The 228,862-nt window shown below is 61.4% G+C and carries 203 protein-coding genes, 2 tRNA genes, 1 pseudogene and 1 riboswitch (1 of these 207 running past the window's edge); of the genes and pseudogenes, 43 read left to right on the top strand and 163 right to left on the bottom strand.

The annotated features are described in order from the left end of the window. On the top strand, positions 1-579 hold the final stretch of the coding sequence (locus ACSBPU_RS11665; protein ID WP_442592300.1) for an ammonium transporter. It extends 648 nt beyond the left edge of the window; the window shows 579 of its 1,227 coding nt (coding positions 649-1,227); its start codon lies off the left edge, out of view; its stop codon occupies positions 577-579. Between the two features lie 3 nt (positions 580-582). Here ACSBPU_RS11665 and ptsP read toward each other — a convergent pair whose 3' ends face one another. The 6 genes from ptsP to thrS all read right to left on the bottom strand — a co-directional run bounded on the left by ptsP (position 583) and on the right by thrS (position 6,600). Then, positions 583-2,286, bottom strand: coding sequence for a phosphoenolpyruvate--protein phosphotransferase (gene ptsP, locus ACSBPU_RS11670; RefSeq protein ID WP_180071371.1), 1,704 nt, complete (start codon positions 2,284-2,286; stop codon positions 583-585). Positions 2,287-2,362: 76 nt separating this feature from the next. Continuing rightward, positions 2,363-2,632, bottom strand: coding sequence for an HPr family phosphocarrier protein (locus tag ACSBPU_RS11675; protein WP_442592301.1), 270 nt, complete (start codon positions 2,630-2,632; stop codon positions 2,363-2,365). Between the two features lie 21 nt (positions 2,633-2,653). After that, positions 2,654-3,055, bottom strand: a complete 402-nt coding sequence (locus ACSBPU_RS11680) for a PTS sugar transporter subunit IIA (RefSeq protein ID WP_180071318.1) — start codon at positions 3,053-3,055, stop codon at positions 2,654-2,656. 1 nt (position 3,056) lies between these two features. Next, complete coding sequence (gene gshB / locus ACSBPU_RS11685; protein ID WP_442592302.1) at positions 3,057-4,016, bottom strand: glutathione synthase; 960 nt, start codon at positions 4,014-4,016, stop codon at positions 3,057-3,059. Between the two features lie 66 nt (positions 4,017-4,082). Further along, positions 4,083-4,634: a translation initiation factor IF-3 gene (gene infC / locus ACSBPU_RS11690; protein WP_180071370.1), complete on the bottom strand. Its 552-nt coding sequence runs from the start codon at positions 4,632-4,634 to the stop codon at positions 4,083-4,085. A gap of 28 nt (positions 4,635-4,662) precedes the next feature. Beyond that, positions 4,663-6,600, bottom strand: coding sequence for a threonine--tRNA ligase (gene thrS, locus ACSBPU_RS11695; protein WP_442592303.1), 1,938 nt, complete (start codon positions 6,598-6,600; stop codon positions 4,663-4,665). A 355-nt stretch (positions 6,601-6,955) separates the two neighbouring features. Between thrS and ACSBPU_RS11700 the strand changes: the two genes are divergently transcribed. From ACSBPU_RS11700 to egtD, 3 genes are all read left to right on the top strand, one after another. After that, positions 6,956-7,032 (top strand) — tRNA-Val (locus ACSBPU_RS11700). A gap of 159 nt (positions 7,033-7,191) precedes the next feature. After that, positions 7,192-8,469 (top strand): ergothioneine biosynthesis protein EgtB, encoded by a 1,278-nt coding sequence (gene egtB / locus ACSBPU_RS11705; protein ID WP_442592304.1) that lies wholly within the window; start codon positions 7,192-7,194, stop codon positions 8,467-8,469. Next, positions 8,463-9,452: an L-histidine N(alpha)-methyltransferase gene (gene egtD, locus ACSBPU_RS11710; RefSeq protein ID WP_442592305.1), complete on the top strand. Its 990-nt coding sequence runs from the start codon at positions 8,463-8,465 to the stop codon at positions 9,450-9,452. Before egtB ends, egtD begins: the two co-directional genes overlap by 7 nt. A gap of 69 nt (positions 9,453-9,521) precedes the next feature. Here egtD and ACSBPU_RS11715 read toward each other — a convergent pair whose 3' ends face one another. Beyond that, positions 9,522-10,466: a LysR family transcriptional regulator gene (locus ACSBPU_RS11715; protein WP_442592306.1), complete on the bottom strand. Its 945-nt coding sequence runs from the start codon at positions 10,464-10,466 to the stop codon at positions 9,522-9,524. A 132-nt stretch (positions 10,467-10,598) separates the two neighbouring features. Here ACSBPU_RS11715 and ACSBPU_RS11720 point away from each other — a divergent pair, with 132 nt between their 5' ends. Together ACSBPU_RS11720 and ACSBPU_RS11725 are read left to right on the top strand one after the other, a co-directional pair. Beyond that, positions 10,599-11,561, top strand: coding sequence for a Bug family tripartite tricarboxylate transporter substrate binding protein (locus tag ACSBPU_RS11720; RefSeq protein ID WP_442592307.1), 963 nt, complete (start codon positions 10,599-10,601; stop codon positions 11,559-11,561). A 48-nt stretch (positions 11,562-11,609) separates the two neighbouring features. Next, on the top strand, positions 11,610-12,683 hold the full coding sequence (locus tag ACSBPU_RS11725) for a dihydrodipicolinate synthase family protein (protein WP_442592308.1): 1,074 nt from the start codon (positions 11,610-11,612) through the stop codon (positions 12,681-12,683). 81 nt (positions 12,684-12,764) lie between these two features. Here the strand turns inward: ACSBPU_RS11725 and kynU are convergent, their stop codons facing one another. The 10 genes from kynU to leuC all read right to left on the bottom strand — a co-directional run bounded on the left by kynU (position 12,765) and on the right by leuC (position 24,637). Continuing rightward, complete coding sequence (kynU, locus tag ACSBPU_RS11730) at positions 12,765-14,015, bottom strand: kynureninase (RefSeq protein ID WP_442592309.1); 1,251 nt, start codon at positions 14,013-14,015, stop codon at positions 12,765-12,767. Between the two features lie 103 nt (positions 14,016-14,118). Then, positions 14,119-14,781 carry a phosphoribosylanthranilate isomerase gene (locus ACSBPU_RS11735; RefSeq protein ID WP_442592310.1) on the bottom strand — a complete coding sequence of 221 codons (663 nt, stop codon included), beginning with the start codon at positions 14,779-14,781 and terminating at the stop codon, positions 14,119-14,121. A 6-nt stretch (positions 14,782-14,787) separates the two neighbouring features. Beyond that, a complete protein-coding gene (locus tag ACSBPU_RS11740) occupies positions 14,788-16,458 on the bottom strand; it encodes a TRAP transporter large permease (RefSeq protein ID WP_442592311.1) in 1,671 nt (556 codons plus the stop codon). A 2-nt stretch (positions 16,459-16,460) separates the two neighbouring features. After that, entirely contained in the window at positions 16,461-17,093 is a 633-nt protein-coding gene (locus ACSBPU_RS11745; RefSeq protein ID WP_442592312.1) for a TRAP transporter small permease subunit, read from the bottom strand. A 76-nt stretch (positions 17,094-17,169) separates the two neighbouring features. Further along, positions 17,170-17,985, bottom strand: coding sequence for a tRNA pseudouridine(38-40) synthase TruA (gene truA / locus ACSBPU_RS11750; RefSeq protein WP_442592313.1), 816 nt, complete (start codon positions 17,983-17,985; stop codon positions 17,170-17,172). A 7-nt stretch (positions 17,986-17,992) separates the two neighbouring features. Further along, positions 17,993-20,098, bottom strand: coding sequence for a type IV pilus assembly protein FimV (locus tag ACSBPU_RS11755; protein ID WP_442592314.1), 2,106 nt, complete (start codon positions 20,096-20,098; stop codon positions 17,993-17,995). Positions 20,099-20,181: 83 nt separating this feature from the next. Continuing rightward, entirely contained in the window at positions 20,182-21,312 is a 1,131-nt protein-coding gene (gene asd / locus ACSBPU_RS11760) for an aspartate-semialdehyde dehydrogenase (protein WP_442592315.1), read from the bottom strand. Positions 21,313-21,352: 40 nt separating this feature from the next. Further along, positions 21,353-22,429, bottom strand: a complete 1,077-nt coding sequence (gene leuB, locus ACSBPU_RS11765; RefSeq protein ID WP_442592316.1) for a 3-isopropylmalate dehydrogenase — start codon at positions 22,427-22,429, stop codon at positions 21,353-21,355. 144 nt (positions 22,430-22,573) lie between these two features. Next, entirely contained in the window at positions 22,574-23,224 is a 651-nt protein-coding gene (gene leuD / locus ACSBPU_RS11770; protein WP_442592317.1) for a 3-isopropylmalate dehydratase small subunit, read from the bottom strand. A 9-nt stretch (positions 23,225-23,233) separates the two neighbouring features. Beyond that, positions 23,234-24,637, bottom strand: a complete 1,404-nt coding sequence (gene leuC / locus ACSBPU_RS11775; RefSeq protein WP_442592318.1) for a 3-isopropylmalate dehydratase large subunit — start codon at positions 24,635-24,637, stop codon at positions 23,234-23,236. A gap of 272 nt (positions 24,638-24,909) precedes the next feature. Here leuC and ACSBPU_RS11780 point away from each other — a divergent pair, with 272 nt between their 5' ends. Continuing rightward, positions 24,910-25,896 carry a LysR family transcriptional regulator gene (locus ACSBPU_RS11780; RefSeq protein WP_442592319.1) on the top strand — a complete coding sequence of 329 codons (987 nt, stop codon included), beginning with the start codon at positions 24,910-24,912 and terminating at the stop codon, positions 25,894-25,896. Between the two features lie 54 nt (positions 25,897-25,950). Here the strand turns inward: ACSBPU_RS11780 and ACSBPU_RS11785 are convergent, their stop codons facing one another. From ACSBPU_RS11785 to ACSBPU_RS11805, 5 genes are read right to left on the bottom strand one after another with little or no spacing between them, the layout of a single operon-like run. Continuing rightward, on the bottom strand, positions 25,951-27,480 hold the full coding sequence (locus ACSBPU_RS11785) for a M81 family metallopeptidase (protein ID WP_442592320.1): 1,530 nt from the start codon (positions 27,478-27,480) through the stop codon (positions 25,951-25,953). A gap of 17 nt (positions 27,481-27,497) precedes the next feature. Further along, complete coding sequence (locus ACSBPU_RS11790) at positions 27,498-29,090, bottom strand: ABC transporter substrate-binding protein (protein WP_442592321.1); 1,593 nt, start codon at positions 29,088-29,090, stop codon at positions 27,498-27,500. Positions 29,091-29,116: 26 nt separating this feature from the next. Further along, entirely contained in the window at positions 29,117-30,997 is a 1,881-nt protein-coding gene (locus tag ACSBPU_RS11795; protein ID WP_442592322.1) for a dipeptide ABC transporter ATP-binding protein, read from the bottom strand. A 3-nt stretch (positions 30,998-31,000) separates the two neighbouring features. Continuing rightward, a complete protein-coding gene (locus tag ACSBPU_RS11800) occupies positions 31,001-31,834 on the bottom strand; it encodes an ABC transporter permease (RefSeq protein ID WP_442592323.1) in 834 nt (277 codons plus the stop codon). Next, positions 31,834-32,775, bottom strand: a complete 942-nt coding sequence (locus ACSBPU_RS11805; protein ID WP_442592324.1) for an ABC transporter permease — start codon at positions 32,773-32,775, stop codon at positions 31,834-31,836. The genes ACSBPU_RS11800 and ACSBPU_RS11805 overlap by 1 nt, the downstream gene beginning before the upstream one ends. A gap of 293 nt (positions 32,776-33,068) precedes the next feature. Between ACSBPU_RS11805 and ACSBPU_RS11810 the strand changes: the two genes are divergently transcribed. Continuing rightward, complete coding sequence (locus ACSBPU_RS11810) at positions 33,069-34,145, top strand: YkvI family membrane protein (protein WP_442592325.1); 1,077 nt, start codon at positions 33,069-33,071, stop codon at positions 34,143-34,145. 26 nt (positions 34,146-34,171) lie between these two features. On the opposite strand, the gene ACSBPU_RS11815 is transcribed toward ACSBPU_RS11810, so the two are convergent. The 4 genes from ACSBPU_RS11815 to ACSBPU_RS11830 all read right to left on the bottom strand — a co-directional run bounded on the left by ACSBPU_RS11815 (position 34,172) and on the right by ACSBPU_RS11830 (position 38,076). Then, a complete protein-coding gene (locus ACSBPU_RS11815; RefSeq protein ID WP_442598321.1) occupies positions 34,172-35,002 on the bottom strand; it encodes a M48 family metallopeptidase in 831 nt (276 codons plus the stop codon). A 33-nt stretch (positions 35,003-35,035) separates the two neighbouring features. Beyond that, positions 35,036-36,097 (bottom strand): chorismate synthase, encoded by a 1,062-nt coding sequence (aroC, locus tag ACSBPU_RS11820; protein WP_442592326.1) that lies wholly within the window; start codon positions 36,095-36,097, stop codon positions 35,036-35,038. 111 nt (positions 36,098-36,208) lie between these two features. Then, positions 36,209-37,681, bottom strand: coding sequence for a protein adenylyltransferase SelO (locus ACSBPU_RS11825; protein WP_442592327.1), 1,473 nt, complete (start codon positions 37,679-37,681; stop codon positions 36,209-36,211). Continuing rightward, a complete protein-coding gene (locus tag ACSBPU_RS11830; protein ID WP_442592328.1) occupies positions 37,678-38,076 on the bottom strand; it encodes a DUF2069 domain-containing protein in 399 nt (132 codons plus the stop codon). The genes ACSBPU_RS11825 and ACSBPU_RS11830 overlap by 4 nt, the downstream gene beginning before the upstream one ends. Before the next feature lie 194 nt (positions 38,077-38,270). On the opposite strand from ACSBPU_RS11830, the gene ACSBPU_RS11835 reads away from it, so the two are divergent. Both ACSBPU_RS11835 and ACSBPU_RS11840 read left to right on the top strand, forming a co-directional pair. After that, complete coding sequence (locus ACSBPU_RS11835) at positions 38,271-39,581, top strand: YihY family inner membrane protein (RefSeq protein WP_442598323.1); 1,311 nt, start codon at positions 38,271-38,273, stop codon at positions 39,579-39,581. Beyond that, positions 39,568-40,023, top strand: a complete 456-nt coding sequence (locus ACSBPU_RS11840; protein WP_180071292.1) for a CBS domain-containing protein — start codon at positions 39,568-39,570, stop codon at positions 40,021-40,023. Before ACSBPU_RS11835 ends, ACSBPU_RS11840 begins: the two co-directional genes overlap by 14 nt. A gap of 117 nt (positions 40,024-40,140) precedes the next feature. Here the strand turns inward: ACSBPU_RS11840 and ACSBPU_RS11845 are convergent, their stop codons facing one another. Continuing rightward, positions 40,141-41,607, bottom strand: a complete 1,467-nt coding sequence (locus ACSBPU_RS11845) for an IS1182 family transposase (RefSeq protein ID WP_442592329.1) — start codon at positions 41,605-41,607, stop codon at positions 40,141-40,143. A gap of 101 nt (positions 41,608-41,708) precedes the next feature. Further along, positions 41,709-42,728, bottom strand: a complete 1,020-nt coding sequence (gene dusA / locus ACSBPU_RS11850; RefSeq protein ID WP_442592330.1) for a tRNA dihydrouridine(20/20a) synthase DusA — start codon at positions 42,726-42,728, stop codon at positions 41,709-41,711. Positions 42,729-42,881: 153 nt separating this feature from the next. Here dusA and ACSBPU_RS11855 point away from each other — a divergent pair, with 153 nt between their 5' ends. Both ACSBPU_RS11855 and ACSBPU_RS11860 read left to right on the top strand, forming a co-directional pair. Then, the gene (locus ACSBPU_RS11855; protein ID WP_442592331.1) at positions 42,882-43,850 is read left to right on the top strand and encodes a homoserine kinase; all 969 of its coding nucleotides are present in this window, start codon (positions 42,882-42,884) and stop codon (positions 43,848-43,850) included. Positions 43,851-43,863: 13 nt separating this feature from the next. Then, positions 43,864-44,646 (top strand): BPSS1780 family membrane protein, encoded by a 783-nt coding sequence (locus ACSBPU_RS11860; RefSeq protein WP_442592332.1) that lies wholly within the window; start codon positions 43,864-43,866, stop codon positions 44,644-44,646. Here the strand turns inward: ACSBPU_RS11860 and ACSBPU_RS11865 are convergent. The 24 genes from ACSBPU_RS11865 to recA all read right to left on the bottom strand — a co-directional run bounded on the left by ACSBPU_RS11865 (position 44,619) and on the right by recA (position 66,192). Continuing rightward, entirely contained in the window at positions 44,619-44,960 is a 342-nt protein-coding gene (locus ACSBPU_RS11865; protein WP_442592333.1) for a DUF192 domain-containing protein, read from the bottom strand. The genes ACSBPU_RS11860 and ACSBPU_RS11865 overlap by 28 nt on opposite strands. Before the next feature lie 3 nt (positions 44,961-44,963). Continuing rightward, complete coding sequence (locus ACSBPU_RS11870; protein WP_442592334.1) at positions 44,964-45,839, bottom strand: type II secretion system F family protein; 876 nt, start codon at positions 45,837-45,839, stop codon at positions 44,964-44,966. 12 nt (positions 45,840-45,851) lie between these two features. Next, on the bottom strand, positions 45,852-46,703 hold the full coding sequence (locus tag ACSBPU_RS11875) for a type II secretion system F family protein (RefSeq protein ID WP_442592335.1): 852 nt from the start codon (positions 46,701-46,703) through the stop codon (positions 45,852-45,854). Then, positions 46,700-48,370 carry an ATPase, T2SS/T4P/T4SS family gene (locus tag ACSBPU_RS11880; RefSeq protein ID WP_442592336.1) on the bottom strand — a complete coding sequence of 557 codons (1,671 nt, stop codon included), beginning with the start codon at positions 48,368-48,370 and terminating at the stop codon, positions 46,700-46,702. The genes ACSBPU_RS11875 and ACSBPU_RS11880 overlap by 4 nt, the downstream gene beginning before the upstream one ends. Beyond that, complete coding sequence (locus ACSBPU_RS11885; protein WP_442592337.1) at positions 48,357-49,820, bottom strand: type II and III secretion system protein family protein; 1,464 nt, start codon at positions 49,818-49,820, stop codon at positions 48,357-48,359. Before ACSBPU_RS11885 ends, ACSBPU_RS11880 begins: the two co-directional genes overlap by 14 nt. A gap of 3 nt (positions 49,821-49,823) precedes the next feature. After that, positions 49,824-50,801, bottom strand: a complete 978-nt coding sequence (cpaB, locus tag ACSBPU_RS11890) for a Flp pilus assembly protein CpaB (RefSeq protein ID WP_442592338.1) — start codon at positions 50,799-50,801, stop codon at positions 49,824-49,826. A gap of 15 nt (positions 50,802-50,816) precedes the next feature. Beyond that, positions 50,817-51,560 (bottom strand): hypothetical protein, encoded by a 744-nt coding sequence (locus ACSBPU_RS11895; RefSeq protein ID WP_442592339.1) that lies wholly within the window; start codon positions 51,558-51,560, stop codon positions 50,817-50,819. Further along, a complete protein-coding gene (locus ACSBPU_RS11900) occupies positions 51,557-52,285 on the bottom strand; it encodes a hypothetical protein (RefSeq protein WP_442592340.1) in 729 nt (242 codons plus the stop codon). Before ACSBPU_RS11900 ends, ACSBPU_RS11895 begins: the two co-directional genes overlap by 4 nt. After that, positions 52,282-53,625 carry a hypothetical protein gene (locus tag ACSBPU_RS11905; RefSeq protein WP_442592341.1) on the bottom strand — a complete coding sequence of 448 codons (1,344 nt, stop codon included), beginning with the start codon at positions 53,623-53,625 and terminating at the stop codon, positions 52,282-52,284. The genes ACSBPU_RS11900 and ACSBPU_RS11905 overlap by 4 nt, the downstream gene beginning before the upstream one ends. Then, a complete protein-coding gene (locus ACSBPU_RS11910; protein WP_442598325.1) occupies positions 53,622-53,852 on the bottom strand; it encodes a hypothetical protein in 231 nt (76 codons plus the stop codon). The genes ACSBPU_RS11905 and ACSBPU_RS11910 overlap by 4 nt, the downstream gene beginning before the upstream one ends. Positions 53,853-54,012: 160 nt before the next feature. Then, on the bottom strand, positions 54,013-54,765 hold the full coding sequence (gene phnP / locus ACSBPU_RS11915) for a phosphonate metabolism protein PhnP (RefSeq protein WP_442592342.1): 753 nt from the start codon (positions 54,763-54,765) through the stop codon (positions 54,013-54,015). A gap of 114 nt (positions 54,766-54,879) precedes the next feature. Continuing rightward, positions 54,880-55,584, bottom strand: a complete 705-nt coding sequence (locus ACSBPU_RS11920) for a fumarylacetoacetate hydrolase family protein (protein WP_442592343.1) — start codon at positions 55,582-55,584, stop codon at positions 54,880-54,882. A gap of 1 nt (position 55,585) precedes the next feature. Next, a complete protein-coding gene (ppa, locus tag ACSBPU_RS11925; protein ID WP_180071279.1) occupies positions 55,586-56,122 on the bottom strand; it encodes an inorganic diphosphatase in 537 nt (178 codons plus the stop codon). A 38-nt stretch (positions 56,123-56,160) separates the two neighbouring features. Then, entirely contained in the window at positions 56,161-57,684 is a 1,524-nt protein-coding gene (locus ACSBPU_RS11930) for a heme biosynthesis HemY N-terminal domain-containing protein (RefSeq protein WP_442592344.1), read from the bottom strand. 3 nt (positions 57,685-57,687) lie between these two features. Further along, entirely contained in the window at positions 57,688-58,977 is a 1,290-nt protein-coding gene (locus tag ACSBPU_RS11935) for a uroporphyrinogen-III C-methyltransferase (protein ID WP_442592345.1), read from the bottom strand. 15 nt (positions 58,978-58,992) lie between these two features. Next, positions 58,993-59,802: a uroporphyrinogen-III synthase gene (locus ACSBPU_RS11940; protein WP_442592346.1), complete on the bottom strand. Its 810-nt coding sequence runs from the start codon at positions 59,800-59,802 to the stop codon at positions 58,993-58,995. Between the two features lie 23 nt (positions 59,803-59,825). Then, entirely contained in the window at positions 59,826-60,773 is a 948-nt protein-coding gene (hemC, locus tag ACSBPU_RS11945; RefSeq protein WP_442592347.1) for a hydroxymethylbilane synthase, read from the bottom strand. A gap of 7 nt (positions 60,774-60,780) precedes the next feature. Then, positions 60,781-60,906, bottom strand: coding sequence for a hypothetical protein (locus tag ACSBPU_RS11950; RefSeq protein ID WP_442592348.1), 126 nt, complete (start codon positions 60,904-60,906; stop codon positions 60,781-60,783). A 3-nt stretch (positions 60,907-60,909) separates the two neighbouring features. After that, a complete protein-coding gene (locus ACSBPU_RS11955) occupies positions 60,910-61,614 on the bottom strand; it encodes a YjbE family putative metal transport protein (protein WP_180071274.1) in 705 nt (234 codons plus the stop codon). Positions 61,615-61,698: 84 nt separating this feature from the next. Continuing rightward, on the bottom strand, positions 61,699-62,580 hold the full coding sequence (sucD, locus tag ACSBPU_RS11960; RefSeq protein ID WP_180071273.1) for a succinate--CoA ligase subunit alpha: 882 nt from the start codon (positions 62,578-62,580) through the stop codon (positions 61,699-61,701). Positions 62,581-62,603: 23 nt separating this feature from the next. Next, positions 62,604-63,764 carry an ADP-forming succinate--CoA ligase subunit beta gene (gene sucC / locus ACSBPU_RS11965; protein ID WP_442592349.1) on the bottom strand — a complete coding sequence of 387 codons (1,161 nt, stop codon included), beginning with the start codon at positions 63,762-63,764 and terminating at the stop codon, positions 62,604-62,606. A gap of 83 nt (positions 63,765-63,847) precedes the next feature. Then, on the bottom strand, positions 63,848-64,417 hold the full coding sequence (locus ACSBPU_RS11970; RefSeq protein ID WP_442592350.1) for a DUF2889 domain-containing protein: 570 nt from the start codon (positions 64,415-64,417) through the stop codon (positions 63,848-63,850). 165 nt (positions 64,418-64,582) lie between these two features. Next, positions 64,583-65,092 carry a recombination regulator RecX gene (gene recX, locus ACSBPU_RS11975; protein WP_442592351.1) on the bottom strand — a complete coding sequence of 170 codons (510 nt, stop codon included), beginning with the start codon at positions 65,090-65,092 and terminating at the stop codon, positions 64,583-64,585. Positions 65,093-65,124: 32 nt separating this feature from the next. Continuing rightward, positions 65,125-66,192 carry a recombinase RecA gene (gene recA, locus ACSBPU_RS11980; RefSeq protein WP_442592352.1) on the bottom strand — a complete coding sequence of 356 codons (1,068 nt, stop codon included), beginning with the start codon at positions 66,190-66,192 and terminating at the stop codon, positions 65,125-65,127. Positions 66,193-66,435: 243 nt separating this feature from the next. Here recA and ACSBPU_RS11985 point away from each other — a divergent pair, with 243 nt between their 5' ends. The 4 genes from ACSBPU_RS11985 (at position 66,436) to ACSBPU_RS12000 (ending at position 71,882) form a co-directional block, all read left to right on the top strand. Further along, positions 66,436-67,125: a response regulator gene (locus tag ACSBPU_RS11985; RefSeq protein ID WP_442592353.1), complete on the top strand. Its 690-nt coding sequence runs from the start codon at positions 66,436-66,438 to the stop codon at positions 67,123-67,125. Between the two features lie 145 nt (positions 67,126-67,270). Continuing rightward, a complete protein-coding gene (locus ACSBPU_RS11990; protein ID WP_442598327.1) occupies positions 67,271-68,662 on the top strand; it encodes a sensor histidine kinase in 1,392 nt (463 codons plus the stop codon). Between the two features lie 223 nt (positions 68,663-68,885). After that, a complete protein-coding gene (locus tag ACSBPU_RS11995) occupies positions 68,886-70,511 on the top strand; it encodes an MFS transporter (protein ID WP_442598329.1) in 1,626 nt (541 codons plus the stop codon). 471 nt (positions 70,512-70,982) lie between these two features. Beyond that, positions 70,983-71,882, top strand: coding sequence for a recombination-associated protein RdgC (locus tag ACSBPU_RS12000; protein ID WP_442592354.1), 900 nt, complete (start codon positions 70,983-70,985; stop codon positions 71,880-71,882). Positions 71,883-71,888: 6 nt separating this feature from the next. Here the strand turns inward: ACSBPU_RS12000 and ACSBPU_RS12005 are convergent, their stop codons facing one another. The 5 genes from ACSBPU_RS12005 to ACSBPU_RS12025 all read right to left on the bottom strand — a co-directional run bounded on the left by ACSBPU_RS12005 (position 71,889) and on the right by ACSBPU_RS12025 (position 82,620). Then, positions 71,889-73,181: an aspartate carbamoyltransferase gene (locus ACSBPU_RS12005; RefSeq protein WP_180071265.1), complete on the bottom strand. Its 1,293-nt coding sequence runs from the start codon at positions 73,179-73,181 to the stop codon at positions 71,889-71,891. A 93-nt stretch (positions 73,182-73,274) separates the two neighbouring features. Beyond that, positions 73,275-73,661 carry a hypothetical protein gene (locus ACSBPU_RS12010; protein ID WP_180071264.1) on the bottom strand — a complete coding sequence of 129 codons (387 nt, stop codon included), beginning with the start codon at positions 73,659-73,661 and terminating at the stop codon, positions 73,275-73,277. Between the two features lie 106 nt (positions 73,662-73,767). Then, entirely contained in the window at positions 73,768-74,403 is a 636-nt protein-coding gene (locus ACSBPU_RS12015; RefSeq protein WP_442592355.1) for a SecDF P1 head subdomain-containing protein, read from the bottom strand. 115 nt (positions 74,404-74,518) lie between these two features. Continuing rightward, a complete protein-coding gene (pbpC, locus tag ACSBPU_RS12020; protein WP_442592356.1) occupies positions 74,519-76,672 on the bottom strand; it encodes a penicillin-binding protein 1C in 2,154 nt (717 codons plus the stop codon). Beyond that, positions 76,669-82,620, bottom strand: coding sequence for an alpha-2-macroglobulin (locus ACSBPU_RS12025; protein WP_442592357.1), 5,952 nt, complete (start codon positions 82,618-82,620; stop codon positions 76,669-76,671). The genes pbpC and ACSBPU_RS12025 overlap by 4 nt, the downstream gene beginning before the upstream one ends. A 166-nt stretch (positions 82,621-82,786) precedes the next feature. Here ACSBPU_RS12025 and ACSBPU_RS12030 point away from each other — a divergent pair. Further along, positions 82,787-82,865: transfer RNA gene (locus ACSBPU_RS12030), tRNA-Ile, on the top strand. Positions 82,866-82,923: 58 nt separating this feature from the next. Here ACSBPU_RS12030 and ACSBPU_RS12035 read toward each other — a convergent pair. Next, positions 82,924-83,379 (bottom strand): hemerythrin domain-containing protein, encoded by a 456-nt coding sequence (locus ACSBPU_RS12035; protein ID WP_442592358.1) that lies wholly within the window; start codon positions 83,377-83,379, stop codon positions 82,924-82,926. A gap of 88 nt (positions 83,380-83,467) precedes the next feature. Here ACSBPU_RS12035 and ACSBPU_RS12040 point away from each other — a divergent pair. Together ACSBPU_RS12040 and ACSBPU_RS12045 are read left to right on the top strand one after the other, a co-directional pair. Continuing rightward, positions 83,468-83,590 (top strand): annotated as a pseudogene (locus ACSBPU_RS12040) (type II toxin-antitoxin system HicB family antitoxin); the annotation flags it as partial. Between the two features lie 1,325 nt (positions 83,591-84,915). Continuing rightward, positions 84,916-85,944 (top strand): hypothetical protein, encoded by a 1,029-nt coding sequence (locus tag ACSBPU_RS12045; protein WP_442592359.1) that lies wholly within the window; start codon positions 84,916-84,918, stop codon positions 85,942-85,944. Between the two features lie 51 nt (positions 85,945-85,995). On the opposite strand, the gene ACSBPU_RS12050 is transcribed toward ACSBPU_RS12045, so the two are convergent. Continuing rightward, positions 85,996-86,553: a DUF1090 domain-containing protein gene (locus ACSBPU_RS12050; protein WP_442592360.1), complete on the bottom strand. Its 558-nt coding sequence runs from the start codon at positions 86,551-86,553 to the stop codon at positions 85,996-85,998. Positions 86,554-86,722: 169 nt separating this feature from the next. On the opposite strand from ACSBPU_RS12050, the gene ACSBPU_RS12055 reads away from it, so the two are divergent. Then, positions 86,723-86,881: a hypothetical protein gene (locus tag ACSBPU_RS12055; RefSeq protein WP_442592361.1), complete on the top strand. Its 159-nt coding sequence runs from the start codon at positions 86,723-86,725 to the stop codon at positions 86,879-86,881. Between the two features lie 139 nt (positions 86,882-87,020). On the opposite strand, the gene ACSBPU_RS12060 is transcribed toward ACSBPU_RS12055, so the two are convergent. From ACSBPU_RS12060 to ACSBPU_RS12075, 4 genes are all read right to left on the bottom strand, one after another. Then, positions 87,021-89,042, bottom strand: coding sequence for a hypothetical protein (locus ACSBPU_RS12060; protein ID WP_442592362.1), 2,022 nt, complete (start codon positions 89,040-89,042; stop codon positions 87,021-87,023). A 338-nt stretch (positions 89,043-89,380) separates the two neighbouring features. Further along, entirely contained in the window at positions 89,381-89,590 is a 210-nt protein-coding gene (locus ACSBPU_RS12065; protein WP_442592363.1) for a cold-shock protein, read from the bottom strand. A 333-nt stretch (positions 89,591-89,923) separates the two neighbouring features. Further along, complete coding sequence (locus ACSBPU_RS12070) at positions 89,924-90,160, bottom strand: putative hemolysin (RefSeq protein WP_442592364.1); 237 nt, start codon at positions 90,158-90,160, stop codon at positions 89,924-89,926. Positions 90,161-90,226: 66 nt separating this feature from the next. After that, the gene (locus ACSBPU_RS12075) at positions 90,227-90,838 is read right to left on the bottom strand and encodes a LysE family translocator (protein WP_442592365.1); all 612 of its coding nucleotides are present in this window, start codon (positions 90,836-90,838) and stop codon (positions 90,227-90,229) included. 154 nt (positions 90,839-90,992) lie between these two features. Between ACSBPU_RS12075 and ACSBPU_RS12080 the strand changes: the two genes are divergently transcribed. Further along, on the top strand, positions 90,993-91,280 hold the full coding sequence (locus tag ACSBPU_RS12080) for a hypothetical protein (protein ID WP_442592366.1): 288 nt from the start codon (positions 90,993-90,995) through the stop codon (positions 91,278-91,280). Between the two features lie 30 nt (positions 91,281-91,310). On the opposite strand, the gene ACSBPU_RS12085 is transcribed toward ACSBPU_RS12080, so the two are convergent. The 5 genes from ACSBPU_RS12085 to ACSBPU_RS12105 all read right to left on the bottom strand — a co-directional run bounded on the left by ACSBPU_RS12085 (position 91,311) and on the right by ACSBPU_RS12105 (position 96,266). Continuing rightward, entirely contained in the window at positions 91,311-91,769 is a 459-nt protein-coding gene (locus tag ACSBPU_RS12085) for a hypothetical protein (protein WP_442592367.1), read from the bottom strand. Between the two features lie 79 nt (positions 91,770-91,848). Continuing rightward, a complete protein-coding gene (mntP, locus tag ACSBPU_RS12090) occupies positions 91,849-92,427 on the bottom strand; it encodes a manganese efflux pump MntP (RefSeq protein WP_442592368.1) in 579 nt (192 codons plus the stop codon). 5 nt (positions 92,428-92,432) lie between these two features. Further along, positions 92,433-92,600: riboswitch (yybP-ykoY riboswitch) on the bottom strand. Between the two features lie 71 nt (positions 92,601-92,671). Then, on the bottom strand, positions 92,672-93,097 hold the full coding sequence (locus tag ACSBPU_RS12095) for a hypothetical protein (protein WP_180068092.1): 426 nt from the start codon (positions 93,095-93,097) through the stop codon (positions 92,672-92,674). A 93-nt stretch (positions 93,098-93,190) separates the two neighbouring features. Continuing rightward, on the bottom strand, positions 93,191-94,087 hold the full coding sequence (locus ACSBPU_RS12100; RefSeq protein WP_442592369.1) for a DNA/RNA non-specific endonuclease: 897 nt from the start codon (positions 94,085-94,087) through the stop codon (positions 93,191-93,193). 166 nt (positions 94,088-94,253) lie between these two features. Then, the gene (locus ACSBPU_RS12105; RefSeq protein WP_442592370.1) at positions 94,254-96,266 is read right to left on the bottom strand and encodes a BCCT family transporter; all 2,013 of its coding nucleotides are present in this window, start codon (positions 96,264-96,266) and stop codon (positions 94,254-94,256) included. A 70-nt stretch (positions 96,267-96,336) separates the two neighbouring features. Between ACSBPU_RS12105 and ACSBPU_RS12110 the strand changes: the two genes are divergently transcribed. Then, positions 96,337-96,792 carry a GNAT family N-acetyltransferase gene (locus ACSBPU_RS12110; protein ID WP_442598331.1) on the top strand — a complete coding sequence of 152 codons (456 nt, stop codon included), beginning with the start codon at positions 96,337-96,339 and terminating at the stop codon, positions 96,790-96,792. Between the two features lie 24 nt (positions 96,793-96,816). On the opposite strand, the gene ACSBPU_RS12115 is transcribed toward ACSBPU_RS12110, so the two are convergent. The 3 genes from ACSBPU_RS12115 to ACSBPU_RS12125 form a co-directional block, all read right to left on the bottom strand. Continuing rightward, complete coding sequence (locus ACSBPU_RS12115) at positions 96,817-97,431, bottom strand: DedA family protein (protein WP_442592371.1); 615 nt, start codon at positions 97,429-97,431, stop codon at positions 96,817-96,819. Positions 97,432-97,513: 82 nt separating this feature from the next. Then, entirely contained in the window at positions 97,514-97,732 is a 219-nt protein-coding gene (locus ACSBPU_RS12120; RefSeq protein WP_180068088.1) for a hypothetical protein, read from the bottom strand. A 167-nt stretch (positions 97,733-97,899) separates the two neighbouring features. Then, a complete protein-coding gene (locus tag ACSBPU_RS12125; protein ID WP_442592372.1) occupies positions 97,900-99,501 on the bottom strand; it encodes an AAA family ATPase in 1,602 nt (533 codons plus the stop codon). A gap of 154 nt (positions 99,502-99,655) precedes the next feature. On the opposite strand from ACSBPU_RS12125, the gene ACSBPU_RS12130 reads away from it, so the two are divergent. Genes ACSBPU_RS12130 through purT form a run of 3 tightly spaced genes read left to right on the top strand, consistent with a single transcriptional unit; the run spans position 99,656 to position 103,689 of the window. Next, positions 99,656-101,269: a M10 family metallopeptidase C-terminal domain-containing protein gene (locus ACSBPU_RS12130; RefSeq protein ID WP_442592373.1), complete on the top strand. Its 1,614-nt coding sequence runs from the start codon at positions 99,656-99,658 to the stop codon at positions 101,267-101,269. A gap of 31 nt (positions 101,270-101,300) precedes the next feature. Continuing rightward, positions 101,301-102,443 carry a GGDEF domain-containing protein gene (locus ACSBPU_RS12135; RefSeq protein WP_442592374.1) on the top strand — a complete coding sequence of 381 codons (1,143 nt, stop codon included), beginning with the start codon at positions 101,301-101,303 and terminating at the stop codon, positions 102,441-102,443. A 43-nt stretch (positions 102,444-102,486) separates the two neighbouring features. After that, complete coding sequence (gene purT / locus ACSBPU_RS12140; RefSeq protein ID WP_442592375.1) at positions 102,487-103,689, top strand: formate-dependent phosphoribosylglycinamide formyltransferase; 1,203 nt, start codon at positions 102,487-102,489, stop codon at positions 103,687-103,689. Positions 103,690-103,975: 286 nt separating this feature from the next. Here the strand turns inward: purT and ACSBPU_RS12145 are convergent, their stop codons facing one another. After that, positions 103,976-104,167: a hypothetical protein gene (locus ACSBPU_RS12145; RefSeq protein WP_180068083.1), complete on the bottom strand. Its 192-nt coding sequence runs from the start codon at positions 104,165-104,167 to the stop codon at positions 103,976-103,978. Between the two features lie 289 nt (positions 104,168-104,456). Between ACSBPU_RS12145 and ACSBPU_RS12150 the strand changes: the two genes are divergently transcribed. Continuing rightward, positions 104,457-105,626 (top strand): benzoate/H(+) symporter BenE family transporter, encoded by a 1,170-nt coding sequence (locus tag ACSBPU_RS12150; RefSeq protein ID WP_442592376.1) that lies wholly within the window; start codon positions 104,457-104,459, stop codon positions 105,624-105,626. Here ACSBPU_RS12150 and ACSBPU_RS12155 read toward each other — a convergent pair. Together ACSBPU_RS12155 and exaC are read right to left on the bottom strand one after the other, a co-directional pair. After that, positions 105,595-106,377 carry a LamB/YcsF family protein gene (locus tag ACSBPU_RS12155; RefSeq protein WP_442592377.1) on the bottom strand — a complete coding sequence of 261 codons (783 nt, stop codon included), beginning with the start codon at positions 106,375-106,377 and terminating at the stop codon, positions 105,595-105,597. The two genes, ACSBPU_RS12150 and ACSBPU_RS12155, sit on opposite strands and share 32 nt — an antisense overlap. 216 nt (positions 106,378-106,593) lie before the next feature. Beyond that, positions 106,594-108,120: an acetaldehyde dehydrogenase ExaC gene (exaC, locus tag ACSBPU_RS12160; RefSeq protein ID WP_442592378.1), complete on the bottom strand. Its 1,527-nt coding sequence runs from the start codon at positions 108,118-108,120 to the stop codon at positions 106,594-106,596. A 255-nt stretch (positions 108,121-108,375) separates the two neighbouring features. Here exaC and ACSBPU_RS12165 point away from each other — a divergent pair, with 255 nt between their 5' ends. Next, the gene (locus ACSBPU_RS12165) at positions 108,376-110,310 is read left to right on the top strand and encodes a sigma-54-dependent Fis family transcriptional regulator (RefSeq protein WP_442592379.1); all 1,935 of its coding nucleotides are present in this window, start codon (positions 108,376-108,378) and stop codon (positions 110,308-110,310) included. 94 nt (positions 110,311-110,404) lie between these two features. Here ACSBPU_RS12165 and rpoD read toward each other — a convergent pair whose 3' ends face one another. From rpoD to ndk, 19 genes are all read right to left on the bottom strand, one after another. Beyond that, positions 110,405-112,672 carry an RNA polymerase sigma factor RpoD gene (gene rpoD / locus ACSBPU_RS12170; protein ID WP_442592380.1) on the bottom strand — a complete coding sequence of 756 codons (2,268 nt, stop codon included), beginning with the start codon at positions 112,670-112,672 and terminating at the stop codon, positions 110,405-110,407. A 432-nt stretch (positions 112,673-113,104) separates the two neighbouring features. Beyond that, positions 113,105-115,033, bottom strand: a complete 1,929-nt coding sequence (dnaG, locus tag ACSBPU_RS12175; protein ID WP_442592381.1) for a DNA primase — start codon at positions 115,031-115,033, stop codon at positions 113,105-113,107. Further along, positions 115,034-115,246 (bottom strand): 30S ribosomal protein S21, encoded by a 213-nt coding sequence (rpsU, locus tag ACSBPU_RS12180; protein ID WP_013742464.1) that lies wholly within the window; start codon positions 115,244-115,246, stop codon positions 115,034-115,036. A gap of 220 nt (positions 115,247-115,466) precedes the next feature. Then, a complete protein-coding gene (locus ACSBPU_RS12185; protein WP_180068076.1) occupies positions 115,467-116,009 on the bottom strand; it encodes a phosphoribosyltransferase family protein in 543 nt (180 codons plus the stop codon). 156 nt (positions 116,010-116,165) lie between these two features. Next, a complete protein-coding gene (locus ACSBPU_RS12190; RefSeq protein WP_442592382.1) occupies positions 116,166-117,461 on the bottom strand; it encodes an adenylosuccinate synthase in 1,296 nt (431 codons plus the stop codon). A gap of 88 nt (positions 117,462-117,549) precedes the next feature. Further along, on the bottom strand, positions 117,550-118,710 hold the full coding sequence (locus ACSBPU_RS12195; protein WP_442598333.1) for an ATP phosphoribosyltransferase regulatory subunit: 1,161 nt from the start codon (positions 118,708-118,710) through the stop codon (positions 117,550-117,552). A gap of 249 nt (positions 118,711-118,959) precedes the next feature. Next, complete coding sequence (gene hflC, locus ACSBPU_RS12200; protein WP_442592383.1) at positions 118,960-119,850, bottom strand: protease modulator HflC; 891 nt, start codon at positions 119,848-119,850, stop codon at positions 118,960-118,962. Positions 119,851-119,859: 9 nt separating this feature from the next. Continuing rightward, a complete protein-coding gene (gene hflK, locus ACSBPU_RS12205; protein ID WP_442592384.1) occupies positions 119,860-121,179 on the bottom strand; it encodes an FtsH protease activity modulator HflK in 1,320 nt (439 codons plus the stop codon). Further along, positions 121,154-122,251 (bottom strand): GTPase HflX, encoded by a 1,098-nt coding sequence (gene hflX, locus ACSBPU_RS12210; RefSeq protein ID WP_442592385.1) that lies wholly within the window; start codon positions 122,249-122,251, stop codon positions 121,154-121,156. Before hflX ends, hflK begins: the two co-directional genes overlap by 26 nt. Before the next feature lie 75 nt (positions 122,252-122,326). Next, positions 122,327-122,563 (bottom strand): RNA chaperone Hfq, encoded by a 237-nt coding sequence (hfq, locus tag ACSBPU_RS12215; RefSeq protein WP_180068070.1) that lies wholly within the window; start codon positions 122,561-122,563, stop codon positions 122,327-122,329. A gap of 122 nt (positions 122,564-122,685) precedes the next feature. After that, positions 122,686-123,768 (bottom strand): histidinol-phosphate transaminase, encoded by a 1,083-nt coding sequence (hisC, locus tag ACSBPU_RS12220; RefSeq protein ID WP_442592386.1) that lies wholly within the window; start codon positions 123,766-123,768, stop codon positions 122,686-122,688. Then, positions 123,765-125,180 carry a ribosome biogenesis GTPase Der gene (gene der / locus ACSBPU_RS12225; RefSeq protein WP_442598335.1) on the bottom strand — a complete coding sequence of 472 codons (1,416 nt, stop codon included), beginning with the start codon at positions 125,178-125,180 and terminating at the stop codon, positions 123,765-123,767. Before der ends, hisC (ACSBPU_RS12220) begins: the two co-directional genes overlap by 4 nt. Before the next feature lie 5 nt (positions 125,181-125,185). Further along, positions 125,186-126,343 (bottom strand): outer membrane protein assembly factor BamB, encoded by a 1,158-nt coding sequence (gene bamB / locus ACSBPU_RS12230; protein ID WP_442592387.1) that lies wholly within the window; start codon positions 126,341-126,343, stop codon positions 125,186-125,188. Positions 126,344-126,346: 3 nt separating this feature from the next. Beyond that, positions 126,347-126,982: a YfgM family protein gene (locus ACSBPU_RS12235; protein WP_442592388.1), complete on the bottom strand. Its 636-nt coding sequence runs from the start codon at positions 126,980-126,982 to the stop codon at positions 126,347-126,349. A gap of 5 nt (positions 126,983-126,987) precedes the next feature. Further along, entirely contained in the window at positions 126,988-128,277 is a 1,290-nt protein-coding gene (gene hisS, locus ACSBPU_RS12240) for a histidine--tRNA ligase (protein WP_442592389.1), read from the bottom strand. Positions 128,278-128,289: 12 nt separating this feature from the next. Further along, positions 128,290-129,570 carry a flavodoxin-dependent (E)-4-hydroxy-3-methylbut-2-enyl-diphosphate synthase gene (gene ispG / locus ACSBPU_RS12245; protein ID WP_442592390.1) on the bottom strand — a complete coding sequence of 427 codons (1,281 nt, stop codon included), beginning with the start codon at positions 129,568-129,570 and terminating at the stop codon, positions 128,290-128,292. Beyond that, the gene (locus ACSBPU_RS12250) at positions 129,570-130,067 is read right to left on the bottom strand and encodes a helix-turn-helix domain-containing protein (RefSeq protein ID WP_180068064.1); all 498 of its coding nucleotides are present in this window, start codon (positions 130,065-130,067) and stop codon (positions 129,570-129,572) included. The genes ispG and ACSBPU_RS12250 overlap by 1 nt, the downstream gene beginning before the upstream one ends. Beyond that, on the bottom strand, positions 130,064-131,221 hold the full coding sequence (gene rlmN, locus ACSBPU_RS12255) for a 23S rRNA (adenine(2503)-C(2))-methyltransferase RlmN (protein ID WP_442592391.1): 1,158 nt from the start codon (positions 131,219-131,221) through the stop codon (positions 130,064-130,066). Before rlmN ends, ACSBPU_RS12250 begins: the two co-directional genes overlap by 4 nt. Before the next feature lie 37 nt (positions 131,222-131,258). Beyond that, positions 131,259-131,684 (bottom strand): nucleoside-diphosphate kinase, encoded by a 426-nt coding sequence (gene ndk, locus ACSBPU_RS12260; RefSeq protein WP_180068062.1) that lies wholly within the window; start codon positions 131,682-131,684, stop codon positions 131,259-131,261. A 340-nt stretch (positions 131,685-132,024) separates the two neighbouring features. On the opposite strand from ndk, the gene ACSBPU_RS12265 reads away from it, so the two are divergent. Then, on the top strand, positions 132,025-134,883 hold the full coding sequence (locus tag ACSBPU_RS12265) for a valine--tRNA ligase (RefSeq protein WP_442592392.1): 2,859 nt from the start codon (positions 132,025-132,027) through the stop codon (positions 134,881-134,883). Positions 134,884-134,918: 35 nt separating this feature from the next. Here the strand turns inward: ACSBPU_RS12265 and trmD are convergent, their stop codons facing one another. The 19 genes from trmD to ACSBPU_RS12360 all read right to left on the bottom strand — a co-directional run bounded on the left by trmD (position 134,919) and on the right by ACSBPU_RS12360 (position 157,330). Then, entirely contained in the window at positions 134,919-135,722 is an 804-nt protein-coding gene (gene trmD / locus ACSBPU_RS12270; RefSeq protein WP_442592393.1) for a tRNA (guanosine(37)-N1)-methyltransferase TrmD, read from the bottom strand. A gap of 12 nt (positions 135,723-135,734) precedes the next feature. Further along, a complete protein-coding gene (rimM, locus tag ACSBPU_RS12275) occupies positions 135,735-136,331 on the bottom strand; it encodes a ribosome maturation factor RimM (RefSeq protein ID WP_442592394.1) in 597 nt (198 codons plus the stop codon). Positions 136,332-136,345: 14 nt separating this feature from the next. Beyond that, positions 136,346-136,600 carry a 30S ribosomal protein S16 gene (rpsP, locus tag ACSBPU_RS12280; protein WP_180068058.1) on the bottom strand — a complete coding sequence of 85 codons (255 nt, stop codon included), beginning with the start codon at positions 136,598-136,600 and terminating at the stop codon, positions 136,346-136,348. A 162-nt stretch (positions 136,601-136,762) separates the two neighbouring features. After that, positions 136,763-137,023, bottom strand: a complete 261-nt coding sequence (locus ACSBPU_RS12285) for a sulfurtransferase TusA family protein (RefSeq protein ID WP_180068057.1) — start codon at positions 137,021-137,023, stop codon at positions 136,763-136,765. Positions 137,024-137,035: 12 nt separating this feature from the next. Continuing rightward, the gene (gene alaS, locus ACSBPU_RS12290; protein ID WP_442592395.1) at positions 137,036-139,657 is read right to left on the bottom strand and encodes an alanine--tRNA ligase; all 2,622 of its coding nucleotides are present in this window, start codon (positions 139,655-139,657) and stop codon (positions 137,036-137,038) included. A 102-nt stretch (positions 139,658-139,759) separates the two neighbouring features. Continuing rightward, positions 139,760-140,281, bottom strand: a complete 522-nt coding sequence (locus tag ACSBPU_RS12295) for an ureidoglycolate lyase (RefSeq protein WP_442592396.1) — start codon at positions 140,279-140,281, stop codon at positions 139,760-139,762. Positions 140,282-140,447: 166 nt separating this feature from the next. Further along, positions 140,448-141,503 (bottom strand): type II secretion system protein, encoded by a 1,056-nt coding sequence (locus tag ACSBPU_RS12300; RefSeq protein ID WP_442592397.1) that lies wholly within the window; start codon positions 141,501-141,503, stop codon positions 140,448-140,450. A gap of 8 nt (positions 141,504-141,511) precedes the next feature. Continuing rightward, entirely contained in the window at positions 141,512-142,072 is a 561-nt protein-coding gene (locus ACSBPU_RS12305; protein WP_180068053.1) for a type 4 pilus major pilin, read from the bottom strand. A gap of 29 nt (positions 142,073-142,101) precedes the next feature. Beyond that, the gene (locus ACSBPU_RS12310; RefSeq protein ID WP_442592398.1) at positions 142,102-143,223 is read right to left on the bottom strand and encodes a hypothetical protein; all 1,122 of its coding nucleotides are present in this window, start codon (positions 143,221-143,223) and stop codon (positions 142,102-142,104) included. Beyond that, on the bottom strand, positions 143,220-144,923 hold the full coding sequence (locus ACSBPU_RS12315; protein ID WP_442592399.1) for a GspE/PulE family protein: 1,704 nt from the start codon (positions 144,921-144,923) through the stop codon (positions 143,220-143,222). The genes ACSBPU_RS12310 and ACSBPU_RS12315 overlap by 4 nt, the downstream gene beginning before the upstream one ends. Further along, positions 144,920-145,429, bottom strand: a complete 510-nt coding sequence (locus ACSBPU_RS12320) for a hypothetical protein (RefSeq protein WP_442592400.1) — start codon at positions 145,427-145,429, stop codon at positions 144,920-144,922. The genes ACSBPU_RS12315 and ACSBPU_RS12320 overlap by 4 nt, the downstream gene beginning before the upstream one ends. Beyond that, complete coding sequence (locus ACSBPU_RS12325) at positions 145,341-146,705, bottom strand: hypothetical protein (protein WP_442592401.1); 1,365 nt, start codon at positions 146,703-146,705, stop codon at positions 145,341-145,343. The genes ACSBPU_RS12320 and ACSBPU_RS12325 overlap by 89 nt, the downstream gene beginning before the upstream one ends. Positions 146,706-146,733: 28 nt before the next feature. Next, on the bottom strand, positions 146,734-148,320 hold the full coding sequence (locus ACSBPU_RS12330; protein ID WP_442598337.1) for a hypothetical protein: 1,587 nt from the start codon (positions 148,318-148,320) through the stop codon (positions 146,734-146,736). Between the two features lie 8 nt (positions 148,321-148,328). Continuing rightward, the gene (locus ACSBPU_RS12335) at positions 148,329-149,147 is read right to left on the bottom strand and encodes a TcpQ domain-containing protein (RefSeq protein ID WP_442592402.1); all 819 of its coding nucleotides are present in this window, start codon (positions 149,145-149,147) and stop codon (positions 148,329-148,331) included. A 105-nt stretch (positions 149,148-149,252) separates the two neighbouring features. Further along, positions 149,253-150,581, bottom strand: a complete 1,329-nt coding sequence (locus ACSBPU_RS12340) for an extracellular solute-binding protein (RefSeq protein WP_442592403.1) — start codon at positions 150,579-150,581, stop codon at positions 149,253-149,255. A gap of 7 nt (positions 150,582-150,588) precedes the next feature. Further along, the gene (locus tag ACSBPU_RS12345; RefSeq protein ID WP_442592404.1) at positions 150,589-151,842 is read right to left on the bottom strand and encodes a D-amino acid dehydrogenase; all 1,254 of its coding nucleotides are present in this window, start codon (positions 151,840-151,842) and stop codon (positions 150,589-150,591) included. 75 nt (positions 151,843-151,917) lie between these two features. After that, positions 151,918-152,952: a 2Fe-2S iron-sulfur cluster-binding protein gene (locus ACSBPU_RS12350; protein ID WP_180068046.1), complete on the bottom strand. Its 1,035-nt coding sequence runs from the start codon at positions 152,950-152,952 to the stop codon at positions 151,918-151,920. 91 nt (positions 152,953-153,043) lie between these two features. Beyond that, positions 153,044-155,350 (bottom strand): DNA topoisomerase IV subunit A, encoded by a 2,307-nt coding sequence (gene parC / locus ACSBPU_RS12355; RefSeq protein WP_442592405.1) that lies wholly within the window; start codon positions 155,348-155,350, stop codon positions 153,044-153,046. An 18-nt stretch (positions 155,351-155,368) separates the two neighbouring features. Continuing rightward, positions 155,369-157,330: a DNA topoisomerase IV subunit B gene (locus tag ACSBPU_RS12360; protein WP_442592406.1), complete on the bottom strand. Its 1,962-nt coding sequence runs from the start codon at positions 157,328-157,330 to the stop codon at positions 155,369-155,371. Positions 157,331-157,530: 200 nt separating this feature from the next. On the opposite strand from ACSBPU_RS12360, the gene trxA reads away from it, so the two are divergent. The 3 genes from trxA (at position 157,531) to gdhA (ending at position 160,683) form a co-directional block, all read left to right on the top strand. After that, on the top strand, positions 157,531-157,857 hold the full coding sequence (gene trxA / locus ACSBPU_RS12365) for a thioredoxin TrxA (protein ID WP_180068043.1): 327 nt from the start codon (positions 157,531-157,533) through the stop codon (positions 157,855-157,857). Positions 157,858-157,933: 76 nt separating this feature from the next. Continuing rightward, positions 157,934-159,190 (top strand): transcription termination factor Rho, encoded by a 1,257-nt coding sequence (rho, locus tag ACSBPU_RS12370; protein WP_180068042.1) that lies wholly within the window; start codon positions 157,934-157,936, stop codon positions 159,188-159,190. Between the two features lie 149 nt (positions 159,191-159,339). Next, the gene (gene gdhA, locus ACSBPU_RS12375; protein ID WP_180068041.1) at positions 159,340-160,683 is read left to right on the top strand and encodes an NADP-specific glutamate dehydrogenase; all 1,344 of its coding nucleotides are present in this window, start codon (positions 159,340-159,342) and stop codon (positions 160,681-160,683) included. A 248-nt stretch (positions 160,684-160,931) separates the two neighbouring features. Here gdhA and ACSBPU_RS12380 read toward each other — a convergent pair whose 3' ends face one another. Beyond that, positions 160,932-164,615, bottom strand: coding sequence for a YhdP family protein (locus ACSBPU_RS12380; RefSeq protein WP_442592407.1), 3,684 nt, complete (start codon positions 164,613-164,615; stop codon positions 160,932-160,934). 108 nt (positions 164,616-164,723) lie between these two features. Between ACSBPU_RS12380 and glnE the strand changes: the two genes are divergently transcribed. After that, positions 164,724-167,495, top strand: a complete 2,772-nt coding sequence (gene glnE, locus ACSBPU_RS12385; protein WP_442592408.1) for a bifunctional [glutamate--ammonia ligase]-adenylyl-L-tyrosine phosphorylase/[glutamate--ammonia-ligase] adenylyltransferase — start codon at positions 164,724-164,726, stop codon at positions 167,493-167,495. A 59-nt stretch (positions 167,496-167,554) separates the two neighbouring features. Then, positions 167,555-168,211, top strand: coding sequence for an epoxyqueuosine reductase QueH (locus ACSBPU_RS12390; protein WP_442592409.1), 657 nt, complete (start codon positions 167,555-167,557; stop codon positions 168,209-168,211). A 146-nt stretch (positions 168,212-168,357) separates the two neighbouring features. Here ACSBPU_RS12390 and clpB read toward each other — a convergent pair whose 3' ends face one another. After that, on the bottom strand, positions 168,358-170,952 hold the full coding sequence (gene clpB, locus ACSBPU_RS12395; protein ID WP_180068037.1) for an ATP-dependent chaperone ClpB: 2,595 nt from the start codon (positions 170,950-170,952) through the stop codon (positions 168,358-168,360). Positions 170,953-171,268: 316 nt separating this feature from the next. Here clpB and ACSBPU_RS12400 point away from each other — a divergent pair, with 316 nt between their 5' ends. Both ACSBPU_RS12400 and fnr read left to right on the top strand, forming a co-directional pair. Continuing rightward, positions 171,269-172,177 carry a LysR family transcriptional regulator gene (locus tag ACSBPU_RS12400; protein WP_442592410.1) on the top strand — a complete coding sequence of 303 codons (909 nt, stop codon included), beginning with the start codon at positions 171,269-171,271 and terminating at the stop codon, positions 172,175-172,177. Between the two features lie 133 nt (positions 172,178-172,310). Beyond that, positions 172,311-173,039: a fumarate/nitrate reduction transcriptional regulator Fnr gene (fnr, locus tag ACSBPU_RS12405; RefSeq protein ID WP_442592411.1), complete on the top strand. Its 729-nt coding sequence runs from the start codon at positions 172,311-172,313 to the stop codon at positions 173,037-173,039. 31 nt (positions 173,040-173,070) lie between these two features. Here the strand turns inward: fnr and ACSBPU_RS12410 are convergent, their stop codons facing one another. From ACSBPU_RS12410 to aceA, 10 genes are all read right to left on the bottom strand, one after another. Further along, a complete protein-coding gene (locus tag ACSBPU_RS12410; RefSeq protein ID WP_442592412.1) occupies positions 173,071-173,325 on the bottom strand; it encodes a hypothetical protein in 255 nt (84 codons plus the stop codon). A gap of 33 nt (positions 173,326-173,358) precedes the next feature. Beyond that, a complete protein-coding gene (locus ACSBPU_RS12415; RefSeq protein ID WP_442592413.1) occupies positions 173,359-173,607 on the bottom strand; it encodes a FixH family protein in 249 nt (82 codons plus the stop codon). 21 nt (positions 173,608-173,628) lie between these two features. Next, positions 173,629-175,134 carry a cytochrome c oxidase accessory protein CcoG gene (gene ccoG / locus ACSBPU_RS12420; protein ID WP_442592414.1) on the bottom strand — a complete coding sequence of 502 codons (1,506 nt, stop codon included), beginning with the start codon at positions 175,132-175,134 and terminating at the stop codon, positions 173,629-173,631. Between the two features lie 28 nt (positions 175,135-175,162). Further along, positions 175,163-176,089 carry a cytochrome-c oxidase, cbb3-type subunit III gene (gene ccoP, locus ACSBPU_RS12425; protein ID WP_442592415.1) on the bottom strand — a complete coding sequence of 309 codons (927 nt, stop codon included), beginning with the start codon at positions 176,087-176,089 and terminating at the stop codon, positions 175,163-175,165. Next, positions 176,082-176,255, bottom strand: a complete 174-nt coding sequence (locus ACSBPU_RS12430) for a CcoQ/FixQ family Cbb3-type cytochrome c oxidase assembly chaperone (RefSeq protein WP_180068030.1) — start codon at positions 176,253-176,255, stop codon at positions 176,082-176,084. Before ACSBPU_RS12430 ends, ccoP begins: the two co-directional genes overlap by 8 nt. Further along, on the bottom strand, positions 176,255-176,911 hold the full coding sequence (ccoO, locus tag ACSBPU_RS12435; protein ID WP_442592416.1) for a cytochrome-c oxidase, cbb3-type subunit II: 657 nt from the start codon (positions 176,909-176,911) through the stop codon (positions 176,255-176,257). The genes ACSBPU_RS12430 and ccoO overlap by 1 nt, the downstream gene beginning before the upstream one ends. Before the next feature lie 11 nt (positions 176,912-176,922). Then, a complete protein-coding gene (ccoN, locus tag ACSBPU_RS12440) occupies positions 176,923-178,407 on the bottom strand; it encodes a cytochrome-c oxidase, cbb3-type subunit I (RefSeq protein WP_442592417.1) in 1,485 nt (494 codons plus the stop codon). A 194-nt stretch (positions 178,408-178,601) separates the two neighbouring features. Continuing rightward, entirely contained in the window at positions 178,602-178,799 is a 198-nt protein-coding gene (gene ccoS / locus ACSBPU_RS12445) for a cbb3-type cytochrome oxidase assembly protein CcoS (protein ID WP_180068027.1), read from the bottom strand. Between the two features lie 51 nt (positions 178,800-178,850). Further along, positions 178,851-179,819: a P-type ATPase gene (locus ACSBPU_RS12450; protein WP_442592418.1), complete on the bottom strand. Its 969-nt coding sequence runs from the start codon at positions 179,817-179,819 to the stop codon at positions 178,851-178,853. 150 nt (positions 179,820-179,969) lie between these two features. Beyond that, positions 179,970-181,298 (bottom strand): isocitrate lyase, encoded by a 1,329-nt coding sequence (gene aceA / locus ACSBPU_RS12455; protein ID WP_442592419.1) that lies wholly within the window; start codon positions 181,296-181,298, stop codon positions 179,970-179,972. A 317-nt stretch (positions 181,299-181,615) separates the two neighbouring features. Between aceA and queF the strand changes: the two genes are divergently transcribed. Continuing rightward, a complete protein-coding gene (queF, locus tag ACSBPU_RS12460) occupies positions 181,616-182,440 on the top strand; it encodes an NADPH-dependent 7-cyano-7-deazaguanine reductase QueF (protein ID WP_442598339.1) in 825 nt (274 codons plus the stop codon). A 122-nt stretch (positions 182,441-182,562) separates the two neighbouring features. Here queF and ACSBPU_RS12465 read toward each other — a convergent pair whose 3' ends face one another. From ACSBPU_RS12465 to paaA, 14 genes are all read right to left on the bottom strand, one after another. Next, positions 182,563-183,864, bottom strand: a complete 1,302-nt coding sequence (locus ACSBPU_RS12465; RefSeq protein ID WP_442592420.1) for an MFS transporter — start codon at positions 183,862-183,864, stop codon at positions 182,563-182,565. A 17-nt stretch (positions 183,865-183,881) separates the two neighbouring features. Continuing rightward, positions 183,882-184,463: a CDP-diacylglycerol--glycerol-3-phosphate 3-phosphatidyltransferase gene (pgsA, locus tag ACSBPU_RS12470; RefSeq protein ID WP_442592421.1), complete on the bottom strand. Its 582-nt coding sequence runs from the start codon at positions 184,461-184,463 to the stop codon at positions 183,882-183,884. A 15-nt stretch (positions 184,464-184,478) separates the two neighbouring features. Then, entirely contained in the window at positions 184,479-186,302 is a 1,824-nt protein-coding gene (gene uvrC / locus ACSBPU_RS12475; RefSeq protein ID WP_442592422.1) for an excinuclease ABC subunit UvrC, read from the bottom strand. After that, the gene (nagZ, locus tag ACSBPU_RS12480) at positions 186,265-187,323 is read right to left on the bottom strand and encodes a beta-N-acetylhexosaminidase (protein WP_442592423.1); all 1,059 of its coding nucleotides are present in this window, start codon (positions 187,321-187,323) and stop codon (positions 186,265-186,267) included. The genes uvrC and nagZ overlap by 38 nt, the downstream gene beginning before the upstream one ends. Further along, positions 187,320-187,772: a holo-ACP synthase gene (acpS, locus tag ACSBPU_RS12485; protein WP_442592424.1), complete on the bottom strand. Its 453-nt coding sequence runs from the start codon at positions 187,770-187,772 to the stop codon at positions 187,320-187,322. The genes nagZ and acpS overlap by 4 nt, the downstream gene beginning before the upstream one ends. A gap of 44 nt (positions 187,773-187,816) precedes the next feature. Beyond that, entirely contained in the window at positions 187,817-189,133 is a 1,317-nt protein-coding gene (paaK, locus tag ACSBPU_RS12490; RefSeq protein ID WP_442592425.1) for a phenylacetate--CoA ligase PaaK, read from the bottom strand. A gap of 113 nt (positions 189,134-189,246) precedes the next feature. Continuing rightward, positions 189,247-189,723 carry a hydroxyphenylacetyl-CoA thioesterase PaaI gene (gene paaI, locus ACSBPU_RS12495; protein ID WP_180068017.1) on the bottom strand — a complete coding sequence of 159 codons (477 nt, stop codon included), beginning with the start codon at positions 189,721-189,723 and terminating at the stop codon, positions 189,247-189,249. Continuing rightward, positions 189,720-190,508, bottom strand: coding sequence for a 2-(1,2-epoxy-1,2-dihydrophenyl)acetyl-CoA isomerase PaaG (gene paaG / locus ACSBPU_RS12500; RefSeq protein ID WP_442592426.1), 789 nt, complete (start codon positions 190,506-190,508; stop codon positions 189,720-189,722). Before paaG ends, paaI begins: the two co-directional genes overlap by 4 nt. Positions 190,509-190,533: 25 nt before the next feature. Continuing rightward, positions 190,534-192,198 carry a phenylacetic acid degradation protein PaaN gene (gene paaN / locus ACSBPU_RS12505; protein ID WP_442592427.1) on the bottom strand — a complete coding sequence of 555 codons (1,665 nt, stop codon included), beginning with the start codon at positions 192,196-192,198 and terminating at the stop codon, positions 190,534-190,536. Between the two features lie 94 nt (positions 192,199-192,292). Beyond that, positions 192,293-193,375 (bottom strand): 1,2-phenylacetyl-CoA epoxidase subunit PaaE, encoded by a 1,083-nt coding sequence (paaE, locus tag ACSBPU_RS12510; RefSeq protein ID WP_442592428.1) that lies wholly within the window; start codon positions 193,373-193,375, stop codon positions 192,293-192,295. 17 nt (positions 193,376-193,392) lie between these two features. Next, on the bottom strand, positions 193,393-193,863 hold the full coding sequence (paaD, locus tag ACSBPU_RS12515) for a 1,2-phenylacetyl-CoA epoxidase subunit PaaD (RefSeq protein WP_180068106.1): 471 nt from the start codon (positions 193,861-193,863) through the stop codon (positions 193,393-193,395). A 32-nt stretch (positions 193,864-193,895) separates the two neighbouring features. Further along, a complete protein-coding gene (gene paaC / locus ACSBPU_RS12520; RefSeq protein ID WP_442592429.1) occupies positions 193,896-194,660 on the bottom strand; it encodes a 1,2-phenylacetyl-CoA epoxidase subunit PaaC in 765 nt (254 codons plus the stop codon). An 8-nt stretch (positions 194,661-194,668) separates the two neighbouring features. Next, complete coding sequence (gene paaB / locus ACSBPU_RS12525; RefSeq protein WP_180068012.1) at positions 194,669-194,953, bottom strand: 1,2-phenylacetyl-CoA epoxidase subunit PaaB; 285 nt, start codon at positions 194,951-194,953, stop codon at positions 194,669-194,671. Positions 194,954-195,047: 94 nt separating this feature from the next. Continuing rightward, positions 195,048-196,040, bottom strand: coding sequence for a 1,2-phenylacetyl-CoA epoxidase subunit PaaA (gene paaA, locus ACSBPU_RS12530; protein ID WP_442592430.1), 993 nt, complete (start codon positions 196,038-196,040; stop codon positions 195,048-195,050). A gap of 121 nt (positions 196,041-196,161) precedes the next feature. Here paaA and paaX point away from each other — a divergent pair, with 121 nt between their 5' ends. Beyond that, positions 196,162-197,118 (top strand): phenylacetic acid degradation operon negative regulatory protein PaaX, encoded by a 957-nt coding sequence (paaX, locus tag ACSBPU_RS12535; RefSeq protein WP_442592431.1) that lies wholly within the window; start codon positions 196,162-196,164, stop codon positions 197,116-197,118. Between the two features lie 39 nt (positions 197,119-197,157). On the opposite strand, the gene orn is transcribed toward paaX, so the two are convergent. Next, positions 197,158-197,703 carry an oligoribonuclease gene (gene orn, locus ACSBPU_RS12540; RefSeq protein WP_180068009.1) on the bottom strand — a complete coding sequence of 182 codons (546 nt, stop codon included), beginning with the start codon at positions 197,701-197,703 and terminating at the stop codon, positions 197,158-197,160. 45 nt (positions 197,704-197,748) lie between these two features. On the opposite strand from orn, the gene ACSBPU_RS12545 reads away from it, so the two are divergent. Together ACSBPU_RS12545 and rsgA are read left to right on the top strand one after the other, a co-directional pair. Beyond that, entirely contained in the window at positions 197,749-198,993 is a 1,245-nt protein-coding gene (locus tag ACSBPU_RS12545) for a M48 family metallopeptidase (RefSeq protein WP_442592432.1), read from the top strand. Then, the gene (rsgA, locus tag ACSBPU_RS12550; RefSeq protein ID WP_442592433.1) at positions 198,986-199,891 is read left to right on the top strand and encodes a ribosome small subunit-dependent GTPase A; all 906 of its coding nucleotides are present in this window, start codon (positions 198,986-198,988) and stop codon (positions 199,889-199,891) included. The genes ACSBPU_RS12545 and rsgA overlap by 8 nt, the downstream gene beginning before the upstream one ends. A gap of 154 nt (positions 199,892-200,045) precedes the next feature. Here rsgA and ACSBPU_RS12555 read toward each other — a convergent pair whose 3' ends face one another. The 8 genes from ACSBPU_RS12555 to ACSBPU_RS12590 form a co-directional block, all read right to left on the bottom strand. Beyond that, on the bottom strand, positions 200,046-200,774 hold the full coding sequence (locus ACSBPU_RS12555) for a CoA pyrophosphatase (protein ID WP_442592434.1): 729 nt from the start codon (positions 200,772-200,774) through the stop codon (positions 200,046-200,048). A gap of 66 nt (positions 200,775-200,840) precedes the next feature. Next, positions 200,841-201,230, bottom strand: coding sequence for a 50S ribosomal protein L19 (gene rplS, locus ACSBPU_RS12560; protein WP_180068005.1), 390 nt, complete (start codon positions 201,228-201,230; stop codon positions 200,841-200,843). 212 nt (positions 201,231-201,442) lie between these two features. Continuing rightward, the gene (locus ACSBPU_RS12565) at positions 201,443-201,619 is read right to left on the bottom strand and encodes a hypothetical protein (RefSeq protein ID WP_442592435.1); all 177 of its coding nucleotides are present in this window, start codon (positions 201,617-201,619) and stop codon (positions 201,443-201,445) included. Between the two features lie 287 nt (positions 201,620-201,906). Continuing rightward, positions 201,907-202,548 carry a peroxiredoxin gene (locus tag ACSBPU_RS12570; protein ID WP_180068003.1) on the bottom strand — a complete coding sequence of 214 codons (642 nt, stop codon included), beginning with the start codon at positions 202,546-202,548 and terminating at the stop codon, positions 201,907-201,909. 97 nt (positions 202,549-202,645) lie between these two features. Then, entirely contained in the window at positions 202,646-204,469 is a 1,824-nt protein-coding gene (locus ACSBPU_RS12575) for an acyl-CoA dehydrogenase (protein WP_442592436.1), read from the bottom strand. A 126-nt stretch (positions 204,470-204,595) separates the two neighbouring features. Continuing rightward, the gene (locus ACSBPU_RS12580) at positions 204,596-205,525 is read right to left on the bottom strand and encodes an electron transfer flavoprotein subunit alpha/FixB family protein (protein ID WP_442592437.1); all 930 of its coding nucleotides are present in this window, start codon (positions 205,523-205,525) and stop codon (positions 204,596-204,598) included. Beyond that, positions 205,526-206,275, bottom strand: a complete 750-nt coding sequence (locus ACSBPU_RS12585) for an electron transfer flavoprotein subunit beta/FixA family protein (protein ID WP_180068000.1) — start codon at positions 206,273-206,275, stop codon at positions 205,526-205,528. Positions 206,276-206,328: 53 nt separating this feature from the next. Further along, complete coding sequence (locus ACSBPU_RS12590; RefSeq protein WP_442592438.1) at positions 206,329-207,252, bottom strand: histone deacetylase family protein; 924 nt, start codon at positions 207,250-207,252, stop codon at positions 206,329-206,331. Positions 207,253-207,262: 10 nt separating this feature from the next. On the opposite strand from ACSBPU_RS12590, the gene mltB reads away from it, so the two are divergent. Continuing rightward, the gene (gene mltB / locus ACSBPU_RS12595; protein WP_442592439.1) at positions 207,263-208,450 is read left to right on the top strand and encodes a lytic murein transglycosylase B; all 1,188 of its coding nucleotides are present in this window, start codon (positions 207,263-207,265) and stop codon (positions 208,448-208,450) included. On the opposite strand, the gene cysM is transcribed toward mltB, so the two are convergent. The 15 genes from cysM to gyrA all read right to left on the bottom strand — a co-directional run bounded on the left by cysM (position 208,443) and on the right by gyrA (position 225,001). Then, entirely contained in the window at positions 208,443-209,348 is a 906-nt protein-coding gene (cysM, locus tag ACSBPU_RS12600) for a cysteine synthase CysM (protein WP_442592440.1), read from the bottom strand. The genes mltB and cysM overlap by 8 nt on opposite strands. A gap of 144 nt (positions 209,349-209,492) precedes the next feature. Then, a complete protein-coding gene (locus ACSBPU_RS12605) occupies positions 209,493-209,939 on the bottom strand; it encodes a ComEA family DNA-binding protein (RefSeq protein WP_442592441.1) in 447 nt (148 codons plus the stop codon). A gap of 216 nt (positions 209,940-210,155) precedes the next feature. Further along, on the bottom strand, positions 210,156-211,151 hold the full coding sequence (gene rfaD, locus ACSBPU_RS12610) for an ADP-glyceromanno-heptose 6-epimerase (protein WP_442592442.1): 996 nt from the start codon (positions 211,149-211,151) through the stop codon (positions 210,156-210,158). Continuing rightward, the gene (gene rfaE1 / locus ACSBPU_RS12615; protein WP_180067994.1) at positions 211,148-212,077 is read right to left on the bottom strand and encodes a D-glycero-beta-D-manno-heptose-7-phosphate kinase; all 930 of its coding nucleotides are present in this window, start codon (positions 212,075-212,077) and stop codon (positions 211,148-211,150) included. Before rfaE1 ends, rfaD begins: the two co-directional genes overlap by 4 nt. Continuing rightward, positions 212,074-213,327: a lipopolysaccharide assembly protein LapB gene (lapB, locus tag ACSBPU_RS12620; RefSeq protein WP_442592443.1), complete on the bottom strand. Its 1,254-nt coding sequence runs from the start codon at positions 213,325-213,327 to the stop codon at positions 212,074-212,076. The genes rfaE1 and lapB overlap by 4 nt, the downstream gene beginning before the upstream one ends. 16 nt (positions 213,328-213,343) lie before the next feature. Further along, on the bottom strand, positions 213,344-213,670 hold the full coding sequence (locus tag ACSBPU_RS12625; RefSeq protein WP_180067992.1) for a lipopolysaccharide assembly protein LapA domain-containing protein: 327 nt from the start codon (positions 213,668-213,670) through the stop codon (positions 213,344-213,346). A gap of 204 nt (positions 213,671-213,874) precedes the next feature. After that, positions 213,875-214,240: an integration host factor subunit beta gene (locus tag ACSBPU_RS12630; protein WP_442592444.1), complete on the bottom strand. Its 366-nt coding sequence runs from the start codon at positions 214,238-214,240 to the stop codon at positions 213,875-213,877. 5 nt (positions 214,241-214,245) lie between these two features. Next, the gene (gene rpsA / locus ACSBPU_RS12635) at positions 214,246-215,961 is read right to left on the bottom strand and encodes a 30S ribosomal protein S1 (RefSeq protein WP_442592445.1); all 1,716 of its coding nucleotides are present in this window, start codon (positions 215,959-215,961) and stop codon (positions 214,246-214,248) included. Positions 215,962-216,079: 118 nt separating this feature from the next. Continuing rightward, positions 216,080-216,751, bottom strand: a complete 672-nt coding sequence (gene cmk / locus ACSBPU_RS12640) for a (d)CMP kinase (protein WP_442592446.1) — start codon at positions 216,749-216,751, stop codon at positions 216,080-216,082. Continuing rightward, a complete protein-coding gene (aroA, locus tag ACSBPU_RS12645; protein WP_442592447.1) occupies positions 216,748-218,067 on the bottom strand; it encodes a 3-phosphoshikimate 1-carboxyvinyltransferase in 1,320 nt (439 codons plus the stop codon). The genes cmk and aroA overlap by 4 nt, the downstream gene beginning before the upstream one ends. Next, positions 218,067-218,966: a prephenate dehydrogenase gene (locus tag ACSBPU_RS12650; protein WP_442592448.1), complete on the bottom strand. Its 900-nt coding sequence runs from the start codon at positions 218,964-218,966 to the stop codon at positions 218,067-218,069. The genes aroA and ACSBPU_RS12650 overlap by 1 nt, the downstream gene beginning before the upstream one ends. Next, positions 218,963-220,099 carry a histidinol-phosphate transaminase gene (gene hisC / locus ACSBPU_RS12655; RefSeq protein WP_442592449.1) on the bottom strand — a complete coding sequence of 379 codons (1,137 nt, stop codon included), beginning with the start codon at positions 220,097-220,099 and terminating at the stop codon, positions 218,963-218,965. Before hisC (ACSBPU_RS12655) ends, ACSBPU_RS12650 begins: the two co-directional genes overlap by 4 nt. 9 nt (positions 220,100-220,108) lie before the next feature. Continuing rightward, a complete protein-coding gene (gene pheA / locus ACSBPU_RS12660; RefSeq protein ID WP_180067985.1) occupies positions 220,109-221,194 on the bottom strand; it encodes a prephenate dehydratase in 1,086 nt (361 codons plus the stop codon). Continuing rightward, complete coding sequence (gene serC / locus ACSBPU_RS12665; RefSeq protein WP_442598341.1) at positions 221,187-222,320, bottom strand: 3-phosphoserine/phosphohydroxythreonine transaminase; 1,134 nt, start codon at positions 222,318-222,320, stop codon at positions 221,187-221,189. Before serC ends, pheA begins: the two co-directional genes overlap by 8 nt. Beyond that, positions 222,317-225,001, bottom strand: coding sequence for a DNA gyrase subunit A (gene gyrA, locus ACSBPU_RS12670; protein ID WP_180067984.1), 2,685 nt, complete (start codon positions 224,999-225,001; stop codon positions 222,317-222,319). The genes serC and gyrA overlap by 4 nt, the downstream gene beginning before the upstream one ends. 418 nt (positions 225,002-225,419) lie before the next feature. Here gyrA and ompA point away from each other — a divergent pair, with 418 nt between their 5' ends. The 3 genes from ompA (at position 225,420) to gph (ending at position 227,493) form a co-directional block, all read left to right on the top strand. Next, positions 225,420-226,004 carry an outer membrane protein OmpA gene (gene ompA / locus ACSBPU_RS12675; protein WP_442592450.1) on the top strand — a complete coding sequence of 195 codons (585 nt, stop codon included), beginning with the start codon at positions 225,420-225,422 and terminating at the stop codon, positions 226,002-226,004. Positions 226,005-226,085: 81 nt separating this feature from the next. Further along, positions 226,086-226,820 (top strand): bifunctional 2-polyprenyl-6-hydroxyphenol methylase/3-demethylubiquinol 3-O-methyltransferase UbiG, encoded by a 735-nt coding sequence (gene ubiG, locus ACSBPU_RS12680; RefSeq protein ID WP_442592451.1) that lies wholly within the window; start codon positions 226,086-226,088, stop codon positions 226,818-226,820. 4 nt (positions 226,821-226,824) lie between these two features. After that, entirely contained in the window at positions 226,825-227,493 is a 669-nt protein-coding gene (gph, locus tag ACSBPU_RS12685; protein WP_442592452.1) for a phosphoglycolate phosphatase, read from the top strand. Positions 227,494-227,546: 53 nt separating this feature from the next. Here gph and sstT read toward each other — a convergent pair whose 3' ends face one another. Then, positions 227,547-228,812 carry a serine/threonine transporter SstT gene (gene sstT / locus ACSBPU_RS12690; RefSeq protein ID WP_442592453.1) on the bottom strand — a complete coding sequence of 422 codons (1,266 nt, stop codon included), beginning with the start codon at positions 228,810-228,812 and terminating at the stop codon, positions 227,547-227,549. Positions 228,813-228,862: the final 50 nt, after the last annotated feature.

The following is a 228,862-nucleotide window of genomic DNA, read 5'->3' on the forward strand; positions in this document are numbered from 1 at the left end:
TTCAACGCGGGCTCCGCGCTGAGCGCCAACGAAACGGCGGCCCTGGCCTTCTTCAATACCCTGATCGCCACCGCCGGCGGAATATTATCCTGGGTCGTCGTCGAATGGCTCTACAAGGGTAACCCGTCCTTGCTGGGCGGCATCTCCGGCGCGGTGGCCGGCCTGGTCGGCATCACGCCCGCCGCCGGGCTGGTTGGGCCGGCAGGCGCGCTGGCCATCGGCGTGATCACCGCGGCGGCATGCGTATGGGGAGTGAACGGCTTGAAGCGTGCGCTCAATGCCGACGACTCGCTCGATGTGTTCGGCATCCATGGCGTGGGCGGAATCGTGGGCGCGCTATTGACAGGGGTATTCAACGCCCAAGCCATGGGCGGGCCCGGCCTGGACAGCATGGCGGCCATTCCCGGCCAGGTATGGCTGCAATTCGAAGGCGTGCTGGTCACCGTCGTGTGGTCCGCAGCCGTCGCCTGGCTGGCCTACTTCATTGCGGACAAGACCGTGGGCCTGCGGGTCAGCGCCGATGCCGAGCGCGAAGGGCTGGACATCCACTCGCACGGCGAGACCGCCTACCACCGTTGATCATTACGACAAGGCCGCTAAATCGATGCGTTCCGCCCGGTTTAGCGCCGAAGCCACTTTTACCCGCAAGGCGTTCGTATGGGCCTGCCGGACTTCCTTCTTGACATCGAGCAATTGCTGCGGATGCATGGAGAATTCGGTCAGGCCCAAGCCAAGCAGCATTTTCGTGACACGGGCGTCCCCCGCCATTTCCCCGCACACCGCCACCGGCTTGCCGGCCCTTTCCCCCGCGTTGATCGTATGGGCTAGCAGGCGCAGCACTGCAGGATGCATGGGGTCATACAAGTCGGCGACATCGGTGTCGCCGCGATCTATGGCCAGGGTGTACTGGATCAGGTCATTGGTGCCAATGGACAGGAAATCCAGCGACTCGACAAAGGGTTCGATCGCGATGGCAATCGCCGGTATCTCGACCATGGCTCCCAGGGAATAGTCGCGTCCGTAGGGAACGCCCCGTTCGTCGAGGTCGCGGCATGCGGATTCAATGGCCTGGCGGGTGGCGTGCACTTCGTGCATGTGCGAAATCATCGGAATGAGTATGCGCACATGGCCATGCAGCGATGCACGCAGCAAGGCGCGCAACTGCGTCGCGAAGATCTCGGGGTTGGCCAGGCAGTAGCGGATCGCCCTCAAGCCCAGTGCCGGATTGGTCGCCACCGTGACGTCGCCATCGAGCGTCTTGTCGGAACCGAGATCCAAGGTGCGTATGGTGACCGGCCGCCCCCCCATGGTCTTGACCACGGACGCATAGGCTTGATATTGCTCTTCTTCCGTGGGCAGATCGGCACGGCCCATGAAAAGGAATTCGCTGCGGAACAGCCCAATGCCATCAGCGCCCGCCTCGACGGCGGCGATCGCCTCTTCGGGCAGTTCGATATTGGCTTCGAGCTTGATGGCGATGCCGTCCAGAGTCATTGCCGGCGCATCGCGCAGCAGGGCCAGCTCGGCCCTTTCAGCGGCATAGTCGGCTTGCCGTTGCCGGTATTCCGCAAGAACCTGCTCGGAGGGATTGACCAGGACCGCACCAGAAAATCCATCCACGATCAAGGTATCGCCGTCTCGTATCAGGGCGCGGAAATGGCCCAGGCCCACGACTGCCGGCACATTCATGCTGCGCGCGACGATGGCTGTATGGGAGGTCGGCCCGCCCAGATCGGTCAGGAAGCCGCCGAAGCGTCCGCCGCGCAGACGCAGCATGTCGGCGGGGGAAATGTCGCGCGCCACGACGATGAAAGGATCGTTGAATGCGTCGACGTCCAGGTTGCTCAGCAGCGCCGTCGATCCCGACAGCACCCGCAGCACCCGCTCTATGACCTGCCGGATGTCCGCCGCGCGCTCGCGCAGATACTCGTCCTCCATCAGGGAAAACTGCTCCGCCAGGAACTGGCCCTGACTCGTCAAGGCCCATTCCGCGTTGTACAAGCGCTCGTTAATGAGCTCGCACGTCTGCTGGAACAGCATGGGATCGTCCAGCAGCAGGCTGTGCACGGTAAGCAAAGGACCCAGCTCGCGGGGAGCATCGTCAGGCAGTGTGGCCGCCATGTGCTGCAGTTCGTCGCGCGCAATAATGATCGCGTTCTTCAGACGGTCGCATTCCGCCCCGGCGTCGTCGGGCGCGATGCGATAGTGCGCGACTTCGAGCGCCGCCGCGCTCATGACCGCGGCCTTGCCGATGGCGTAGCCCTTGACGACACCCTGTCCATGCATGCACAGCATGGCGCAGAAGTCAGGCTGCCTGTGTGGGATGTTGACGGTCATGGCGGAACGTTGTGCTGCGTGGCGGCTATTCCTGCTCGCCGAACTTGTTGGCGAACAAGGCCTGGATGTCCTGGACGGCTTGTTCCGCGTCGTCTCCGGTGGCATCGACCTTGACGGTCACGCCCAGGCCGGCCGCCAGCATCATGACGCCCATGATGCTCTTCGCATTGACCCGTTGCGCTCCGCGGGCTATGTAGATCTCGCTGCTGAACCGGCTGGCCAGCTGCGTGAGCTTGGCGGCGGCGCGGGCATGAAGACCCAATTTGTTGCTGATGACGATGTCGACGGTTGCCATAGGACTCTTGTTGTTTTGAATTCAGTTGAACTGGTCTGCGTTGACGATGCCGCGCAGCGCGCCAAGGCGCACGGTTTCGCTGAGCTGATCGGGATTTTCCTGCTGTTCGGTCAGGGCCTTGAGCACCATGCACAGGTTGGTTCCCGTAATGAGATGCGCGACCATGCCGCGTTCCGTTGCCAGTTTAAGCGCGCGCTTGGCGATGTTGAAAGGCGTCGCACCAAATATATCGCACAAAATGAGCGTAGGCTCGGCCGCGTGATCAAGCAGGATGCGTGCCAGTCGCACGGAAAGCTCGTCCGGATCGGCATCGGGCGAAACGTCGAATACGGTCAATTCCGGCTTCTGGCCAAGCACGTGCTGGGCGCAGGCCTTGAATGCGGCACCCAGCGGCTCATGCATGACGAGCGCGATGCGTGCCATCTCAGATGCCTACCGCGTGCTCGAGCGCTGCTGCGAAATGGTCCGCCACATCGTAACCGGTCTGCTCGGTAATCTCGACAAAGCAGGTCGGGCTGGTGACGTTGATCTCGGTGACATAATCGCCAATGACGTCCAGTCCGACCAGCAACAACCCGCGCTCGACCAGCTGCGGGCCGATGGTTTCCGCGATTTCGCGATCACGGGCCGTCAGTTCGCGGGCGACGCCCCGGCCGCCCGCCGCCAGATTGCCCCGGGTCTCGCCGGCCAGCGGAATACGGGCCAGCACATACGGCACCGGTTGCCCCGCGATCAACAATATGCGCTTGTCGCCATTGACGATTTCCGGAATATAGCGCTGCGCCATGATCGTGCGCGTGCCGAAATCCGTCAGCATTTCCAGGATGGAGCTGAGATTGTGCTCGTCGGGCTGCAGGCGGAAAATGCCCGTGCCGCCCATGCCGTCCAGCGGCTTCACGACGACATCGCGGTGCTTGGCATGAAAAGCGCGCAAGCGGACGACGTTGCGCGTAACCAGCGTGGGCGCCGTGAACGACGAAAACTCGGTGATTGCCAGCTTCTCGGGATGATTGCGCAGCGCGGCGCCCGAATTGAATACGCGCGCGCCCTGCGCCTGCGCATATTCAAGCAGGTGGCTGGCGTACACGTATTCCATATCGAAGGGTGGGTCCTTGCGCATCAAGACCGCATCGAACTCGGATAGCCGGGCTTCCTGCACGCTGCCGCGGGCCTGCCACCATGAATGCTCGTGCAGATCCGCGCCCGGCACGAGGTCGATGCCCATGGCCTCGGCCATGACCACGCCCTCGTCGATATACAGCCCGCCCTGATAGGCCACGCTGATGGCGTGGCCGCGCGCCACCAGCGCACGCATCATGGCGACCGACGTATCCTTGTAGGCCTTGAGTGACGGAAGAGGATCAATAACGAACAATACATGCATGAGCGACACCTGCGTGCATTCCCGCGCCGTACACGGGCCGGCGCGGGACATATTGGAGATTCAGGATCAGGAAGCGGCTTCGCCGGCTTTGCCAGGCGTGGCCTTCTTGCGCGGAGCCAGCACCATGACCATCTGCCTGCCTTCCAGCTTGGGCATGGCTTCCACCTGGCAGAGTTCGGCCAGATCATCGCGAACGCGCTCAAGCACTCGCATGCCTAATTCCTGGTGGGCCATTTCGCGGCCGCGGAAACGCAGGGTGACCTTTGCCTTGTCGCCTTCCTCGATGAAGCGGCGCAGATTGCGCAGCTTGACCTGATAGTCGCCTTCGTCGGTTCCCGGACGGAACTTGACTTCCTTGACCTGGATGATTTTCTGCTTGGCGCGGGCTTCCTGCTGGCGCTTTTGTTCTTGGTATTTGAATTTGCCGTAATCCATCAGCCGGCAGACTGGCGGCGACGCATTGGGCGCAATTTCGACCAGATCGACTTCGTGCTGTTCCGACAGGTGAAGTGCCTCGGAGGTCTTCAATACCCCCAATTGCTCTCCATCCACTCCTATGAGACGCACCTCGGGAACACGAATTTCACCATTGATGCGATGTGCTTTATCGGTTGCGATGTCTAAGACTCCTAAAAGTTATAAAAAATCAGGCTTGCGTGCCGTCTTGGCGAGTGGCGATTTCCGTTTTGAGGCGTTGTGCGAAGTCTTCCTGGGACATGACCCCTAGATCTACGCCGCCTCGGCCACGCACCGCCACCTTGCCGCCTTCGCGTTCTTTTTCGCCGACGACCAGAATATACGGCACCTTCTGCATGCTGTGTTCACGAATTTTACGGGTGATTTTTTCACCGCGCAAATCCGAACTTACTCTAAACCCTTGTTTTTTCAGGCTAAGGGCGACTTCCGACGCATAATCGGCGGACGCTTCGGAAATGCAGCATACCACTGCATGCTCTGGGGACAGCCATGCGGGCATCGCGCCGGCGTGATTCTCGATCAACATGCCGATGAAGCGCTCCAGCGAACCCAGTATGGCGCGATGCAGCATCACCGGCGTCTTGCGCTGATCCGATGCGTCGACGTACTCGGCGCCCAGGCGCTGCGGCATGGAGAAATCCACTTGTATGGTGCCGCATTGCCAGTGGCGGCCGATGGCGTCCTTGAGCGTGTATTCGATCTTGGGCCCGTAGAAGGCGCCCTCGCCCGGCGATACCTCGTACTCGCAATGCGTACGATCCAGGCTGTCCATCAGCGCCTTTTCGGCCTTGTCCCAGACCTCGTCCGAACCGATGCGCTTCTCGGGGCGCGTCGCCACCTTGTACAGGATCTCGGTGAAGCCGAAGTCGGCATAGACCTTCTTGAGCAACGCCGTGAAGTTCGCGCATTCGTCCTGCAACTGGTCTTCCGTGCAGAAAATATGGCCGTCGTCCTGCGTGAAGCCCCGCACCCGCATCATGCCGTGCAGCGAACCGGATGGTTCGTTGCGGTGGCATTGGCCGAACTCGCCATAGCGTATGGGCAGCTCGCGATATGAATGCAGGCCGGCGTTGAAGATCTGCACGTGCCCGGGACAGTTCATGGGCTTGAGTCCATATACCCGGTTTTCGGACTCGGTCGTGAACATGTTCTCGGCGTAGTTGTCCCAGTGCCCCGTTTTCTTCCACAAGGAAAGGTCCAGGATCTGCGGCGCCTTCACTTCTTGATAGCCATTGTCCCGATAGACGGTGCGCATGTATTGCTCGACTTCCTGCCACAGGATCCAGCCTTTGGGATGCCAGAAAATGAGGCCTGGCGCCTCTTCCTGAAAGTGGAAGAGATCGAGTTCGCGACCCAGCTTGCGATGATCGCGGCGCTCGGCCTCTTCAAGCATCGTGAGATAGTTTGCTTGCTCTTCCTTGGTGGCCCACGCAGTGCCATATATGCGCTGCAGCATTTCGTTGTTGCTGTCGCCCCGCCAGTAGGCGCCCGCCACCTTCATGAGCTTGAACACCTTCAGCTTGCCCGTCGAGGGTACGTGCGGACCCCGGCACAAGTCGATGAACTCGCCTTCGCGGTACAGGCTGATGGGCTCATTGCTTGGAATCGACGCGATGATCTCGGCCTTGTAGTGTTCGCCTATGCTTTTGAAAAACGCCACGGCGTCATCGCGCAGCCACTCTTCGCGCGTCACCACTTCGTCTTTCTTGGCCAGCTCAGCCATTTTCTTTTCAATGGCCTCCAGGTCTTCGGGCGTAAAGGGACGCTTGTAGGAAAAATCGTAGTAGAAACCATTGTCGATGACCGGTCCAATGGTGACCTGCGCATCCGGGAAGAGCAACTTGACGGCATAAGCCAGCAAGTGAGCGGTCGAATGGCGAATCAGGTCGAGCCCTTCGGGATCCTTGGCGGTGATGATGGCGAGCTGCGCGTCTTTTTCGAGCACAAAGCTGGTATCGACCAGTCGCGGCTCCTGTCCATCGGCAGTCACGCGGCCCGCGAGCGCGGAGCGGCCCAGGCCGGCGCCAATGGAGTGCGCAACATCGCTGACCGAGACGGGACCCGGAAACTCGCGTTGCGAGCCGTCGGGCAAGGTGATTTGAACCATAAGTCGTCCTGAAAATGCAAAAACGCGGCACTCGCCGCGTTTTGGGTGTATCGTTTATTGCTAGCAAGCGGGTAAACAAAACGCGGCGACAGCTAAAAATGCCAGGTCGTAGTTCGCGTTGTTTTCATGCTGTATGGGCAAGCGTGCAAATATCAAAACACCAGTGTAACACCAGCCCCCTTCCGCTGAACCCGCCGGCCTTCGAATACCACCGCATGGGCCGATTTTTGTGCCAATTCGTTGCAAAAATGCTCTTTTGCGCGCCATGCCACCAATGCCGTCTTGAGGCATCACCCTGGACCCTTCCTTCAATTTGACAGGAATAAAAAATCTGGTTTAGAATGCTGTTCTTCTTAGGCGGTTAGCTCAGTTGGTTAGAGCGCTACGTTGACATCGTAGAGGTCGCTGGTTCGAATCCAGTACTGCCTACCAGACACCTGAAACCCGCATGCCTATTGGGCATGCGGGTTTTTTATTTGCCTGCGGCATTTTCACCGTATGCTAAGCACTGCCCCTTGCACCATGATTTGGCGAGAGCGGGAATGAATATTGCTGAGGGACCACGAACCGTGACCCCCATGGCAAGACCTCATGAATTCATTACAACACGATGCCCTAACCACTCACTCCTTGGCGCGGGTCCACGCCCATGAAGCCTACCACGCTGTGCGTTCGCACTCGCTCGCGCTGGCCGCCCCGCTTTCCGCGGAAGACCAGTGCCTGCAATCCATGACCGAGGCGAGCCCCTGCAAATGGCATCTGGCGCATACGAGCTGGTTTTTCGAAGCGCTGCTGCTGATCCCTTTCCTTCCGCACTACCGACCCTTCGACGAGCAGTATCTTTTCCTGTTCAATTCATACTACGAAGCCCTCGGCCCGCGCCTTGCCCGGCCGTCGCGAGGACTGATCTCGCGGCCCAGCCTGGAAGACGTCCATCTTTACCGCCGCCACATCGACGCATCGATGCATCGGCTGATGGATGAATGCACCGAAGAGCAGTGGGAGGAAATCCAGCGCCTGATGCAACTGGGCATCAACCATGAACAGCAGCACCAGGAGCTGATTCTCACCGACATCCTCCATGCCTTCTGGTGCAATCCGCTGAAGCCCGCTTATGACGCTCAGTATCCCTACCCCGGCCCGGAAGGACGCGCCCCTCCTCGGCCCGCGGTCGTCAACGAGCGTTCCGAGTGGGCGGACTTCACCGGCGGGCGCGTTTCGGTCGGATGCCCTGCCTCTGATCAAGCCGGCGCCCCTTTTTGCTATGACAATGAAACGCCCCAGCACGACGTCCTTTTGCCCTCCTACCAGCTCGGCACCCGGCTGGTGAGTTGCGCCGAATTCGCGGCGTTCATCGATGATGGCGGATACCGGAAGCCCGAGCTATGGCTTTCTGAAGGCTGGGCTGCCGTTCAAGCCCATGAGTGGAAGCATCCAGCCTACTGGATCCCGGACGGCCCTTCGGGCTGGAAAGTATTCGGCCTGCGTGGCGTTGAACCTTTGGATGGCGCAGAGCCGGTCATGCAGCTGTCTTTCTACGAAGCGGCCGCCTATGCGGAATGGGCCGGTGCCAGGCTGCCCACGGAGTTCGAATGGGAAGCGGCCGCCCATGACGTTCGCCTGACGCAGGTAGCTGGACACGCCTGGCAATGGACGCGATCGTCCTACGACCCGTATCCGGGCTTCCGGCCGATGGCGGGCGCGCCCAGCGAATACAACGGCAAATTCATGGTGGGACAGCTCGTCCTGCGCGGCGGCAGCCACGCAACGCCGTCGGGCCATACCCGCCCGACATACAGAAACTTTTTTCCGCCCGGAGCGCGTTGGCAGTTCTCCGGATTGCGGCTCGCCAGGGACCTCACATGCTGAAACAAGAATTTGGATGCAGCACACTCACCGATATTCCGTTTGTCGCGGAAACCATCATGCCCGAGCCCTTTCTGAGCGACATGATTCACGCGCTTGCCGATATGCCGCACGCCTTGTCTCCGAAATATTTTTATGACGAGGAAGGGTCCAGACTGTTCGATCGCATATGCGAACAGCCGGAGTATTATCCAACGCGCTGTGAAATGTGGGTGTTGCGGGCCTGCGCTTCCGACATCGCCCGGCACATCGGCAGCCATGCCGAGATCGTCGAATACGGAGCCGGATCACTGCACAAGATCAGGCCCATCCTGGACGCGCTGGACGGCCCCGCGCACTATCTGCCCATCGATATTTCAGGAGAACATCTGGCCGCCAGCGCCAGGATGCTTCAGGAGGCCTACCCGGAGATCTCGATCGCTCCACTTATTGGCGACTATACCGGCCACTTGGCGCTGCCCGAGAAGCCGACGAATGTGAAGAAACGCATTGGTTTCTTTCCCGGTTCCACGCTGGGCAACATGCATCCCAGGGAAGCCTTGCGGTTTCTGCGCATGCTGCGAACGCAGCTGCATGGCGGCGCTCTTTTGCTGGGTGTGGACTTGATCAAGGACCCGGCAATCCTGCATGCCGCTTACAACGACAGCCAAGGCGTGACGGCCGCGTTCAACCTGAACGTGCTCACTCGCGCCAATCGTGAACTCGGCGCCGATTTCGATCTGGACGCTTTCGCTCACTGCGCGTTCTACAACGCGCCTGAACACCGTATCGAAATGCACCTGATGTGCCGCAAGCCCCAGGAAATTCACTTGGACGGCCGCTGCTTCAGGATGTCGCAGGGCGAGACCCTGCATACGGAAAATTCGTACAAATTCACCATCGGCGGCCTGCGCACGCTGGCCTCCGAGGCGGGCTTCGTACCCGCCACCGTCTGGACGGACCCCGACCGCATGTTCAGCCTGCATTGGCTTGATGCGCCGGAGTAAGACCGTGGGGTCAGACCCCGTACGGGGTCTGACCCCGATCCTTTTTGCCGGGTCGGACCCCAATCCTTTCTAATGCCTTTTTGCCCGGGTGAGACCCTGCAGGGCCCCACCCCCTGCGAGTCCGCCACATTCCTTCTCAATCATGCTGGAAAAAATATCGACAGCCGCCGGCGTGGCGCGACCGGCTTTGGTCACGCAATAAAAATCTAGATTGGGTGACGCCGTAGCCAAGGGAAGCTTCTGTATGTTGGAAAAGCGACGGCACTCCAGCAAACCGATGGTGGGGATGGCCGCCCATCCCATCCCCGCATCCACCAATGCGATTAGCGTCGCAAGATGCCTGACTTCACGGCGCTCAACCACAGAGTATTGAGCTGTGGCAAGAAAATCGTCAATGAACCGCTCCATCAGGCTGCCGCGTCGCAATGTCAGCAACGGCATTGCACATACTTGCTCTTGAGGCCCAACCGATGAAACCGACTCACCACGCACAGCGTCTGATTCAGCCTTGGGTGATATTAAAGCCAACCCGCCCCTAAAGACTCTGCTACGAACCAGACCGAATTTGGAATCGAAGAACAAGCCGTAGGCCGCATCCAGATCTCCGCTTTCCACCATCGGCTGCAATACTTCACGATCGGCATCGACGATTTCCAAAGTGATTTGGGGCTGAGCCTGCATGAACCGTCGACAGAGCGCGGGCAACACGGTGGACGCGACTAGCGGCGTGAGGCCTATACGCAGCCGGCGCTGCCCTTGATCAATCAGAAAGCCTAGGTGTCGTTCGGCCTCATCAAGATTATGCAAAGCAGTTGTGGCATAGGGCAGCAAGCTGACGCCTGCCTCGGTGATGTCGACCCTTCGCGTGGTGCGAACGAATAACTGCGCGCCCACTTGCGATTCCAATTCGCGAATCATGGCGCTGAGCCCTGCCTGGGTGACGTGAAGCTTTTGAGCGGCGCGGGTGAAATTCCCCTGTTCGGCTACTGCCAGAAACGCACGCAGTTGACGCATGGTCAGGTTCATAGCTGGCGGACCATTAACAACACTCTATTGTTGGTTAACAAGATATTGTCGTTTCACTGGCGAACTCTGGTCTTTTACGATACTAAAAAAACCATATGGAACAGGAGACCAGGAGCCAACATGAACCAGTCTAGACGCACAACCTTGATTTTTTTTGCAGCGACAGCATTTTCCGGTGTGGTTAAGGCGGCAGTTTCGGTGCCCTCGAGCATCCGGATCATCATACCATGGCCTCCCGGGTCGGGAGGCGATATCGCCGGCCGCCTGGTCGCACAGAAACTTGGTGAAGAACTGCATACAAACGTATATGTAGAGAACCGTGCCGGAGCAAGCGGGAGCATAGGTTCAGCTCTGGGCAGCCGGGAAAAACCAGACGGCACTACCCTCATTCTTGGCAACTCGGCCAGTCATGGTTCAAGCAAATTCACCATTCCCAATCTTGCTTATGATCCCGTAAGCAGCTTCACACCGATTTCCATGCTTTATCGCAACACATTAGTACTCGCGGTAAACAAGGACTTTCCGGCCGATTCACTGCCAGCCTTGATCGACTACGCCAAGAAAAAACCAGGCAGTCTAGCTTTTGGCACCCCAGGCGTGGGAACCCCCCACCAGTTGGTGGGCGAGCTGATCAAGGAGAAAGCCAGCATCGATATGGTACATGTTCCCTATAAGGGCAGCGGCCAGATCATGACGGATCTGGTAGGCGGCCATATCAATCTGGCAGTCTCCGCACAGGCTGCCGCTCTCGAAATGTATCGTGCCGGCAAAGTCAAAATCATCGCGACAGCCGATAAAGAACGCTCTAGGCAGTTACCCGAAGTCCCGGCCATATCCGAGACTTTTCCGGATTTCGATGTGGCAGGCTGGGGCGGCTTGTTCGGACCCGAAGGCCTCGCGCCCGATCTGGCGGCACGCTATGAACGCGCCATCAAAAAAATAATGGCAAGCCCAGACTTCATGCAGTCGATGGAGACCAATGGTTTCGTACCAGTGTCATCGACCGGCGACGAACTGCAAGCAGTGGTCCAGGAGGAAACCAAGAGATGGCAGGCCATCGTCGACCGTGGTACCAAGCTGTGAGCTCATGAATACCAAGTTCAATCCAACTAAACGATAGACAGGAACCAAATGAGAGAGTCGGAACAAAAGCAATGGGCAAAAGAGCACTACAAAGGTATCGATAATCTGCTGTTGCCATCATATAAACCGAACATGCGCGAACTCGACGAAGATGGCATACGGCACGACGTGCGGCAGTCGATTCGGCATGGCTTTTTTTCCACCAGCGCAGTTGCTCCCTTATGCGAACCTGAGGAATATCAGCGCGTGCTGGAGCTCGCATGCGACGAGGGCAAAGGCAAGATACTGGTCGGCGCATATGTGGGCGAAGCGACCCAGGAAGCCAATCGAGAACTGCTGGCTCAGGCCGAGAAGGCCGGTTGCAGCCATGCCGTCCTGGTGCCGCGCTACCTGACCCCTGAATCGGAAGAGCAGGTATTCGCCTGGTATAAAGAGCTCATCGACTCCACGCGCCTACCGATCGTCCTATATGCCCAAAACAACCCAAGGCTGCGGCATCTTCACCCCAGTGGCATCGCACTGGAAGCCTTCGAGCAATTGGCGCGGCTTCCCTCTGTCGTAGCCGTCAAGCTCACTCAAGCGATCAATCTGGTACGCGCAATGGAATGTGCCGAACGCCTGGGTGACAAGATACTGGTAGGACCGGTGCACCTCGATATGATGCCATTGCTGTCGAAAGCATGCACCGTGCAATGGAGCGGCCAATGGAATGCCGAGTGCGCACAGTCTCCGGAGAAACCATATGTTGCCGATTATCTGCGAGCTATCGCTCGGAATGACTTACAGGAAGCCTATTCTCTCTATTGGCAGCTGGAACCGGCCTACAGCGCGTTCTTCAAATTGCAAGCCCCTTTACTGTTGAAAGGTGGCCATCCATGGGCCCATCTGAAGTACAACCAATGGTGCGTAGGCGGCAATGGCGGCCTGGTGCGCGACATCGGAAAGCCACGCGACCAAGTCCCGGTTCTGACCGCAGAGGCCCGCGAGCGGATCCGTCAAAACTACAGGAGCATCGGCATCGAGCCGAATCGCAACGATGAAGAGGAGTTCGTGGTCGGTGCCGCAAATTTCGCCAAAGGTTTCGGGAAGGTCAACATGGCAAACCTGCCTCTGTTCGAGTAAGGCCATGGGGTCAGACCCCGTACGGGGTCTGACCCCGATCCTTTTTGCCGGGGTCGGACCCGGCAGGGTCAGACCCCTCGATCAGGTCACAGCGTCCCGCGCCCGCTCCAGGTCGTAATCACGCTGGTCCAGGATGCGCGCCAGGATCTCCACGGCGTCGTAGACATCGACAAAGCGGATATAGAGAGGCGTGAATCCGAAACGCATGATTTGTGGCTCTCGGTAGTCGCCGATCACGCCTTTGTCGATCAGCGCTTGCACCACGGCATAGCCATGGGGATGCGTGAAGCTGACCTGGCTGCCGCGCACTGCATGTTCGCGTGGGGTCACGAGTTCGAGCGGATGGGCGGCGCATCGCTGTTCGACCAGCTCGATGAACAAATCGGTGAGCGCCAGAGACTTCCTGCGCAAGGCCGCCATGTCCGTCTTGGCGAAGACGTCCAGTCCGCATTCAACGAGCGACAGCGATACCGTAGGCTGCGTGCCGCACAAGCCCGAGCGTATCGTCGTGCATGGGATGAATTCGGGCTGCATGGCGAAAGGGTTCGCATGCCCCCACCAGCCGGTCAGCGGGTGCTGGAAACCATCGAGATGGCGTGGCGCCACCCATAAGAAAGCGGGCGCCCCGGGGCCGCCGTTCAGATATTTGTATGTGCACCCTACGGCGAAGTCGGCCGAACTCGCATTGAGGTCCACCGGCACGGCGCCGGCGGAATGCGCCAGGTCCCAGACCGTCAACGCGCCTTGCGCATGCGCGTGCCGCGTCAGCGCCGACATATCGAGCAGGCGGCCCGTACGGTAGTTCACATGGGTCAGCATCACGACCGCCACGTCCGCATCGATGGCGGCTTCCAGGTCCTCGGGCCGATCCACCAGGCGCAGCGCGTATCCCTGGCCCAGCCATTGCGCCAGGCCCTGAGCAATGTAGACGTCGGTGGGAAAGTTGGCGCGTTCGGTGACGATGACCCTGCGGCCGGCGCGCTCGGGGTTCGACGCCTGCAGATGGATGGCCGCCGCCAATACCTTGAACAGATTGATCGAGGTCGTGTCGGTGACCGCCACTTCGCCGGGGCCCGCGCCGATCAGCGGAGCAAGCTTGTCGCCCAATACTAGGGGCAATTCAAACCACCCGGCTTTGTTCCAGCTCCGGATGAGGTCGGTGCCCCACTCCTGCTCCACCACTTCGCGCGCCCGTTGCAAGGCGGCCCGCGGGCGGGCGCCCAGTGAATTGCCATCGAGATAGATCACGCCCGGAGGCAGCGAGAAGTCGTCGCGCAAACCTGCCAGCGCATCGTTTCTGTCCAGTTCCAGGCATTCTTCACGGGTCGTCATACGGCTCTCCCAGCACGGCGTACGATGCCGCGATTATTATAAGCTTCAAGCATTTTGCCACACCCGGAATTGGATGGCCAACCGCCATGCTTCAGGCCGGCATTCAGGCGTTTTGCACAGCCTTGATGAAGGCCTGGATCTTTTCAGCGGACTTGATGCCCGGCTCGATTTCCACCCCGCTGCTCACGTCGACAGCGTAGGGGCGGAAGCGGCGTATGCGCTCGGCAACGGTTTCGGCGCTCAAGCCGCCCGCGAGCACCAGCGGACGCCGCTCTCCCGCCCCGACGACCGCGTCGAGCAAGCCGGTGTCGAAGCCTTTGCCGCTGCCGCCATAGCCGGCGCTATAGCTGTCGAACAGCCAGGCGCGCGCGTTCATATAGCCGCGGCATGCGTTCCCCACGCATTCCGCGCTGTCCATGCCGGGACCGCCGACACGGAAAGCGCGCAGATAGGGATGGTTGAACTGATCGCAGAACTCGACGGTTTCGTCGCCGTGAAACTGCAGGAGATCCGGATGCACCTGGTCGATGATCTCGTTCACCATCTGCGGCGCCGCATTGACGAATAAAGTCACGACACTGACAAAAGGCGGCACGGCGGCGCGCAGCCGGCGCGCCTGGGCCATGGTTACTGCCCGCCGGCTGCCGGGATAGAACACCATGCCAATGGCATCGGCGCCGGCCTGGACCGCGCTGTCGATGTCTTCGGCCCGGGTCAGCCCGCAGATCTTGACGCGCGTGCGGGCGGGGATGCTCTCGTTGTTCATGCCAGCCTACCTGAAGCCCGAACCCGCGTCGTCGGCGCCGCCGTAGCTGTCGGAACCATATACGTTTTCGGTGCCGAAATCGACGGTCGAAGGATCCACCATCTGGATGTCGTCCTTATAGTGCGTGACCATCGAGGGAAACACCATGACTGCGGCAACCATGATGAGCTGTATGCAGATGAACGGCACCGACCCCCAATAGATGTCCCCCGTGCTGACGCGCGGAATGAGCTTGCCGGTGACCCTGTCGTGGTAGTCGTCTTTGGGCGCGACGGAGCGCAGATAGAACAAGGCGAATCCGAAAGGAGGATGCATGAAGGACGTCTGCATGTTCACCGCCAGCAGGACGCCGAACCAGATCAGGTCTATGCCCATCTTGTCGGCCACCGGGCCGATCAGGGGCACGATGATGAAAGCAAGTTCGAAAAAGTCCAGGAAGAAGGCCAGGAAGAAAGTCAGGAGACTGACCACGATCAGGAAGCCCCACTCCCCGCCCGGCAGGCCGCGCAGCAGGTGTTCCACCCAGATGTCGCCGTTGATGCCGCGGAAGCTGAGGCTGAACACGGTGGATCCGACCAGGATGAACACCACGAAGCAGGAGAGCTTGGTGGTCGTGTCCATGGCCTGGCGCAGCAGCGACCACGAAAAGCGTCCGCGCGACACGGCCATCACCAGGGCTCCGACCGCGCCCATTGCCCCGCCCTCGGTAGGCGTCGCGACGCCGATGAAGATGGTGCCAAGGACCAGAAAGATGAGGAAAAGCGGAGGCATCATCACGAAAGTGACGCGTTCGGCGATTTCCGACAGCAGTCCCAGGCCCAGCAGCTTGTTCACCAGCGCTATCGCCAGCGCGGTCAAGCCCCAGGCCATGAGGCTGATCACCACTTTTTCGTCCACCGGAATCTGCGTATGCTCGCTGAAATAATATTGCGTGGCGAAATACGAAACGACGGATGCGATCAGGGTGAGGACCAGCAGCGAACGCAGGCCCCGGCTGCCGTCTTCCTTGACGTAGATGCGCGCCTCTTCGGGCAGCGCCGGCGCGCTGGTGGGCTTGATCAATGTCATGATCAAGACATAGGTGATGTAGCCGCCCGCCAGCAACAGGCCGGGGACCATAGCGCCGCGGTACATGTCGCCAATCGATCTTCCCAGTTGGTCGGCCAGGATGATCAGCACCAGCGACGGCGGAATGATTTGCGAGAGCGTTCCGGATGCGGCGATCACCCCGGTTGCCAGCCGCCGATCATAGCCGTAGCGCAGCATGATGGGCAGCGAAATCAGCCCCATGGAGATCACCGAGGCCGACACGACGCCGGTGGTGGCGGCGAGCATTGCGCCGACGAGCACCACGGCAATGGCCAGCCCGCCCCGTATGGGGCCGAACAGCTGCCCCACGGTTTCCAGCAAGTCTTCGGCCATGCCCGAGCGTTCGAGGATCAGCCCCATGAGCGTGAAGAACGGCACCGCAAGCAACGTATCGTTGGAAACGATGCCTAAGACCCGCTGCGGCAGGGCCTGGAAAAGGGCCGGCTGCATCATGCCGAGTTCGATGGCCACCAGGCCGTACAGGATGCCGTTCGCGGCCAGCGAAAACGCGACGGGAAAGCCCAGCAGTAAAAACACGATCAGGTTGATGAACATGATCGGCGCCAGGTTATCTACAAAAAACTCCATGTTCAGTTGCCTTTGGCGTTTGTTGTTTTGGGAAGTGTGGAGTCGTTCTGATCAGCCAGGGCTTGCCTGCGGATTTCGTCCGCGAGCTCTTCTTCGGCGGTCTTACCCACGGGTCTGGCAGTGGGGTCCGGGCATGCGCCCATGAGAAAGCCCACGCACTTGATGAGGTGAGACAAGCCGGCAAGAATCAACAGCAAAAAACCCATCGGTATCAACAGCTTTGCCGGCCATCGGATGAGGCCCCCGGTATTGGACGATTGCTCGTTCAACACGAAGGACTCATAGAAGAACGGTATGGACAACCAGAAAATCAGCAGGCAGGCGGGAAGCAGGAAGAAGAGAACGCCGAAGATCTCGATCTTGATCTGAGTGCGCCGCGAGAACTTCTGGGCCAGTACGTCGACCCGCACGTGCTCATTGCGAAGAAAGGTATAGCCTGCGGCCAGAAGAAAGATGGCCCCGAAAAGATACCACTGCAGTTCGAGCCAGGCATTCGAACTGATGTTGAAGGCTTTCCGGACCACTGCGTTGGTCGCGCTGACGAGCACGACAATGAGGGTAAGCCAGATCACGGCCTGCCCCACCCGCGTATTGATCGCGTCTATGATCCTGGATAGTGACAAAAAGAATTTCATGAGTCTAAAAGTTTCCGCTGCACGGTAGCGCATTCTAGTCGATCTGCAGGCCATTTACCCTCGGTATATGCCCGACTCACCTCGCGGAAACCTGCAGTCCCAGATGGGATTGCACCAGGTCCTCCAGGCGGCTTTCCGGCAGAAGGAACGCCGAAGGATAATCCGCATGCACGAAGTACAGGCCATCCGGCGCAAAAGTCGGCGCGGCCCGGCGCCGGTCACGCTGAGACAGCAGTTCGTCCATCCAATAGGCCGGCTGACGATCCTGCCCCACATACAGCAGCGCTCCCATCAGGTTCCGGACCATATGGTGCAGAAAGGCGTTGGCACGGAAAGTGAACAGGAAATAGTCCCCATGCTGTTCGACATCCAGCGCATGCAGGGTCCTGACCGGACTGGCGGCCTGGCACTGCGACGAGCGGAAGCTGCTGAAATCGTGCTCCCCCAGCAGACGCCGGGCGGCGTCCTTCATGGGTTCGAGTTCCAGCGGATGATAGACCCAGCCGACGCGACCATGCTGCAGCGGAGAACGGACCCGGTTGTTGCGCACGACATAGACATAGCTGCGTGCCCGTGCTGAAAACCTGGCGTGGAAATCATCCGGCACAGGCTGCGCCCATTGCACCGCAATGCTGGCTGGCAACAAGGCATTGAGGCCGCGTACCCACGATTCGGGACGGCGCTGGGCGCAACTGTCCAAGTGAACGACCTGCTCCAGGGCATGGACGCCCGTATCGGTGCGCCCGGCGCAAATCGTATTCACGCGGGGCTGGGCAAGGAACTGCGCGAGCGCGGCTTCGAGTGTGTCCTGCACTGTGCGTCCGCCCGGCTGAGTCTGCCAACCCAGCCAATGCGATCCGTCATACGCGATTCCCAATGCCACACGAGGCATTCAGGCCTCAGCGCGGTCCGGAAGGGTTGCGGTCGGGAGAGTTCTGGTCCAGATCGAGATTGATCTGGGCGAGCTTCTCTCTGACCATCGCCTCGGTGATGAGGCCGCTGCTGTCGTCGCGCCCCTCGTCACGCGCCGCGTTTGCACGGCGCAACAGCCATGCAATGATCAATACAACCAATGCCAGCAAGCCGGTGATGACACCCAGCATATGCTCTTGAAACCAGGACACAGTATTTTCCGTCTTTGTTGAAATCGAATCGGCCGTACCGGAGCCGCCGTCAGTGCCCGCGGCGGTGCCGCCCTTGCCCGCGCCCGCCGTGGATTCGCCACCCGGAGCACTCCGGCCGGCGCTTCCATTTGCCGCAGCGGATCCCGCGGAAGGGGATGCCCCGTTGGGTGCGCCTTCGCCGCTTGAGGCGGCTGCCTGACTGCCCGCCGCCTGACTGCCCGCTGCCTGACTGCCCGCTGCCTGACTGCCCGCTGCCTGACTGCCCGCTGCCTGACTGCCCGCCGCCGCGCCTGCCGAAGAAGCCGCAGTGCCAGCCGCCGCAGCAGCCGACGGCGCTGCGCCATTGGATGGCTTCGCCGCATCATCGGGCGATGGCGTGCCATTACCCGATGGCGCCACTGCCGACGTGGAACCTCCGACGGTGGAAGGTGCTGCCGCGGGCGAAGAAGCGCCATTGGTGGAAGGTGCTGCCGCAGACGAAGAAGCGCCATTGGTGGAAGGTGTCGTCGCGGGCGAAGAAGCGCCGTTGGCGGAAGGCGCTGCCACGGACGAAGAAGCGCCATTGGAGGAAGGAGCTGCCGCGGACGAAGAAGCGCCGTTGGCGGCAGGAGCCGTCGCCGACGCCCGATTATCGCCGGCAGCTCCTGCCGAGGGCGTCATGCCCGGTGCACCGCCACCCGTGGCTGTGTCCGCCGAAGACGGCGCACCCTCGCCCGAGGGGCTGGTGGCTTGCGCAATGGACTCGCTGAGTCCCTTCGCCCCTTCCACAACCAGCTCGCCGAGAACGCTGCCTTGCGCGCGCAGGGCTTCGTTCAGGTTCTTTACATTGCTTTCCAGCTGGGACACGCGCTGCTCCGCATCCGCAACACCTTTGCGCAGGGCTGCCTCATCGTCGGCGCGGCCATCCGCGTTGCCGCCCGCCTGTGCGGACGGCTCGGCAACGGACTTGCCGGCGTCCGATTGCGTCGTTTGGGCGCCGGCCGCCGACGTTCCTGCGGAGTCGCCTGCCGCGCCCGAGCCTGCTTGCCCATTGGCCGCCCCGGCAGCAGACGCGGACGGCTGATCGGAAAGCCGCAGCAAGTCCTGCTTGCGGGTGTCTGCGGGCGCTTGAGCCGATTCGGACGGCATGGCCTGGACCACGTCGCCGGCCGCGGCTGCCGCGCCTTGCTGCCCCACCACCGGCACGACGCCGGCCGAAGCCCTGCGGTAGCGCGCGAAAGCCTGGGCATGCTGCATGAAGAGACGCCGGGCCTCGCGGTCGGAAATGGCGGTCAATGCCGCCTTGTCGGGCATCACCAGTGTAGAGCCGGCCCTGACGAGATTGACGTTGTCGTGGATGAACGCTTTTGGATTGGCCCGGAAGAGCGCCATCATCATCTGGTAGTCAGAAACACCCCTGACGGCATGCCGTCGGGCGATGGCAAACATGGTGTCGCCGGTTTTCACGCGTATGGACGCGCCCGCCTTGTGATCGGATGCCGCCACACTGCCTTCGGGACCCGCAACCGACGCCAAGTCGATGCTGGCATCCGTGCGGGTCAACAGGCTGACTTGATAACGCTGCCGCCCCGAAGCCGTATGGACGTCGAGCAGGACGTCGGCCACCGGCCTGTTGAAAGGCTGGCTGGAGCGCAGCTGGATGACCTTGCTGCCCGGCGCGTAGCCGTCGACCAGCTGCGTGGTGAGGGTGGCCAAGTCGACCGGCGGGATCAGCCCCGCCTCGGACCAGGCAGCCATGGGCGCGGGCGATACCGAGAAACTGCGCAAGTCGTCGGCGCTCAGCTGGCTGACCGGTAGGTCGATGCGCAGGGCCTGGCCGGGCGCCGACACGACGCGCGAATGGCCGAAGGTGGCGGCATGGACGGCCGGGCATATCAGCAATGATGCCGCCAGCGCCCCGACCAAAGGTTTAGTTTTGAATACTAAAGCAAAAGACGATGACACCCAGCGGGACATTTGCATTTTTACAGTTCACCCAAAGCAATACGCAGCATGCGGCGCAATGGCTCTGCCGCCCCCCACAACAGTTGATCTCCCACCGTGAAGGCGCTGAGGTACTCAGGCCCCATGGAGAGCTTGCGCATGCGCCCGACCGGGATGTCCAGCGTGCCGGTCACGGCAACGGGCGTGAGATCACGCATGGTCGCTTCGCGTTCGTTCGGGATGACTTTGGCCCAGTTCGAGCCTTCGCGCACGATGTCCGTGATTTCATCAAGCGGTACGTCGCGCTTCAGCTTGATGGTCAGGGCCTGGCTGTGGCAGCGCATGGCGCCGATCCGCACGCACAGGCCGTCGATTGGAGTGGCGGGTGTGCCGAAGGCTTCGCCGCGGCCGAGTATCTTGTTGGTTTCCGCGCCGGCTTTCCATTCTTCGCGCGACATGCCGTCGCCCAGATCCTTGTCGATCCAGGGAATCAGGTTGCCGCCCAGCGGCACGCCGAATTGCTGTTGCGGCAGGGCCGGATCCTTCTGCGCCGTCAGGATGCCGCGATCGATTTCGAGAATGGCGGATGCGGGATCGTCGAGCAAAGGCTTGACCGCCGCATTCAACAGGCCGAACTGCGTCAGCAGTTCGCGCATGTGCTGCGCGCCGCCGCCGGATGCCGCCTGGTACGTCATGCTGGTCATCCAGTCGATGAGATCCTGGTTGAACAGGCCGGCCAGGCCCATGAGCATGCAGCTTACGGTGCAGTTGCCGCCAATGTAGTTCTTGATGCCGCGATCCAGCGCCGCGTCGATGACCGGGCGATTGACCGGGTCCAGCACGATAATGGCGTCGTCGGACATGCGCAAAGTGCTGGCGGCATCGATCCAGACGCCGTTCCAGCCGGCAGCGCGCAGTTTGGAATGAACCGCAGTGGTGTAGTCGCCGCCCTGGGCGGTCAGAATGATGGGGAGTTTTTTCAGGGCCTCGATGTCGTATGCATCTTGAAGAGGCCCGGCGCCGTCCGCCCATGCGGGGGCCGCGCCGCCCGCATTGCTGGTGGAAAAGAACACCGGCTGGAACAGGGAAAAATCATTCTCGTCGCGCATGCGCTGCATCAGGACGGATCCCACCATGCCGCGCCAACCGACTAAACCTACTGCTTGGCTCATGTTAAGTCGCTTAAAAAAGTAAAAATTCAGATCTGAAACATTATTTTAATGCTTTCAGCACCGCATCACCCATCGCGCTGGTGGAAACCTGTTCCGTGCCGGCTTCGTGGATGTCGGCCGTGCGCAAGCCTTGTTCGAGCACCGCTTGCACGGCGCGTTCGATACGATCCGCTTGCGCTGCCTCGTTCAAAGAGTAGCGCAAGAGCATGGCCGCGGACAGTATGGTCGCCAGCGGGTTGGCCATGTTCTTCCCGGCGATGTCGGGAGCGGACCCGTGACTGGGTTCGTAAAGCCCCTGGTTGGAGGCATTGAGCGACGCCGAAGGCAGCATGCCGATGGAACCCGTCAGCATGGCGGCCTCATCGGACAGGATATCGCCGAACAGGTTTCCTGTCACGATCACGTCAAATTCCTTGGGTGCCCGCACGAGCTGCATCGCAGCATTGTCGACATACATGTGGGTCAGCTCGACATCCGGATACTCGCGCGCGGTGTCGATCATGATGTCACGCCAGAACTGCGATGTCTCCAGGACGTTCGCCTTGTCCACGCTGCACAGGCGCTTGCTGCGTTTCTGCGCAGCCTGGAAAGCGACGTGGCCGATGCGGCGCACTTCGGTTTCCGCGTAATGCATGGTGTCGAAACCCTGCCGCTCGCCCTTGAAGCCGCCCTCGGTGACCTCGCGCACGCCGCGCGGCTGGCCGAAATAGATATCGCCCGTCAGCTCGCGAACGATAAGGATGTCCAGGCCGGACACCACCTCAGGCTTGAGCGACGACGCGTTGGCCAGTTGAGGATACAGAATTGCCGGACGCAGGTTGGCGAACAGCCCCAGGGCTTTGCGCAGGCCCAGGATGGCCTGCTCGGGACGGAACTCGCGCGGAAGGTTGTCGTACTTCCAGTCACCCACGGCGCCGAACAGGATGGCGGATGAACTCTTCGCCAGATCGAGCGTGGCCGGCGGCAAGGGATGGCCGTGCGCATCGTATGCCGCGCCGCCCACTGGGGCGGTTTCCATTTCAAGATCCAGGCCCAGCGCGCCGAGCACGCGTGCCGCCTGCTCCGTGATTTCGGGACCAATGCCGTCACCCGGCAGAACAGCAATTTTATGAGTCATTTTTTTCCTACCATGTTGTCAATATACGACAAAAGGGGCTGCGTCTCCGCGGCCCCCTGCTTTCAACGGTCGTCCCTGATCGATCAGAAGCGTGCCTCTATGGCAGCGCGCGACGGTTCGGGCAAGGACTTGTTCTGCGCTTCCCTAGACGAGAGGCCGCGATTCCAGCCAAGGGTGGCGGGCCAGGCGCTCCGCTTCGAAAGCACGGATCATGTCCGCCTTCTGCAAGGTCAGGCCGATGTCGTCCAGGCCATGAAGCAGACAGTGTTTGCGGAAGGGCTCGATGTCGAAAGAGAGCTCGCGGCCGTCTTCCGTGACCACCACCTGGCGTTCAAGGTCGATGCGCAGCTTGTAGCCTACATGCGCCTTGACGTCGTCGAACAGCCGCGCCACCTGGAGTTCGGGCAGGATGATGGGCAACAAGCCATTCTTGAAGCTGTTGTTGAAGAAGATGTCGGCGTACGAGGGTGCGATGATCGCGCGAAAACCGTACTGCGACAGCGCCCAGGGGGCGTGTTCGCGGCTGGAACCGCAGCCGAAGTTCTTGCGCGCCAGCAGGATGGATGCGCCTTGATAGCGCGACTGGTTGAGCACGAAGTCCGGATTCAGCGGACGCTTGGAGTTATCCATGCCGGGTTCGCCGTGATCCAGGTAGCGGAGCTCGTCGAACAGGTTGGGACCGAACCCGGTGCGCTTGATGGACTTCAGGAACTGCTTTGGAATGATGAGGTCGGTATCGACGTTCTCGCGGTCCAGCGGCGCCACCAGGCCATGATGAGTGGTAAATGCTTGCATGATGGTTTCCTATCGAAGAGTCCGTACATCGACGAAATGACCGGCGATGGCGGCTGCGGCGGCCATCGCCGGGCTGACCAGATGGGTACGGCCGCCCTGCCCCTGCCGCCCTTCGAAATTGCGGTTCGAGGTGGAGGCGCAGCGCTCGCCGGGCTCCAGGCGGTCGGCGTTCATGGCCAGGCACATCGAGCAGCCCGGTTCGCGCCACTCGAAGCCCGCTGCCAGGAAGATCTTGTCCAGGCCTTCTTTTTCCGCCTGCATCTTGACCAGCCCGGACCCGGGCACCACCATGGCCTGCTTGACCGACGATGCGACCCGCTTGCCGCGCGCGACGGTGGCCGCGTCCCGAAGGTCTTCGATTCGGGCGTTGGTACAGGAACCGATGAAGATGCGATCCACCTTGATGTCGACCAGCGGCGTATTGGGCTTCAGGCCCATGTATTCCAGCGCGCGCTCCATGCCGCTGCGGCGGACATCGTCCTTTTCCTTGTCGGGATCCGGCACTCGGTCGTCGACTGCCAGGACCATTTCGGGCGATGTGCCCCAGGATACTTGCGGCTTGATCTGGCGGGCGTCGATTTCGACGACGCGGTCGAAGGACGCGCCTTCATCGGAGTGCAGCGTCTTCCAGTATTGGACGGCCTGGTCCCACAGCGCGCCGGTCGGTGCGTAAGGACGGCCGCGGAAGTAGTCGATGGTTTTCTGGTCTACCGCCACCATGCCCGACCGGGCGCCCGCTTCGATGGCCATGTTGCAGACCGTCATGCGGCCTTCGACGGACAGCCCGCGCATCGTGCTGCCGCCGAACTCGATGGCGTAGCCGGTACCGCCGGCCGTGCCGATCTTGCCGATGACGTACAGGACGAGGTCCTTGGCGGTACAGCCGAAGGGCAATTCGCCTTCGACCTTGATCAGCATGCTTTTGTTCTTCTTCATGAGCAACGTCTGTGTGGCCAGCACGTGCTCGACCTCGGACGTGCCGATGCCGAAGGCCAACGCGCCGACCGCGCCGTGCGTACTGGTGTGCGAGTCGCCGCAGACCACTGTCATGCCGGGCAGCGTGGCGCCCTGCTCGGGCCCGATGATGTGGACGATGCCCTGGCGCCTGTCGTTCATGCGGAATTCTGTGATCCCGAATTTTTCGCAGTTCTCGTCCAGCGTCTCGACCTGCAGCCGGGAGATCGGATCCTCGATGCCCTTGCTGCGATCGGTGGTCGGCACGTTATGGTCGGCCACGGCAAGATTGGCGGAGATCCGCCAGGGTTTGCGATCCGCCAGTTTCAAGCCTTCGAAGGCCTGCGGGCTGGTCACTTCATGTACCAGGTGGCGGTCGATGTACAGCAGACAGGTGCCGTCGGACTCTCGATGCACGACATGCGCATCCCAGAGTTTGTCATACAGTGTTTGTGCCATGACCTTGCTCTATGATGTAGGGTTGGAGAAGTAAATTATGCCACTCTCTTAACATAGTACAAGACAAGTTTTTATACTGGTATGGATAGTGCCAGCCTGGAGGCAGCCTAGAGGGGTCAGACCCCATGCGGGGTCTGACCCCCAAGCCTAAAAAGCCGCGCTCCGTGAATGGGGTCCGACCCCGTACGGGGTCGGACCCCAACCTAAAACAACCGTGTTCCGAGAACGGGGTCAGACCCCGCATGGGGTCTGACCCCAACCCGCCAAAAAACATGCTCAATACCGCCCTTAGATACTTCCTGGAAGTCGTGAACGCCGGCTCGTTGACCGAGGCGGCGCACAAGCTGCACGTCGCGCCTTCGGCGATAAGCCGCATGATACGCAAGCTGGAAGACGAGCATCGCACCCACCTTTTCGAGCGTCATGCGCGCGGCATGCTGCTGACGGAAGCCGGTGAACTGCTTGCATCGTATGCGCGGCGTACACATCTGGAAGCCGAGCGCACACGGACGGAAATCAGCGAACTCGCCCACCTTGGCCAGAAGCTGATCAAGGTGTCGGCGAACCAGGCCTTCAGCACAGAGCTGCTGCCTTCGGTCATGGGCGAATTCGTCAAGGAAGAACCCCTGGTCCGCTTCCAGTTGAACGTGCTGCAATCGGCCGAGATCAATTCACGCGTCCGGAAAGGCGAGGACGATCTGGGCCTCAGCTACAACTTGTCGCCCCCGCAGGGCGTGCAAGTCCGGTATGCCCGCCGCATGCCCCTGTTTGCCATCATGACCGTGGACCACCCGCTGGCCGCACGCAAGACATTGCATATGCGCGATATCGGAAGCTTTCCTGTGGTGCTGATGGGGCCGGGCAGCACGCTGCGATTCATCGTCGACCTATGCTGCATGCATGAAAAAGTGACGCTGAACGTCGCATTGGTCAGCAACCACCAGGCGGCCATCCACAATTTTTGCCGCGAAACAGGCGCCGTCGGCTTTTCCGGCGACCGGACACTCATGGGCTCCGTCCGGCGACGCGAACTCGTGGCCGTTCCCATCATAGACGAGCTTTCCCAGCAACGCACGCTGCACATCCAGACCTTCGAAGGCCGCGTCCTGCCGTCCAGCGTGGACCGTTTCATGCAGGCCGTCATCCAGCGCATCGAAAGCCTTTATGGGAGCGACGGACAAGGGGTCAGACCCCGTGCGGGGTCCGACCCCCAATTCCGATCGTCGTTTGAGCGGGGGTCAGACCCCGATGGGGTCTGACCCCAGGTCGGTTTGCGCGGGGTCAGACCCCGCATGGGGTCTGACCCCCTCATATCAATCCCACTCCGGCTCGATCCAGGCTGCGTCCTGGTCAAGCGGCCAGACGGGCCTGGGCAGCCGCTTGAAATGGATCTGCGACAGGTTTGGCGTCGTCAGGCCGGGACTATCGACGTCGTGGATGCGCTCGTTCGGGAAGAACTCGTCGAAGCCCGCGCGATAATGCCCGCGGCTTTTCACGATCAGGATGTGCAGGCGCGATATATCCAGCCCGTGCATTTCCAGCATCGCAGGCTCCGCAAGCTGGCGGCGCAAGCTGCCCACCACCACCTGCATGCCCGAGTCGCATAATTCGATCAGCGCGCTGGCACCCAACGAGAACTTGCGCCCGCGCAGAATGCCACGGCGTCCCACGCCATTGCCGTCGGTCAGGCACAAGACTTTGGCCCGTGCCTCGTAGCGCTGCGTATAGCTCCCCGGCTGGGCATTGAACACCGCCTGGAACTCTCCCCCGACCCCGGCTTCGTGCGCCTTCGCCGCGACCTCCGGCGAGACGAACACGCCCAGGGTGACCCCGGGGACGCGCGCGCGGTCGAAAGCTTCGAGCAGCCAGGTCGTATTGCCGCCGCCCCCGCCGCCCGGGTTGTCGGCCACGTCGGCAAAAAGCAAAGGCTGTTCCGCCTTGGCCGCCAGCTCTACGGCCTTGGCCACGTCTATCGTATTGGCGATATAACGTCCACGATCCTTCCAGACATCGCGGGCAAGCTCGAGCGCGGCTCGCCGAGCCGCCGCCAGGTCGCCGCGCGCCGTGACGGTAACGGTCATGCCGCATTTGGGCAGGTCGGAAAACACGAAACCCGACGCCGCCGACACCACGGCAATGGGCCCCTGGCCCTTCGGTTGCATCATCGTCTCGGCTCGCCGCACGATGTCGGCATACGGGCCTTGATGGGTGGAGAGCGTGACCGAAGGCGGCGTAATGGGCAGCCGTATGTACGCCGTCACCAGGCGTTCGCCCTCGAAGACTTCGTGCAGCAGATCGGCGGCCTCGGCCGCGCGCTCGCGCTGATCGACATGAGGGTTGGTGCGATAGCTGACCAGGGCGTCGAGGCTCGCAACGGTTTCCTCTGAAACATTGCAATGCAGATCGTGCGTCGCAATGACGGGGACATCCGGCCCGACGATAGAACGGATCAGGCGGGCAAGCTGGGCCTCGGTGTCGTCCACTCCGACCGCGGAAGAAGCGCCATGATTGGCGATATACACGCCATCCACGGGACCTTGGGCGCGCAGCCGGGACTCCACCTGCGAGATGAAGTCGCGCCAGACATCGGCCGCCGCCGGCCCCCCGGGGGGGGCGCCCACCACGATCAGCGGCACCGGCGTCCAGGGACCGAGCGCATCCATGCGCTGGTAAAAGCCGGGAATCTCGGCGGGCAAGTGGCTGACGCTTCGCGCCAGCGCCGAGATGCCGTCCCCTTCCTCCCAGCACTGCGCAATGAAGTCACCCTTCTCGGAAGGCGGCGCAAACGCGTTGGCCTCGAGATGGAACCCCAGAATGGCCACTCTCGGCCCCGATCCGTTCATACCGCCTCCTTGCATGCTTACGCCTTCTTCTTGACGGTATAGAACAGCGAGATCTGTGGCTGGAAGTCTTCCCATTCCTTACGCAGCGCGGTGACGGGGTAGCTGGCGCCCAGCGGAACGTAAGGAACGTCTTCAAACACTTGCAGCTGGATCTCGCGGCAGATCTTCTTCTGGGTTTCGAGATCGGGCGCGTTGAACCAGTCCATGCGCAGCTTTTCGATCTTCTCGCTGGTGGGCCATCCGAACCAGGCCTTTTCGCCATTGCCGCGCAAGGCGAGATGGCCCGCGGGATCCAGATTGTTGGGACCGGTGTTGCCGGTGAACGCCACGCTCCAGCCGCCATTCGAGACGGGCTCTTTGCTGTTGCGGCGTTGCACGGCAGTGCCCCAGTCCACGGTCTGCACGTCCAGGTTGAAGCCCAGGCGCTTGAACAGGTCGGCGGTCACCAGCGCGGCGGCATGCCAGCTCGGGAAGTCGACGGGATCGAGCAGCACGACTTTTTCGCCGTTGTAGCCCGCGGCCTTGATGGCGGCCTTTGCCTTCTCGATATCCCGCTTGCCGGTCAGCTTCTCCATGCCCGCGTCGCTGTCCATGGGCGAGCCCGGCACGAACACGCCGCACTTGTCGCTCCAGAACTCCGGGAAGTCGGCGCCATTGATTGCCGTCATGTATTCGGTCTGGTTCACCGCGCTCAGCACGGCCCGGCGAATCTCGACGTTGTTGAACGGCGCATGCAGATGGTTGAAGCGCATCACGCCGATGGTCGGCAGGCTGCGCTTGACCAGCTTGATGTTGGCATCGTCGCGCAAGATGGGCAGGAAGTCGGTATCGACCATTTCCACGCCGTCGACTTCATTCGCCTGCAAGGCGGCAATCGCCGTTGCACGGTCGGGGATGATGTTCCACAGGACGCCGTCGACGTGCGCCACCTTGGGGCCCGCCGAAAAATCGGGCGCCATGCTGTCCTTGCGGGGCTGGTAGTCGGCGAATTTTTCATAGACCACGCGCGAACCGGAGACCCATTTGTCCGCCATAAACTTGAAGGGACCGCTGCCCACCATCTCCTGCACGCCTTCCGTTTCGGGGAGATTGGCAAGGCGTTCGGGCATGATGACGGCCATCATCCCGGACTGGCGGCCCAGCGCATTGAGGATCAGAGGGAAAGGCTTGGACAGCTTGAACTGTATGGTTTTTTCATCCAGCGCCGAAAACTCTTCCGTCGATTGCATCAGCGACCGGCCCATCAGGTCGCGCTTGGCCCAGCGGTTGATGCTGGCCACGACGTCGGCCGCGCGCACCCGCGAACCATCATGGAAACGCAGGCCATCGCGCAGCGTGATCTTCCACAGCAGCCCATCGTTCTCGGTGGTGTGGCCGGCGGCCATCTGTGGATGCGGAATGTACTGGGAGTCCAGGCCATACAAGGTATCGAACACCAGTTGACCGTGTCCCTGCGTGACCGCCGCCGTGGTGAAGGTCGGGTCGAGCAAGGTCAGATCGGCTTGCGGCACCCAGCGAAAAACGGTTTTCTGCTGCGCCCAGGACATGCCGGGCAGGCTCATGGCGGCAAGCGATGCCGACGAGGTCAAAAGGAATTGTCTACGATCCATAACGAGCTCCTTGGAGTTGGCGGCGTTCAATATGCGCCGCCTATTGAATGTTGGGCCACATAGTGGCCTTCACCTACTTGCACCAGCGCCCGCACGTCCGGCTCATCGCCGAGATCGCGGACGGGGCTGGGAATATCGCTGACTTCAAGCGCTTTGGCCCGACGCACGGAGGGATCCGCCACCGGCACGGCCTGCATGAGCTTCCGCGTATAGGGGTGCTGCGGATTCTCGAAAATCATCTGGCGCGGACCGAGTTCGACGATCTGCCCCAGATACATGACGGCTACGCGGTGGCTCACGCGTTCCACGACGGCCATGTCATGCGAAATGAACAGATAGGCGATTCCCAGTTCGCGCTGCAGATCAATGAGCAGATTCACGATCTGCGCCTGGATGGACACGTCCAGCGCGGACACGGACTCGTCGGCGATCAAGACCTTGGGATTGACCGAGAGCGCGCGCGCTATGCAGATACGCTGCCTTTGCCCGCCCGAGAATTCGTGCGGCCAGCGCTTTGCCATCTTGGCGTCCAGTCCGACGCGCTCGAGGAGTTCGGCCACGCGACGGTCCGCCGCCGCGCCGCTGTGCAGACCGTGGATCAGCATCGGCTCTTTGATGCTGTCGCCGATGCGCATGCGCGGATTGAGCGATGCAAAGGGATCCTGGAACACGAACTGCATGTTGCGGCGCAAGTGGCGCATGGCTTCGGGATCGGCCCGGTCCAGCGTCTTGCCGTCGAATTCGATCCGGCCGCCGACGGTAGGCGTCAGATGCATGAGAGAACGGCCGGTCGTCGTCTTGCCGCAGCCCGACTCCCCCACCAGGGAAAGCGTTTCGCCCGCATGCAGGTCGAAGCTTACTTTCTCGACGGCGTGCACCTTGCGCTTCACTCTCGAGAAAAAACCGCCACGCACGTCGAAGCGCGTGACCAGGTCCTGCACGCGCAGGATCACTTCGCCGGACGGACCGGCATAGCCGCCGGCCTCGGAAGCCGCCGGCGTCGGCAACGGCGCGCCTTGCGTGGAAGCGCCGCCGTCGAGTAGATCGAAATGGGCGGGCTGGGAAGTGCCGCGCATGGCGCCCAGCCTTGGAACGGCCGCCATCAGCGCCTTGGTGTAGGGATGCTGCGGCGCGTTGAACAGGCCGTGTACATCGTTGTTCTCTACGACGTCGCCCTTGCGCATCACCATCACCCGGTCGGCGACTTCGGCGACCACGCCCATGTCGTGCGTGATGAAGATCACGCCCATGTCCATCTCGCGCTGGAGCTCCTTGATCAGGCCCAGGATCTGCGCCTGTATGGTGACGTCCAGAGCCGTCGTCGGCTCATCGGCAATGAGCAGCGCGGGGCGGCAGGACAGCGCCATCGCGATCATCACCCTTTGCCGCATGCCGCCCGAGAGTTCGTGCGGGTAGCGCTTCAGGATGGCGCGCGAATCCGGGATGCGGACCTGGTCCAGCACACGGCGCGCAGCCGCTTCCGCCGTCTTGGCATCGCAATGCTGATGCAGCCGTATCGCCTCCACGATCTGGAACCCTACGGTCAGGACCGGGTTCAGGGAAGTCATGGGCTCCTGGAATATCATGCTGATATCTGCGCCGCGCATGGCGCGCATGGCTTCCTCCGAGGCGGCGAGCAGGTCGATCCGGCGCCCATCACGCGCATGGAACGCCATGCTGCCGGAGGCGATGCGTCCGCCGCCGAACTCGACCAGCCGCATGATGGCCAGGGATGTCACGGATTTTCCGGAGCCGGATTCGCCCACGATGGCGAGCGTTTCACCGCGGTCCACATGCAGATTCAGCGATTTGACGGCCGTGAAAGCGTTCTCGCCCTGCCCGAAAATCACCGAGACGTCGGAAACGTCCAGGACGCGGCGGCCGGGATTCATGGAAGTTGCTGTCATGGTTCAAATCCTCTTGGCCATGCGGGGATCGATGGCGTCGCGCAACCCGTCGCCGAGCATGTTGATGCCCAGAATGGCGATCGACAGGAACAAGGCGGGGAAAGCGATGAGATGCGGCTTGATCTGCCAGAGCGCCCTGCCCTCGGCCATGATGTTGCCCCAGGATGGCGTGGCGGGCGGCACGCCCGCACCGATGAATGAAAGGCTGGCTTCCGCCAGGATGGCAACGCCGCAGATGTAGGTGGCCTGCACGGTCAGCGCGGCAACGGTATTGGGAAAAATGTGGCGCAGCACGATGCGCCCCCGGCTCGCGCCTGCGGCGATCGCGGCCTCGATGTAGGGTTGCTCGCGCAGCGAAAGCACCAGCCCCCGCACAAGGCGAACGACCCGCGGGATCTCTGCGATCGTGATGGCGATGATCACGTTCTGCATGGAACCCTTGGTGAGGGCAATGAGCGCGATCGCCAGCAATATGGTCGGAATCGACATGAAGCCGTCCATGATCCGCATGACGATGGCATCCACCCAGCGCACGAAGCCTGAAATCAGGCCGATGGCCACGCCGATGACGGTCGCCAGGAAGGCGACCGAGAAGCCCACGATGAGGGAGACGCGCGCCCCGTAGATAACCCGGGAATAGACGTCGCGGCCAAGCAGGTCGGTGCCGAACCAGAATTGCGCATTGGGCGCACGCGTACGGTGTATGGGCGACAGCGCGGTCGGATCGGTGGTGCCCAGCCAGGGAGCCAGGACCGCCATCAGGGCGAGGCCCAGGACCAGCAGCCCTCCGACCGCAACGGTCGGATACTGGCGGAGAAAACGCATGGTACGGTTCATCAGTAATGGATCCTCGGGTCGAAAACACGATACAGCAGGTCGGCCGCAAGATTGATCAACACATAGGAAAAGCTGAACAACAGGATGACCCCTTGGATAATGGGATAGTCGCGGCGCAGGATGGCATCCACCGTCAGGCGGCCCAGGCCGGGGATGGCGAAGACCGTCTCGGTCACCACGGTTCCGCTGATCAGAAGCGCCACGCCGCTGGCGATGATGGTCACGATCGGCACGGCGGCATTCTTGAGGGCATGCAGGAAGAGAATGCTGCGATTGCTGACGCCCTTTGCCCTGGCCGTGCGCACATAATCCTGCGACAGCGTCTCGAGCAGCGTCGCGCGGGTAATGCGGGTGATCAAGGCAATGTAGACGCTGCCCAGGGCCAGAGCGGGCAGCACCAGGCTATGCAGCGAAGCCCCGAAACCCTGGGAGAACGGCACATAGCCCTGCACCGGGAACCAGCGCAACTGCAGGCCCAGCGTCCAGGCCAGGATATAGCCGACGACGAAGGAAGGAACGGAGAAACTCAGCACCGCCAGGACCATGATGCTGCGGTCATGCCAGCGGTTGTGCATCCAGGCGGCGAGCGCGCCGAAGGGAATGGCGACGATCACGGAAACGATGAGGGTCATGATCATGAGCGTCACGGTCGGCGCCAGACGCTGGGCGATCATGGTGCTGACCGGCAACCCGGTGAACAAGGATGTGCCCAGGTCGCCGTGCGCGATGGCCCAGATCCATTCGCCGAAGCGAAGCAGGAATGGCTTGTCGAGGCCCAGGGTGTCGCGTATGCGCGCGATATCCTGCTGTGTGGCGTCTTCCCCCGCCAGCAGTGCGGCCGGGTCTCCCGGCGCCAGGTCCAGCAAACCGAAAACAAATAAGGCGACGAACAGCATGACGGGCAAGGTCATGAGCAAGCGCCGTAGCGTATACGAAAGCATTTGACTCCTTACTGCTGGATTCGCGGTGCGCGGACGGCCCAGCTCGATTGCAGGATTCTAAAGAGCGCAGTGGTTTCTAACAATTTCAAAATTTACTTAATATGATTGCCTAAATTAGAACGACCGGCCAAAAAGCGCATGAATATTGGCCGCCCGCATACTCCTCCATCACAGAATCAGGGAAAACCCTTAGAATTTCAATATGTTAGCGGCAGGGTTATGTCAGTACTTACCCTAGATCACCTAGTACAATCCCTAGCTTTTCCATATCGGTGCAAGGCACCAGAACCATCATGAATCGCTACGCAATACAGTTGGCGTTCGCCTATATGGGCGTCATCATCGGAGGCGGTTTCGCCTCGGGGCAGGAAATCCTTCAGTTTTTCACCGGCTACGGACTGGCCAGCATTGCGGGCACCGTCCTCGCCGGCGTCCTGTTCGCCTTCCTGGGCCGGCAGATCGCCCGCATGAGCACTCAGTTGCAGGCCGCCTCGCACAAGGAAGTGCTGCGCATTCTGTTCGGGCGCAAAGCCGGCACCGTCATGGACGTTCTGCTTACGTTCTTCCTATATGGGGTGGGCGTCGCCATGCTGGCCGGAACCGGTTCCCTGTTCCAGCAGCAATTCGGCTTTTCCCCCCTCATCGGCGGCGCCTTCATGGCTGCCCTCGTCATCCTGACGCTATGCATGAACGTCAAGCGCATCATCGACCTGGTCAGCGCGGCCACGCCCATTCTGATGTGCATGGTCATCGTCATCACCATGTACTCGCTCTTCACCATCAATGCGAGCACGGACGAACTGTTGCTTCTGAGCCGCCAGCAGGAAACCGTTGCGCCTCATTGGTCCATCGCCGCGATGCTGTATGCGTCGTTCAATATCGCCGTAGGCTTTCCCATGCTGGCCGTCATTTCCGGCCGCACGGGCGACATCAAGACCACGTCCTTGGGCGGTGTGCTGGGCGGAATCGGGCTTGGCATTTTGATCCTGCTGATCAACATCGCGCTGCTCTTCAACCTGAACCAGCTCCAGGGCGCCGAGCTTCCCACACTGGCGCTTGCCGCCCGCTTGTCTCCGATAGCGGGCATCCTGATGACCATCGCGATCACCTGCATGATCTACAGCACGGCAGTGGGGATGTTCTTCGCGTTCAGCGCGCGCTTCACCCGACCGGAAACCAATGCCTTCCGAGGTTTCAGCATAGTCAGTTGCGGAATCGCGCTCGTCCTGGGACAGTTCGGATTCACCAAGCTGGTGGGCACCGTATACCCTCTGCTGGGATATCTTGGCTTGCTGCTGATCGCGGCCATAGGGGTCAACTGGTACCGCATCCGCAAGGAGCCAAGGGGTCAGACCCCATACGGGGTCTGACCCCCGCCTGAGCAGCGGTAGGAGCTTTATTTCCCGCCCGCCGCCTGATACAGCGGCATGACACGCTCGGCCGCCTGGGTGAGGTCCGCGCTGCGGCTGGCGGCGGAAGGATGGGTGGACAGGAACTCCGGCGGTGCGGAGCTTCCGCCGAGCGCGCCCATTTTTTGCCACAGCGTCACCGCGGCCCGCGGATCGTAGCCGGCGCGTGCCGCCAGCTCCACCCCGATGCGATCCGCCTCGGTTTCATGCGTGCGGCTGTTCGGCAAGGTAAACATGACGTTCGTCAGGGCGCTGCCCAGGTCGGCCGTCGCCCCTACGCCCGTTACGGCGGAAAGAACGGAAAGCCCGACGTTGGTCACCATTTGCTGGGACACCTGTTCGCGGGCGTGCTCGCGCAGGGCGTGGGCCATTTCGTGGCCGATGACCGCCGCGAGCTCGGCATCGGTGGGCTTGATCTGGTTGATAAGACCGGCATAGACGGCCATTTTCCCGCCGGGCATGCACCAGGCATTGACCTCGTTGGAATTGAGCACGTGGACTTCCCAATTCCAATTGCGGGCGTCAGGCCTGAAAGCGCCGACCTGCTGGATGAGCTTGTTGGCGATGGTCCTGACCCTGGCCGTCTGCGCGGCATTGACGTCCAGCGCTCCTTGCGCCCTGGCCTGGCCGATAAGGCTGGAATACTGCTGGGCCGCCTCTTGCTGCAAAGCGGCTTCCGACACCATGCCCGACATGTACTGCTTGCGCTCCACGCCCACAGAACCTGATTCCGTCGTCTGGACGGCGGCGCAACCGCCGAGCGCGGTGGCGACGGCCAGTGTGCAGACCGCGACGCGGCGTGTCATCGATGTTTTCATTTTCATGGCAGTGAAGCTCCTTTCAAGACGGTATTATTTTCCGCACTGGGCGCGGTTGCGCAGCGCATGGTCCATCAGGACAATGGCAAGCAGCGCCTCCGCGATGGGCGTGGCGCGTATGCCAACGCAAGGATCATGCCGCCCCAGTGTCTGGACCTGAACAGGATTGCCCGCGCGGTCCACGGACCGGCGCTCTATGCGTATGCTGGACGTGGGCTTGATCGCCAGTGCGACGGTAATGGGCTGGCCGGAAGAAATGCCGCCAAGCACCCCGCCGGCGTGATTGCTCAGGAAACCGGCGGGGGTAAGTTCATCGCCGTGCTCGGAGCCGCGCTGCGCGACGCAGTCGAAACCTGCTCCGATGGATACGCCCTTCACGGCATTCAGCCCCATCATGGCGTGCGCGATGTCCGCATCCAGACGGTCGTACAAGGGTTCGCCCCAGCCCGCTGGCGCATGGTCGGCCACCACCTCGATGCGCGCACCGATGGAATCGCCATCCCGGCGCAATTGATCCATATAAGCCTCGAGTTCGGGCACGATCTCCGAGTTGGGGGCATAGAATGGGTTGTTGCCGACTTCATCCCAGGAAACGAAGGGAATTTTCACAGGGCCCAGCTGGCTCATGTAGCCGCGGATCTTGACGCCATATGCTTGCTCCAGCCACTTCTTGGCGATGGCGCCCGCCGCGACCGTGGGCGCCGTCAGCCGCGCCGAAGACCGGCCCCCGCCGCGCGGATCGCGTTCCGTATATTTGCGCCAGTAGGTATAGTCGGCATGCCCGGGACGAAAAGTGTCGGCGATATTGCTGTAGTCCTTGCTGCGCGCGTCCATATTCCGGATGAGCAGGCCTATGGGGGTGCCGGTGGTCTTGCCTTCGTACACGCCCGAAAGGATCTCGACCTGGTCGGCTTCCTGCCGCTGCGTCACATGCCTTGACGTGCCGGGACGGCGGCGATCCAGCTCATGCTGGATATCTTCGACGCTGAGCGGCAGCCCCGGAGGACAGCCGTCAACGACCGCGCCGATGGCGGGGCCGTGCGACTCCCCGAAATTCGTGACACAAAAAAGTTTGCCTAATGTATTGCCGGACATAATTCTCGTTTTTTACCTTATCTGAATCCGTGATTCTATAAAAAGATTGTCAAGAGCCTGGCCAAGGAAGTCGACCGGGGCCGCCATGCATTCAGCCATAACGGCTCCAGGTCAGGAAGAACAGCTTACCTGCAGTTGTTCCGCCCATTGCGGAGGCTCGGCGGCATAGGCTTCAAACCCCGGCTTCTCGGTATAGGGATCCCGCAACACCTGCAACAACCTGTCGATTTCGCTGGGATCGTCCTGCGCCGCGGCGCGTATGGCGCCTTCGGCCAGGTGGTTGCGCAGCACATACAGCGGATTGCTCGCCAGCATCTGCGCCGCGCGTTGATCGGGGTCCCGTTCGTCGTGCTTCAATCGCCGGGTGTAGCGCTCGAGCCAGGCCCCGGCGGCATCGCGGTCCGCAAAGCGTTCGAGAAAGGCGTCGGGCTGCGCGGGCGCGGCGGCCAGTGACCTGAAGCTGAGCGTGAAATCCGCCTTTTGCGTGTGCAGCAGCCTCCACCACTGATCGGCCAGGTCATCGTCGCCTTCTTCCCAGGCAAGCAGTCCGAACTTGCGCATGAGGTTGCCCCGATAGGCCTGGAGAAAGTCGGCTTCGTAATGCTGCAGTTGCTCTTTCAGCGTATCCTGCGGCGTGCCCAGGCCAAGCAAGGCGCCGGCCAGCCGGTACAGGTTCCAGTGAGCCACGGCCGGTTGCGCATTCCATGCATACCGGCCCTGCGTGTCGCTGTGATTGCAAACATGATTGGCCTGGAAGGCGTCCATGAAGCCATAAGGCCCATAGTCGAGCGTAAGCCCCAGTATGGACATATTGTCGGTGTTCATGACGCCGTGGCAGAAACCGGCCGTCTGCCAGTCTGCGATCATGCGTGCCGTGCGGGCCACCACTTCGCGCAGAAAGCGGGCGACGGTATCGTTCAATGAGTCCGGGCACTGCACACCGGCCCTGCACTCGGGAAAGTGGCGATCGACCACGTAATCGAACAAGGCCCGCAGCTCTGCCGGCGATGAGGACCAGTGCTCGAAGGAACCGAAACGGACGAAGCTGGGCGAAACGCGTGTCACGATCGCGGCAGTCTCGACCGTTTCGCGGTAGACGGGGTCATCGGAAACGACCAATGCCAGCGCCCGGGTCGTTGGTATGCCCAGGCCCGCCATGGCTTCGCCCGCCAGGTATTCACGCACGGAAGAGCGCAGCACGGCACGGCCGTCGCCCATGCGGGAATATGGCGTACGCCCGGACCCTTTCAGCTGCATTTCCCAATTGCCGGATGGCGCGGCGAGTTCGCCGAGGAGGTGGGCGCGGCCATCGCCAAGCTGCCCCGCCCAGATGCCGAACTGATGTCCGCTGTACACCGCAGCCAAGGTCTTGCCGCCCGGCAAAGGCTGCTTACCGGAAAAGACATCCAGAAACACAGGATCCTGGAATATGCGCGTGGACATGCCTAGCAACTCGGCGACATCGGGGTTGGCGTGCAACAGCCTGGGCTGGCTCAGGGGCTGCGGTTCAAGACGGGTATAGAACTGCGGCGGAAGTTCGGAGAAGGAATTGGCGGCATTCAGCCCGGCAATGGTTTCGATCATGGCACGGCCTTAGGCGTTTTGGCGGCGGCTGCGGCCCGGCGCGCCTGCCGCTTGGCCGGCCGGACGTAGAAAATGGCGCATAAGTAGAACGCCAAAGACAGCGCAATCTCGAGTCCCGCCATGACGGCCGACGCCGGAGAGGGATCGGACCATGCGCGCACCACCCCTTCCATGAAATAGAGGAGAACCAGCATTGCCGCCCATTGCAGCGTATAGAGGCTGCCCTTCAGCACCCCGCGCAAAGGAAACAGCAAGGGCAACGCCTTGAGCGCCAGCAGGGATCCGCCGGGCTTGAGCGGCGCAATCCAGAGCTCCCAAGCCAGGCACAGGACAATGAGTGCAATCAGCGACACCGATGCGCCGTGGCGCAGGACAGGATTCGTTTGTGTAGTCATGCTGGTATTATCCCTCGAAAGACGCTTGCGCTGCATCGGCCCCGTCAACGTTCAAACGGAACGGCGCCCGGTCAGCGCTCTGCCCGAAAAGGTTTCGTATCGTGACAACGCCCGCCAGCAAAAATCGCACCGAAGCAAGCCCGCCACGCGATCTCCGGCCCGCCGAATCAGATGGCCCCGCCGAAGAGCCGCGGCTGGACCCGGCCAATACGCCGGCATCGGGCGTGTCCAATGCGCTGAAGATCGCGCGCTTCGCCCTGCGGCGCACCAGCGAAAAAAATTTGACGCAGGTCGCTTCCAGCCTTACTTTCACGACGGTGCTGGGCATCGTGCCCTTGCTGGCGGTCGTCCTGTCCTTGTTCACCGCGTTCCCGCTGTTCGCCGACTTCAGGGTGGCGCTCGAAAGCTTTCTTAGCTCCAGCCTGCTTCCGCCTTCGGTTTCAGAAAACGTCATGTTCTACCTGAACCAGTTTGCCGCCAAGGCATCCGGGTTGACGGCGGTGGGCAGCTTGTTCCTTATCGTCACTTCCGTCATGCTGTTCATGACCATCGACGAAGCCTTCAACAGTATCTGGCAGGTCGAGCGCCAACGCCCGATCGGGCAACGGATTCTGGTCTACTGGGCCATCATTTCGCTGGGGCCCATACTCATCGGCGCCAGTCTGTGGGCCATGACCGTGCTGGCGCGCGAATCGCTCGGCCATATCGGAGATCTGCCCGCGGTGCTGGGCTATGCCTTGTCCCTCGTACCCCTCATCGCCACCGGCCTGGGCTTCACCGCCCTGTTCGTCGGCGTGCCCAATCGGCGCGTGCTGTGGCGCGACGCCGCCGTGGGCGGCTTCGGTACCGCCATCGTGCTGGAGATCATGCGCTGGGCCTTCGCGTATTACCTTGCACGATTTCCCTCCTACACGGTCATATACGGCGCGTTCGCCACCCTGCCCATCTTCCTGCTGTGGCTGTATCTGTCATGGCTGGCCATACTGGTGGGCGCCACCGTGGCGGCCACCCTGCCCGCCCTGCGCCAGCGGCGCTGGGCGCTCGAACACCACACCGGCGGCATTTTCATCGACGCGCTGCGGGTGCTCGAAGCGCTCTGGACCGCCCAGCAAGGGCAGCCGCCGGGCCGCAGCATGCGTTTTCTTTGCGCCCATCTGCGCTTGCATGAACTGGAAATGAGCCAGGTGCTGGACGCCCTGAAGGACCTGGGCTATGTGGTGAACGCCGAAGGCGACGGCGCGGACCAATGGGTGCTGTCCTGCGACCAGCGCGAGGCCGACCTTGCCCCGCTCATCGACGCGCTGCTGCTGGACCGCAGCCAACCGGGTTTGTCCGACCACCCCGAAATCCTCCGGGCGGTCGCCATGGTGTTCGACAACCAGGCAGTGCGGCTGGAAACACTGTTCGAAACACCGGAGCTACTACCCGAACCCCGTCGCATAGGGCAAAATACGCCTCATGTGCCCAGGACGGGCACCCAGGAGGACAACGATGTTAAAAGTTAGCGAAATTCTACGCGTGAAAGGGCACACGCTGTACACGGGCACCCCCGACATGCCTATACTTCGGGCGCTCGAAACCATGAGCGAACAAGACATCGGGTCTTTGGTCATCATGGAGCACGGCCAATTGGTCGGCATGCTGACCTTCCGCGAAATCATCCGCCATCTGCACGACAACCAGGGCAACACCGGCACCAACACGGTACGCAGCATCATGGACGACGCCCCGGTCAGCGTCTCGCCGAACACCGGCTTCGAAGAAGTCCAGCGGCTGATGCTCGAAAAGCATGCGCGCTACATACCGGTCATGGACGGACCCACGCTCATGGGCGTCGTCTCGTTCTACGACATGGCTCAAGCCATCGTCGCGGCCCAGCAGTTCGAGAACAACATGCTGAAGGCTTATATCCGCGACTGGCCGACCGACACCGAGGAAGGCGCCTGAGCGGGGGGTCAGACCCCGCAGGGGTCTGACCCCAATGACCCCACTTGGCAAGGTTAAAGGGGTCAGAGCGCTGATAAACCCCCTGTTTTTTAGTTAAGGGGTTTATCGGCTCGTGGTTCAGGCCAATCTCAGCCGATTTGAAGAGTTTGCGGGCCACACGTACATAACGACGGCTTGAGCCGCGAGCAAGGCCAGACTTGGCCCTATCAAGGCCTCAAGAGGCGCTAAAAGCCGCGCCAGCAGCAGCGCGATCTTCTTCATATTCTGGGCCGCAGCGGCCAACAGACACTGCTCCATCACTTTCTGTAGACCACGCAGGCGCGCGTAGCGATGGCCATGCAGTTGCTTGGCATCGGCAAAGCTGCGCTCGACCGTCTCCTGGCGCCTGGCATAGATGCGCTTACCAGCTGGCGTCAGCCGCCGGGCCTTGACCCGCTCTTTGGCCTCCTCCCAGAGGTGGCGCATCACCACTTTGACCCCCGTCGCGCTTTGTGTGCATCGGGCTCGAACCGGGCAACTGGCGCACTGGGTGCGATCGGAGCGGTATTCGCGGTAACCCTCTCGGTTAGTCGTGCTATAGGTCAGTGTTTGATTGTTCGGGCAGACATAAGTGTCCGTTTGCGCATCGTATTGATATTCGTGTTTCTTAAAATAACCCGCTCTCTGGGCGGAACGACGGTACCCCATGACGCCGGCAATCAGGCGATCCTCAAGGCCCTTGCACACCGCGGCGGTGAAGTAGCCCGCATCCAGGCCGACCGCATAAGGGTTCAAATTAAAGCGCTCGCGCTGACGATCCAGCCGCGCCAGGTACGGCACGCTGTCATTGACGTTGCCCGGCGTGACGTGTGTGTCGGTGATGATGGCATGCTTGGCATCGACCGTGCGGTGATCCAGATAAAAGAACCCTTTGGGCTTACCCTCGCGCGCCATGTAGCCGCTGTCCGGGTCGGTGCGGCTGACCTTGGCCGGGCGCGTGGGCGGGGGCTCATCGTCCTTGTCCGTGCGCTTTAAGGCCGGCTTGCCGTGCGCTAGGCGGTCGGCATCTACGGCCGCATCCAGCTCCTGCAGGTAGGCCTGCGCGGGCACAGCCACCTGGCCCTGCTCGGCCTTGTTCTTGTTGGCACTGGCCTTCAAATGCGTGCTGTCCGTATACAGTACCTTGCCCTGGACCATGCCGCGCCTGATCGCCTGCAGCACTATCTCATCAAAAATCTCTTGGTAAATCTGGCTGTCTGCAAAACGGCGGCGCCGGTTCTGGCTGATCGTGGAGGCGTCGGGCACCTTATCGGTCAAGCGCAGCCCGAGGAACCAGCGGTAAGCCACATTGACTTGAACGTCACGGACCAACTGGCGCTCGCTTCGAATGCCAAACAAGTAGCCCAGTAATAGCAACTTGAACAGCAGCACCGGATCAATGGCCGGGCGGCCGTTGTCGGCGCAATAGAGGTGCGCCACCTTGGCGCGAATAAAGCTCAGATCTATGGCAGCGTCGATCTTGCGCACCAAGTGATCGGCGGGAACCAAAGATTCCAGCGTCACCATCTCAAGTTCGTGCTGATAAGCGGGGGGATCTCTTAGCATCCCCACATTATGAACAAGCTCGACGCGTTGCGCGAGGGTTTGTCAGCATTCTGAGGGGTCGGACCCCGTATGGGGTCCGACCCCAAAACCCAAGCTCAAGGTCAGACCCCTGCGGGGTCTGACCCCTCCCCTCGCAGCATCAGTTCCGCCCAGGCCTTTTCCAGCAGTCCGGCGTCGTTCTGGTTGAGCAGCTTCGAATCGGACAAGGTACGGCGCCATTGCCGCGCGCCCTTGCGGCCGCTCATCCAGCCCAGCATCGCCCGGGCGATCATTCGCAAGGGCACTCCCTTGGCAATTTCCGTCGCAGCATAGCGGGTCATTGCGTGCACGACCCGCGCCGGTTCGGGCAGGGGCAGGCCGGGCTCCATGACAAGACTGATATCCGACAAGATTCCGGGCGTATGCCAGGCCGCCCGGCCCAGCATGACACCATCGAATTGCCCGGCCAGTTGCGCTGCCTGGGCGGTCTCGGAGATACCGCCGTTCAGGACGATGACGGCGCCGGGGAAGTCATCTTTCAAGCGCAGGGCGACGTCATAGCGCAAGGGCGGGATCTCGCGATTGTCCTTGGGGGACAGCCCTTTCAGCACCGCGTTCCGGGCATGGACGATGAACACCCGGCAGCCGGTGTCGTATATTTTACCCACGAAATCGCGCACGAAACCATAGGAATCGTCGTAATCCAGCCCAAGGCGATGCTTGACGGTGACCGGTATGCCGACCGCGTCCTGCATCGCCTTGACGCAATCGGCCACCAGCGCCGGCTCGGCCATCAGGCAGGCGCCGAATGCGCCCTTCTGCACACGTTCCGACGGGCAACCACAGTTCAGGTTGATCTCGTTGTAACCCCATTGCTGGCCCAGCCTGGCCGAGGCTGCCAGCGCCTCGGGCTCGCTGCCGCCCAATTGCAGCGCCACCGGTTCCTCCGCCGGATCGAAATCCAGATGACGTGCGACGTTGCCGTGCATCAGTGCGCCGGTGGTGATCATTTCCGTGTACAGACGCGCCTTGGGCGCCAGCAAACGATGAAAATACCTACAATGCCTATCGGTAACGTCTATCATGGGCGCCACGCAAAGGCGCCAGGCGGATGCGGGTGAGTCGGGAAAACGGTGAGTCATCGAGAAACTACGGTGATAAATGCGTAGCCCATATTGTCGGTCATTTTGGCCCGGCCGGCGCACAGCCCGCCAACCTGGACTAAAATCAACAGCCCCAAGAGCATACGCAATTCAATTCAGTTTCGATATAAACAAGGCAGAGCTTTCAACCCCATGGCCGTTTTCACCCCTGTCAGCGACGATGATGCGCGCGAGCTGTTAACACGATATTCCCTAGGCGAACTGGTTTCCCTGCGCGGCATCACGGCCGGTATCGAAAACACCAATTATTTTCTCACGACCACGCACGGCGAGTACGTCCTCACCCTGTTCGAGGTCCTGACCTACGAGCAACTGCCTTTCTACATCGAACTCATGTACCACCTTGCCCACAAGGGCATCCCCGTCCCGCAGCCGCAGACGCTCTGCAGCGGCTCGCGGCTGACCACGATGCACGGCAAGCCTTGCGCCATTGTCAGCCGCCTGACGGGGGGGTACGAACCCGCGCCCAGCGCGGCCCATTGCGCGTTGGCCGGCCGCACGCTGGCCCAGGCTCATTTGGCCGGACAGGATTTTTCACTGGCACAGCCCAACCTGCGGGGCCTGGGCTGGTGGCAGCAAACCATACCCAAGGTCCTGCCTTTCCTGGACGAGGCACAGGCGAAGCTCATACAGGATGTGCTGCAGGAGCAAACCGAGTTCGCCGCGAGCGACACCTACAGGACCCTCCCCTTCGGTCCCGCCCACTGCGACCTCTTCCGCGATAACGTTTTATTCGACGGCACGTTCGAAATGCCCCGCATGGGCGGCATCATCGATTTCTACTTCGCGGGCTGCGATGCCTGGATCTTCGACGTGGCCGTGAGCGTGAACGATTGGTGCATAGACAGGAACACCGGCGTCCTCGAAGACGACAAACTGCGCGGCTGGCTGGACGCCTACGCACAGGTCAGGCCCTTTACCGACGCCGAACGCGAAGCGTGGCCGATGATGCTGCAGGCCGCCGCATTGCGCTTCTGGGTATCCCGCCTGTACGACTTCTTCCTGCCTCGTCCGGCCCAGACCCTCAAGCCTCACGACCCCCGTCATTTCGAACGCATACTGATCGAGCGGCGCAAGAGCGCCACGGCCCATCGCCTTTAGGAAGCACTTACGCATGCAAGCCGCCATTCTTCCCATCACCGCCGGCTGGGCCTGGATACAGGACGGGTTCAGACTGTTCCGCCGGCAGCCGATGGCAATGTTTTTCTGGAGCATGGCAACGGGGCTGCTGATCACCGTCAGCTATCTCATTCCGCTATTCGGACAAATCGCCCTGATCGCCTGTACACCCATGCTGACATTCGTCACCCTTAGCGCATGCCGCAATATTGCGCAGGGCCGGCCGATGCTATTGAACATGTGGCTCCAGCCGCTGAAAAAGTTGGAGACCCGCAAGCGTCTGCTGGCGCTCGGGCTGGCCTACCTGTTGTTCTGCCTCGCCGGCGGTTTCCTTGCAACCTTGCCCTTCCTGGGCAGCCTGATGAGCGCCATCGACGATAACGGCATCATCAACGAACATGCCTTGCTGACGGCCATGCAAGGGCCCTTCATCACTTTCGGCTTGCTCTACTTGGTGATTTCCGCGATGTTCTGGCATGCTCCCGCGCTCATCGGCTGGCATGGCATCAAGATGTCTCAGGCCTTGTTCTTTTCCATGGTGGCATGCTGGCGCAACAAATGGCCCTTCCTCGCCTATGGCGCAAGCTGGGCCGCCATTTTCTTTGCGGCGCAGATGACCGGCGCTTTCCTGGCATCGGCCGGCGTATCCGCCGGCATGGTGCAGGTTCTATTCACGCCGATCAACATCGTTATCGCCGCCGTCCTGTACTGCAGCTTCTATCCCGCTTACATCAGCGTCTTCGGCATCAACTATCCCACCGACGAACCCGCGACCTGATCCTTCGCCAACGCGCTGCGTATCGCCCGTGCATAGCCCGGGTTCGCGGCGCAGTAGCCGGCCGGCAGTTCGACTGCAAAGTCCGCAGCGCCACAATGTACCAGCCTGTAGGGCTTCAGGTCATGAAAGGTTTTCAGGACGCGCTGCCCTGAATCGAAGAATACGACGTCGATGGCATAGCCCAGGAAAAATGTGTGGACGCCGACGCAAGGTGCAATACACAAACCTGTAGCTTCCGGCAGGCGCGGGTAGGCGTGGAGCCCCAGCAACCGCGCACCGAATGTTTTTGCGTGATAAAGCCGTAGTGCCGTCATGGATCAGAACCCCGCTTCGGCCAGCTTGAGCGCGACGGGAAAGGCAAGTATCAGAAAGGTGCATGGAAAAATGCAGAACACCATGGGGAACAGCATTTTGACGGGCGCTTCGAGCGCCAGCTTCTCGGCCCGCAGAAAGCGTTCGCTGCGCCGCTGATCGGACTGCGAACGCAACAACGGCCCCAGGCTCATTCCCATCTGCTCCGCCTGATTCAGTGCCGTCACCAGGCCGCGTACTGCCGCCAACCCGGTTCTTTCGGCCAGCGCCGACAAGGCTTCCATGCGCGGCATTCCTGCACGCATGTCGGACAGGGCGTGCCTCAGCTCGGCACGCAACGGCCCGTCGGGCCCATGCCTCGCCGCCTGCTGAAGCGCCCCATGCAGGTTCAGGCCCGCTTCCACGCACAAGGTGGTGACGTCGAGCAAGAATGGCAGTTCCCTCAGCATTTGCTCTTGGCGGCGCACGCCCTGCGTCGTCAGCCAGTGCCAAGGCCAGAAGGCGCCCAGCGAACCTGCAAGCGTGCCGGCCAGCGCGCCATACCGCCATGGCCCGTCCAGGACAAGAAACGGTATCGCCAACGCCGCTGCAAGACATAATGCGGCGCAGAAACATTGCAGGCCCACGATGTCCTCCGCCCTCCAGTTGGCATCGAGTCCAGCAAGCACGATACGGCGTTCGAGCAGTTGCCGAATGCGCCATGAGATGAAGGGATTGCAGGCCATCGCCAATACCGACACCCAAGGCCAGGCCCAGGCCAGCAGGTTCGTCCTGCTGAACGCATGGGGGCTTCCGCGATAGATGGCCACGGGCCGCATGAAGGTCCACGCCAGCAGACACAAGCACAATCCCGCCGTCAGGCAACTGAGCCAGAAGTACATGAACGCCCCTTTTCAAACCTTGATGGAAACAATGCGGCGAATGAACAGGATGCCGATGAGTTCGAGGACGGCAACGATCGCGATCACAGTCCAGCCCAGCGGCTGTTCCCATAAGACGCGCATGGACGCGGGATCCAGATGGTGCAGCACCACGCCGAGGACGACCGGTAAAGAAGCCATGATCCAGGCCTGTAATCTTCCCTGGGAAGTCAGGGCGCCCACCCTGGCAAGCAAGTGAAGCCGCGCGCGCAGCGTCATGGAAATACGCTCCAGGGTTTCCGCCAGGCTGCCGCCGCTATGGGCCGCCACCGTCAAGGAGGAAACGGTCAGGCCGGCACCCTCCGTGGGCATCCGCCGGTAGAGATTCGCAAGCGCCTCCTCGAAGGAAATTCCCATGCGTTGTTCCCGGAGCAACAAGCCGAACTCCTGTGCAAGCGGGGCCGGAGAATGCGCCACGATCTGGTGCAGCGCCGACTGCAGGCCCGAACCCGCCCGCAGCGCCCCGGCCAGCGCCATCAGCAGATCCGGCAACTGCGCCTCGAAAAGCGTGGCGCGGCGGCGCTTCAGGTGGCGTATATACCCTTGCGGAAGCGCCAATGAGACGCCGCCGCAAAGCGCTGCCAGCCATAACTGCCCCGAGAGCATCAAGCCGATAGCCGCAACCGCGGCGCACAACAACAAGTTGGCCGCCCACAATTGCGCAGGATCGAAGAACAGGAAGAATTCGCTCAGGCGGTCGACGGCCTCCTTCTGGAAAGCCCGCCGGTATCGTCCATAGCCTACGGCAAAGGATTTGAGCGCATACCAGCTCACGATGCACACGGCAGACAGCGACGCCGCGATGACGATGAAGATATACATCATGTCCGCTCCTCTTCGGCGAACAGATCCGCCGGCAACATCGGCCGGCCATCGTCGTCCGTAAAAGATTCGGGCAGGACTCCACAGCCCGTGAATCCATCGCGAGGCTCGCGCACGTATCGGAACAGCTCTTGTGTCTGGATACGCCCGCTCTCCAGTCCTGTGACCTCGACGATGGATGTGATTTTCCGCCGCCCATCGCTCAGCCTTGCCTGCTGCACGATGAAGTCGATGCTTCCAGCGATGTGTTCACGCACGGCGGCCAGGGGAAGTTCCATGCCCGCCATCAGGATCATGGTTTCGAGACGCGCCAGCGCGTCGCGCGGACTGTTGGCATGCAGCGTCGTCAGGGAGCCTTCATGTCCGGTATTCATCGCGGCCAGCATATCGAAGGCTTCCCCGCCGCGGCATTCGCCAATGACGATGCGGTCCGGCCGCATGCGCAGTGCATTGCGCACCAGGTCGCGAACCTCTATCCGGCCCCTGCCCTCCAGGTTAGCGGGGCGCGATTCCATGGCCACCAGATGTGAATGATGCAATTGAAGCTCGGCGGCATCTTCGATGGTGATGACGCGCTCGCCTTCGGGAATGCAGTTGGACAGAATATTCAGCAAGGTCGTTTTTCCCGAGCCGGTACCGCCCGACACGATCACGTTCTTGCGTTGCCGCACGCAGCATGACAGAAAGGTTGCCATGGCATTGCTCAAAGCGTCCATTTTCAGCAAGTCGTCCATATCGAGCCGATTTGCCGGAAACTTGCGGATTGTCAGGCAGGTTCCGCGCAAGGCGACCGGCGCAATGACGGCGTTGACCCGCGAGCCATCCGCCAAGCGCGCGTCCACCATCGGCGAGCTTTCGTCTATGCGCCGTCCCAGCGGCGACACGATGCGCTCTATGACGCCGAGCACCGCCTGTTCGCTGCTGAAGCTGGTCCAATGCCGAGCCAGGCGGCCGTCCGACTCCACGAAGATTTCATCATGGCGGTTCACCATGATCTCGGTGATGGAAGGATCGGCCAGCAAGGATTCCAGCGGACCGAGCGCAACCGCCTCGTTCACCACGTCCACCAGCAAGCGCCGCCGGTCTACTCCTTTGGGTAGCGTATCGTCCTGTTCTATCAATGCGCCCAATGCCGCCATCGCCTCTTCACGCAACGCCGCATCGCTCATGCTGGAGACGTCGCGCCTGCGCAAATCCAGTGCTTCGAGCAAAGCGGCGTGCAAGCGCTTGCGATGCTGCATCAAGGCAATGACCTGATGCGCATCCGCCGCAACCGCCGCACTTTGCGCCCGGACGGTCTTGCAAGAGTCCTTGACAGCCTCCTGGCCGCGTACCGTATCCGCCGAGGACGGGATAAGCGCGGCACCGGAGCCGCCGTCGACGGGCAGGTCCAGCACACGCAGTAAGCAAGGCCCAATGACGACTTCGTCGCCGCCTGCCAGAGGGCCGTACTGGGCGATCCGCTGGCCATTGACCAGCGTGCCCGCAAGCGAACCGAAATCCTCGAGAAAGACCGCCGTAGCGCGGCGCTCGAAGCGCGCATGCCGACGCGCTACTCGCCATCCCTTCAAGCGAAGATGGCAGTCGGGGGCGCGGCCAACCTCGATAGGCAGCGCCAACAGGCGGCGTTCGACGGAACCGTCCTCGAAACACAATTCAATGTCCAGCATCGCCACGCTCCTGAAAATCGAAAATGTTCGCGCTATTGCGGAGGCCGGGCTCCATGATCGCGTGGTGCGATGCATGGCCGTCCCATTGCGACCCTTGGTCCTGCCAGGCAGTCCATGGCCCGCTGGCGCCATCGGCGACCGCTGCGGGAAGCCCTGCGACCGGCAGCACAGGCGTGTTGAGTGCCGGCGCCTCGGGAAAGCTGTCCGTGAGAATCGAGCGACTGTTCGCTACGCGCCGAATCACGCCCGGGTGATCAGCATCCACCAGAACCGGTGTGACGAAGATGGCCAGCTCGGTCTCATTGCGCTGAAAACGGCGGGACTTGAACAGTTGCCCCAGGACGGGAATATCGCCTAGCCCGGGAACCTTGTCGAAATTGCGGGAGTCGTCGCGCGACAGGAAACCCGCCAGGACCAGGGTCTGGCCGGACTTGACATTGAACTCGGTGGCCGCGCGGCGCGTCTTGAGCGAAGGGCCTGCGGCCAGCGACAAGGAGTTGTCGACCGAACTGACCTCCACGTCTATTTGCGAGCGCACTGCCCCGTTGCGCTCGACCCGGGGCGTGATGCGCAATGAAACCCCGTATGGCTTGAACGCCGTATTGGTGTTGCCATTTGCGTCCACCGTCGAGTAGGGAACTTCTCCGCCGGCTAGAAATTCGGCCGTGGCACCGCTGCGCGCAAGCAGCTGCGGCTGGGCCAGCACGACTGCGGAGCCGTTCTGCGCCAGCGCGTTGATCCGTGCCGAGAGCAAGGCGTTGATACCGAAATAGCCCGCGGCAACCGTCGCCGGAAATGCGATGGGCACCGAGGTGGCTCCAGGGCGGTCCGCCAGCCGCCTGCTGCCGCCGTCCCAGGCCAGCCCCGCATTCAATCCCCCTTCGCTGGCCGTATCCCAGCGCAGGCCTAGTTCCAGCAATTGCGAACGAGGCACTTCAACGACCTGGACGTCGAGCAAGACCATACGGTCCCAACCCACCCGGCCCGTGAAATCGAGCAATTGGGGATATCGCTTGGCGAGATCGGAAACCCGCTCGCGGTCTTCGTCGGACAAACCGTCCCCCTCGACGACGAGCTTGTCGCCGAGCGTGGTAATAGCGGCGCCGGGAATGCGTTCCAGCAAACCGCGCAGTTCCCGCTGTATCTGTTTCGCGCCCTCCGGCGCCACCTCCACCTGATATCGGCGGCGTTTTCCGTCCAGGCCCCAGATCTGCAAGACGGTGGCGCCTTCGCTTCTGGCGAACACAATGACCTCCTTTTCATCCGTCGTCACCGCGTTGATCACCTGCCCATCCCCGACGGCCACGCGCGCGACGTCTGGTACGGCCAACACTTTCACTTCGCCGACCTGCATGTCGAGCAGTCCGGTTTCGCGAGCATCCGCCCCGCAGGCGAATGCAAATGCAAAGAAGCAAGCGGCGAGAGGACGCATCAGCTTGATCATGCTCATCGCCTATTGCTCCAGGGTGTCGGTCTGGACCGGAAAAGCGAGCGGGCCCGCTACCGCCGAGCGCGCCTCGTGTTCCGGTGCCGTGGCCCACAGCCATGCGCTGACCAATTCTGGAACGCCTGGCAGTTCGAACAGACCACTGGGTTGGGCGTTTCCGTTCGACGCAGGCCGCAGCCTGGGAATGCCGCCGGATGCGCGATTGCCATAGATGACGGGTGCCTTCTCGCTTGCAGGAGGCGCAGGCCTGTTCACGCCCAAAAGACTCGCGAGATCCCCTCGGACCGCCTTCTGATTGGAGGCATCGTCTTGCGGATGCCTCAGCACCGCGGTAATGGTCCCGCCCTGGCGGGCCGCCACCAGCTTCACTGCGTCCTCGGGTGCCGCATCGAGCGTAACCGTTGCATAAGCGTGCGTCTCTTCGTTGCCCGGCATGCGGCCGTGCTGTGTCGTGGTGCCGGTTGCAAGCACCAGGACGCCCTGGAGCAATGGCGCCGTAATGCGGCGGCGCTGGTATTCGAACGACACATACAGATCGATGAGATCGCCCGGCTGCAACAAGCCGGAGACAGAATTGATGGCGTCCACCGGCATGGTGATCGCACGCCGGCCCGAGACGAGGTGGCTGGAAAATGAATCCGGGGTCTGCAGAGCGGTATGGACCGGCAGGACGGCATCGCCCGCACGCAGTGGCGCCCTGAGGATGGTGCCCGCCAGCTCGCCATGCCGCTCCGGCGGCAGGCTGTCGCTCGCGGCCAGCGCAAGAGGGAAGGACCGGACGGCCAGGTGCTCGGCTCCGATGCGGGTGCCCGGCGGCAGGTCATGGGCGGCGACCACGCGTTCGACCGTCCGGACCCTGGCTTGGGCTTCGAGCTCAAGCACCCGCCCGTGCAGGTGCTGGCGCGCCGCCCATGCAGCGCACAAGCCGGCAACCAAGGCAAGACCCAGCATGAGCGTCGGACGATTGAGGGCTGGCAGGCGCATGGGGACCCCACGTGGCTATTTGACATGGTGCACATACAAGGAAGACTTGCCGCCGGGCTCCTGCGAGGAGAACAGCGCAAGCCGCGAGGCCTTTCGGCGCCATGAAGAGTGGCCCGCCATGTCGGCATAGACGGGCTCTTCCAGCCAGCCGTCCGAACGCAACTGGCGGCGCACGTATGCGGTGACGTCCCGGCCGGGCATCGCGACACTGAAGACATGCTGGCCCACGACACCGTCTTTGCCCGGGGATGCATCGGAAAGATCCAGCCGACTGAACAGAGCACGCGCTTGCGCCGGCAACCATCGAAAAAAAAGAGGCGGGTCTCGATGGGAAGCGTCCTGGTCTTGCGCTACGCGCATCACCGAAAGCCTTCCGCCCGTACCGGTCGCGGTGGGATGCATGTCGGCCAGCCAGTGTTCGCCATTGCGCAGACCCGACAGTACGATCCTGCCGGTAGAAACGAGGATGCGTTGAAAATATGCAGGCTTGCCCGAGTACAGTTGCGCCAACTGAACGGGTTCCCCGGGGAAAGTGAAAGCCCGTACGCGCAGGGGCACGTCGGACAGCAGCATGGATTGGCTCGCCGTCCATTGCAAGCCCGGTATATCGAGCTCGGAAAACGAAGCGGAAGCTGAAAGCGCATCGGCATAAACGGGCCAGCCGCAGCCCAAGGACATCAGGCAAGTACCCAGGGTACGCCGACCCAAGGACTTTCCCGCCCTGATGGGGCGCTGCAGGCGCAACGACAAGATTTTCATTTTTGCTCCTTGGCGACTTGTATATGCGGAGCCGGCACAAGCCCGGCCCAGGCGGAAACCCATTCCGAATCAGGAAGTGCCCTGCTCCAGCCCGAATCCACCGGACCCATGACGGCACGTATGCGCCCGGAAAGTCCGTAGGACACTGCCGCATCTTGCCTCCACGCCTGCCTGGACTGGACGAGCACCTGCTGGACATGCCCGTCGTCAACGGCGTGCCCGGCCCCTGTGAGTATCGCGGTGTGGCGCTTCAGCGCCACCGTCATGGCGGACGAGCCTGACGCATGCGCGAGCGTGTCCCAGGGAATGGCGCCGGGCATGACGGTCAATCGGGCGTGCAACACACCACGGTCTTCCAATTCCCAGTCATGGCGCAAGGCGGCAAGCGTGGCGGACGAACCCGGCTGCGCCGCTTGCGGCAATGGAAGCGTGCGGAACGCCTCCAGGCGGATCTGCGAGTCAAGGTCTGGAAGCATCGATCTTCCACCGAGGTCGTTCCATTGATGTTCGCGTCCGGTAAAGAAACGCCCATGCAAGCCGCCCAGATCCCCATCGCGCCTGCTGGCGGCAAATGCCAGATAAGACGTCGCATGCTGAGCGGAAAGAGCCATGTCCTGTACCCGATACAGCCACGAAATCGCCATCCACAATGCGGCCAGGCCCGAGAGCACGAGCAGCCCCTCCGCCATTGCTTGCCCGGCCTGGGGTTTGCATGCGCCGCTCATGGGGCATCCTTGCTTTGCAAAGGGTGAGACACCAATCTTGCCTGCCAGTATGGATGAAACAGATTGTCCGTTTCCGCATGGCCGTCCGGCCGAGGCAATGGCCGTTCGAAGAAGGTTTCCGCGGCACTGCGCGTGGTGACCGGCAGAGTGTCCGGGCCCGGATGCCGCAAGGTAACGGAGAACCCCAGCGCGATACCCGATCGGCCTGCCGGGGTATCGTAGAAGGACGGCAGCCCTCCGCCTTCCCAGCGCTGGCGCGCCGCATTGGCCCGGGAGTTCGACAATGGGTTATCACGGCCGGACGCGATATCCCAACTGGTGGCGTCCCTCACCCATCGCCAGAAGTCCTGCGACGAAAAATTGTCGGGCGGGTTCTCTACATGGGGTTGATCCATCGTGCTGGGCAACGGCCCCGGAAGCCAGCCCCAGCCCATGGCGTATTCCCTGTGGTAGCAGCCTATCCATCGGTTCGACCGCAAGGCATGGAACGATTCGGTGTCGATCGATTGCCACAGCCCCGATGCGTCCAGCCTGGTCTCGCCCCGGCGACGCAGTTCATGGCGAAGGCCGGGACAGCGCGCGTCGACGACCCAGGGATTGCGTGCCGTATGATCGCGCGGGTCGAGGAATCGATAGAGCGAAGCGGCCTGTTCGACGAGGTTGCGCAATTGCCCGTGGCCGGCATACCGTTGCACATAGCCGGGCCAGTTGTCCTGGTCAAAGCGCAGATCGAAATCCTTGGGCTCTATTTGCATGGAGTAGTTGTCGGCCAGCGCCTGGCGCAGAGCGGCCTCGCGTGCTTGCGGCAAAGCGTGCACGATGTCTTCCTGCGCCCGGGACAGCACCTGCCGGACAAGCGTGTCGTGGTTCTTGTAGGCGCGTGCCAATTCCCCTTGTTCACGCGCCAGGCCGTCCATTCCCGCAGCCCGGCTTGCCGCGGCGTAAGCGGCGCCGTGATCCGGCCCGAACATGAATGCGATCAGGTGCGCGGGCGGATTTCCCGACGACAATTGCCCGGCTTGCGTGCCGCCGAGCATGGCCCAGCTGCCCAGTGTGACCAGATGCGCCATGGCGACCTGATGCCCGACATGTGCACGATTCACGTACGCCAGCATATTGAGGCTGCGCGCCTGAATCAGTGCGGCGCTGTACGCGGCGGCATCGAGGGAATGCAGCTGCTTGGCCTTTGCGGCAACCACCTGGCCCACAAAGAAGTATCTGACGAATACCGTGATCGCCATGCCGGCCAGAAGCATTCCCAGCACCATGGCTTGGCCTTGTTGGCCTGAGTGCGAGGAAGCTTGGCGGGAGCGGGCAGTCGGGCAAGCAATATGCGTCATTGCCCGGCTCCGGCGTTGCCCGTAAATGATTTGAGTGTTTTTGCGGCGGTCTGGGCTGCGGCGCCCTCGGCGGCCGTCTGCGCCATGCGGGATTGCTCGGATCCGTCTTCGCCGGCAAGCTCTTTTGCCATGGCGGCGGTCTGTGAACGCACCACTTGTCCGAACTGCTGGTATACGGCAATGGCGGCCACGGCAACCAGCGCCACCACGATGATGTATTCGGTCATCCCCTGCCCGCTTTGCGAACGCTGTGTCCCTGGCACGATGCTCTCCTGAAGAAGATCAGGAATGCAGTGTGCCCGCGTTCAAGCTACGGGCAAATTCGCAAATACCGAGTTGGGCAAAGCGGTCAGTGGATGGAAAGAACCGCCTGGCGGGAAACGTCCGTCAGCGAAACACCGCAGCGTCAGAGCCGACCAGAACATTGGCGGGCAGCGGCCGCTTCTGCGCCATCAGCCATGCGTCGAACTCGTGCCCGATGTGCGTGAGCACCGTCTTCTCGACCTGCAGGTGCTCGACAATGTCAAGGGCCCGGGTCAGGTCGTTGTGGCCGCGCGGTGCCTGCGGCCGGGGCGAGAACGAACAATCCAGCACCATGAGCTGCAAGGGGCGCTGCTTCAGGAACTCAAAGGTATCCTCGGGCAGCCCGACGGTATCGGTCAGGTAGGCCCAATGCCGTTTCCCATCCGAAAACACATAGCCGAACGTCGGCAGACTGTGCCGCAGCGGAACAGGAGTAATGTCCAGCCCCATCAGGCGCAAGGGCTCGAAAGGGGCCAAGGTGCGCGAAAAATCCAGTATGCCCGGATGCTTGTAGAGATCCGCGAAGCCTTGCGGATCGGGAGGGCCCAGGACCGGCAGCCGATAGTCCTGGCCCCAGCGCAGGTGCAGGAATCCCTGCGCATGATCGGCATGATAATGTGTCTGTAAAAAGCCTTTGAAGCTGCCCGGCGGAAAACGCTCGGCCAGATCCATCAGGCCGGCATCAAGAAGCCAGCGCTCGCCCTGGTGTTCGATCGATGCGCACGTGGGTCCGCGGCGGTATGCCGGATCGCGTCGGGCGCGTTCGCAAGCGGGGCAGCGGCAGTTGTACACCGGCACCTGACCCGAATTTCCGGTGCCGAGCAGCGTCAGTTTCATTGTCGTTCGCCGGGGTCAGACCCCGAACACAGGGTAATGGGGTCAGACCCCGTACGAGGCCCAACCAAAAGATAATGGGGTCAGACCCCGTACGGGGTCAGACCCCTCATTCCTTTAAAGCGCAGCGCCTACTTCCACCCGCAGTTCGCCCAGGCCGGCAACGGCACCCACCATGGTGTCGCCTGCTACGACGGGTCCGACGCCTTCGGGCGTGCCGGTGAATACGATGTCGCCCGCTTTCAGCTCGAACAGGCCGGACAGGTACGAAAGGGATTCCGCCACGTTCCAGATCATTTGCGACAGATCGCTGGATTGCTTTTCCGCGCCATTGACGCTGAGCGTGATGGCGCCCGAAGACAGCGTGCCGACGTCTGCACGGGGGTGGAGCGGACCGACGGGAGCGGACAAATCGAAGGCCTTGCCGACCTCCCAGGGCCTGCCTTGCTTCTTGGCTTCGCCCTGCAGGTCGCGGCGAGTCATGTCCAGCCCGATGGCGTATCCCCAGACGCATTCCGCTGCCTGCTCAGGAGTGAGGTTCCGTCCGCCCTTGTCGAGCGCAACTACGAGTTCGATCTCGTAGTGCAGATTGGATGTCTTGGACGGGTACGGCATGGTGCCGGTCTGGCCGTCGGCAACGTTCAGCAGCGCATCGGCCGGCTTGCAGAAGAAGAAAGGATCCTCACGACCGGTGAAGCCCATTTCCTTGGCGTGTTCGGCATAGTTGCGGCCGACACAATAAACACGCCGGACCGGAAAGACGGCGTCGGAGCCGGCGACCGCAAGAGCCGCAACGGGTTGGGCGGGGATGACGGTCTTCATGTCACTTGTCCTCGCTGGTGTAACGCGCGGCGCTATCGCGGATTTCCTTCATGGCGGCTTCCGGGCCTTCCCAGCCCTTGACCTTCACCCACTTGCCCTTTTCCAGATCCTTGTAGTGTTCGAAGAAATGCTGGATCCGTGCGAGCTCTTCCGCGGGAAGATCCTCGGGCGTCTTGATGGAACGATAGGGAGGGTAGAGCTTGTCGACCGGGACGGCCAGCAGCTTGGCGTCGCCGCCCGCCTCGTCTTCCATCTGCAGGACGCCGATCGCCCGTGAACGGATCACCGCGCCGACCTGTATGGGGAAAGGCGCCAGCACGAGCACGTCAACAGGGTCGCCGTCGTCGGAAATGGTTTGAGGAATGTAGCCGTAATTGCACGGGTAGTGCATGGCGGTCAGCATGAACCGGTCCACAAAGACGGCGCCCGAGTCCTTGTCGACTTCATACTTGACCGGATCCGCATTCATGGGAATTTCAATGACGACATTAAATTCTTCCGGCAACTTGGTGCCGGCTGGTACGTTCTTTAGGCTCATGCTGTGTTCTACCCTTAACTAAGGATTCCAATAAAAGATCAATGGTTGCCGGAACCGCGCGGCGTATGGCGGTCCGACGTCTGCGTCAGATCGACGCCCACGAAAGGCGAGCTGTCGAAATATTCTTCGAGCACCGAAGCGTCACCGTCGCTGGTCCGTTCGGGCGCGGCGGGCGCCGCTGCCTTGGCATCGCCGGCGCCTGCGGCGCTCGTTTCCGTGGCGGACGCGTAGTCGGAGAAATCGGCCGCGCTGGCCGCGAGCGGCGTCTCAAGGCTGGACAGCACTTTGGCCTGCGGCAAGTGCTCGACGTCGATCAGCGTGGGGTCTCCTCGTGTGTCGGCTGCCGGCAATGCCCGGCTTGCCGGAAGAACCGGCAATACCCCGGCCACGCTGGATGCGAGCCGCCAATGCGCCGTGGCATCTGCCGGGCGGCCGAGGCGGTCGTAGAGATTTCCCAACAAGGCATGGATGCGCATGTCGCTGCGCAACCTCATGCTGCGCTGCAGATACTGCTCGCCCGGCCCCCAGAGCTCGCCTGTCAGGCAAAGGTTGCCCAGCGCGGCAAGCAAGGCCGAATCGTCCGGATGGCTTTTCAGCCATTCCTCGGCTTTGCTCAGGCGCCTGGCGACATGCTCGGGCGGGCATTGCGAATAAGCATTCAGCAAGCGGGGTTCCATCCGGATACTGAGCGCTGCCTCGAGCACCTTCGCCGCTTCTTCGTGGTTGCCCTGCGTGGTATGGATCGTGGACGCCGCAAGGGCGATGTCCGGCAAGACGCGTTCATCCGATTTGAGGTCCGACCAGATGGACTTGAGGTTCTCCGGACCACCTTGTTGCAAGCGTGCGGCCGCAGAGGTCTCGATCAGTTGCTGCGCTTCGGCCTTGTCGATGACGCCACGGCGCGACAACAGCCGCGTCAGTTCGTACACACGGTCGTAATTTCGAAGCTGCCGGTGTGCACGCAGCAACAAGCGAGTGGCGTGGAAATAGCGCGAGCTGGCATCCTGCAAAGGCTGAAGCAGCACCAGCGCATCCTGGGGGCGGTTCTGATCCAGGTACATCTCGGCCGCGACAATGGCTGCGGCCTCACGCAACCGGACATTGTCGGAGGCATGCTCGCGCGCCAGCGCCAGGGCTTCGTCACGGCGCGCGAACTCGCCCATATGATGCGAGGCCCGGGCCGACGCCAGCGCGGCAAGCACCTTGCGCGAACCAGAACGCGTACGAGCAAGCACTTTGGACAGGTCTTTCTCGGCTTCGGTGTAGCGGCCTTCCAGAATGTTGATCCAGCCGCTTTCGAGCGACTCGTGATCGCGTTTTTCGGCGCGCAGGCCGCGCCAGGAACGGAAGCGCTCGGGGCCTCCGGAAATCCAGGCAAGCACACGCAGGACAATGTACAGAATCAGGAAGCTCGCCAGAAGCAACAGAACGGCAAGCGTCAAGGACAGTTCGATGCGATACGGCTGCGCCACGATCAGCACATTGCCGCTGTGTTCGCGCAGCACCAGTGCCAGCGCCACGGCGGCAACGAATACCAGCAAGGTCCAGAACCAGGTCTTCATGGCTTACCCCTGTGAACCCGGCGCCTGGGCGTCCGTACTGGCGCCCGCATCCGGCATGGATGGCGCTGGAGATTCGGTCGGGGGTTCGTCCGCCTGCGTATCGCCCTCGGCCGACTTGGCGCTGGCTTCGCGCAGTGCCTCGATGGCACCCAGGCTGTTGTCTACGGTGGGCAGCCGGACGTCGATGTCGGTATCGGACATGTCGCGCGCGATCTTGAGAGCCCGGCGGGACTCGGCCGATTGCTGGTCGAAGCGGCTTTCTATCGACCTGACCAGGTTCGCGGTTTCAGTGGCCCAGACATTGGGTTGACGCATCATCAAGGCCAGTTGCGCGGTCATGATGCGCAGACGCAGGTTCTCGCGGAAACGAGTGGCCTGATCGGGCGACATGAGCAACGCATGGGGGTCGTCGACGCGGCGCACTGCGATGAACTCGCCCAGGTCGCGCCGTACCGAGTCCCAGGCTTCCGAGGTCCATTGCCCGGCAGTCGCCAGGCTTTGTTTCCACCATGGCGCGTCGGGATCCTGGGCCGGCGCCTGCCGGCCGCCCTGCGCCGGCGCCGAGCCGGGCGCTTCAGGCTGGACGGGCTGGGGCGCGGCGTCGTCAGGCACCATGAGAGGCGCCTGGCTTACCAGATTGCTGAGTTCGTCCAGTTGCGAGGAAAGCGACGCGATGTCGATCGTTGAGGCGGCACGCAGCCGGTCCAGATCGCCATTGATGGTTTGCTGCAGCGATGCCAGGGCTGGCCGATTGGCGCGTGCCAGCTGCGCCTGCGCCGTTTCCAGGGAAATGATGGCGTTGGCCACGTTGCCTCCCAACTGCAGTTGCTGCTGGGCGATGGTGACAAGGTGGTCGACGTCGTTGATCAACACGAGATCCGAGCCGCTGTCCGTGAGGGTCTGGAATGCCTGCTGCAGGCTGTCGGTCTGCGCGCGCGATTCGCGCAGCGAGGCTTCCAGTGCAGCCAGCCGAGAAGATTGTTCTTCGGCCAGCGCCAGCGCCTGGCGTGCCTGTTCGGCCGCCCTGCCGGCTGTATCGCTGCCGCCGCGGATCTGATCCGAAAGCAGCGCTGTGGTCTTGACGTGTTCCTGATGTTGATACCAGACTACGGCCGCCAATGCCACGGCAAACAGCAGCACAACGAAGAAAGCGGGCAGCAAGGCTGACTTCGCCTTGCGCTTTTGCGTTTCAGGCGTACGCCCGGGATGGCCGGCTGCGGATTCGGATTTGGGTCCGCTGGAAGCAACGACGGCCGGCACGGAGGGCGAGATCTCGGGTTTTTTATCTGTCATGGCGAGATTGTAATCCTAGGAGCTTTCAGAAGGCGACGCCATCCGGATCAAGGCCTCGTAGATGGCGTCATCACTGGGTTGGCATATTTTTACCATCCGCGGCGCTACCTTACCAGAAGCGCTGATCACCGATTGTAAGCGGCTGGCGATGCGCTCATGCACGACCAGGAACCGCAACGACAGCCAAGCATCTTCCAGGCCCAGGCGTACGACGTTGGCATGCATCGCGTCGACTCCTTCACTGCTGGTCAACAGGCAGGCACAGCAGGAACGTTTTTCGAGCAAGGCCGCCAGCCCCTGCTCCTGTCCGGCCGACCAGTGCGCAGGCGTGCGTTCGTACACGGCATGACGATCCACCTGCAGACCCGCCTCTTCCAGCCGCGCACCCAGCCATTCGCGGCCGCGATTGCCACGCAGGATCAAGACGCGCCTCAATGAAGGCAGCCGCGGCCGCAGCCTTTTCCAAAGGGCTTCGGAATCCTGGCCGTCGAGAGGATCCGGCTGAATGATCATGCCGGGATCGACGCCCGCCCGCCGCAAGGCCTGGGCCGTCGAAACGCCTACCGCCGCAACCGGGACGTGGCCCGGCCAGCGAAAATCCGGCGAGAATCGACGCAACTGTCCGGCATAAAACCGGACAGCGCTTCCGCTTACGAAAACCAGCAGATCGTAATCATGGGGGACAGGGAAAGATGCCTTGTCAGCCGGCTGCGGCTGAAGGCTGAGCGCCGGAAGAATCAAGGACTTCAGACCGGCATCCGACAGCCGGGCGGCAAGCTGCTCGTTCCTTCCCTCAGGCCGCGTCAGGATGACACTGGCGTCCATGGCCGGTCCGATGGAAAGAAGCGTCAGGCCGACGCGTCGGGCATGGACAGGCGGTCGAGAATCGGCCGCGCGCCTTTGGCCATCAGGTCGTGCGCCGCGCTTTCACCCAGGGCGTTGGCATCCGCCACCGGTCCTGTCGCTTGCGCGCGGATGATCACCGAGCCGTCGGGCTCCGCCACCAAGGCATCCACCACCAGATTATTGCCCTGGACTTGCGCATAGGCCGCCAAGGGCACCTGGCATGATCCTCCCAAAACCCGCGAGACGGCACGCTCCGCAAGCGCGCAAGCGGTTGTCGCCGGATCGGCCAGGGGAGACAGCCAGCCGTGCATGTCCGTTCGGGACTCCAGGACTTCGATACCCAGGGCGCCCTGCCCTGCCGCCGGCAGGCTTTGCTCCACCGACAGATAGCCGCGTATGCGTCCTTCAAGTCCCAGGCGCCGCAAGCCGGCTGCCGCCAGGATGATGGCGGCATAGTCACCACGGTCGAGCTTGCCCAGACGGGTATCGAGATTGCCCCGCAGCGGCTGAACGACCAAGTCGGGATAGCGCTGCCGGATCTGCGCCTCGCGGCGCAGACTGGACGTACCTACGACGGCTCCGGAGGGGAGCGCGTCCATCGAGCCGTAGTCGTTCGAGACAAAGGCGTCGCGGGGATCGTCGCGCTCGAGCACCACGGACAAGGCAAAAGGGCTTTGCATGTCGACCGGCACGTCCTTGAGCGAATGCACCGCGAGATCGGCGCGCCCGTCCAGCAAGGCTGTTTCCAGCTCTTTGACGAACAGGCCCTTGCCGCCGACTTTCGACAGGCTGCGATCGAGGATCTGATCCCCGCGCGTGGTCATGGTCAGCAGACTGACCTCGCATTGGGGATAGAGTTCCTGCAAGCGATCCCGCACGTGCTCGGCCTGCCACAGGGCAAGCCGGCTGGCGCGCGTTGCGATGACCAGTTTCTTCGGTGTTTCCTGCATGCCCTGTCTACGCTAAATAATTGAACAGCACCGCCAGCACGATGCCGATCACCGCCAGGATGAGCAGGCCTTGCAAAAGAGAAAGACCGGAATCCGCCGGCTTCTTGCCCGACGAAGACTTGAATAGACTCATGGCTTATTCCTGTGTCACAGTGGCTTTGCGGCTTGCAATCCACTTGCCGATCACTATCACGAGAATCGCACCGGCCACTTCAGCCGCAATCTTCATCGCCGGCTGGATCTCGCCAAACTGCTGCACGACGAATACGTCCGTCACGAGCATGCCGCCGGCAATCCATCCCAGCAGCCCGGCGCCGAAGGTGACGACCAGCGGAAAGCGGTCGATGAGCTTCAGCACCAGCGTGCTGCCCCAGATGATGATGGGCACGCTCACGATCAGGCCGAAAATCACATAATACAGCTGATGGTCCAGATGGGTGTTCTGCGCTGCGCCGGCAATGGCGATTACGTTGTCCAGGCTCATGACGAAGTCGGCAATGAGAATGGTCTTGACGGCGCTCCAGACCGAGCTTCCGCCTTTGATGTTGCCGTGCTCATCCTCTTCGGGAACCAGCAGCTTGATGCCGATCCAGACCAGCAGTGCGCCGCCAACGAGCTTCAAGAAGGGAATATCGAGCAATGTCAGCGCGAAGGCAATGAGCAGCACACGCAATATGATGGCGCCGGCCGTGCCCCACAAGATGCCCTTGAGGCGTTGCTTCGCCTGCAGATTGCGGCAAGCCAGGGCGATGACGACGGCGTTGTCTCCACCCAGAAGAATGTCGATCAGGATGATCTGGAAAATGGCGCCCCAATGGAGCGTTTGAAAAAACTCTAGCATTTTTATATCCGTTCTATGCGAAGAGGCTTCATGAAAGACAAAGGCCCAGTACAAAAAGGCCCGCCACGCGAGCCTTTTTTGTGCTTACAGTACCGACTTGAGCAGCTTGCCCATCTCGGAAGGATCGCGGGTCGTGCGGATGCCGCAGGACTCCATGATCTCCAGCTTGGCATCGGCGGTATCCGCGCCGCCCGAAATCAGCGCGCCGGCGTGGCCCATGCGCTTGCCGGCCGGTGCCGTCACCCCGGCGATGAAGCCGACGACCGGCTTCTTCATGTTGTCCTTCGCCCACAATGCGGCATTGACCTCGTCGGGTCCGCCGATTTCGCCGATCATGACGACGGCGTCGGTATCCGGGTCATCGTTGAACATTTGCAGGACATCGATATGCTTCAGGCCATTGATGGGGTCGCCACCGATACCGACGGCGGATGACTGGCCCAGGCCCAGCTCGGTGAGCTGCGCGACCGCTTCGTACGTCAGCGTGCCGGAGCGGCTGACCACGCCGATGCGCCCCTTGCGGGAAATATGGCCGGGCATGATGCCGATCTTGAGCTCATCGGGAGTGATGAGGCCGGGGCAGTTGGGGCCCAGCAGCAGGGTTTTCTTGTTCTGGTCGCGCATGCGATTGCGCACTTCGAGCATGTCGCGAACGGGAATGCCTTCCGTAATGCAAATGACCAGGTCCAGGTCGGCGTCGACGGCTTCCCAGATGGCATCGGCCGCGCCCGCCGGCGGCACGTAGATGACCGATACGGTCGCACCGGTCTCCGCCTTCGCTTCTTTCACGGAAGCGTAGATGGGCACGCCTTCGAAGTTGTCGCCGGCTTTCTTGGGATGCACGCCGGCAACGAACGCATTCTTGCCATTGGCGTACTCGCGGCACATGTGGGTATGGAACTGGCCGGTCTTGCCGGTCATGCCCTGGGTGATGACTTTGGTGTCTTTGTTGATCAGAATCGACATGAAAAAAATCCTCGGCAGTATTCTTATTTCGCGGCGGCCACGACCTTGGTCGCAGCTTCGGCCATGGTGTCAGCGCTGATGATGGGCAGACCCGACTCGGCCAGCAACTTCTTGCCCAGCTCTTCGTTGGTGCCCTTCATGCGCACGACCAGCGGGACGCTGAGGTTAACGGCCTTGCAGGCGGCGATCACGCCTTCGGCAATGACGTCGCAGCGCATGATGCCGCCGAAAATATTCACCAGAATGGCTTTTACGCCTTCGTTCTTGAGCATGATCTTGAAGGCTTCCGTGACTTTCTCGGCCGACGCGCCGCCGCCAACGTCCAGGAAGTTGGCGGGCTCGCCGCCGAACAGCTTAATGGTGTCCATGGTGGCCATGGCCAGTCCGGCGCCGTTCACCAGGCAGCCGATATTGCCGTCGAGCTGGATGTAGGCCAGATCGAACTTGCTGGCTTCGACTTCGGCCGGATCTTCTTCGTCGAGATCGCGGTAAGCAACGATTTCAGGATGACGGAACAAGGCATTCGAATCGAAATTGAACTTGGCGTCCAGAGCAACGATATCGCCGGAACCGGTGAGGATCAGGGGATTGATCTCGGCCAGCGAAGCGTCGGTTTCCCAGTACGCCTTGTACAGCTTCTGGAATTCGGCGGCCGCCTTGGCAACCGATGCGTCGGGCACACCGATGCCGCGGGCCAGGTCGGTGGCTTCCTGATCGGTCAGGCCAGTCTTGGGATCCACGAAAACCTTGAGGATTTTCTCGGGAGTTTTCTCGGCGACCTCTTCGACGTCCATGCCGCCTTCGCTGGAGGCCATGACACACACGCGCTGCGTGCCGCGGTCGGTCACGATGCCAACGTAGTATTCCTTCTTGATGTCGGCGCCATCTTCGATCAGCAGGCGATTGACCTTCTGGCCTTGCGGGCCAGTCTGGTGCGTGATCAGCTGCATGCCCAGAATTTCCGACGACAGTTGACGAACTTCATCGAGGGAACGGGCAAGTTTCACGCCGCCGCCCTTGCCGCGACCGCCGGCATGAATCTGTGCCTTGACAACCCAGACTGGTCCACCCAGCTTTTCGGCTGCAGTAACGGCTTCGTCTACGGAAAAAGCAGGAATTCCGCGCGGCACAGTCACGCCAAATTGCTTCAGCAGTTCCTTGCCTTGATACTCGTGAATTTTCATTTGTTACCTGTCAGAACGTAAAGATAAAAGAGAATGTGTTCGGGAGATTCACCAGGACCGTCACACACGGATAGTGCATCTATTTATTTGCATGAGGCCTTCTTGCGAGAGACCTTGTACCAATGAGGATAAAACTCCTGGACGACAGGGCCGTCCAGCCGCAGCGCATGACAGCCCTCGAGCTGAAAAGGCCGCTTCGTGAGGTCGGCTTCCGCCTGGCGCCGGACATTGGCCATGGTTTGCACCGCCACGGTGGGCAGTACATACGACAGTTCGGTCATGTGCGTACAGCCGGCCGTCCTGCCGAAATGGTCTTTCACCTTCTGGCGGAAGTTGCGCAGCAGGTTCATGCCGATGAGGTCGCGGTAGTCGGGCGTGATGGCGGAGCAGACTTCGCCGTATGGCGCCGCGTCGTATGCCGCCACGGCGTCGGTGATGCTGAACTCCTTGTCTATCGTGATGCGCAGGTGCATATGATGCACAGGAGTCCCCGCAAGGTGCATGTCGCCGTTCCTTTTCGGGAAATCGTAGGCCTTGACGTCGACGAGCTCGGCTTCGAGATCCCACAGTCCGTCTTTACGGGCATACGAACTCACTCGTATTGAACGAGTGTGCATAGGTTCGCGTGCGGCATCGGGCGGCGGTAGCGGCATGTATGAACGATGAATATTGCGTAAAACCCGCTAAGTATAGCGCAGTGTCCTGACGGCATTGAGGGGTCGGACCCCGTATGGGGTCCGACCCCATGGCAAGTTCCGGAAAGGGGTCAGGCCCCGTACGGGGTCCGACCCCGGCGTTTATCGGTCTGACCCCAGCGTTTATTGGTCGGCCCCATGAGGAACCCGTCCCAGAAGGCGGCGTATGAGTTCGGTGGAGAAACCACGCGACGCCATGAAGCGGAACTGCCTCGCGTAGTCTTTGGCGTCCTGGGGCGGCCGTCCGAATTTCTTTTCCCATATGAGCGAAGCGCGTTGCTGTTCGGTGTCCTGCAAGCGGTGCTCCATGTCTTGGATGACGCTGTCGGACAGACCGTGCTGCCTGAGCTCCTGAACGATACGCTGCGTACCCTGGCGAGGCGCCCGCCGATTGAGCAGGCTTTGCGCGAAGCGTTCGTTGGACAGCCAGTTTTCGCGTTCGAGCGTATCGAGCAGGGCGTCGAGCTCGTCAGGATCTTGCGCATGAGGTGCGAGCTTGCGCTGCAGTTCCCGGCGGGAGTATTCGCGCCGGGAAAGAAAACCGATGGCCCGGGCCTTCAGTGAAGGTCCCGGGCGTGGCGAGGGGCCGGAATCGGCGTCTGACAAGGTTTCGAACTCGTCGTCGCGATGCATGGCGCCCCCCTTAGCGTTAACAGGCCTGGTGCTTATTCGCCGTCTTCAGGGGCGTTGGCTACAGCCCGGGCGACTGGCGCGGCGTGGGCTACTACACCCAGCTGTTCGCGGACCCTGTTTTCGATTTCGAAGGCCATTTCAGGATGCTCTTTCAGGTATTCGCGCACATTGTCCTTGCCCTGCCCGATACGTGTGCCGCTGTAGCTGAACCACGCCCCGGCCTTGTCGACGATGCCCGCCTGAACGCCGAGATCGATGATTTCGCCTTCGCGAGAAATGCCGGCGCCGTACATGATGTCGAATTCGGCTTGCTTGAACGGCGGCGCAACCTTGTTCTTGACGACCTTGACCCGCGTTTCGTTGCCGATGACTTCGTCGCCCTTCTTGATGGCGCCGATGCGGCGGATGTCGAGGCGCACGGACGAGTAGAACTTGAGCGCATTGCCGCCCGTGGTGGTTTCGGGGTTGCCGAACATGACGCCGATCTTCATGCGGATTTGATTGATGAAGATGACCATGCAGTTGGCGCGCTTGATGGTGGCGGTGAGCTTGCGCAGGGCCTGGCTCATGAGGCGTGCCTGCAGGCCCGGCAGGGAATCGCCCATGTCGCCCTCGATTTCGGCCTTGGGCACGAGCGCCGCCACCGAGTCGATGACGATGAGGTCGATGGACCCCGAACGCACCAGCGCATCGGTGATTTCGAGCGCCTGTTCGCCCGTGTCCGGCTGGGAAATGAGCAGGTCGGACAAGTTGACGCCCAGCTTGGAGGCGTACTGGACGTCCAACGCGTGTTCGGCATCGATGAAGGCGCAAGTGCCGCCGATTTTCTGCATTTCGGCGATGACCTGGAGGGTCAGCGTTGTTTTACCCGAGGATTCGGGACCATAGATTTCGATGACGCGGCCGCGTGGCAGACCGCCTACGCCAAGGGCGATATCGAGCCCGAGCGAACCGGTGGAGACGACCTGGATGTCGTGTTCGACCGAGTTGTCGCCATAGCGCATTACCGAGCCTTTGCCAAACTGCTTTTCAATTTGGGATAAGGCGGCGGCCAGCGCTTTGCTGCGCTCGCCGGCGGCTTTGCTGTTTTTGTCGTCCATGTAGCGGTCCTTGACAGGTATATGGGAATTGATAGACATGCGCCCAGGGATCGCGAAACCGCCGGGGAGCGTTGAACTCTGAGATTATTGCATCAAATTATACTGTATATAAACACAGATAACAGTCCCTGGGAAGTTGCATCGTAATCCCTGACTGTTCAAGCCCTGCCTGAAGTGCCACAATGCCTTGAATACGTCTCAGAGTGGCGGAACACGATATTCACAACGTCAACGCAGGCCGACATGCATATTTTAATTGCCGAGGACGACAGTATTCTTGCCGATGGACTTTCCCGTTCACTGCGCTACGACGGGTACGCCGTCGACGTGGTCAGCGACGGTGCAGCGGCGGACTCGGCGCTGCAGCTGCAAAGCTTCGACCTGCTCATTCTCGATCTCGATCTTCCACGCATGCACGGCCTAGCCGTGCTGCGCATGCTCCGCCAGCGCTCCACCCCCATCCCGGTACTCATCCTCACGGCTTCCGACACCGTCGAGCAACGGGTCACCGGCCTGGACCTCGGCGCCGACGACTACATGGCCAAGCCGTTCGCGTTGTCCGAGCTCGAAGCCCGGGTGCGTGCGCTTACCCGCCGCAGCGCGGGCACCTCGTCTACCCTGCTCAAGTACAAACGCCTCACTTTCGACCTCAATGGCCGTATTGCACGCATCGACGACCAGCCCCTGGAACTTTCCGCGCGCGAAACCAGCCTGCTTGAAATCTTCCTGTCGCGCTGCGGCCGCATGATCAGTAAAAATCAATTCGTGGACCTTTTGTGCGAATGGGGCGAGGAAGTCACTCCCAACGCCATCGAGGTCTACATTCACCGCCTGCGCAAGAAGATCGAGCCGGGCGGCGTCAAGATCGTCACTGTACGAGGCCTGGGCTATTGCCTCGAACCGGAATCCCGTAGCGACACGATCGCCGCATGATTTCTGGCAAGGCCTTGCCGGCATGCTGATCGACCCGAAGATTCTCAAGGATACAAGCACGCAGGCCGCTGAAAGCGGCCGGGTATCCGGGCTGTTCCGGCGCAGGCGCGGCAACCGCGCGCTCCTGAACAAAATCATGATATGGATGTTCGGGCCGCTGTTTCTGCTCTGGACCATAGGCCTGGTCATCACTTACTTCATTGCGCAAAACATTGCCAACGCACCCTACGACCGGGCCCTGGCTGATCATCTGCGCATGATCAAGCATGAAATCGAACAGCAGAGCATCCTCGGCGGCATCACCCTGCCCGCTTCCGCCATCAACATTCTGCATGGCGATCCCGGCCATCTGGTGCATTGGGAGATTCGCGACGCCAACGGAAATTCGCTGGGCGGCAACAGCAGCATCCCCTTGCCCGACAACTGGACTTACGACGATGGCAAGATCCGCATGCGCAATGAGACCATAGACAAACACAGTGTGCGTGTCGCATACGTCTGGGGCGGCAAGGACGCGGACGGCATGCCTTTCATGACGGCCGTCGCACAATCGAACGAAATGCGCGCCACCCTGCAGCAGGAAATCCTGACAGGCATGCTCACGCCGCAGCTCATCGTCCTTCCCCTCGCCGCCTTGCTTGCCGGACTGGGGCTGACACAAGGCCTGGAGCCGCTGAACATACTGCAGGAACGGATCCGTGCCCGCCGCGCCAACGACATGTCGCCCATCAGCGCCGAGCTTGCCCCCTCGGAAATCGTGCCGCTGATCGCCGCCATGAACAGCCTGCTCCACCGCTTGGCCCACACCCATGAAACGCAGCGCCGCTTCGTGGCGAATGCGGCGCATCAGCTCAAGACGCCTCTGGCGGGAATGCGGACGCAGGCCGAACTCGCGCTGCGCGAACGCAGCCCCGAGAAGCTGAACGCCAGCCTCGAGCAATTGGTGCGCGGATCCGAACGTGCGACACGGCTGGTCAATCAGCTTCTGACACTGGCACGGGCCGAAAGCCCCGACAGCCCGCACCGCCGGCTCAGCGAGCAAGTCGACCTGAACCGGCTGGCTGAACAAATATCGCTGCATTGGGTGGACGCGGCGCTCAAGAAACGCATCGACCTCGGATTCGAACGCTCCAGCGTTGCCATGACCATCACCGGCGATGCCCTGATGCTGGCGGAATTGCTGAACAATCTGATCGAAAACGCCCTGGTGTACAGCCCGCCGGGCGGCTGGATCACCGTCCGCGTCGGCGGCGACCCCCTGTCGGCCTACATCGAGGTCGAGGACTCGGGGCCGGGAATTTCCCCGGAAGACAAGTCCAGGGTATTCGATCGCTTCTATCGTGTCCTGGGAACCGATACCGACGGAAGCGGCCTGGGCCTGTCCATCGTCAAGGAAATCGCGGAACTTCACGAAGGCAGCGTCGAATTCATGCCCACCGGCAACCGCCTGGGGAAGAAAGGCGGGACCTGCCTGCGCGTCACCTTCAACCGGCTGATACCGCCGATGCCGGCCCCCAGCCACGCTGCCGCGCACTGAGATCGATTTACTTACAAAAAAAACCCTCCCGCCCGCCGACCGTCAGCTTGATGTCAGCTGGCTCAAATAATTTACGCTGGCCGAGACGTGGATTCCACGCTGCGCAAATAAACAATATCGGATCTCGAAAGACCACACATCAGGAGGCATCATGAACAGCACCACCACCGTCGCACAGTCCGGTGCCGCATCCGTGGGGGCCCCGGCAGCGACCAACCGGCCCATGACCCCCGAGGAGCGGCGAGTCATCTTTGCGTCCTCTCTGGGCACCGTTTTCGAGTGGTACGACTTCTATCTCTATGGTTCGCTTGCAGCCATTATCGCGGCCCACTTCTTTTCGGGCGTCAATCCCACGGCCGGCTTCATCTTTGCACTGCTCGCCTTTGCGGCGGGCTTTGCCGTGCGGCCGTTCGGCGCCCTGGTTTTCGGTCGACTGGGCGACATGGTGGGCCGCAAATACACGTTTTTGATCACCATCCTGATCATGGGTCTTTCAACCTTCCTGGTGGGCGTCCTGCCCTCTTATTCGTCGATAGGCATGGCGGCGCCCGTCATCCTGATCGTGCTTCGCCTCCTGCAGGGCCTGGCGCTGGGCGGCGAATACGGCGGCGCCGCGACCTATGTGGCAGAGCATGCGCCCCAGAATCGCCGCGGCTTCTACACGAGCTGGATCCAGACCACCGCGACCATGGGGCTGTTCCTGTCTCTGCTCGTCATCCTGGGCATCCGGACCTCGCTGGGAGAAGAGGCCTTCCTGGAATGGGGCTGGCGCATCCCCTTCCTGATCTCGGTCGTGCTGCTGGGCATTTCCGTGTGGATACGCATGCAGCTGAACGAATCGCCCGCCTTCCGCAAGATGAAGGAAGAAGGCACAGGCTCGAAGGCCCCGATCAAGGAGTCGTTCGGCAAATGGAGCAATCTGAAGATCGTACTGCTGGCCCTGTTCGGCCTGACCGCCGGCCAGGCCGTGGTGTGGTACACGGGTCAGTTTTACGCCCTGTTCTTTCTGACCAAGACACTGGCGATCGAAGCCAATACGGCCAACATCATGATCGCCCTGGCTCTGTTGCTGGGCACGCCGTTCTTTGTGGTGTTCGGCGCGCTATCGGATCGAATCGGCCGCAAGCCCATCATCATGGCGGGCTGCCTGGTCGCCGCCTTGGCTTACTTTCCCGTCTTCAAGGCAATCACCCATTTTGCCAATCCCGCGCTCGAACATGCGCAAGCGACGGCACCGGTCACGGTCATCGCCGATCCGGCCACTTGCTCCTTCCAGTTCAATCCGGTCGGCGTGTCTTCCTTCACCAGTTCCTGCGACATCCTGAAGGCATTCATGGCGGGCAATTCCGTGAACTATGCCAACGAAAAGGCGCCGGCCGGCAGCATCGCCAAGGCACGCATAGGCAATGACGAGTTCCTTTCCTTCGAGGGCAACGCACTGAGCAAAGCGGATTTCGCCGCCAAGTCCGCCGAACTGAAGAAGTCCTTGACCGATGCGATCCGCAGTCACGGATACCCCGCCAAGGCTGACCCCTCGCAAGTAAACTATGTCATGGTCGTGCTGCTTCTGACTTTCCTGGTCATACTCGTCACCATGGTCTACGGCCCCATTGCCGCCATGCTGGTGGAAATGTTTCCGACCCGCATACGCTACACCTCGATGAGCCTGCCCTACCACATCGGCAATGGCTGGTTCGGCGGTTTCCTGCCGCCTGTGGCATTTGCCATCGTGGCAGCCACCGGCAACATCTACCATGGACTCTGGTATCCCATCATCGTCGCCGTCATGACCCTGGTCATCGGCGTACTGTTCGTACGGGAAAGCAAAGACAACGACATCAACAACTGAAAACGGCTTTCAGGCAATATTCAGACTAAAGGCATAGAATTCAAGTCGTAGAAAGAGCTGCTAGAAAGAGCTGCCCTTCCCGCCGCGCCTAACCTATCCCCCTGGTATGCACGTCGGAAAAGCTCTTTTTATCGCCTGTGTCATGCCTCCCCGCGAGCCTTATCATGGCGTGACACTGTGTGCTCCACTGGCCCGATGCTCCGGCAATTCGGGCCTTTTTTTTGCCGCCGGGAAGTGGGAGGGGTCAGACCCCTTACGGGGTCTGACCCCATAACTCTTTGCGCTGGGGTCAGACCCCGTACGGGGTCTGACCCCATAATTCTTTGCGCCGGGGTCAGACCCCGCATGGGGTCTGACCCCCCAAAAGACCTCAAGCAAATGCGCTTACAATCGTTCCTCATCTTTCCCGGGCCGCCGACCGTTCGGCAGCGGCCCCTGTAGCAGCCTTAACTCAAGAAGACACGACAGCATATGTGGTTCAAGAATCTCAGGATATTCCGCCTGGCCCCTTCCTGGTCATTCACGGCAGACGCCCTTGAAACGGCGCTGGCAAAGCAGGCGTTCCAGCCGGGCGGCAACCGGGACATGCAAAGCCTGGGTTGGGTCAGCACGCGCGAGGACTCCGGCCTGGTGCATGCGCTGGACGGCCAGTACTTGCTGACCTTGCGTGCCGACAAGAAGCTGCTGCCCACCACGGTCGTCAACCAGTTCGCCAAGGCCCGTGCGCAGGAAATCGAAGAACAGCAAGGCTTCAAGCCCGGCCGTCGGCAAATGAAGGAAATCAAGGAACAGGTCACTGACGAGCTCCTGCCCAAGGCTTTCAGTGTGTATCGCGATACCCGCGTCTGGATCGACACGCGCAATCACTGGCTCGTCGTGGACGCAGCGGCAGCGGCCAAAAGCGACGAAGTGCTGGGCGTGCTGGCAAAGAGCCTGGATGCGCTCCCCGTGGCTCCTCTTTATGTGGAGCAATCGCCCGCCGCCGCAATGACAAACTGGCTGGTCGGCGATGAAGCGCCGGCCGGCTTCTCGATCGATCAGGACACGGAATTGCGCTCCACCAGCGACAGCGGCGCCGCCGTGCGCTATGTTCGCCAGAGCGTGGAAATCGACGACGTGCGTAAGCACGTGCAGGCCGGCAAGCAATGCACGCGTCTTGCGCTGACCTGGGCGGACCGGGTTTCTTTCGTCCTGACGGAAGGTCTGGACATCAAGCGCGTCAACCCTTTGGACGTTCTGAAAGAAGGCCAGGAAACAGCCGCCCTGAACGAATCGGAGCAGTACGATTCCGATTTCGCGCTCATGTCGGGCGAGCTGTCGCGCCTCATCGCGGATCTGGTGGAAGCCCTGGGCGGCGAGAAAAAGGCGTAGCCGCCGTCAATCCACGCCGTGGAAAATGCTGTCGTCGGGTCCGATATGCGATGGCGGGCTCCAGGTGACATCGCGCAGCGAATGCTGGACCAGGTTCTCCACGCCCAGCAGCACGGCGAAAATCGCCATCCGAACCGGTATGCCGTTGTCGGTCTGACGGAAAATGGCCAGCCGGGAGTCGTGATTCAGGTCCACGCTCAAGTCATTGGCCCCTTCCCTGCTGTCGCGCGGCAGGGGGTGCATGACGATCACGTCCGGCTTGCCGACCTTGTCGATGATGGCCTTGTTGACCTGGAAGTCCGATGTATAGCCTTCGAGCTCCTCGGCGGCAAAGCGCTCTTTCTGGACCCGCGTGGCATAGATCACGTCGGCGCCGGCCAAGCCTTCTTCCAGTGAATACGTTTGTTCGATCACGTGCCCACGAGTGCCCGTCTGTTCGAGAATGTAGTCGGGCATTTCAAGACCGCGCGGAGAAACCAGAGTGAACTTCAGGCCGCGGTACAGGGACAAAAGCTTGATCAGCGAGTGCACGGTGCGCCCGTACTTCAGGTCGCCCACCAGGGCGATGTGTGCGCCGTCGAGCAGTTTTCCAAGACGGGAAAACTCGGTCAGGATGGTGTAGAGGTCAAGCAGCGCCTGGCTGGGGTGCTCGCCTGGACCGTCGCCCCCATTGACGACCGGAATATTGGTTGCCTGCGCAAATTCGGCCACCGATCCTTTCTCGGGGTGACGTATGACCATGGCGTCGACATACCCGCTCATGACCCGGCTGGTGTCATAGATGGACTCGCCTTTGGCCATCGATGAAAAAGTGAAGCCCGTGGTATCGCAGACGGATCCGCCCAGACGGCAGAACGCAGCGCCGAAGCTCACGCGGGTACGCGTGCTGGCTTCAAAAAAAAGATTGCCCAGCACAGCCCCTTCCAGCACTCGGGAAACCTTTTGTCGCCGGGCGATCGGTTGCATCTGGTCGGCAATGCGAAAGAGCTCTTCGACCGATTCGCGCGAAAACTGATCGACGGAAAGCAGTTGGTGCTTGCCATCAGCCGCGATGCGATTGCGTAGCGGCCCCGACTGTGCGCTTTGCGCATATTTCTGCAATAAGGCCTCGTTTTCGATGATCTCCGTCACGAAGCGGCCAACCACTTCAGGCATGGCCCGGAACTCCTGCGAGCCCTCCGGCAGCAGCCAGGTATCGAGCGCGCGCCGCTTGACGCCTATACGGCCCGCAAACACGTCGCGTGTCAGATTGAGGCGGCGCATGGCGTCGCGCAGAAATACCTGTTGGGAGACAGACATATCGAAATCCTAGAAATATACGCAGAGCGTATATTTTAATTTGGAAACAGACATGCTCTACATCTTTTCACCGCATCCGATGAAAATACAACATCAATAGAAGAATCCGCCAACGCTGAAGGTGAACCAGCATGCGGCGACGAAAGCCATCATGCTCAGCCCGTAGGCGAGCATGATGCAGAACATGGGGAGCCAATGGGTGCGCCGGACGCGGCCCGACACCGCCTGGCCCAGCAAGCTGGCAAGCGCCGGATAAGTCCACAGCAGCCCCAGCGCCGCCAGCGTCAGGCCGGCCAGGTATGCGGCCAATGGCCAGCGCAGCCATTGCAGTTCGATGGCGCTTTCGAAGATGCCCAACGAACAGAAAACAAGCAGCAGCACGCCCAGCCCATTGATCCAGGCAAGGAACTTGAACCCAAGGGAGAACGTCGCGCTCAGCGAGTCCAGCGCGCGAAAACGCGTATATTGATTGTTATCCATTTAATTCTCGACCCCGCTCGATACGACACTACGACATCATACGCGCCTGGCCCATTGAAAACGGCACCGCAGCGGTGCCGTTTTCAATGGGCCAGGCGTCGATTCCTTATCGGGCCGCCGGCGCCGCCCCGCCGATGGCGCCGGTACCGGTACCGGCACCGCTCGCACCGGCTTCCCCGGGCGGTACGCCGGCGATGGCCCGAGCAGCCGTCGTGGCGTTTTCTTCGGTGCCCACCGCGAAAATCAGCTGCCCGGACGTCACCGGCGTGGAATAGCCCGGTACCGCCAGCAAAGTACGGCCCACGACCAGCGCCAGACGCTTGTTGGGATTCTGCGTCGTGGCATCGGCGACCTTGGTCTTGCCTTGCTCGCTGAGCTCAAGGGCCAGCAGGCCGTCGCCCTGCTTGTTCGACCCGGCCTGAACACCGCTCAGGTCGGAGCGCGTAATGATGGGTTGCGGGTTGACGTACAAGGTGCCCGACTGCAGGTTGACGGGAGTCCAGCCGGTCTGTTCAGCCGTATCGGCGATATAAACCGCCACCGGGGCGCCTTGCTCTTGTGCGGGTGCGCCGGCCTGCGGCATGGTCGTCGCGGGTTCGGGCTGCGCTGTCTGAGGCGCCGTTGCCGGCTGCGCGGCCGGCTCGGTTGCGGCGGTGCTCGGGCCTTGCGTGGTTTGGCATGCGGCGAGCAGCACCAGACTTAGCGGCGCGATGAATTTGCTCAATTGGCGTACGGTGTGCATTGTTATACCCCCTCTGCTGCTTTATCTAAGATGCGAAAAGTTTAACAGCTAGCAAGGTAAAGCTACGTCAATAACTGACAAAATGTACGAAGACGTAGGCCGATGTGGCATTTGCCTATTGAAAGCCTCCCGCCCGCACCTGTATGGCGACCTCGTCGCGCACGCGGCCTTGCGGGTCGATGAGCTCTATACGATGCCTGCCTGGGGAAGGCAGCCATTCCAGCAGGTCTCCCCGGCCCACGAACCTGCCATTGACGCGCCAAGCCAGATCGCCCGCATGGCGTCCCGCTCCCCCCAGGCGGAAGATGCTGCGCTGGCGCGAAATGGGAATGTCCGGATCCAGCGCCAGTATCGTTCCGTCGGCCGGCGCGGCGATGCGTACGGGCCCGGTCTCTGCATTGTCCTGCGCTCGAGCCAGCCTGACCTCAGTGACCGCCGTATCCCCAAGAAAGTAATCCTCGCGCGCCGGCTCGATCCCTTCCTGGAAACGGACATGTGCCTGATGGACGGAGGCGGGCATGGACGGCTGAATGCTGGGTGCGCCGCGATGCAGATAAGTGATGAGCTCATGCCATATGGGGCCCGCCCCCGATACGCCGGACACCTCACGCATGCTCACACCCGTGCTGTTGCCCACCCACACGCCCACGGTATAGCGCGACGACCAGCCTATGCACCAGTTGTCGCGCATGTCCTTGCTGGTGCCCGTCTTGACGGCGGTCCAGAACGGCGTGGACAAAGGACTATCGAACCCGAAGGTACGGGCCCGCGCCTGCCGGTCGGAAAGCATGTCGCCGACGATCCAGGCGGCGCCTTCGGACATCACCCGCTTCGGACTCGCCTCATCGTGGACGCCGCCAATGTACCGAGGCTTGGAATACATGCCGCCCCGGGCCAGCGAACGATAGGCATTGGCCAGGGAAAGCAGGCTGACGTCGGCGCTGCCCAGCGCCAGGCTGTAGCCGTAATAATCGCCGGACTGGTCCAGCGGCAGGCCCAGCGCCACAAGACGGCGTGCAAAGACTTCGGGCGTCACCATCATCAGCGTCCTGACCGCCGGAATATTGAGCGAGGAACCCAATGCGCTCCGTACGCTGACCCAGCCGGAAAACCGCTTGTCGTAATTCTGCGGAATGTACAGACCGTTTCCCGTGGGAAGATCCACCGGGCCATCGTCCAGGAGCGACACGGCGGTCAGGCGCTCCTGCTCCAGGGCTTGAGCGTACAGAAAAGGCTTCAAGGTCGAGCCGGCCTGCCGCAGTGCGCGCGCATGATCGACGCGCGCCGCGCTGGAAAAATCGCCCGATGAGCCCACATAGGCCAGTATGCCTCCGGTGTGGTTGTCGAGCACGACCACGGCCGCATCGCGGACATTGGCGTCGCCCAGGGCGAGCAGGTTCCTTTCTATGGCGGATACCGCCATGCGTTGCAGATCTGCATCCAGGGTCGTGCGGACCATCGCCCCGGGCTCGCCGGCACCCGATCCTCCCAGCACAAGACGCGCGAAATGAGGCGCCAGCCCGGGCGCATCGGCCCATGCGGCCGACCTGCGCCCCAAGGCCAGGTCGACAAAGTCGGCCAGGCTACCGCATTCGTCCGGCGACCCCATTTCGGTCAGCAACCCACAAGCCCTGCGTACAAGGACGGCTCGCGACGCATTGGGGCCGCGCAACAGCACCGCGGCCAAGGCGGATTCGCGCGCATCCAGTCCGCTGGGCGCCTTTTGAAAGAGTACGCGCGCCAGTGCATCGACGCCCACGAGCTCACCACGGAAAGATGCGAGATTCAGGTAAGCCTCGAGAATCTGCGGCTTGCTCCATTCCGCTTCGAGCTCGAGCGCCGCGTAGGCCTGGCTGATTTTCTGCATGATGCTCCGACCGCCCGGTCCGCGCCGATAATGATCGTCGATGAAGCCCAAAAGTTGCATGCTCAGGGTCGACGCGCCCCGGCGGCCCTCTGAGACCAGGTTGCCCCATGCCGCCGACCATACCGCGGGCCAGTCCACTCCCGCATGGTCATGGAAGCGGCGATCCTCGGACAAGATCACCGCCCGCTGCAATGCCGGCGAGATATCCTCCAAGCGCACCCAATCGCCGCGCCGCTCGTGGAAATCCGCCCTGACACGCTCCACAACGCGCCCTCGATCATCCAGGATCAGCGCGTCGGAGGCGCGATAGCCCTCCCTTACGCTTTGATACGATATCTCGGCCCAGGACGAGCTGCAAAGGCAGGCGCCCAGCATCAAGCCCCAGGCCAGGACACGCCTCATTGGCCCTCCCGCTCCGCTACGACGGCCATGCCGCCTATATTGGGCAGTTCTCCAAAGACATCCGGCTGGTACATGGCTTCAGCCCGAGTGGCAGGCAGCTGGAACTGACCGACGGTGTTCAGCCTGACCGTATATTCCATCGTGGTTATGCCGGCCGGCAGATAATCGAAGTACGCGCGGTAAGAATCGAAGCCGCGCTCAACGAACCTTGGCTGTATCGATCCCGGATCCGCCTGTTCACCCTGCACGCTGATCACCGAATCGCGTCCGAGTCCATCGCCCAGAATGCTGGCGCCCGCGGGAACCGGATCCGTCACCACCGCCCACACCGTCGGCATCCGCGATCTGATCCGGATACGCACGCGGTATACGTCTCCCTTGGTCCAGGCGCCCGGGACCGCTTGGCTGACCGGCTCAACCTGCCGTGTCAATTCATAGCCCGACATGATGGGCTTGTTGACCGGAACGGCAGCCGTGGCACGCAATACGGCCCATGGATTGCCCGAACCGCGCTGCGTCAACTGCAGCACATCCGTCGCCGAGGCCGTCCAGGGCTCGAAGAAATCGAAGGATTGTGCGCCATCCTCCGGGCGAGCCTGAGGCCAGTCCAGCGTCTTCACTTCTTTGCCGGACGCCATGCCGACCTGCAGGCGACCGGTCACCGGCACGCTTTCGAAGCGGCGCGAGAATTTCTCGATGGCGAGTCCACCAAGCAGATTGGCCGTGGTCGTGCGCCACGCCCCCTTGCGCTGCAGTCCTAGTAATCCCTGCGCGACCAGAGGCATGTCGGACCGCCACTCGCTACGATCCGCGGCCACCAGTATGAGCTTGGCCAGATTCGTCTCGGGGCCGACCATCAGCCACCATGGATCAGCTTGCTCCGGCTCCCCGAAGACCAGTCCCGTGCCGGTTTCCAGCATCCTCGCGCGCAGGATCTTGCGCGCGGTCTGCAGCGCCTTTTTCTGATCCGGCATGCCCGGCACACGCTGGATGAGCGCCATCCAGTCGAGCACCGCGGAAGTGGGCCAGCGGTCCGGCGCAACATCGATGCTGCCCAGCATGCGGGGCCGCACGAGCTGATATCTGGACAGTGCCTCCAGCGCGATCAGCTTCCGGATATCCAGATCACGCTGAGGGGACCAGCGGTTGCGGGTGATCTTGCCTTGGACGAAGTCCAGCAGGCCTTGGGTCATCCGCTTGCGCAAGCCGTCCGGAATCGCGAACTGCAGGCCCAGTCCCTGCGCTTCATGGCTGGCGGAAAGCAAATAGGCGGTCAGGACTTCATTGCCTTGGCGCGCCCCCGGGAAATAGGACACCAGCCCATCCGGATCGATGTAGTCCGGCAGCCGCTGCATGAGCGCATCCCATGCCTTGCGATCCTTGAGGCCAATGGCGCGCGAACCGCTTTGTTCAAGGCAGGTGTAGGGATAGGCCTCAAACCATTCCCGTACCCCCGGCAAGCCGCCGGCCAAGGAGCTCTGGACATGAATGCTCAAGCCGCCGCGAGCCAGGCCGTCAGCGCCGGCCAGCGCGCCTCGTGGCGGTGCAACCGGAATCGCGACCGCCGGCTTTCCGGCTTCAAGGGACAGCAAGCTGGCCTGCTGTGTGCGCACAGGCACCGCCGGCTGCAGGCGCTGGCTTACCGCCAGCCGGTCGCTTGCAAGCGGCGCGTCGCCGGCGGCCTCCGGCGCACTGCGCTGTTCCTGCGCCGCAAGCGTCCAATCAAGCTGCACGGCATCTTCCGGCGCATTGCTTTCCGGTGCCCGCACAGGCCATGAGACAGAGCGCGCCATGCCGGGTGCCAGATCGACCTGCTGCGCGGGCAGCGTTTCGAATGGCACGCCCTGGCCCGTATAGGAAGCCTGCACCTGGACCTTCATTGCGCGGCGCGTGGTATTGCGGATCGTCACACCGGCCTGGTATTGATCGCCCTCCCGGACTAGGGCCGGCAACCCTGAAATCACTTGCAGGTCCTGTGTGCTGACCAGGCTAGACGTCCCCATGCCGAAACGCGAAACGCCATGATCGGCGATCGCCACCAGACGAAAGCGCGTGATCGAATCATTAAGCGGCAGATCCAGGCTTGCCCGTCCGTTTTCGTCTGTTTCGACCGACGGCTGCCAGAGCAGCAGCGTATCGAGCAGCTCACGCGTGGGACTCTTGCCGCCACCGCCCCCGGCCGGCAGCGCCTTGCGTCCGAAATGCCTGCGTCCGACCACTTGCATCTGGGCGGTAGCCGTTTCGACACCGTAGCTTCGTTTTTGCCGCAAGGCATCCAACAGATTCCAGCTCGGGTTGGGCGCCAGTTCCAGCAAGGCTTCGTCGACAGCGGCGAAGGCGACGCTGGCATGCGCCGCGGGCCGCCCATCCGGCAAGGAAACGGCTATCGATATCCGTGCCTTGTCCCGGACCTGGTATTCGGGCTTGTCGGCGCTTACGCTGACCTTGAGCTGGTCGGCATCATCCGAAACATTGATGGACGCCAGACCGAAACGGAAGGCGGGCTTGGCCAGGTCCACGAAAGGCGTGGGCGGGGCATAATTGCGGCCGGCCTCGATAAAGGACTCGTACCAAGCCCTGGGTTGCCTCCATCCCCAGTCAAGAAAGCTGTGCCATGGCAACTCGCGCAGGCGTCCCCGCAAGGCCAGCACCGACACATAGACATTGGGACCCCAATGGTCCTGTATGGGAATACGCAGAGTCGGATCGCTACCCTGCAGGCTCACGACTTCGGTATGCAGCACGCCTTCGCGCTCGACCGCCACCAGCGCGGTCGCGTGCCGGAACGGCATGCGCACCTGGAACTGGGCGACTTCGCCCGGCCGCCAGGTTTTCCGCAACGGAATAATATCGATCCGGTCATCATTTTCGCCGCCGAACCACAAGTCGGCGGAGCCCGTCACCCAGACTGTCGTGGCGGCCTTGGAAACCCTGCCGTTCCCGTCCTCCACCCGTGCAATCAATTCGACGGAACCGGCATCCTTCAACTCGATGAGGCAGTCGAACTCGCCCGTGGAGCGTGTCTTTCCGGTGCATACGTCACCCAGTTCCCGGGTGACCGTATGGTTGTCGTAGCTATAGAAGCCGCCCACCATTCGCTTACGGGTCGAAAAGGTCTTGCGCGAAACCGCGGAAATTACGATGGGCGCATCAACGGCCGGCTTGCCATCGATGGTGAGCGCCAAGCCGCCGACACGGGCCGGTGTTCCCGCCTGCAGCCAATTGCCCGCCCGTATGCCCGCCTGCAGTGCGGCAGGCCATACCGGTACGACCTGAGACAAAGTCTGCACCTGCCCATTGGGATCGGCATATCCCACTTCGAACACCAGCTCGGCCGGCTTCTCGATGGCGGGCAGGCTCTCTATGCCCAGGCGTCCACCGCCTTGCGCATCCAGTGTCATGGCTTGCTTGTCCAGGAAGAGCGCCTGCTTGTTTTCGCCCGCCGCCTCATCGTCGTCGCCGTCGTTCTCGCGCGGCGGCGCAAAGGAATAGTCCTCGCGATCCGGAAAATGTACCCAGCGGTCACGCATCATGCCCGAAACGCTGACCGGTAGCCGGCCCGCCGGGCCACCCGAGACATAGGACACCTGCACATCCGCATCCAGGCGCTTGGGTGCCACCAACGCCCCATCGGACTCCCCGCTGATTTTCAAACTGCCCGTAAGCAGTGGCAGCTTGAATTCCTCCACCCGGAACTCGCTGCTTCCGTACCACCCTCCTTCCTTATCCGTCAGGCGTAGGGCGTAGACGCCCAGCCTGGCCGACTTGGGGAGCTCGAAGGAGTTCAGCGCCGACAAGCCGCCCGAGGCCGTGCGTCGCCAGTCCACCTTTTGCTCGTACTTTTGATCCGAGCCCTGGTGTTCGATGACAAGGCGGTCCGGCACGGCCTGGGACTCCGGCGGCAACGCAAACCCATCACGGGTCTGGACGCGCATGTAATGCTTCATGGACACCGTTTCGCCCGCTCGAAACAGGCTGCGGTCGTATACCGTATGCGTGGCGAGCGTAGGCGCGGGATTGGTGTCGGTCGGCACATTGAAGCGCCACGACTCTATGCCGGCATTCCAATCGGAGAAGGCAAACGAAAAATCGGCCTTGCCGCGCGCCAGCGCATGGTCCTGCGAAATGCGTGCCGACACGTATATGCCGCTCAGGCCGGTGCCCTCGCAGTAATCGGTGGCTGGAACCGGCTCGGGATGGTGCCAGACGCCCCGTTCGTCCGTGCGGCCTTGCGCCACTGGGCGGCCCTGGCAATCGAGCACGTTGATGTCGGCCCCCGCCACGACCTTGCCTTCGTCCAGCGTGGTCACCCAGGCGAGTATGTCGTCCCTGCCCGTTTTGACGTGCACGGCCAGATTCGTGACCAATACCGACGTACGCACGTACATCGGCTGAGCATTTTCAAGCAGAGATTGTCCGAGCCTGGCCGACTCGACTTCCAGCACGTGGAACCCCGGCTCAGGCACCGGCACCCCGATCACCTCAAAGGGCCGTGGATCTTCGGTGCGCAAGCCGGGCAGCTCCAGTACCCGGGCGCCGTCCTGCGCCCCCAGCGCCGAGAAACCGCGAACGTCGACTCCAGGCCTGTCATCCGTGGGGAGTGCCTGATCGGACATGATCGCTTCGAGTTGCTTTGCCGACCAACTGCCATACTGGAGCCGGCGGATACGGGAAAACCAGCCCAGTACATCGCGGTCGTCCTTCACGGCAAGATCGCGCAGCGTACCGGCCGATACCGTGACATCGCGCGCCGATAGGCCCGCTTCCACATTACGCAGGGTCAACGGAACGGTTGGAGGAAACTCGTCTTCGGACCCTCCCTCCGGCACATACGCAAAACGCTCCACCACCCCGAAAGAAGAAGACGAAAACTTCACCAGCGGCGGAAAAGCCGCTGTCTGAACGGTCAAGGGAAATTGATCCGCATTGGCCAACTCGCGGCCCGCGTCATCCTTCAAGCCTTGCGGCAAAGACAGCGTCAACGTGGAGAGCTCGGCGAAAGGTCCCTCGAAACGCAATTGGGAAATCCAGCCCTGATGCTCATCGGCTTCATCGATGGGAGCGGCCATTTCGCCCGAGGGCGTGGACAGCCTGACCTTGGCGGCGTCGGCCGTTGCAATGGGCGAGGAAAACGACAGCGTCAAAGGAGAAACCGGCGTGCACGGCGCCTTCGCGTTCTCGCGCAGACAACTGAAACCGGCTTTGAATGCTTCGCGCACCGTATAGTCCAGGACCCGGGCCTCGGTCCCTGCCACCGGCGCCCGGCCATTCGTCGCCGGCGTGGCAACGCCGGGACCGACGCGCAGCTGCATCTTCGCGCCCGCCGGCAACCGGCGCTTGCACTGCAAAAGCTGCCTGGACGGTGTGTCCGCCTCCTGGCCCCGCGTGTAATAAGCGGCTTTCAGGATGTCGCCGCGGTCCTGGCCGGTGATCAAGCGCACGGGTATGGACTCCCCCAAGCCCTCCACCACGCACAGGCTGTGATCGGCCACGCTTTGCCCATTGACGGCACCATTGAACTCGACCACGAAAACCTGGTCTTCATCGATGAGGTCGCCATATGGCCGGGACCCGGTCATCCGTGGACCTCCGGTATGGAAGGAAAAGCGTGTCTTTCCACCCGGCGCCTCGTTATCCGCCGTGCGATACGACGCCGGCACCGTCGCGGTGCAGCTTATGCCGGGGCCAAGGATCTCGGCGAAGACGTATGTCCAGCGCCGCGCATCCAGCCATCTTCCTTCCCCCTTCACCGCCGGGTCGTTGCACACGACTTCTACGGGGGCCGCCTGCTGGCCGCTGCCGAACGCAGCCACCGGCTGATCGAAGGCAAGCGTGACGCTTTCCACTTTTGGCGCTTCGCCCTGAGGCGAAAACTGAGTGATATGAGCTCCCCAGACAGGCGCAGCAAACAGCGCCCACACCAGCATTCCTGTTCCGATACGATGCACCCGGTTTCTCCAGACCTGATTTTCCGGCCACGATACCATCGTTCAAATGACAAGTCAGCAAACGAATACAAGGCTTTTTGCCCCGTACTTGCTAGGCAACAAGAACGACTTTGTGCAATAATTACGGGCTATCGCTTTATTTGATGCTTGATCAATAAGGCGACCCGCCCCTCTAGCTCATGCCTGGTTAGAGCAGCGGACTCATAATCCGTTGGTGCCGTGTTCGACTCACGGGGGGGGCACCAGTATTCATGCGGGTTTCCAAGAAATTGGACATCCGCATTTCTTTTGCGCTGCCAAGTGTCACTCCGCAGCCAGCTTTGCTTTCATGCGCAAGTAATCCTTGTCATACCGGGTGGCCAGCTTCAGCTTTTGAGTCTCGGCGAGAATCTTTCCGGACGTCTGGAAGAACTTCGTTTCCTCTTCTTTGAGATGGTGGTGAACGAGGTGGTATAGCTCTTTGGCCTTGGCAAGCCAGCTGCCCCCTTCATATTCTGCCTGCATTAGCTCTTCCACACATTCGTCAATTTCGTGATGCTCGGACAGCGCATGACGGGATGGATTCAGGCCCATGTCGTCCATTAAGATAGGCGCATACAGAAACCGTTCCTCAGATGCGGCGTGCGCGGCAAGCTCAATGCGCAGGTCCTCCAGGATGGCTTCCCGTTTTCCGCTTTCTGGCTTTACACGCACCAAGCTCCTACAGAGAGACCTCTGGATTTCATGGCTCTCGCGCAACGCATCGTAAATTGTCCTCATGTCGTCCTCTCGTTTGGGCTTGATATGCGCATGAGAATACCCCATCGCAATCGAACTCGGTAACGACACCACAGCCTAGGGTGTCGTTGTGCCTGATCTTCCCGGCTGCTTCTCGGCGGCCGACGAAGGCATTGATCGGGCTATTGAAAACGCTAAAGAAGCCATCGCTCTGTGGATTGAAGACTCCATCAGCAATGGCGAATCCATTCCCAAGCCGCGTTTAGTGATACCGGCGCCAGCGTTTCGCAACCGACGCCGTATCAGGGCAACTCTGCAATAATTCCACGATTTCCACATTCATTCGATGCGCCTGGTCGTGCAGAACAGCCAGGTAACACTGCAATTTTTCTCGATACCGCGGCTTCTCGCTGATAGCCAGTCGTTCCTGGACCCGCCTTTCTTTGTCCTTGATTCGTTCAAATGCCTCGATAGCGCACGCCACTTTAGATTTCCACCTCTCCATGGACTCACTCGCCTCCTCAACAGTCAATTATTCTTCGGTTGGGGCAGCGCAGATCTCAAGTGGGTCCTTTTACCCGCCGAACGGGGTGATAAATTAAGGCGAATTCACAAAAAAGTACAGGGGTTTGCCCTAGTAACATATGAGAGAGAGCAGGTAGCTCCACCGCCCCCTCCTTCGCTAAAAGAGAGGCAAGTGGTAGGCTGTGTCGAGTATTACACCATGCTTAAAAGCTCGTACGCTTCGCTTCCGTCCTCTGGCTGCCCCTCGCGACTCCATCGGCCCCACCTGATAACTGCCTGTGTCCGGCTAGTCACAGTGGAATATCCACGCCAGGGGAAATGGGGGCTCGCTTCTGGATCGCATTCGGTTATGAACACCAAGTGACCGCTTTGTGTTGCGTATACTCCAGGCCTGTTATTAGTAGGAGAAGGGGTATGGCATCGAACTTGCCGAGATGCACGGGCGGATGTGGTCGAAAAAACGTCAATTTTTCAAGCGCCTACAATGAAGGCTTAACCAAGGAGCCTTATGTTGGAATTTCAGCCCGGAGCTCGGGCATATCTATCGGAAATTAGAGCCCTGTCAACAGACAAGGACGACAAAGTTGTGTTCGTTGGACTGACCGCCAAGGAGTCAGCCTGGTATGCGAACTACCTCGAGGAATCATTCAGCGGAACTGCCGACCGATCTGAAGGGCCTCAGAACAAGTACCTTGCCCTACAGGACAGGCATGAGGCGGCTCGACAGGCTGCAATAGCCAACGAGACCCACAGCCCCAACGGGGACGCTCCGATCCGATAGCGATCAGTTCGGTTGCGCAATGCCCCCGAACTATGGCGCTGCTTAAGCAATAGGCAGCGCCATATCACTAGATGTCCCGCCCGCCCCACCCCATCCCGCAACATACGAGTATGGATTGCCGAAACATCGCTGCAACGGGGCCGCTACTGTGACGGCGAGTCGTCAGGGTTTCCTCTGGTTTGACAGGAAATCTGGCAGATTTAAAAATATTTCACTTTTTGTCAGATATATAAACATTCCCCCGGTATGTCAACCCTCTAGGAACAGACATCATGAACAGCATGCTACGGCGCGCAGTGCTCTTGATCCCCGCCTTTTTGCTTACGGCTTGCGCAGTCAGCTCGAAGGACACAGTAATAGCGCCCGAAAAGCGCTCCGGCGGATTTCTAGGCCTGAGCACCACGAGTGACATCGAAGTCGATACACCCAAGGCATTTGCTGGGGTCCAGAAGATTGTGATTGGTGGCTTTAAAGTCGGCTTCAATCAAAGCAAGCGTCTACAGAAGAAAGCCGGAGGAATACTTTCTGGTGGCTTTGGCGGCAAGTCAACAGGCTTAGTCAAACTCGATGGCGTAAGCCCTGCGGTTCATCAACGCATAGCGGACGAAGCCCATCAAAAATTTGTCCAGGCCCTCACCAGTAAAGGCTATGAAGTTCTACCTCGTGAAGCGTTCACCTCCAGCACGGCTTACGCGGGCACGAAGGAATACGACTTCCCATATGAGCACGATCAGTCCGGCATCCTGTCTTCCTACGGCGTCGGCACCTTCTACTCGCCTTCGCAAATAGGCTCCAAGCAACCCGTGTTCCTTGGCGAGATCCAGGGCGTGACCGGCGGTATTGGCCATTCGAACCCAATGAATGCCGTCGCCAAATTTGGTGAGCAAACCGGCGCCCATGTCATCAACGTTGTCTACCTGGTCGATTTCGCTGGTGCGGGCGGCCACGCCGGCACCACCTTCAGCTCTCTTGATGTCGGCCAGGTAATGTCGGTCGACACCGGGCTTATCGGGATCGGCAGCGGCTACATGAGCACTTTCAGCAGCAATGTCGGCAAGCTGACGTTGGGCCAACCGATCGGTTCGGAAATTGCCTTTGCCGAGATCGAAAACGCCACATCATCGGCCGAAGCCGGCCTTGAAACAGCCGCCAATGTGTTCTCCGCCTTGCTTGGAGGAGGCACAAACCAAACACGTGAATTCGTGTTCCATGCCGATTCTGAGAAATACGCTCAAGCAGCGCTCGATGCGCTCGGTAAAGCCAACATCGCCCTGACAAACAAAATGGCCGAATTGCGCTGACTGGGGAGATAACTGGAGCGGAAAGCGATTCCGGGCCAACCGGAGAATGCTCTATTTGGGGCTGGCGCCGGCAAGGCTTTTAATCTCTGCGAGTTCCCGCCTCAGGACTTCCAGATCTTCTTGCTCATGCGCCAATTTGCGCTCGAGCTTCTTCACCTTGTCGAAGCGTCCTTCCTCTTCCTTTTCGCGCATGTCTTCGAGAATGTCATCGATATCGTCCTGCTTCTCGGCAATCTCTTCTTCCTTGTCAGAGATAAGCCCTGCGTCCGTGCAATGATTCCGTGCTGCTGATAGCGCTCGCTCGAGGCCTCTTATGCGGTTCTGATTGCCGGACTCTTTCGCGTGCTGGATCTGGGTTTCGATTCCGGCAATCTTCTGAGCACAGGCTGGACCTGACGCCAGCGCAGGACCGGACAAGCCGAGCGCTAAAGAAAAAACTACCACGTGTTTTATCGTCATGGCCGTACCCGAGTTGTGTCGACCAGAAGATACTACCTTACGGAAGCCATAGAAGACAAAAGTCCCGCCATATTTCGATCGCGAGGCTTTAAAACTTTGGGCTGACTTCTCGACAGCGATCACCATCAAAGACCGCGCGGTATCGGCCACGGTGACGATCAGAGTAAGCCCAACATCATCGTCGATATCGGCTTGCCTCCCTTCTCATAGGCATCAGGATGATATCCCGCCAACTGCGCTTGCGGTTATCCACTGAACGATCACAACGAGATCGCCTGACCATGCCCCTTCCAGTGTGACGATCCACAGAGACAATTCGATGGCCGAGTGCTATCGTAAAACCATGAAATCGGGTTCAACGATAGCCATCGGGATTGCGATTGGCGTTGCTATAGGCGTCGCCATGGATAATATTGCGAGCGGGATCGGAATAGGCCTTGCGCTCGGCATCGCGTTTTCGCTTGCCATGAAAAAATAACCGCCATCCCCGGAAGGTTCCGATCACCTATGCGGTGTTGCAGCGAACCCGCTTGACGTCGTGGCTCACTTACAAGCTCATCCGAGCTTCCGGCGAACTCCAGCGGATCGTCATCGACTGGATACTGAAGTCCCAAATATCATCGATACGCCTCTACCACGACCCCATGCGTCACAGTGGGTTCCAGACGGTCGATGTTGAGCGTACCGAAATTATTATTGGCCTCCCAGATATCGTAGTCGTAGTCGGCGCGCACGGTGGGAATCGACTTCAGCACATCGCCATGACGGAATGCCCCGAAAGCCCCTTCCGGATCGGTGTCCCCGGGCGTCTGCTTCCAGACCTTGTTGTCGAACTGAAAGTGGATCGCGCCCATTAGCTGCTGTGGATTGCTGTTCTGGTATTCGATCGCGCCCCGCAACTGATCGCGCACGATCGACGAATCAGGATTGTTTGTGCGCGATGCTCCGATTTCCGTAAAGAGGATGGGCAATTGGTAGCGTTCCCAAGTTTGCTGCACCCAGCCTTTTCCGGTCCCTTCTGCATTCACGAAAAGATAGGTCGCGTCGTTGTACGTTTGCGGGCAGAGCATCAAGCGACTCCGGTAACTCGCCATACGCGGGTCATTCACCAATTGGTCAAATGCCTGCCAGGACGGCATCTCGCTGCGCTTGGCAAAAGTCACCGGCACGCCCACCGGTACGCTCTTGCTGAACTTGAGCGCGTCGGCTTCCTGAAGGAAGCGCTCAACCAAGCCGATGGCGTTCTGGTAGTATCTGCCCCCTTCCTCCTGGTCCAGCTCGTTCGAAATGATCACGCCCGCGATCGCAGGATGCCAGTCATTGTTATCGCGATTGCCAAAGTTGCCGTGGCGGAAGTAGTTTGGCACCTCTTTGTCCCAGGTATCTGGGCCTTGGGTAGGCAGCCAGTTGCTGATCGGTACCACCACCTTGATACCCAGGTCGTGTGCGTGGTCCAGGAACTGGCTGTGGTCGTTGCGAGGGTCCCAATCATAGAGCCGGATCAGATTGATGCCCATGTCCTTGATCGTCTTCATGTCATTTCGGCAAGACGGCTCGCAGCTCTGCGACAAGTACGATTGTGTCCCCCACAGCGAACCCATCTGTCTGCGTGCGATATCGCTGCCAAAGTACAGATAGGTGGTGTTGGAGGTGGAAGGATCGTAGCCGGCGCCGAAAGCCTGGTACGCCGTTCCCTTCCCCGGGAATGGGAAGCGACTGAACGTGCCCGAATCTATCAGCAGCACCGGCTGGTTGACGGATTCCAATGCGCCATGCTGCTCGCCCAGGAGAGACACCGCATAGCGCAATACGCCGGAATCGGCATCGTATTCCGGCATGTCGAGCGTGAGGAAATACACTTTGAGAGCGCCGCTCGCGGTCGTGCCAACTAGGGCGGCATTGGGCGAGCCGTCGGCGAAGACATGCGGCCACTGCGAGAAGAACTGCGACATGGGGCGGCTGTCGGAATAGGTGCCCGGTGCATTGTCGACCCAGAACATGTTCTCGCCGGCCTGCGTCATCATCAACACATGTCGGCCGTTAGCACCTGGCTGCAGGCTGGCCTGCGCGGCGTACTGCACGTACGACGACACCTCAATGTCGTCTTCCGCATTATTCAATACGTTCAGCGAAACATTCGAGAAGGCCATCGAGAGCGACAACGGGCCTTCGACGGTGTCATTCAAAACGCGCACCTGAAAACTGACCATGTCCGTGGCCTGGTCGTAAAGAGGGCGGGACAATGTCAAGTAGAGGCCAGAAACCTCTGTGCTGCCTTGAGGACGAAACTGCAGCGTCGCATTGGGGTTGACTTTCTCGTACGCCTGCAACCAGCCATTGCCCAGGTACTCGGAAAGCGGCAGTCTACCGCTTTCGCTGTGTGGCCGGTCGGCGTACCATAATGCATCCTTATGCAGCTTTCTGAGGGTGAGCGTACCGTGTACGGGCCGCCCGCCCGGGTTTTCATCCAAAGCCAGTTCGCCGCTCGCCGCGACGAGCATGTGGATGCGGTTGGCGTAGCTGCTGGATCCGCCCCCGTCGGAAATGTCATTACTGCCACTTGAGCCACCGCCGCAGGCAGCCAGCGCGGCGCAGACCAACACAACCACGGCTTGAGAAAACATACGTATGAGCGACATGTTTCTGTTCCTTATTATTGTGGTGATCGCCTCTGAAAGCGCGCATTCGCAACGGGATCACGGGGGACAGTCCCGTTCCAAGCTGAATTAGCCAAATATCCTGCGCAATATCTCATCCGCCGAATATCGGCTACCTGAGTATGCTACACCCGTAAGTATTTGTGTCAAACTGAAAATTCATACAGTTATCCCTCCCGCGCGTATGGACGCCGGCGTGCAGCCCGCCGGACGAGGATAATCGGGTACCTTGAACAAAAAAGGTCGAGCCCAATGTCTCAAAGGGCTCGACCTTGTCCGATTGCTCTATCTGCCCGCCAACTCTCAGGCGGGCGGAGCGATCAAATCACTTGAATATTGGACGCTTGCGGGCCTTTCTGCCCTTGCGTTGCCACGAACGAAACTCGCTGGTTCTCTTCGAGGCTTTTATGCCCGGTGCCTTGAATCTCGCTGTAGTGAGCGAAGAGGTCCTTGCCACCCGACTCGGGCGAAATAAAGCCGAAGCCTTTGTCGTTGTTGAACCACTTCACGATACCGATTTCTGTTTTCAATGTATGTCCTAAGTAGAAGGGAAAAGTATCCCCGCGCACACTATGCGTGCTGGGGCACTATAAAGCCAGCACTGTTACAAATTACGCAAGGCAACCCTGATTTTCAAGGGACGTGCGAATAGAGCATTGGACTTTTCCATTCTTTACATGGCAGCACTTGCCATTGCGTAGGGGTTGCCGCATGATTGTCACATTATGTCACTTGATTTTGTCCCCTATCTGTTTTATGCCGCCGGAGCGACGCTGGGCATAGTGCTATGGTGGATACGGCACCGGGACTAGGCGATGGATCACCGGCAAAGAGGCCCGGCGACGCGGGTCCACCGAAGCCGCCTAATGCCGAGGGTGGTTTTTCCGATATAGCTCCCACTCCTCGATTCGGGTTCCATCGGACAACACGCACATGGTCACATCTCCTTCGGGGCGCTGCTTGATATCGAGCGTTCCTCCGCGCTCAATGCAGTACACGGAAGCGGGGTTCGGCATGCCGACGGCTCGCATTGGATCGGGCCCGGACACAGTGCAGCCAATCATCGACACGGCAACCAGAACACTCCCAAACTTGTACATGGCTATTCCTTTTCAGTTTGGAGGAATTGTACTTCCGGCCCTGCTAAGGGATCACCCGGGCAGAACTCAGGAACGAATTGGCAAGACGGCGCCAACGGCAATGAATGCTCCGCCACACGTCCGGTTGAATCGACGACCTGCGCGAGCCAGCCATGGGCGAACATGACTGGCAGCGTTTGCAAACAGATATTCGATTACGAATTCGGTCACCGCGTATGTAGTGGCCACGACGGCAAACTGGACCGCCACGCTGCGATGCGGATCCAGGAATTGAGGCAGCAGTGCGCTGAAGAAAAGCAATCCCTTCGGATTGGTGACAGCCGAAAGCAAGCCTTGACGAAACAGCCCCCAGACATTGACAAGACCTGGCGCATGCCCAACGGCAACGTTTATGGGCGGGGAGCGCCACAGCCTTATGCCAAGCCATATCAGGTAGATGCCGCCCACCCATTTCAAGACGGTGAGCCACACGATAGACGACTTGACCAAGGCGCCGATGCCGAACATGCACAAGGCGATGATCACCACGAAGCCGATAACGCCACCCGCTATGGTGAACAGCGTACTCCTACTGCCATGCAGCGCACCGTGGGTTAACGCCAGCAGACCGTTTGGACCAGGTGTAAGAGACAGGCCGATGGACGTGAGAAAAAACAAAAGCCAGGTTTCAAACTGCATTAGGACTCCAAATCGGCTGAGGCTGCCAAGCGTGAAGTGCCATCAACTGCGGTTTGGCGACTTCGCCACCGCCGATCGCGACATCATATCCCCTATTTCTATTCCATTTTCCCTAAAAAAACTGTATAAATACACAGTTTTTTTTGGAGCATCCATGTATACCATCACCCTTCAAGACCTGCCCGCCGACGTCTCCGAACGCGCCAGGCAAGACGCCGAGCAACGATTCCGCCGTACGCTAGAACGAGCCCTAGGCGGCCCCGAAGCCATCGTGCAGGTCTATCGAGCCTGGCAGACTGCGGAAGAGACGGCGGAGTCCGAAATGTCGGCGGACGACATTGCTTTGGCCAAGCGCTGGATCTCGGCTTCGATGCGGGCAAGGAACGATGGGTTCCGTGACCTGGGAGAGACCGAAGCTTGGTTTGAGGTCCGGTTGGAGTAAGCGCATGCGCATGTCCGTGGCATCGATCGTTTACCGGATATCGTTGAAGCGTGACAAGTAATACACCGTGAGCGTAAGCGCCACCCAGTGCGGGTCCTGGTCCGTCTCCGGACCACCGTCGATTTGAGGTTCCACCAATCCGTCTAGTGAAGAATGGAACGTCATCAGGCCGCTTTGGTGAAAGCATATCGAGAGAACGGTGTCCCAGCGCTCTCTGTCGTATTTGTCCAATTGCACTCTTTCGACCGCAAGAACGCCGATCAAGTCCTTCGGGCTACCCGCCCATGCGCTCCGCAGCCTGCCTAGGGATGTTGGCGTCGATATCGTCAAAAGAATGTCTTTGCCATCGGAATTTTCTACCGTCACGCCAGCATCTGAAAAAAGCGGCATTCCGCAGCATTCGGCCATTTTCTCGGCAAATCCCTGCATCTTGCTCTGCGTCGTAGCCGCATTGCGCTTCAAATGGAAAACATCCTCGATACGGATCATGAGGCCTCCGGCCCGAAACCTGGGTGATGAAACGGCACATTATGCCACCGCCAAATTGAACGGCGTCCTTGGATTGCCTTCAGGATGCACCGGCGGAAAAAAGATGTTCGTACAGAATCAGCGAGCCGATCCCGATGAGGGCGATGCCGCCCAAGATTTCGGATCGCTTGCCCGCTATGGCGCCGAGCATCCTTCCCACCATGACGCCCAACGTTACCATCAGCAAGGTCGCCATGCCGATCGCAAGGGCTGTGATCAATATATTGTTGTCGATGAAGGCCAGAGTCACGCCGACGGCCATGGCGTCGATACTGGTGGCGAAGCCCGTCGCCGCGAGTATCCAAAACGAATGCCTGTCCTTGGAGACCGCGTCTTCCGGGTCCCCGGTCTTACAGCCGTTGTACATCATGTGCAGGCCCAGCACGCATAACAGCGTGAATGCGATCCAATGATCCCAGGCCTCGACATAAGGCGCCGCGACCGAGCCCAGTGCCCAACCGACAAGAGGCGTTACTGCCTCGATACAACCAAAAATCGCGCCGGTACGCAAGGCTTCCGAGAACTTCGGCCGCTTCAGGCTCGCGCCTTTGCTTACGGCTGCGGCAAATGCATCGGTGGACATCGCAAAGGCAATGACGAGGGTAGAGAACCAGGTCATGTGGGAAATCGCTCCAGCCGGGCAGACACGAAGGATCGCCTCGCGCCCGGCCTGTCGCGAAAACGACCCTTGGTCTCGCCATGCCTTTCGGCCGCCAGCGCCATGGTCGAACGACCAAGAATGTTGACGCTGGCCTTCCGGCAGACGCCGGAAGCAGGCTACTCCCCAAGAGGAATGCGCATTCTACCCTCTCAATGAGATTCATGCGACTGCACCCCGATGCTGGAAAGGGGATTCCCGAAGCCTAGCGGGAGCCGGAGCCGGTCGCGCCCGAGCCACCGCCGTCCGACCCGCCCAGGCCGCTCGAGTCACCGACACCGCCGGCACTTCCGTTACCGCCGGTTCCACCGGTTCCTCCTGTTCCGCCGGTACTGCCGCCATCTTGCCCGCTGGTGCCCAGGCCAGATGATCCGTCATTGGCATTGCTTCCACCCGCGCTTCCTTGCTTGTCGCTTATGTGCTCGGCGGCGCCGCTTCGGTCCAGGGGCGGCGGTGTGGTGACAGCACCCTTGCTGGTTTCCGTCTGCGAAGGCGTAAGCGGTGGATTGGATGTCGACGAGCCAGGGTTGGTTCCGTTGGGGCCGCCCCCGCTTCCGCTGGCCTGCGCGAAGACTGCCGGCGCGGCGATCAAGGCTGTCGAACATAACACTGCTGCAAGAGACTTTTTCATAACTTACCTCCGATATGGCCGAAATGGCATGCGAAGTTCAGCAATGCGTGTGCCACGACATTCCTTCCAGTCGAGTAGGAAGGCCTTCTTCGTTCAGCGCAGCGGCAAAAAGCTCAGGCCGGTTCGCATTTCGAACTCCTCGTAGCTCATCGGCGGCCCCACCCGACTCTGCGGACTGTTGGCCTGCCAATGCGCCCACGCCTTGCCGGTGGTCGCATCGTAGACAACCTTAAATAGATGACTGGGAACGGCGACCCGCCCGGCGCCGATCGTCATGGACCGACTGTCGTACACCGTGCCGGTAAAAACGAAGACATCGCCGGCGGCACGCATTACGTACTTGCGTGTATCGTCTTCGACCTTGCTCCAGGCACCGCCGTTGTGACGCTGATCTTGCGGAACCATGTTGGCCAGGCTGAAACTTTGCGCCATGGCTTCCGGTGTATGCATGTCGGCCGCCGGCGCCATGTGGCCGCGCGAATAGCCCGAGCCCCGGTAATCGTCCAGCTCGGCACGTTCGGCGGCAGGGAGACGCGCTTCCGGATAGAACTTGTCTGCTCGTGCCACGCTTCGCGCCTGGAGGAGCATCTTCCGGTTCAGGCGTTGCGCAACGAATACCGGCGCCTTCGCCTTTCCATCATGCAGTACGGCGAAAGCACTGAAGCAAAGCTCACGCAGCATCTGCGAGGAAGGCACGACGGGGGGATGCCCGCCGGGGAAAAACTGCGGGCATTGCGCAAAGCGCGTTTGAACCCGTGGGCCGGAAGCAACGGCAAGCGGCGCCATCTGCGCCTGGTCTGGAAAACCAAGCTGCGAAAGTATGGGTTCGAGGTGGATCTCATCACGCAGTTGGGGATTCAGGGCGCAACTGGCAATGCTGAATGCTGTAGTGGCAGAGACGACGAACGCCCGTAAAAATCGTTGGATCGAGTCTCGGGGCTTTCGCTTGGGGCGGGAGCTGCGCTTTCTGGGTCTGGACTTTTTTGTCATGCGGTGTAATTGTAGCGAGCGCGTAATGCGCCGGGCTTCCCCGCGTGACAACTCCTTGACCACGGAACCTCAATCCCGCGTGTTTATTACAGTTTCGTGAAGTAACCACGGGTTATCCCTAGACTTATGCACAACTTGTGGGGATAAGCCGGTGCGCCGGGCGGTTTCAGTCCGAATCGCGAGACCTGGGCGCCGGCCTGGCCTCTGCGCCGGGCACCGCAATGCCATGGACCATGTGCAGGTACTGGCGATGACGCTCGTATTGGTCCAGGATGTCGCCGATCACTGCCTCTTCGCTCCATCCCATGATGTCGTAGTCTTGTCCGCCCTCGCGCAAAAACACTTCGGCACGGAAGTATCGCCGCTCGTCTTCGTTGTCGAGCTCGTCCGATGTCAGGACCGGCCGCACCTGCTCCAATGGCCAAACGGCGTAGGCGAAGTCCATGTATTCACCATGATGATGCACTTCCAGGCTGATTTCGTCGTTCTCGCCTTTCTCCAGGACATCCGCGTCGTAGCCTTGCTGGCGCAGTTCGCTTGCGACGGCATGCATCGCGGGCAGCACGATGTCATTCATGAAGCGCAGGACATTATCCCGCTTGGGCATCATGACGATATTGCGCAGCCTTCTCCGCCATGATTCGCGGTTGCTGGGCGGGGCGCTGCGGGTGATCGTCTGATACCGTATGCGTCTTTTGGTCGCGTCAAGCTTGAGCGCCTTGAATACGCCCCACAGTGCGAGCAGCAAAATGATCGAGAATGGCAGAGCACTGGCAATGGTCGCGGTCTGCAATGCCTCCAGGCCGTCCGCCAGCAGCAAGGCAATGGCCACGACACCTATCAGCAAGGACCAGAAGACACGCTGCCAGACTGGAGAGTTTTCCGCGCCGTTGGAAGCCAGCAGGTCTACGACCAACGCTCCCGAGTCGGCCGATGTGACGAAAAAGACGATCACCATCACGATGGCGATAATGGAAGTAATGGTGGACAGCGGCAATTGCTCCAGGAACACGAAAAGAGCAAGCGAGCTGTCCTTTGCCACCGCGCGTGCAAGATCCTGGAGCCCTTCGACCAGGATGAAATGGATGGCCGTATCGCCAAATACCGTCATCCACATCAATGTGAAGCCCGCCGGAACGAGCAGCACACCGCATACGAATTCACGAATACTGCGCCCGCGCGAAATCCGGGCGATGAACAAGCCCACGAAAGGCGACCAGGCGATCCACCACCCCCAATAGAAAAGTGTCCAGCCACCTATCCATTCGTTCGGCTCGTAGGCATAGAGATTGAAGGTCTTGTACACGATGTCCGACAGATACGCACCGGTATTCTGTACAAAAGTCTGGAGCAGGAATACGGTAGGCCCTGCCACGAAAACGAACAACAGCAGCCCCAGGGCCAGGGCGAGATTGATTTCCGACAGGATGCGTATGCCCCGGTCCAGTCCGCTGGCTACCGAGAGCGTGGCAAGCAGCGACGCAATGACGATGAGCATGATCTGTACGGTGGCGCTGACCGGAATACCGAACAAGTGATTGAGTCCGCTGTTGATTTGCGCCACGCCGAGGCCGAGCGAGGTTGCAATACCGAAAATCGTGCCGATGATGGCGAAAATGTCGACCGCATACCCGATGGGGCCGTAGATCCGGTCGCCGATCAGCGGATACAGGGACGAACGCAGCGTCAGCGGCAGGCCGTGCCGATAGCTGAAAAAAGCCAGCACGAGCCCGACCATGGCATAGATCGACCATGCATGCAGGCCCCAGTGGAAGAAGGTGATCTTCATCGCTTCGCGCGCCGCATCGACGGTGGCAGGGTCCCCCACCGGCGGCGCAACGTAGTGCATGACGGGTTCGGCAACACCGAAAAACATCAAGCCTATTCCCATTCCCGCGGAGAACAGCATCGCGAACCACGTGACATCGCGGTAGTCGGGTTGGCTGTGGTCTGGCCCCAGCTTGATGTCGCCATAGCGGCTCACCGCCAGGAACACGACGGAAAGCAGAATGATCGCTACGGTCAGAATATAGACCCAACTGGCGTTGCGCAGTATCCATTCCTGAATAGCGCTGAATGTGGCTTGGGCGGAGGACGGCGCTGCCACGGCAAAAATCACTGTGATCAAGGTGAAGGCGGCCGACGCCATGAAGACAGGAGGATGCAGGGTTCTTTTCATGAATTCTGGTACGCTTGAATTCGCGCCGCTCGGACGTAGCGGCTTCTACTCTGACGCCGATATCCGCATGATGACTCCACCGCTCTCATTTCGCAATGCCAATCACGACGACCTGCCGGCCATCGCAGCTTTGCTTGCGGATGACGATATCGGCGCTACCCGCGACGGCCCACGATTCCTGCCCGCGTATGCGTCCGCCCTGGATGCCGTGAACGCTCAAGCAGGAAATTCCATTATTGTGGCCATGCTCGACGGACAAGTCGTTGGCGTATTGCAACTGACGCTCATTCCCGGGCTTTCTCGGGGAGGGATGCTGCGCGCCCAGATCGAAAGCGTTAGGGTCGATGGCCGGCACCGAGGCCGGAACATCGGTGGAAAGCTGTTCGAGCACGCCATCGAGCTGGCCCGGAACGCCGGTTGCGGAATGGTCCAGCTTACCAGCGACAAGCAACGTTCCGACGCCCTGCGCTTCTATGAAGGACTGGGGTTCAGAGCAACCCACGAGGGCTTCAAGCTGGCACTATGAGTCCGAAGCGGCGCAGCGCTCGCTTCATTTCTTCTGGTCGCGGTGGGTCTTCGGAAATGTTATGAATCGCCATACATAGATGACCACCACCAGAACCACGACACCCAGCGACACCGGATCGAGCCACTCTTCCAGCACCTGGTAATCGTTGCCCAGCCAATAGCCGAAAAGCGCCAGGAAAGCCGTCCATATCGTCGTGCCGATGGACGTGAAAATCAGGAAGCGGGAAAGCGGCATTTCGGAAAATCCGGCAGGTATGGAGATCAATGTCCGGATTGTCGGTATCAGCCGGCCGAACAGCACCGCCCAATGCCCGTGATCATCGAACCATCGGTCGGTGCGCTCCAGATCCGTTCGTGTGAGCGTAACCCAGCGGCCGTGCCGGTCGGCCAAACGCTTGACCCTCTCCTGATCGAACATTCGACCTATGCCGTACCAGAAAAGCGCTCCCGCCAATGACCCCAGCGTGCCCGCGATGATGACCAGGACAATGCTGGTTTCGCCGCGCGAGGCGGCAAAACCCGAAAGCGTCATGATGAGTTCGGATGGTATGGGGGGAAAAACATTTTCCAGGAACATCAGGAGCGCTATGCCCCAAACACCCAGCGTATCGATGACGTTTTCAATCCAGCTTGCCATGTCGCTCTATCTCAAAGGTAAAGGGAGGTATGCTAGCAAACTGTGAGCGAGCACGCCTCCTTCCGCCTGAGGCGGGCCACCATCATGCCTTCCATACGATGCGGTCGCCTTCGTCTTTGCTGTTTATGCAGGTACCGCATTCGTGCCATGCCAGTTCGCGCCTGATGGTTTTGCCTTCGCACAACATCAGTATGTATCCGTAGAAAACCGTCTTGTGATCGACTTCGCCGCGCGTATGCAGAAAAGCCACCCGGCCGGATTGGGTCGTGTAAACGCTCACTTCGGTTATTAGAGCCGCCACGGTAACGCCTCCAATTAAAATGACTGCTAGGGCCTGTTAACGCTAAAAGGTAGGCGGCACTGGCCCCAGGTTTCAAAACGCAACAATCCATTGTGGCGCTGCAGCTTACAGAAAGTCCACGAATTCTGTGCGATTGTGAAGCTTCATGACAATTCATGACAAATCTGTCAGTCAAAAACTACACACCGCTCCATTTCCTCCTGTAATCGCTCCAGCGAGACGTCCGTTCTCACGACATGATGAAAAACACGCCATGCATTAGGCAATGGTTCCATATAAGCCGTTTGCAGTTCGAGCACCCGCGACGTTGCATCGGAGGGATCGGCCCGTGCTTCGGCGCGCCGCAAAATCCGCTCCAGCATCACCGGCACGGGCGCCCGGCACTCCACCACAGCAAAAGGAATGCCCAGGCCTTCGGCCATGAAACGCATGCTTTCGCGCTCATGATGGCGCAGAAAGGCAGCGTCAAGGATGACCGGGAAATTCGCCTGAAGCAGCACGCCGGCAAGCTCAGCCAATCGGGCATAGGTTCGCTCATTGGCCTGTATGTTGTATAGCGCCGCCGGGTCCCGTGGACGGTCCAGGGCGGCCAGGCCGGCAAGACGCTTGCGCTCCACGTCCGACCGTATGCGGATGCCGCCCAGGCGCTCCGCCAGCATGCCCGCCACTGTCGACTTGCCGGATCCACTCATTCCCATTGTCAAAATCAGCCGTGCGCGCCTGGATGGCCTGGCAAAAGACCAGGCCAGATTCCAGTATTTGAAGAACGCGGCATGGTTGCACCGCCCCAGCAGGCTCAATTTCGCCCGCACCAGTGCCTTGGAGGCCGCATAAGCGTACAACAGGCATAAGCCCTCGTAATCGCCGGTCCGTTCGATGTAGTCGTTCATGAGGCGCCACGCCAGAGGCTCGCAGGCACTGGCGCACAGGTCCATGAACGTGAAGGAAACATCGTTGATCACATCGATGCGGCGCAAGGCCGGATCGAACTCCAGCGCATCGAAGGCAATCACGCGCCCTTCCCATTCCACGATGTTGCCCAAGTGCAGATCGCCATGGGCTTCGCGCACCCACGCTTGTGCAATCCGCCGTTCCCGCAGGTGCTCCAGCCCACCGAAGGCTTTCTCCAGCACCGACCGCAGCGCCTCGACTCCGACATTCGTCTCCAGTGTCGGCGTGTTCGCGCCGGCGGCGATTTCATTCAGGCTTTCATTGGCCCAATGCCAAGCATTCTTGGCGGGCACCTCCGCAGCGGGAATCGGGGGCAGCCGCAAGTGAAAGTCGGCGACATGGGCAGCCAGCTGTTCCATATGCCGTCGGGTAAGCCGCCCTTGGCGCGCCAGGACATCGAATCCGCCTTCGGGATCGAAGCGACGCATGCGCAGCGCCCAATCAATGGGCTCGCCGGCCCCATTGATCTCCGGGTCGTCCGGAGAACCCGTGATGGGCAGCACGTCCAGATACAGCGCCTCGGCGGTACGGCGATTCAACTGAAGCTCCAATGCCAGGAAATGCCGCCTGGAAGCCAAGGTGGAGAAGTCCAGGAAAGGCAGCTGCACGGGCCGCTTGAGCTTATAGGCGTGATCTCCCGCCAGAATGATCGACGAAGCATGCGTATGCAAAAGAACGGGCGAATCCTCATGGCGCTTCCCCAGCCGCCGGATCAGGCCGGCCAGCAGCCGTTCGTGGTCGATGTGTGCTTGCGCGTTCGGTATCAAAACAGCCCTTTGAGAAAAAGGAAGCCGGGAAACTTCGGCAATGAGCAACATAGCATCCTTCTTCAGCCGGCGCTTCGATGCTTGATGTTTCACGTAGGCAGCCACAAAATCAGTATGATCTGAACTTCTGCGCTTGCAATGCCGAAGACTTGAAGACGGCGTGGGCGCTCGCATCCAATGCCATGGCAAAATAAGGAAAACTTCCATGACCGCAGCCGTCTGGACAGACCAGCAGGTTCTGAATCAACTCATCAACGAAACCGTTTGGACCTTGCCCGTTCTGAGATTCGGCTTCCCGGCCACAGCCCGGGAAACCGTTACCCTGCAAGGCGAAGCAACGAGCTTCGTTCCATTGGATGACGCGCAGCAGGCGATGGCGGTGCTGGGGATGGCGGCGTGGGCCGATCTCATCGCCATTCCGGTGCAGCAGACACCGGCTACTGCCGCGAATCTGCGATTCGGCCTGACGACGACCGACATCGAGTTCGCCCATGCATACTATCCTCCGGTCGGTTCCATCTGGTTCAACGGAAAAGAAGCATCCTTGCTGAACCCTGCCGTCGGCAATTACGGCTTCAGCACCTATGTGCACGAAATCGGGCACGCATTGGGCTTGAACCATATGGGCGACTACGGCGGCAAAGGCAACTGGCAGCCCTCTTCCTATCAGGACAGCGTCGTTTATTCGATCATGTCGTATTTCGGCCCCGAGGTTGGCGAGGGCGAAGGACAGGTCGCCTGGGGCAACTGGAAGGATACCAGCGGCAAGGTCATCAGCCCCCAGACGCCCATGCTCAATGACATTCTCGCCATCCAGGCAATATACGGCGTCTCCAATGCCCGCGCCGACCATACCGTGTATGGCTTCGGCTCTACGGCGGAAGGCGTCACTGCACAACTCTATGATTTCAGCATAAACAAAACACCTATCCTCGCACTGTACGACGCCGGCGGCATAGATACGCTGGACCTCAGCGGGTGGAGCACGGACAGCCATATAAACCTTGCGCCAGGTTCTTTTTCGTCTGCCAACGGCATGACGAACAATCTGTCCATCGCCCGCAATACCATCATCGAAAACCTCACGACCGGCGCTGGAAACGACAAACTCATCGGCAACCACGCCCACAATGTGCTGCGCGGAGGCGCCGGAGACGACATCTTTGTGGGCAGTGCGGGCAACGACATGCTTCACGGCGAAGACGGCGACGATAGCGTGCAGTACATGGGCTCGGCCGCCGACTTCCGACTGGCATACCATCTGCCCGACGACAGCCACACCATTGCGGACAGCACGGGCGCATTCGGAACGGACAGGCTCTTCAGCATTGAAAACGCCATCTTCAATGACGTGTCCGCGCCTGTCGCCAGCCTGACACCCACCGTGATGCGTTTCTACAATCCCGCCAATGGTTCGCACTTCCATACCGCCAATGCGCAAGAGGCACGGGCCCTTTATCTCGATACGCCGGAGTTCATATACGAGGGGGTGTTGTTCAACCGCGTCCTGAAGAAAGACTCAACCACGGTGGACGTTCATCGCTTCTTCAACACAGCCACTCAGTCGCACTTTTACACGGCCGACGAGCATGAAGCCGCGTTCGTGCAGACGTCTTTCCCGTCTTTCGTGTATGAGGGCATTGCCTATTGGGCCTCGGCCGTCAAAACACAGGATTCAGTCGAGGTGCATCGCTTCTATAATGCGCAGAAAGGGTCCCACTTCTACACCGCCGACGCGGCCGAAGCCGAGCATGTGCAGCTCGCTCTGGCGGGCAGCTATGCCTACGAAGGCGTGGCCTATTACGCCGGCACGGCATAAGCCTTCGGGCCTTCTGGACAGTCGACCGCGCATGGAGAACTTCGGAACCTGGCTGGCGCTGGCGCAACCGGGCGTATCGATACTCATCGCGGCATTGCTGGCGCTGGTATGGCGGTTCGACACCAACCTGCGGCATTTCATGTCGGTATCGGCGGCTTTTTTGTTCTACGGCCTGGGCATGGTGATGCAGATCACCTTGGTGCCCGCGCACCTGCCGCTGAACATCATGCTGTCCGGCGTCGTCTATCTTTCCGCGGCGGTTGCGCTTTGCCATGGACTCGTCACGCTGGGCGGCAAGCGGGCACCGTGGCTTGCGTTTTCAGCACTGTTTGCGTTGACCCTGGCGATTCGCGCCTACTACACCTTTCTGGAGCCGGACAACGCCACGCGCGTCTATGCGCTCCAGTTCGCATGCGCAGCCTTGCTGGTCGTCGCTGGCTGGCGCGTACGCCATTTCCGCAAGGGCCTGGGTTCCGAGCGGCTCCTCTACTGGCTGGTAATGGGTTTTGCGTTGAGCTTCATCCTCCGCGCCCTGTCGACCATAGAGGCCGGTTCGCAGCGCTACGGTTATGACACCACGCTGTACTGGGTCGTCACCCAAATCACCTTCTACGGCTTCGGCATCTGTTTAGCCGTGGTGTTCCTGATGGCGAGCGCCAGCCGTGCGCTGCACATCATTCGCCAGGCCAGTTATCTGGATCCGCTCACGGGCATCAACAACCGCGCGGGATTCCGTACACTGGTGCGGGCGGCCCTGGCCGGCAGCACTTATTACGCCCTCATCATCATGGACATCGACCATTTCAAGAAAGTGAACGACCGGTACGGCCATGCCGTCGGAGACAAGGTGCTGGTGCAGCTGGCGCGCCTGCTCTCGCACGGCTTGCGCCCGGATGACGTGGCCGCCCGCTATGGCGGCGAGGAGTTTCTTATTTTCCTGCCCCAGACGGATGGCCGCACCGCGCTGGTCGTGGCAGAGCGATTGCGCAGGAGCATCGAACAGATGGATCTGCCTTCCATCGCGGAAGGGCTGTCCTGTACCGCCAGCTTCGGTGTCTCGCAATTCGACGCAAATCATCCCGTCGATCAGGCATACCGCAAAGTCGATGCCCTGCTCTATTCCGCCAAGGCCGATGGGCGAAATCGCATATACGGCGACGCCTCTTCATCCTGACTTCAATCAATCAATATTTTAGGATCCACCCGGAGCCCCCATTATGAATACCTTTGGAACGCCATTGTCCCCTTCCGCCACACGTGTCATGCTGCTGGGATCGGGAGAGCTCGGCAAGGAAGTGATCATTGCGCTGCAAAGGCTCGGCGTCGAGACCATCGCCGTCGACCGCTATGATCACTCGCCGGGCCAGCAAGTCGCCCACCACGCCCACCGCATCACCATGAGCGATCCCGAACAGCTGCAGGCACTCATTCTGCGCGAGAAGCCCGACCTGGTCGTTCCAGAGATCGAAGCGATCGCCACCCAGACGCTCGAATCGCTCGAAGCCGCCGGCGCCGCGCGGGTCATTCCCACCGCCCGCGCAGCCCGCTTGACGATGGACCGCGAAGGCATTCGCCGCCTCGCCGCCGAGACCCTGCAACTGCCGACGAGCCCCTATCAGTTCTGCGACACGCTGCAGGAACTTCAGGCCGCCATCGAACAACGCATAGGCTATCCCTGCGTAGTCAAGCCGGTCATGAGCAGTTCGGGCAAGGGTCAAAGCCGGATCGACGGTCCTGAAGACATCCAGCGAGCGTGGGATTACGCCATGACGGGCGGCCGTGTCAGCCATGGCCGCGTCATCGTTGAAGGGTTTGTCGATTTCGACTATGAAATCACTTTGCTCACGGTCAGGTCGCGCGCCGCCGACGGCAGCATCGAAACGCAGTTCTGCGAACCCATCGGACACAAGCAGGTCGACGGCGACTATGTCGAAAGCTGGCAGCCGCAGGCCATGCACCCTGCCGCGCTGCAGAAAGCTCAGCAAGTGGCCAAGGCGATTACCGACGATCTGGGCGGTCAAGGCGTGTTTGGCGTCGAGTTGTTCATCAAGGGCGATGAGGTATGGTTCAGCGAAGTCAGTCCTCGCCCGCACGACACGGGCATGGTCACGATGATCAGCCAATGGCAGAGCCAGTTCGAGCTGCATGCACGCGCCATCCTGGGCTTGCCGGTCAACACCGCCCTGAGAACCCCGGGCGCGAGCGCCGTCATCTACGGCGGCGTGGATGCGCAAGACATCGTTTATGAAGGCGTGGCCGAAGCACTGCGTGTACCTAACACCGAGCTGCGGCTTTTCGGCAAGCCCGAAAGCCACGTCAAGCGCCGCATGGGCGTCGCGCTGGCGTACGACAATGATCTCGACACCGCTCGCGATCACGCGCGCGAAGCCGCCCACCAAGTGAAGCCGCGCCTGCCCTGATATGGAGTGAGGGATCAAACTGCTTTGAGGGGGTCAGACCCCGTACGGGGTCTGACCCCATGTGAACTGCTTTAGGAGTCAGGCCCCGTATGCCCTGCTTTAAGGGGTCAGACCCCGTACGGGGTCTGACCCCATGTGAATTGCTTTGGGGTCTGACCCCTGCATGCCCCAGATGAGCGATCGCCGGCCACGGAACTACAAACCCTTGTCGTCACGGGTTTTTTGCAAAGTGCCCACGGGTTTTCCCTAGAGTTATGCACAGAATCTGTGGGTAACCTGTGAAGGCCTACACTCTTTCAATGATATCGATACGATCATCGATCAACGATTGGCAATGCCCGTCCGCCGACCACGCGTACCACTGCTGCACCACCGCGTGCCGATCTTGATGCAGGACATAGCCGAAGTAGCGTTGCTCGCCATCATCAGCATTGCTGTCCAGATCGCTGATGAACGCGAGCCTCCCGCTACGCGTCACATACACCCCGCAGCCGGTTATGATGGTATGCCCGCCCATATATGCCATCCGTTAGTTCGTGTTGTCCCGCTTTCAGGCATGGCCAGCACGTGAGACAGGCCTGCTTCTATACTAGCAGTGCAAGCTCGGCGATGTATCCCTGCGAACGGCTTCGGACATCTGGCCGGTCCAGGGCCTGTTAACGCTAGAAGGCAGGCGGCACCGGCCCTGGGTTTCGCGCAAAGTCCACCGGTGCTAGGATATCGGCCATCGCAGCGCGACAGCCTGCTTGGAAGGGTATGAAGACAACGTGGGCAACTGGTTCAGAATTTCGCATATTTCAGCCGGCTTCATTGCCGTCCTCGTCGGCTATACGAGCTCCGTCGCCATTATTTTTCAGGCCGCCACCGCGGCACATGCCACCCCCGCCGAACTGAACTCGTGGATGTGGGCGCTGGGCATCGGGATGGGCGTCAGCTGCATCGGGCTTTCGCTTCGCTACCGTAGCCCGGTTCTCACGGCCTGGTCCACGCCGGGCGCGGCGCTCCTGGCAACAGGCCTGGCCGACCTTACGATGGCCCAGGCGATCGGCGTTTTCCTGTTTTCTTCCCTGCTCATCACGGCAAGCGGCATAACCGGCTGGTTTCAGAAGATGATGGATTATGTGCCCAGGCATATCGCGGCAGCCATGCTCGCGGGCATATTGATACGGTTCGGCATGGATCTCTTCGTTGCCATGCAGACGCAATGGCTGATGGTCGGGCTGATGTTCATTGCCTACTTGTTGGGACGCCTCTGGATGCCGCGCTATACCATTCCCATCGCGCTGGCGGTGGGGGTCGCCTGCGCGGCGCTGCTTGGTTTGCTGCATCTGGACCTGCTCAGCTGGGAACCGGCGGCGCCAAAGTTCATGAAGCCGGAGTTCTCCGTATCGGCACTCATCGGTGTCGGGATCCCGCTCTTCATCGTCACCATGACCTCGCAGAATGTACCCGGCCTGGCGGTATTGCGCGCCAATGGGTTCGACACGCCCGCGTCCCCGCTCATCACGTCGACCGGTGTCATCGGCATAGTATTGGCGCCCTTTGGCGGCTATGCGTTCAACCTTGCCGCCATCACGGCGGCGATCTGCATGAGCAAGGATGCGGACCCGGATCCGTCGAAACGCTATATGGCGTCGGTGTGGGCCGGCATCTTCTATTTGATGACCGGCATTTTTGGCGCCACCGTGGTGGGACTTTTCACCGCCTTCCCGTCCGAACTGGTTGCCGCCATCGCCGGCCTCGCCCTGCTGGGCACAATCGGAAACAGCCTTGCGGGTGCACTGGATGACGAAAAGGGCCGCGAAGCGGCCCTGGTGACCTTCATCTGCACGGCCTCAGGCATGAGCTTCATGGGCATCGGCAGCGCGTTCTGGGGGCTGGTTTTCGGGATGTGCGTCCATGCGGTCATGGCGCGGGCTGGGAAAGGCGCTCGATAGTCCGCAATCCTATGCCCGCCTGCTGCAATCCCGCGCAAATCGCGCGGGCAAAGACCAAGGCGCCGGGCTGATCGCCATGTATGCACAGGGTGTCGGCCTGCACGGGAATGTCGATTCCCTGCACTGACTCCACCTTGCCTTCGGTGACCATGCGCACCACTTGGCGCAAAGCGGTGTCCGGATCGACGATCATGGCATCAGCCTGTTTCCGCGACGTAAGGCTGCCGTCGTCCTGGTAGGTCCTGTCGGCGAACACCTCTTGAGCTACCTGGAGCCCCACTTCCTGTGCCGCTTCGACCTGGACGCTGGAGGCAAGCGCATAAAGCACGAGGCTGCCATCCACATCCCGCACTGCCTGCGCAATGGCGGTTGCAAGCTCACGGTTCTTGCAAGCCATGTTGTACAGCGCACCATGGGCCTTTACATGATGGAGCCGCCCGCCTTGGCTGGCGGCCACGGCGGCCAGCGCCCCGACCTGATACACCACGATGTCATAAGCTTCCGACGGAGTGATGTCCATTACACGCCGGCCAAAACCCTGCAGATCGGGCAGGCTGGGGTGGGCGCCCAAGGCGACTTCGTTCTTCAGCGCCGCCGCGACGGTGCGGCGCATGGTGGAAGGGTCGCCGGCGTGATAACCACAGGCGATATTCGCGGAAGTGACGTAGGGCAGGATGTCGTCGTCATGCCCCATGGTCCATGCGCCATAGCTTTCACCCATGTCGCAGTTCAAGTCGATCGTCAACGCCATGTTTCGCTCCTGCCGTGTCGTAAGCTGCTTGAACGGATGATAAAGCAAAACAGGTGTCCCTGAAACATAGGCGACACGGGGTCGGACCCCATACGGGGTCTGACCCCAGGCTCATTAAAAACGCGGCGAGGGTCGGACCCCGTACGGGGTCTGACCCCAGGCTCATTAAAAGCGCGGCGAGGGTCGGACCCCATACGGGGTCTGACCCCAGGCTTGTCAAAAGAAGCCCAGGGCGTTGGGGCTATAGCTGACCAGCAGGCATTTGGTCTGCTGATAAGCCTGCAAGGCCACCTTGTGCGTTTCGCGTCCTATGCCCGATTGTTTGTATCCGCCAAACGCTGCGTGGGCGGGATACAGGTTATAGCAGTTGGTCCAGACGCGGCCTGCCTGGACTTGCCTGCCCACCCGGTAGGCACGCGAACCGTCTCGCGTCCACACGCCGGCGCCCAGGCCGAAATAGGTGTCGTTGGCGATCTCGATGGCGTGGTCCTCGTCCTTGAATTTCATGACCGAGGCGACCGGCCCGAAGATTTCCTCCTGGAAGATGCGCATGCTGTTTTCGCCGAACAGCAAAGTGGGCTTGACATAGAAACCTTGCTCCAGGCCCTCGCCCGGCGCATTGCGTGCGCCGCCGGTCAGGCATGTCGCGCCTTCCGCCCTTCCGATATCGATATAAGACAGGATCTTGTCCATCTGGACTTGCGAGACCTGTGCACCCACCATCGTCTTGCTGTCCAGCGGATGCCCCGTCTTGATGGATTCGACGCGTTTGATGGCCCGCTCGATGAACTGGTCGTAGATGGATTCCTGTATCAGCACGCGCGATGGGCAGGTGCAGACCTCTCCCTGATTCAACGCGAACATGGCCAGGCCTTCCAGCGCCTTGTCGAAAAACGCATCATCCTGGTCCATGACGTCGGCGAAGAATATGTTCGGGCTCTTGCCGCCCAGTTCGACGGTGGACGGGATCAGGTTGTCGGCGGCGGCATGCAATATGTGCTTGCCGGTCGGCGTCGAGCCGGTAAAGGCGATCTTGCTGATGCGCTTGCTGGTTGCAAGCGCATTGCCCGCTTCCTTGCCGAAGCCGTTGACGATATTCAGAACGCCGGGCGGCAGCAGGCCGCCGATCAGTTCGACCAGGACCAATATGGAAGCGGGCGTCTGTTCCGCCGGCTTGAGCACCACGCAGTTGCCTGCGGCAAGCGCCGGACCGAGCTTCCATGCCGCCATCAATAGCGGAAAATTCCACGGGATGATCTGCCCCACAACGCCCATGGGTTCGTGAAAATGGTAGGCGACCGTGTCTTTGTCGATTTCGGATATTCCACCTTCCTGGGCACGTATGCAGCCCGCAAAATAACGGAAGTGGTCGATGGCCAGCGGCACATCGGCGGCCATGGTTTCGCGCAGCGGCTTGCCGTTATCGATGGACTCGGCGACCGCCAGCACTTTCAGGTTCTTTTCCATCACGTCGGCGATGCGCAACAGAATGCTGGCGCGCTCGGTCGGCGAGGTCTCGCCCCATTTGCGCCTGGCGGCATGCGCGGCGTCCAGCGCCAGGTCCACGTCGGCGGCGTCGGATCTGGGGACTTCGCAAAATGTCTGTCCCGTAATGGGCGATACATTCTCAAAGTAATTGCCCGCCACCGGTGCCACCCATTGTCCCCCGATATAGTTCTCGTAATGTTTCTTGTAGGGATACTCGACGTCGATTCCAAAGTATTTCAATTGGGTCAGGTCCACGTTCGTCTCCTTGGATAAAACGCGCCCACACAATGCGGGCTTCGATTTAATCGACGCAAGATGCATGCCAGTTATCCATGGCCATGTCCGACGGCCAGGCCAACAGCCGGCGAGCTGCGTGGCGGTGCTATTTCCAAGTCTGTACCGAAGTGGCATAATTTCCTTATAAAACAATGCTCTGTCGCATTTTGCGACAGTTGCGACGAAACTCGCGACACACTGGCGCACAACGCCACAGCAACGGAGACCACCGGCATGACCCTCTCCCGGCCTACCGTGACACGCGGCCTGCACGGCCTTGTCGCAGCCCAGCCTTCAAGCTCCGTCCTGCGTTCATGGGAACGTTGCTCGACCATGGGCGCTCTTCTGCATGCCGACCCCAATCCCATGCCGACTCCCGAGCTGAACGAGCGCCGCGAGCAGCATGCACGCATACTCGAAACCGCCAGCCCCGAGCTCGACACGCTGGCAGGCATGGTCACGCGCGCACATGGGGTGGTACTGCTGGCCGATCCCACCGGCGTCATACTCCAGGAAGCCGGCAGCACCGACTTCCTGCGCAAAGCCGAACGCGTTGCACTGCGGCCCGGCGTAAGTTGGGCGGAATCGATCCGCGGCACCAACGCCATCGGCACAGCCCTCCATGATGGAGCCGCCGTGCGGGTGCACGGCAACGAGCACTTTCTGCGCTGCAACCGCATACTCAGTTGCCACGCGGCACCCATCCTGTCGCCGCGCGGCGAGATCATGGGCGTGCTGGACATCTCCAGCGAAGCAAGCAGCCTGCAGGACTACGCCCTCGGATTGGCCCAAATATGCGCGCGCCAGATCGGCAACCGGCTGCTCGACACCGCCGACGGCAGGCTGCATCGATTGGTGTTCCAGCGCCAGCCTTCCTTGCTCGACTCCTCCGAACGCGCAATCCTGCTGCTCCAGGACGAGCAGATCGTCGGCGCCAACGAAGCCGCGCTTCAATTGCTGGGCAGCGACTGGGGCCTTCTGCACGGCTCGATCACCGCCTGGATCGAAGGCTGGTCAGGGCTCGGCGAAAGCCCGAAACAGATCCTGAGCCATGCGGGCGTGCCCCTCGTGGCCACGCTCAAGCATGGTAGAAGTCCTGCCGCCCGACCCTTGGCGGCACCGACCGCCGCGCGGGCGGCCAAGCCGGAACAAGTCCGGCCCGTTTGCCGGGAGCCCACGCAATACGATCTGGGATACGAAGCCGAGGGCAGCCTGCGGCGTGCCGTGGACGCCTTGGATGCGGGGCTGGCGGTGCTGCTCCAGGGCGAGACAGGCGTTGGAAAAGAAGTCTTCGCGCGGCAGCTTCACGCATGCAGCGGTTACCGGTCCGGGCCCTTCGTCGCGGTGAATTGCGGCGCTCTCCCGGAAAGCCTGATCGAAGCCGAACTCTTCGGCTACGAAGGCGGCGCGTTCACTGGCGCACGCCGCGAAGGATCGCTGGGCCGGCTGAGGGAGGCCCATGGCGGGGTCCTGTTCCTGGATGAAATCGGCGACATGCCGCTGGTATTGCAGACCAGGCTGCTGCGCGCCCTTCAGGAACGAGAAGTCCAGCCCCTGGGATCCAACAAGCGGATACCGGTCGATTTTGCGCTCCTCAGCGCCACCAACCAGGACCTGGCCACCATGCTGGAACAAGGAGCATTCCGCTCCGACCTGTTCTATCGTCTGCAGGATTACCGGGTTTTCCTTTCGCCGTTGCGTCAACGCCCAGATCTGCGCAAATTCCTGCTCCAGGAATTCGAACGCCTGGGGGGCCTGGAACGCGCCATGTCGCTATCGGACGCGGCGCTGGACGCCCTGGCACGCCATGCCTGGCCAGGCAACTATCGTGAAATGCGCGGCATCCTGCGCAGCCTGCTGTTTCTCAAGCCGGCAGGCAGCCTGCTTCAAGCCGCCGATCTTCCTCCTGAACTGCGTCGGCCACCCCTCGCAGCGCTTGCGAAAGCGGAAGCGCTGCCCATTCTTGCCAAACGGCTGCCGGCGCGAGCCGCGGAAGCGCCGGCTCGCAGCCTGCGCGAACTGAACTCGCAGCTCATCGTGCGGGTGCTGGGCGAATGCGGCAACAATATCAGCCATGCGGCCGGCGTGCTCGGCATACACCGCAGCACGTTGCACCGGTATCTGGCCCGCCATCAAGATATGCGCGCCGGGCTTCCCAAGGTGGAATGAAAAGGGCCAGACCCCGCATGGGGGGCTGGCCCTTATGGTTTTCATAGGCTGCGGCGGGGGTCAGACCCCGTACGGGGTCTGACCCCTACTGATCCTATTGCCCTTCGAGGAAGCTCTTGAGCTTGTCGGCGCGGCTGGGGTGGCGCAGCTTGCGCAGCGCCTTCGCCTCGATCTGGCGGATCCGTTCGCGCGTGACGTCGAACTGCTTGCCGACCTCTTCCAGGGTCTGGTCCGTGCTCATTTCGATGCCGAAACGCATGCGCAGCACCTTGGCTTCGCGGGGAGTAAGCGAGTCGAGCACTTCCTTGACCACGTCGCGCATGGAGCCGTGCAGGGCCCATTCGGACGGCGACAGCGTGCCGGTGTCTTCGATGAAGTCGCCCAAGTGGGAGTCATCATCGTCGCCGATGGGTGTTTCCATCGAGATCGGCTCTTTTGCGATCTTCAGGATCTTCCGGACCTTATCCTCGGGCATGTCCATTTTCTGGGCCAGCGTGGCGGGATCGGGCTCCGAGCCGGTTTCCTGCAGGATCTGGCGATTGATGCGATTCATCTTGTTGATCGTTTCAATCATGTGCACCGGAATGCGGATGGTGCGGGCCTGGTCGGCGATAGAACGCGTAATGGCCTGGCGTATCCACCATGTCGCGTAGGTCGAGAACTTGTAGCCGCGACGATACTCGAACTTGTCCACCGCCTTCATCAAGCCTATGTTGCCTTCCTGGATGAGATCCAGGAACTGCAAGCCGCGGTTGGTGTACTTCTTGGCGATGGAAATCACCAGCCTCAGGTTGGCCTCGGTCATTTCGCGCTTGGCCTTGCGGGCTTTCGCTTCCCCCGTCGCCATGCGCTTGTTGACGTCTTTCAGGTCCTTCAAGGGCAGGACGACACTGGCTTGCAGATCGATGAGCTTCTGCTGGATTTCCTGGACGGCCGGAACATGGCGCTCGAGCGTTTCTGAATACGCATGGCCCGCCGCCACTTCATCGAGCACCCAGTTCAGATTCGTTTCATTGCCGGGGAATGCCTTGATGAAATAAGCGCGCGGCATGCCGGCGCGGTCCACGCAAGTATGCAGGATGGCACGTTCGTGCTTACGGACCTCGTTGACTTGCTCGCGCAGCGTATCGGCCAGCTTCTCGACCATTTTCGCGGTAAAACGCACGCCCATGAGCTCGTTCAGAATGGCTTCCTGCGCCTCGGCGTATTCGGGCGCCTGATAGCCGTCCCGCTCGAAGGCGGCGCGCATTTTCTCGAACCACTCGCCAATGATCTCGAACTTCTTGAGCGACTTGGTGCGCAGGTACTCGAGCTGCTTGCTGCTCATGCCGCCCGCAGGGCCGTCTTCGTTCTCGTCGTTGTCGACGGAAACGCCGGCGCCCGCATATTCTTCGCCTTCCTGGTCGATCAGGCCGTCGACGATCTCGTCGATCTGGGCGGCGCCGTCGCGCACGCGCTGCACGTACTGCAGAATCTCGTTGACCGTGGTCGGGCAGGCCGCAATGGCCATGACCATGTGCTTCAGGCCGTCCTCGATGCGCTTTGCGATTTCGATTTCGCCTTCGCGGGTCAGGAGTTCGACCGTGCCCATTTCGCGCATGTACATGCGCACGGGATCGGTCGTGCGTCCGAAATCGGAATCCACCGTGGTGAGCGCCGCCTCGGCCTCGTCCTCGACGTCGTCGTCGCTGGAGGCGACGGGCGCGTTGTCGCTCATGAGCAGTGTTTCGGCATCGGGCGCCTGGTCGTAGACCGAGATGCCCATGTCGCTGAACGTGCTGATGATGCCGTCGATGGCTTCCGCATCGACGAGGTCATCGGGCAGGTGGTCGTTGATTTCGCCGTAGGTCAGGTAACCGCGCTCTTTGCCGAGCTTGATCAGCACCTTGAGGCGATTGCGGCGCGCTTCCTGCTCTTCGGGCGTCAGCGCGCTGCGCGTGGGCACGTCCTTGTCGCCCTTGCCGCGTTTGCCGCCGCGCTTGGGGAGCGGCTTGAGCTCGGGAATGATCTCGGCATCGCCGTTATCGTCGTCATTGAAGTCGACGGGATCGGTATTGGCGTTCTTGGCGGGGCGTCCCGGTCTGCGGCCAGTGGGCGCCTTCGCCGCCTTCTTGGCCGCGGGCGCCGCCTTGGCCGCTGTCTTGCGTGCCGTTTTTACCGCCGCGCCGGTGGCAGCTTTCTTGGCGGCTTTCTTGGCAGGCGCCGTTTCTGTTGCCGACGCTGCGTCAGGAGATTGCTCTGCCTTGACGCGTCCCCCGACTTTCACCGCCGCCTTGTCAACGCTTTTCGTTGCCGCAATGGTTTTGGATTTCTTTGCAGTTTCATCAACTGCCTGGGGGGTTTTACCAGTCACTTGGGTCATAGTCGCTTCCGTAGGCGCAAAAGCACTCGGTCCGCCTAAGGCAGACGAGTGTTGCAGGGGCAGAACTCATTCATCGCAAAGTTTCTATATACCGCGGCGGCAATTTTGATTTCGGTCACGGGCCGCCTGGTGTGAGTTTCCTTGGCATGTTTTGGCGTCCATGGCAGGACCCGGCAAGGCAAATTGGCTGACCAACCGACAATCGTGTTGCTGCGCATTCGATTCACCCCGATTCGTTGCGTGATTTGTCGTATATTTCAAATACGCATTCAATAACTCAGGCTTCGTAAAACGCCATCTGCCAAAGAACCGGATCACCGCCCTTCCGGACGACTGCCCTGTCGGATCACTTCCCTTTCGGGCGACCGCTCTTCGGCATTATTTTTCAAAACGGGAAATCAGTATATAGTTACTTGACGAAAACCATCAATTTTACCTCAGTTGTCGCAAACTAGCACTATGCAGAAGCGCCAGCCTGCGAGTCAATTCCTGATATCTTCTTTGGGAAGACTCATCCTTCAGGCCCGCCTGTACCAAGGCGGACTGTTCGGCTTTGATCGCATCCAGCTCGATCCGCCATAACGCGTCGTTCCATTCGCCCTGCGGATCCGGAAGTTCCTCTTGGGCAAGCAGCTCGGGCGACAGCGACGCCAGAACGCCTTCCAGATCGCTTCCCGGTTCGGCCGCCTGCAGCAGCGCACCGGCGTGGCGGGCGCCCGACATATTGGCCAGGGTGATCAGATCGCGTACAAGTACTAAATGGGGGCCATGCTCCAGAATTTCAAGCTGCTGGTCGCCCAGCCCGGAGACCAGCTCAGGATGCGCCAGCAGAAGCCGCAACAAGCGCTTGGCCATCGGCGTGACACTGCGGGGATTCTCGCGTTTGCCAAAGGATTTGGACGGCGCGACCGCTCGTGGTTCATCGTAGTGGTCGTGGGGATCCACGTGCAGGTAGTCGCCGTGATCCGCCGCCATCGCGTCCATGAAGCCAGGCGGCTCGTCGTGCTCGGGCCATGGCGCCCCTTGCGCCGAAACCGGATGATCGCCTCCGACAATCACCGGCGTATCGGGAACGGCATGGAACATCTGCGCGAGTTCTTCGGGTGTCAACTGGACCAGTCTTGCGAACTCCCGTTCCATCTGCATGCGCAACGCGCCGGACGGCAACAGGTCGAACAAAGGCTTGGCTTCATGGACACAGGCCGCCCTGCCCTCGGGCTCGTCCATGGCATGGTGCGAAGCCAGCTCGTCCATCATGAAACGCGACAAGGCCATGGCTTCCGCCGCTGTCGCCTTGAACGCCTCGGCCCCGTATTCCCGGATGTAGGAGTCCGGATCATGATCGGCCGGCAGGAAAAGAAAGCGCATGGACACATCGTCCCGCAGCAGCGGCAGGCAGGCCAGCAAAGCGCGCCATGCGGCGCGGCGCCCAGCCTTGTCGCCGTCGAAACTGAAGACGACCTTGCTGCTGGCACGCAGCAGCTTCTGGATATGGGCTTGCGTGGTAGCCGTGCCGAGCGTGGCCACCGCATTTCCGACGCCATGCTGGGCGAGCCCGACGACGTCCATGTAGCCCTCGACGACCAGCACATGGCCCTCGCTGCGGATGGCGGTGCGCGCCTCCCACAGCCCGTAAAGCTCGTTTCCCTTCGAGAACAGAGGAGTTTCGGGCGAGTTCAGGTACTTGGGCTCGCCCTTGCCGATGATCCGGCCGCCGAAGCCGATCAGATTGCCCCGCTGGTTCCGGATGGGAAACATGATGCGCTCGCGAAAGCGATCGTAGCGACGCCCGTCCTCCGACTCGATCACCAGCCCGGACTCCACCAGCACCGGCTCTTCGTAGTTGGGGAAAACGTCTGCCAGGCCACGCCGGTCATGCCCCGACCAGCCAAGCCCGAAGCGGGCGGCCAGTTCGCCGGAGAGCCCCCGCTGCTTGAGATAGCGGACGGCTTCCGCCGATTGCTTGAGCGCGCGCGCATAGTGAGCCTGCGCCATGTCCAACACTTGCTGGTGGCGCGAGACCTCTTCTTTGCGCCGGATGTCTTCGGCACGCTGCCTAGGGCTTCGAGGCTCTTCCGGCACCCGCATGCCCGCGCTTGCAGCCAGCGAACGCACGGCTTCCGGGAAGCTCGCGCCGGTGTGCTCGATCAGGAAGGTAATGGCGGAACCATGCGCTCCGCAACCAAAGCAGTGATAAAACTGTTTGGTGGGGCTGACGGTGAACGAAGGACTTTTTTCGTTGTGGAAGGGGCACAGGCCTAAGAGATTGGCCCCGCCCTTGCGCAACTGTACGTATCGCCCGACGACGTCGACAACATCAACTCGGGCGAGCAGTTCCTGAACAAATGATTCAGGTATCAATCAATACAGACGCGGAGGCAGTTGTTGGCTGCGGATGCGCTTGTAGTGGCGCTTGACAGCTGCCGCGTGCTTGCGCTTGCGCTCGGCCGTGGGCTTTTCGTAGAACTCGCGCGAACGCAGCTCGGTCAAGAGGCCGATTTTTTCGATGGTGCGCTTAAAGCGACGCAGTGCGGCTTCAAACGGCTCGTTTTCTTTCAGACGAACGATAGGCATGTATTCTTAAGCCCTAAGGAGGTAAAAGGTTAGAAAATATTAAATGACAACCTGGGATTTTAGCACGAAAGCCGCAACCTGTGAGGGGAAATTGCTGGGGTCGGACCCCATCCGGGGTCCGACCCCCCGCCTCGGCACGGGGACAGACCCCGAATGGAGTCTGTTCCCTACATAAGCAATTCAAGTTGGGGTCAGACCCCTTCGGGGCCTGACCCCGGGATCAACTGCGGCGCCCTTTGCGTATCCATGCCTCGAGCTGGTGAGGCCGCAGGCTGTCGTAGTCTTCAAAGGGCTGGTGTATCCAGGGATTGGTGGGCAGTTTGTCCACATAATAATCGGGCGTGGCCTGCGAATGGCCCTTCCACCACAAGACCGCTGTCCGCAATTCGCTGATCGCGGGAAATTGCGACCGGAGGTGGTCACGCACGCGGTTGAACGTCATGCCCGTGTCGACCATGTCGTCCACCAGCAGAACGCGGCCATCGAGCGTGCCGCGGGTGATGGTGATGAACTGGGCGATGTCCAGTTGGCCTTGCTGCGTTCCCGCCGCTTCGCGATAGCTGCTGGTGGCAAGAATGCCCAGCGGCATATCGAAGATGCGCGACAGGACGTCTCCGACGCGCACGCCACCGCGCGCAAGGCAGACAATTTTATCGAACTGCCAGCCGGAAGAATGGACGTTCAATGCCAGGCGCTCGATGAGGCCGTGGTAGTCGTCCCAGCTAACCCATAGGTCCCGGTCTGTGCTCGGAGGTTGACTCATGTACCGCTTTCCATAATCAGTCACAAAGGACCATAATCATAAACCCGACCCCTTGTCGCGGAAAAGTCCGCATGGCAAAAAACCCCGGAATACATAGGTATTGCCGGGGTTTCTGTTGCGTACTGAACGCAAAACCGGAATGAGCCTTGCCGTGCGTCAGCCGCTGAAGGGATGGCGCAGGACGATGGTTTCCATGCGATCAGGACCGGTGGACACCATATCGATGGCAACATCGCAGACTTCGGCGATGCGCTCGAGGTAGCGGCGCGCGTTCACCGGCAGCTTGTCGTACTCGGTGACGCCGACGGTGGATTCCGTCCAGCCCGGCATTTCCTCGAGCACGGGCTCGGCTTCGGCGGCGGCATGCGCTCCGTAGGGCAGGACGTCGAGGAATTCGCCCTTGTAGCGATAGCCCACACCGATCTTGATTTGCTCTACGCCGTCGAGCACGTCCAGCTTGGTGATGCACAGGCCGGAGATGCCGTTGATCATGACCGACCGCTTCATTGCAGCGCCATCGAACCAGCCGCAGCGGCGAGGCCGTCCGGTGACCGAACCGAATTCCTTGCCGACGGTGGCCAGGCGGGCACCGGTGTCGTCGAGCAGCTCGGTCGGGAATGGCCCCGAACCCACGCGCGTGGTGTAAGCCTTGGCAATGCCAAGCACATAATTCAAGGACTGCGGCCCGACGCCGGCGCCCGCCGATGCCGCCCCGGCGACGCAGTTGCTGCTCGTGACGAAAGGATATGTGCCGTGGTCGATATCGAGCAGTGCGCCTTGTGCGCCTTCGAACAACAATTTCTTGCCGGCCTTCTGGGCGGCATGCAGGCTGCTGGAGACATCGGCCACCATGGGCTTGATGCTGGGCGCAAGCGCCATCGCCTGGTCGCGAACCTCGTTCGCCGGAACGGCCTTGGCTCCAAGATACTGGGTCAGGACGAAGTTATGGTAGTCCAGCGCTTCAGCCAGTTTTTCGTCGAAGATCTCGGGATCGTAGAGATCCTGAACGCGCAAGGCCCTGCGTCCGACCTTGTCTTCGTACGCCGGGCCGATGCCGCGGCCCGTCGTGCCGATCTTGCCCTCGCCCTTGCGGGCTTCGCGCGCTTGGTCTACGGCGATATGGTAGGGAAGAATCAGCGGGCAGGCGGGCGAAATCTGCAAACGGCTGCGAACATCCAGGCCGGCTTCTTCGAGCTCGGCGATTTCCTTCAGCAGGGCCTCGGGCGAAAGCACCACGCCGTTGCCAATGTAGCAGGTTACGTGGGAATGCATGATGCCGGAGGGGATCAGGCGCAGTATGGTCTTCTTGCCATTGATCCACAGGGTATGGCCGGCATTATGGCCGCCCTGGAAACGCACGACGCCCTGTGCCGATTCAGCCAGCCAGTCGACGATCTTTCCTTTTCCTTCGTCACCCCACTGGGTGCCGATCACCACAATATTCTTGCTCATGTTACGTATCAAAAAATTTTCGGCCCGGCAGCGACAAGGCCAAAGTAGGTTTAAATCATACGATAGATCAAGCCCGCGACGCAGGCCGTCAGATCGCTCTCACCTTCCATGCGCCGTTATCCAGAACCAGCTCCCTGTCAACGGTAAATTCATCCAGAAGCTGCGGCTGTCCCGGCAGCATCTGTATCACGATTTCGCCTTCATCGCGCAGTTGGCGCAATGCCGCAACGAGCTCCGTGTTGGTGCCCCAGGGCGCCCGTATGGCCTTTGCCCTGGCGGCCGGCGGCAGGCCGCCCGACAATTTGCGCAGATCCAGGCTGAAACCCGTTGCGGGACGCGACCGGCCGAATGCCTTGCCCACGCCATCGTACCGGCCGCCCCGTACCAGCGCGTCATGCCAGCCCTGGGCATAGATGGAAAAGACCACGCCCGAATGGTAGCCGTAGCCGCTGCCCATATCGGCCAGGTCGACACTGAATTCGTGCCCCGGCAACGCGGTGATCAGCGCCTGGAGATCGTCGAGCGCCTTGCGCAGCGCCGGCAAGGCCGGCAACACCTGCCGCGCGCGGGCTATCGTTTCGGTGCCCCCGTAAAGAGAGGCCAGCGCCTTCAAGGCCTGGGTAGTTTCCGGACGCAGGCCGGGATACCGGGACGCCAGCGCGCTGAGGCCGGGGATATCCTTGGTGCTGAGCAGCTCGTAGACATCTTCGGAGGCGCCGGTCAGAGCCGGATCGGAATCGACGATGGCGCGCGGCACGCCGGGATGATTGAGGTCCAGGCGTGCCTGCGAAACGCCGGCACGCCGCACGCTTGCCAGGGCCAGTTCGATGATCTCGATGTCGGCCTCGAAACCGGCATGCCCGAAGATCTCGGCACCGATCTGCAGCAGTTCGCGGTCGGACAACAAGCCCGCCGGCCGGGCATGCAGCACGGTACCGCAATAGCACAGGCGCGTCACGCCTTCGCGGTTCAGCAAATGCGCGTCGATGCGCGACACTTGCGGCGTCATGTCGGCCCGCACGCCGACCGTACGGCCCGACAACTGATCGATAAGCTTGCAGGTGCGCAGATTTAGGTCGCCCCCCGTGCCTGACAGCAGCGAGTCCAGGTATTCGACCAGCGGCGGTGCAACGAGCTCAAAGCCGTAGGTGCGATAGAGATCCAGCAGGCTGCGGCGCAATTCTTCGATGCGGCGCGCTTCGGCGGGAAGGATATCGGCCAGGCTTTCGGGCAACAACCAAGTGGACATCATTCAGTCCTGAAAAAAGCAATACGAATGAAAATTGCCAAACAAAAAGCGACCTGGGGCGTAAGCCCGCCAAGTCGCTTGCGGTAAAGGTAAACAAAACTTACGCGTTAGTATAAACGATCAAGCTCAATAAGTGAAACAGGGCCATGTGGGACGGATGGGGTCAGACCCGTTGGGTCTGACCCCGCCCTGCTGAAAAAGGGGTCAGACCCAGCGGGTCTGACCCCCCACAGCAATGCGGCGCCCCGATCAGGGCTGCGCGGCTTGCGTCTGGCCTTCGGCCTGCCGCCAGAACCTGAAGAAATCCGATTTGGGGCTGATGACCAAGGCATCGCCCTGGCCGGCAAAAGCCGCCTTGTAACCCTCCAGGCTCTTGTAGAAAGAGAAGAACTCGGGGTTCTTGCCATAGGCCTCGGCGTAGATGCCGGCGGCCCGTGCATCGCCCTCGCCCTTAATCTGCTGCGCCTGGGCGTATGCGGTGGCAAGCAGTTCCTGGCGCTCGCGATCGGCCTGCGCCCGTATGCGTTCGCTGTCGGCGGTACCCGTTGCGCGCAGGCGGTTGGCTTCTTGCTTGCGCTCGGCTTCCATGCGCCTGTAGACCGATTCCGAGATCTCGGGGGCAAAGTCGATGCGGCGCAGCCGGACGTCGACGACTTCGACACCCAGAGGCTTCGCACGCTCAGTGACATTGTTGAGGATTTCGCGCATGATGGTGTCGCGCTCATTGGACACCACTTCCTTCACCGTCCGGATGTTGACGGATGCGTTCAAGGCATCCCGGATCTGGGCCTGCAGGCGCTCGACGGCGGCGCGATCGGTGGCGCCGAACGTGACATAGAACAGTCGCGGATCCGAAATGCGCCACTTCACGAATGAGTCGATCAGCAGGTTCTTCTTTTCCGCCGTCTGGATGCGTTCCGGATCGTTGGTTTCAATGGTTTGCAGGCGCTTGTCCAGGCGCACCACGTTCTCGAAAGGAGGCGGGAACTTGAAGTAGAGCCCAGGCTTCGTCACGGTTTCGCGCACCTCGCCAAGCGCGAACACCAGGACCGCATCACGCTCGCGCACGACGAATACGCAGGAAGAAAGTACCGCCAGGACAATGACCAGGCCGATTAAAACAGGAAAAAAACGTTGCATCGCGGCCTCCTAGCGGGAATACGGGCTAACCAAAAGCGAGTTGCTGCTCGAGCCGTTCGGCGTCGTGCCGCGCGCCGCGGGGCGCGCTGGGGTCACGGGCTTGGTAGGCTGAGTGGCAGCCGCCGCGGAGGCGGTGCTTTCGACGGAGGAGCTGAAACTGGGCTGATCGCCCGCCGTCTGGCGAATGATCTTGTCCAGCGGCAGGTAAAGCATGTTATTGCTGGCCTCGGAGTCGATCATGATCTTGCTGGTGCTTTGCATGATGTCCTGCATGGTCGACAAATACATGCGCTCGCGCGTGATGTCGGGCGCTTTCGCGAACTCCGCCTCGACGCTGGTGAAGCGGGAGGTATCGCCTTCGGCATCGCCGATGATCTTGGCGCGATAGCCTTCCGCTTCCTGCAGCATGCGTGCGACCTGGCCCTGCGCCTCGGGAAGAACCTTGTTGGAATAGGCATTGCCTTCGTTGATCAGGCGCTCGCGGTCCTGGCCGGCCTTGACGGCGTCATCGAAGGCCGCCTGGACTTGTTCCGGCGGCTGCACGTTCTGGATGGCCACCGTGCTGATCTGGATGCCGGTCTGGTAGCGGTCGAGAATGCTTTGCGCCAGGCGCTGCACTTCGGTCGCGACTTCAGTACGCCCGGAGTACAAGACGAAGTCCATGGGCTTCTTGCCGACGATTTCGCGCATGGCGGTTTCGGACGCCTGGCGGACGGATTCGTCGGGCTGGCTGGTCTTGAACAGATAATCGGGCGCGCCGTTGGGCATCAGGCGGTATTGCACCACGTACTGCAGATCGACGATGTTTTCGTCGGTCGTGAGCATGAGCGCTTCGGGCAGCACTTTGTTGCGCGCATTGCCGCGGAAGCCGACTTCGAAGGTTCGCAGCTGGGCGATATTGACAGTCTGGTGGTCTTCGATGGGGTACGGAACACGCCACTGCAGGCCGGGCGACAGGGTCTTGGTGTATTGTCCGAAACGGGTGACGACCGCGACCTGCCCTTCTTGAACGATCACGAAGCCGCTGGCGAGCCAGAGCCCGACCAGCAGGACGAGAATGATGGCCACCAGCTTGGGCGACCCCTTGGGCAGTTGCGGCCCGCCCAGGCCGGGACCGTTGTCGCCCCCGCCGCCGTAGCGGTTCCCGCCTCGCTTGGGCTTGCGGCCGAACAGCGAACCCAGGCGATTGTTGAAATCGCGCCAGACTTCGTCCAGATCAGGAGGACCATCGCCCTTGTTGGGTTGGCGTGGCGGCTCGGAGCCGCCGTTGTTGCCGCCTCGTCCCCAACCGGGATCATTCAAATTAAATATTTTCGACATTAAACGCATTGTTTCCCGCGATTTGACCAGATTCGACGATTGCCCCACGCAATCCATCTAGACCCAAGCGCTCTGAGGCGCTGACAAAAACTCGTGCAATCGTACCATGTTCGTTACGTTCGACCCGGGGTTCATATCCGGCCAGGTCGATTTTGTTATACACCAGAATCGTCGGAATCTCGTCGGCGCCGATGTCTGCCAATACCTTGTTGACTTCGGCGATCTGCTCTTCCCGTTGCGGGCTTGCCGCGTCGACCACATGCAGCAGCAGGTCGGCCTGCACGGTTTCTTCAAGAGTGGCGCGGAAGGCGGCGATCAGCGTGGGCGGCAGGTCGCGTATGAAGCCCACCGTATCGGAGACCACCACCTGGCCCGCCCCTTCGATCCAGATGCGGCGGGTCGTGGTGTCCAGCGTTGCGAAAAGCTGGTCGGCGGCGTAGGCGCCGGCACGCGTGAGCGCATTGAAAAGCGTCGATTTCCCGGCATTGGTATAGCCGACCAGCGACACGGACAAGGTGTCGCCGCGCGAGCGGGCACGCCGCTGCGTCGTTCGCTGACGCTGCACGCGAGCCAGCCGCTCTTTGAGCAGACGGACTTTGGCGCCGATCATGCGACGGTCCATTTCCAGCTGAGCCTCGCCTGGGCCTCGCATGCCTATGCCGCCGCGTTGCCGTTCCAGGTGGGTCCACATGCGCGTCAGCCGAGTGGACAGGTGCTGCAGTTGGGCGAGCTCTACTTGCAGCTTGCCCTCATGGCTTTTGGCGCGCAAGGCAAAGATGTCCAGAATCAATGCAACCCGATCGACAACACGCCGGTTGAGCGCTCTTTCGATATTGCGCTGCTGGGCGGGCGATAAAGGCTGGTCGAACAGTATGATGTCGGCGTTGGCCGCGTCCGCCGCCATGGAGGCTTCCTGGAGCTTGCCCGAACCGATGAAATAGGCCGCGTCGGGCCGGGCTCGGCGCGCGACGACAGTGCCTACGATGTCTGCGCCGGCGCCTTTGGCCAGCATGGTGAATTCTTGTGCGTGCGCCTGGTAATCCAGATCGCCCAGGTCCACGCTGATGATCAGCGCCTTCATGCGCTGCGCCCAAACGAAATGCCCGCCAACGCGAGGCGTGTGGCGGGCGTTTGAGGGTGGCGGATAGTTACTGAATTATTCAGAAGAGTCATCCACTTGGAAATTGACGGGGCGAGCCGGCACGACGGTCGAAATGGCATGCTTGTACACCATTTGCGTCACGGTATTGCGTAGAAGAACGACATATTGATCGAATGACTCAACCTGCCCCTGCAGTTTGATCCCATTGACCAGGTAAATCGACACGGGCACGTGATCCTTGCGTAGCGCGTTCAAAAACGGATCTTGTAGTGTTTGCCCTTTATTGCTCATTGGCTAGGCTCCAATTCTGTTGTTATGTAAGGTGGTACGTCTTGCTAAGACGCATACTGTACAGGGTTTTCCCTGAATGCGCACGGAGCGAGACATTAATGTTAGGTAGCGTCAACGCAATTTTAATGTGTTTTGGTTAGGATTTTGACCAAGGTTTTACACAGAAGTTCGCACTCTTCCGGCGTGCCGATAGTAATGCGCAGGAACTGGTCGATGCGCGGCTGATTGAAATGGCGCACTAGAACTCCCTCTGCGCGCAAGGCTGCGGCCAGCTTGCTTCCGTCGTGATCCGGGTGCGAGGCAAATACGAAGTTGGCACGGCTTGGTAATACCTTGAATCCAAAAGTTTCCAACCGTTGCGTGAGCGCGGCGCGGGTTTCCATGACCTTGTTACGGGTCCGGTCGAAATAGTCGACGTCTTCGATCGCCGCGGTGGCGCCGGCATGGGCAAGGCTGTCCAGCGGATAAGAATTGAAGCTGTCCTTTACCCTGTTGAGGCCGTCGATGATCTCCGCGCCGCCTATGGCGAATCCCACCCGCAGACCCGCCAGCGAGCGCGACTTTGAAAACGTGTGAATGGCCACGATGTTGGCGCAGCGGCCCAGCAAGGCGATCGCCGATTCGGCGCCGAAATCCACGTATGCCTCGTCGATCACCACCGGCGCGTCCGGATGGGCTTTCGCGATGGCTTCGATCTCATCCAGGGACAGCGCCCGGCCTGTCGGCGCATTGGGATTGGCCAGGATGATGCCCGCTATCGGCTCCGTGCGGGCCGCGGTATAGTCCCCGACCCGGATGGCGAACTCGTCGTCCAGCGGGACGAGTTCGGCCGGCACGTCGTACAGGCGGCAGTAAGTCTTGTAGAAGCTGTACGTGATGTCGGGCATGAGCAGGACGCGCCCATTGCGCCGGAACAAGCCGTTGAAGACATGGGCGAGGATTTCGTCGGAGCCGTTGCCCACGAACACCTGCCCCGGCTCCACGCCGTGATGCGCCGCGATCGCCGCACGCAGCACCGTACTTTCATTATCCGGATAGAGCCGCAGGCGGTCCCCTGTGGCCGCGCGTATGGCCTCGAGCGCCCTGGGCGACGGACCGTACGGGTTCTCGTTGGTGTTCAGCTTCACGAGCTTTGAAAGCTTGGGCTGCTCGCCCGCGACATAAGGCGCCAGGTTGGCGACGTGGTCACTCCAGAAACGGCTCACTGCGTCCCCTGTACATAAGGATTATGGGATGATTTGAATTCGATGCGCAAAGGCGTCCCGTCGAGCTTGAAGGCTGCGCGGAAACGCGATTCAAGATAGCGCTTGTAGGCATCCGGCACGGCATCGAGCGCATTGCCATGGATGACAATGAGCGGCGGATTCTGCCCACCCTGGTGCGCATAGCGCATCTTGGGCCGGAATATCCCCTTGCGCGGGGGCGGCTGCTGCTCGACGGCGGCTTGCAGCACACGCGTCAGCTTGGGCGTGGAAAGCTTGGCAAAGGCCGCCGCATGGGCGGCGTTCACCGACTTGATCAGTGCATTGACCCCCTGACCATTCAATGCCGAGACGGTATGCATTTTCGCAAACGACAAAAAGCGCAGCTTGCGTTCGAATTCGCGCAGGATGCGTTCGCGCTGCTCGCCGTCCAGGCCGTCCCACTTATTGATGGCCACCACCAGCGCACGCCCCGTTTCCAGCACGAAGCCCGCGATATGAGCGTCCTGGTCCGAGATCTCCGTCTGGGCGTCGAGCATCAGCAGCACGACATTGCACGCCTCGATGGCCTGCAGCGTCTTGATCACCGAGAACTTCTCGATGGCTTCGAACACCTTGCCGCGGCGGCGCAATCCCGCCGTGTCGATCAGCGTGTACCGCTGCCCGCCGCGCTCGAAATCGATCTCGATGGCATCCCGCGTCGTGCCCGGCATGTCGAACGCGATGACGCGCTCTTCGCCCAGCAAGGTGTTGATGAGGGTGGATTTGCCCACGTTCGGCCGGCCGACGATGGCCAGCTTGATGCGATGCTCGATGGGCGCCTTCTCGGCGGGTGTCTCGTCAGCCGCGGGCGGTGCGAAGGCTTCGGCTTCCGGCTCTTCCGTAGCGTCTTCCGCCTGATCGGCGTGGTCAGTCTCGTCGAGAAAAGACAGGGCCGTTTCGATCAGCTCGACAACGCCATCGCCGTGCGAGGCGGAAATCGCGTGGGGCTGCCCCAGGCCAAGCTCGTGGAATTCCGAAATCGCGGCATCGTAGCGCATGCCCTCGGCCTTGTTCACGGCCAGGAAAACCCGTTGGCCGGTCTTGCGCAATAACCGGGCGATTTCGTGGTCGTGGGCGTTCACGCCGGCGCGGGCGTCCACCAGGAAAATGACGACGTCGGATTCGGCGATGGCCTGCTGCGTCTGGCGCGCCATTTCGAGCAGTATGCCGTCCTTGGCAACCGGCTCGAAGCCGCCGGTGTCGACCGCGATGAACGGATGGTTGCCGACGCGGCCTTCGCCATAGTGGCGATCACGGGTCAGACCCGAAAAATCGGCCACCAGCGCCGCACGCGATCGCGTGATCCGGTTGAACAATGTGGATTTGCCCACATTGGCGCGCCCGACCAGGGCCACGACCGGCTTAAAGGAAATGCTGTTCAATTCACACCAACCAAAACCAGATTGCCGCTGCCGGTCTGGGCGACCACGCCACGCGGCGTCGCGACCAGCGGCGAAGTGATGGCATCGCCGCCAAGATGGATGCGGCCCAGCAGCTTGCCGTCGTTGCGCGACAGGAAATGTACATAGCCTTCGAAGTCGCCCACCGCCACGGCCTGAGGCACCACGACCGGCGCGGTAAGACGGCGGTTGCGCAGGCCATCCTGCTTCCAGGCCTCGTGGCCGTCGGTCAGGCCGAAAGCGTGAACGATATCGCGCTGGTCGGCGGCGTAGGCGTGCTGCCCATCGGCGCCCATGCCTGTCTTGCTGGAAAAGCGCTGCTCCCAAACCGGCCTGCCGCCCTGCGATACGTCGAAGCAGACGATGCGCCCCTGATAGGTCACGCCGCAAAGCAGCGGGCCCTGTATCTGGGGTGTGCCGACCACATCATTGATGCGTTCCAGGTCGGTCGCCCCTTGCGAATGCGACACGGCGCCTTCCCACTGGACCATGCCGTTGGCTGCGTTGATGGCCATCAGCCTGCCATTGGGCAGGCCGGTGATGAGCAGCCCTTCGACGACCAGCATCTGCATGCTGGTCTTCAACGCGAGCGCGGGCCCCGGCCGTTGGAGGCTCCAGCGCAATTCACCGGTGGCGGCGTCGAAGGCCTGGATGCGGTAATCGCTGCTGCGGACCGCGACAATGCCAGCGCCGACGGCGGGGGGAATGTCGACCGCGCTGCTGGCCCGGGTGCGCCATTTCTCCGCGCCCTGCTCGTTGAAGGCGATGACCGAACCCCCCGCGAGTGCGACCGCGGTCGTATTGCCATCGCTGCCGACGCCGGCGGAAAGCGCGCCGTCCACCGTTGCCTGCCACTGCACCCGGCCGCTGGCCAAGTCGAGCTTGCTGACCTGCCCCGAAGGCGTGGCCGCATACACGGCGTCGCCCAGCACCGCGGGCGCGAAGCCGTAGCCGCCCCCGCTGCCAACGGAGACGGACCAGGCGACCGTTGCCGACACCCCTGCCGCATATTCCGTCAGGGCCGCGGGCTCATAGCGTGGATTCTTGTCGGCAAACATGGAGCAACCGGCAAGGGACAGCATCCCGACAGCCAGAACGGCGCTGCCCAGGACACGACGGGTAATGGCGATTTGCATAGATCAGGCTCCACCTAAAGCATCGATTTTCAGTTGAATGATTTGTGCAATCGGATCCAGGCCCAGCGCCTTGATGGCGCTCTCCCATTCCGCTTTCGCCTCGGCCGTCTTGCCTTGCGCGACGAGGATGTCGCCGCGGCGATCGGCATACAGGCCGGTAAAGGAAGCGGGCGGATTGTTCAATTGCGCCAATGCCTGATCGTATTGCTTCTGTTCGAGCAACACCCCGGCCAGACGGAGCCGCGCCAATGGCTGCAGCGACGCATCCTTGCCATGGCGTGTCAGCCATTCAAGCTGCTCGCGCGCACCGTCGATGTCCGAACGCGACTCGAGCGCCTTGGCGGCGATCAGCACGCCTCGAGAGGTATAGCCGGAATCCGGGAAATCCTGGCGCAAGGTGCCGCTGGCCGCCTTGATGCGGGCGACGGCGTCTTCGCCCTGCTGACCCGCCGCGCCTTCCAGCGCTTCGAAATAGCCCATGGCTTGCGTCGCCTTGTGCTGCTGGTACCACTGCCATCCGCGCCAGCCCACGATAGCGGCCACGACGACGAACACCAGGACGACGCACAGCGTGCCATAGCGGTCCCACCATGCTCGAAGCGCATCCAGTTTTTCCTGTTCTTCCAAATCGTATGCCATGCTTCTCAAACCCTTTGTTTCAAAACTGTCGTCAATCGATCGAATCCGACCGACTCCTGTTGCGGCTGCTCGCCGGCGTCTGCTTCCCGCAGCCATTTGACGCTGGCCTGGCCCGAAGCGAGTTCGTCGTCGCCCAGGATGATCGCCGCCTTCGCGCCACTGGCGTCAGCCCTTTTGAACTGCGACTTGAATCCTGCTGAGCCCGCGTGGACGATGACTCGCAAGCCGGCATCGCGGAGCTCTTCGGCCAACAGGGCGATACGCCGCTGCGCCGCCTCGCCCTGGTGGATCAGGTAGACCTGGCATTCGGGCCTAGGTTCGCTCTCGCCCACCTGCGAGCACAGGTCCAGCAGCCGCTCCATGCCGATGGCAAAGCCGATTGCCGGAGCAGGCTTGCCGCCCAGCAGCTCGATCAGGCCGTCATAGCGGCCGCCGCCGCATACGGTGCCCTGCGCGCCCAGCCGGTCGGTGACCCATTCGAACACGGTAAGATTGTAATAGTCCAACCCGCGCACCAGCCGGGGATTGAGCCGGTACGAAATACCGGCATCCTTCAGGCGATCGCATACCCCCTGGAAATGCGCAAGCGACGCTTCGCCCAGGAAATCGAACAGCCGCGGCGCATTGTCAGCCATTTCCTGCATGGCGGGATTCTTGGTGTCGAGCACGCGCAAGGGATTCGTGTGCATCCGACGCAGAGCTTCTTCGTCGAGCACATCCTTGTGCTGTTCAAGGTAGTCGATCAGCGCTGCGCGGTGCGCGGCACGCTCGGATGCCTGCCCCAGCGAATTGAGTTCCAGCCGGATGTCGGTCAGGCCCAGCAGTTTCCAAAGCCGGGCAAGCATGACGATCAGTTCGGCATCGATGTCGGGACCGGCGAAGCCCAGCGCCTCGACGTCGATCTGGTGAAACTGGCGATAACGCCCGCGCTGCGGCTTTTCGTGGCGGAAAACCGGGCCCAGCGCATAAACGCGGTGTGGCCGGTCGTAAAGCATATTGTGCTCGATGCACGCACGCACCATGCCGGCCGTGAATTCGGGACGCATCGTGAGCTGTTCGTCGTTCAGGCTGTCCGTGAAAGAATACATTTCTTTCTCGACGATGTCCGTGACTTCGCCGATGCCGCGCGTGAAGAGCCTGGTGTGCTCGAGCACGGGCGTGCGCATGTTGCGGTAGCCGTAGCCGGCGAGCCAGTCGCGTACGGTAGCCTCGAGCTCTTCCCATTGGGCGCTCGTGTCTGGTAAAACATCTTTCATGCCCGTCAGGGCCCGGACCTTCTGAAACGACTGCGTCATAAATGATTCTGGTTATTGGTTACCCGCTCCGTAGCGGCGTTCGACATACTGTTCGACGATGAGCTGGAATTCCTGGGCGATGGAATCGCCCTTCAGGGTGACGGTGCGTTCGCCATCGACAAAAACAGGCGCGGAAGGAACTTCGCCGGTGCCCGGCAGGCTGATGCCGATATCCGCATGGCGGCTTTCGCCCGGCCCGTTCACCACACAGCCCATTACCGCGACGTTCATGGTTTCCACGCCCGGATAGCGTGTCTTCCAGACCGGCATCTGCTGTCGCAGATAGGTCTGGATGCTGTCGGCAAGTTCCTGGAAGACCGTGCTGCTGGTGCGCCCGCAACCCGGACACGCCACCACCATGGGGGTGAAGGCGCGCATGCCCATGCTCTGGAGGATTTCCTGGGCCACGATGACTTCGCGCGTGCGGTCGCCGCCGGGTTCGGGCGTCAGGGAAATGCGTATGGTGTCGCCGATGCCTTGCTGCAGCAGCACGGCCAAGGCCGCCGTAGAAGCCACGATGCCCTTGCTGCCCATGCCGGCTTCCGTCAAGCCCAGGTGCAAGGGGTAGTCGCAACGGGCGGACAAGTCCTGATAAACCGTGATCAAGTCCTGCACGTGGCTGACCTTGCAGGACAGAACGATGCCGTTGGGCGACAAGCCGAGCTCTTCGGCGCGCTTCGCGTTGCTGATGGCGGAAACGACCAGCGCATCACGCATCACGGCCTGGGCATCCCAGGGCTGCGCCCTTTTGCTGTTGTCGTCCATCATGCGGGCCATGAGTTCATGGTCCAGGCTGCCCCAGTTCACGCCGATGCGCACCGGCTTCTCGTAGCGGCAGGCGACTTCGATCATTTGCGCGAAATTATCGTCGCGCTTTTTTCCGCCGCCCATGTTGCCGGGGTTGATGCGGTACTTGGACAGAGCTTGCGCGCACTCGGGGAATTGCCCGAGCAACTTGTGGCCGTTGTAGTGGAAGTCTCCGACCAGCGGCACCGACACGCCCATGCGGTCGAGCTGTTCGCGGATGGCGGGTACTTCGCGTGCGGCTTCGGGCGTATTCACGGTGATGCGCACGAGCTCGGAGCCGGCCTGCGCCAGTTCCTTGACCTGAATCGCCGTCGCGATGGCGTCCGCCGTATCGGTATTGGTCATGGATTGCACCACCACGGGCGCATCGCCGCCCACCCGCACGACACGGCTGCCCCACGTCACTTGCGCGGAACGCGTGGGACGGCGCGGCGCGGCACCCACCGGCAAAGGGCTGCAGGCCTGGGCAAGGTCGGATTTGTCCATTATTTCTTCAGGGATTTCAGCCAGTCGAAAATCAGCCATGAATCCGGCACCCAGCCGCGTTCAATGGCATAGAAGCCGGCGACGAACAATAATATCAGGATGACGATGATCCATCCCCAGGGACGGTGCACCGGCTCGCCCTGGATGGAGAGATCGGCAGGGCCAAGGGAATTGGCACTGCTGATGGACACCGGTTTCGGCGCGGTATTGCCTACCTGGCCGTCGAGCATGACGAGCAGCGCGTCGACGTCGGCGTCGAGGAAACGGCCGTAATTCTTTACGAAGCCGCGCAAGGACATCCCGCCCGGGAGTCGATCCCACTGCTCGGTTTCAAGCGCCTCGAGCTGCCGATTCGAAAACTTGAGCCGCGCCGACACTTCAGCCGGCGAGTAGCCCTTGGCTTCCCGGAGGTGGCGCAAGGTGGCGCCGACACCCATGGCGGCCATGCCGGCCGGCGATTCAGGCAGGGCTTCTTCTTTCAGTAAAGGTTGTGTCATCCACGCTCCTGTTTTATTTCAATGACCGCACGATCCGGCAAACGCTCGTTGATGCGCGTTCGATCCTTGACATCGCCGGCCAGTTGCCCGCAAGCCGCCGCAATATCGTCGCCCCGCGTCTTGCGCACCGTGGTTACGATGCCGGCATCCATGAGCCGTTGCGCGAAAAGACGGACACGCGACGCAGGCGACCGCTTCAGGCCGGACTGCGGAAACGGATTGAATGGAATCAGATTGAATTTGCAACGCACTTGTTCCGCAATAGTAATCAATTCGCGGGCATGCTGGTCGCTGTCGTTGACGCCATCGAGCATGATGTACTCGAAAGTGATGAAATCGCGCGGAGCATGTTCGAGATAGCGATTACAGGCCGCGAGCAGTTCGGCCAGCGGATGTTTGCGGTTGAGCGGCACGAGGCGGTCGCGCAGGGCGTCGTTGGGCGCATGCAGGGAAACCGCCAGCGCGACGGGACAGTCGCGCGCAAGCCGGTCCATCATGGGGACGACGCCGGACGTGGAGACCGTGACGCGCCGCCGCGACAACCCGTATGCATTGTCGTCGAGCATGAGGCGCAGCGCGCCAAGAACCTGGTCGTAATTCAACAGGGGCTCGCCCATGCCCATCATCACGACGTTGGTGATGACGCGCGCCGGTTCGGCCAGCGGTTCGAGCGACTGCCCGATGCGCGCCGCGTCGAGGTCCGCCTGCAGGGCACGCCGCGCGTACCAAAGCTGGCCGATGATCTCGGCCGTCGTGAGGTTGCGGTTGAAACCCTGGTAACCCGTCGAGCAGAACGGACACGCCACCGTGCATCCCGCCTGGCTGGAAATGCACAAGGTGCCGCGGTCGTCTTCGGGAATGAACACGGTCTCGACGGCGTTGTTCTTGCCCACGTCGAAAAGCCATTTCCGGGTGCCGTCAGAGGAGCGCTGTTCGGTCGATACTTCCGGAGCCTGGATCGAGCAGCGCTCCGAGAGTTGTTGGCGGAAATCCCGCGCCAGGTCGGTCATCCGGTCGAAGGAGTCCTCGTTGCGCTGGTGCATCCAGCGCATCAGCTGCTTGGCCCGGAAGGGTTTGCAGCCCCACTGCCCTACCAATTCGGCAAGGGCGGGCGAGTCCATGCCCAGGAGATTGATCGGTTCGGTAGATGACATGACTTGGTCGCGGAAAATGACGCGGTCCGGTTAGGGATCAACGGCTGTAGACGTTGCTTTCCGGAAAGAAGAAGGCAATTTCGACGGCCGCCGTTTCAGGGGCGTCGGAGCCGTGCACGGCGTTGGCGTCGATGCTATCGGCGAAATCGGCGCGGATGGTGCCTGCGTCGGCTTTCTTGGGATCGGTGGCGCCCATCAGGTCGCGATTCTTCTGGATGGCGTTTTCGCCTTCGAGCACTTGCACGAACACAGGGCCCGAAACCATGAAGTCGACCAGATCCTTGAAGAAGGGGCGCTCTTTGTGGACAGCATAGAAGCGCTCCGCGTCGCCGCGCGACAGCTGCTGCAGGCGGGCCGCAACAACTTTCAGGCCGGCCTGCTCGAAGCGGGCAACGATCTGACCGATGACGTTCTTGGCGACTGCGTCGGGCTTGATGATGGAAAGGGTGCGTTCAATAGCCATGTAGAATCCAAAGTGTTGAATAAAAAGGTTGTCGACATATTGCTTTGCCGCGTTTTTGCTGTGTCTTTGCAATGTACGCAGGCGCAATGCTCGGCAAAACCACAGCGCGACTGCGCCAAAGCAAAAGTTTTCCAATAAAAACAATGACTTTGGCAAAGTTTATGTTAACCGGGCATTTTAGCACGCCAACGTGCGCCCGCTCCATCATAAAATAACGCCATTGCGGCCCTGGGCGCCCCCGCCCGGGCGCCATGCCTTGCGGCGGCCACGCATGCCAGCCCGCTTTCATATATAGTCAGAGTTTCGCCCTGCGGGGCCAAGAGCATCTTATTTGTACATCATGACAACGAATCGCGCACCGAACGAACCCGAACAACTCTCGAAAAGCTTTGAACCCCAGGAAATAGAAACACGCTGGTACGCAGAGTGGGAACGCAGGGGCCATTTCGCGGGGGGCCGGCACGTCGAGCCTGCGGACGCTGCCGAAAGCCGCCCCTTCGTCATCCAGTTCCCGCCGCCCAATGTGACCGGCACGCTGCACATGGGCCATGCCTTCAACCAGACAGTCATGGACGGCCTGGTCCGCTATCACCGCATGCGCGGCGACGATACCGTTTTCGTGCCCGGCACCGACCACGCGGGCATCGCCACGCAGATCGTGGTCGAGCGCCAGCTCGACGCTCAGAACATATCGCGCCATGATCTCGGCCGCGAGAAGTTCGTCGAAAAAGTCTGGGAATGGAAGGACAAGTCCGGAAGCGCCATCACCGAGCAGTTCCGCCGGCTGGGTTCATCGTGCGACTGGGCGCGCGAATACTTCACCATGGACGACAACCTGTCGCGGGGCGTGGTCGAAACCTTTGTCCGCCTGCACGACCAGGGTCTCATCTACCGTGGCAAGCGCCTGGTCAACTGGGACCCCATCCTTGGCACCGCGGTGTCCGATCTCGAAGTCGTCAGCGAGGAAGAGGACGGCTCCATGTGGGAAATCCGTTATCCACTGGTGACGCCGGCCGGTGAACTGACCCACCTGGTGGTGGCAACCACCCGTCCCGAAACGATGCTGGGCGACGTCGCCGTCATGGTGCACCCCGAAGACGAACGCTATGCCCACCTGATCGGCCAGAAGGTCACGCTACCCCTGGTGGGCCGCCAGATACCCATCATCGCCGACGACTATGTCGACCGCGAGTTCGGCACCGGCGTGGTCAAGGTGACTCCGGCCCACGACTTCAACGACTATGCCGTCGGCCAGCGCCATCAGCTGGAGTTGATCAGCATCCTCACACTGGACGCCAGGATATCCGACGAGGCGCCCGAGGCCTATCGCGGCATGGACCGCTTCGATGCACGCAAGCAAATCGTGGCCGACCTGGAATCCCAGGGCCTGCTGCAAAGCGTCAAGCCCCATAAGCTGATGGTCCCCCGAGGCGACCGCACCGGCACCGTCATCGAGCCCATGCTAACCGACCAGTGGTTCGTCGCCATGAGCAAGCCCGCGCCCGAGGGCTCGATCAATCCCGGCAAGAGCATCACCGACGTCGCGCTTGAAGTCGTTGCCGACGGGCGTATCAAGTTCTACCCCGAAAACTGGACCACCACCTATAACCAGTGGCTGGAAAAGATCCAGGACTGGTGCATCTCGCGCCAGCTGTGGTGGGGCCACCAGATCCCGGCCTGGTATTCGGAAGACGGACAGATCTTCGTCGCCCGCAACGAAGAGGAAGCCATCCGGAAGGCACGCTCGGCCGGTGTCCAGGGCGCACTCACGCGCGATCCCGATGTGCTCGATACCTGGTTTTCGTCGGCGCTGGTGCCCTTCACCGACCTGGGCTGGCCCGAACAGAATCCCGACCTGGACCGCTATCTGCCGTCCAGCGTGCTTGTTACCGGCTTCGACATTATCTTCTTCTGGGTCGCCCGCATGGTCATGATGAGCATGCACATGACCGGCAAAGTACCTTTCAGCACTGTCTACGTCCATGGCCTGGTTTGCGACATGGACGGCAAGAAAATGAGCAAGTCCAAGGGCAACACCATCGACCCGGTGGACCTGATCGACGGCGTGAGCCTGGAGAAGCTGCTCGAAAAACGCACCAGCGGCCTGATGAATCCGAAGCAGGCAGCCAGCATACGCAAAAAGACAAGCAAGGACTATCCCAACGGCTTCCCGGCCTACGGCACCGATGCCCTGCGTTTCACCATGGCGGCCTATGCCACCCTGGGCCGGAACATCAATTTCGACCTCAAGCGCTGCGAAGGCTATCGCAATTTCTGCAACAAACTGTGGAACGCGACACGCTTCGTGCTGATGAACACCGAAGAACACGCGCTGCACGACCAGGCGGGCCAGGCGGAACTCTCCTCCTTCGCAGACCGCTGGATCGTCAGCCAGCTGCAGCGGCTAGAGGCCGACGTCGAGCGCGGCTTCGTTGATTACCGTTTCGACAACATCGCCAATGCCATCTACCATTTCGTATGGGACGAATACTGCGACTGGTACCTGGAAATGGCCAAGGCGCAGATCCAGCAAGGCAACGAAGCACAGCAGCTGGGTACCCGCCGCACGCTGATCCGCGTGCTGGAAACCGTGCTGCGGCTGGCGCATCCCATCATTCCCTTCATCACCGAAGAGCTCTGGCAAAAAGTGTCAGTCGTGGCCGGGAAGCGCGAAGCCGGGCAGGAACTCAGCCTGTGCATTCAACCCTACCCCATCGCCAACCATGATTTCATCGACGAGAAAGCCGAGGCCCGGGTCGCCGGACTGAAGGCGCAAATCGAGGCGGTGCGGGCCTTGCGCGGCGAAATGAACCTGTCGCCCGCGCAACGTGTGCCCCTCATCGCCCAGGGCGAGCAAGGCATCCTGGCGGAAAACAGCATGTATCTCATGGCCCTGGCCAAACTCGAGAGCGTGGAAATCGTCGACCAATTGCCCAGCATCGGCGCTCCCGTGCAGGTCGTCGGCGCAACGCAGTTGATGCTGCGCGTCGAGATCGACATCGATGCCGAACGCCAGCGCCTGGGCAAGGAAATCGAACGCCTGGAAAATGAAATCGCCAAGGCCAACGGCAAGCTCTCGAACGCCAGTTTCGTGGAGCGCGCGCCGGCCGCTGTGGTCGAACAGGAAAAAGCACGCGTCGCGCAGTTCGGCGAAACACTGTCCAAAGTGCGGGAACAGCTGTCCAAGTTGCCGGCGTGATATGTGGGGTCAGACCCCGGGCCTGATGTGTGGGGTCAGACCCCGGACGGGGTCTGACCCCTAAAAAGGCTTGCCCGAGCCTGATCCTGCGTCAATTCAGCCAGATACTTCTCGTCGGCCTTGGTCAAGAGCCCGGCATCCCGGGCGGCCAATATGAGGTCCGGGCGTCGCGCGGCGGTAAGCGACAAGGACTGCCGCCGGCGCCAGGCGGCAATGTTCGAATGATGGCCGGAGAGCAGTTCCGCCGGTACGGATACGCCGTGATAGTGTTCGGGACGTGTATAGTGCGGGCTGTCCAGCAAGCCGGCAAGCGCCGGATTGAACGAGTCCTGCCTGGCCGACTCGGCATCATTGAGCACACCGGGCATCAGCCTGACCACGCTGTCAATGATCGCGAGCGCCGCGATTTCCCCGCCTGACAGGACAAAGTCCCCCATCGAGATCTCATCCGTCACGCAGCGATCGACGAAACGCTGGTCCACGCCTTCGTAGCGCCCGCAGATCAGGATGGCTCCCCCGCTTTTTGCCATGTCTTCCGCCACGGACTGCGTGTAGCGCCGACCCGTGGGGCTCATGAGCACGACGGGCGCGGACTCCCCATCGCTGCGGCTGGACCGCGCCGCCCGTACGGCATCTTCCAGGGGCTCCGCGAGCATCACCATGCCGGGCCCGCCCCCGTATGGGCGGTCGTCGACGGTGCGATGCACGTCGTGCGTGAAGTCGCGCGGATTCCAGAGGCCGATGGACCAGACACCCTGCTTTCGAGCACGCCCCGTCACGCCCAGCTCGCTGACGACGGAAAACATGTCGGGGAATAAACTGACGACGTCAAAATGCATGGCCGGACTCCGTCAGAACTCGACCGGCCAGTTGCTTTCCAGTCGTTTGCGCTGAAGATCCACGGTATGGACGTGGGCGGCGACAAAGGGAACCAGGACTTCCCTGATCTTGCCTTTTTCGGTCAGGACCGGCACGAGCTCGCCCTGATCGTTCTGGACACGGCATTCCACTTGAAGGACGGCATGCGCACCGTTATCGATGATTCCTGTGACGACGCCGATCAGCCGGGGGTCGCCCTCATGTTCGCCGAACAACTGGCAGCCGACCAGATCGATCCAATAGAATTCGTCGTCCTCCGCCGCGGGAAACTCGCTGCGAGGCACCCAGACGGTATGCCCTTTCAGGGCCTCGGCCAGATTCCGGTCGGACAGGCTTTCAAGCTGGGCCACCACCGTATCGGCATGCGGTCGAGCGCTGACCACCTGGTACGGCTTGGCCAACGGCAAAGCGCCCTGCCTTCCCACGGGAAGGGGCGCTCTCAACCACCAGGTCTTCGCAGCCAGCAAGGCCTCGGCATCTGCGGAATGAGGCTGAACCTTGATCAGCCCCCTCACGCCGTACGCCGCCACGATGCGGCCAAGCTCTACCAGGTCTTCGGGCATTGTCATGCCGCGAAGCCGTATCAGGCAGCGGCCTTGGCCGAAAATTCTTTAACCAGGCGAGCCACGGCTGGCGACAGTTGCGCGCCGTTGTCGGTCCAGTACTGAACGCGATCCAGGGCAATGCGCAGGCCTTCCTGGCCGTCGTTGGCTACGGGGTTGTAAAAGCCTACGCGCTCGATAAAACGTCCGTCGCGACGATTACGCGAGTCGGCTGCTACAACGTTGTAAAACGGACGCTTCTTCGAGCCGCCACGGGCTAGACGAATCACAACCATGGTAATCCTTTGAAAATATTGTGAAAAACAAAAGATTCTAGCATTCTTAGGCGGAATTCCGCAAACCAAACAATGCTGAACCGATCAATAGTAAAAGAAAAGCAACACTAGGGCCGGTTGACCCCAAAAGGGGCGGACGGCACCGGCCTGCAGCTTGCTCATTCAGCGGCGCCGCAGGAAATGCACGGCGCCCTCGCCGGTTTCAAGCTGGGCTTCCAGGACGTTGCCCGTTTGCTTGGCAAACGCCTGGAAGTCCCGGATCGCATGCGTATCGGTCGTCACGACCTTCAGCACCTGCCCGGATTCCAGCTGGGCCAGCGCCTTCTTTGCCCGAAGTATGGGCAGCGGGCATTTCAACCCGCTGGCATCGACTTCAAGGTCGGCCTGCGGTGGCGCGGAACCGGACGACGTATCCTGAGACATGGCGCCCACCCTTCAGGCCAGGCGCTCGCGCACCCAGGCCTCGACACTGGCCGTGGCGCCCGCCAGAGCGGCGACATCGGTTCCGCCGCCCATGGCCATATCGGGACGGCCACCGCCTTTGCCGCCGACTTGCGCCGCGACCATGCCGACGAGTTCGCCCGCCTTGACCTTGCCGGTCAGGTCGGATGTAACGCCCGACACCAGGCTGATCTTGTCGTCCGCCACGGCGGCGAGCAATACCACCGCGGATTTCAGCTTGTCCTTGAGCTGGTCGACCATGCCGCGCAGCGCCTTGGGATCGACGCCCGCCAGATTGGCCACGAGCAGCTTCGCGTCGTCGTTCAAAGGAATGGCCTTGCCGGCCAAGTCATTGCCCGCCGACGCGGCCAGCTTGCTCTTGGCTTGATCGAGATCCCGCTCCAGCTGCTTCATTTGGCCTTGAAGCAAGGCGATGCGGTCGACCAGCTCCGCCGGCTGGGCCCGCAGCATGCCGGCAGCACGCAGCAGGGTTTCGTTCGTCTGCTGGACCCAATTTACCGCGTTGTCGCCGGTAATGGCCTCGATCCGCCGCACTCCGGCGGCGACGCCGCCTTCCGACACGATCTTGAACAGGCCGATATCGCCCGTGCGCGCAACGTGCGTGCCGCCGCAAAGTTCGCGCGAGAAGCCGATATCGAGCACACGCACCTCGTCGCCGTATTTTTCGCCGAACAGCGCAACCGCGCCGCCCTGCACTGCATCGTCATAAGACATGAGCTGGGCCTGCGTCGCGTGATTGGAAAGAACCTCCGCATTCACGATGCGCTCGACCTGGGTGATCTGTTCGGCGGTCATGGGTGCATCGTGCGCGAAATCGAAGCGGGTCTTGTCGGCATCGACGAGCGAGCCGCGCTGTTGCACATGATTGCCCAGCACCTGGCGCAGAGCCTTGTGCATCAAATGGGTGGCGGAGTGATTGCGCACCGTGCGGGCCCGCTGGACGATGTCCACCTGGGCTTCCACGACATCGCCCACCTTCAGGCCGCCGTCCAGCATGCGGCCGTGATGGCCGAAAACGGCGCTCTGGATTTTTTGCGTATCCAGCACCTGGAACCTTGCGGCGCCGGCCTGCAGAATCCCGGTGTCGCCTACCTGGCCACCCGATTCCGCATAGAACGGCGTGACGTCGAGCACGACGATGGCGTCCTGCCCGGCGGCGATCGACTCCACGGACGAGCCATCGACGTACAGCGCCGTGACTTTACCGCTTGCCTGCAAGTGCTCGTAGCCCTCGAAGCGGGTATTCACGCCGCTATAGGACAGCCCTTCGGCAGCCTTGAACTTGCCTGCCGCGCGCGCCTGTTCGCGCTGGTGATTCATCGCCGTTTCAAAACCATCGAGGTCGACCTGCACGTTGCGCTCGCGGCAGATATCGGCGGTCAGGTCCACCGGAAAGCCGTAGGTGTCGTACAGGGTGAACAGCGTCTGACCGTCCAGCACCCCGTTTTCAGGGATATCGGCCAGGGCTGCGTCGAGAATCTTCATGCCGTGCTCAAGCGTTTCGCTGAAGCGCTCTTCTTCCTGCTTGAGCACCTGTTCGACACGTGCCTGCTGAGCGACGAGCTCGGGATAGGCGTCGCCCATTTCCTTGACGAGGTCCGCCACCAGGCGATGGAAGAAAACGCCCGACTGGCCGAGCTTGTGGCCATGGCGAAGGGCGCGGCGGATGATACGGCGCAGCACATAGCCGCGGCCTTCATTGCTGGGAATGACCCCGTCGACGATCAGGAAGCTGCAGGCACGGATGTGGTCGGCGATGACCTTGAGCGAGTTGTTGCTCAGGTCGGTCGCGCCTGTTTCCCGTGCCGCGGCCTTGATCAGCGATTGGAAGAGATCGATTTCGTAATTGGAATGCACATGCTGCAGCACGGCGGCGATGCGCTCCAGGCCCATGCCGGTGTCGACACAGGGCTTGGGCAGGCGCGGCATGTTGCCTTGCGCGTCACGCTCGAACTGCATGAACACCAGGTTCCAGATCTCGATGTAGCGATCGCCGTCCTCCTCGGGGGAACCCGGGGGGCCTCCCCAGACGTCCGGACCGTGGTCGTAGAAGATTTCGGAACAAGGGCCGCAGGGTCCGGTGTCGGCCATTTGCCAGAAATTGTCCGACGCATAGCGGGCGCCCTTGTTGTCGCCTATGCGCACGATGCGCTCGGCCGGCACTCCGATTTCCTTGAACCAGATGTCGTAGGCTTCGTCGTCTTCGTGATAGACGGTGACCCAGAGCTTTTCCGCCGGCAGCTTGTACACGGTGGTGAGGAGTTCCCAGGCGTTGTGTATGGCGTCGCGCTTGAAGTAGTCGCCAAAGCTGAAATTGCCCAGCATCTCGAAGAATGTGTGGTGACGCGCCGTGTATCCGACGTTCTCGAGGTCGTTGTGCTTGCCGCCGGCCCGCACGCAACGCTGCGACGAGGTCGCCCTGCTGTATGGGCGAGATTCCTTCCCGGTGAATACGTCTTTGAATTGCACCATGCCCGAGTTCGTGAAAAGCAAGGTGGGGTCGTTGCCCGGCACGAGCGATGACGATGGCACGACCTGATGACCCTTCGATTCAAAGAAGGACAGGAACTTCTGACGTATTTCGGAGGTTTTCATTGCAGAAAAACGCTGATTGATAGGTAACCAGTAATTATAGAGGTATAAAAAGCGTTTTGCGCAAGACGAGCCCGGCTGGCGCTTACCGGGTTGCGGGCGTCCTCAGACCGGCTGCCCGCCTTTGTAGGAGCCGTCGATGCAGTATGAGGTGCGCAAGGCGGCCTCGTCGCAATTGGGTGCGCCGTCGATCCGGTCCACGATGATGAAATCGCCCTGCCGGCCCAAGGTGGCCAGGGGATGGTGCCAGGTCCCGGCGCGGTAGCTCACGCCCTGGTTGCCTTGCGCATAGAAGGCCCGTAGTCCTGTTTCGTCGGGCCGGCCGTCGACGCCATTGGGTGCGACGACCACGATGAACGGGGTCTGCGTGCAGGGTATCCAGGCCTGGCTGCCGACGGGATGGCGCTCGAGCATGGAGATGGAAAGCGGGTAGTTGAAGGCATCGCCGCGCGCCATGCTGATGCCCGCGCGCCCGCCTTCCGGGCCGGGATCGATGGGGGCAAGACCATGGTAGCGACGGGTGGTGCCGGCATTGATGGGATACCAGTCGCTGCCGTCAATTTCGATGACGTCGCCGAACGGTGCGAACGCTTCTTTGCTGAGCCTTTCCAGTTTCAGGATATTCATTGCCTGCCCTTGTGCATGCCTGCGACGCTCGAGCCGGTTATGCCGGACTCGGAGAGGATAATGGCCCGGCCAGGATGTTGTGTCAATTGGGAGGGGTCAGACCCCGTACGGGGTCTGACCCCTGGTCTTATGTGATGGGGTCAGACCCCGCATGGGGTCTGACCCCTCAATCCACGCACAAATACCCCTGCGTCCGCCCTTCCGGAAAATCATGCGGGCCGCTGTCGGAGATCTGTACCAGATAAGTGGCCGGAGGACATGAACATGAACCGGTCAGGGGATTGGCCGTCGCCATGCCGCTGCTGTTGGCGCAGCCGCGGAACTGGTTGATCGAGAATCCGCCGCCGCCGGCTCGGCTGGCAGCGCGCCAGGCGCCGTTCCGGCACGTCAGCAAGCCCTTCTCCGCGTCGCGCGTAAAGGCGCCGTCCTGGGTGCAGGCTTGATGCAGGACGCCACCCGCTTCCATTCGAAGATATCCATCGAGACTCAGGTCGGCACCGACTTGCACGTGGCCGGCAATGCTTGCATCGGCGCGGAAATCAGGATTGCGCAGGTCCCCGACCCTGAGGTATTCGAACTCGCGCAAGTGTTCGCGCGTGACCGCCATCGCAACCGAGCCGGGTGCCAATGCCGGCCCGGCCCATGATGGATTGCCGAACCGAAAGGCCGGGCCTTGTATCCATTCAGGGTGCCGCATATTCACTGCGGCTCCCCATCCCTTGCTGGACATCAACCACTGCGCCACCATGTAGTCGTCGACGTGGCCCGAAGACCGCTGCAGGAAAGGCCGCTTGCTATGAACCAGGCCCTCGACATGGCAGGCGGGCCCGGGGCACACGCCCCGCCGCAGCACCTTGAGCACTGCGCCGCCACCCGGAGAGACGGCTTCGGGAAAGCCCTGGGACAACAAGGCATCGGCCTTGAGTTCGTGAAGCTGGGGTGAAGACCAATCGGCATATCCGCGCGCACTCAGGACGGCCAGGTCTTCGGCATGGGCGATCAAAGGGCCGTATCGTTCGAGATAGCTGTGCAGGGCTTGGCGCACCGACAGCATCCAGGCTGCGCTGGACTGTGCAGCGGCTTCGTCCAAGCGGGTCATGAGAGCGCCGGCGCCCCATGCGGCGAGCAAGGTCGCGACGATGGCTGCCAGCATCAACTCGAGCAGCCCCAGACCGCGTTGGCTCGCCTTGCGAGGCACCGCCTTTTTTTGCGTTGACAGCACGCCGGCCCTCAACTGGCGGTGAACACGAAGGTATTCACATCGCCTTTGGCGCAATGGGACTCCGCCGCCAGGGCGCTGTAGAGGACCGAATCGCTTTTGATGACCACGGCGCCCTGCCCGTCCGGAGCCACCGTCATGCTGTCCGATACCCGCTGCAGTATCGAAGCAATCGAGGGGCAGGCGGCGTTATGGACTTTGGACAGTGTGATCGAAAACGATGCGCCGGACTCCTCGGCCGCTACGCTGACCGCCCCCTCGCCGCCAAGCCCGTGCAGAATCTTCAATGTCGAGCCGTCTCCGGATACCGCGAATATGCTGGAGTCGCGGACGAGATTCGCGAAGTTGGCCGTATCGATGCCCTGATAGGGCGTTGCCGTGGCATTTGAAGCGTTGACTTTGGTCTGGAGGATGAAGCGCGCGATTTCCTCGCCCACTTTGGGGACCTTGTTCTCGACCACATAGGCGCCTATGGCCGGCACGCCGATGATGGCCAGCAAGAGCACGATGGCGGTCACGATGGAGACTTCGATCAGGGACAGGCCCTGCTGGGCGGATTTCATGATGGACATGGAGGACTCCTGGGTAATGACGCGCGCCGTCATTGGCTCGCGTAGAAAATCATGAGGGAACGGCGCAATTCGTCGATGACTGCGTAGTGCCACAAGGCAAGCGCCAGCAGGCAGCCGAGACAGGCAAGCAGGATGCACCAGCGCAAGGCCGCGGCCTGCCGCGCCAGCTTGTCGATGACATGGCTGCGCAGGCGTCCGGCACTGAGCTGCAGGCCTGCGCGCAACCCACGCGCCATGGCCATGTCGCTGAAGAACCAGAACAGTTCGCGGTCCATCAGGCCGCTATCGAAGGTGTCCGGTCCCGTCAGGCCCGCATCGATGCGCGCCAGCATCAGATCCATGTGCGCCGCGAGCCATGTGCTTGCGCCCAGTTTCTGCATGGCGAGTGTCGTGCGCAACGACAAGGGTCCGGCTCCATCGCTGTCCAGGAGAATCGCCTGGAACTTGAGGAAGCGCAGCGCCTGGACGTCGCGATAGAGGCGCCAAGGCATGCATGGATCGAGCTTGCGGCGCAGCGCACCGCCCAGATTGGGTATGGACCACAGCAATAGCGCCCCGCCGCCGATCGCCAGCACGGCAAGCAGGGGCCAATGCGCCTGAAGCAGACCGGCAAAAGCGGAAAGCGCTTGCGTGCGGCGGCCATGGAAGGACGCAGGAACCGCTGCAAAGGCATGCAGCAGGCCCGGAAGGGTGAACAACGGCACGGCGGCCAGCATGCCTGCCAGCAGGCCCATTGCAACCACCGACGACCAAAGCGTCGATGACAGTATCCGGCCCGCCTGACGGGACAGGCGCTGCGCGCTGGACAAGGCGGCAAGCGTTTCAGCCAATGCGGCATTGCCGTGGGCCTGAGCTGTGCGGATCAGGGCAAGCTCGGAGGGTGCAAAACAGCCGTTCCAGGTGGCATGGAGGTCGCCCCCCACCACTTCGAAAGCCTGCAGCCAGGCCTGGGACAAACGGCCTCGCAGGCTGGATCTTCCATAGCGCCGCGCATCGTGCAGAAAGACGTCCCGGAGCGTTCGCGCGCCTTGCATTCCGGACAGCAAGGCGGCCAGATAATCGTAATAGTCCGCACGCCTTGCCGAGAAGCGCCAGCAATCGATCCGATGCATGAGCATGTGCGCCGAAGCGCCGAAGAGCGGCACTTTCATGAAGCCACCTTCAAGCCTGGAAAGCCCGACGGAACCCCGTGAGCGGATCGGCGCATGGCCTCGGTCTCGAAGGCGTGGAAGCGCGCTTCGATATCGCGCAGATCGATCAACCCCTGGCGAGCCTTGCAGACCGCCGCATCCATGGCGCTGAGCGCCGGCCCTGCGGCGAGGTCGGGTTCGTAGAGTTCAGCGGAAATCGTGCGGCCCGCGTAGCCATGGAGCTGAGGCGGCTGGCCATGGCGGCAGGATTCGCATCCTCGCGCATTGCGGACCCGGCAGAGATCGAGCTCGCGCCCATACAGTGCATGGACCAGATTCAGCCATTCCGTCCAGCGCATGCCCGATGAGTGCGCTTCCCATTGTGCATCGGTGCGCAACAAGGACTGCATGGGCAAGGCGCAATGCTGGCACAGCAAGGGCAAGAGCGCCTGGAAGATCAGCAGCTTGAGCATGCCGGAAGTGGCAAGGAAGTCACGTGGCACGCCGATGAAATCGGAAGCCAGCCGGTCGGGAATGCGCTGGGCCGATGGCGCGTGGATCGTCGTGTAGACGTTGACGCCTGAGCCGGCGAGATCCATGAACGCGCGGCCGGTTTCATGGTCGCGTACTTCGCCAAGGAGCACGTCGGTCATGGCGGAACGCTTCAAGGACCTGAGCTTGCTTGCAAAGCCAGCGTGGGTATCGGTATCGAGATGGCGCGCAATGGTGTTCTGGATGGCGCCCGGTATGCGGTATTCGACCGGGTCCTCGATCGTGACGACCTTGCGATGCGCGGGCAGCCCCGTAATCAGCGCAGCAAGACTGGTCGACTTTCCGGAACCGACCACGCCCGCGATGATGACGGCGCCGCTTTCGGAAAGCATGACTCGCCGTATGCTGCGCACCTGGTCGGGAAGATAGCCAAGCTGCTCGAGAGTGGGCAGGCCGGCAGCGGCATCCTGCTGCACGCGCAAGCAGACACTGGGTCCGGCATCCGCCGCCAGGGATGACCAGCGCAGCACGATGCGCTGGCCGTCCACCTGCCGCTGCAAACTGCCCTGCTGCTCGATTCCCGGATCGAAGACCGCCCCGTTTCCTCCCTGGATGTCCATCCATGCCACGCACAGCATATCGAACAAAGTGCTGGTGGGCAGGCGCCGGAATCGTTCCGGTGCAAGATACTGGCCCGCCACGGTGTATTTGATTTCCGATTCGGGCTCGCCCTGCCGCACATTGAGATGGATATCGCTGGCGCCATGCCGCACGCCCCACTCGACGACATCCTGGAAGGCTTCGGCCGGTGCGGTGCGTACGGAGGAGGCACGATTGCCGGCCGGGGGAGCCAGGACCTGGCCGTTAAGCTGCCGCCGCGAAATGGCAAGCAGCAAGGGCGCCGCGAGCACATAGCGGACCGGGCCGGCGGACGCGCCGCCCCGCTCACGGATACGGCGTGCGAGCTCGTCGGCCTGGTCACTGCCCACGTGCTCGGCCAGTCCGAATATGGCTACGGAATGGTCTTCCAGAAGCACCGGCACCAAGCGGCCCGCCAGCGCCTCGGCATCGAACTTGTCGCTCAAGGCGTGCATGAAGCGCGGCTTCAGCCTGGCGAGATCGTCCGGGCTGCTGATGACGATGGCCGACGCGGAATCGAACCTGGGCGCGGGCGCGCCGGATCGAGGCGCCCAAGTCCCGCCCCGGCGCCAGGGCAGCATGCGGCTCATGGCTTGGCCGCCCAGAGGCTCGGACGCAGGCACAGCGTCTGGCTGTCTCCGGCGCGATCGAGATGAACGCAGGAACCGGAGATTCCCCGCAGCAGATAGGTGTTTGGGCCGGCAGTGCCGCCCACCGGCAGCGCCCGGCCGCGCATGTAGATATGGCTGCGCGAACCGATGACGACTTCGGCCAGGAGTTTCCCTCCCACGCCGTAGATGGCTGCCACGTGCAGTGCGGGATTGCCGGAAGCCGCGGGGACGTCCAATTGCGGCCCCGCTGTATTCAAGCGCTGCCGGGCCTGCTTGCGCGCCAGTTCGGCATCCAGGTGCATCAGCTCGCGCACGCTCATTTCGGCGGAAGCCATGTCGGGTACCGCGGCCAAAGGGCTGGATACGGCGAACACAAGCAGAAGGGCCGGTACATGTTCAGGAATCCGGCAGCGGCGGAAGGACGGCACCCGGAGCGTGGCCCATGGCCGCCGGCGGGGAAGAGGATGGGACCTTGCTGCTTTCATAAATCGCTCCTTCGAGAGTCAACATCAAACCGCTGTGGGTCAGCGTGGGTGCATCGGTCGCGCCGAGGACGAGTTCGGCTTTGTCCCAGGCCATGTGGGCCGTGTAAGGCAGAAGCACCGCCGCTGAACGCAGAGGCGCCACGATCCGCAAGGCACGCCGGTAGTAAACCGGTTGCCGTGCAGGCCGTGGCAAAGCCTTGCCTTGGGAATCAATAGGCGCCGAAACAGGCAATGCGGACGGGTTCGAAACATGCAATTGCGCAAAGCCGGGCTTGATGGCCTGAAGCTCGCTGACGAGCGCCCGCTCGTTGTCATCCGACGACGCAAGACGGTATTGCCCCAAAGCCCCGCCCTGGGACGGCATGCGCCAGGTCGCCGTGACGCGCTCCGTGGGCGTGAACTCGACGGTCCATGCGGCTTGCGCGTGGTCCAGGAAGGTCTGATTGCTGGCTGGCGGGCCCGCACGCTCGAAGTGCGCCTTGCACTGCCAGACCGACGCCAGCGGAAGACACTGGGCGCGTGTCAGCTTCCAGCCGCCAACCCATAGCGGCAATGAGTACAGTGCATCGAACAGTGCTTGCGTGCCCGGCACACCGTGCAGCATGCGCCCCGAAACCGACTGAGCGACCGCTTTCTGCCAGGCGGCGCCTGGATCGACGCTCACGACACCGTGTGATGCCGCCGCCGGATCAGGCATGAATGCCCACAGCTTCGGCCCGAGAACGGCAAGCAGCAGCGCCAGCATGAAATATTGCACCGGCCGGGGAAGAAAAGGCTGCCATCGCCGCAGTGGCTGTAAACGACTGTCGGGCGTGCGAGCCGCACCGAGTGCCGCCAGATCGGGAAGAGCGGGTGCGCCGGAGCTGCCGAGCAATTGCAGCCTGGGAAATGCCGGCCGCAGTTCGCCCAGGAAATGGACGGCATCGTGACGGGTGCGATACAGTCTGTCGGTACGCGACACGACCACGCCGTCGTGGGCGACGGCGAGCCAGCAACCCTTGTCACCAAGTTCCAGCAACATTGCATATGTTCCTCGCGGATGCAGTTGAGCCAGATTCTGGGCCGCGGAATACATGGCCCCCTGGCCACGGCTTTTCTTCATGGCCAGCATGCCCACGGCTGCGGGCGGCGTGCCCGCCAGCAGAATATGACTGGCACGATGCCGCTGCGCCAATCGCTTCCCCGCCTGCGCCGCCCTGCGGCCAACCAGCGGAAACCAGTCCAGGCCGAAGACCAGCGCGGCGTCGCCTAGGGGCAGGATGAAAGGTTCCGTCATATTGCCTACCTTTTAGCGTTGACAGGCCCTAGTAGCCTTCTTCGACCTGGGCGGACACCATCATGACGGTGGTCAGGTGCTGAGCCGACGCGCGGTCGCCCCCGCCCAGCGCCAGCGGGATGCCCGGATTGAGCCGCCGGCCTTCGGTTTCCTCGACCCTGCGGTCAAAGCCCGAAATCAGTACGGGCTGGCCCGGCTGGAGTGCAACCTGCTGCACGGTCCCGTTGCCATCGATGGTGATCTGCTGCAACTGCAGCGGGTTTTCTTTGTTGCCGAAGGCGACGGATTTCAACGGCTGCGCCACCGTGTTGTCGTAGGCGAGCGAAAGAAGAATCTGGCCGTCTTCCTGGGCATCGGGCAGGAGCGTGAGCAGCGAGCCCACCGTTTCCTCGCGCTGGCTGACGGAAACCGAAGGCAGCGCAAGGTTCGCGGCGCTGCCCAGCGCGGTCGTCTCGACGCGGTCGATATAGGAAAAAGTGGTGCGCACGGCATGGGTGACGGGCCGACGGTTGAGGGTGAGCACGGGCATGCTGCTGCGCCGCACCACCCTGCCCACCTCGCTCAGGGCCTTGACCACGGCCTCGGACCCGGCGAACGGGCCTTGATCCAGGCGTGCGCCCAGTGCACCACCCACAACGCCCGAGCCCGGCACCACGAGCGATGCAGCCAATCGGGCGCTGGAGAAGACGAGGTTCCAGTCGATGCCCGCTTCGGCGGTGTCATGAAGCACTACCGTGAATTCCTCGACGATGAGCCGCACCCGACGCGTGAGCGCGCGGTTTTCCTGTTCGAGATAGGCGGCAATGCGCGACAGAGCATCGGGCGTGTCGGTGACGACCACCGTGGAGCCCGCGCCCGGTTCCGCCACGACGATGCCCGCCTGGGTCAGAAAAGGCTCTATGCGCGCGCGGACCACGGCGAAGACGTCTTTCGTGGTGCTCACCAATTGGGTTCTGGAACTGCTGGCAAAGCCTTCCGACGAGGTGGTGGCGCCCTGCCCCAATGAGGCTTCGGACGTGGCGTCGAGGGTGAGCGCCCGCACATTGAAGCTGCGGGTTTCCGTGCGGTAGAACTCGATGCGATCCTGATGATATCGCCACATGATGCCGAGCCGTGCGCCGATGCGATCGAGGATGCGGACCAAGGGCTCGGGCCCGCCGCCGGGCGGCAGCAACGGGGCGGCAGACACCATGGATGGCACGGCGCCGGAGCGGTTCAGGCGCGGCAGGAACGTTTCGGGAGGAAGAAGGGCATCCGGCCGCACGTGGACGGGGATGTTGGTGGCGGCGGTGATCCGCTGCGCCAGCATGGGCAAGTCGAGGCCGCCGTCGGAAAACAGCAGCGTGGTGTTGACGTCGGCCCGCAGCGCCATCGGCAAAACGATTTCGCGCGCCAGGGGCTGTGCCCTGCCCGCCAGCCAGGGGCGCGGCACATCCTGGGCGGCTCGCCGGCTTTCCGGATCGCCGATGGCGGTGGCGAACTCGGCCTGCCTTTGATGGATATGGGCATGCTGAGCATCGACCGCCGTGGCGATCTGGCGTATGCGGTCGCCGAGGGCGCAGGATGAGAGGGACCCGCTGGCGGCCGCCACGGCGACGAGCCGCAGCACAGGCATCATGGACATCATGATGTTCTCCCGCCGACGCTGCGGTCGCACGGCTGGGCATAAGGCACGATGCGCAGCACCCTGTTGGAGTAGAAGCAAGGCTGCAGCGGCCTTTCGCCAAGCTCGGTCGAAGCGAGCAGTTCGCGCACCGCGGACTTGAACTCCGGCTCGAAACGGGCCGAACCCGCCAGTGGAATGTCGACGTCGACCACCCAATGCTCGGGCTCGAAAGTCCAGCCCGCGCTTCTTGCCCAGCGGTCGAGGGCGGCCCGCATGGTGCGGTCTTGCGGGCCGGCCTGAAAGAACGATGGCGCTTGCGATTCGGGATCGGGGAAGCTTTGGGCCGTCAGGGCGGCCGTCTGCGCTTCGGTCGGAATCGGATCAGGGGCTTCGATGGCCTGCGAGACGGACACAGGAGCCGGATCGGAGGAGACACTGCCCGGAGGTTCCTGCTGGCCGGCCGCTTGTGCGGGGGCTTCGCGGCGGACGTGACCGACCAGCGAACCGCCCCGCAGGATAAGTTCAGGCCAGACGCCTGGCAGGACGACGTAAGGCCCTTGCCGTGCGTAAGACAGCAGTTGGTCGCCTTTGGCGCCACGCGCGAAGATGGCGGGTACGGCTTGCGACTCGGAAAACTGCAGCCAGGTCTGCCGGCCGTCATCGAAGACTTGCAGCGGCGCGACCGCGCGGTCGCCCGACAGGCGCCAGGCAAAACTATACCGTGCACCCTGCGTGGGCGCCGTTTGCGATGCGGGCGCCGGCCAGGGCCACCGCATGGAGGGCGTGCAGGCGGCAAGCGTTGCGCAGGCAAGAAATATCGCAAAAATTCTGGACATGGCGGTCACCCAAAAACAAGATAGCCCGTGCTGCGGATTGCAGTACGGGCTATCTTGCTTTCTTGCGGCAGGTGCCGCCAGACCGAGATGTACGAATAGAACCTTTTATCGCTGCTGCGATTTGCTCGACATCATCTTCCCGGCTTCCGCAGCGGCGGTCTTGAGCGCCGTCACGGCGGGTTGCTGGCCATTCAGCGCCTGTTCCAGCGTGCGATGGAACATGGCGTGGATCTGCGGATAGTTATCGATGCGGAAACCGCGGCCACGATTGCCGGGGCTGCGCGCGTTGACCGCAACCAGCGACTGCCATTCGCCCAGGTCCTTGTAGTAGGACTTGTCGGTCTGGGCGAAGGCCTGCTGCGTCAGCGGCAGGAAGCCCGTCTTTTGATACCACTGGGCAGCCTGCTTGGGTTCGGCCAGCCAGCCCAGGAAGCGGGCACTGCTCGCATCGCTTTCCTTGGAATGGCCCGCCGTCACCCACAAAGCCGAACCGCCCACGAACGGGTTGCCCGGCTTATCGGTTACCTGGGGATAATAAGGCAGCCCGCTGACGGAGAAATTCAGCTTTTTCGTGTCCTTGAACCAGCCCAGGTTGCTGGAAGTCGAGAACAGCACGGCGCATTCGTTGTTGGCGAAGCGCTTGGCGGCAACGGAGCCGAACTCCGGCTTGACCATGAGCTCGGTGCGCACCCAGCTGATCATGAGCGACAGATGCCGGATGTACATCACGTCGAACAGGAAGGCCGGCTTGCCTTTCAGGCCGTTGTCGTTGCTGGTGTACAGCTGATTGTTGACGGCGGCCAGGTTCTCGAGATTGATGGATACCGGCTGGTCGGAAGTCAGCGGGCATTTGCGCGAGCCATTGTTGGCCAGCGAGACGAGTTGATCCTGCAGGCTGCTCCAGGCGCGTTGAGGCGCGGCCGGCGTCAGCTTGGCCTTCTTGAACGATTCGATGTTGTAGAACATGACCGGAACATCGACCATGTATGGAAAGGCCACCAGACGGCCTTTGCCATCGCGCGCGAATGTGTTTTCCTCGGAAAGAAACCACTTGCCGTCCTTGATGGGATACTTGGCCAGCAGGACGTGCAGCGGCTGTATGTATGAACGGCTGGCGATCTGCTCGGGTGCGCGGTCGTCGTCCAGTTGCACCAGTTGCGGCCTGTCGTCGCGCTTCTTGGCTGCGGCAAGAGCGGACTCGATCGCGTCTTCGCTGTCGAAGGCCTTCAGTTTTACGTCGACTTCATTCTGGCTGCGGTTGAAATCCTTGACCAGATCCTCGAAGACGGCCTTGTTGTACGGGCTGAGGGAATGCCAGACCCGAACCTCGGTCGCGGCGGATACGGCCATGGATGTTGCCAGCAATGATCCGGCGCTCACCCACGCAAGCTTGCGCATCGGATCCGATGCGCCAAATAGCCACTGAAATTTCATAAAGCAATTAACCTAGAAAAGGAAACTCGGGTTCGGGCCGGCGGCCGGAGACAAGATCGGCCAAAGCGCGACCGGAGCCTGCGCCCATGGTCCAGCCCAATGTGCCGTGCCCGGTATTGAGATACAGGTTCTGGATTTTCGTCCGGCCGATGAGAGGGACATTGGACGGCGTTGCGGGACGCAAACCAGACCAGTAGCGTACGTTATCAAAATCGAGCACGCTTGGGAACAATTCCCGGGCCATCAGCGTCATATTATCGCAACGCGCGGTATTCAGCGCGCGGGAATAGCCTCCCAGTTCCGCCGTGCCGGCCATGCGCAGCGTATTGCCCAGCCTGGAATACACCACCTTGTTCGCGCTGTCCGTGAGGCTGACCATGGGCGCGCGGTCGGGATCGAGGATATTGAAAGTCGCTGAATAGCCCTTGGCCGGATACACATTGCAGGAAATTCCCAACGGCGCCACGAAATTGGGGGTATAGGCACCCAGGGCCGCCACATAGGCATCGGCCTGCACGACTTCGTAAAGACCCTCTGAGTTGATGACCTCGGCACCCTGGATGCGGCCGCCCATCGACAGGAAACGGCTGAGCTGGGTGGCATAGCGGAATTCGACACCGGCGGCCGCGGCTTTTTCAGCCAGCGCACGGGTAAACAGGTAGACGTCTCCCGTTTCGTCCTCGGCCGTGTAGTCGCCACCGACGATGCGGTCGCGCATGCCGGCGAGTGCCGGCTCGAGCCGGATAATCTCTTCGGTGCTGACGATGCGCCTGTCCACGCCGAAATCACGCATCACGCCGGCCATTTCCTGAGAAAAATCGAACTCGGCCTTGTCCCGGTAGAAATTCAGGATGCCACGTTCGAGGTGATCGTACTGGATGCCCAGCTCGCGGCGCATTTCCTGCAAGGTCCGGCGGCTGTATTCGGACATGCGGACCATGGCGCGTATATTCGGTGCCAGCCTTGAGGGCAGGCATTCGCGCAGGAAGAGCAGGCCCCACCACCATTGCCGCGGATCGAACTGGGGCTTGAAGACGATGGGCGAGTCGTCCTTGAAGAGCCAGCGCGCCAGCTTTCTGACGACCTGAGGATTGGCCCAGGGCTCGGAATACGACACCGAAATCTGCCCCCCGTTGGCGCGGCTGGTTTCCTGGCCCGGGCCGTTTTCGCGGTCGATGACGACGACCTCATGGCCATTCTGCCTGAGCCACCAGGCCGTCGATGTCCCGATGATTCCGCTACCCAGTACGGCTACTCTCATTGCGCTTTCCTCTGATGCTGTTTGGATTGCTTGGCGCCGCCTGCCGAGAATCCCGCCAGGCGCATGAGCACCAGGCTAGGCGATGTCCGCCTCGGTCGTAAAGGCGTCCGCGTAGAACTCGTCTTCGGGCAGGCCCGCCAGCTTCACGAAATCGCGCCTCGCGCTTTCGACCACGATAGGCGCGCCACAGGCATAGACCTGGTGGCCGGAGAGATCCGGAAGGTCTTGCAGCACGGCTTGGTGCACGAAGCCGACGCGGCCGCTCCAGTTGTCTTCGGGCAAGGCATCCGAGACGACGGGGATGTAGGAGAAGTCCGGCATGGTCTTTTCCCATTCCCGCGCCAGCGAGTCCATGTAGAGGTCCGCCGGGCGGCGGCCTCCCCAGTACAGGACCGCCTTGCGCGTGCTGCCCGTTTCTATCATGCGTTCGACGATGGCCTTGATGGGCGCGAAGCCGGTTCCGCTGGCCAGGAACACGATGGGCCGGTCGCTTTCCTCGCGCAGGAAAAATGACCCCAAAGGTCCCTCGACGCGCAGGATCTCGCGCAGCTTCATCTGTGTGGCGCCCGCGCCGAAGACATGATCGGTGAACACGCCGCCGGGCGTATGCCGGATATGCAGTTCGACGAGATTGCTTTCGTTGGGAATGGTGGCCATGGAATAACTGCGCCGCCGCCCGTCTTTCAGGATGAACTCGATGTACTGCCCCGCATAGTAGCGGAATGGGTCGGCGGCGGGCAGCTGCAGCTTGATGATCTTGACATCGCCGGCGGCGTCCTCGATACCCATGACCCGCGCCGGCATCTTGCGGATCTGGATGTCGCTGGCCATGCGGATCTCCCGCGCCTCGATGAGCATGTCGGAAGTCGGCTTGGCCTGGCAGAACAAGGTATAGCCCTGTTCGAGCTCTTCCGGAGATAGCACGTGGGCCGGGCCGTCGCCGGCCTCGTAGCTGCCTTCCACGACCTTGCCTTTGCAAGTGGAGCATGCCCCGTTGCGGCAACTGTACGGCAGGACGATGCCGGCGGCGAGTGCGGCATCAAGCACGGATTGACCGTCTTCGACCGAAAAAGCGTGGTTGCTGGGCTGGACGGTAACCTTGAAACTCATGACGTCTGACTATGAAAATGGATTGAAAACAAAGCCATTTTAAGGCTTGGAACCGGATGGCGCTAAAGGAAGGCGGCGCAGGCCGCCGCCATCACGCCCGCAAAAGTGTAGGTTGCTTCATCTTCAGCGACAAGGCCTTGCCTTTCCTGGCCCGTTTGCCCACGTACTCGGCCAGCGCTTCCATGTCCATGCTCCAGGTGGTGTCCTTGGCGCGGTAGATGCCGCTCACCAGAATGCCGTCGGGGCCGACGGGCACCCACTGCGCCACCGCATCGCCCTCATCGAGCCCCATCAGAATGGTGCCGCGCCCGCCGCCCGACAGGGACTTGAACTCGTGGATGTCGACGACCAGGAAACGGCCCTTCCGCGCCAGCATCGCCACGTGCGTGTCGGTGTTGCGCAAGGCCAGCGGCTTGAGCAGCGCATCCGTGCTTTCCAGGTTGAGGAACTGCTTGCCGGCGCGCTGCCGGGTCGTCAGGTCCTTGTGCTTGGCGATGAACCCGTATCCCGAGCCCGTGCCCAGCACATAGCGCTGTTCCGACGGTCCGGCGAGCATGTGCACGATGCGCGCGCCCGGCTCCAGATCGATCATGGACGTGATGGGCTGGCCGTCTCCGCGGGCCGACGGAAGGCTGGACACGGCGACCGTGTAGACACGTCCCGTATTCGAGATGGCGACCAGCTCATCGGTGGTGAGGCACTCGACGGCGTCATACATCGCATCGCCGGTCTTGAAACCGAACTGCGCCGCGTCATGGCCATGGCCTTGCCGCGCCCGCAACCAGCCCTTTTGCGACATGATCACGGTGACCGGTTCTTCGACCACCTTGGATTCCAGCACCGCCCTCTCGGCCGCTTCGATCAAGGTGCGGCGGTCGTCGCCGTACTGCTTGGCGTCGGCTTCTATTTCCTTGATCATCAATCGCTTGAACGCGGCGGGATTGTCCAGCAGTTCGCGCAGGGATGCCTGCTCTTTGTTGCGCTCTTCCAGTTCTTTCTCTATCTTGAAACCCTCCAGCCTGGCCAATTGGCGCAAACGCATTTCAAGAATATCTTCGGCCTGCCTTTCCGAAAGTTCGAAGCGCTCCATCAGCGCAGCCTTCGGCTCGTCCGATTCCCGTATGGTCTGGATGACCTCATCGACGTTCAGGTAGACGACCATGCGCCCTTCCAGCACATGGATGCGGTCCGTCACCTTGTCCAGGCGGTACTCCGTCCGGCGTGTCATGGTGTGCGCGCGGAACTCCAGCCATTCCGTCAGGATGTGCCGCAGCGATTTCTGACGGGGGCGGCCGTCCGTGCCCAGGCACACGAGGTTGATGGGCGCATTGCCTTCCATGCCGGTCTGGGCCAGCAGGACGTTCACGAATTCGTCGCGGTCGATGCGGCTGGTCTTGGGCTCGAACACCAGGCGCACCGCCGCGTCCTTGCCCGACTCGTCGCGCACCGTATCCAACATGCCGAGCACCAGCGCCTTGGTCTGCTGCTGCTCGGACGTCAGGCTCTTCTTGCCGGTCTTGACCTTGGGATTGGTCAGGTCTTCGATCTCTTCCAGGATTCTTTGCGCGGAGGTGCCGGGCGGCAGTTCGTTGACCACCAGTTGCCACTGGCCGCGCGCGAGCTCTTCGAACTGCCAGCGCGCGCGCGCCTTGATGGAGCCGCGGCCGGTCGCATAGATGTGGGCGATGTCGGCGGGCGATGAAATGATCTGGCCGCCGCCCGCGTAGTCGGGCCCGGGCACCATGGCGTAAAGCTCTTCATCCGTCAGCTTGGGATGGCGGATGAGCGCAACGCAGGCGCTCGCCACCTCGCGCAGGTTATGGGAAGGGATCTCGGTGGCCATGCCGACCGCGATGCCCGACGCGCCGTTCAAGAGCATGACGGGCAGCCGCGCCGGCAACAGGACCGGCTCTTTTTGGCTGCCGTCGTAATTGGCGGCGAAATCGACGGTGCCTTCGTCCAGTTCGTCGAGCAGGATGCGGGCAAACGGCGTGAGGCGCGCCTCGGTGTAACGCATGGCCGCCGCGTTGTCGCCATCGCGCGAGCCGAAGTTGCCGTGGCCGTCCACCAGCGGGTAGCGCAAGGTGAAGTTCTGCGCCATACGGACCATGGCGTCATAGGCCGCCTGGTCGCCATGAGGGTGGTACTTGCCCAGCACATCACCCACCACGCGGGCCGATTTCACCGGCTTGGCGCCCGCTCCCAGGCCCATGGCCTGCATGGCGTACAGTATGCGCCGCTGCACCGGCTTCTGGCCATCGGCCACGTCCGGCAGTGCCCGTCCCCGGACCACCGATACCGCGTAATCCAGGTATGCCTGCTCGGCATAATGGGCCAGCGTCATGCCGGCGCCATCGCCGCCGTCCTGGTCGAACAAATCAGCTTGTGTACTATCCATTTTCCATCTCGGTAGCGGTTAAACGTCGACCTCGGCCAGATTGCCTTTTTCTTCCAGCCAGTTCCGGCGGTGCGCCGATTCGCCCTTGCCCATGAGCATGTCGAACATCTTGGTCGTTGCGGCGGCGTCCAATGCGCCGTAGCCCACCTGCATCAGGCGGCGCGTGTCGGGATTCATGGTGGTGTCCCAAAGCTGCTCGGCGCTCATTTCGCCCAGGCCCTTGAATCGGCTGATGCTCCAGGTGCCTTCGCGCTGTCCTTCGGTGCGCAGTTTTTCCTGTACGACCTCGAGTTCTCCCTGGTCCAGGCAATACACCTTGCGGGCCGGCCGCTTGCCCGCCGCCGGGATATCCACGCGAAACAGCGGTGGCCGCGCCACGTGGACGTTGCCCGCTTCGACCAACTTCGGAAAATGCCGGAAGAACAAGGTGAGCAACAACACCTGGATATGCGAGCCATCGACGTCTGCGTCCGACAGGATGCAAATGCGCCCATAGCGCAACCCCGACAGGTCCGGCGTATCGTTGGGACCGTGCGGGTCCACGCCGATCGCGACCGAAATATCGTGGATCTCGTTGTTGGCGAACAGGCGCTCCCTGTCGACCTCCCACGAATTGAGCACCTTGCCGCGCAAAGGCAGCACGGCCTGGAATTCCTTGTCGCGCCCCATCTTGGCGGAACCGCCGGCGGAATCGCCCTCCACCAGGAAAAGTTCGGTGCGCGCCACGTCGCTGGATTCGCAATCCGTGAGCTTGCCGGGCAGCACCGCGACCCCCGAACTCTTGCGCTTCTCGACTTTCTGCAGCGAACGTGCGCGCGCCTGTGCCTGGCGAATCGCCGTCTCGGCGAGCTTCTTGCCATATTCGACGTGCGCGCTCAGCCAGAGATCGAGCGCATTCTTGACGAAGCCGCTGACCAGCCGGACCGCATCCCGGCTGTTGAGGCGCTCTTTGATCTGTCCTTGGAATTGCGGGTCGAGCACCTTGGCCGACAATACGAAGCTGGCGCGCGCAAAGACGTCTTCGGGCAGGAGCTTGATCCCTTTGGGAATGAGGCTGTGCAGCTCCGCGAACGTCTTGACCGCATTGAACAGGCCTTCGCGCAGGCCTGATTCATGGGTGCCGCCCGCGGTGGTGGAGATGAGATTGACGTAGGATTCCCGCAACACCGGTCCTTCGACCGTCCAGGCCACTGCCCAATGCGCCCCCTCACCGAGGGCGAAGGACTCGTCGTCCTCGGCGGCGTACTGCTTGCCCTCGAATATGGGAATGATCTTCTCGGCGCCGTCCAGCGCCTCTTCGAGATAGCCGCGCAGGCCGTCGCGATACTGCCATTCGCGCACTTCGCCGGTCTTTTCGATGGTCAGCGTGACCTTGACGTCATTGAGCAGGACCGCCTTGCTGCGCAAGACGTGTATCAGGTCGGCAAGCGGCACTGCTGCGCTATCGAAATAACTGGGGTCCGGCCACACGCGGACCCGGGTCCCCGTCTTGCGCCGGGCCGCCGGCTCGATCATGCGCAGCGGCTCTTGCACCTCCCCGCCCGCAAACACGAGTTCGTGCGTTTCACCGTCGCGCCAGATCCGCACCTCGAGGCGCTTGGACAGCGCATTGGTGACCGACACCCCCACGCCGTGCAGCCCCCCCGAAAACGCATAGGCGCCGCCGTCCTTTTTATCGAATTTCCCGCCCGCGTGCAGGCGTGTGAAGACGAGTTCGACCACCGGCGCGTTTTCTTCGGGATGCAGGCCCACGGGAATGCCCCGCCCGTCGTCTTCCACCGTAACGCTTCCGTCGGTATGCAGCGTTACCTTGATGTGCTGGCCGAATCCCGCCAGTGCCTCGTCGGCCGCGTTGTCGATGACCTCTTGGAGTATGTGCAAAGGATTGTCGGTGCGGGTGTACATGCCCGGCCGTTGCCGCACCGGCTCCAGGCCCTTCAGGACCCGGATGGATGCTTCGTCGTAGCGTGGTATAGCCAATTTAGTCTCGAATGTTCTGTAAAGAGGGGGTATTTTACGGATTGTTGGGCGTCCGCGAACCCACCAAACACGGCACGACAGTGGTATGCTTGTCAGAATCCAGCAACAAACGATCACTCACAATTAATAGAATACATTGTGCGGTTTGCTTGCATTCCCGTATAGTTTTCAGATCCCGATCTTCTTTTTTCTTTTTTATCATGAGCGAATCCATCAAACACGTGAGCGACGCGTCCTTTGACGCCGACGTCATCAATTCCGATCTGCCCGTGCTGGTCGACTATTGGGCCGCCTGGTGTGGCCCCTGCAAGATGATCGCGCCTTTGCTCGATGAAGCCTCCAGGCAATATGAAGGCCGTGTTATTATTGCCAAGGTCAATGTAGATGAAAACCCCGAAACCGCCGCCAAGTTCGGCATTCGCGGCATACCCACCCTGATGTTGTTCAAAGACGGCAAACCCGCTGCAACCAAGGTAGGCGCATTGTCCAAGTCTCAACTGAGCGCGTTCCTGGACGAATCCCTGTAATCCTGACATAAATCGTTTTGCGCGCGAGCCTACTCTGGCTCGCCACGACCTTGCAAATACCCCCTTCTCTCCTCACATGCATCTCACCGAATTAAAAACACAGCACGTTTCAAAGCTGCTGGAAATGGCCGCAGAGCTTGAAATCGACAACGCTAGCCGTCTGCGCAAGCAGGAGCTGATGTTCGCCATCATGAAGCGGCGTGCCAAGCAGGGCGAGCAGATCTTCGGTGATGGCGTCCTTGAAGTGCTGCCCGACGGCTTCGGCTTTCTGCGCTCGCCCGATACCTCCTATCTGGCCAGCACCGACGACATCTATATCTCGCCGTCCCAGATCCGCCGCTTCAACCTGCATACCGGTGACTCCATCGAAGGGGAAGTCCGCACGCCCAAGGACGGCGAACGCTATTTCGCCCTGGTCAAGGTCGACAAGGTCAACGGCATGCAGCCCGAGGCCATCAAGCATCGCATCATGTTCGAGAACCTCACGCCGCTCCATCCGGACGAGGTCATGACACTCGAGCGCGACATCAAGAGCGAAGAGAACGTCACCGGACGCATCCTCGACATCTTCGCGCCGCTGGGCAAAGGCCAGCGCGCCCTCATCGTGGCCAGCCCCAAATCGGGCAAGACCGTGATGATGCAACACATCGCGCATGCCATCTCCACCAATTATCCCGACGCCGTAATGATCGTCCTGCTGGTCGACGAGCGTCCGGAAGAAGTCACTGAAATGCAGCGCACGGTGCGCGGCGAGGTCGTCGCCTCCACCTTCGATGAACCCGCCACCCGCCACGTCCAGGTGGCCGAGATGGTCATCGAAAAAGCCAAGCGGCTGGTCGAGCTCAAAAAAGACGTCGTCATCCTGCTCGACTCCATCACGCGGCTGGCCCGCGCCTACAATACGGTCGTTCCCGCGTCGGGCAAGGTCCTGACGGGAGGCGTCGACGCCAACGCCCTGCAGCGTCCCAAGCGCTTCTTCGGCGCCGCGCGCAACGTCGAAGAAGGCGGCTCCCTCACCATCATCGGCACCGCCCTGGTCGAAACCGGCAGCCGCATGGATGAAGTGATCTACGAAGAATTCAAAGGCACCGGCAACAGCGAGGTCCATCTCGAGCGCCGGCTGGCCGAAAAACGCGTCTACCCCGCTATCAATCTCAATAAGTCGGGCACACGCCGCGAAGAACTGCTCATCAAGCCAGAGCTTCTACAAAAGGTCTGGGTACTCAGGAAGTTCATACACGACATGGACGAAATCGAAGCCATGGAGTTCATTTTGGATAAGATTCGCGCAACCAAAACAAACTCCGAATTCTTCGACATGATGAAGAAATAAGCGGCTGAACACCTTGTAAGCCTCTCACACGAGAGGCTTACTTGCGTGATGCATCCGTAATCGACATAAGCAACTATGCCGACTCACAGCGCGCCACTTTAATCCCGCTGAGTCCTGCTTACTCAGTACGCAACACAGAGCACTTCTCGATGACACTACCTACACTAGACCGATTTCTTGACCAGATCCGCGCCCGGGACCCGCACCAACCCGAGTTCATGCAAGCCGTCAAAGAGGTAATGAATAGTTTGTGGCCTTTCATCGAGCGTAACCCCCAATACGCCGATCAAGGCTTGCTGGAGCGCTTGGTCGAACCCGAGCGCGCCATCCAGTTCCGTATTTCCTGGGTCGATGACCAGGGCAAAGTACAAGTGAATCGCGGTTTCCGCATACAGCACAGCTCGGCCATCGGCCCCTTCAAGGGCGGCATGCGCTTCCACCCCTCGGTCAACCTTTCCATCCTCAAGTTCCTGGCTTTCGAGCAGACCTTCAAGAACGCCCTCACCACCCTGCCCATGGGCGGCGGCAAAGGCGGATCCGACTTCGACCCCAAGGGCAAGTCCGACGCCGAGGTCATGCGCTTCTGTCAAGCCCTCATGATCGAACTCTACCGCCACCTCGGTCCCGACACCGATGTCCCCGCGGGCGACATCGGCGTCGGTGCGCGTGAGGTCGGTTTCATGGCGGGCATGATGAAGAAGCTGTCGAACTCGGCAAGCAGCGTGTTCACCGGCAAGGGCCTGACCTTCGGCGGCAGCCTCATCCGCCCAGAAGCCACCGGCTACGGCACGGTGTATTTCGCGGAAGAAATGCTCAAGCACGCGAACCAATCGATCGAAGGCCTGACCGTGTCGGTGTCCGGCTCGGGCAACGTGGCGCAATATGCCATACAGAAATGCCTGCAGCTGGGCGCCAAGGTCGTCACGGTCTCCGATTCGCACGGCACCGTGGTGGACAAGGCCGGCTTCACGCAGGAAAAGCTGAACGAACTCATACGCCTCAAGAACGAAGAGCGCGGCCGGGTCGAAACCTATGCCCAGCGCTTCAATCTGGTGTACGAAGCCGGCAAGCGGCCTTGGCATGTGCCGGTCGATGTCGCGCTGCCTTGCGCCACCCAGAACGAACTCGAGCTCGAAGACGCCCGGACCCTCATCAAGAACGGCGTGCGTTGCGTGGCCGAAGGCGCCAACATGCCCACCAGCCTGGATGCGGTCGACGCTTTCATCGAGGCCAAGATCCTGTATGCGCCCGGCAAGGCCAGCAACGCCGGCGGCGTGGCGGTATCGGGCCTGGAAATGAGCCAGAACGCACAACGGTTGCAATGGACGCGCGACCAAGTGGACACCAAGCTGCACGCCATCATGCGCGACATCCACGAGAATTGCGTGCGTCACGGCAGCGAAGAAGGGAGAACCGTCAACTATGTCAATGGTGCCAACATCGCCGGCTTCGTCAAAGTGGCCGACGCCATGCTCCAGCAAGGCGTATATTGATTTACCCCCACTCCTGAAAAGCCGGCGACCCCGCCGGCTTTTTTTGTGGGGTCTGACCCCGAATGGGGTCAGACCCCATGCTGCATTGCTGGTTCTTTTTCAAAGGGGTCAGACCCCGTACGGGGTCTGACCCCACTGCAAGTCCCGGCGCTTGTTCTGGGGTCAGACCCCGAATGGGGGTCTGACCCCTTGCTGCATTGCTGGTTCTTTTTCAGGGGGTCAGACCCCATTCGGGGTCTGACCCCTCATCAATGAGCGATGTGCTCCTCGTTGCCGTTACCCGACCCGCCGGCGGTCGAGCCCCGTATGGCGTCCGGACCGCCGATCTCCCGTATCCGGGGGTCTTTCCATGAGCCGGACACCTCGTACTGAACCGTCATCGCCTTGGCCAAGGGCGCCTGCAGCAGCCACTGGGTCAGGAAAGCACCCAGGCCGACCACCGGATTGACCGCGATGCCCGCCGCGATGGCTGCGCCGCTTACATCCAGCTTGGGGATCACGACCGCCTGCAGATTCATCTGCTCATCGATCAGATTCACCTTGCCGTCCATGACGATGGTGCCGACCGGTCCGATCACCCGATAGTCGCGCGTGCTCATGACTCCCTGGCGCATCTCGACGGTGCCTCGCAAGTCGTCGTAGGGAAACCCTTCTTTGGTGAGGCCGCCCGGGTTCAGGTCCAGACGGGCCAGCCGGCGCAGCGACTGCAGCGACAGCAACTCCAGCAAGCGCGCGGAATAGGAATTGACGGAGCCGAACCGCCCCTTTTCGAGCTTGAACTCGATGTCGCCGTTCAAGTCCGCCTTGCTGAAATCCCAGGGCATGTTCCGCCATTGCAGAGTTCCGGTGATCGTGCCCTGCCCGGATTTCATCGCGTCTTTCAGGCCCAGCTGTTCCAGGTAGCCGCCCAGGTCCTTGACGGTGACCTGCGCATCCAGTTCCAATCCGCGCTGAGGCCCGCTCAGGCGCCACAGCCCGCTGCCATCCAACACGGCATGCGGGCTTGACACCTTCATTTCATCCAGGCGCCAGAGCTTGCCCCTGGACTGGTTCACACCGACCAGGGAAAGCGAGCCTACCCGCCGGCCATACAGGCGCAGATCCTTGACGCGCAGATTGATGGCCGGAATGTCGAAGTCCTCGTCAACCTGGAGGCTGTCCTCGCCATCCTTGCCGGCTTCATCCTCCTCGCCGTCCGCCCCCAATGACAAGCGGTCGAAATTGGCATCCACACGGCCGGCGATCCGTCCTTGAGCTTCCTTCCAGAACAGCGTCCCGGCGGTCTGCGAGGAGCTGACATCGACGCGCCACTGCTGCGGCTCGGGCTGGCGCGCGGTGAACGTCAATTCATCCAGCGTAAGCCCTTGCACGCGTAGCTGCGCGGACTGCAGCCTCAACTGAGTCAGGTCCGGCAACAAAGGACGCTCCCGGCCCTGATTCCCCGTGGCGGTCGGCGGAGCGGAAAAATCCTGCGCGACCTGGTGCCAGGCATCGAGATCGACGACGGGATAATTGAGATCCAGCGCCAGGCCCTGGGCCGGCATCTGAACCTTCTGCTGAAGGCCGAGAAAACCGGCATGGAAGTAGCTGGGACTCTTGCCTTGCCGGCGATGCAGGAACAAGGCCTCGATATCGCTGCCCAGCGTGAGCCTGAGGCCCATGCTTTTCTCGGCATCCAGGCGGCTCCAGCTTGCCCGCAGGGGCATGGCCCGCCCCGCGGGCTTGCCCAGTGGCGGTGGAAAATCCAGTGCCAAGCCTTGCATGTCGGTATTCACCGCCAGGGAAAAACCACCGGCCTTGTCCCGCTGCAGCGTGGCGTCATACGCAAAATCGCCGGTCAGGCGCTTCATTCCCTCCAGCCCGACATACTTCTGAAGCGCGTCGGCGGTCGATTTGCCACGGAATGCCAGGCCTGTGGCGTTGCCGCCGACACCGCCGGCGACGGCGACCGGTCCGCCCAGAAACTCGCCCTTCAGGCCCGACGCCGTGATTTCGCTTTCAGTGAAGGACAGCGCGCCATTGAGCCGCCTGAAGGCGGGCATCTCGGGCATGGGTTGAAACTCGCCGCCGGAAAAACGGAGCTCTCCCTTCACGGTGCTGTTCATGCTGTCCAGCAGAGGTATGGACAAAGACAGGGGAAGCTCCCATTGCCCCGTTGCGCGCGCCTCGTCCAGCAAGCCATCGAGCATCCGTCCGAGCGGCGAATGCTTGGCCAGCGCCAGATAGGCATCCGCTTTTGCTGCGGTATGTCCCTTTATTTCAAGAACGGAACCCTCTTCGATATTGGCGATGCGCGCTTCGATACCCTTCAGATCGATGGGCGTTTCGGGACGGGAAAACATCGCAGCCCGGTCGGCGAAAATTCGTAAATCGACGCGATGCAGCGATATATTGCCGTCCATATCGGCCAGCCGCGGCCAGCCCGGCTCCTTGCCTTCCGCCGGCAGATAATCGATGACTGCGCCACGATAGCCGCCCTTGATGTGGAAATCCCCCTTGTCCGGCTGCTCGCCGAAAGGAAAGTGCTCGAGATCGCCCTTGAGCAAGAGGCTGGCGTCTTCGATTCTCCCCGCCAGCAGTCCCTTGGCCATCCAATCCCGCGCATCGAAATTCACCGTCTTGGGCATGTATTCGTCGATGGCTTCGATCATGGCCCAGCTGATGCGTCCTTGTATGTCGGCTAGGCCCGCCCCTCCGGTGCCTCCCTTCCGCCAGCTTCCGCTCAGCGTCGCATCGATGTCTTGATTCTGCACGCGCAAGGATTCCGCCTGCAGCTGGAGAACACCGTCGGCCTCCTCGACGCGGCCCTCGGCATCCACCCGGTCGATGGCGATATGATGCTCGAATGCCCGCGGTGCCCGGATATCCATTCCCCGCGCCCGAAGGCGATAGTCTATGGGCTGCATCGTGCCAGCCATGCCGGTCCGGCCATGGAACACCTTTTGATAGGAATCCCAGGATCCGTTCACATAAAGCTGGAGCTCTTTCGCCTGCACATCGCCCTCGTCGGGCAAAGACCAGCGGCCGTCGGCAACCGACGTATCCGACGCAATGCGATGGATGCTTCCGTCGGCAAACTGCAGCCAGTTTCGGGTGGACAAGCGATCGGTTCCGAAGTGCGGCGGCATCTCGACCCACGGCGCCCAGCTTGCCGGACGCAGATTCTCCACGCTCACATACAGTTCACCTTCGCCTTCAGACAGATGGAACGGCCGTCCCTGCGCCGACGGGTTGCTGGAAAAGCGTCCGCGGACATCCAGCGCACCACCCAGCGCGGCCGGCGGCTGCGCCGTCAAGGAAAACCGGTGATTGCGCCGCTGATTCTGGACAATCAGCGTCACATCTTCGAGCACCAGGGGCGGGGCTGCCTTGTGCTCGTCGATCCAGCGTATCGTGGCATGGCGCAAGGTAATGCTGCGTTGAGCCAACAGCCAGTTGAAAAACGCATCGCGCCCTCCTTCATCGGTTTCATCCACGGAATCGGGATCGAAAGAGCGGCCCAGCAAGTGCAGGCGTTTTTCGCCGTCGCGCCGCAAGGTCAGGTCGATGCCGTCAGCAGCCAATGTCAGCAGCCGGGGCTCGAAGGAAAACAGGCTGCGCCAGCTGAGCGTTCCGTGCACCGCGGGAAGCGCCAGCAAACGCCCGTGCTCTTCATCCGAGATGATCACGTTTCCGATGTCGAAGCTCGGGTTCAACCCTTTCCATTGGGCGCGGATTTCACCCAGTTCCACCCGCATTTGCAGAACCGAGGACAATTGCGCTGAAATGGGCTCGCGCCATGCATTGATATTGGGCAGGATCCAGTAGCGGCCCGCAAGCACCAGCATGGCAAGCACGAAATAGGCGAACAGGACCAGCTTCAGAGCCAGCTTCAGGAAGGTAGTGGAAACTCGGAACAGTCCATGGCGCCGATGTTCCGTTGATTTAGCCATCGAATTTCCAGTTCAGGACACTATCCAGGACAATAACATTTGCGGTATCTTGCCGTTGATCAGCCATTTTTCCGTTTCGAGCGTATCGCATTCCACCCCGGTCAGCCCATGCATTCAACCATTATATTAGAGCCCGCTTTGCGCTGGTCCGGCGCCTTGCGGCGCAAGACCGACGCCCATGCCGCATTCGGAGAATGGCTCGAGACGGCGGCGATGCAGCCGCTGAGCCGGCAGCGCATCGTGGACTGGTTCGACGAACTATGCGGCCAGCCGCCCAGCGGCGCAATGCCTGTCGCGGACCTCAAGCGGGTGCTGCGCAAGCTGCGCGAGCGCGTGTTCTATTGCGCGATGGTGCGCGACATCAACCTGTCGGCTGATTTGCACGAGGTCGTCGGCGCCATGTCGGCACTGGCGGATCTCGCCATCGCACAGGCCTACAAAAGCGTTGCCGCAAGCCTTGCGGAAACGCATGGCGTCCCCATCGATCCTTCGACCGGCATGCCACAAGAAATGATCATCGTCGGCATGGGCAAGCTCGGCGGCAAAGAGCTGAACGTTTCCTCGGACATCGATCTCATCATGCTCTATGGCGAGGAAGGCGAAACCGACGGCCGCCGCAAGATCAGCCATCATGAATTCTATGGACGCGTGACCCAGCGCATGATGCCCGTCCTGTCGGAGATCGATGCCGACGGACAGGTATTCCGCACAGACCTGCGCCTGCGTCCCGACGGAGACGCGGGCCCGCTCGCCTGGAGCCTGGAGGCGCTGGAAAACTATCTGGTCGTCCAGGGACGGGAATGGGAACGCTACGCCTGGCTGAAAGGCCGCGTCATCCCGTGCCGGGCTTTCGACGGCAGCAACGCTTCGGCGCAGCTCGCACAGCTGGAGGCCCTCCGCACGCCGTTCGTCTACCGCAAGTACTTCGACTTCGACGCGCTGGCCGCGTTGCGCGGCCTGCGGGAGCGCATACGGCAAGACTGGCAGCGCCGGGCGCTCGCTCGCACGGGCGTCGACACGGTGCACAACATCAAGCTGGGCGATGGCGGCATCCGGGAAATCGAGTTTGTCGTTCAGTTGAACCAGCTCATCCGCGGCGGACGCATGCCATCCCTGCAGCAGCGCGGCTTGCTGCTTGCCATGCAGAAACAAGTCGCCGCGGGCGTTCTGGCAGCCGACGTCGCCGAAGGCCTGGCCTCGGCATACCACTATCTGCGCCGCGTCGAGCACCTCCTGCAATATCGGGAAGACGAACAGACGCACCTGCTGCCGCGCGACGAGCATACCTGCGACGCGTTGGCCGAGGCCATGGGCGTGAAGCGCGCGGATTTCGAACACCAGCTGGCGGACCATCGCGGCTTTGTCGCGAGAACCTTCCGGGACGCCTTTCGCATTGCCGGCATGGGCGATTCGGAACATGACGGCGGCGGCCAGCAAAACCTCGAAGCGCCGTGTTCGGATCTTGCGGAATACGTGCAGAACCACCTGGGCGATGACGCACAGGCCGTCTGCCAGCGGGTGGACGCCCTGCTGGACAGCCACCGTATCCGCAGCCTGCCCGCGAGCAGCCGCAAGCGGGTGGAAACGCTGCTGCCGGCATTGATTTCCATGGCGGGCAAGACGCAGCAACCTGCCAGCACGGCCGCCCGCCTGCTGGAACTGATCGAACACATCGCGCAGCGCAGCGCTTACCTGGCTTTGCTCGCCGAATACCCGGAAACCCTGGCCCGCGTCACGCGCATCGTCAGCGCCAGCCCATGGGCATCGCAATATCTGCGCCGCTACCCGTTGCTGCTGGACAGCTTGATCGAATGGCGTTCATTGCTGGAACCCACCGATTTCGCGCAAGTGGCGGCCCAGATGCAGCGCGAACTGGATGCCTGCACACTGCCGGACGGCAGCCCTGACGTCGAGCAGCAGATGAACCTCATGCGCGACATCCAGCATCAGGTCACTTTCCAGCTGCTGGCGCAAGACCTCGAAGGCGTGCTGACCGTCGAACAGCTGGCGGACCAATTGTCGGCACTTGCGGACATGATGCTGGGCGAGACCATCCGGCGGGTCTGGCCGCTGGTGCAGCCGCGCGGGCGCTCTGCCCCGTTTCCCGAACCTCGCTTCGGCATCATCGCCTACGGCAGGCTGGGCGGAAAAGAATTGGGCTATGCCTCTGATCTGGATCTCGTGTTCCTTTACGACGACTCGGACGATGAAGCCGGCGAGACCTATGTGAAGCTGGGCCGCCGCATGGTGTCGTGGCTGTCGACCATGACCTCCTCGGGGCGGCTGTACGACATCGACCTCAGGCTACGCCCGGACGGCGAAGCCGGCCTGATCGCCATCACCATCGATGCCTTTGAAGAGTACCAGACCAAGCAGGCCTGGGCATGGGAACACCAGGCCATCACGCGGGCGCGTTTCGTCGTGGGCGACAACGCCATCGGCAAGCGGTTCGACATGATCCGCGAACGTATTCTGCTCCAGCCGCGCGACCCCGAGGCATTCAAGAACGAAGTGCGCAACATGCGCGACAAGATCAGTGCCGGCCACCCCAACCGCACGCCCGATTTCGACCTCAAGCATGACCGCGGCGGCATGGTCGACGTCGAGTTCATTACTCAGTACCTGGTTCTGTGCCATGCCAACCGCCATCCCGTCCTGCTGGGGAACCTGGGGAATATCACCTTGCTGCGCCTGGCGGCCGAAGCGGGGCTGATTCCCGCGGACCTGGCCGACAAAGCCGCCAATGCCTATCGCGAGTTCCGCAGACAGCAGCACGCCCTGCGCTTGCAAGGTGCCGAGAAAGCACGCCTGCCCAGCGATCGCCTGACCGAGGAACGCGATGCCGTGATGGCGCTTTGGAATATGGTCATAGGGGACTAAAATAGGATCTTTGTGTGTTTTGCCTATGCCACGCCCTGCAAGGGGCGGCATGTATCGTTATGACAACTACCGAACGCCCCAAGCTGACGCTCCCCCAAGACCGTAAAAAGGTGCTGATGCATTCCTGTTGCGCCCCTTGCTCCGGCGAAGTCATGGAAGCCATGACGGCATCGGGCATCGACTATTCGATTTATTTCTACAACCCGAACATCCATCCGGACCGGGAATACGAGATCCGCAAGAACGAGAACATCCGATTCGCCGAACAGCACGGCATCGAATTCATCGACGCCGACTACGATCGCGACAACTGGTTCGAGCGCGTCAGGGGCCTCGAAAACGAACCGGAGCGCGGCGAACGCTGCACGGTCTGCTTCGACATGCGTTTCGAACGCACCGCGCTGTATGCCCACGAACATGGTTTCGACACCATCACCAGCTCGCTGGGCATTTCGCGCTGGAAGGACATGAACCAGATCAACGGCTGCGGCGAGCGGGCCGCCGCCCGCTATCCCGAACTCATCTACTGGACCTATAACTGGCGCAAAGGCGGCGGCTCCGCCCGCATGATCGAAATCAGCAAGCGCGAGAACTTTTACCAGCAGGAGTATTGCGGCTGCGTGTATTCCCTGCGGGACACCAACCGCCATCGACGCGCGCAGGGCCGCGAACGCATCGAGATCGGGGTGAAGTTCTACGGGAAGGATGAGCTTTGACGAGGCAGGGGTCAGGCCTTATGGCAAGGGGTCAGGCCTTATGGCAAGGGGTCAGACCCTATAGGGTCTGACCCCGAGTTCAATAAGACCCCGCGTCAATGACCTGGGGTCAGACCCCGTACGGGGTCTGACCCCTCAACCACCCATCACTGCAGCGTACGCTCGAACACGAACTTGTCGTCCTGCCAATCCACCGGCACGACGTCCTTGGGTCCGAACTTGCCTTCCAGGATCAAGCGTGCGATCGGATTCTCGATGTGCTGCTGGATGGCTCGCTTGAGCGGACGAGCGCCGAACACGGGATCGAAACCCGTCCGTGCCAACTGGGCCAACGCCGCCTCGGACACTTCCAGGCGCATTTCCTTCTGCGCCAGGCGCTGCCCCAGGCGTTGCAGCTGTATCCGGGCGATCGATTCGATGTGCTTGGCTTCCAGCCCATGGAACACCACCACTTCGTCGATGCGGTTCAGGAACTCCGGACGGAAGGACTGCTTGAGTTCATCCCAGATTACTTCCTTGATCACCTCGTAGGGTTGGCCCGCCATGCTCTGGATATGTTGCGAACCCAGGTTGGAGGTCATGATGATCACCGTATTGCGGAAATCCACGGTGCGGCCCTGGCCGTCGGTCAGCCTGCCGTCGTCCAGCACCTGCAGCAACACGTTGAACACGTCCGGGTGCGCTTTCTCGACCTCGTCGAGCAGCACCACGCTATAGGGTTTGCGACGCACCGCTTCCGTCAGGTAGCCGCCTTCTTCGTATCCCACGTAGCCCGGAGGCGCGCCGATCAGCCGCGCAACGGAATGCTTTTCCATGAACTCGCTCATGTCGATGCGGATCATGTGATCTTCCGAGTCGAAGAGAAAGCTGGCAAGCGCCTTGGTCAGCTCGGTCTTGCCCACCCCGGTCGGTCCGAGGAACAGGAAAGAACCATAGGGACGCTGCGGATCGGACAAGCCCGCGCGGGAACGGCGGATCGCATCGGCGACGAGCTTGACGGCTTCGTCCTGGCCGACCACCCGCTGGTGCAGATGCTCTTCCATCTTGAGCAGCTTCTCGCGCTCGCCCTGCATCATCTTGGAAACGGGAATGCCGGTGGCCCGCGAAACGACTTCCGCAATCTCTTCGGCGCCGACCTGGGTGCGCAGCAGACGCGGCTGATCGGCCTCTTTTTCGTCCTGCTTGCCGGACTCGGCCGCCTGCAGCCGCCCTTCGAGTTCGGGCAGCTTGCCATATTGCAGTTCGGCGAGCTTGTCGAATTGCCCCTTGCGCTGAAGTTCCGCCATTTCGGCGCGCGTGCGTTCGATCTCTTCCTTGATCGCCTGCGAGCCTTGCACAGCCGCTTTCTCGGCTTTCCAAATTTCCTCGTAGTCGTTGTATTCGCGCTGCAGTTTCAGCAGTTCGTCCTCGATCGCCTTCAGGCGGCGCTGCGAGGCTTCGTCCGTATCCTTGTTGACGGCCTCGCGCTCGATCTTCAGCTGGATGATGCGGCGGTCCAGCCGGTCCATGACTTCGGGCTTGGAGTCGATTTCCATGCGGATGCGAGCAGCGGCCTCGTCGATCAGGTCGATCGCCTTGTCGGGCAGGAAGCGGTCCGTGATGTAGCGATGGGAGAGTTCTGCGGCGGCGACGATGGCCGGATCGGTGATGGCCACGCCATGGTGCAATTCGTATCTTTCCTGCAACCCACGCAGAATGGCGATGGTGGACTCCACATCGGGCTCGTTGACCTGCACCTTCTGGAAACGCCGTTCCAGCGCGGCGTCTTTCTCGATGTATTTGCGGTATTCGTCCAGCGTGGTCGCGCCGATGCAATGCAGTTCGCCGCGCGACAGCGCGGGCTTGAGCATATTGCCCGCGTCCATGGCGCCTTCGGCCTTGCCGGCGCCCACCATGGTGTGCAGCTCGTCGATGAAGACGATGGTCTGGCCGGCGTCCTGCGAGAGCTCCTTCAGCACCGCCTTCAAACGCTCCTCGAATTCGCCCCGGTACTTGGCGCCAGCCAGCAGGGCGGCCAGGTCGAGCGTCAGCACGCGCTTGCCCTTCAGCGTCTCGGGCACTTCGTTGTTGACGATGCGCTGCGCCAGGCCCTCGACGATCGCGGTCTTGCCCACGCCGGGCTCGCCGATCAGGACGGGATTGTTCTTGGTCCTGCGCTGCAGGATCTGTATGGAGCGGCGAATCTCGTCGTCGCGGCCGATGACCGGATCCAGCTTGCCCTGGCGGGCCCGTTCGGTCAGGTCGGTGGTGTACTTCGCCAGCGCTTCGCGATTCGACTCGCCCTCGGAGTCCGATACGGCGGCGCCGCCCCGCACCGCCTCGATAGCGGTTTCAAGCGCTTTGCGCTGCAGCCCGGCGTCGCGCAGGATGCGTCCGACCTCACCCTTGTCATCGCACAGGGCGAGCAGGAACAATTCGCTGGCGATATAGGAATCGCCGCGCGTGGTGGCTTCCTTATCGGTACGCGCCAGCGCGGCCTGCAGCTCGCGGCTGACCTGGATATTGCCTTCCGCCCCCTGCACTTGCGGCAGGCTTTCGATATGCCTGTTCAGGGCAGGGCCGACCCGGTTGACCGCCGTCCCGGCGCGCGCCAGCAGGCTGGCCGCGCCGCTGTCGGCATCGGCAAGCAATGCCGACAGCACATGGGCCGGTTCTATGTAAGGATTGTCGTTCTTGACAGCCAGGCTTTGCGCATCCGCAATGGCCTGCTGAAACTTCGTGGTGAGTTTGTCGAATCGCATAGTCGTGTCTTTTATTGGGAGAGCATGAGCTCGAATGAAGACTATGTAGGGCCAAAAGCCTTGATTTCAAGGGCTGGCCGGCCTTTTCGAGGGGTCGTGAGGGGTCGGACCCCGTCTGTGTTAGAGGGGTCGGACCCCATTCGGGGTCCGACCCCGTGCGGCTTCCGTATTGGGGTCAGACCCATGGGGGGCTGACCCCGGACAAGTTACGGCGGCGGGGTCAGACCCGGCATGGGGTCTGACCCCTTGCATCCCTCTGCTACTATAGTCCGGTGGCGGCCGAAACCTTGCGCCGTCTTCGTCATTACCGTTCAGCATGGGTAAGTTCAAACAACTTGAAAGCTTCGTGGCCGTCGCCACGCTGGGTAGCCTGTCGGCTGCGGCGCGCGCCGAAGGCGTTGCGCCGGCCATGATCGGCCGACGCATCAACGCGCTTGAAGAGCGCCTGGGCATAAAGCTGCTGCTGCGCTCCACCCGCCGCCTGTCCCTGACCTCGGAAGGCGAAGCCTTTCTCGAAGAAGCGCAGCGCATACTGCGCGACTTGAACGAGACCGAAGCACGGGTCAGCCAGGGCAGCCTTGATCCCAGCGGCCACCTGCGGGTAACCGCCCCGGCCGGCTTCGGGCGCCGGCATGTGGCTCCCCTGCTGCCTGATTTCATCAAGAACCATCCCAACATGACGATCTCGCTCGACTTGAGCGACCGCCTGGTCGACCTGATCGAAGAACGTTACGATTGCGCCATCCGCATCGGCGAACTGGACGACTCGCAGATCGTGGGCCTGCGCCTGGCCGACAATAAACGCGTCATCGTGGCCGCTCCGGAATACCTGGCGAAACACGGCAAGCCGCAGCAGCCCAGCGATCTCACGCTGCACAACTGCCTGTCTTTCGGCAACCAGGGGAACCAGGCGCGCGGATGGCTGCTGCGCCAGGATGGCGAGCTGCGTGCAATACGGGTCAAAGGCAATATGGCCTGCAGCGACGGTTCCGTGTTGCATCAATGGACGCTCGACGCCGTCGGCCTGGCCTGGCGCTCGTTGTGGGAAGTCCGCGAGGACCTGGCGGCCGGCCGGCTGATCAGCGTACTGGATGAATATGCAGCGCCCGCCAATGGAATCTTCGCCATGCTGCCCGAACGACGCCACCTGCCCTTGCGGGTACGGGCTTTCGTCGATATGCTAAAGTCCACCTATTCGGAGTCCTCTTACTGGGACGTCAATTAGCGGAAGACACACAGCCAGTGTGTCATTTAATCACCCATACGCCATCGTGCCTTTTGACTCAGGTCAAAAGGCACGAAAATTCCCTTGAATTCCGCCTACAATAGGTTTTTTCATTCGTCCTCAGGACGATCGTATGCAAAAAAAGATCGCCGTTACGCCAGAGTCCACGCACTGTTCCACATGCATGCTCAACGAAATCTGCCTGCCCGTTGGAATGCCGCGAAGCGATGTCTCGAAGCTCGACGAACTAGTCAAAGAACGTATTCGCATCCCCAAGGGTAAAGCGCTCTTTCACCTCGGCGAAAAAACGGAAGCCATCTACGGCATACGATCGGGCTCGCTGAAAACCCAGCTTGAAGATGCATCCGGGCAAGTGCAGATCACCGGCTTCCTGCTGCCCGGCGAAATCATCGGCATGGATGGCCTGGTGGACGATCGCCACGTATCGCATGCAATCGCCCTCGAAGACAGCGAAGTGTGCGTGATCAGGCTCGACGAAATGGACCAATTGGCCCTGAAGGTGCCCTCTTTACAGTGGCAGTTCCGCAGGCTGATGAGCAAGGAAATCAACCGGGCGCACCAGCTCGTCATGACCTTGGGCGCCTTGCGCTCCGAACAGCGCCTGGCGGCTTTTCTGATCAACCTGTCGCAGCGGCTGGCGGCCTTGGGGTATTCGTCCACCGAATTCATTCTGCGAATGAGCCGGGAAGAAATCGGCAACTATCTGGGGCTGACCCTGGAAACCGTCAGCCGGCTGTTTTCGCGGTTTGCCCGCGAAGGCTTCATACGGGTACAGCAGCGCGAAGTCCATATCCTGGACATGCAAGGCCTGCGGCAGCTATCCGGAACCGACTGCGGCTAGGTCAAGCCGAGACAGGTTCGAGCCGACACCGTCATTCATTGATGGGGTCGCCAAACTCGTCCAGGACGCGGCCGCGCGGCGCCAAATGCAGGGTCAGCGCGCTGGAAACCGCCGCCATCAGCCAGAAAAGAAAAAAGCCGCCCGCGTAGACCTGCTGACGGCTGGCGTGTATATGCCCAAGAAAGGTGATGTCCAGCGGGTCTATCAGCGCGAAAACGGTCGCGCTGGTTGCTGCTGCAAGCAGGAAGGATGGCCACAGAATCAACATTGCCGTCACATGCCTCATAAAAGTCTCCGGTCTGATTTTTTTATTATCTTATCAGGGTTCCGGATTTGGCGGCGCGGTGGGCGCTTCGACGGGCGCCTGCTTGGTCACGACGAGGCCGCGCTTTACCCCGCCGTCTTCTATTGCCTGGTCGCTGAAATTCTGCACGGCCAGCACGATGGTGATGATGCAGCCCACGATGGCGGCGGCCGGACCTGCCATGATGATCCATGGCCAAGGTTCGCGCCACCAGGGCTTGCTGGGTCCTACCGCCCTGGCCGCGTCGGCTTCTGCTTGTGACATTTTTGTATCCCCGTCAGTCAATCATTTGGGCACGAAGAAGCTGGAACGTTCCACCACCGTCGTTTCATCGCCTTCGTCGTAGTGGCCCACCGCATGGAGCTCGATTTCGTGCAGGCCCGAAGAAACCTGGCCGGCCGGAGCGCGGACCACGAATGGAACCAGCCTGTTCGATGCGCCATCGACCTTCACCGTCGTGCCGCCCTCGTCGCCCGCCATCACGGACAGCTCCGGCAACCCGGTGGCACTGAAAGTGAGCGTAACGGGCGACTCGGATGTGTTGATCAGTTGCAGCCTGTATACGTTCTCTATCATGCCGCCGGCAACTTCCCGGCCCAGCGAGCCACGGTCCCGGATAACGTCCACACGCAGCGTCGTGCGGGTTGCCAGCGAAACGATGAAGGCGATGACGATCGCGCCCAAAATGATGGAATACGCCAGCACCCTGGGCCGCAACATGCGCTTGCGCACCTGGCTCTGTGTCATGCGGTCGGTGATGGCGCGTCCGGAAGTGTAGCGGATAAGGCCCGGTTCGTAGCCCATCTTGTCCATGACCTGATCACAGGCATCGACGCATGCGCCGCAGCCTATGCACATGTATTGCAGGCCCTCGCGAATATCGATGCCGGTGGGACAGACCTGCACGCAAAGGCTGCAGTCGACACAGTCGCCCATGCCCGCCTCTTTGTGGTCGATCTTGCGCGACCGGCCGCCGCGCGGCTCGCCCCGCACATGGTCATAGGTGACCACAAATGTGTCATCGTCCACCATGACGCTCTGGAAACGCGCATAGGGACACATGTACTTACAGACCGACTCGCGAAGAAAGCCGGCATTGCCCCAGGTGGCGACGGCGTAAAAAACCATCCAGAACCACTGCCATGGCCCCAGCGACAGGGTCAGCAGGCCCATGCCGAGTTCGCGGATGGGCGCAAAATAGCCGATGAAGGTGGATCCCGTCCACCAGGCGATCAGTATCCAGACGATGTGCTTGCTCGCCTTCAGGCGGAACTTGCGCAGGCTCCAGGGCTGCTCGTCCAGGCGGATGCGAGCCATCCGGTCGCCTTCGATGCGGCGCTCGACCCACATGAAAATTTCGGTATAGACCGTCTGGGGACAGGCATATCCGCAGAAGAGCCGCCCCGCCATGGCCGTGAACAAGAACAGGCCGAAGGCCGAAATGACGAGCAGGACGGACAGATAGATGACGTCCTGCGGCCACAGGACCATGCCGAAAAGATAGAATTTCCGGGCGCCCAGATCGAACAGCACCGCCTGGCGACCGTTCCATTGCAGCCATGGCAGGCCGTAGAAGATCAGCTGGGTGACGAACACCATGATGATGCGCCAACGGGCGAATATGCCCGATACGGAGCGGGGATAGATCTTGCTCCGTACGTCTTTGAGCGCCTTTTCGACCTGAGGAGACGAACCGCCTCCCCGCCCCTTGGACACACGCGGCGGCTGCCAGGCTGGCACGGCTTCCACGGGTTGTCCGGAAACGGGTTGGGCGACGGGTTCGTTACTCATTTCATACCTCAGCTAATGTTCGCGGCACCTATTTGGTTGCCACCTTCTGCCCCTGATTGCCCAGCCCCCAGACCCAGGCGGTCAACATGCGGATCTGTTCCGGAGTCAGGATGCCCTCCTGGGCCGGCATATGGTTCTGGCGGCCGTTCAAGATGGTTTCCACGATGGACGCCTCGGAGCTACCGAAAAGCCAGACGTTGTCGGTCAGGTTGGGCGCGCCCAACGCGGTGTTGCCCTTGCCTTCCGCCCCGTGGCAAGCCACGCAAAAGGTGTCGAAGCCCCGCTTGCCTGGAACGACACGCAGCGAATCGGCGGCAAGCCCGGACAGCGACCGTACGTACTGGGCGATGTCGGATGCTTGCGCGGGCGAGATCTGAGAGCTCCAGGGCGGCATCATGCCGTGGCGGCCCTTGGTGATCGTCTGCATGATCTGCTCGGGATTCCCGCCGTACAGCCAGTCCCCGTCCGTCAGGTTCGGGAAGCTGCCGCTGCCGCGGGCATCGGAGCCGTGGCACTGGGCGCAATTATTCAGGAACAGCCGTTGGCCGATCTCCCGCGCGCTGGCGTCACGCGCTATGTCCTCGATGGCCATTTCCTGATAGCGCGCATACACCGGCGCGATCTGGGCCTTGAGCGCTTCCTGGTCGGCCTTGACTTCCCTGGCGGCGGTATAACCGATCGTGCCCTGGTAGGTGCCCAGGCCCGGGTACAGGAAGAGTATGCCCAGCGCCACGACGCACAGGCCGATGTAGAAAACGGTCCACCAGCGCGGTACGGCCGTATTCAATTCCGTGATGTCGCCATCCCATACGTGGACGGCATTGTCGTCCACTTCGGGAACGCTCTTGCCCAGCCATGCGCGCTGGGTGAACAGCAGCCACAGACAGAAGGCTATCCCGCCCAGGGTGATGACGGAAATGAAGTAGCCCCAGAAGCCATTTATAAAATCACTCATGAGAGCCCCCTTCCTTCTTCTCCGTCACGAACTCATCCGGCAAAGCGAAAGGCAGCATGGAAGCCTCGTGATTTGCCTGCGCGCGCACGCGCGAAAATGCCCACCAGACAATGCCGAGAAACGTCAGCATCGCGAGTATGGTTGCGATTGCATTGATAATTGCCATTACAGCGCTCCCTCGGCAACGGCCTTGGCCGCAGCTTCACGCCCTGCTACGCCCAGACCTTGCAGGTAGGCGACCAGTGCGTCCTCTTCCGTCTTGCCCTTCAATTGTTCGGGCGCCTTTTCGATCTGCTCATCGGTATAAGGAACGCCGAGCTTGCGCAGCACGCGCATGCGCGCCTGCACATCGGCGTTCGCCACGCTGTTGTGCTGCAGCCACGGATAGGCGGGCATGTTGGATTCCTTCACCACGTCGCGCGGATTGCGCAGGTGGACGCGGTGCCAGTCGTCGGAATAGCGCTGGCCCACGCGCGCCAGGTCGGGGCCGGTGCGCTTGGATCCCCACAGGAACGGGTGGTCATAGGCCGATTCCCCGGCCAGCGAATACGGGCCGTAGCGCTGGACTTCGGAGCTCAGCATGCGGATCTGCTGCGAATGGCAGCCCACGCAGCCTTCGCGGATATAGATGTCGCGCCCGATGAGATTCAGGGCCTCGTAGGGCTTGACGCCGGGTGTCGGCGTCGTGGTCGAGTGCTGGAAAAACAGCGGAACGATCTGCACGAGGCCGGCGAAAGAAATCACCAGGATGCTCAGCACGATGAGCAGACCGACGTTCGTCTCGATCAGCTTGTGCGAAAAGCGGGAATTTTTGCTTGCCATGTATGCTCTCCTTAAGCCGTGGCCGATGCGGGGCCTACCAGCGCCGGGTCGATGGCGTCCGGGCTATACAGAGGCACAACCGGGTTGACTCTTACCTGTCCCTTGATGGTCATGAGGGTGTTCCAGAGCATGACGCAGACGCCGCCCAGGAAGCACACGCCGCCAAGCAGACGGATGACGTAGAAGGGATAGGTCGCCTTGACGCCCTCGACGAAGCTGTAGGTCAGCGTGCCGTCGATGCCCGTGGCGCGCCACATCAGGCCCTGCATCACGCCGGCAATCCACATGGCGCTGATATAGAGCACGACACCCAGGGTGGACATCCAGAAATGCAGCTCCACCAGCTTCATGCTGGCCATCTGCTTGCGGCCATACAGGCGCGGGATCATGTAATACAGAGAGCCGAAAGTGATCATCGCCACCCAGCCCAGAGCGCCCGAGTGTACGTGGCCGACAGTCCAGTCCGTGTAATGCGACAGCGCATTGACGGTGCGGATCGACATCATCGAACCTTCGAAGGTGGACATGCCGTAGAACGAAAGCGCCACCACCATGAACTTCAGGATGGGGTCGGTGCGCAGCTTGTGCCATGCGCCCGACATGGTCATGATCCCGTTGATCATGCCGCCCCAGGAAGGCGCCAGCAAGATCAGCGACAGCGCCATGCCCAGCGACTGCGTCCAGTCCGGAAGCGAGGTATACAGCAGATGGTGAGGACCCGCCCACATGTAGGTGAAGGCCAGCGCCCAGAAGTGGACGATGGACAGCCGGTAGGAATACACCGGGCGCTCGGCTTGCTTGGGCACGAAGTAATACATCATGCCCAGGAAGCTGGTGGTCAGGAAGAAGCCCACGGCATTATGACCGTACCACCACTGCACCATGGCGTCCTGCACGCCCGCATAGGCGGAATAGGACTTCCACAGGGACACCGGCAGTTCCATGTTGTTGAAGATGTGCAGCACGGCGATGGTCAGGATGTAGGAACCGAAGAACCAGTTCGCCACATAGATGTGCTTCACGCGGCGCTTGGCGATGGTGCCGAAGAACACGACGGCATAGGCCACCCAGACCAGAGTGATCAGGATGTCTATCGGCCACTCGAGCTCCGCATACTCCTTGGTCGACGTATAGCCCAGGGGCAGGGTAATGACCGCAGCCACCAGGACCGCCTGCCAGCCCCAGAACGTGAAGGCGGCCAGCTTGTCGCTGAAGAGGCGAACCTGACAGGTGCGCTGCACGACATAGTAAGAGGTCGCGAACAGCGCGCTTCCGCCAAACGCAAAAATAACACCGTTGGTGTGCAATGGACGCAGGCGTCCATACGACAGCCAAGGCGTGTCCATATTCAATTCCGGCCAAATAAGTTGCGCAGCGATCAGTACGCCGACCGCCATGCCGACGACGCCCCAGATCACGGTGGCGATCGCGAACTGCCGAACGACACCGTAATTGAAGACTTCGGCCTGTTTTCCGACAGTATCGGAAGTGCCCATGAGCTTCCCCTCAAACAAATAAACAATACGAGACGCGAGCATCATCCGCCATGCCGGACATTGCCTCCTTGATCCATATCAAGCGGCATTTAAAGGGGTCAGACCTATATAGGTCTGACCCCGACCCGCACTACGCGTATGAAATGCTGACGTGTTCGCACCACACTTCAAAAATAAAAAACCGGATCGTTCCGCTAATCCTTACCCGTCGTCTTCCCGCTCTTCGAGCCGGCTTCCTGGTCGGCCTCCGGACCGTCGTCATCCAGCAGGATGGAATTTGCGGCCTCGTTGGTGTCGTCGAACTGACCGGCGAATATCGCCCACCAGAAGAAAGCCCCGATGGCGACGACCGCCGCAAGGGAAATAGGAAGCAACAGGAATAAAGATGGCATGGCCTATGGCCTGTTCACACTAACTAAATTTGCCCAGGACTGCTGACAGCCCTAGCCTTGCGCCACCGCGCCCCGCCATGCGGTCTGTGGCGCTTGTCGGGCATTCCGCCGAAACAGGCGCCATGAGTTGCCGGCGACGGCGAGCGAGGAAATCAGCATGGTCAACGCGGCAACCCACGGGGCGACAAGCCCTGCCGCCGCAAGCGGCGTCATGAGCAAATGCCAGGCGACGGACCCATAAAGATTCTGGCGCGCCACCCGTTCGGTGGCCTTGGTCAGCAGACCGACATCTTGCTCGCTCATGGCGGGAGATGCCGAAACAGTACAGTGCGCGGCCGCGACGGCCGTGGGAACAGCCATTGCCATGGCACAGGGACAGCTCATGACCAGCAATGCCACCATGACCCCGAGCGCATGCTGCGGTGCATAAAAGGCCCACACGCCACCCACCACGAACGCCAGGACGAGTTGAACTACAACGAACCAGAACGCCACCCGATCAGCGCGCCCCGAAAAGGCAAGGCGGAATTGCTCGATGATATGGTGGGCGCCCCCGCCGCCTATCGACTGGCGTGCGCAGAGCTCGAGGTAGCGGGCAGTGAGAAGAAATGCCAGGAACATGGTGACGGAGTCGAAATAGACTTCGCCGCGGCCCGTCCAGGTGGTATAGACGCTGGGAATGAAGGCAGCAACGATGCCCAGCGCAACGGGAACGTCCATGTTGATGCGGCCCCTCGCCAAGCTGCGCAAGGCGCCGCCCCATATCGGCCAGGCGCAATACAGCATCGCCGGTACGGTGATCACCAGGCTCACCCAGTTCATCAGGTAGATCGCCTGGTCGAGTGTTGCGAGGTTGTCCGGAGCCATGGACTCCGAACGCAGATACCCCGGGAAGGCGAACATCATGACTTGCATCATGGCGAGCCAACCCAGGCCCATGCGTGCAAGCATATGCCGTCGCTTCTGACGATCGTCGCCGGACAGGCCTGAAGGGGTGGAAAAAATAGAGAACGCGCGCATAATGGTTAGCAACTATAACAAATTAGCGTAAACACTACTTGATATAGATCAAGACCCGTATTTATAAACCCGAAGAAACGCGCCTTCCCGCAGGGAAAAGGCTGCCGCGGCGTGCCGGGCAGCCCTTCCCGCCGCTAGTTGAAACCGGGCTCAGGCCACCTTGAGGCCTGCCTTGCCGGGCTCCGCTTCGAATTGCGCTTCTTCGGTCGACCCAGTCAGGGCGGTCGTGGACGAACGCCCTCCTTCGATGGCTTGGGTGACCGCATCGAAGTAACCCGTGCCCACCTCGCGCTGATGCTTCACGGCGGTAAAGCCCAGATCGGCGGCAGCAAATTCCTTTTGCTGCAGCTCGACGAAGGCGCTCATCTGGCGACGCGCGTAACCGTGCGCGAGCTCGAACATGCCATAATTGAGCGCATGGAAGCCGGCCAGCGTGATGAACTGGAACTTGTAGCCCATGGCGCCCAGCTCCTTCTGGAATTTGGCGACGGTGGCGTCGTCCAGGTTCTTTTTCCAGTTGAAGGAAGGCGAACAATTATAGGCCAGCATTTTACCGGGAAACTGCCGATGGATCGCTTCGGCGAACTGGCGTGCGTACTCGAGATTCGGCGTGGACGTCTCGCACCAGAGCAGATCGGCATACGGCGCATAGGCCAGCCCGCGGGAAATGGCTTGATCCATCCCGGCGCGTGTGCGGAAGAATCCTTCGACGGTACGTTCCCCGGTAATGAATGAGCGGTCGTTCTCATCGACGTCGCTGGTGACCAGATCGGCGGCATCGGCGTCTGTGCGGGCCAGCAACAAGGTAGGCACGCCGAGAACGTCGGCAGCCAGACGCGCCGAAACCAGTTTCGCCACGGCTTCGCGGGTGGGCACCAGAACCTTGCCTCCCATGTGGCCGCACTTCTTGACCGAGGCCAGTTGATCCTCGAAATGGACTCCGGCCGCGCCCGCTTCGATCATGGCCTTCATGAGTTCGAAGGCATTCAGCACTCCGCCGAAGCCCGCCTCGGCGTCGGCGACGATGGGGGCAAAGTAGTCGATATACCCCTCGTCTTGCGGATTCCTGCCTTCCATCCATTGGATCTGGTCGCAGCGTGTCAGTGCATTGTTGATGCGACGGACTACCTGCGGCACCGAGTTGGCCGGATAGAGCGATTGATCAGGGTACATTTCGCCCGCTCCGTTCGCATCGCCCGCCACCTGCCAGCCCGACAGATAAATGGCTTTCAAGCCGGCTTTCACTTGCTGCATGGCCTGGTTGCCGGTCAGCGCGCCCAGGCTGTTGACGAAAGGCTCGGTGTGCAAAAGATTCCATAGTTTCTCAGCGCCTCTTCGCGCCAGCGTATGCTCTACCACGACCGATCCGCGCAGGCGGATGACCTCGTCCGCGGTATACCCGCGCTTGATGCCCTGCCAGCGGGCGTCTTCGGCCCACGTCCGTTGCAGATCGCGTATCTGGTTTTCTCGTGAATTCATGATGCAGCTCCTTGAAGTAAAAACATAGGCGTGAAAGAAAACTTTGTTGAAGAAAAGTCTACGCCTTTGCTGCATCGCAAATAACACTTATGTCTTATATAAGACAAATTATTTTTCTTTTTAAAATCATCAAATTATATTTTTTATTTTGTAATGTGAAATGAAATTTTTCGGTATGGAATACGGAATCATGCAGCGCAGCACCCGCATTTCATCCAGCAAAAGCCCTGTTTCACAATACGGAAAACGCCTCTTCCAAGGTACAATACGGGTTGACTACCCACGACATTGCGGCCATTGCCGCTGTCAGCGCCACCATGACCGATACTCCCCTCGCCCATGCCCCTCTGGGGCAAGAAGTCGTTTATCCCGACGCTTACGATCCTTCACTATTGTTCTCCATCGAGCGTGCAATCAATCGCCGGTCGCTCGCCGTCCCGGCGCAATGGCATGGCGCCGATATCTGGAACGCATACGAAGTTTCCTGGCTCAATCCCAAAGGCAAGCCGATCGCCGCGCTTGCGCGATTCACGGTTCCCCATTCCAGCCCTCGGCTGATCGAATCCAAGTCGTTCAAGCTTTACCTGAACTCCTTCAATGAAGAGCGTTTCGCGGATGCGGACGCCGTCAGGCAGGCGATGGCCCGTGATCTTTCCAATGCCGCCGGACAGCAAGTAGAGGTCGAACTGATGAGCCTTTCAAGCCAGCAGGGCCGGCCCTTGGATGCCCTGGACGGCCACAATATCGACGGGCTCGACATCGAAATAGACCGCTATGAACCGGCGCCGGACCTTCTGCGCTGCAGCGGCAATGCAGATATCGTCAGTGAAATACTGGTTTCCGATTTGCTCAAGTCCAACTGCCCCGTCACTGGGCAGCCCGACTGGGGCAGCGTCCAGATCCGTTATACCGGCCCGCGCATTGATCGCGCCGCCCTGCTGAAATACATCGTTTCCTTGCGGCGGCATACGGAGTTTCATGAGCACTGCGTCGAGACCATGTTCTGCGACATCCGGCAGGCTTGCAAGCCTGAATCGCTTTCCGTCTATGCGCGCTATACGCGCCGCGGCGGCCTGGACATCAATCCGTGGCGCAGCACGCACCCCTGGAAAGCGGCGCAACTGCGCACCGTCAGGCAATAATGACTGGGGGTCAGACCCCATGCGGGGTCTGACCCCTTGCGCGATTCTTCATGCAATAGTCTGGGGTCAGACCCCATGCGGGGTCTGACCCCTCGGGCGGTCCTTCATGCGATAAGCTGGGGTCAGACCCCGTACGGGGTCTGACCCCCCACCCGCGCGGCTTGGCGGGATGCGGATCTGGCCACCCAAAGCGCCAGCAGGGCCGCGATGGAGAATGCCGCGGCGGCACCCACCCAGGGCCCTTGGCGGAAGCCGGCGTCCATCAGAAGGCCGAAACTTACCGGGCCAAGCGAAGAGCCCACGTCCATGCCGGAATACACCAGCCCATACACCGTGCCTGTCGCCCCCTTCGGCGTCACGCGGCGAATGAGCATGTCGCGCGAAGGCGCAGATACGCCCGAGCAGAATCCGGCCAGGGCCACCAGCGCCATGGCCAGCGGAGGCGGCACGGCGCCCGCGGCGAGCACCACCAGCAGGCCGCCCGCCAAGAACAGCGAAACCGCCACCGTACGCTCGGTATTGGGCGTCGCGCCGACCAGGAAGCCGCCGGCGATCATGCCGACGGCGGCCGCCACCATATAGGCGGACAGCGCCGAACCCGCCATGATCTTGTCGATGCCGTAGACTTCGCCCAGCATCGGTATGGTGTAGTTCTGGACGGCCGACAAAGAAACGGACGTGAATAGGAAAAACAGGAACGCGCCCCAGAGCGCAGGCTGCACCAGCAGCGCAGCCAAGGTCTCGCCGACGGACTTTCGTGCCAGGTCGGTTTGCACTGAGGCGCTGGGCGCCGGGTCGTCGGCCGCGGCGACTGCCTGATTCTTGCCGGCCAGCAGGTCGCGTCCCAGCCAGCTCATCAGCAACACCACGGCGACCAGGGCCGCGGCGCCAAACGCCGCCGTGCGCCAGTCCGCAACGTAGATGATGGCCGCCATGAAGACAGGTGTCAGCGCCCACCCCAGGTTGCCCGTCAGGCCGTGCGTGCTGAAGGCGTGCCCGAGCCGCTTCTGGCTGACCCGGTGATTGATGATGGAATAATCGACCGGATGGAACACCGAGTTGCCGATGCCGCCGATCGCGGCGGCGGCCACCAGCATGAAATAGCCATTCGAGATGCCGATGAGGACGGCGGAGGCAACGAAGCAGGACAGCCCGAAACGAAGGACGGGCGCCGGGCCGATGCGATCCACCACGAAGCCGGAAGAGGCCTGCCCCAGGCAGGACACCAGGAAAAAGACCGACGCCAGGAAACCGAGTTTGACGAAGTCGTAGCCGTACTCGTGGGCGAGCGACAGGTATAGCGTGGGAAGGACCAACTGGAAGAAGTGCGAGGTTCCGTGCACTAGGCCGATCAGCCCGATAATGGACCAGTCTCGCCGTTTGAGTTCGGGGGTGTCGGTGAAATCGGGGTTGGCAGTCGCCATTTGTGCTTCTCGCAATATCAGCCGCGGCGGTCGGACCGGTCGCGGATTTCGGGCCACGCGCGGCGCAGGTAATAGCACATGGACCACACCGTAAGAATGGCGGCGATGACGATCAACACCCCGCCGACCACGTCCAGCGGCACCCCGGACAAGGGACGCCAGTACAGCAGGCAGGGAATGGCGATCATTTGGGCCGCCGTCTTGAACTTGCCCAGCCAGTGCACGGCGACGCTGCCGCTGGCGCCGATCTTGGCCATCCATTCGCGCAGGGCCGAAATCGTGATTTCACGCCCTATGATGATAAGCGCGATGAAGGAATCGACGCGTCCCAGATCGAGCAGGATGAGCAGCGCCGCGCACACCATGAGCTTGTCCGCCACCGGGTCCAGGAAGGCGCCGAAGGAGGAGGTCTGGTTCCAGCGCCTTGCCAGCCAGCCATCGAACCAGTCGGTCAATGCCGCGACGATGAATGCCAAGGCCGCGACCGTGTCGCGCACGGGCACGGAGATCCAGTCGGCCGGCAGGTAGAACAGGCCGACGATCAGCGGAATCATGGCGATGCGCAGCCACGTCAGCGCAATGGGAAGATTCATAGGCATAATGTGAATACTACCTTATCGGAGCGCCTGATAGATACGTTCCGCCAATTCATCCGATATTCCCTCCACCGACCGCAGATCGTCGATGCTGGCGTCGACCACCCCTGAAAAACCGCCAAAACGCGCCAGCAGCTTCTGCCGCCTGCGCGCGCCTATGCCTTCGATTTCCTCCAGGCGCGACACATTCCGGGCTTTCGCACGCTGCGCCCTCATGCCGGTGATGGCGAATCGATGAGCTTCATCGCGAATCTGCGCGACAAGCATCAGGGCGGCCGACTCGACCCCCAGCGCAACGGACACGCGCCCATCGGCAAAGACCAATGTTTCCAGGCCCACCTTGCGCCCCTCGCCCTTGGCGACTCCCACGATGACGCCGGTATCCAGTCCGAGCTCGACGAAAACCTGCCTCGCCACTTCAACCTGGCCCTTGCCCCCGTCGATCAGCACGATGCCGGGCATCTCGGCCTGCCCATCCGCCACCCTGCTGAAGCGGCGGGTCAGCACCTGCCGCATGGCCGCGTAATCGTCGCCCGGCGTGATGCCGGCGATGTTGTATCGGCGATACAAGGACGGCTGCATGGCATGATGCTTGTATACGACACAAGAGGCCTGCGTGGCTTCGCCCGCCGTATGGCTGATGTCGAAGCATTCGATATGCAAGGCATCCAGCGCCGTCTCATCGGTATCCAGGTCCAGCTCCGTGGCCAGGGCAAGCGTGCGGGCCGCGCGCGCGCTGGACTCCGTCAGCACCCGGGCCAGCGCCATCTCTGCGTTCTTCGTTGCCTGCTCCAGCCAGGTCTTGCGCATGCCTTGCGGACGGACCAGCACACGCGGCTTGACGCCCTTTTGCTCGGCCAGCAAGCCCATCAAGTCCGGATCGGGCAAGCGATGGGAAAACACCAGAATGGGCGGAAGCGCGCTGTCCAGGTAATGCTGGGCGACGAAGGCGGCCAGCACGTCTCCGGGACTGTCTTCATTGGTGTGCGTGGGAAAGAACGACTTGTCGCCCAGGTGGCGCCCGCCGCGCACCATGGCAAGATTGACGCATACCCTGCCCCCCGCCGACGCGATGGCGACGATGTCCACGTCGTCATTGCCGACTTGCTCCATGGACTGCTGCTGCAGCACCTTGGCAAGCGCGCCCATCTGGTCGCGCAGCGCCGCCGCCTGCTCGAATTCGAGCGCCTGCGAAGCCTGGTGCATGCGTTGTTCGATATCGCGCAGCACTTCGTCAGCATGGCCGTCCAGGAAGCGCGTCGCGCGCTGGACATCGGCCTGGTAATCGGGCGTGGAAATCAGGTCGACACACGGCGCGGAGCATCGTCCGATCTGGTACAGCAGACAGGGCCGAGAGCGATTCGCGTATACGCTGTCTTCGCAGGTGCGCAGACGGAACACGCGCTGCAGGATCTGTATGGTTTCCCGCACGGCCCATGCATTGGGATAAGGCCCGAAGTAACGCCCCTTGCCGCTGGTGCTGCCGCGGTAATAGGCAATCCGGGGGATCTCATGGCCACTGAACATCAGGTAGGGATACGACTTGTCATCCCGAAACAGAATGTTGTAGCGCGGCTTCAGCCGCTTGATGAGGTTGTTCTCCAGCAGCAGCGCCTCGGCCTCGGAACGGGTGACCGTGACCTCGACGCGGACGACCCGCGCGATCATGTGCGTGATGCGCGGGCTATTGTGCGTCTTCTGGAAGTACGAGCTTACGCGCCGCTTGAGATCGCGGGCCTTGCCGACATAAAGCACCTCGCCCTGGCCATCGATGTGCCGATATACGCCGGGCAGATGCGGCAAATCAGCCAGAAACGATTTGAGATTGAAGTCTTCGAGCATATTGATAACGTTGGTCGGCCTGGAGCGCGTCCCAATCGGGCGATGGCCGCGACGGCATGAGCCGCCTGATGCGGTTCACCGAGGCACTGCTGTGCTCGGACGATAGCCGCGCCAGCAGGTCGTCCGCCAGATCGGGGCGGTTGCATACCAGGACCATGTCGCAGCCGGCGCCCAATGCCGCATTCGCGCGCGCCAGGATGTCGCCGGCCACCGTTGCGCCTTCCATCGTCAGGTCGTCGGAGAACACCACACCATCGTATCCCATCTCTTGACGCAGCACTTGCTGTATCCAGTATGGGGAAAAACCCGCGGGATTCGGGTCGACCTGATCGTAGATGACGTGTGCCGGCATCACCGACGGAAGCACCATGTCTCCCAGCCAGCCATAGGGTGCCGCGTCTTCCTGCATGATTTCCTCGAAAGGCCGATGGTCCACCGGGATCTCGTGGTGGGAATCCGCCTCCACTGCGCCATGCCCCGGGAAATGCTTGCCACAGGCCGCCATGCCGCTCAGCATGAGCCCTTGAATCAGCGATCGCGCCAACATGGCCACCACCCGGGCATCGCGATGGAACGCCCGGTTCCCGATGACCTTGCTGACGCCATAGTCCAGATCGAGCACCGGCGTGAAGCTCAGATCCACCCCGCAGGCGCGCAGTTCGGCGCCCAGCACATAACCGGTCTCGGAAGCCAGACGCATGGCGGCCAGGGAGTCCTGCTCCCAGAGCTCACCGAAGACGCTCATGGCCGGGATGGCAGAGAAGCCGTCGCTGCGAAAGCGCTGCACCCTGCCGCCCTCGTGATCCACCGCGATCAGCAAAGGCTCATCGCGCTCCTCGTGAATCTCCCGGCACAATGCCGACAGCTGTTCGCGGTCCTGGAAATTGCGCGCAAAGAGTATGACGCCCCCCACCAGCGGATTGCGCAGGCGCGCGCGCTCGTGCCCCGAGAGCGTCGTGCCCTCGACATCGACCATCACCGGACCGGGCGGCAGACTGGCTGGCGTAGTGTTGACTGTCATGTTTCCTTTCCGTTTTCTGCATGAATGTGCGTGGATAGCGCCTCGACCACAACGAAAGCCGCGACGGTATCGCTTTCATCGGTGATGGACACGTGGGCGGACCCGAACCGCTGCTCATACCAGCTGAGCAGCGGTTCGGACAATACCACGCAGGGCCGGCCGCTGGGTTCGTTGAGCGTCTGCATGCGAGACCACGCCATGGGCGAGCGCATGCCGAGTCCGACTGCCTTGGAGAAAGCCTCTTTGGCGGCAAAACGGGTAGCCAGGAAGCGCATGCCGCGCTGGGGGTCGCGTGCAAGACGGCGCTGGAATTTTTCGTATTCCTGCAGGCCCAATATGCGGCGCGCGAACCGGTCGCCATGGCGGGCATACACGCGCTCCACGCGTTCGAGCCGCAATAGATCGACACCAATACCCGCCACGGCATTCCGCACTGCACGCATGTTCATGGATCCGCCTTTTCAAAAGACGAATCATACCGTGAGTGCGCAGCCTATCTTTGCCGTTTGTCGATCACGCGGCGCGCCTTGCCGGTCAGGGTGCGCTCCACCAGGCCAGCCGTCTGTACCGTTACCCGCGCGGACACGCCGATATAGGTCTTGACGGCATGCTGCAGCTTCTTGGCCAGCGCGTCGCGATCGGCGACGCTCAGGTGATCGTACTCAGTCCGCACTTCGGTCAGGATCTCGAGCTCGTCCAGGTTCCCGCTGCGTGTGAGCACCAGCTGGTACTGGGCCGCGAGTTCCGGCATCTTCAGCACGATTTCCTCGACCTGGGTGGGGAAGAGATTGACGCCGCGCACGATCAGCATGTCGTCGCTGCGGCCCGTGATCTTGTCTATGCGACGCATGCTGCGCGCGGTGGGTGGAAGCAGGCGGGTCAGATCGCGGGTGCGATAGCGGATGACCGGCATGGCTTCTTTCGTGAGCGACGTGAATACCAGCTCGCCTTCCTCGCCGTCGGGCAGGACCTCTCCGGTATCGGGATTGATGATTTCCGGGTAGAAATGGTCTTCCCACACCACCGGGCCGTCCTTGGACTCGACGCATTCCATGGCGACGCCCGGCCCCATGACCTCGGACAGCCCGTAGATATCGACGGCATCGATGCCGGAGCGCTTTTCGATGTCGCTGCGCATCTGGCCGGTCCAGGGTTCCGCGCCGAAGATGCCGATGCGCAGCGAGCTTTCGCGCGGATCCATGCCTTCGCGCTCCATTTCCTCGAGGATGTTGCAGAAGTAGGAAGGCGTGACCATGATGATGCGCGGTCCAAAATCGCGGATCAGCTGGACTTGCTTCTCGGTTTGCCCGCCGGACATCGGCACGACCGAGCATCCCAGCCGCTCGGCCCCATAATGGGCGCCCAGCCCTCCGGTGAACAAGCCATAGCCGTATGCCACATGGGCGATGTCGCCCGGCCGTCCGCCCGCGGCCCAGATGGAACGCGCCACGAGATTCGCCCAGTTGTCGATATCCCGCGCGGTGTAGCCCACCACCGTGGGCTTGCCCGTCGTACCGCTGGAGGCATGGATGCGAACCACTTGCTCGCGCGGTACAGCGAACATGTTGAAGGGGTAGTTATCCCGAAGGTCTTGTTTGGCGGTGAACGGAAAGCGCTTCAGATCGGAAAGCGTCTTGAGGTCATCCGGATGCACGCCGGCGGCATCGAACGACTTCCGGTAATGCGGCACGTTATCGTACGCGTGCCTGAGCGACCACTTCAGGCGCTCCAGCTGCAGGCTCTTCAGTTCATCCTGGCTCGCGTGCTCTATGGCATCGCGTCCGCCTTTCGATTTTGTCGACTCGGACATGTTTTGCTCCTACCTTTGATTTCAGTTTGAATATCGCTTTTTGTCTGGGGTCAGACCCCGTACGGGGTCTGACCCCCTGACCCCCGGCTGACCCCCGGCTTGCCCCCGGTTTCCTAGTCGCCGACGACCTGCCCCTTGATCCGGTATGAGCGTCCTCGGAAAATCGCAATGCGCTTGCCGTCCTGATTGGTGACCTGCACATCGTAGACGCCGGTGCGTCCCGCCAGGGAATATTCTTTGGCATCCGCCGTCAGGATATCGCCCTCGTAGCCGGGCGCAAGATAATCGATGGTGCAGCCCGAGGCCACGGTCGCGGCATTGCGGGAATTGCAGGCGAATGCGAAGGTGCTGTCGGCCAGGGCGAAGATGAAGCCGCCGTGGCAGGTCTGATGGCCGTTGAGCATGTCGCGACGCACCGTCATGGACATGCGCGCCTCGCCCGGCGCCACATGCTCGATGGCAAGCCCCAGCGCCTGCGACGCCGGGTCGTTGTCGAACATGACTTTGGCGGTCAGTTCGGCCAGTTCCTGCGGATTCTCCGGAAGATCGGGCGCGGCCACCGCCGCGCTTGAAGATTGGCCGGCCATCATTTCCCCTTGAAGACGGGTTCACGTTTGGCCAGGAAGGCCGCCACGCCTTCGGCATAGTCTTCGCTGGCTCCCAGTTCACGCATCAGGTCGCGCTCCAGGTCCAGCTGCTGATCGAGCGTGTTGCCCAGACTTTGATTGAGGGCGCGCTTGGTATAGGCCAGCCCTTTGGTCGGCGCCGAGGCGAAATGCCTGGCCAGTGTGTCCAGCCTAGCCTCGAACTCTTCGTCGGGCACGCTTTCCCAGATCAGGCCCCATTGGGCCGCCTTGTCCGCGCTGAGCTTGTCGCCCAGCAGCGACAGGCCCATGGCCCGCGCCTGGCCCACCAGCCTGGGCAGCGCATAGGTGCCGCCGGTGTCCGGCAGCAGGCCCAGGCGGCAGAATGGCTGGATGAAGCTGGCCGACTGCTTCGCGATGACGATGTCGCCGGCCAGCGCAAGATTGGCGCCGGCCCCCGCCGCCACGCCATTGACGCCGACGACGACGGGCAGCGGCAATGACCGCAGGCGGCGCACCAGCGGCGCGTAGAATTTATCGATCGTCTCGCCCAGGTCCACGCGTTCCGAGCCTGCGCTCATGCGGCGCTCCGACAGGTCTTGCCCGGCGCAAAAGCCGCGGCCGTTGCCGGTGAGCACTAGGACGCGCGCGCCGCCGGATTCCACCGCGCCGAGGGCGTTCGCCAATTCGCCATGCATGGCGGCTGTGAAGCTGTTGAGCTTGTCGGGCCGGTTCAGGGTAATGCGGGCGACACCGTCGGCAACTTGGAACTCGATATTTTCGTAATTCATTTAATGTCCTGCGATAGAGTTTTTCTTAAGCGTGCCACCGTGTCTGTACGACGCGAAAACGGTTCGCGACGAAGGCGGAATCCGACAGGGCGGCGTTCGCGGCGGGGTTGGCCCCGGTGCCGTGAAAATCGCTGAATGCGGCGGTCTGATTCACGAATACCCCGCCCGTCAAGTTCAGCGAAACGGACACACCCGCCCGCTCCGCCGCCTTCTGGATTTTTTGCGCCACGGCGGTATCGGTAGTGTATGCCGAGAGCGACAAGGCGCCGTGCTGGATTACCGTCTGCCGGGCAAGCTCGATGCTGTGCGCGGTGGAGTCGGTGGCCACCACGAAGGCGATGGGCCCGAACCATTCGCGCTGGATCTCGGCACTGCCGGCTTCCGCCTTGAGCAGCAGCGGGGTCACCGCATTGGCTTCGGGAAACTGCGGATGCTCGAGCTTGCGGCTGTCGCACAGCACGGTCAATCCGAGTCCGCGCGCCTCTTCTATGCGCTGGGCGACTCCCGCGTTCTGAATGGCGCCGGTGATCTCCACCGCGCGCGCAGGGTCCGACACCAGCTTTTCCACGGCCTGGGCCAGGCCCTGGGCCACCTCGTCGAAACTCATGTGTCCTTCCGCCGTCTTGATCCCGTCGCGCGGCACGTAGACATTCTGGGGCGCGGTACACATCTGCCCGGAGTACAGTGAGAACGAGAATGCCAGGTTGCGCGCGACGCTCTTGAAATCGTCGACCGAATCGATGATGACCTGATTGACGCCGGCTTTTTCCGTATAAACCTGGGCCTGTCGCGCATTGTCCTCCAGCCAATTGCCGTTGGCGCTGCTGCCGGTGAAATCGATGAGCTTCACGGCGGGATTCAAGGCCAGCGACTGCGCGGTGTCGTCGCCGGGCGCATGTGCCGCCAGCAGGACGACATTGGGGTCGAACCCCGCATCGGCCAGGACTTCGCGCGCGATCTTGACTGTGATGGCCAGCGGCAGGATGGCGCCGGGATGCGGCTTGACGATGACGGTGTTGCCGGTAGCCAGGCTGGCGAAAAGGCCGGGATAGCCGTTCCAGGTGGGAAAGGTCGAGCAGCCGATCACCAGGCCGATGCCGCGCGGCACCACGGTGAACCGCTTCTGCATCTTGATGGGGTCGTGCTTGCCCTGCGGTTTCTCCCAGCCGGCCTGGTCCGGGATGCGCGACATTTCCTGCCAGGCATAGGCCACGGCCTCCAGGCCGCGATCCTGGGCATGCGGCCCACCCGCCTGGAAAGCCATCATGAAGCCTTGCCCCGTGGTGTGCTGCACCGCGTAGGCGATTTCGAAGCTGTGCCGATTGAGGCGCTGCAGAATTTCCAGCGCAACGCCCACCCAGGCGCGCGGGCCCGCCTCACGCCAGTTTTCCAGGGCGGCCTGCGACTGCAGGATCAGCGTGTCGGCGGGTACTTGCGGATAGCGGATGCCCAGCTCGGGACCGAAGGGCGAGACTTCGCCGGACACCTTGCCGGCTTCTCCGTCCTGCTCCAGCGGGAAGTCCTTGCCTTTGTATGCTTCAAATGCGGCGAGGCCAAGCTCGTTGGCCGACTCCCCGTAGGCGCGAGGGCTGGGGGACTCGGAAAAGGGGCTCCAGTAACCCCGATCGGCGGCGGCGGCCACCGCTTTTTCGAGAACTTCCTGATGGGCGTTGAAATAGTCGACTGACACTGCTTGCTCCTTGTTGTTCATTACTGAGCCGTTCCGGCGTGAGGGAACGGTCGGAATATTCGTCTGTGTGCCGCGGGACGGCGCGTATGAGCGGTCAGGTTTCCTGGTCGAAGTCGATGACGACCTTGTCGCTGACCGGAAAGCTTTGACAGCTGAGTATGAAACCGCGCTGGACTTCATAGTCTTCCAGCGCAAAATTGGCGTCCATGTCGACCTCGCCCTCGGTGACCTTGCAACGGCAGGTGGAACATACGCCGCCCTTGCAAGAATAAGGCAATTCCACGCCTTGAGCCAAGGCGGAATCCAGGACGCTGTCCTTGTTTTTTTCTATGGTGAGTGTCCGGGTGAAGCCGTCCTGGATGACCGTCAGCTCGCATAGTTCGTTGCCTGGCGCCTTGCGGGCCTCTTTGCCCGTGCGCAAGGCGCGCGGGCCCTTGGGGGACCCGAACAGCTCGAACTTGATCTGTGACTTCTCGAGGCCCTTGCCCTGCAGCGACTCGATCACGGATTCGGTCATGTCCTGCGGACCGCAGACGAAAGCGTAATCGATGGTGGACGGATCCATCCATTTGCCCAGCAGCTGCTCCACCTTGGCGCCGTCGAGGCGCCCATTGAACAGATCGATGTCCTGATGCTCGCGGCTCATGATGTAAACCAGCGAGAATCGGTCCATGTACTGGTTTTTCAGGTCTTCGATCTCTTCCCGGAACAGGACGGCGGACGACGCGCGATTGCCGAAGAACAGGGTGAAACTGCTGGCGGGCTCCGTGCTCAGCGCCGTCTTGACCAGCGACAGTATGGGCGTAATGCCGCTGCCCACCGCAAACGCCACGTAGCGGCGCGCATTGGCGGGGTCGAACTCCACGGTGAAGTGGCCGTCGGGCGGCATCACTTCGATGGATTGTCCGGCCGCCAGGTGCTGGTTCGCCCATGACGAAAATGCGCCGTCGTTCAGGCGCTTGATGGCGACCCGCAATTGCCGGTCGCTGGGCGATGCACAGATCGAATATGAGCGCCGCAACTCTTCGCCATCGATGTTCGCACGCAAAGTCAGGTACTGCCCCGGTCGGAACGAAAACCGGTCATTCAGGTCCGATGGGACATCGAACGTCACCACCACGGCGTCGCGCGTGTTCTTGGCGACGGACGCGACTTTCAATGAATAGAATTGATTCATGAGAGAGCCTGTTGACGCTAATGCGCCTTGAAATAGTCGAAAGGCTCGCCGCAGTGACTGCAGCGATACAGCGCCTTGCAGGAGGTCGATCCGAAGTGGCTGACCAGGCGCGTATCCCGGGATCCGCATTGCGGACAGGGGACCACCACCTGTGTATTGCGCCGCGTGATTCCGGATATGTCGATGGCTTTTTCCGCGGGCGGAGCAATGCCGTAGCCTTTCAGCGCGTCCCGGCCTTTTTCGGTCATCCAGTCGGTGGTCCAGGCCGGAGAAAGCCGGGTGTCCACTCGCAACTGGTCCAGTCCTTGCGCCTTCAGAGCGGCCACGATGCCGTCGGAGATTTCGCGCATGGCCGGACAGCCGGAGTAGGTGGGCGTGATCGTGACGACGCAGGTTTCGCCTTCCCACTCGATATCCCGTATGAGTCCCAGGTCGGCGATCGACAGCACCGGGATCTCGGGGTCGGCGACTGCGGACAGCCATTGCATGACCTGTTCGACGGAAGGCCGGGCGGCGGTAATCACCACGATGCTCCCGGATAAGCCCGCTGCAGATGCTGCATCTCGGCCAGGATATAGCCCAGCGCCTCGGTGTGGCGCCCGACGATGCCGCCCCGGTGCGCGGGGTGTTCGGCCTCGTCCCTTGCGGGCAGATTCAGCGTGGCTTCGCGGATCACTGCACTCGCGTGCGCTTCCCAGGCGGGCCACAAAGACGAGTGCAGCGGAACGATGCCGCGGTCGGCCAGACCGGCAATGACGTCATCGTCATGGAAAAGCTCGCCGACATAGCGCCATGCGTCGTCCAGAGCTTCTTGCATGCGGGCGCGGCTTTCTTCGGTGCCGTCGCCCAGGCGCACCAGGACGTCCGACGAACGGCGCACGTGATAGGTCACCTCCTTGAGCGACTTGGCGGCAATGGCGGCGACGCGCTCGTCCTGCGACGCGGAAAGCTCGCGAAGCAGGAAGTAGTGCCAAACATCGAACAGGAACTGGCGCGCCATGGTGTCGCCATAATGGCCGTTTTCACGCTCCACGAGCAGGTAATTCCGGTACTGGGGAGCGTCCCGCAGATAGGCGAGCTGGTCTTCGCTGCGGCCTTTTTCTTCGACCTCGCCCGCCAGCGTCAGCCACATGCGGGCCTGGCCCAGCAGGTCGAGCGCCACGTTGGCCGTTGCCATTTCTTCTTCGAGGGCGGGTCCATGGCCGGTCCATTCGGACAGGCGATGGGAAAGTATCAGCGTGGTATCGCCCAGGCGCAGCAGATACTGAAACAATGCTTGGTCCACAGTGCCTCCTACATCTTGATTTCGTCGGGCATCGGAAAAAACGTGGGATGCCGGTAGACCTTGCTGTCGGCGGGCTCGAACAGCGGCTCTTTGTCGCCGGGCGAGCTGGCCGTGATGTCGGCCGCCTTGACCACCCAGATGCTCAGGCCCTCGTTGCGCCGTGTATAGACATCGCGCGCGTTGTTGATCGCCATTTCGGCATCCGATGCGTGCACGCTGCCCACATGCTTGTGGGCCAGGCCATGCTGGCTGCGTATGAAGACCTCCCAGAGAGGCCATCCGTTCTGACTCATGTTTTCATCCTCCGTGCCGCTGCCATGGGCACTCTGTCTGGTCTGGCAAGGCCGCCGCGGCGCGGCGTGCCGTGCATGGGAACAGTACGGCGGCTCAGGCCACCGCTTTCTTGCGATCCTGCTTGTCGGCATAGGCGGAAAAAGCTTCGCGCACCCATGCGCCTTCCTCGTGTGCACGAACGCGTGTCTTGAGTCTTTCGCGATTGCACTGGCCATTGCCCTTGATGACCGCGTAGAACTCGCTCCAGTCGATCTCGCCGAACTCGTAGTGGCCGGTTTCCTCGTTCCACTTGAGGTCTGGATCGGGAACCTTCAGGCCAAGGTATTCGGCCTGAGGCACCGTCTGGTCGACCATTTTCTGGCGCAGTTCGTCGTTGGAAAACAGCTTGATGCGCCATTGCATGGACTGCGCGCTGTTCGGGGAGTCGGCGTCGGATGGACCGAACATCATGAGCGCCGGCCACCACCAGCGGTTCAGGGCATCCTGGCACATTTCCTTTTGCTCGGGCGTACCGCGCAGGCACATCTCGATAAGCAGGTCGTAGCCTTGCCGCTGATGGAAGGATTCTTCCTTGCAGACCCGCACCATGGCCCGCGCGTACGGGCCGTAGGAACATCGGCACAGCGGAATCTGGTTGATGATGGCCGAGCCGTCGACCAGCCAGCCTATCATGCCGATGTCGGCCCAGGTCAGCGTGGGGTAATTGAAGATGCTGGAGTATTTGGCCTTGCCGGAGTGCAGGTCGTCGATCAGGTCATCGCGCGAAACACCCAGCGTTTCGGCCGCACTGTACAGGTAAAGGCCGTGCCCTGCTTCGTCTTGCACCTTGGCCAGGAGGATGGCCTTGCGCTTGAGCGTCGGCGCGCGCGTGATCCAATTGCCCTCCGGCAGCATGCCTACGATCTCCGAGTGCGCATGCTGCGATATCTGCCGGACGAGCGTCTTGCGATATGCTTCCGGCATCCAGTCCTTGGGCTCGATGCGGACACCTTCGTCGATGCGCTGCTGGAACGACTGCTCCTGACCCGACAGCTGATCGACGGAACGCACGCTCTTGACCCCGGTTTCCACTAGTTGGGCATACATGAGGCGTCTCCTATACGTGTTAGCCTGCTTATTCGATTCTTTTTTATTATTTAATACAAAAATATTGATGTCAATCAAATTATAGTATCAAATAGACCTGTTTCCAAGACACCTCCACACCATGACCGACGCCAGTCCTGTATTGCAACGCCTGATCCATTCGCTGCTGGAACACGACCCGCCTCGCGCGAAATCACTTTGCGTGACACTGCTGGGCGACGCCATCGAGCCTCACGGCGGAAGCATCTGGCTGAGCGATCTGATCGACCTGGTCACACCGCTGGGCATCAATGAACGCCTGCTGCGAACCAGCGTCTTCCGTCTTGTGGCGCAAGACTGGCTGCAATCCGAACGCCACGGTCGGCGCAGCCTGTACCGCCTGAGCGAACAAGGACTGGAACTGACACGGCAGGCCTCCAGCCGCATCTATACCGGATCACCCTTGCTCTGGGACGGCGACTGGACGCTCGTCATCCTGCCCCGCTTCGGCAACAGCAGCCTGGGCAAGCGCGGAGAGCTCCGCCATGAATTGGTATGGGCCGGATTCGGCGCCATCGCGCCCGGCATCTTCGCCATTCCGCGCAATCAGAAAAGCGCAGCCTTGAAGATACTGGGCAAACTCAAGCTCGCGCGCCACGCCCTGGTCATGAGCGCCCATGAAATGAACGAAGGCGAAGGCCTGCAGATCAGCGAACTGGTGTCACAGTGCTGGGATATCGAGGGAGTCGATCGGCAATACCGGGCTTTCCTGGAATCCTATGGTCCGCTGCTTGAATTCATAGGTCCGCAGATGAGGCCCATGCAGGCATTCGCCATCCGCGCCATCGCCCTGCATGCCTGGCGCAGGATCGTACTGCACGACCCGCAACTGCCCCTGCAGATGCTGCCCGGCGATTGGCCGGGCCATGCCGCGCGCGAGCTGTGCGGCCAGTTGTACTGGGCGGTATTCGATGCCGCCGAGGAACACCTGTGCGAGATACTGGAACGGGATCCCGCGCGTTTTCAGCCGCTGAAATCCTATGTGTACGACCGCTTCGGAGGCCGCGAAAAGCAAGGCGCGCGCCAGGCGGTGGCCTGACGCGGCGGGCGGCCGATATCAGGCCGGCTTAGGCCGGGGTTACAGCTTGATGAAATGCTCGCGATAATGCTTGAGCTCTTCAATGGACTCATAGATGTCGGCCAGCGCTTCGTGTCGGCTTTTCTTGACGAAGCTGCGATAGACTTCAGGCTTCCAGCGCAGGGAAAGCTCCTTGAGCGTGCTGACATCCAGGTTGCGGTAATGAAAGAAGGCCTCGAGCCTGGGCATGTACTTCACCATGAAGCGGCGATCCTGGCCGATGGTATTGCCGCACATCGGCGACTTCCCCGGTGAAACATGCTGGGAAAGAAAGGCCAGCAATTGTTCCTCGGCCTGCGCCTCGGTCAGGGTGGACGCCTTGACCTTGTCGATCAGGCCACTCTTGCCATGCGTGGACTTGTTCCAGTTGTCCATGGCGTCAAGAAGCTCATTGCTTTGGTGTATGACCAATACCGGCCCTTCGGCCACAAAGCTCAGATCGGCCTCGGTGATCACCACGGCCACTTCGATAATCCGCTCTTTTTCGGGGTCCAGGCCCGTCATCTCCATATCGAGCCACACCAGACGCTGATCATTCGCCGCCATATAATCCTTCCTTAAAACAGAGATTTTCGCACACACCGGCTCGCCATGTTTACATTGTTGTTCGTCTCCTTCCTGCTTGCAGACGTCCTGATCGGACTCTGGCTCGCCTCACGCCAGATCCGGCATGTGCAAACGCATCGCGATCGAGTCCCGCCGGAATTCTCGGACCGCATCGGACTGCACAGCCATCAGCGCGCCGCCGACTACACCATAGCAAAGATGCAGTTCTCCATGGTGGAGCGGATTACCGAAGCCGCCGTCCTCGTCGGTTTCACCCTTCTGGGCGGGCTGCAGTTCTTGGACCATCACCTGGGCGTCCTGCTCGACAACGAGATGCTGCGCCAGCTGATGCTGCTGGGGGCCGTGCTTGCCATCATGGGCCTGATCGGCCTGCCTTTTTCAGCCTGGCGCAAATTCAAGCTCGAAGCCCGTTTCGGCTTCAATCGCATCAGTCCCCGCTTGTTCATACAGGACAACCTGAAGACACTGGCGCTTTCCCTGCTGCTGGGCACGCCGCTGGCCGCCGGCGTGATCTGGTTCATGGGCAATGCGGGCGCCAATTGGGTCTGGTGGGCGTGGGGTCTTTGGGTGGGATTCAATTTCTTGATTCTCTGGCTGTTTCCCACCGTCATCGCGCCGCTTTTCAATAAATTCACGCCACTGGATAATCCCGAGATGGCCGAACGCATACAAAGCCTGGCCAAACGCTGTGGCTTCTCGCTGAGTGGCTTGTTCGTCATGGATGGCTCCAGGCGTTCAGCGCACGGCAACGCCTACTTCACTGGTTTCGGCAATGCGCGCCGCATCGTCTTCTTCGACACGCTGCTGTCACGACTGAATGTCGACGAGATCGAGGCAGTGCTGGCGCATGAGCTCGGCCATTTCAGCCACAAGCACATCATCAAGCGCATGGTGGTCAGTTTCGCCGTCGCCCTGGTCTTCTTGCTGCTCCTGGGCTGGCTGTCGACACAGACCTGGTTCTACGTCGGTTTGGGCGTGCTGCCGCAACTGGGGCGCCCCAACGACGCGCTGGCCTTGATCCTGCTCTTCCTGGCTGTGCCGGTCTTCACGTTCTGGGCAACACCTCTTGCCAGCTGGCTTTCCAGGCGCGACGAATTCCAGGCGGACCGCTATGCCGCGGAACAATGCCCGCCCGAGCGGCTCGTTTCGGCGCTGGTGAAGCTTTATGACGACAATGCCGCCACTTTGACGCCCGATCCGATACACTCCGCCTATTACGACAGCCACCCACCCGCCGTGATCCGCATACAGAAACTCAAGCATGGATAAAGCCGCAGGCTTGCGAGGCCGCATCATTGCGGCACATGGGCGCCATTACACGGTGGAATTCGCCGATGGCAGCGTGCGCAAATGCTTTCCACGCGGGAAGAAGGCCGGTGCCACCGTCGGCGACCACGTCGTCGTGGGTCCTCAGGCAGCGGATGAAGGATCCATCGACCAGATACTCGAACGGCGCAACCTGCTCTATCGCTCCGACGACATGCGCAGCAAGCAGTTCGCCGCGAACGTCGATCAATTGCTGATCGTCGTGGCGCCCGAGCCGGTGTTTTCCGACGACCTCCTGGGGCGCGCCTTGATCGCCGCCCGGACCGCCGGCATCGAACCAGTCATCGTCCTGAACAAGACAGACCTGCAAGACAGCCTGCCCCGGGCGCGCGCCAAGCTGGCCAGCCTTGCCGGCGCCGGCGTTCGCACCATCGAAATCAGCGCTCTGGCCGAAGACGCCGTGCGGAATGCCCTGCTCCCCATCCTGAAAGGCAAATGCAGCCTGTTGCTGGGGCAAAGCGGCATGGGCAAATCGACCATACTGAACGCACTCATCCCCGACGCACGCGCCCACACGCAGGAGCACTCCCTGGCACTTGGAACGGGCAAGCACACCACCACCACCACCCGCCTCTACCATCTGCCCGACGGCTTCGGCGACCTGATAGATTCGCCCGGCTTCCAGGCGTTCGGCCTGTATCATCTTAGCCCCAGCGACATCGAACGCGGCTTCCCCGAATTCCAGCAGGGTATCGCGCACTGCCGGTTCTATAACTGCACACATAGGCATGAACCGGGTTGCGGCGTGCTGGCAGCGCTGGAACAGGGCTCCATCCCCCCGGAACGGCATGAGCTTTACAAGCGCATCCTGGCCGAAAACGAAGCGCAAGGACGGTATTGACTTGGGGTCAGACCCCGTACGGGGTCTGACCCCTTGGGGCGATTTCGACGAGGGTTGGGGTCAGGCCCGTACGGGGTCTGACCCCTCAGGCACAATGACCAGCGCGACAAGCCCGGGGTCAGACCCCATTCGGGGTCTGACCCCCTTCCCTCGTCTACTGTTTCTGCGCCGCAGAAAGGAAATGATAGAAGTTGCGTATCAACGCAGCGGTGGCGCCCCAGATGAAATAAGACTGCCACGTGATGGAAAAATACAGGCGCTGGCTGCCATCGGGCAGTTGCGCCTGGTGCAGGCGATGCAGGCGCGGATCCATCAAGACCGACAACGGCACCTCGAATACTTCGGCGACCTCGCTGACATCCGGCGTGACCCTGAACCCGGGCCGTATCAATCCCACGACCGGTTTCATGATGAAGCGCGACGAGGTCAGATATTCCGGCTGCTTGCCTATGAGCTGTATGAACTCGGGCTCCACCCCGATCTCTTCCCGGGTTTCGCGCAACGCGGCGGCGACTTCATCGCGATCCGTGTCTTCGATGCGCCCGCCGGGAAAACAGATCTGGCCTGCGTGGTCATACAGGTGCGAGGCACGGCGCGTGAACAGGACATGCAGGCCGGACGGCCGTTGAACCAGCGGAAAGAATACCGCAGCCGGGATGGCATCCTGATTCTGCAGAGGATCGGTGTCGAACGAAAGCTTGAATAGCGGCTCGACCTGCCACGGAAAGGATCGCTGAAAAGCGGACTGGATGAAGTCCAGCTGCATGCTGGCGCCGCGCAGGACTTGAAGCGGCTTGCTGGGCACGACGGGCTGAAGCAGAGGATCAAAAACAGGGGTGGCGATGATGCGCCTGCTTCTGGGGGATGATGGGTTTTGCGACATAGTTCCTAAAACACAAAGGCACCCGCCGGGGTGCCTTTGTGGATTCTGGACCAGAGCCAGCAGGGGTTATTCTGCCGCCTTCTTGGCTGCCGATTTGCGAACCAGCTTTTCCTTGATGCGAGCGGACTTACCCGAACGGCTACGCAGATAGTACAGTTTAGCACGGCGGACATCGCCACGGCGCTTGACTTCGATGCTTGCGATTTGCGGAGAATACAATTGGAATGTACGTTCCACGGCTTCGCCGGAAGAAATCTTGCGGACGATGAAGGAAGAATTCAAGCCGCGATTGCGCCTGGCAATAACCACGCCTTCGTATGCCTGAACACGCTTGCGGGCGCCTTCGACCACGTTTACATTGACGACGACGGTGTCGCCAGGGCCAAACTCGGGTTTGGCTTCGCCGCCGGTAAGGCGGGCAATTTCTTCTTGTTCAAGAAGTTCGATAAGGTTCACGGTGAACACTCCAGAGGTCATCTTGATGCGGGCCTGTTTTTGCCATGTTGCGTCAAATACCAGCTGTTTCAACCCAGCTATTTCAACCACTTGACCCTACCCAAGCCAGCTAGCCAATAAGGCAAACCGCAAGCGGTAGTTATAAAACCAGTTATAAAACCCGTCAGAGGATGAGTTGCAAAGCCTGCCATTATACAGGGAACTACGGCGTTTTAAAAGCCGCTGGCAGCACCCAGCCACATGAGCCCGGGAATACTTGCCCCCCAGACGGCAACCAGGCAGACATCGACCAGCATGGCCCCCCTGCTTAGCCGACCCTTGCCACGCTTGACGGGCTTGGCGGGAAAAGGCCATTTGGAAGGAGCATTATTGACACGATGGGTTTTCATTGTTTGCCTCATTCAAGCTGGCCAGTGCGCGAGCGCTGCACCGAAACCACTGTTTATAAATACAGCTATTCATGAGCGATACTGTATGAAAAAACAGTTATTTTGGCAAGCCTTGATTTCAGGGATGCGAAAAAAACCACAGCTTGCAGACGCAAGCTTGAATAATGGGCAAAAAAAACCCGCTACCAAGACCGTAGCGGGTTAGGCGGGCAAGGGGTCATACCCCCGCACGGGGTCTGACCCCTTAGTGGTTTGGGGTCAGACCCTATAGGGCCTGACCCCCCGTATCACTTGTTGGGCTGCGGCGTGACACGCAAGTACGGGCGCACGACGGTATAACCCTTCGGGAATTTTTCCTTCAGGACCGCTTCGTCCTGCAGGGAGGGGACAATGATGACGTCGTCGCCGTCTTCCCAGTTGACCGGCGTTGCCACGCTGTGGCTGTCCGTCAGTTGCAGGGAATCCAGCACCCGCAGGATCTCGTTGAAATTGCGGCCGGTGCTGGCGGGATAGGTAATGATCAGGCGCACTTTCTTGGCCGGGTCGATCAGGAAAACCGAACGCACGGTCGCCGTTGTGCTGGCATTGGGATGGATCATGTCATACAGCGTCGAGACCTTGCGGTCTTCATCCGCCAGGATGGGGAACTCCACCTTGGTATTCTGCGTATCGTTGATGTCCTCGATCCATTTCCGATGGGACTCGGCGTCATCGACCGACACTGCGATGACTTTCGCATTACGCTTGGCGAACTCGCCCGCCACGATGGCGGTATAGCCCAGCTCGGTCGTGCAAACAGGGGTGAAGTCGGCCGGGTGCGAAAACAGCACGCCCCAGCCGTCTCCCAGGTATTCATGGAAGCGAATACGGCCAATTGAAGAATCCTGCTCGAAATCAGGGGCGGTGTCGCCCAGGCGCAAAGTTGTCATGTCAGCTCTCTCATCAAAGAAATGGATCTGCGGGATGCACAGTCAATATATTTTGACAGCATGAACAAGTCAAAGGAAATAGGCGGTAGTTATTTACTTATGATCTCACCGCCAGGGCGGCGTAGCGGCTGGCGAGCTCGCCCTCGAGCACCGCATCGCAGTGCGCCTGGCTTCTTGGCAGGACGTGGGCCGCATAGAATACGCAGGTGGCCAATTTAGCCACATAGAAATCGTCGCTATCGCCCGCACGCGCGTGCTCTCGGCAAGCCAGAGCGGCCCTGCCCATCTGCCAGCCGGCGTGCACCACGCCTGCCAGCATCAGGTAAGGGACGCTGCCCATGAATACCGCGCGGGGGGATTCTCCAGCCTGCTTCAGGATAAATGAGGTGGCGCGCTCGTAGGCTTCCACGGCGGCTTCAAGGCGCCGCGCCACCAACACCAGCGCTTCGGCGCCCTGCGCGTCGGCATCCGCAGCAGATCGGAGTGCCTGCACCGTCGAGCGCATTTCTTTGGACAGCGCGGCAGCCACCGCACCGCCATCCCGCAATACCTTGCGGCCGACGAAGTCATTGGCCTGTATGGCCGTCGTGCCTTCGTAGATGGGCAGGATGCGGGCGTCGCGGTAGTGCTGCGCGGCGCCGGTTTCCTCGATATAGCCCATTCCGCCATGAACCTGTATGCCCAAGGATGCAACCTCGACCGACATCTCGGTGGAGAATCCCTTCACGACCGGAACCAGGTATTCGTATAGCGATTTGTAATGCGCGCGCGCCTCGGCGTCGGGCTCGTGCCGGGATTTATCGCAGAAGGATGCGGCCACGTAGGCGAGCGCCCGCGCACCCTCAGTCAGTGACTTCATGGTCAGCAGCATGCGCTGGACGTCCGGATGATTGACGATGGACACTGGACCCGATGAACCCTCTAGCGCCTGGCCCTGCAGCCGCTCGTGGGCATAGGCCGTCGCCAGTTGCAAGGCCCGCTCGGAGACAGCAATGCCTTGAATGCCAACTGCGTAACGCGCCGCATTCATCATGATGAACATGTATTCCAAGCCGCGGTTTTCTTCACCCACGAGCTGAGCCACGGCGCCCTCGCCTACTTCGCCTTTGCCGGACCCATAGAGCAGCACGGCTGTGGGGCTGCCATGTATGCCGAGCTTGTGCTCGAGCGATGCGCACCAGACGTCGTTGCGGGCGCCCAGTTCGCCGTTGTCATTGACCAGGAACTTCGGAACGATGAACAGCGAAATCCCCTTGACGCCCTTGGGTGCGTCGGGCGTGCGCGCCAGGACGAGATGCACGATGTTATCGGCCATATCGTGCTCACCGTAGGTTATGAAGATTTTCTGGCCGAACAGCCGGTAGCTGCTGTCGTCCTGCTTGACCGCGCGGGTGGCGACCTGAGCAAGGTCGGAACCCGCCTGGGGCTCGGTCAGGTTCATGGTGCCCGTCCAGCGACCTTCGATCAGGGCCGGAATGTATAGATCCTGCTGAGCCCGGCTGCCCACTGCGGTAAGCGCTTCGATCACGCCGTCCGTCAGGAGCGGACAGAGCGAAAACGCCAGGCTGGCGGAATTGATATTTTCGCTGGCCGGCGCGCCCACGAGCTTGGGCAGGCCCTGCCCGCCCTGTTCGGGGTGATGCAGCAGCCCTTGCCAGCCGCCTTGCGCGAATTCCTGGAATGCCTTCTTGAAGCCTGGCGAAGTGGTCACGCCGCCGTCGGACCATTTGGCGCCCGTGATATCGCCGTCCCGATTCAGCGGAGCGATTTCCTGTTCGACGAATCGCGCATTCTCGTCGAGCACGGCGTCGATCAGGTCTTCGGACACTTCCTCGTAGCCCGGCAGGGCCAGAACGCCCTTCAGGTCCGCCAGCTCCTTCATTGCAAAGCGAATATCCTTGAGAGGTGCTCGATAGCTCATACAGTCTCCAGTATGCCAAAGCCGTCCGGCATGTACGTAACGAGGAACTCCGGCCGCAGCCACGAGCCCTTTGTAAAAAAAGCCTGTAAACGACGGTCTACAGGCTTTTCAGGAAGCGGTCGATGATCAGAGGGTTTCGACCAGCTCGGGCACGGCCTGGAACAGGTCTGCCACAAGGCCGTAATCGGCCACGCCGAAGATGGGCGCTTCGGCATCCTTGTTGATCGCGACGATCACCTTGGAGTCCTTCATGCCTGCCAGGTGCTGGATCGCACCCGAGATGCCCACGGCAACGTACAGTTGCGGCGCAACGATCTTGCCGGTCTGGCCGACCTGCCAATCGTTGGGTGCATAACCGGCGTCGACAGCCGCGCGCGATGCGCCCAGCGCCGCACCCAGCTTGTCGGCCAGCGGATCGAGAATCTTGAAGTTCTCGGCGCTGCCCAGACCGCGGCCGCCGGACACCACGACCGTGGCGCCGGCCAGCTCGGGACGGTCGCTCTTGGCGACTTCGCGGCCCACGAAGGACGACTTGCCGGAATCGGCCACGGCATCCACGGTTTCGACCGCGGCGCTGCCGCCTTGTGCTGCCACGGGATCAAAAGCCGTGGTGCGCACCGTGATGATCTTGACTGTGTCGGAGGACTGCACCGTCGCAATTGCGTTGCCGGCGTAGATGGGGCGTGTGAAGGTATCGGCCGACTCGACCGACAGGATGTCGGAGATCTGCGCGACGTCGAGCTTGGCGGCAACCCGGGGCGCCACGTTCTTGCCCGCCGCGGTCGCGGGGAACAGGATATGGCTGTAATTGCCGGCGATGGCCAGTACCTGGGCAGCCACGTTCTCGGCAAGGCCCTCGGCCAGCGAGGGACCATCAGCCAGCAGCACCTTGCCGACGCCGGCCGCCTGCGCAGCCTGGTCTGCCGCCGCCTTCGCGCCACTGCCGGCAACCAGGACATGGATATCGCCGCCCAGCTTGGCCGCCGCAGCAATGGTATTGAGCGTTGCGCCCTTCAGTTGGGCATTGTCGTGTTCAGCAATAACAAGAATCGTCATTTAAACCACCTTTGCTTCGTTCTTCAGTTTGTCCACCAATGTCGCGACGTCGGGCACCATGATGCCGGCCGAACGCGCCGGCGGTTCGGAAACCTTGAGCGTCTTCAAGCGTGGTGCGACATCGACGCCCAGGTCTTCCGGCGTGACCACGTCGAGTGTCTTCTTCTTGGCTTTCATGATATTGGGCAGCGTGACGTAGCGCGGCTCGTTCAAGCGCAGGTCGGTGGTGACGATGGCGGGCAACTTCAGTGCAACCGTTTCCAGACCGCCGTCGACCTCGCGGGTGACCGATACGGAATCGCCATTGACCTCGACTTTGCTGGCGAACGTGGCTTGCGGCCAGTCCAGCAGAGCGGCGAGCATCTGGCCGGTCTGGTTGGCGTCATCATCGATGGCCTGCTTGCCCAGAATGACCAACTGAGGCTGTTCCTTGTCGACCAGCGCCTTCAGCAGCTTGGCCACCGCCAGGGGCTGAAGCTCGGCGTCGGTCTGGATCAGGGCACCGCGATCCGCGCCGATGGCCATGGCGGTACGCAGGGTTTCCTGGCATTGTGCAACGCCGCAACTGACTGCGACCACTTCGGTGGCCACGCCTTTCTCCTTCAGGCGGGTCGCTTCTTCAACCGCGATCTCGTCGAACGGGTTCATCGACATTTTCACGTTGGCGATATCCACGCCGCTTTGATCGGATTTAACGCGTACCTTGACGTTGTAATCAACCACACGCTTGACAGGCACCAAGACCTTCATCGAGCTTCCTCCTGAGGAACTTTTAAGAAAATTGCAAATGAGAATTTTGTATTCTACAACTTTGCGAGCGATTTTATGTGCACTGCAGCACTCCTGCCCAACGCAGAAAGCGAATAGCCTCCTTCAAGAAAGCTAACAATCCTGCCCTGGGCTGTTTCGTCTGCCAGCTCGACAAGTTGATCGGTGATCCAGGCATAGTCTTGCTCGACCATGCCGAGCTGCCCCATATCGTCTTCGCGGTGGGCGTCGAAGCCCGCCGAGATAAACATGAATTCGGGACGGAAGGCCCGCAGCCGGGGCATCCAGACGTCGCTGACCAGCATGCGCAAGGCATCGCCTTTCGTGTAGGCATCCACCGGTATGTTCACCATATTGTCCGAAGGGGGGTCCTGCCTGAGATTGGGAAAAAAAGGATGTTGGTAAAAACTGCACATCAATACGCGGGAATCGCCGCCAAACATTTCTTCGGTTCCATTGCCGTGATGCACGTCGAAGTCGATGACGGCCACCCGATGCAGGCCATGCGTTTCAAGCGCATGAGCCATCGCTACGGCGACATTGTTGAAGAAACAGAAGCCCATGGCCTGGGACGGGCGCGCATGATGGCCCGGCGGGCGGACCGCGCAGAATGCGTTGGCGCATTCCTGGTTCATGACGGCGTCCACCGCCATGATCCCCGCGCCCGCCGCCGCCATGGCGGCGGATAGCGTATGAGGGTTCATGATGGTGTCGGCATCGATGGGGAAATAGCCGTCGTCAGGCGCTTTGCGCCGCAGGTATTCCAGGTAGCCGGCCCCATGAACGCGCAGAATGTCTTCATCCCGGGCGGGGACGGCCTCGCGCTCGCGGAGATAGCCCATCAACCCGCTGGCCAGCAGGCGGTCGTTGATGGCGTCCAGCCGCGCGGGGCACTCGGGGTGCCAGCTTCCCATTTCATGCAGCCGGCACTCCGGGTGGGTAATATATAGAGTCTCCATAAGGAAGATTATGTTCAAACCTGCCCGTATATTGCAAGCCGGCGTGCTGTCGCTGTTCCTGGCCGGCTGCGCCTCGACCCAGACAGCCGTGCCCCCGCCGCAACAAATCGCCGCCAGCCCGGCCACGCAGCCGGGCGGTACGTCCACCGACATGTCCCGGACGGCGGAATCCACCTCCATCCAGGCCGGTTCCTCCATCCCTCGCGCGGAAGGCTTCCGCTTGGCTGACGGCCGCTTGAAGCCGGACATCCAGGCCTACGCCGAAGAAGTCTCCGCGCGCCGCGGCGTGCCACTGCAACGCGTCGAAAGCCTGCTGCAGGCAGCGCAATACAACGCGACCGCGGCAAAGCTCATGGCGCCATCCACGACCCGCATACGCCGCAGCTGGGTCACTTACAAGAATCGCTTTGTCGAACCGGTGCGCATCAAAGCCGGCCAGGAATTCTGGGCCGCGCACCGCGCGCAACTGGACAAGACCGCGAAGGAGTATGGTGTCCCGGCGTCCATCATCGTTGCGATCATCGGTGTCGAAACCATTTACGGCCGGCACACCGGCAATTTCCGTGTGCTCGACGCACTGGCCACGCTGGGGTTCCGCTATCCCGACAGCAGCCGCCCCGAGCGCAGCCAATTGTTTCGGGATCAGCTAGCCGACCTGATCCAGCTCGACCATGCAGGCAGCCTCGATGCACTGACCGTCACCGGTTCGTTCGCAGGCGCCATGGGATTGCCTCAGTTCATGCCGGGCAGCCTCATGCGCTATGCGGCCGACGGAAACAAGGATGGGCGCATCGATCTGCATGGCAGCCCCGATGATGCCATCGCGTCGGTGGCGCGCTTCCTGCGCCTGCATGGCTGGGTGCCCGGCCTGCCGGTCTTTGCGCCGGTCGCGCTGCCCGCCAATGCCGGAACACTGGTCAAGGGAGGGCTATATCCGACTTATGACTGGAAGCAGCTGGAGGCGCTGGGCGCACATGAAATACCCCGGGCGCAAACGGCACTGACGGGCGATTGGCGGGAGCACAAACTCGGCGTGGTCGACCTGATCGACGAACCCAGGAACCAGGCCGAATACCGGCTCGGCACGCCCAATTTCTTTGCCATCACGCATTACAACCGCAGCTATTTCTATGCCGGTTCGGTTGCCGACCTGGCGCAAGTGCTGGCCGGCAAGATGGGCTACGGCGCCCCTAATTGAAAACGCCTGTCGACAGGTAGCGGTCGCCGCGGTCACAGACAATGAAGACGATCGTGGCGTTCTCGACCCGGGCGGCCACGCGCATGGCCGCTACCAGGGCGCCCGCCGATGAAATGCCGCCGAAAATGCCTTCCTCGGCCGCCATCCGGCGAGCCATTTGTTCCGCCTCGGTCTGCGAGATGAGCTCGAACTCGTCCACTTTCTCGGGTTGGTAGATCTTGGGCTGATATTCCTCGGGCCACTTGCGTATGCCCGGTATCTGGGAGCCTTCCGCCGGCTGTGCACCTACGATGCGCACTGATGGATTCCTGGAATGCAGGTAGGATGCGACGCCCATGATGGTGCCCGTGGTCCCCATTGCGCTGACGAAGTGCGTCACGCCGCCGTCGGTCTGTTCCCAGATCTCGGGTCCGGTGCCTTGGACGTGGGCGAGCGGGTTGTCGGCGTTGGCGAACTGGTCCAGCACCTTGCCCTTGCCTTCGGCCTGCATCTTCAGTGCGAGATCGCGCGCGTATTCCATGCCGCCCTGGTCGGCGCGGGTCAGGATCAACTGCGCGCCGTAGGCCGTCATGGACGCGCGGCGCTCCACCGACAGGTTGTCGGGCATGATGAGGATCATCTTGTAGCCGCGGACCGCTGCCGTCATGGCCAGCGCGATGCCCGTATTGCCGCTGGTGGCCTCGATGAGGGTATCGCCAGGCTTGATGTCGCCCCTTGCCTCGGCCTGCCGGATCATCGAGCTGGCCGCGCGATCCTTCACGGATCCCGCGGGGTTATTGCCTTCGAGCTTGGCCAGTATGACATTGCCGCGCTGCTCGCCGAACTCGCCGGGAATACGCTGCAGGCGCACCAAGGGCGTCGAGCCTATGGTGTCTTCGATGGTCAGATATTTTTTCATGCTGGAAATCATACACCAAGGGGTCGGACCCCGTACGGGGTCCGACCCCTGCTTCATGATGGGGGGGCAGACCCGATTGGGTCTGACCCCTGTTTCTTTAAGCGGTGTGGGGTCAGACCCGTCGGGTCTGACCCCTTCGTCTCCTTAACGCGTTTTCGGACGCTGGGTCGCTGCAGCCTGGGGCGACGCGGGCATGGCCGGAGCGGACGTCGTCTTGCCGACCGTCAGGCCCGCAGCCTGCAAGGCCGTAGCCTTCTTGGGTCCAATGCCTTTGACTCGGTCGGAAAGATCTTCGATGGACTCGTAGCGTCCGCCGCGCGTACGCTCTTCGACAATGGTTTCCGCCGTCTTGGGCCCAATGCCGCGCACGCCGCGCAATTGTTCCGGCGTGGCCGAATTGACGTCTACGCCATAGGACAGGGCGGGAAGGAATATGCCGGCCAGCACGCCCGCGCGCAGTAGCGCCTTCAGGCTAGGACCCGTGCTGCCACGCCGCCTGCGCACGCGCGTGCGGGCCACTACCCCGCCGTATTTTGCATGCGTTGTTTCTGTCAGGGGACGCGCGACGGTCGATTCGGTAAACGGATTCATTTGCAAGCTCCAGAGTAGGATGTAAACGGAGCGGCCCGACGGGGCCGGCCGCCCGCGGAGGCGGCCTCTCCTGCTCGCAATGATCCCGGGAACGAACGCGCCGCGACAGACGCTTTCCCGCAAAGTGTCCATGCGCAGACTTACCGAAGGACAACACTGTCGGAGGGGGTCAGACCCCATGCGGGGTCTGACCCCTTGTGACCCCTCGCCGGCGTGCTACAGCATGCCGCGATGCAGCAGCGCCTTCACGTATTGCGACACACCTGTCTGGACGTCGCGGAAAGGCTTCTCGTAACCCGCTGCGCGCAGTTGGCTCAAGTCCGCTTGCGTATGGCTTTGGTATCGTCCTTTGAGGTCTTCGGGAAAATCGATGTAGCGCAGTAGCTGCCGATCCACGAGTTCCTGCAGCGAAAGCACGTCAAGGCCGTGATGTTGCCGCAAGGTGTTCACGACCGTCATGGCGACGTCGTTGAAAGGCTGCGCGCGTCCGGTGCCGCAATTGAAAATTCCCGATTTCAGCGAATGATCGAGGAAATGGAGGTTCACATCCACGACATCATCGATATGGATGAAATCACGCATTTGCCCGCCATCGTCGTAGCCGTCCCAACCGCCGAACAGGCGAACATGCCCAAGCTCCTTGAACTGGTTCATGTTGTGATAGGCCACCGACGCCATTCGTCCCTTGTGCTGCTCCTGCGGGCCATAGACGTTGAAATAGCGCAATCCGACTACGGGCGCCGTCAGGTCCGGCATGTGCCGGCGCAGCACTTGGTCGAAAAGGAATTTCGAATAACCGTAGACGTTAAGCGGCGCCTCGTTGCGCAGATGTTCCGCATAGACGGGGCCCGCGCCGTACACTGCGGCCGACGAAGCGTAGATGAACGGAATCTTCCTGCCTTGGCAATACTGGAACAATTCGAGCGTGACGCGGTAGTTGTTGTCCATCATGTAATGGCCGTTACGCTCGGTAGTGTCCGAGCATGCGCCCTGATGGAATATCGCTTCGATGCGTTCGAATCCGTCGCGCGCAACGGCTTGTCGGAAGTCGTCCTTGTGCATGTAGTCGGAAATACGGCCATGAACCAGATTGACGAACTTGTCGCCCTCGGTCAGGTCGTCGACCACCAAAATATCTGTAAAACCGCGCAGGTTCAACCCGCGCACCAGGTTGCTTCCGATGAAGCCTGCTCCGCCAGTTACGACGATCATGAGAGTTCTCCTGCCGTGACGACCGATGTACCGAGCTTGCCGACCACCACGCCTCCGGCGCGGTTTGCCCACAATACGGCGTCGAACCAGTCCAGGCCCGCGGCCCGCGTGACGGCCAGCGTTGCAAGGACCGTATCGCCGGCGCCGGATACGTCAAAAACTTCCTGGGCATGGGCGCCGGTATGCTGCCGCCCCGCTTCGGTGAACAGCGTCATGCCCTGCTCGGAGCGCGTCACGAGCAAAGCATCCAGCCCCAGTTGCTCGCGTAGGCCTTGCGCCCTGCGCTCCAGATCTTCTTCATCGGCCCATAGCCCTACTGCCTCTTGCATCTCGGCGCGGTTGGGCGTAATGATGCTTGCGCCGCGATAACGCCGGTAGGCATGGCCTTTCGGATCCACCAGCACCGGAACCCCGGCTTCGCGCGCCGCGGCGATCAACTGTTCGACATGGGCCAGCGCGCCTTTGGCATAGTCCGAGACCACCAGCATGTCGTGCCGGCTGACCAGGTCCCGTGACAGCGACTGCAGGTCGTCCAGGCTGTCCGGACCGGGGCCTTCCTCGAAATCCACGCGCAACAGCTGCTGCTGCCTGCCCAGCACCCGCATCTTCAAGGTGGTGTGCATGCGCTGGTCGATGACCAGGTGCGCGCGGATGCCCGCCTCGTTGGCCAACTGAGCTATTTTTTCGCCCGCCTCGTCCGCGCCCACCAGCCCCAGCAGGCTGGCCTGCGCGCCCAGTGCCGCAATATTGCGCGCGACGTTCGCCGCGCCGCCCAGGCGGTCTTCGCGGCGCGCCACCCGCACCACGGGCACCGGCGCCTCCGGCGATATCCGGTCGACTTCGCCGAACCAATAGCGATCGAGCATGATGTCGCCCACGACCAGTACTTTCGAGCGGCTTACCGCTGCGGCCGGGAACGGCATCATTTCATTTCCTCCAGACGGCGGGGTTGATAGGTCTCCCAGGAATTGCAGCCCGGACATTGCCAATAGAAGTGACGCGCCTCGAACCCGCATACCCGGCAGGCATAGCGATCGAGACGCTGCGTATGCTTGTGTATGAGGGTGCGCAGCAGGCTGAGGTCGGCGCCGGCAACGATGTCCGCCGCCGCGCTGCTGCCTTCGGACGCGGCGAGCCGGGCCCCCGCCGGATCTTCGTTAAGGACGAGCTCGGCTTCCAGCATGCGGTCCAGGCCCAGCAGCGACGGATGGGCGCGCAACGCCTCGCGCGCAAACGCCCAGGCCGGCTTGTGGCCATGCTGGGACCGCAGCTCGCGGAACACGACATTGAACGTATCCAGCGAGGGATAGCGCATGTAGTGGTTTTGCAGCACCGCCAGCCCTTCTTCCTGTTGTCCGACCTGGCGATAGCTTTCGATCAGTTCGCCTGCGATCAGGCTTGCGTATTCCGGCGCGGTATCCAGCACCGACGCCAGATAGGCGCGCTCTTCCTCGGGTTTGCCCGACAGGCGCGCCAACTGGGCGCGCAGCATGGCGATGCGGGCTTCCGATGCCTGGCTGCCGGCATCGCCGCGCAGGGCTGCGGCAGCGTGATCGGCGGCATCCAGGGCTTCGCTGGCCGCCTTGAAGTCCGGATTCTTGCCCGCCATCGCGGCGACGGCCCGCTCGCACTGATAATGCACCAATTGCGGCACCGGTTCGTCCACCAGGGCGCGCAAGCGCTTGACCGCCTCGATGGCACGAGGCCAATCATGCTCGGACTCGTAGATTCGGATCAGGGCACGCACGGCAGGCACCGCAAAACGCGTATCCAGCACCTGTTCGAAAGCTTGCTCCGCCCGATCCAGCATGCCCGCCTTGAGGAAGTCCTGGGCCAGCTCATGCTGCGCGCTCTCGCGATCGGCCTGAGGCAGATCGGCACGCGACAGGAGGCTCTGGTGAACGCGGATCGCGCGCTCCATCTCGCCGCGCCTGCGGAACAGGCTACCTAGAGCAAAATGCAGCTCGGTCGTTTCCGGGTCCAGCTTGGCCACTTCGACGAAGGCGTCGATGGCGCGGTCAGGTTCCTCGTTGAGGAGAAAATTCAAGCCCTTGAAGTAGGAGTTCGGCAAGGAGCGGGTTTCGGAAAGCATCTGCCGGATATCGACGCGAGACGCAATCCAGCCCAATGCAAACAGCACGGGCACGAAGATCAACCACCAGGTTTCAAAATCCACAGCTCAACCCCGGGCGCTACAGGGGAGCCATGGGAGCGACGGCTTCGGGCGCTAGCGTCTCGGCGGGCGCGCTGCCGTTCTGGCGGCTTTTCTCTTCAAGCCGCGTCAGTTCGCGGCGCAGCCGCGCTGCTTCGCGTCGTCGGCGCATGATGGAAGGCACCGCGATCAGAAGACCCAAAAACACACCCAGCACGAAAACCGCCAGCATTACCACGATCAAAGGCACGCCCGTCACGACATGATCCGCGAAAAAGTTGACGTCGACGGGACCAGTGTTCTTCAAGGCGAACATCAACACCAGCACGAAGACGGCCAAGCGCAGCAGCCAGACCAGATAACGCATGATTCACTCCAATAAACCGGGAATCCGCTAATTGTAAGGGAATTGAGGACGAAACCGATCCGGAGAGCCAAAAAGAAAACAGGCCTCCCTTGATAGGAAGGCCTGTTCTCTTGAGGGGTCAGACACCGTATTCTTTGCGAAGGGGTCAGACCCCGTACGGGGTCTGACCCCAGGACAAACCGCGGGGTCTGCCCCTGAAGCCGATCAGCCGTGCATGATGCGGGTATCGAATTGACCTAGCGTAAAAGCGGCATCGCTGGATTCGCCGACGGCATTCGTCTCGTTTTCGAACGCCGAGTCCACCCGTTCGCGCAATTCCTTGCCTGGCTTGAAATGAGGCACCTGCTTGCCAGGCACCATGACTTTCTCGCCAGATTTGGGATTCCGGCCTACGCGAGGCTGGCGCTCGGAGAGCGAAAAACTGCCGAATCCGCGGATCTCGATGCGCTGGCCGCAGGCCAGGGCCTGGGTCATGGCATCGAGCACCGTTTTCACGGCGTAATCCGTATCGCGCGCTGCCAGTTGCGGATAGCGACTGGCAAGAATCGCAATCAGTTCCGACTTGGTCACGCCAATTAACCGTCGTCGCGCTGTTGGTCGAGCTTGGCCTTCAGCAGAGCGCCCAGGTTGGTGGTACCCGACGAAGCGCTGGCTTCCGACATGCGCTGCAGGGTATCGGCGGTTTCAGCGTTGTCACGTGCCTTGATCGACAACTGGATCGAACGCGTCTTGCGATCGATGTTGATGATCATGGCTTCGACGTTGTCGCCGACGTTCAGCACCGTGCTGGCGTCTTCGACGCGGCCGCTGGAGATCTCGGATGCGCGGAGATAGCCTTCGACATCGACGGACAGCGTCACGACCGCGCCCTTGGCTTCCACGGACTTGATCACGCCGGGAACCACTGCGCCCTTGTCGTAGGTTGCAACGAAGTTGTTGAAGGGGTCGCCTTCCAGTTGCTTGATACCCAGGGAGATACGCTCTTTGTCGGTATCGATGCCCAGGACCACGGCGTCGATTTCGTCGCCCTTCTTGAAGTTGCGGACCGCTTCTTCGCCGGTTTCAGTCCAGGACAGGTCGGACAAGTGCACCAGGCCGTCGATGCCGCCGGGCAGGCCGACGAACACGCCGAAGTCGGTGATCGACTTGATGGCGCCGCGAACCTTGTCGCCGCGCTTGAAGTTGATCGAGAACTCTTCCCAGGGATTCGCGCGGCACTGCTTCATGCCCAGCGAAATACGGCGACGGTCTTCGTCGATTTCGAGAACCATGACTTCGACTTCTTCGCCCAGGGTGACGACCTTGCGCGGATCGACGTTCTTGTTGGTCCAGTCCATTTCGGAGACGTGCACCAGGCCTTCGATACCGGCCTCGACTTCAACGAACGCACCGTAGTCGGTCAGGTTGGTTACCTTGCCGAACAGGCGGGTGCCTTGCGGGTAGCGACGAGCCAGGCCGACCCATGGGTCTTCGCCAAGCTGCTTGACGCCCAGGGAAACGCGGCTCTTTTCCTGATCGAACTTGAGGACCTTGGCTTCGACTTCCTGGCCCACCTGCAGGACTTCGGAAGGATGGCGGACGCGGCGCCATGCCATGTCGGTGATGTGCAGCAGACCATCGATGCCGCCCAGGTCGACGAACGCACCGTAATCGGTGATGTTCTTGACGATACCCTTGACCACAGCGCCTTCGCTGAGGGTTTCGAGCAACTTCTGGCGCTCTTCGCCCATGCTGGCTTCAAGGACCGAGCGACGCGACAGCACAACGTTGTTGCGCTTGCGATCGAGCTTGATGACCTTGAATTCCATGGTCTTGCCCTCGTAGGGCGTGGTGTCCTTGACGGGACGCAGATCGACCAGCGAGCCGGGCAGGAACGCGCGGATGCCGTTGGTCATGACGGTAAGACCGCCCTTCACCTTGCCGGTGATCGTGCCGGTAACCATTTCACCAGACTCGAGCGCTTGCTCGAGCTGCAGCCAGGCCGACAGGCGCTTGGCGCGGTCGCGCGACAGGATGGTGTCGCCGTAGCCGTTTTCCAGGGAGTCGATGGCGACCGAAACAAAATCGCCGGCTTCGACTTCGAGTTCGCCCTGATCGTTCAGGAACTCTTCAAGGGGAATCAGCGCTTCGGACTTGAGTCCGGCGTTGACCACGACGAAATTGTGATCGATGCGTACGACTTCAGCGGAAATCACCTCACCGGACTTCATGTCCTGGTTCTTGATGCTTTCTGCAAACAGGTCGGCAAAGCTTTCGCCGCCTGTGGCGGCAGGGGTTGAAATGGTGGACATTAAATGAAATCCATAAGCCGGAAATGGCTGTTAAAAACACACCAGGGAAGAACACCCGCCCCAGTGGAGTAAAAAACAATCCCGGCGCAAGCCTGCGATATCAGCGGCAGCTTGCGCGTCAGGACACCAGGCTCGACCAGTGGTCAAGCACGACTGCAACGGTTTCATCGATACTGAGATTCGATGAATCCACGGTTTTGGCATCAGGCGCCGCAACAAGCGGCGCATTAGCCCGAGTACGGTCGCGCTCATCGCGCAAACGCATATCTTCCAACAAGCCCGATAGGTTAGCAGAAAAACCCTTTTCCCTCAACTGCTTACACCTTCTTTTTGCGCGCGCCTCGACATCCGCCACCAGGAAGATCTTGAGCGTCGCATCGGGAAACACCACCGTGCCCATGTCGCGGCCGTCGGCGACCAGGCCCGGCGCCACCCGAAAAGCCCGCTGCCGCCCGAGCAGCGCCTCGCGCAGCGCGCCGTACGCGGCGATCCGCGACGCAAGATTTCCCACCCGCTCTTCGCGTATGGCCTGCGTCACGTCGCGGCCCTCCATGAAGATGTCGCCGCTCCGGAAGGCGACATCGAGCCGGCTCGCCGTATCGGCCACCGCGGCCTCATCGGATGGATCCACCCCTTTTTCCAGCACGGCCAGGGCCGTCAGCCGATACAGGGCACCGCTGTCGAGCACCGACCAGCCCAGCGCCTGGGCGACACGCATTGCAATCGTGCCCTTGCCCGAGGCCGTCGGGCCGTCGATGGCAATGACCGGAATCGAGGTGTGAGCCGTCATGCCTGCACCAATCCTTTGAAGACGGAGAAATAATCGGGAAAGGTCTTGGCCACGCAATCAGGATCCTCGATCGTGACCGTGGCCGGACCGAAAGCGGCGAGGGAAAAGCACATGGCGATGCGATGATCGTCGTAGGTGGCGATGGATGCGGAGCGCCATTCGCCCGGACGCACAGGATGGACGATGAGCCAGTCCGGCCCGGACTCCACTTTCGCGCCCAGCTTCTCCAATTCGGTGTGCATGGCGTGGATGCGGTCTGTTTCCTTGACGCGCCAGCTGCCGATGTTGCGCAAGGCGCAAGGGCCGTCCGCGTACAGCGCCATGGCCGCCGCGGTCATCGCGGCATCCGGGATCAGATTGAAGTCCAGGTCGAACGCCTTGAGACGATCGCCACGCGCCACCTGGGCCCCGCTGACTTCAATCGCGTGGGGGTGTCGCACAACGGCCGCGCCCATGGCCTCGACCACGTCCGCGAAAGCCATGTCGCCCTGCATGCTGTCCGCCCCTGCCCCTTCGATATGGACGGGACCTCCGCCGATGGCGCCCAGGGCCATGAAATACGAGGCCGAGGAAGCGTCGCCCTCGATCTCGAGCCGCCCGGGCGAAACGTAGCGCGAGCCCGCCGGCACGACGAAGCGCCGCCAGTCCTGCCGCTGGACGACGACGCCGAAGCGTTCCATCAGCTTTAGCGTGATCAGGATGTAGGGTTGGGAAATCAGTTCGCCGTCGACCTCGATGACGACCTCGTTGCCGGTATCCGCGTGCAGCGGCGCCGCCATCAGCAAGGCGGTAAGGAACTGGCTGGACACGGATCCTTTCACGCGGATCGGACGGCTGCCGCTGAAGGCGCCATGGCCTATGGCCAGCGGCGGATACCCCTTGTTGCCCAGATAGCGAATGTGCGCCCCCGCGCCCAGCAAAGCATCGACCAGATCGCCGATGGGCCGCTCATGCATGCGCGGAACACCCGACAGCCGGAAGTCGCCGCCCATGACGGCCAATGCCGCGGTCAAGGGCCGGAATGCCGTTCCGGCATTGCCCAGGAACAGGTCACCGGACCGATTGGGGAAGGGATTGGCACCATGGACGCGCACGTGATCCCGGCCGATGTCATCGATGCGCACACCCATTTGCCGCAAGGCGGCGAGCATGACTCGCGTATCGTCCGAATCGAGCAGACCCGTCAGTTCGGTGGCCCCTTGAGCCAGCGCGGCAATCAGCAGCACGCGGTTGGAAATGCTTTTCGATCCGGGCAGCCGCAGCCGGCCGGCAGCCCGGGTAACCGGTTCAAGGACTAGACGCTCGTTTGTGCTCATTACATTCCACTCCTGCTGCCCCATAGACGGCGCGCCGTGGCCGCGCGCTCCAGAAATTTTTCGAGTGCCGGGCCATCGGCGTCTTCGAGCGCCTGCTCGGCCCGCAACAAAGCGTCCTTGACCTCTTTCAATTCGGACAGGACCGCGGCGCGATTGCTCAGGAAGATATCCCGCCATACCTCGGCCGAACCCGCGGATATGCGGGTGAAATCGCGGAAGCCGCTGGCCGCCAGCGCCATGCGCAAATCGGAATCCGCCGCGGTCGCCACCTGCCACATGAATACCGACGAAAGAAAATGCGGTACGTGGCTGACCGAGGCCAATACCTTGTCGTGGACATCGGGCTCCATGACCATGACCTGGGCGCCGCACGCCTCCCAGACGCACGTCAGGTGCTCCCGGTCGGTATTGCGGTTCTCCGGCAAGGGGGTAAGGACGACCTTGCGTGCCCGATACAGGCCGGGATCCGCAGCCTCCGGGCCTGCTTTTTCGGCGCCCGCGACCGGATGGCCGGGAATGAACTGGGCAATGCGATCGCCCAATGCCGCACGCGCGGCCTGGACCACGTCTGCCTTGGTGCTGCCCGCATCGGTCACCAGCGTATCAGCGCGCAGGAATGGCAGCAAGCCTTCGAGCAGCGACTGTGTCGCGCCGACGGGCGCCGACAGCATGATCAAGTCCGCCTGGCTCGCAGCCTGCTCCAGGGTGGCGATTTCATCGATCAGGCCCAGCTTCAGCGCCTGCATCAGAGAGCCGCGCTGGCGTCCCACGCCGAGAATGCGTCCAACGGCGCCCCGTTCGCGCAGCGCGGCAGCGAAAGAGCCTCCGATGAGCCCTACCCCGACGACCGCCAGTACCGGCACCAGCGGCGGCGTCGCCGCCCGTCCCGCCTGGCTCATGGACTGAGGATTTCAGTCAGCGCCTGCACGAAGCGCTGGTTTTCTTCCGGCAGGCCGATTGAAACCCGCAACCATTCCGGCAAGCCGTCGCCCCCCACGGGACGCACGATGACGCCGCGCTTGAGCAGCTCTAGATTGATGCGCGCCGCTTCGCCCACGTGCACGAGGACGAAGTTGCCGTAGCCTGGAACGAAGCGCAGGCCCAAACGGCCGAACGCTTCGGCCAGGGTCGCCTTGCCCGCGCGATTGATCTCATAGGACTGCTGCAGGAAGGCCGCGTCGCCCAATGCGGCAATTGCCGCCGCCTGGGCCAGGCTGTTCACATTGAATGGTTGCCGCACCCGATTCATGAGATCGGTCAGCCGGGGTTGCGCTATGGCAAAGCCCACGCGCAGCCCCGCCAGGCCGTAAGCCTTGGAAAACGTGCGTGAAACGATCAGGTTGGAATACTGCTCGACCCAACGGGCGCTGTCGAAACGCAGTTCGGGGTCGAGATATTCGTTATAGGCTTCGTCCAGCAACACGGTGACCCGGTCGCCGTGCTGGGCCTGCACTTGCGACAGGAAATCCTCGATTTCGCCGGCGGGCAGAAAGGTGCCTGTCGGGTTGTTCGGATTGGCGATGAACACAATGCGTGTATCGTCGTCGATGGCTGCGAGCATGGCATTCAGATCGTGCCCGTGGTCACGCGCCGGAACCACTATGTGCCGGGCTCCGCGCGCCTGAGTCGCCAAGCGATAGACTGCGAACGCGTATTGCGAATATACGCTGGCGCGACCCGGCGCCAGCAAAGCCAGCGAGGCGATCTCGAGCAGGTCATTGGAACCGTTGCCCAGCGTGATCCACTCGGCGGGGACTCGATAGCGTGCCGCAAGCGCAGACTTCAGCTCGAAGCCGTTGGGATCCGGATAGCGGCCCAGCGAGCCGGCGGCCGCCATCATGGCTGCCCGCGCCGATTCGGGCATGCCGAGCGGGTTCTCGTTGGAGGCGAGCTTGACGATGCCGGCGGGATCCAGACCGAATTCCCGCGCGAGCTCTTCGATAGGCTTGCCCGCCTGATACGGCGCAATCCCCAATACGTATTCGGGCACGTCCGGAGCCAGAGCGGGCTCTTTCAATTCATCGGTATTCATGCGGCGTTCCTATTGCCTGGGGTAGGATCCCAGGACCTTGAAAAAGGCGACTTCTTTCTTGAGTTCTTCGAGCGCGCGCGCCACCGGCGGCTCGTTGCGATGGCCGATCAGGTCGACGTAAAAATAGTACTCCCACTGTCCGGTGCGCGCCGGCCGCGATTCCAGCCGCGTCATGGACACGCCATTGGCCGCCAAAGGCGCCAGCATGTCGTAGACGGCGCCCGCGCGGTTGGGTACGGCAAGAATGATGCTCGTCTGGTCGTTGCCGGTGGGCAAGGTCTCGATGGGGCCGATGGCCAGAAAGCGCGTGCGGTTCTGCGGGTCGTCCTGGATGCCGGAGGATACGATCTGGAGATCCCAGGCATGGGCTGCCATCGTGCCCGCAATGGCGGCCACCGTAGGATCCTCGGAGGCAATGCGCGCCGCCTCGCCGTTGCTGGATGCGGCATCGCGCGGCAAGTCGGGATGATTGCGCGAGAGCCAGCCCTGGCATTGCGCCAGCGCCTGGGGATGCGCCATGACCCGCGTCACGCCTTCCAGCGTGCCGGACCGAGTCAGGAGATTGTGATGGATCTTGATGGATCTTTCGCCCAGCACTTTCAACGGCGAGCTGAGGAACAGGTCGAGCGTGCGGTTGACCGCCCCCTCGGTGGAGTTCTCGACGGGCACGACACCCACGTTGGCCTGCCCCGCCTCGACGGCGCGGAATACTTCATCGAAGGAATTGAAACGCAGGCGCGTGATCGCGTGGCCGAAATGCTCCAGGGCGGCCTGTTCGGAAAAAGAGCCCTGGGGCCCCAGATAGGCCACGGTCAGTACGCTTTCCAGCCCGCGGCAGGTAGAGATGATCTGCGCCCAGACCGCGTCTATGGCTTCGGGCGTGAAAGGCCCCTGGTTCAGTTGCTGCAGCCGGCGGACCACCATGGCTTCGCGCTCCGGCTTGAGCACCGGCCCTTCTTCGTCGAATTCCTGCTTGACCTTGCCGACCTCCTGGGCCGTTGCGGCTCGCCGATTGAGCAGTTCCAGTATCTGTTCGTCCAGCGCGTCGATGCGCTGGCGCAAGGGCAATAAGCGGGCTTGCAAAGAATCATCCATATCGACGCTCGAACTCCTGCATGAAAGAAACAAGGGCTTGCACGGCCTGCAGCGGCACGGCGTTGTAAATGGACGCGCGCATGCCGCCCACGCTTTTATGACCCTTGAGCTGCATCAGGCCGGATTTGTCCGCCTGTGCGAGGAATTCGGCGTTGAGCGATTCGTCGTGCAGGAAGAAAGGAATGTTCATGCGAGACCGCGATCCGGCATGGATGCGGTTGAGGTAAAAGGCGGAGCCGTCCAGGTAATCGTACAGGGCCTGTGCCTTGGCGATGTTGGCCGCCTCGATGGCGGCCACGCCGCCCTGCTTCTTCAGCCACTTGAACACCAGGCCCGCTATGTAGATGGCGTAGGTCGGCGGCGTATTGAACATGGAGCCGGACGCCGCCACATTGACGTAATCGAAGGCGGACGGGCATACGGGAAGCGCATGGCCGATGAGGTCCTTGCGAACGATGACCACCGTGACGCCGGCCGGGCCGGCGTTCTTCTGCGCGCCGGCATACACCAGCGCGGCCTTGGAAAAATCGATGGTGCGCGACAGGAAATGCGAGGACGCATCCACGACCAGGGGTACGTCCGGCGCACCGAGGGCACCCATGTCCGGCCAGTCCGGGAACTCGACGCCGCCTATCGTTTCATTGCTGCACAAATGCAGGTACGCCGCATCACTGCGCAGCCGCCATTCGGTCGTGGCCGGAAACCAGGTCCAGGGCTCCTGCCTGACTCCATCGATATCGGCCGCCTCGCCGCTGGTCGCGGCGATGGAGACATCGCCGTAGCGCTGCGCTTCTTTATAGGACTTGCTGGACCAGATGCCGCTCAGGATATAGTCGGCCTTGTGCGCGCCGCCGCGGCCGATCAGGTTCATGGGCACGATGGCGTTCTCGGCCGTCGCGCCGCCCTGCATGAACAGCACTTCGTAGTCATCGGGAATGGCCAGCAGCTCGCGCAGGTCAGCCACCGCCTCGTCGCGGATCTGGGTGAACTGCTTGCCGCGGTGGCTCATTTCCATCACGGACATGCCGCAGCCGTGCCAGTCGGTCATTTCGGCCGCCGCCTGCTGCAGGACTTCGAGCGGCAGCGCCGACGGGCCTGCCGAAAAATTCCAGGGACGCATGCTTATTCTTCCTTGTCGTGATCGCGATCTTCGTCGGCGGGCTTGTCGGCATCGGCGTCGTCTTCACGGTAGATGACGTCGTCGCCGCTGGTTTCGACGACGAGCACGTCATCGTCGGCATCGCTTTCCACGACCCTGCGCACGCCGGACAGCATGCTGTTCTCGTCCACGCTGATCAAAGTAACGCCCTGCGTGGCTCGGCCCATTTCACGGATTTCGGAAACACGGGTGCGGACCAGCACGCCGCCCGTCGTGATCAGCATGATTTCATCCGAGGGACGGACCAGCACGGCACCGACGACCTTGCCGTTGCGGGCTGTGGTCTGGATCGCGATCATGCCCTTGGTGCCGCGTCCGTGACGTGTGTATTCGAGAATGGACGTGCGCTTGCCGAACCCGTTCTCGGTGGCTGTCAACACGCTTTGGGATTCGTCCTCCGCCACCAGCAGCGAAATCACGCTCTGCCCGTCTTCCAGCATCATGCCCCGTACGCCGCGGGCGGTTCGACCCATGGGACGCACATCGTTCTCGTCGAAACGCACCGCCTTGCCCGCATCGGAGAACAGCATGACATCGTGCTTGCCGTCGGTCAGGTCGGCGCCGATGAGGTAGTCGCCCTCGTCGAGCGCAACGGCGATGATTCCGGCCTTGCGCGGGTTGGAGAAGTCGGACAGCGGCGTCTTCTTGACCGTGCCGCGGGAAGTGGCCATGAAAACGAACTGTTCATCGCTGAATTCCTTGACGTTCAGCACGACCGTGATCTTCTCGCCTTCGACGAGCGGGAACATGTTCACGATGGGGCGCCCGCGCGAATTGCGCGAACCCTGCGGAACTTCCCAGACCTTGAGCCAGTACACGCGCCCCTTGTCGGAGAAGCACAGCAGGTAGTCATGCGTGTTGGCGATGAACAACTGGTCGACCCAATCGTTCTCTTTCATGGCCGTCGCCTGCTTGCCCCGCCCGCCGCGCTTCTGCGACCGGTACTCGGACAAGGGCTGGCTCTTGATATAGCCCGACTGCGACAAGGTAACCACCATGTCCATCGGCGTGATCAGGTCTTCGGTGTCGAGTTCGGTGGCATTGTGCTCGATTTCGGAACGCCGGACATCTTTGCTGCCTGTGCCGAATTCCGCCTTGATGGCAAGGAGTTCGTCGCCGATGATCGTCGTGATCCGCTCAGGACGCGAAAGGATGTCGAGCAGGTCGGCAATGGTCTCCATGATGTCCTTGTACTCGCCGACGACCTTGTCCTGCTCCAGCCCGGTCAGGCGCTGCAGGCGCATGTTCAGGATTTCCTGGGCCTGGACGTCGCTCAGGCGGTACAGGCCGTCGTCCTGAAGACCGAAGCCCGGCGGCAGGGATTCTGGGCGATAGGCCGCCTTGCCGCCCGGGATATCGCCGCCGTCGGCCCGCGTCAGCATCTCGCGCACCAGCGACGAATCCCACGAGCGCGCCATGAGTTCCTGACGAGCCATGGGCGGCGTGGGCGCCGCCTTGATGATGGCGATGAATTCATCGATATTGGCCAGCGCCACTGCCAGGCCTTCCAGCACGTGGCCGCGCTCACGCGCCTTGCGCAGCTGGAACACCGTGCGGCGGGTAACGACTTCGCGCCGATGCCGCAGGAAGTACTCCACCATCTGCTTCAGGTTCAGCAGGCGCGGCTGGCCGTCGACCAGCGCCACCAGATTCATGCCGAAAGTGTCCTGCAGCTGGGTGTTCTTGTACAGATTGTTCAGAATGACTTCGGGGACTTCACCGCGCTTGAGCTCGATCACCAGGCGCATGCCGTCCTTGTCGGACTCGTCGCGAATGTCAGAAATGCCTTCGATCTTCTTTTCGTTGACCAGTTCGGCGATTTTTTCCTGCAAGGTCTTTTTATTGACCTGATAGGGAATGGCGTCGACCACGATGGCCTGCCGATTGCCCTTTTCCATGTCCTCGAAGTGGGTTTTGGCCCGCATGATGACGCGGCCGCGCCCCGTGCGATAGCCTTCGCGCACGCCGGACATGCCGTAAATGATGCCGCCAGTGGGGAAATCGGGCGCTGGAATGAGCTCCATGAGCTCGTCGATGGAGCATTCCGGATTGCGCAGGCAATAAAGACAGCCGTCGATGACTTCGGAGAGATTGTGCGGAGGGATATTGGTGGCCATGCCCACCGCAATCCCCGAGCTGCCGTTGACCAATAGATTAGGCAGGCGGGCCGGCAAGAGCAGCGGCTCTTGTTCGCTGCCGTCGTAGTTGGGGCCGAAGTCGACGGTTTCCTGGTCGATGTCGGCCAGCATTTCGTGGGCGATCTTGGAGAGGCGGATTTCGGTGTAACGCATAGCCGCCGCGCCATCGCCGTCGATGGAGCCGAAGTTGCCCTGCCCGTCGACCAGCATGTAGCGCAAGGAGAAGTCCTGCGCCATGCGGACGATGGTGTCATAGACGGCGGAATCGCCGTGCGGGTGGTATTTACCGATGACGTCGCCGACGATGCGCGCGGATTTCTTATAGGCGCGATTCCAGTCGTTGTTGAGCTCGTGCATGGCGAACAGAACACGCCGGTGCACCGGCTTCAACCCGTCGCGAACGTCCGGCAGAGCCCGCCCCACGATCACGCTCATTGCGTAATCCAGGTAGCTGCGTCGCATTTCCTCTTCCAACGAAATCGGAAGAGTCTCCTTGGCAAAGGAATCCATAGAGTGTCTTAAACGTAAAAAGCGTGAAGTCAGGCCGTTGACGGGCGAATGGGAAATTCTAGCACTTCCTCCTATAGAGGCCTTCATGGGCACGGAATCTGCTACCACGTGCCATGTCCACGTCAATCAACAAGGTCTTTTCACTCGGCTACTTAACAAACCACTTTAAGGATTCTGGCTGTTGCCAAAAACCAACAATAATGTTGGAGATAAGGTAGAAATCCGAATATCTGAGCCGTATGCGCCATTGAAGCTTAACGAATCGCCCAGAAATGCCGTAAGATTCGCCCTAACACGCATGAAACCCAGCGCAATTCTTTGATTCAATCATGGCGTTGCTATACTGGCTCCGTTTTCTTGATATGCGGCGGGGGTTCGCTGCGGTCACTTACCAGCATTAAGCTCAATGAGGAGAAACATGAATAAACCCTCCAAAATCGCACTAGCACTCGCCATTGCCGCCGCTTCGGCCTCTGGCGCAGTATCTGCGCAAACCGTCGATAACTGGCGCAATTCGTTTGGCGACGTGTGGATGAACGGCACCAACGAACTGTGCTGGCGCGACAGCTTCTGGACCCCCGCCACCGGCATCCCCGGTTGCGACGGTGTGCCAGTTGCTCAGGCCGAAGCTCCCGTCGTTGCGCCTACCGCAACCAAAGTTGTGTTGAATGCTGACACCTTCTTCGACTTCGACAAGTCCACCATCAAGCCTGAAGGCCGCCAAGTGCTTGATCAAGTTGCCGCTCAGGTCAACACGATCAACCTTGAAACCCTCATCGCAACCGGCCACACCGACTCCATCGGTACCGAGCAATACAACATGGGCCTGTCGCAGCGTCGTGCAAACTCCGTCAAGGATTACCTCGTCGGCAAGGGCATTCCCGCCGACCGTATCTACGTCGAAGGCAAGGGCGAATCCGCTCCGGTCGCATCCAATGCGACTCGCGAAGGCCGTGCACAGAACCGTCGCGTGGAAATCGAAATCGTTGGCGTCCGCAAGTAATACATCCGTGTAGTACAAGCAGCGTTAAACGTTACAATAAGGGCTCCGCTTTGCGGGGCCCTTATCATTTATGGATTGCACATGAATACGACCGCACCCCCGACGCCCAATTCAGACGCCAACGTGGATCAGGCCGAGCTGGAAAAATTCAGCGCCCTGGCCTCTAAATGGTGGGACCCGGAAAGCGAGTTCAAGCCGCTGCACGCCATCAACCCCCTGCGCCTGGGCTGGATACTCGATCAGGCAGGCAGCCTGCAGGGCAAGACCGTGCTCGATATCGGCTGCGGCGGGGGCATACTGGCGGAAAGCATGGCAAAGGCGGGAGCCAAGGTGACGGGTATCGATCTGGCGCAAAAATCGCTGACCGTCGCACGGCTGCATGGCCTGGAGTCCGGCGTGCCCGTGGAATACAAGGCCATCAGCGCCGAAGCGCTTGCAAGCCAGCAGCCAGGCCACTACGACGTCGTCACCTGCATGGAAATGCTCGAACACGTACCCGACCCGGCATCCATCGTCCGCGCCTGCGCCACCCTGGTCAAGCCTGGCGGCTGGGTGTTTTTTTCCACCCTCAACCGCAACCCCAAGTCCTTTCTTTTCGCCATCGTAGGGGCGGAATACGTGCTGCGCATGCTGCCCAAAGGCACCCACAGCTACGAAAGCTTCATCAAGCCCAGCGAACTTTCCGCCGCCGCGCGGGCCGCGGGGCTTGCCGTTACTCAACTCGCCGGCATGGAATACAACCCCATCACCGACCTCTACAAACTCTCCAGCGATACATCGGTGAACTATCTGCTGGCGGCCCGACACGAGAATTGACCCCATGCGTAAATTGGTTTTGTTCGACTTCGACGGCACCCTTGCGGACACCGCCCCCGATCTGGCGGCAGCCGCCAACAAGCAGCGCGCCCGCAAGGGCCTGCCGCCCCTGCCCTATGAAACCTTTCGGCCCTATGCTTCGCAAGGCGCGCGCGGGCTGCTCAAGGCAGCCCTCGATATGGACCCCGATCATCCCGAGTACCCCGCGCTGCGCGAGTCCTTCCTGGAAGACTACGAGCAGGACATGACCACGCGCACATCGCTCTTCCCCGGTGTCAACGAACTCCTGAGCGAACTCAAGCGCCATGACTACACATGGGGCATCGTGACCAACAAGATGGAATACCTGGCGATGCCCCTGGTCGTGCACTTGGGCCTGTATACCGACTGCGCCGTCACGGTGGGCGGAGACACCACCGAGCACACCAAGCCCCATCCGGCTCCCCTGCTCTATGCCGCCCGGAAAACCGGCTTCGATCCCTCGAATTGCATCTATATCGGCGACGACCAGCGCGACATCATCGCCGGCCAGGCGGCGGGCATGTCGACCATGATTGCCGCTTACGGCTACTGTGGCCAGGAAACCGCCGCACTGCAGTCGTGGCAGGCCGATTCCATAGCAAACACGGCTTCTGACATCTGGGCGCTCGTCCAGGAATGGGCACGCCGCTAAGGGATTGCATGCCCGGCACGGCGCCGCGGCGGCATCGCCGCGTGCCTTGCCCCTTAGTTCCGCGAATGCAGCGTCGCGGCGTCGTGCCGCAGCTCAAGGATTTCTTTCGATGACGTGCCTGCGGCGGTAAACAGCACATCCGTCGAAGAGTTCAGCATGGTTTCGGATGAATCCTGAAGAACTCCGATAATGAATCCGACGCCGACGACCTGCATGGCGATATCGTTGGAAATGCCGAACATGCTGCAAGCCAGCGGAATCAGCAGCAGCGAGCCGCCGGCTACACCCGAAGCCCCACATGCCGCAATAGCGGCGACGACACTCAGCAGCAACGCCGTGGGCAGATCCACGGAGATACCCAGGGTATTGACGGCCGCCAGCGTGAGCACGGTAATGGTCACGGCCGCGCCCGCCATATTGATGGTGGCCCCCAGTGGTATGGAAACCGAGTACGTTTCCTCGGGCAAGCCCAGCCGCTTGCACAAGGCCAGGTTCACCGGGATGTTGGCGGCGGAGCTACGGGTGAAAAAGGCGGTGATGCCGCTCTCGCGCAAGCACAGGAAGACGAGCGGATACGGATTGCGTCGCGTCTTGATAAGTACGATGAGGGGATTCACCACCAGCGCCACAAAAAGCATGCAGCCCAGCAGCACGGCAAGCAGCCTTGCATAGCCCAGCAAGGCGTCCAGCCCCGTATCGGCAATGGTGGACGCCACCAGCCCAAAAATACCCAGCGGCGCACAGCGTATGATGACCTTGACGATATAGGACAGGGCGAGCGAAAGATCGGCCATCACATTCTTCGTTGCGCCATGGGCATGCCGCAACGCCAGACCCAGCGCGATCGACCACGCGAGAATCCCGATGTAATTGGCGTTCATGAGTGCGCTGATGGGATTATCGACCACGCTCATGACAAGATTTGACATCACTTCCAGAATCCCGCCGGGCGCACTGAGCGCTTCGCCATCCGCTTTCAGCTGTATGGTCAAAGGGAACAGAAAACTGGCCGCCACGGCAACCAGGGCGGCTGCAAACGTGCCCAACAGATACAGGATCAGGATCGGCCCCATCTGGGTCTGCTGTCCTTTTTGGTGATTGGCGATCGACGCTGCCACGAGGACGAAAACCAGAATCGGCGCCACCGCCTTCAGCGCCTGCACGAACAACTGCCCCAGCACGGCAACCGAAGCAGCAGCGGACGGCGACATGATGGCCAGAAGAATGCCCGCGAGCAGGCCGACCAATATCTGGACGACCAGGCTTCCGTTGCTGACAAACTGCAGTAATGGGTTCTGTTTTGCTGCGGAACGACTCATGGGCGGACTACTCCAAAGCATGGCCTTTTCGGACCATAGGCAAAACTCGC

It is taken from the genome of Parapusillimonas sp. JC17 (assembly GCF_052180245.1).
Classification (GTDB): Bacteria; Pseudomonadota; Gammaproteobacteria; order Burkholderiales; family Burkholderiaceae_B; genus Parapusillimonas.

What these genes read in the sequence shown, in the direction of transcription:
- hemC (WP_442592347.1), bottom strand. Translation starts at nt 60,773, where the DNA reads ATGCAGGAAACACCGAAGAAACTGGTCATCGCAACGCGCGCCAGCCGG.
- leuB (WP_442592316.1), bottom strand. Translation starts at nt 22,429, where the DNA reads ATGACTCATAAAATTGCTGTTCTGCCGGGTGACGGCATTGGTCCCGAA.
- paaI (WP_180068017.1), bottom strand. Translation starts at nt 189,723, where the DNA reads ATGATGGCCGGCCAATCTTCAAGCGCGGCGGTGGCCGCGCCCGATCTT.
- trxA (WP_180068043.1), top strand. Translation starts at nt 157,531, where the DNA reads ATGAGCGAATCCATCAAACACGTGAGCGACGCGTCCTTTGACGCCGAC.
- ACSBPU_RS11805 (WP_442592324.1), bottom strand. Translation starts at nt 32,775, where the DNA reads ATGCTTTCGTATACGCTACGGCGCTTGCTCATGACCTTGCCCGTCATG.
- gph (WP_442592452.1), top strand. Translation starts at nt 226,825, where the DNA reads ATGCGTAAATTGGTTTTGTTCGACTTCGACGGCACCCTTGCGGACACC.
- aroA (WP_442592447.1), bottom strand. Translation starts at nt 218,067, where the DNA reads ATGAGCACAAACGAGCGTCTAGTCCTTGAACCGGTTACCCGGGCTGCC.
- ACSBPU_RS12110 (WP_442598331.1), top strand. Translation starts at nt 96,337, where the DNA reads ATGACTCCACCGCTCTCATTTCGCAATGCCAATCACGACGACCTGCCG.
- ACSBPU_RS12450 (WP_442592418.1), bottom strand. Translation starts at nt 179,819, where the DNA reads ATGCGCGCGTTCTCTATTTTTTCCACCCCTTCAGGCCTGTCCGGCGAC.
- ACSBPU_RS11855 (WP_442592331.1), top strand. Translation starts at nt 42,882, where the DNA reads ATGGCCGTTTTCACCCCTGTCAGCGACGATGATGCGCGCGAGCTGTTA.
- rpoD (WP_442592380.1), bottom strand. Translation starts at nt 112,672, where the DNA reads ATGACCCAAGTGACTGGTAAAACCCCCCAGGCAGTTGATGAAACTGCA.
- queF (WP_442598339.1), top strand. Translation starts at nt 181,616, where the DNA reads ATGACCGATACTCCCCTCGCCCATGCCCCTCTGGGGCAAGAAGTCGTT.
- gdhA (WP_180068041.1), top strand. Translation starts at nt 159,340, where the DNA reads ATGACACTACCTACACTAGACCGATTTCTTGACCAGATCCGCGCCCGG.
- bamB (WP_442592387.1), bottom strand. Translation starts at nt 126,343, where the DNA reads ATGCAAATCGCCATTACCCGTCGTGTCCTGGGCAGCGCCGTTCTGGCT.
- ACSBPU_RS12010 (WP_180071264.1), bottom strand. Translation starts at nt 73,661, where the DNA reads ATGGATAACAATCAATATACGCGTTTTCGCGCGCTGGACTCGCTGAGC.
- paaX (WP_442592431.1), top strand. Translation starts at nt 196,162, where the DNA reads ATGACCGACGCCAGTCCTGTATTGCAACGCCTGATCCATTCGCTGCTG.
- ACSBPU_RS12340 (WP_442592403.1), bottom strand. Translation starts at nt 150,581, where the DNA reads ATGAAATTTCAGTGGCTATTTGGCGCATCGGATCCGATGCGCAAGCTT.
- ACSBPU_RS12075 (WP_442592365.1), bottom strand. Translation starts at nt 90,838, where the DNA reads ATGCAGTTTGAAACCTGGCTTTTGTTTTTTCTCACGTCCATCGGCCTG.
- ACSBPU_RS11735 (WP_442592310.1), bottom strand. Translation starts at nt 14,781, where the DNA reads ATGAACAACGAGAGCATCCCCGCCCGCACGCGCGTCAAGATCTGCGGG.
- ACSBPU_RS12285 (WP_180068057.1), bottom strand. Translation starts at nt 137,023, where the DNA reads ATGTCTCAGGATACGTCGTCCGGTTCCGCGCCACCGCAGGCCGACCTT.
- rfaD (WP_442592442.1), bottom strand. Translation starts at nt 211,151, where the DNA reads ATGATCGTCGTAACTGGCGGAGCAGGCTTCATCGGAAGCAACCTGGTG.
- ACSBPU_RS11905 (WP_442592341.1), bottom strand. Translation starts at nt 53,625, where the DNA reads ATGACGCATATTGCTTGCCCGACTGCCCGCTCCCGCCAAGCTTCCTCG.
- thrS (WP_442592303.1), bottom strand. Translation starts at nt 6,600, where the DNA reads ATGGTTCAAATCACCTTGCCCGACGGCTCGCAACGCGAGTTTCCGGGT.
- leuC (WP_442592318.1), bottom strand. Translation starts at nt 24,637, where the DNA reads ATGGCACAAACACTGTATGACAAACTCTGGGATGCGCATGTCGTGCAT.
- ACSBPU_RS11895 (WP_442592339.1), bottom strand. Translation starts at nt 51,560, where the DNA reads ATGAAAATCTTGTCGTTGCGCCTGCAGCGCCCCATCAGGGCGGGAAAG.
- hfq (WP_180068070.1), bottom strand. Translation starts at nt 122,563, where the DNA reads ATGAGCAATAAAGGGCAAACACTACAAGATCCGTTTTTGAACGCGCTA.
- rsgA (WP_442592433.1), top strand. Translation starts at nt 198,986, where the DNA reads ATGGATAAAGCCGCAGGCTTGCGAGGCCGCATCATTGCGGCACATGGG.
- ACSBPU_RS12045 (WP_442592359.1), top strand. Translation starts at nt 84,916, where the DNA reads ATGAACAGCATGCTACGGCGCGCAGTGCTCTTGATCCCCGCCTTTTTG.
- ACSBPU_RS11840 (WP_180071292.1), top strand. Translation starts at nt 39,568, where the DNA reads ATGTTAAAAGTTAGCGAAATTCTACGCGTGAAAGGGCACACGCTGTAC.
- hisC (WP_442592449.1), bottom strand. Translation starts at nt 220,099, where the DNA reads ATGAATACCGATGAATTGAAAGAGCCCGCTCTGGCTCCGGACGTGCCC.
- aceA (WP_442592419.1), bottom strand. Translation starts at nt 181,298, where the DNA reads ATGAATTCACGAGAAAACCAGATACGCGATCTGCAACGGACGTGGGCC.
- ACSBPU_RS12545 (WP_442592432.1), top strand. Translation starts at nt 197,749, where the DNA reads ATGTTTACATTGTTGTTCGTCTCCTTCCTGCTTGCAGACGTCCTGATC.
- rlmN (WP_442592391.1), bottom strand. Translation starts at nt 131,221, where the DNA reads ATGTCATCTACCGAACCGATCAATCTCCTGGGCATGGACTCGCCCGCC.
- ACSBPU_RS11990 (WP_442598327.1), top strand. Translation starts at nt 67,271, where the DNA reads ATGTTCGGGCCGCTGTTTCTGCTCTGGACCATAGGCCTGGTCATCACT.
- mltB (WP_442592439.1), top strand. Translation starts at nt 207,263, where the DNA reads ATGTTCAAACCTGCCCGTATATTGCAAGCCGGCGTGCTGTCGCTGTTC.
- sstT (WP_442592453.1), bottom strand. Translation starts at nt 228,812, where the DNA reads ATGAGTCGTTCCGCAGCAAAACAGAACCCATTACTGCAGTTTGTCAGC.
- ACSBPU_RS11870 (WP_442592334.1), bottom strand. Translation starts at nt 45,839, where the DNA reads ATGTACTTCTGGCTCAGTTGCCTGACGGCGGGATTGTGCTTGTGTCTG.
- rimM (WP_442592394.1), bottom strand. Translation starts at nt 136,331, where the DNA reads ATGACAATGCCCGAAGACCTGGTAGAGCTTGGCCGCATCGTGGCGGCG.
- acpS (WP_442592424.1), bottom strand. Translation starts at nt 187,772, where the DNA reads ATGAACATGCGTGCAGTGCGGAATGCCGTGGCGGGTATTGGTGTCGAT.
- ccoP (WP_442592415.1), bottom strand. Translation starts at nt 176,089, where the DNA reads ATGAGTGATTTTATAAATGGCTTCTGGGGCTACTTCATTTCCGTCATC.
- ACSBPU_RS12085 (WP_442592367.1), bottom strand. Translation starts at nt 91,769, where the DNA reads ATGATCCGTATCGAGGATGTTTTCCATTTGAAGCGCAATGCGGCTACG.
- hflX (WP_442592385.1), bottom strand. Translation starts at nt 122,251, where the DNA reads ATGAAGGCGCTGATCATCAGCGTGGACCTGGGCGATCTGGATTACCAG.
- ACSBPU_RS12410 (WP_442592412.1), bottom strand. Translation starts at nt 173,325, where the DNA reads ATGAGGCATGTGACGGCAATGTTGATTCTGTGGCCATCCTTCCTGCTT.
- ACSBPU_RS11845 (WP_442592329.1), bottom strand. Translation starts at nt 41,607, where the DNA reads ATGCTAAGAGATCCCCCCGCTTATCAGCACGAACTTGAGATGGTGACG.
- ACSBPU_RS11810 (WP_442592325.1), top strand. Translation starts at nt 33,069, where the DNA reads ATGAATCGCTACGCAATACAGTTGGCGTTCGCCTATATGGGCGTCATC.
- ACSBPU_RS12325 (WP_442592401.1), bottom strand. Translation starts at nt 146,705, where the DNA reads ATGACGGAACCTTTCATCCTGCCCCTAGGCGACGCCGCGCTGGTCTTC.
- ACSBPU_RS12055 (WP_442592361.1), top strand. Translation starts at nt 86,723, where the DNA reads ATGGCCGAGTGCTATCGTAAAACCATGAAATCGGGTTCAACGATAGCC.
- pheA (WP_180067985.1), bottom strand. Translation starts at nt 221,194, where the DNA reads ATGGATGATTCTTTGCAAGCCCGCTTATTGCCCTTGCGCCAGCGCATC.
- ACSBPU_RS11780 (WP_442592319.1), top strand. Translation starts at nt 24,910, where the DNA reads ATGCTCAATACCGCCCTTAGATACTTCCTGGAAGTCGTGAACGCCGGC.
- ACSBPU_RS12590 (WP_442592438.1), bottom strand. Translation starts at nt 207,252, where the DNA reads ATGGAGACTCTATATATTACCCACCCGGAGTGCCGGCTGCATGAAATG.
- alaS (WP_442592395.1), bottom strand. Translation starts at nt 139,657, where the DNA reads ATGAAAACCTCCGAAATACGTCAGAAGTTCCTGTCCTTCTTTGAATCG.
- sucD (WP_180071273.1), bottom strand. Translation starts at nt 62,580, where the DNA reads ATGTCGATTCTGATCAACAAAGACACCAAAGTCATCACCCAGGGCATG.
- ACSBPU_RS12185 (WP_180068076.1), bottom strand. Translation starts at nt 116,009, where the DNA reads ATGAGTCAACCTCCGAGCACAGACCGGGACCTATGGGTTAGCTGGGAC.
- ACSBPU_RS11795 (WP_442592322.1), bottom strand. Translation starts at nt 30,997, where the DNA reads ATGACAGCAACTTCCATGAATCCCGGCCGCCGCGTCCTGGACGTTTCC.
- gshB (WP_442592302.1), bottom strand. Translation starts at nt 4,016, where the DNA reads ATGCATGTATTGTTCGTTATTGATCCTCTTCCGTCACTCAAGGCCTAC.
- ACSBPU_RS11675 (WP_442592301.1), bottom strand. Translation starts at nt 2,632, where the DNA reads ATGGCAACCGTCGACATCGTCATCAGCAACAAATTGGGTCTTCATGCC.
- paaB (WP_180068012.1), bottom strand. Translation starts at nt 194,953, where the DNA reads ATGAGTCAGAACGGATGGCCTCTCTGGGAGGTCTTCATACGCAGCCAG.
- ACSBPU_RS12315 (WP_442592399.1), bottom strand. Translation starts at nt 144,923, where the DNA reads ATGAGCCGCATGCTGCCCTGGCGCCGGGGCGGGACTTGGGCGCCTCGA.
- ACSBPU_RS12115 (WP_442592371.1), bottom strand. Translation starts at nt 97,431, where the DNA reads ATGGCAAGCTGGATTGAAAACGTCATCGATACGCTGGGTGTTTGGGGC.
- ACSBPU_RS11740 (WP_442592311.1), bottom strand. Translation starts at nt 16,458, where the DNA reads ATGGAGTTTTTTGTAGATAACCTGGCGCCGATCATGTTCATCAACCTG.
- ACSBPU_RS12155 (WP_442592377.1), bottom strand. Translation starts at nt 106,377, where the DNA reads ATGGCGTTGACGATCGACTTGAACTGCGACATGGGTGAAAGCTATGGC.
- dusA (WP_442592330.1), bottom strand. Translation starts at nt 42,728, where the DNA reads ATGACTCACCGTTTTCCCGACTCACCCGCATCCGCCTGGCGCCTTTGC.
- ptsP (WP_180071371.1), bottom strand. Translation starts at nt 2,286, where the DNA reads ATGCATGGACAGGGTGTCGTCAAGGGCTACGCCATCGGCAAGGCCGCG.
- ispG (WP_442592390.1), bottom strand. Translation starts at nt 129,570, where the DNA reads ATGGACAAATCCGACCTTGCCCAGGCCTGCAGCCCTTTGCCGGTGGGT.
- ACSBPU_RS12625 (WP_180067992.1), bottom strand. Translation starts at nt 213,670, where the DNA reads ATGCGTTATCTGGTCTGGCTGCTGCGCTTGGCCGTCTTCGTGCTGGTG.
- ACSBPU_RS12100 (WP_442592369.1), bottom strand. Translation starts at nt 94,087, where the DNA reads ATGACAAAAAAGTCCAGACCCAGAAAGCGCAGCTCCCGCCCCAAGCGA.
- ACSBPU_RS12650 (WP_442592448.1), bottom strand. Translation starts at nt 218,966, where the DNA reads ATGAGCCAGGCGGGACGGGCGGCGACGCCGCCGCTGGTGCCGGTACTG.
- cmk (WP_442592446.1), bottom strand. Translation starts at nt 216,751, where the DNA reads ATGACGGCTCACACCTCGATTCCGGTCATTGCCATCGACGGCCCGACG.
- pbpC (WP_442592356.1), bottom strand. Translation starts at nt 76,672, where the DNA reads ATGAGGCGTGTCCTGGCCTGGGGCTTGATGCTGGGCGCCTGCCTTTGC.
- ACSBPU_RS12005 (WP_180071265.1), bottom strand. Translation starts at nt 73,181, where the DNA reads ATGTCTGTCTCCCAACAGGTATTTCTGCGCGACGCCATGCGCCGCCTC.
- ACSBPU_RS11830 (WP_442592328.1), bottom strand. Translation starts at nt 38,076, where the DNA reads ATGACTACACAAACGAATCCTGTCCTGCGCCACGGCGCATCGGTGTCG.
- ACSBPU_RS12575 (WP_442592436.1), bottom strand. Translation starts at nt 204,469, where the DNA reads ATGAGCTATCGAGCACCTCTCAAGGATATTCGCTTTGCAATGAAGGAG.
- truA (WP_442592313.1), bottom strand. Translation starts at nt 17,985, where the DNA reads ATGCCTCGTGTGGCATTGGGAATCGCGTATGACGGATCGCATTGGCTG.
- ubiG (WP_442592451.1), top strand. Translation starts at nt 226,086, where the DNA reads ATGAATACGACCGCACCCCCGACGCCCAATTCAGACGCCAACGTGGAT.
- hisS (WP_442592389.1), bottom strand. Translation starts at nt 128,277, where the DNA reads ATGACGCAGTCGTTTCAGAAGGTCCGGGCCCTGACGGGCATGAAAGAT.
- ppa (WP_180071279.1), bottom strand. Translation starts at nt 56,122, where the DNA reads ATGAGCCTAAAGAACGTACCAGCCGGCACCAAGTTGCCGGAAGAATTT.
- rho (WP_180068042.1), top strand. Translation starts at nt 157,934, where the DNA reads ATGCATCTCACCGAATTAAAAACACAGCACGTTTCAAAGCTGCTGGAA.
- ACSBPU_RS12080 (WP_442592366.1), top strand. Translation starts at nt 90,993, where the DNA reads ATGTATACCATCACCCTTCAAGACCTGCCCGCCGACGTCTCCGAACGC.
- ACSBPU_RS12070 (WP_442592364.1), bottom strand. Translation starts at nt 90,160, where the DNA reads ATGTACAAGTTTGGGAGTGTTCTGGTTGCCGTGTCGATGATTGGCTGC.
- nagZ (WP_442592423.1), bottom strand. Translation starts at nt 187,323, where the DNA reads ATGACAGTCAACACTACGCCAGCCAGTCTGCCGCCCGGTCCGGTGATG.
- cysM (WP_442592440.1), bottom strand. Translation starts at nt 209,348, where the DNA reads ATGAAAAAATATCTGACCATCGAAGACACCATAGGCTCGACGCCCTTG.
- ACSBPU_RS12390 (WP_442592409.1), top strand. Translation starts at nt 167,555, where the DNA reads ATGACAACTACCGAACGCCCCAAGCTGACGCTCCCCCAAGACCGTAAA.
- ACSBPU_RS12135 (WP_442592374.1), top strand. Translation starts at nt 101,301, where the DNA reads ATGGAGAACTTCGGAACCTGGCTGGCGCTGGCGCAACCGGGCGTATCG.
- ompA (WP_442592450.1), top strand. Translation starts at nt 225,420, where the DNA reads ATGAATAAACCCTCCAAAATCGCACTAGCACTCGCCATTGCCGCCGCT.
- ACSBPU_RS12035 (WP_442592358.1), bottom strand. Translation starts at nt 83,379, where the DNA reads ATGAGGACAATTTACGATGCGTTGCGCGAGAGCCATGAAATCCAGAGG.
- ACSBPU_RS12125 (WP_442592372.1), bottom strand. Translation starts at nt 99,501, where the DNA reads ATGTTGCTCATTGCCGAAGTTTCCCGGCTTCCTTTTTCTCAAAGGGCT.
- ACSBPU_RS12570 (WP_180068003.1), bottom strand. Translation starts at nt 202,548, where the DNA reads ATGACAACTTTGCGCCTGGGCGACACCGCCCCTGATTTCGAGCAGGAT.
- glnE (WP_442592408.1), top strand. Translation starts at nt 164,724, where the DNA reads ATGCATTCAACCATTATATTAGAGCCCGCTTTGCGCTGGTCCGGCGCC.
- ACSBPU_RS11910 (WP_442598325.1), bottom strand. Translation starts at nt 53,852, where the DNA reads ATGACCGAATACATCATCGTGGTGGCGCTGGTTGCCGTGGCCGCCATT.
- ACSBPU_RS12350 (WP_180068046.1), bottom strand. Translation starts at nt 152,952, where the DNA reads ATGAGTTTCAAGGTTACCGTCCAGCCCAGCAACCACGCTTTTTCGGTC.
- orn (WP_180068009.1), bottom strand. Translation starts at nt 197,703, where the DNA reads ATGGCGGCGAATGATCAGCGTCTGGTGTGGCTCGATATGGAGATGACG.
- ccoO (WP_442592416.1), bottom strand. Translation starts at nt 176,911, where the DNA reads ATGGCAAGCAAAAATTCCCGCTTTTCGCACAAGCTGATCGAGACGAAC.
- ACSBPU_RS12295 (WP_442592396.1), bottom strand. Translation starts at nt 140,281, where the DNA reads ATGAATATCCTGAAACTGGAAAGGCTCAGCAAAGAAGCGTTCGCACCG.
- ACSBPU_RS12305 (WP_180068053.1), bottom strand. Translation starts at nt 142,072, where the DNA reads ATGTCCATCATGAAATCCGCCCAGCAGGGCCTGTCCCTGATCGAAGTC.
- ACSBPU_RS11985 (WP_442592353.1), top strand. Translation starts at nt 66,436, where the DNA reads ATGCATATTTTAATTGCCGAGGACGACAGTATTCTTGCCGATGGACTT.
- ACSBPU_RS12000 (WP_442592354.1), top strand. Translation starts at nt 70,983, where the DNA reads ATGTGGTTCAAGAATCTCAGGATATTCCGCCTGGCCCCTTCCTGGTCA.
- recA (WP_442592352.1), bottom strand. Translation starts at nt 66,192, where the DNA reads ATGGACGACAAAAACAGCAAAGCCGCCGGCGAGCGCAGCAAAGCGCTG.
- sucC (WP_442592349.1), bottom strand. Translation starts at nt 63,764, where the DNA reads ATGAAAATTCACGAGTATCAAGGCAAGGAACTGCTGAAGCAATTTGGC.
- rpsA (WP_442592445.1), bottom strand. Translation starts at nt 215,961, where the DNA reads ATGTCCACCATTTCAACCCCTGCCGCCACAGGCGGCGAAAGCTTTGCC.
- ACSBPU_RS11860 (WP_442592332.1), top strand. Translation starts at nt 43,864, where the DNA reads ATGCAAGCCGCCATTCTTCCCATCACCGCCGGCTGGGCCTGGATACAG.
- uvrC (WP_442592422.1), bottom strand. Translation starts at nt 186,302, where the DNA reads ATGCTCGAAGACTTCAATCTCAAATCGTTTCTGGCTGATTTGCCGCAT.
- kynU (WP_442592309.1), bottom strand. Translation starts at nt 14,015, where the DNA reads ATGACGACCCGTGAAGAATGCCTGGAACTGGACAGAAACGATGCGCTG.
- ACSBPU_RS11725 (WP_442592308.1), top strand. Translation starts at nt 11,610, where the DNA reads ATGAGAGAGTCGGAACAAAAGCAATGGGCAAAAGAGCACTACAAAGGT.
- recX (WP_442592351.1), bottom strand. Translation starts at nt 65,092, where the DNA reads ATGCATCGCGACGACGAGTTCGAAACCTTGTCAGACGCCGATTCCGGC.
- ACSBPU_RS11825 (WP_442592327.1), bottom strand. Translation starts at nt 37,681, where the DNA reads ATGATCGAAACCATTGCCGGGCTGAATGCCGCCAATTCCTTCTCCGAA.
- ACSBPU_RS12265 (WP_442592392.1), top strand. Translation starts at nt 132,025, where the DNA reads ATGACAACGAATCGCGCACCGAACGAACCCGAACAACTCTCGAAAAGC.
- egtB (WP_442592304.1), top strand. Translation starts at nt 7,192, where the DNA reads ATGAATTCATTACAACACGATGCCCTAACCACTCACTCCTTGGCGCGG.
- ACSBPU_RS12345 (WP_442592404.1), bottom strand. Translation starts at nt 151,842, where the DNA reads ATGAGAGTAGCCGTACTGGGTAGCGGAATCATCGGGACATCGACGGCC.
- phnP (WP_442592342.1), bottom strand. Translation starts at nt 54,765, where the DNA reads ATGAAACTGACGCTGCTCGGCACCGGAAATTCGGGTCAGGTGCCGGTG.
- paaA (WP_442592430.1), bottom strand. Translation starts at nt 196,040, where the DNA reads ATGTATGCCCAACTAGTGGAAACCGGGGTCAAGAGCGTGCGTTCCGTC.
- paaE (WP_442592428.1), bottom strand. Translation starts at nt 193,375, where the DNA reads ATGAATCAATTCTATTCATTGAAAGTCGCGTCCGTCGCCAAGAACACG.
- pgsA (WP_442592421.1), bottom strand. Translation starts at nt 184,463, where the DNA reads ATGCCTATGAATCTTCCCATTGCGCTGACGTGGCTGCGCATCGCCATG.
- ACSBPU_RS12190 (WP_442592382.1), bottom strand. Translation starts at nt 117,461, where the DNA reads ATGAGCAAGAATATTGTGGTGATCGGCACCCAGTGGGGTGACGAAGGA.
- ACSBPU_RS11865 (WP_442592333.1), bottom strand. Translation starts at nt 44,960, where the DNA reads ATGACGGCACTACGGCTTTATCACGCAAAAACATTCGGTGCGCGGTTG.
- ACSBPU_RS12605 (WP_442592441.1), bottom strand. Translation starts at nt 209,939, where the DNA reads ATGAATCCGTTTACCGAATCGACCGTCGCGCGTCCCCTGACAGAAACA.
- ACSBPU_RS11720 (WP_442592307.1), top strand. Translation starts at nt 10,599, where the DNA reads ATGAACCAGTCTAGACGCACAACCTTGATTTTTTTTGCAGCGACAGCA.
- ACSBPU_RS12555 (WP_442592434.1), bottom strand. Translation starts at nt 200,774, where the DNA reads ATGTCGCAAAACCCATCATCCCCCAGAAGCAGGCGCATCATCGCCACC.
- ACSBPU_RS12095 (WP_180068092.1), bottom strand. Translation starts at nt 93,097, where the DNA reads ATGAAAAAGTCTCTTGCAGCAGTGTTATGTTCGACAGCCTTGATCGCC.
- ACSBPU_RS11900 (WP_442592340.1), bottom strand. Translation starts at nt 52,285, where the DNA reads ATGAGCGGCGCATGCAAACCCCAGGCCGGGCAAGCAATGGCGGAGGGG.
- ACSBPU_RS12320 (WP_442592400.1), bottom strand. Translation starts at nt 145,429, where the DNA reads ATGAAAGCAGCAAGGTCCCATCCTCTTCCCCGCCGGCGGCCATGGGCC.
- ndk (WP_180068062.1), bottom strand. Translation starts at nt 131,684, where the DNA reads ATGGCTATTGAACGCACCCTTTCCATCATCAAGCCCGACGCAGTCGCC.
- ACSBPU_RS11790 (WP_442592321.1), bottom strand. Translation starts at nt 29,090, where the DNA reads ATGGATCGTAGACAATTCCTTTTGACCTCGTCGGCATCGCTTGCCGCC.
- parC (WP_442592405.1), bottom strand. Translation starts at nt 155,350, where the DNA reads ATGGATAGTACACAAGCTGATTTGTTCGACCAGGACGGCGGCGATGGC.
- ACSBPU_RS11875 (WP_442592335.1), bottom strand. Translation starts at nt 46,703, where the DNA reads ATGATGTATATCTTCATCGTCATCGCGGCGTCGCTGTCTGCCGTGTGC.
- rfaE1 (WP_180067994.1), bottom strand. Translation starts at nt 212,077, where the DNA reads ATGATGCCGTTCCCGGCCGCAGCGGTAAGCCGCTCGAAAGTACTGGTC.
- ACSBPU_RS11940 (WP_442592346.1), bottom strand. Translation starts at nt 59,802, where the DNA reads ATGGACGCCAGTGTCATCCTGACGCGGCCTGAGGGAAGGAACGAGCAG.
- ACSBPU_RS11785 (WP_442592320.1), bottom strand. Translation starts at nt 27,480, where the DNA reads ATGAACGGATCGGGGCCGAGAGTGGCCATTCTGGGGTTCCATCTCGAG.
- ACSBPU_RS12105 (WP_442592370.1), bottom strand. Translation starts at nt 96,266, where the DNA reads ATGAAAAGAACCCTGCATCCTCCTGTCTTCATGGCGTCGGCCGCCTTC.
- ACSBPU_RS12130 (WP_442592373.1), top strand. Translation starts at nt 99,656, where the DNA reads ATGACCGCAGCCGTCTGGACAGACCAGCAGGTTCTGAATCAACTCATC.
- aroC (WP_442592326.1), bottom strand. Translation starts at nt 36,097, where the DNA reads ATGTCCGGCAATACATTAGGCAAACTTTTTTGTGTCACGAATTTCGGG.
- ACSBPU_RS12430 (WP_180068030.1), bottom strand. Translation starts at nt 176,255, where the DNA reads ATGGCAATTATCAATGCAATCGCAACCATACTCGCGATGCTGACGTTT.
- ACSBPU_RS11970 (WP_442592350.1), bottom strand. Translation starts at nt 64,417, where the DNA reads ATGCCGCTACCGCCGCCCGATGCCGCACGCGAACCTATGCACACTCGT.
- ACSBPU_RS11800 (WP_442592323.1), bottom strand. Translation starts at nt 31,834, where the DNA reads ATGAACCGTACCATGCGTTTTCTCCGCCAGTATCCGACCGTTGCGGTC.
- purT (WP_442592375.1), top strand. Translation starts at nt 102,487, where the DNA reads ATGAATACCTTTGGAACGCCATTGTCCCCTTCCGCCACACGTGTCATG.
- ACSBPU_RS12330 (WP_442598337.1), bottom strand. Translation starts at nt 148,320, where the DNA reads ATGCCTGTGCTGCGGCTCGTCGCCGTGGCGGCCGCCAGCGGGTCCCTC.
- ACSBPU_RS12015 (WP_442592355.1), bottom strand. Translation starts at nt 74,403, where the DNA reads ATGCACACCGTACGCCAATTGAGCAAATTCATCGCGCCGCTAAGTCTG.
- fnr (WP_442592411.1), top strand. Translation starts at nt 172,311, where the DNA reads ATGCAAAAAAAGATCGCCGTTACGCCAGAGTCCACGCACTGTTCCACA.
- hflK (WP_442592384.1), bottom strand. Translation starts at nt 121,179, where the DNA reads ATGCGTTTAATGTCGAAAATATTTAATTTGAATGATCCCGGTTGGGGA.
- clpB (WP_180068037.1), bottom strand. Translation starts at nt 170,952, where the DNA reads ATGCGATTCGACAAACTCACCACGAAGTTTCAGCAGGCCATTGCGGAT.
- ACSBPU_RS12165 (WP_442592379.1), top strand. Translation starts at nt 108,376, where the DNA reads ATGACCCTCTCCCGGCCTACCGTGACACGCGGCCTGCACGGCCTTGTC.
- ACSBPU_RS12580 (WP_442592437.1), bottom strand. Translation starts at nt 205,525, where the DNA reads ATGACGATTCTTGTTATTGCTGAACACGACAATGCCCAACTGAAGGGC.
- hflC (WP_442592383.1), bottom strand. Translation starts at nt 119,850, where the DNA reads ATGCAACGTTTTTTTCCTGTTTTAATCGGCCTGGTCATTGTCCTGGCG.
- rpsP (WP_180068058.1), bottom strand. Translation starts at nt 136,600, where the DNA reads ATGGTTGTGATTCGTCTAGCCCGTGGCGGCTCGAAGAAGCGTCCGTTT.
- paaK (WP_442592425.1), bottom strand. Translation starts at nt 189,133, where the DNA reads ATGTCCGAGTCGACAAAATCGAAAGGCGGACGCGATGCCATAGAGCAC.
- ACSBPU_RS11935 (WP_442592345.1), bottom strand. Translation starts at nt 58,977, where the DNA reads ATGACAGATAAAAAACCCGAGATCTCGCCCTCCGTGCCGGCCGTCGTT.
- ccoS (WP_180068027.1), bottom strand. Translation starts at nt 178,799, where the DNA reads ATGCCATCTTTATTCCTGTTGCTTCCTATTTCCCTTGCGGCGGTCGTC.
- ACSBPU_RS12195 (WP_442598333.1), bottom strand. Translation starts at nt 118,710, where the DNA reads ATGTCCACTTGGTTGTTGCCCGAAAGCCTGGCCGATATCCTTCCCGCC.
- ACSBPU_RS11680 (WP_180071318.1), bottom strand. Translation starts at nt 3,055, where the DNA reads ATGGCACGCATCGCGCTCGTCATGCATGAGCCGCTGGGTGCCGCATTC.
- paaG (WP_442592426.1), bottom strand. Translation starts at nt 190,508, where the DNA reads ATGAATTACGAAAATATCGAGTTCCAAGTTGCCGACGGTGTCGCCCGC.
- ACSBPU_RS11930 (WP_442592344.1), bottom strand. Translation starts at nt 57,684, where the DNA reads ATGAAGACCTGGTTCTGGACCTTGCTGGTATTCGTTGCCGCCGTGGCG.
- ACSBPU_RS11880 (WP_442592336.1), bottom strand. Translation starts at nt 48,370, where the DNA reads ATGCTGGACATTGAATTGTGTTTCGAGGACGGTTCCGTCGAACGCCGC.
- ACSBPU_RS12250 (WP_180068064.1), bottom strand. Translation starts at nt 130,067, where the DNA reads ATGACACAACCTTTACTGAAAGAAGAAGCCCTGCCTGAATCGCCGGCC.
- ACSBPU_RS11950 (WP_442592348.1), bottom strand. Translation starts at nt 60,906, where the DNA reads ATGAGTCTATTCAAGTCTTCGTCGGGCAAGAAGCCGGCGGATTCCGGT.
- ACSBPU_RS12060 (WP_442592362.1), bottom strand. Translation starts at nt 89,042, where the DNA reads ATGTCGCTCATACGTATGTTTTCTCAAGCCGTGGTTGTGTTGGTCTGC.
- ACSBPU_RS12310 (WP_442592398.1), bottom strand. Translation starts at nt 143,223, where the DNA reads ATGAAAGTGCCGCTCTTCGGCGCTTCGGCGCACATGCTCATGCATCGG.
- gyrA (WP_180067984.1), bottom strand. Translation starts at nt 225,001, where the DNA reads ATGGATTCCTTTGCCAAGGAGACTCTTCCGATTTCGTTGGAAGAGGAA.
- egtD (WP_442592305.1), top strand. Translation starts at nt 8,463, where the DNA reads ATGCTGAAACAAGAATTTGGATGCAGCACACTCACCGATATTCCGTTT.
- ACSBPU_RS12465 (WP_442592420.1), bottom strand. Translation starts at nt 183,864, where the DNA reads ATGGCGACTGCCAACCCCGATTTCACCGACACCCCCGAACTCAAACGG.
- asd (WP_442592315.1), bottom strand. Translation starts at nt 21,312, where the DNA reads ATGAGCCAAGCAGTAGGTTTAGTCGGTTGGCGCGGCATGGTGGGATCC.
- paaD (WP_180068106.1), bottom strand. Translation starts at nt 193,863, where the DNA reads ATGCAATGGCTGTCCGCAGTCGCCGACCCCGAGATCCCGGTGCTGTCG.
- rpsU (WP_013742464.1), bottom strand. Translation starts at nt 115,246, where the DNA reads ATGCCTATCGTTCGTCTGAAAGAAAACGAGCCGTTTGAAGCCGCACTG.
- ccoG (WP_442592414.1), bottom strand. Translation starts at nt 175,134, where the DNA reads ATGAGTAACGAACCCGTCGCCCAACCCGTTTCCGGACAACCCGTGGAA.
- ACSBPU_RS12380 (WP_442592407.1), bottom strand. Translation starts at nt 164,615, where the DNA reads ATGGCTAAATCAACGGAACATCGGCGCCATGGACTGTTCCGAGTTTCC.
- leuD (WP_442592317.1), bottom strand. Translation starts at nt 23,224, where the DNA reads ATGCAAGCATTTACCACTCATCATGGCCTGGTGGCGCCGCTGGACCGC.
- ACSBPU_RS11715 (WP_442592306.1), bottom strand. Translation starts at nt 10,466, where the DNA reads ATGCGTCAACTGCGTGCGTTTCTGGCAGTAGCCGAACAGGGGAATTTC.
- trmD (WP_442592393.1), bottom strand. Translation starts at nt 135,722, where the DNA reads ATGCATTTTGACGTCGTCAGTTTATTCCCCGACATGTTTTCCGTCGTC.
- ACSBPU_RS12235 (WP_442592388.1), bottom strand. Translation starts at nt 126,982, where the DNA reads ATGGCATACGATTTGGAAGAACAGGAAAAACTGGATGCGCTTCGAGCA.
- ACSBPU_RS12415 (WP_442592413.1), bottom strand. Translation starts at nt 173,607, where the DNA reads ATGTCACAAGCAGAAGCCGACGCGGCCAGGGCGGTAGGACCCAGCAAG.
- ACSBPU_RS11885 (WP_442592337.1), bottom strand. Translation starts at nt 49,820, where the DNA reads ATGAGCATGATCAAGCTGATGCGTCCTCTCGCCGCTTGCTTCTTTGCA.
- ACSBPU_RS12585 (WP_180068000.1), bottom strand. Translation starts at nt 206,275, where the DNA reads ATGAAGGTCTTGGTGCCTGTCAAGCGTGTGGTTGATTACAACGTCAAG.
- ACSBPU_RS11955 (WP_180071274.1), bottom strand. Translation starts at nt 61,614, where the DNA reads ATGCTAGAGTTTTTTCAAACGCTCCATTGGGGCGCCATTTTCCAGATC.
- ACSBPU_RS11995 (WP_442598329.1), top strand. Translation starts at nt 68,886, where the DNA reads ATGACCCCCGAGGAGCGGCGAGTCATCTTTGCGTCCTCTCTGGGCACC.
- ACSBPU_RS11745 (WP_442592312.1), bottom strand. Translation starts at nt 17,093, where the DNA reads ATGAAATTCTTTTTGTCACTATCCAGGATCATAGACGCGATCAATACG.
- ACSBPU_RS11920 (WP_442592343.1), bottom strand. Translation starts at nt 55,584, where the DNA reads ATGAAGACCGTCATCCCCGCCCAACCCGTTGCGGCTCTTGCGGTCGCC.
- ccoN (WP_442592417.1), bottom strand. Translation starts at nt 178,407, where the DNA reads ATGGGCACTTCCGATACTGTCGGAAAACAGGCCGAAGTCTTCAATTAC.
- mntP (WP_442592368.1), bottom strand. Translation starts at nt 92,427, where the DNA reads ATGACCTGGTTCTCTACCCTCGTCATTGCCTTTGCGATGTCCACCGAT.
- ACSBPU_RS12335 (WP_442592402.1), bottom strand. Translation starts at nt 149,147, where the DNA reads ATGTCCAGAATTTTTGCGATATTTCTTGCCTGCGCAACGCTTGCCGCC.
- ACSBPU_RS12565 (WP_442592435.1), bottom strand. Translation starts at nt 201,619, where the DNA reads ATGAAAACCCATCGTGTCAATAATGCTCCTTCCAAATGGCCTTTTCCC.
- cpaB (WP_442592338.1), bottom strand. Translation starts at nt 50,801, where the DNA reads ATGCGCCTGCCAGCCCTCAATCGTCCGACGCTCATGCTGGGTCTTGCC.
- ACSBPU_RS11815 (WP_442598321.1), bottom strand. Translation starts at nt 35,002, where the DNA reads ATGAAAACATCGATGACACGCCGCGTCGCGGTCTGCACACTGGCCGTC.
- ACSBPU_RS12400 (WP_442592410.1), top strand. Translation starts at nt 171,269, where the DNA reads ATGGGTAAGTTCAAACAACTTGAAAGCTTCGTGGCCGTCGCCACGCTG.